A 167733-nucleotide genomic window follows, 5' to 3' on the forward strand; every position below is an offset into this window, starting at 1 on the left:
TGAGTTCTCAAGAATCAGACGCACACCGTCCCAGCACCTCTCGGCACCAGCGGCGGGGCAACCTGCAGAAACTTACCGATCCGGCCTGTCCGAGTCAACTCCGGGGAGCTGGTCTTCGTCCTTCTCGGTGTTTCTTTGCCGGGACATGCCTCAGCCACTCGGTTTCGACCCTCTGGGCCGCGAGTGGAGCTGCGTGCTCCGGCGAGAAGGAACATTACACACGGGTGGACGGACGCCAAAATCGGGTGGTCGCAACCCCCTAGCGGCGGCCTCCGGGCCCCGTCGACGGAGCCGGTCGCGCTGCCGCCGGCCGGTAGGTCGACACGCTCGGCTCCCCCGGCAGCCAGAACCGCCAGGGGCGCTCGGGTGCGCCGCGGAGACCTACGCGCGGTCCGCTCTCCCAGTGCTCGGGCGCCGGCCCCGGCTCCAGGGTGACCGGCCCGGCCACCAGGTCGCTGCCCCCGTGCTCGAGCGTGATCGCCAGGGCCTGGCACAGGCGGGCCGGTCCCCTGGTCAGGTCGCGCTCGCTGGAGCGGGGGCGCCGGGCCCGGGCGACGTCGTGGCCCTCGACCACCTCGCCGGCGCGCAGCAGCACGGCCGCTGCCCGGCCCTCGTGGCCCACCACCACGTTGGCGCACACGTGCATGCCGTAGCTGAAGTAGGTGTAGAGCCGCCCAGCCGGGCCGAACATCACCTCGGTGCGCGGGGTCGGGCCGCGGTAGGCGTGCGAGCCGGGGTCGTCCTCACCGGCGTACGCCTCGACCTCGGTCAGCCGCAGCGCGACCTCGCCGTGGCGGAGGACGGCACCGAGGAGCCGCGGTGCGACCTCCTCCGGGGCACCGGCCAGGAGCGGCAGCAGCCCTGCCGGCCCGGGCTGCTCAGGCGAGGCGGCCACGCAGGACGCCCGCCCGGGCCACCAGCTCGTCGAGCTGCTCGCGCACCCGCACCGGGGCGGTGCCGCCCCGACCGTCGCGCGAGGCCACCGAGCCGGGCGCGGTGAGCACCTCGCGCACCTGCGGCGTCAGGGCCGGCGAGATCTCCTCGAACTGCTCGTCGGTGAGCTCGTGCAGCTCGATGCCGAGCTCCTCGCAGCGGCGTACGCACGCACCGGCGACCTCGTGGGCGATGCGGAACGGCACGTTCTGGCGCACCAGCCACTCGGCGACGTCGGTGGCCAGGGAGAACCCCTGGGGGGCCAGCTCACCGGTGCGCTCGGCGTCGAACTCGAGCGTGGCGACCATGCCGGTGAAGGCCGGCAGCAGCACCTCGAGGGTGTCGACGGAGTCGAAGACCGGCTCCTTGTCCTCCTGCAGGTCGCGGTTGTAGGCCAGCGGCAGCGCCTTGAGTGTGGCCATCAGGCCGGTCAGGTTGCCGACCAGGCGCCCCGCCTTGCCGCGTGCCAGCTCGGCGATGTCGGGGTTCTTCTTCTGCGGCATGATGCTCGACCCGGTCGACCAGGAGTCGTGCAGCGTCACGAAGCCGAACTCCTTGGTGGCCCACAGGATGACCTCCTCGGCCAGCCGGCTCACGTCGATGCCGACCTGGGCGGTGACGAAGGCCAGCTCGGCCACGAAGTCACGCGCCGACGTGCCGTCGATGGAGTTGGCGCTGGAGCCGGTGAACCCGAGCTCGGCGGCCACGAGGGTCGGGTCGAGGCCCAGGCTCTGCCCCGCCAGCGCACCCGAGCCGTACGGCGAGTCGCCGGCCACGCGCGCGTCCCAGTCGGCCAGCCGGTCGACGTCGCGCAGCAGCGGCCAGGCGTGCGCCATCAGGTGGTGGGACAGCAGCACCGGCTGGGCGTGCTGCAGGTGCGTGCGCCCGGGCATGATCGTCGGCTCCGTGCCGCCGTCGCCCAGGTGCGTGCGGGCCTGCTGGGCCAGCGCGTCGACCAGGTCGAGGACCTGGCCGGCCACGACCCGGGCGTGGTCGCGCAGGAAGACCTTGAAGAGGGTCGCGATCTGGTCGTTGCGCGAGCGCCCGGCCCGCAGCCGACCGCCCACGTCGGGGCCGACCTCCTCGAGCAGCAGCCGCTCGAGCGCACCGTGGACGTCCTCGTCGGAGGGGTCGGGTCGCAGGTCGCCGGCGGCGTACCGCTCCCCCAGCACCCCGAGGCCGCGCAGCAGCTCGGCGTGGTCGGCGTCGGTGAGCAGCCCGGCGCGGTGCAGCGCGTTGGCGTGGGCCCGCGACCCGGCCAGGTCGTAGGGCGTGAGCCGCCAGTCGAAGTGCGTCGAGCGCGAGAGCGCCTCGAGCTCCGGCGAGGGGCCCCCGGCGAAGCGGCCACCCCAGAGCTTGCCGGTGTTGGTCGCATCCTGCTTCGTCATGCTGGTGCTGCTCCTCTCGCCGCGTCGATCGCGGCGCTCATGATCTCAGGCAGGTCGGGGGCCACGAGCCGCCCGTCGGTGGCGACGCCCTGCGGCGTCCACCACCGGGCCTCCATGACGTTGCCGACCTCCCCCGGCTCGAGGTGCTCGAAGGTGATCGAGACCTCGCGCTCCAGGTGCAGCGCGAAGAAGGTCGAGTCGCCGATGAACGCCCGGCCGTCGTAGGTGAAGTGGCGCCGGTCGCGGTGGAAGGGACCCACCAGCGCCTGCGCGGGGACCACCAGGCCGGTCTCCTCGCGCAGCTCGCGCAGGGCGGCGGCGACGTGGTCCTCCCCCGGGTCGAGCGCGCCGCCGATGGTGCCCCAGCGCAGCTCCCCCGGCCGCCCGGGGTCCTGGTCGAGCAGCAGCAGGCACTCGCCCACCGGGCTGACCGGGAGCACCCGGGCGGTCGCGCGGAGCACGGGGTCCATCAGCAGGCACCCATCAGTCGGTGCCGGACTCCATCGCGGCGGCGTCGAGCGCCTCGTCGTCGATCTCGTCGGCCGAGCGCGGGTTCTGGGTGATCCGGTCGTAGCCGCCGGGCTCGATCTCGCCGTAGAGCGTGCCGTTCTCGACCAGCACCTGGCCCTGGTCGAGCGGCTGGTCGGCGTACAGCTCGAGCTTGGCGCGGCTGTCGGCGATGTCGAGGTTGCGCATCGTGAGCTGCCCGATCCGGTCGAGCGGGCCGAACGCGGCGTTCTCGGTGCGCTCCATCGACAGCTTGTCGGGGTGGTAGGAGAACGACGGGCCGTCGGTGGAGACGATCGTGTAGTCCTCGCCCCGGCGCAGCCGCAGCACCACCTCACCGGTGACCAGCGAGGCCACCCAGCGCTGCATCGCCTCGCGGATCATCAGCGCCTGCGGGTCGAGCCAGCGGCCCTCGTACATCAGCCGGCCCAGGCGGCGGCCGTCGTTGTGGAAGGAGGCGATCGTGTCCTCGTTGTGGATCGCGTTGAGCAGCCGCTCGTAGGCGATCCACAGCAGCGCCATGCCCGGCGCCTCGTAGATGCCGCGCGACTTCGCCTCGATGATGCGGTTCTCGATCTGGTCGGACATGCCCAGGCCGTGGCGACCGCCGATGGCGTTCGCCTCGTGCACCAGCGCGACCGGATCGTCGAAGCGCACCCCGTTGATCGCGACCGGGCGGCCGGCCTCGTAGCTGATGGTGACGTCCTCGGTGGGGATCTCCACCTCGGGGTCCCAGAACTTCACGCCCATGATCGGCTCGACCACCTCCAGCGAGGTGTCGAGGTGCTCGAGGGTCTTGGCCTCGTGGGTGGCGCCCCAGATGTTGGCGTCCGTGGAGTAGGCCTTCTCCTTGGAGTCGCGGTAGGGCAGGCCGTGCTCGGTGAGCCACTGGCTCATCTCGTCGCGCCCGCCGAGCTCGTGGACGAAGTCGGCGTCGAGCCAGGGCTTGTAGATGCGCAGGTCGGGGTTGGCCAGCAGCCCGTAGCGGTAGAACCGCTCGATGTCGTTGCCCTTGAAGGTCGAGCCGTCGCCCCAGATGTCGACGCCGTCCTCGTGCATGGCGCGCACCAGCATCGTGCCGGTGACCGCGCGGCCCAGCGGCGTGGTGTTGAAGTAGGTGCGCCCGCCCGAGCGGATGTGGAAGGCGCCGCAGGCGATCGCGGCGAAGCCCTCCTCGACCAGCTGGGTGCGGCAGTCGACGGCGCGGGCGATCTCGGCGCCGTACTCCTTGGCCCGGCCGGGGACGCCGGAGATGTCGGGCTCGTCGTACTGGCCGATGTCGGCGGTGTAGGTGCACGGGACCGCGCCCTTGTCGCGCATCCACGCGACGGCGACGGAGGTGTCGAGACCTCCGGAGAACGCGATGCCCACGCGCTCCCCCTTGGGCAGCGTGGTCAGGACCTTGCTCATGGGTGCTCCTCGATCTGGGGGGTGGTGAAGGTCGGGTCGTACGTCGGGTGGTCGGCCATCTCGAGGAAGCGGCGCGCGAGGGCGTCTCCCCCGGTCGGCTCGCGACCGATGACCAGGACGGTGTCGTCGCCGGCGATGGTGCCCAGGACGTCGGGGAACTCGGCCTTGTCGAAGGCCGAGCCGAGGAACTGCGCGGCCCCCGGGGGCGTGCGCAGGACCACGAGGTTGGCCGTGGCGTCGGCGCTGACGAGCAGCTCGGCGCACAGCCGGGCCAGGCGCGCACGCCCGGCCGAGGAGTCGGTCGGGGCGACCGGTCGGCGGTCGCCGCCCTCGGCGGGCACCGCGTAGACCAGGGCACCGGAGGCGGCGCGGACCTTGACGGCCTCGAGCTCGACGAGGTCGCGCGAGAGCGTGGCCTGGGTGACCCGCACGCCGCTCTCGGCGAGCAGCAGCGCCAGCTCGCCCTGGGAGTGCACCTCGTGGGTGCTCACCAGCTCGACGATGCGCTGGTGGCGCGCGTTCTTGGTGGTGGGGCGCATCGCGAACTCGGTCACGTGACACCTCCGACCGCGGGCTGCCCACCGTCGGCGAGCAGGAAGGCCAGCACCGCCTTCTGCGCGTGCCGGCGGTTCTCGGCCTCGTCCCAGACCGCGCTCTGCGGGCCCTCGAGCACCTCGGCGGCGATCTCCTTGCCCCGGTAGGCCGGCAGGCAGTGCAGCACGACGGCGTCGGGGGCGGCGTGGGCGAGCAGCTCGGTGGTCAGCGACCAGTCGGCGAAGACCGCCTCGCGCGCCTGCTCCTCGCTCTCCTTGCCCATCGAGATCCAGGTGTCGGTGACCACGACGTCGGCCCCGCTGACCGCCTTGACGGGGTCGGGCTCGGCGGTGGCCGAGCCGCCGGTGACGGACCCGATCTCGGCGGCCCGCTCCAGCATCTCGGTGCGCGGCATGAAGCCCTCGGGGGCGCTGACCCGCACGTGCATGCCGGCGGTGGCGCCTGCCAGCAGCCAGGAGTTGCCCATGTTGCAGGCGGCGTCGCCGACGAAGGCGACGCTCAGGCCGGCGAGACGACCGCGCTGCTCACGCACGGTGAGCAGGTCGGCGATCAGCTGGCAGGGGTGGAAGTCGTCGGTCAGCGCGTTGACCACCGGCACGCCGGCGTGCGCGGCCATCAGCTCGAGGTCGGACTGGTGGAAGGTGCGCCAGACCACGACCGAGACCTGGCGGCCCAGCACCCGGGCGACGTCCTCCACCGACTCGCGGATCCCGATGCCGGCCAGCTTGCCCTCGACCAGCATCGGGTTGCCGCCGAGCTCGGCGATGCCGGCGCCGAAGGAGGTCTGGGTGCGCAGCGTCGGCTTGTCGAAGATCATCGCGACCGACTGCGGGCCCGCGAGCGGCTTGGCGTCGTACGGCGCCCGCTTCATCGCCGCCGCGAGGTCCAGGACCCGCGCCTGCTCGTCGGGGGTGAGGTCGTCGTCGCGCAGGAAGTGGCGCGCCATCAGGTGCCGGCCTTGTCGAGGATCGCCGGCCAGGCGGCCAGGAACCCCTCGACGTCGGCGTCGGTGAGCACCAGCGGCGGGGCCAGGCGGATCCGGTTCGGCGTCGGCATGTTGACGATGTAGCCGGCCGCCTGGGCCGCGTCGACGACCGCGGCCGCCGTGTCGCTGACCAGGTCGAGGCCGATCAGCAGTCCGTGGCCGCGCACCTCGGTGACCCGCGGGTCGGCCGCCAGCCCCTCGCGCAGGCGCTCGCCGGCGCGGCGGGCGTGCTCGAGGAGCCCCTCGGACTCCACGGTGCGGATGACGGCGAGCGCGGCGGCGCAGGCCACCGGGCTGCCGCCGAAGGTGGTGCCGTGGTTGCCGGGCTCGAGCAGGTCGGCGGCCCGGCCGAGACCGACCACGGCCCCGATCGGGTAGCCGCCGCCCAGGCCCTTGGCCAGGGTCAGCACGTCGGGGACGACCTGGCCGGCGTGGGCGAACCACTCGCCGGTGCGGCCCATGCCGGTCTGCACCTCGTCGAGCCACAGCAGCGCGCCGGACTCGTCGGCCAGCGCCCGGGCCGCCTGCAGGTAGCCCTCCGGGGCCGGGACGACGCCCGCCTCGCCCTGGATGGGCTCGAGGAGGATGGCCGCAGTGGCATCGGTGACGGCCTCGCGCAGCGCGTCGGCGTCGCCGTACGGCACGAAGGTGACGTGGCCGGGCAGCGGCTCGAACGGCTCGCGGTAGGCGGCCTTCGAGGTCAGCGCGAGCGCGCCCATGGTGCGCCCGTGGAAGCCGCCCTCGGCGACGACGACGTGGGTGCGACCGGTGCGCCGGGTCAGCTTGAAGGCCGCCTCGTTGGCCTCGGCGCCGGAGTTGGCCAGGAAGACCTTGCCCGGGCCGGCGCCGACGAGGCGCAGCAGCGTCTCGGCGAGCTCGACCTGCGGGCCGGAGGTGAAGAAGTTGGAGATGTGGCCCAGCGTCGACATCTGCTCGGTGACCGCCGCGACCAGCGCCGGGTGGGCGTGGCCGAGCGTGTTGACGGCGATCCCGCCGAGCAGGTCGACGTACTCCTTGCCGTCGGCGTCCCAGACGTGGGCGCCCTCGCCGCGCACCAGCGCCAGCTTGGGCGGCCCGAAGGTGTTCATCAGCGCCTGGGAGTAGCGCTCCCCCAGGCCCTGGTTGGAGGAGGTGCTCACTTGCGCACCGCCTTCGACCGCGCCTTGCGCACCTTCGTCTCCACGCCGGGCAGCACCTGGGTGCCCACGCCCTCGTTGGTGAAGAGCTCCAGCAGCACGGCGTGCTTCTCGCGGCCGTCGACGACGGTGGCGCGCGGGACGCCCTCGGCGACCGCCTTGCGGCAGGCCTCCATCTTGGGCACCATCCCGCTGGCCAGGCTCGGCATCATGTCGGCGAGCGCCTCGGGGCTGATCTCGTAGATCACGTCGTCGCTGTCGGGCCAGTCGCGGAACAGCCCCTCGACGTCGGTCAGGACCAGGAGCTTCTCGGCGCCCAGGGCGACCGCGAGCGCCGCGGCGGCGGTGTCGGCGTTGACGTTGTGCACCAGGCCGTCGACGTCAGGGGCGACGCTGGAGACCACCGGGATGCGGCCGGCCTCGATCAGGTCGCGCACCGCCTCGGGGCGCACCTTGGCGACCTCGCCGACCAGGCCGAGGTCGACCTCCTCGCCGTCGACGATGGTGTTGGCGGGCTCGGCGGTGAAGAGTCCGGCGTCCTCGCCGGACAGGCCGACGGCCAGCGGGCCGTGCTCGTTGATCAGCCCGACCAGCTCGCGCTGGACCTTGCCGACGAGCACCATCCGCACGACGTCCATCGCCTCGGGCGTGGTGACCCGCAGCCCGCCGCGGAACTCGGACTTGATGTCGAGCTTGTCGAGCATCGCCGAGATCTGCGGGCCGCCGCCGTGCACGACGACGGGCCGGAAGCCGGCGAAGCGCAGGAACGCGATGTCCTCGGCGAAGGCCTGCTTGAGCGTGTCGTCGGTCATCGCGTTGCCGCCGTACTTCACCACCACGACCTTGCCGTGGTAGCGCTTGAGCCACGGCAGGGCGTCGGAGAGGATCTCCGCCTTGTCGGGGTCGGCGGGCGGGACCTCGCTACGGATCATCTGGTCGGGGTCGTTCGCAGGAGTGCTCATGAGGAGTAGGCGCTGTTCTCGTGGACGTAGGCGTGGGTCAGGTCGTTGGTCCAGACGGTCGCCCGCTCGGACCCGGACTTCAGGTCGATCGTCACGCTGACCTCGCGCGGCGTCAGGTCGACGCTCTCGGGGTCGGCGTGGGGGGTGGACTGCCGGCAGACCCAGACGCCGTTCATGGCGACGTCGAGGTCGGCGGGGTCGAAGGTGGCGCCGGTGGTGCCGATGCTGGCCAGCACGCGCCCCCAGTTGGGGTCGTTGCCGAAGATCGCGGCCTTGAAGAGGTTGGAGCGGGCCACGCTGCGGCCCACCTCCACGGCCTCGTCCTCGGTGGCGGCGTTGAGCGTGGTGATCGCGATCTCGTGGTCGGCGCCCTCGGCGTCCTTGAGCAGCTGCATGGCCAGGTCGGTGCAGACCTGGGTCAGCGCCGCGGCGAAGTCGTCGGTGCTGGGCGTGATGCCGCTGGCGCCGCTGGCCAGCACGGTCACCGTGTCGTTGGTCGACATGCAGCCGTCGGAGTCGAGCCGGTCGAAGGAGACCCGGGTCGCCGCGCGCAGCGCGGTGTCGAGCTCGTCCGCGGGCACGACGGCGTCGGTGGTGATCACCACCAGCATCGTGGCCAGCTGGGGCGCGAGCATGCCGGCGCCCTTGGCCATCCCGCCGATGCTCCAGCCGGCTCCCTCGACGACGACCTGCTTGCTGACCGAGTCGGTGGTCATGATCGCCTCGGCCGCGTCGTTGCCGCCCTCGGGCGACAGGGCGCCGTACGCCGCGTCGACGCCGGCGAGCACCTGCTCGCGGTCGTTGGTGAGCCCGATCAGACCGGTCGAGCAGACGACCACGTCGCCGGCGCCGATGCCGACGTGCTCGGCGACCCGCTCCGCCACGGCGTGCGTGGTCTGGAAGCCCTCGGGGCCGGTGTAGCAGTTGGCGCCGCCGGAGTTGAGGACGACCGCCTTGACGGTGCCGTCCTTGACGACCTCCTGGCTCCAGAGGATGGGGTTGGCCTTGCAGCGGTTGGCGGTGAAGACCGACGCGGAGTCGAAGCGCGGGCCGTGGTTGACGACCAGCGCGACGTCCCTGGCGCCGGTCGACTTCAGGCCGGCGGGGACGCCCGCGGCGGTGAAGCCCTGGGGGGTGGTGATGCTCATCAGGGTGCCAGTCCGATCGTGGTCAGGCCCGTGCCCTCGTCGAGGCCGAGCGCGAGGTTCATGCACTGGACGGCGGCGCCGCCGGTGCCCTTGGCGAGGTTGTCGACGGCGCCGACGGCGACCAGGCGCCCGGCGGTCTCGTCGACGGTCACCTGCAGGTGCACGGCGTTGGAGCCGGTCACCGACTTGGTCTGGGGCCACTGCCCGGCGGGCAGCAGGTGCACGAACGGCTCGTCGGCGTAGGCCTCGGCGTACACCTCGTAGGCCTGCTCGGCGCTCACGTCGCCGACGAGGTCGGCCGAGCAGGTGGCCAGGATGCCGCGCGGCATCGGGACCAGCAGCGGGGTGAAGCTGACCGCCACGGTGCCCTCGACCAGCGCGGAGAGGTTCTGGGTGATCTCGGGGGTGTGGCGGTGGGTGCCGCCGACGCCGTACGCGCTGGCGTTGCCCATGATCTCGGAGCCCAGCAGGTGCGCCTTGGCGGCCTTGCCGGCGCCGCTGGTGCCGCTGGCGGCGACCACCGAGACCCGCGGCTCGACGAGCCCGGCGGCCACGGCCGGCGCCAGGCTGAGCGTCGAGACGGTCGGGTAGCACCCGGGGACGGCGATCCGGCGCGCGCCGCGCAGCACGTCGCGCTGGCCGGGCAGCTCGGGCATGCCGTAGGGCCAGGTGCCGGCGTGCTCGCCGCCGTAGAACTTCTCCCACTCCTCCGCGTCGCGCAGGCGGAAGTCGGCGCCGCAGTCGATGACGACGGTGTCGTCGCCGAGCTGGGCGGCGACCTCGCCGGACTGGCCGTGGGGCAGGGCGAGGAAGACGACGTCGTGGCCGCTGAGGACCTCGATCGTGGTGGGCTCGAGCACCCGGTCGGCCAGCGGCACCAGGTGCGGCTGCAGGGCGCCCAGGGGCTGCCCGGCGTTGGACGCGCCGGTCAGCGCACCGATCTCGACCTCGGGGTGGGCCAGCAGCAGCCGCAGGACTTCACCCCCGGCGTACCCGCTCGCTCCGGCCACGGCCACTCGCACTCTCGCCATATGCATGACTATACGCAGACCTGCATGTTCATGTGCAAGTGGGGGTCGGGTGCGCCGGGAAACCCTTGGCCCCCGGCGGCGGTGCGGCCTAGGTTCGCGGGCATGGCACTCGCACCCCTGGACTGCTCGGACTACCTGGCCCACCTGCAGCACGAGTCAACGCGCTTCCGCGAGGTGCTCGCCACCACCCCTGCGGACGCGCGGGTGCCCGGCTGCCCGGACTGGTCGGCCGCCGACCTGCTGTGGCACCTCGCCGAGGTGCAGTGGTTCTGGGCCGAGGTGGTGCGGACCCGGCCCTCGGCACCCGCCGAGGACGCGCCCGGGCCCGAGCGCCCGGCGTCGTACGACACGCTGCTCGCGGCGTTCGACCAGCACAGCGCCGCCCTGCTCGCGCAGCTGCGGAGCGCGGACCCCGCCGACCCGGCCTGGACCTGGTCGAGCGAGCAGACGGTCGGCTTCACCTACCGCCGCCAGGCGCTCGAGGCGCTGGTGCACCGCATCGACGCCGAGCAGACCGCCGGGCGGGCGAGCCCCATCGACCCGGCGCTGGCTGCGGACGGGGTGCTCGAGGCGCTCGACGTGATGTTCGGCGGCACCCCGCCCTGGGGCCGCTTCGACGGCGCGGGCCAGCACGTGCGGGTCGACTGCACCGACACCGGCGACCGGGTCTGGGTCGAGCTGGGCCGCTTCACCGGCACCGACCCGCGCACCGCCACGTCGTACGACGAGACCGACATCGGCGTGGTCGCCGACCCCGGCCGGGCCCCGGACGCGGTGGTCGCCGGGCCCGCCGCCCGCCTGCTCACCTGGCTGTGGCGGCGTACCGACCGCGACGACCCGGCCGCCGGCCCCGACGTCACAGGCGACCCCGACGTGCACGCCCGCTTCGCCGCGGTCGTGGACCAGCCCCTCACCTGACCAGGCCCATACCTCGCGCCGACCCGGCCCAAACTTCGCGCTGACCCGGCCCGAATCTCACAGTGACCCGGCCGAGTTCGACGGCGGTCGATCTCAGCCGGGTCGACGTGAGATGTGGGACGGGTCAGCGCGAGATATGGGCCGGGTCAGCGCGGGTGGGTCAGCGCTGGGTGGCCCCGGTGCGCTCGGCGGCCAGCGCGACGGCGGCGTCGCGGGCGGCCGCGGCCTCGCCCTCGACGAGGGTGCGGTCGTGGGCGCGCAGCCGCAGCGCGAAGGCCAGCGACTTGCGACCCTCGCCGACCTGGTCGCCGGTGTAGACGTCGAAGAGGCGCACCGACTCGAGCAGCTCGCCGGCCCCCTCGCGCAGCGCCGCCTCGACGTCACCGGCCGGGACCGCGGCGTCGACGACCAGGGCGACGTCCTCCTTGGCCACCGGGTAGGTCGAGAAGACCGGGGCCGGGCGCAGGTCGACCGCGCGCTCGAGCAGCAGGTCGAGGTCGACCTCGGCGGCCACCGAGCGCGGCGGCAGCCCGAAGGCGGCGCAGACCCGCGGGTGCAGCTCGCCGGCGTGCCCGACGACGACGCCGTCGACGACCAGCTCGGCGCAGCGGCCGGGGTGCCAGGGCGCCAGCGCGGTCGAGCGGGTCTGCAGCGGCAGGCCCAGCGCGTCGCCCACGCCACGGACGGCCTCGACGGCGTCCGACCAGTCGACGTGGCGACCGGTGCCCCACCAGCCGGAGGAGTCGGCCTCGCCGACGGCCACCAGGCCGAGGTGGGTCGGTTGGGCCGGCAGCGCCTTCTCGAGCTCCTCGAGCTCGGCGTCGGTCGGGCGCCGGTCGACGGGCAGGATCGGGGCCGGGCCGCTGCCGCGGGGCGCGGTGACCGGGGCGCTCTCGAACAGCGCGAACGAGGTGGCGCCGTGCCCGACGTTCTTGGCGGCGGCGCGCAGCAGACCGGGCAGCAGCGTGCTGGTCATGTACGGCGCCTCGGCGCTGAGCGGGTTGCTCAGCCGCAGCAGGCTGCGCCGGTCGTCGTCGGCGTCGAGGCCGAGCAGGTCGAGCTCCTCGACCCCGATGAAGGGGAAGGTGAGCACCTCGACGAAGCCCTGGCCGGCCATGGTGCGACCGACGCGTCGGCGCAGGCGCTGCTCACGGGTCAGGCCGCGCCCCGACGGGGGCGTCGGGAGCACCGAGGGCACCTTGTCGTAGCCGACGACCCGCACGACCTCCTCGGAGAAGTCCTGGGCGTCGGTCAGGTCGGGGCGCCACGGCGGCGGGGTGACGGCGAGGACGTCGCCGTCCTCGACGACGTCGCAGCCCACGGCACGCAGGTGTGCGACCGCGGTCTCGTCGTCGATCGGCATGCCGCTGACCCGGCGGGCCAGCCCCGCGTCGAGGCGCACCGCCTCGCGGGGGCGAGGGGCGCCGACGACGGTGACGCCGGGCTCCGCCGTCGCCCCGCCGTACGTCGTCAGCAGCTCGACCACGCGGTCGGCCGCCGGCTCGCAGGTGGTCGGGTCGGCGCCGCGCTCGTTGCGCTTGCCGGCCTCGGAGGAGATCTTGTGGCGCTTGCCGGTGCGGAACATCGCGACCGGCTCCCAGTGGGCGGCCTCGACCAGGACGCGGGTGGTGCTCGCGGACATCTCGGTGGCCTCGCCGCCCATCACGCCGCCCAGGCCGATGACCCCGGAGTCGTCGGTGACGACGAGGTCCTCGGGGGTCAGGTCGCGCCGGGTGCCGTCGAGGGTGGTGAGCCGCTCGCCCTCGCGGGCCCGGCGCACCCGCACGGTGCCCTGCACCTTGTCGAGGTCGTAGCCGTGGATCGGTCGACCGGTCTCGAGCATCACGTAGTTGGTGATGTCGACGGCCAGCGAGATCGGGCGCATGCCGGCCATCCGCAGCCGGTCGGCGATGAAGGCGGGGGTCTCGGCGGTCGGGTCGAAGCCGCTGACGGTGCGCGCGACGAAGACGGGGCAGCCCTCGGGGTCGTCGACCTCGACGGGGTGGCCGGCGTCGTCGGCCGGGGGCAGGTCGCGCTCGACCGGGTCGCGGAACGGCGCGTCGAAGCCGAGCGCGGCCTCGCGGGCGATGCCGCGCAGCGACAGGGCGTAGGCCCGGTCGGGGTTGATCTCGAACTCGATGATCTCCTCGTCGAAGCCGAGCAGCGGGCGCACGTCCTGGCCCGGCTCCCCGGCGTCGGGCGGGAGCACGATGATGCCGTCGTGGTCGGTGCCGAGGCCCAGCTCGGCGGCCGAGCAGATCATCCCGGCCGAGACGTGGCCGTAGGTCTTGCGGGCGCTGATCGCGAACCCGCCGGGCAGCACGCCGCCGGGCAGCACGGTGACGACGAGGTCGCCGGGCGCGAAGTTGTGGGCGCCGCACACGATGCCCTGGGGCTCGCCGGTGCCGTTGGCCTCGCCCACGTCGACGGTGCACCAGTTGATGGTCTTGCCGTTCTTCTGCGGCTCGGGCTCCATGGTGAGCACGCGGCCCACCACCAGGGGGCCGGTGATCTCCTCACCGGGGCGCTCGATCGCCTCGAGCTTGAGCCCGAGCATGGTCAGTCGGTCGGTGAGCTCCTCGGTGCCCACCTCGGCGGGCAGGTCGACGTGCTCACGGATCCAGGAGACGGGTGCCTTCATGATTCCTCAGATCTCGGTTCCGAACGCGGCGCTGAAGCGGACGTCGCCCTCGAAGAGCGGTCGCAGGTCCTCCAGGCCGTGGCGGAACATGAACGAGCGGTCGATGCCCATGCCGAACGCGAAGCCGCTGTAGACCTCGGGGTCGACGCCGCAGGCGGTCAGGACGCGCGGGTTGACCACGCCGCAGCCGCCCCACTCGATCCAGCCCTCACCGCGGCAGGTGCGGCAGGAGTCCGCGTCGACGCCGCGGCACACGAAGCAGCGCACGTCGACCTCGGCCGACGGCTCGGTGAACGGGAAGTACGACGGGCGGAAGCGGGTGTCGATGCCGTCGCCGAAGAGCTGCCCGGCGAAGTGGTCGAGGGTGCCCTTGAGGTGGGCCATGGTGATGCCCTCGTCGACCACGAGGCCCTCGACCTGGTGGAACATCGGGCTGTGCGTGGCGTCGTACTCGTCGGTGCGGAAGACCCGGCCCGGGCAGACCACGTAGATCGGGGGCGTGCGGGTCAGCATGGTGCGCGCCTGCACCGGCGAGGTCTGGGTGCGCAGCACGACGTGGTGGTCGGCCGGCTCGGTCCAGAAGGTGTCCTGCATGGTGCGCGCCGGGTGGTCGGGGCCCAGGTTGAGGGCGTCGAAGTTGAGCCACTCCGCCTCGACGACGGGGCCCTCGGCGACCTCCCAGCCCATGGCCACGAACAGGTCGGCGATCAGCTCGGACTGCAGGGTCAGCGGGTGCCGGCCGCCGACGCGGCGCCGGTCGGTGGGCAGCGTGACGTCGACGGTCTCCTCGACGAGCATCCGCTCCTCGTGCTCGGCCTCGAGCACCACCTGCCGCGCGGCGAGCGCCTTGTTGACCGCGCCGCGGGCCTGGCCGATGCGCTGCCCGGCCTCCTTGCGGGCCTGCGGGGGCAGGGCGCCGATCTCGCGGTTCGCCAGCGCCAGGGGCGAGCGGTCGCCGGCGTGCTCGAGGCGCACCTGCTTGAGCGACTCGAGGTCGCTCGCCTGCTCGATCGCGGCGATCGCGGCGTCGCGCGACGCCTCGACCTCCTCCGCCTGGAGCGGGGTGACCTCGACGGGGTCGTAATCGGTGTTCGGGCCCGACATCACTGCCTCTCGCTGGTAGCTCGGGCGCAGTCTACGGACGACCGCGCCCGACTCAGGCCTCGGGACCGACCGGCCAGGTCACCTGCACCCGCGCTCCCCCGCCGGGTGCGTCGCTGATCGTCACCGAGCCACCGTGGGCGCGGGTCAGCCCACCCACGATGTACATGCCCAGGCCGGAGCCGCCGCGCGCGCCGCTCTTCCAGAACTTGGTGAACACGCGCCGCCGCAGCTCCTCGGGGATGCCCTCGCCCTCGTCGTCGACGGTGACCCGCACCGCGGCCCCCGCCTCGGCGCCGCCGGGCGCCACGGCCTCGAGGTGCACCCGCACGGTGCCGTCGCCGTGGCGCACGGCGTTCTCGACCAGGTTGGTCACCACCTGGGACAGCTTGTCGGGGTCGGCGAGCACGTCGGGCAGGTCGCCGGGCTCCTCGAGGACCACCGGGCGCGAGGTCGCGGCCTGCACCGAGGTCACCACCCGGCCCACGATCGTGGCGACGTCGGTGGGCCGGGGGTAGAGCTGGAGGCGGCCGGTGTCGATGCGGGCGACGTCGAGGAGCTCGGCGATGAGCCGGCTCAACCGGTCGGAGTCGGAGCTGACGGTGGTCAGCATCAGCTTCTTCTGGTCGTCGTTGAGCTTGTCCCACCGGTTCAGCAGCGCCTGCACGAACCCCTTCACACCGGTCAGCGGGGAGCGCAGCTCGTGGGCCACGGTGGCGACCAGGTCGGAGCGCTCGCGGTCGAGGCGGGCCCGGCCGCGGCCCGAGCGCAGGGTGACCGCGACCCGGTCGACCGGGTCGCGCAGCGAGGTGCGGTGGATGCGGGCGGCGACGAGCACCTCGCTGCCGTCGGGCAGCAGCCACGGCTGCTCGGGGACGGCGGTGCGGGTCGCCAGGCCCTCGTACGGCGTGTTGCAGGCGCACCACGACGCGCCCTCGCGGTCCTGGAGCCGCAGGACGTCGGGCAGCGGGCGCCCGGGGGCCTCGTCGGCGTCGATGCCGAGCATCCGCGCGGCCGGCGCCGAGACCAGGCGCACCAGCCCGTCGCCGCCGGCGAGGACCACGCCGTCGGGCAGGTCGTCGAGCACGGCCCGGGCCGGGTCAGGTGACATGGCCCCACCCTAGGAGAGCCCTGCCCCCGCGGACAGTGCGTCCGGTCAGGTACGACGCTGGGTGCGGGCGGTCTCGTAGAGGCACAGCGCCGCGGCGGTGGAGAGGTTGAGGCTCTCGGCGCGACCGTGGATCGGGATCGAGACGCGGTGGTCGGCCAGCGCCGCCAGCTCGTCGGGCAGGCCCCAGGCCTCGTTGCCGAAGAGCCAGGCCACGGGCCCCTCCAGCGGGGCGGTGCCGTAGAGGTCGCGCTCGCCGGCGCCGTCGGCGGCCAGGACGGCCAAGCCGGCGCCCTGCAGCTGGCGCACCGCGGCCGCGGCGTCGGGGGCGACGACGACGGGCAGGTGGAACAGCGAGCCGACCGAGGCCCGCACCGTCTTGGGGTTGTAGGCGTCGACCGAGCTGCCGGCCAGCACGACCGCGTCGGCGCCGGCGGCGTCGGCGCAGCGGATCACGGTGCCGGCGTTGCCGGGGTCGCGCACGTCGGCGCAGACCGCGACCAGGCGCGGACCCGTGGCGAGCACCGACGCGAGGTCGGTGTCGAGGAAGCGGCACACCCCGACCAGCCCGGCGGGGCTGACGGCGTCGCTGAGCGAGGCCAGCGCCCGTTCCTCGACCGGGGTCCAGGCGGCGCCGGACTCCTGCGCGGCGCGGGCCAGGTCGGCGTACCGCTCGGTGGCCGCCGGGGTCGCGAAGACCTCGACCAGCAGCCCGGGCACCTCGAGGGCGCCCTCGACGGCCTTGGGGCCGTCAGCGAGGAACAGCCGCCGCTCGGAACGGACCGAGCGGCGGCTGAGCCTGCGTGCGTCCTTGACGCGGGCGTTGCCCGCGACGAGGGGAGCCGAGGGGCCCGAGGGGCCCCAGGAGGTGGTCAGGCCGAGGCCTCCGCCTTGGGCGCGTTGACGTCCTCGGGCAGGGCGTTCTTGGCGGTCTCGACGAGGACGTTGAACGCCGCGATGTCGTTGACGGCCAGGTCGGCCAGGATCTTGCGGTCGACCTCGACGCCGGCCAGGTTGAGGCCCTGGATGAAGCGGTTGTAGGTCATGCCCTGGGCACGGGCCGCAGCGTTGATCCGCTGGATCCACAGCTTGCGGAAGTTGCCCTTGTTCTTGCGCCGGTCGTTGTAGTTGTAGACCAGGGAGTGGGTGACCTGCTCCTTGGCCTTGCGGTACAGGCGCGAGCGCTGGCCGCGGTAGCCGCTGGCCCGCTCGAGGGTGGTACGACGCTTCTTCTGGGCGTTCACTGCGCGCTTGACGCGTGCCATGGTGTCTCCTTGGTGCTCTGCCGACCGGTGTGGTCGACGTCAGGGCCGTGTCGCCGGCCCGGTGGTTGACGGGTGGGCGAGGCTCAGATGCCGAGCATCTTCTTGGCGCGCGCGGTGTCGGCCTTGGCCACCTCGACGGTGCCGGTCATGCGGCGCGTGACCTTCGAGGGCTTCTTCTCGAGGTTGTGGCGCTTGCCGGCCTTCTCGCGAAGGATCTTGCCGGAGCCGGTCACGCGGAAGCGCTTGCCGGCGCCGGAGTGGCTCTTGTTCTTGGGCATCTGTGTCTCTCTCTCGTTGCGTGCTGCGGCAGTTCGGGGCGGGACCCGGACGGGTCCCGGGCGGCGCTCAGGCCTCGATCTCGGGATCGAGGTTCTCGGAGCGACCGCGCTCCTTCTTGGGGGCTGCCTGGCGACCGGCGTTGCGCTCGGTGCGCTCGGCGCGCTCCTCGGCCTCCTCGGCGGCGCGCTCGGCGGCCTTGGCCTCCTTGGCGGCCTTGTGCTCGACCTTGGCCTCGGCCTTCTTCTTGTGCGGGCCCAGGACCATGGTCATGTTGCGGCCGTCCTGCTTGGGCGAGGACTCCACGAAGCCGAGCTCGGTGACGTCCTCGGCCAGCTTCTGCAGCAGCCGGAAGCCCAGCTCGGGGCGGTGCTGCTCGCGGCCGCGGAACATGATCGTGATCTTGACCTTGTCGCCGGCGTTGAGGAACCGGACCACGTGACCCTTCTTGGTCTCGTAGTCGTGCGAGTCGATCTTGGGACGAAGCTTCATCTCCTTGATGATCACGTTCGTCTGGTTGCGCCGCGCCTCGCGGGCCTTCTGGGCGTTCTCGTACTTGAACTTCCCGTAGTCCATGAGCTTGCAGACCGGGGGGCGGGCCATCGGGGCGATCTCGACGAGGTCGAGGTCAGCCTCCTGGGCAAGGCGCAGCGCGTCGGCGGTGGGAACGATGCCGACGGTCTCGCCGCTGGGGCCAACGAGGCGGACCTCCTGGACGCGGATCCGGTCGTTGATTCGAAGCTCGGTGCTGATGTGTCCTCCTGGTGGGGATGTCCTCGGAGGTCCTTGTGCCGTCCCGGCCGTGGAAGAGGGCCGGAAATGAACAAAGGCTTCCGCTTGCAAGCAGCGGAAGCCAGTCGCGACACGTCCCCCCTACGCGGGGTTCCACATCTACGGGAGTGCACGGGTGCGCTCCCGGGACCGGACCCGACGACCTGTGGTGCTGGCGGTCGATGCGGGTGGGAGACGATCGTGCCTGGCCTCCGCTTGAGGACCGGCGCGACGTGCACCCTCGCGAGCGCATGACGAACCGGTCGGTCGAGATCAGACTCTAGCCGAGACCGCGCTGTGAGCCCAAACCCCGTCGGGCTCAGCCCTCGCCGGGTCGCAGCCAGCCGATGCCTGTGCCGAGCCGCACCGGGCGCCACCCGGCCCCGAGCGCCTCGAGGTCGCCGCCCTGCACCACCAGCCGCGCGGGGCCGGCCACGTCGACGAGCAGCGCCGCTGCACCCTCCTGCACCGCGGCCTGGGCGGCGTACGGCGCGGTGACCGGCACCGGGCGTGCCTGCGGGTCCCAGGCGGTCATCGCCTCGGTGCCGGTGAAGGAGAGCAGGGCGGTGCGGCCGTCGGCGCCGGTGAGCAGCACCGCGGCCATGTCGCTGGTCTTGTCGTGGGCCAGGCCGTGCTCGTCGATCTCGACCTCGCCCAGCAGCGCCACCACCGGCACCAGCAACCGCGCGGTGCGCAGCGCGTCGAGGCAGGCCAGGTAGGTGTCGGGGTCGCGCGGGGCGGCGTCGTACGCCGCCAGCGCGGCGGCGAGCGCCGGCTCGGCCCCACCGGTGTCGCCGGGGAAGCCCGGGCCCGCGAGCAGGCGCTGGTGCTGGTCGTCCACGTCCCCATCATCCCCGGCCCGTCCCGGGGCCGCACCAGCGGGCGCGTGCTGGCGTCCTGTGACAGGCTGGAGGCATGGACGAGGCCGCCTGGACCGCGCTCGCGATCACCCTGACCGTCGTGGGCGGTCTCGTCACGGTCTGGGCCTGGCGCAGCCGCGGGGCGGTGACCGCGCTGCGCGCCGCGGCGCTGACGCTGCTGGTGCCGGCGGCGTACCTGACCGGGACGCTGGAGATGTTCACCCGCATCGTCGACGCGGTCGGCGACTGGGCCTTCGGCCTGGTGCTGAGCCCGGTCGTGTGGATCGGCGCGGCGCTGGCCGGCACCTCGGTGCTGCTGATGGTCGCCGCGGGCCTGCTGTCCCGCCGGGCACCGCGCCGGCGCGAGGTCGCACCGCCCAGCGGCGAGGCACCCCCGCAGGTCGACCGGGCGGGCCAGGGCAAGCCCGCCATCGACGACGACCTGGCCGACATCGAGGCCCTGCTGCGCAAGCGCGGCATCTCCTGATGGCTCGCGGCACCGGCCCGGGCGACCCGGGCAGTGCAGCGGCGCGCAGCCGGCTCTGGGCGCGTCTGGACGCCGCGGTGCGCGGGCTGCCCGCGCCCCCGTCGACGCCGCTGCTGGTGATCGACCTCGACGCCGTCGACGCCAACGCCGCCGACCTCGAGCGCCGCGCCGGCGGCACGCCGCTGCGCCTGGCCTCGAAGTCGGTGCGGGTGCCGGCGCTGATGCGCCGCGCCCTGGCCCGCGACGGCTTCCACGGCGTGCTGGCCTACACCCTGGCCGAGGCGCTGTGGCTGGAGGAGCACGAGGTCACCGACGACCTGCTGGTGGCCTACCCCACCGTCGACCGGGCCGCCCTGGGCGAGCTGGTGGTCTCGCCCCGCGCCGCGGCCCGGGTCACGCTGATGGTCGACGACGTGGCCCACCTCGACGTCGTCGACTCGGTGCGCTCCTCGCGGGCGGTGCCGGTGCGGGTCGCCGTCGACGTCGACGCCGGCCTGCAGGTCGGCGGGCGCCACGTGGGCCCCAAGCGCTCGCCGCTGCACGACGCCGCCGACGTGCTCGCCCTGGCCCGCGAGGTCGTGGCGCGCCCGGGCTTCACCCTCGTCGGGGCGATGACCTACGAGGGCCAGGTGGCCGGGGTGCCCGACGACGTGCCCACCGCCCGGGCCCGCTCGCTGGCGGTGCGCCGTCTCAAGTCAGCGTCGGTGGCCCAGCTCGGCGAGCGGCGCCGAGCGGTGCGCGACGCGCTGGTCGACCTCGTCGGCCCCGACGGCCTCGAGCTGTGGAACGCCGGCGGCTCCGGGTCGGTCGAGGCCAGCGCCGCCGACCCGGTCGTCACCGAGGTCGCGGCCGGCTCGGGGCTGCTGGTGCCGACGCTGTTCGACCACTACCGCTCCTTCGAGCCGCGACCCGCCGCCTTCTTCGGGCTGCCGGTGACCCGGCGCCCCTCCCCCGACGTCGCGACCGTCCACGGCGGCGGCCTGGTCGCCTCGGGCGCGGCCGGCGCCGACCGGCTGCCGACCCCGTGGGCCCCGCCCGGCCTGCGCCTGACCGGGCTCGAGGGCGCCGGCGAGGTGCAGACCCCGCTGGTCGGCCCGTCGGCCCCGATGCTCGCGATCGGCGACCTGGTCTGGTTCCGCCACGCCAAGTCGGGCGAGCTCTTCGAGCACGCGCGCACGGTCCACCTGCTCTCCGGGGACCGCTTCGTCGAGGAGGTGGAGACCTACCGTGGCCTCGGTCTCGCCTTCTGAGGTGGCCCGCCTGGTCCTGGACCTGGCGACCAGCCGGCCCGCGACCCTCGGTGGCAGCGGTCTGCTGGTCTGCATCGACGGCCCCTCCGGCGCCGGCAAGTCGACGCTGGCCGAGGCCGTCGCCGACGCCGCCACCATCGAGACCCGGGTGGTGCACCTCGACGACATGTACGAGGGCTGGGACGGCCTGCCCCGGGTGCCCGACCAGCTCGAGCAGCTGCTCAGCCCGCTCGACCGGGACGCCGCGGGCAGCTACACCCGCTACGACTGGGCGGCCGGGGCGCCCGGTGAGGACGTGACGGTGGCACCGGTGCCGCTGCTGGTCCTCGAGGGCGTCGGGGCGGGATCGGCGCGCCTCACCCCGCTGACCACCGTGCTGGTCTGGGTCGACGCCCCCACCGAGGTGCGCCGCCGCCGCGGGCTCGAGCGCGACGGCGACTCCTTCGCGCCGCACTGGGAGGCCTGGGCCGAGGCCGAGGCGCACCACTTCGAGCGCCAGGGCACCCGGGGTCGCGCCGACATCCTGGTCGACGGCACCGGTCGCCACGCGCCCCGCACCGTCGTACCCGGGAGCGAGGCGGCCCAGTCGGCCCAGCCACTAGGGTGACGCCCATGCTTGCTCCGAGCGGTGACCAGTTCGAGATCGCCGCAGGCGGCTACCGCGCGGTCGTCACCGAGAGCGGCGCCGCGCTGCGCGAGCTGTCGTACGCCGGCCGCCCGCTCGTCGACGGCTTCGGCCCCGAGGAGCGCTCCTGGGGCGGCCGCGGCCAGCTGCTGGTGCCGTGGCCCAACCGGCTCGGCGAGGGCCGCTTCGAGTTCGGCGGCCGGTCGCTGAGCCTGCCGCTGACCGACCACGAGACCCGCAACGCCACCCACGGGCTGGTGCGCTGGGCGGCCTGGAGCCTCGAGGAGCACACCCCCCACTCGGTCTCGCTGACCTACCGGTTGATGGCGCGGTCGGGGTGGCCGTGGACCCTGGACCTGCACGTGGTGCACGACCTGTCGGCCGACGGGCTGACGGTGACGATGACCGCGACCAACATGTCGGGCGAGCCGGCGCCGTACGCCGCCGGCGCGCACCCCTACCTGTGCGTGGGCGACGGGCCGGTGGACGGCCTCGAGCTGACCCTGCCGGCGGCGACCTCCCTGACCACCGACGAGCGCCAGCGGCCGGTGGCCTCGGCCCCTGTCGAGGGCGGGGAGCTGGACTTCCGGGTCTCGCGGCCGCTGCGCTCGACCGTGCTCGACACCGCCTTCACCGACCTCGAGCGCGACGAGTGGGGGCGGGCGACCACGACGCTGCGCGACCCGCGCACCGGCGAGGGCGTGAGCCTGTGGGTCGACCCGGCCTGGACCCACCTGCAGGTCTACACCGCCGACGACGCCGGGCCCAGCGCCCGCCGGTCGTTGGCGGTCGAGCCGATGACGGCGCCGCCGGACGCGCTGCGCTCGGGCACCGACCTGGTGGTGCTGGCCCCCGCGGGCAGCCCCGGCGACGAGCACTCCGGCTCCTGGGGCATCCGCGCCGTCGACTGAGTGGCCGACCGAGGGGTCAGTGCGGCGGGTCGGCCGCGATGGCGCGCAGCTGCTTGACGGCCTGCTGGGCGCGGGCGCCGTCGGAGCCCTGGATGCCCATCGCCGAGACGGTGGTGCCGTCGCTGAGGTCGAGGGTCGCCCAGGGCGCCCCCGGCGGCAGCCGCACGCTCACCACCTGCTCCCAGGCCAGCTCGCGGCGCCGGAACCCGTTGACGATCACCAGCCGCTCCCGCTCGGCGTCCACGCGCGAGCGCACCAGCGCGAAGATCGCGCCGAAGCCGAGCACCCCCAGGAAGACCAGGGTGCTGCGCTGGAAGAACGTGAAGCGCGCCCGCACGTCGGGCCCGAAGCTGATCCAGGCGGCCGCGAAGACCACGAGCAGACCCAGGCCCAGCCCGATGCCGACGATGCGCGGGCCCAGGGGGCGGTAGGTCACCGGGAGGGCCGGCGCCCCGGGCTCAGAGGCGGCAGGCATGGATGTCGGTGAGCAGGATGCCGCGGGCCCCGATCTGCCACAGCTGGTCCATCAGGCGCTGGGCGCCCGAGCGCGGGACCATCGCCCGCACGGCGGACCAGCCCTCGCGATGCAGCGGCGCCACGGTCGGGCTCTCGATGCCGGGGGTCAGCCGCACCGCGTCGGCGACCTGGTCGGTCGGGATGTCGTAGTCCATCATCACGTAGCTGCGGGCCACCAGGACGCCCTCGATGCGGCGCTTGAGCGACTCGAAGCCCTCGGGCACGTCGCCGGAGCGGGTGATCAGCACCGCCTCGGACTCCAGGATCGTCTCGCCGAAGACCTCGAGCCCCGCCTGGCGCAGCGTGCTGCCGGTCTCCACGACGTCGGCGATCGCGTCGGCGACCCCGAGCTGGATGCTGGTCTCGACCGCGCCGTCGAGGCGGGTGACGCTCGCGTCGATGCCACGCTCCTCGAGGAACGTGCGCACCACGCCGGTGTACGACGTCGCGATCCGCGCGCCGGCGAGGTCCTCGAGCTCGCTGAACCGGCCGGGACGGCCCGCGAAGCGGAACCGGCTGCGGCCGAAGCCGAGCTCGAGCGCCTCCTCGGCCTTCGCCCCGGAGTCGCGCAGCAGGTCGCGGCCGGTGATGCCGACGTCGAGGGTGCCCTCGCCGACGTACAGGGCGATGTCGCGGGGGCGCAGGTAGAAGAACTCGACGCCGTTGTCGGCGTCGGTGAGCGTGAGCTGCTTGGAGTCCTCACGCTGGCGGTAGCCGCTCTCCTTGAGGATCTCGGAGGCGGAGACGGACAGCGACCCCTTGTTGGGGACCGCTACTCGCAACAACGACATGGGGGTGCCTCTCAGAGGTGGGTGTAGACGTCGTCGAGCTCGAGACCGAGCCCGAGCATCAGGACCTGCACGTGGTAGAGCAGCTGGCTGATCTCCTCGGCCGCGCGCTCCTTGCCCTCGTGCTCGGCGGCCATCCAGGACTCGGCGGCCTCCTCGACCAGCTTCTTGCCGATCGCATGGACCCCGGCGTCGAGCTCTCGCACGGTGCCCGACCCCTCGGGACGGGTCCGGGCCTTCTCGGCCAGCTCGGTCCACAGCTCCTCGAACGTCTTCACGAGGCGCAAGCCTAGGCGGTGGGGTGCCGGCACCCGATATCGCATCGCGCGAACGAGACCTGCACGACACCATGGCCCCGTGGACGCACCGAACCCCCTGGCCGCCCTGAGCTGGCCGCACCGCACCCGCCGGCTCCTCCTGCGCCCGGTCGAGGCCGTCGACGTCGAGGCGGTCTGGGCCTACCGCCGTCGCGACGAGGTCGGTCGCTGGCTCGCCGGGCACCAGGGCGACCTCGCCGCCTTCACCGCGTGGTTCGGCCGTCCGGAGCGCCGGGCCAGGACCCTGGTCGTCGAGCACGAGGGGCGGCTCGTGGGTGACCTGATGCTGCGCGTCGAGGACGGCTGGGCACCGACCGACCTGGCCGACGCCGCCGCAGGGGTGCAGGCCGAGCTCGGCTGGGTGCTCGACCCGGCGTACGGCGGGCGGGGGCTGGCGACCGAGGCGCTCGAGGCGTTGCTCGTGATCTGCTTCGACGACCTCGGGCTCAGGCGCGTGGCTGCCAACTGCTACGCGGCCAACGAGGCCTCGTGGCGGCTGATGGAGCGGGTCGGGATGCGTCGCGAGGCGCACCGGGTCGCCGACTCCCTGCACCGCGACCTCGGGTGGGTCGACTCCTACGACTACGCACTGCTGGCGCACGAGTGGCGCGCGGCCCGTGCGGTCGCGCCGAGCATCAGCGGCGCCGACCAGCCAGCCGCCACCACGTCGCCAGCAGGCTGAGGCCGACCAGCACCAGCGCCACGGCCAGCCCGACGAGGTCGAGCCCTCCCCCGCGGTCGGCACCGTCCGAGGCCAGGGCGGCCGCGCCCAGCGCGCCCGCCCCCACCCCCAGGCCGAGCGAGCCCAGCCCCGCGGTGCGCAGCGGCGTACGACGCCGCCAGCGCTCGCCGGGGGTGGGCCGCGCCTGCGCCCGGTCGGCACCGCGGCCCAGCGCGCTCTCGGCCACCAGCCAGCCGAGCACGGCGAGGGCGACGGCGGCGGCCACGAGCAGTCCCGTCAGTCCCGCACTCATGGGGCCAGCCTGTCACTGGGTGTGTCCCTATTCGGGCCACACTGACTTCCCTTGACCACCGTCCCTGCTGGGGCGGTGGTTCTTGGTTGTCATCCGACCGCCACCCAGGGGTGGTCTTCCGTCGGTTCCGACCCAGGGCCCCTTCGTGGTGCGGAGTGGCGATCGGCTCTACGGCCCGGTCCATCCAGGCGCGGACAGATGCTGCTCTGTCAGGCAGCCGCTATTTGCGGCGGTGATGTCGTGGTGCCCGGGGGTTCTGCGGGTGGGATGTGGCGGGCCAGGTTGACCGCAGCGTTGAGGTCCCGGTCGATGACCAGGCCACACGTTCCACACTCGTAGACCCGGTCCGCCAGCGCCAGGTCGCCCTTCACGACCCCGCACCCAGAGCATGTCTTGCTGGACGGGAACCAACGGTCTGCGATGACGAGCTCGGTGCCGTACCAGGCGGTCTTGTACTCGAGCTGGCGGCGAAGTTCCCCGAACCCGGCATCCGAGATGTGCCGCGCGAGCTTCCGGTTGCGCAACATGCCGGCAGCGTTGAGGTCCTCGATCACGACCACCGCCGAGGTCTTCGCGAGCTCGGAGGAGATCGAGTGCAGCAGCGCCCGGCGAAAGGCGGCGACCCGTCCGTGCATCCGGCCGAGGCGTCGGGCTGCCTTTCGGCGGCCTCCTGAGTCTCGCTTGGTTCTCGCGAGTGCTTGGTTGGCCAGCTTGAGGCGTGCCTGGGCACGTTGTAGTGCTTTCACCCCCTCCCACACCTTGATGGTGTTGCCGTGCTCGTCCGCGGCGACGGCGAGGGTCTTCACACCCAGGTCCACCCCGACCCGGGCCGGCGCGCGGCCTGGTGCGGTGGGGTTGCGGCGCTGGTGATGCAGCGGGGCGGCGACCCCGGTGATGGTGACGACCCATCGGCCGCGTTCGTAGGTGAACGCCGCGGCGTAGGCGTGGAACCGTCCCTTCTCGTAGAGGCGCCGTAGCTGTCGGGTGTTTTCCCGAACCCGAAGCTCGCCGAGCTTCGGGAACCGCATCACCCGCGGCGCGGTGGGCCGCACCGACGGCGCTGCGCCCTCCTTGCTGCGCGCCCGCAGGCGGAACTTCGGAGTGGTCCGATGCTTGCTCTTGAAGCGCGGGAACCCCGCCGCCTTCCCCGCCCGGGTGCCCTTGCGGGAGTCGGACCAGTTCCTCAACGCCTGCGCCGCGTTCACGCTCGCGGTCTCGAACACATCCGCAGACACCTGGTCGCGCCACGGAAGCCCGCGCACGACGGTGCCGTCGTCGAGGACCCCCACTCGGGCATCGGGCGCGCGCCCGTCCTTCCAGGCGTTCATCTCGTTGATGAAGGAGACCTTCGACCACGACAACGACGGCGTCAGGTCCGCCTCCGCAACACCGTAGCTGCGCTCTGCGGCGCGCTGGTCGAGGTTGGCCTTCACCCGGCCGATGTGGTGGTTGAACGCCAGACGGGAGGCGCCGGCGTACGCGAGCAGGCGGTGGTGCTGCTCGTCGTTCACGTCGAGGGTGAACCGGAAGGTCGTGGGACGCGTCAACGGCACACCGGTGTGCGACACGAGCGTGTCAGCGGATCCGGCGGCAACGGGCACGGAACCGATGGTGCCGCCGGGCACCGACAGTGCCGCCAATAGGGACACACCCTCTCAGAGCCCGGCTGTACGCACCCGGCAGCACGGGGCGGCCGTACGGAACTGGCGCCGGGACCACGAAGCTTCATGGTCCCGGCGCGAGTTCCATCGGGCACCCGATGAATCTCCCGCCGGGCCTACGGAACTGGCGGGCGGGAGAGGGCCTCAGCCGCGCAGCGAGCGCAGGGTGCGCGCGGTGTGCAGGGCGGCGGAGGTGGCCTCGTAGCCCTTGTCCTCCTTCGAGCCCTCCAGCCCGGCGCGGTCGAGCGCCTGCTGGTCGTCGTCGCAGGTCAGCACTCCGAAGCCGACGGGCACGGTGTGGTCGAGCGCGACCCGGCCCAGGCCGTCGGTGGCGGCGTTGCAGACGTAGTCGAAGTGCGGGGTCCCGCCGCGGATGACGACGCCCAGGGCGATGACGGCGTCGTAGCCCTGCTCGGCCAGCGCCGAGGCGACGACCGGCAGCTCGAAGGTGCCGGGCACCCGCACGACCTCGAGGTCGCGCACCGAGAAGTCGTCGGCGGCGCGCTGCGCACCGGCGAGCAGCCCGTCCATGACCTCGGTGTGCCAGGACGCCGCGACGACGGCGACGCGCAGGTCGCTGCAGTCGACGGGCTCGGCGGTGGGGGCTCCGTGTCCGCTCATCAGACGGCTCCGTTCGTGGCAGGGTCGACAACGGGGGCGACAGCGGGGTCGACAGCGGGGTCGACGAGGTCGGGCAGCACGTGGCCCATCCGGTCGCGCTTGGTCAGCAGGTAGGCCAGGTTGTGGTCGTTGGGGTGCGGGGTCAGCGGCACCCGCTCGGCCACCGGCACCCCGAAGTCCTCGAGGCTGCTGACCTTGTCGGGGTTGTTGGTCATCAGCCGCACCGAGCGCACCCCGAGGTCGCGCAGGATCTGGGTGGCGGTGCCGTAGTGGCGCGCGTCGGCGGGCAGGCCCAGGTCGAGGTTCGCGTCGACGGTGTCGCGGCCGCCGTCCTGGAGCTGGTAGGCCTGCAGCTTGCCGAGCAGGCCGATGCCGCGGCCCTCGTGGCCGCGCAGGTAGACCACGACGCCGCGGCCCTCGGCCACGACCCGCTCCAGCGCCTCGTCGAGCTGGGGGCCGCAGTCGCAGCGGTCGGAGCCGAGCACGTCGCCGGTCAGGCACTCCGAGTGCACCCGGGTCAGCACCGGCTCGTCGGTGGCCAGGTCGGCGGGGTCGCCGTGCACCAGGGCGACGTGCTCGGAGCCGTCGACGGTGATCCGGTAGCCGTAGGCGGTGAAGTCGCCGTGTCGGGTGGGCAGACGGGTCACCGCGGCGCGCTCGACGAGCGTCTCGTGGCGGCGGCGGTAGCGCACCAGGTCCTCGATCGAGATCATCGCCAGGCCGTGCTCGTCGGCGAACTCGCGCAGCTCAACGGCGCGCTTCATGGTGCCGTCGTCGTTGACGACCTCGACCAGCACGCCGGCCGGGGTCAGCCCGGCGAGGCGGGCCAGGTCGACCGCGGCCTCGGTGTGGCCGCGGCGCACCAGCACGCCGCCCTCGCGGTAGCGCAGCGGGAAGACGTGGCCGGGTCGGGTGATCTCCCACGGCTCGGTCGCGGAGTCGGCCAGCACCCGCGCGGTGTGCGCCCGGTCGGCGGCCGAGATGCCGGTGGAGACGCCGTCGCGGGCGTCGACCGAGATCGTGTACGCCGTGCGCAGCTTGTCCTTGTTGTGCGGGGTCATCAGCGGGATCTCGAGCCGGTCGAGCATGTCGGCGGGCATCGGCACGCAGATCACGCCGCTGGAGTGGCGGATGGTGAAGGCCATCAGCTCGGGGGTCGCCTTGGAGGCGGCGAAGATGATGTCGCCCTCGTTCTCGCGGTCCTCGTCGTCGACGACCACGACCGCCTTGCCGGCGGCGATGTCGGCGACCGCGCGCTCGACGCTGTCGAGGCGGATGCGCTGCAGCGTGGGGTTCTGCTCGGTCATGCGTCCTGCTCCTTCTGCTGGCCGCTGGACAGCTGTGCTGCCAGCAGCTTCTCGACGTGCTTGGCGAGGATGTCGACCTCGAGGTTGACCCGGGCGCCGGGCTCGCGGCGGCCCAGGGTGGTGCGGGCGAGGGTCTCGGGGATGAGGCTGATGGTGAAGCTGGTGGGCCCGGCCTCCACGACGGTGAGGCTGACGCCGTCGACGGTGATCGAGCCCTTGTCGACCAGGTAGCGCGCCAGCGCCGGCGGCAGGGAGATCTCGACGACCTCCCAGTGCTCGCTGGGCTCGCGGCGCAGCACCTCGCCGACACCGTCGACGTGGCCCTGCACGATGTGGCCGCCCAGGCGCTTCTCGGCGGTGACGGCGCGCTCGAGGTTGACCGGGTCGCCGGCGCGCAGGCCGCCCAGCGAGGTCTTGTCGAGCGACTCCTTCATCACGTCGGCGGTCCAGGCCGCCCCGTCGGTGGAGACGACGGTCAGGCAGCAGCCGTTGACCGCGATCGAGTCGCCGAGCCCGGTGCCCTCGAGCACCTCGCTGGCGGTGATGGTGAGTCGGATGGCGTCGGTGAGGTCGTCGATCGCGGCGACCGTGCCGAGCTCCTCGACGATGCCGGTGAACATCAGGCGTCTCCTGCTGCGGGGGTGCGGGCGGGTGGCACGAGCGTGAACCGGACGTCGGGCTGCTCGCCCGCCACGACCGGCTCGAGGACGGCGACGTCGAGCACCTCAGGGCGCCAGGCGTCGGTGATGGTGGTGATACCGAGGTCGGCGACCGCGCTGCGACCGGCGCCGAGCAGGAACGGGGCGACGTAGGCGACGACCTCGTCGACCAGTCCGGCGGCCACGAAGGCGGCGGCCAGCGTCGGGCCGCCCTCGAGGAACACGTGCCGACGCTCGCGGGCGGCCAGCTCGGCCAGCGCCTCGTGCGGGTCGCGGGTGCGCAGGTGCAGGCTCGGGGACTCCACCCCGTCGACGGGGGCGAGCACCCGGGCCGCCGGGTCGAGGTCGCGCTCCCCCATCACCACGCGCAGCGGCTGGCGCGCGAGCGGCCGGTCCTCGGCGTCGCGCACGGTCAGCAGCGGGTCGTCGACCGCGACCGTGCCGGTGCCGACCAGCATCGTGTCGGCCAGCGCCCGCAGCCGGTGGGTGTCACGGCGCGAGGCGGTGCCGCTGACCCAGCGGCTGGTCCCGTCGGCCGCGGCGCTGCGCCCGTCGATGGTCGTGGCCAGCTTCCAGGTCACGAAGGGACGCCCGTGCTCGACGGCGAAGGTCCAGACCCGGTTCAGCTCACGGGCCTCGGCCTCCAGCAGCCCCGTCGCCACCTCGATGCCGGCGGCGCGCAGGGTCGCGGCCCCGCCCGCGGCGAGCGGGTTGGGGTCGCGCTGGGCCAGCACCACGCGGCGTACGCCGGCGGCGACGAGGGCCTCGGCGCACGGGCCGGTGCGCCCGGTGTGGTTGCAGGGCTCGAGGGTGACCACGGCGGTGGCGCCGCGCGCCTCGGCGCCGGCACGGGACAGGGCGTCGACCTCGGCGTGCGGGGTGCCGGCGCCGCGGTGGGCGCCCTCGGCGACCACGCGGCCGTCGGGGGCCAGGAGCACGCAGCCGACCCGCGGGTTGGGGTGGAGGGGCGCGTCGGGGCCCGCAGCCAGCACGAGCGCGCGACGCATCGCGTCGTGCTCGAGGCTGCTGGTGCCAGCCATGTCCGCCGCCCTTCTCGGTCCGTCGCGGACCCCGGGGCTGACTGCGGACCCTCGCCGCGCGCGGAGCGTCGGCGGATGAGCCTGCTGTGCGTGCACTTCCCATCCGGACTTTGACCGTCGGTCCAGGACTCACACCTGGTCAACCGGTCACTGGCGGTGACCGGGTCGCGGACTTCCGGCCTCTCGGCCAGTCACCGCCGGCTCGGATTTTCACCGACCCCAGAGCACGCGAGCAATGTTCACTCGTCCCCCGCAGTGTCCCACACGCCGTCGGCCGCCCGGGAGTGAGACCCACCACACGGGACGGATCAGGGCGCGGCGTCGGCGGCCGCGGCCCGCAGCTTCTCGACCATCGCGTCGGGGTCGTCGGCGGAGTAGACGGCCGAACCGGCCACGAAGACGTCAGCACCGGCCTCGGCGCACCGCTCGATCGTCTCGAGCGAGACGCCGCCGTCGACCTGCAGCCAGGTCTCGACGCCGTGCTTGTCCATCAGCGCACGGGTCCGGCGGATCTTGGGCAGCACCAGGTCGAGGAACTTCTGGCCGCCGAAGCCGGGCTCGACGGTCATCAGCAGCAGCATGTCGAGCTCGGGCAGCAGGTCCTCGTAGGGCTCCACCGGCGTCGCGGGCTTCAGCGCCATGCTGGCCCGGCCGCCCGCCGAGCGGATCTCCCGGGCCAGCCGCACCGGCGCCGCGGCGGCCTCGACGTGGAAGGTGACCGACGCGCAGCCCGCCTCGACGTACGTCGGGGCGTGCCGGTCGGGGTCGTTGATCATCAGGTGCGCGTCGAGCGGGGTGTCGGTCGAGCGCGCGATCGCCTCGACCATGGTCGGGCCGAAGGTCAGGTTCGGCACGAAGTGGTTGTCCATCACGTCGACGTGCACGAAGTCGGCGCTGGGGATGCGGGCCACCTCCGCCCCGAGGTTCGCGAAGTCGGCGTTGAGGATGCTCGGAGTGATCTGGATGCCCACGAGGCCGCATCCTCTCAGACCGCCCCGCTCAGCCGGCGGCCCGCTCCAGCACGAAGACCCGCAGCCGCCGGTGGCCCAGCCGCGACTGGTAGCGCCGGTAGCCGACGTAGAGCTCCTCGGAGCGCCGCAGCACCTGCTCGGCCTCCGGCCCGTCGGCGGGGCGGGCCACCACGTCGACCTGCGCGCCGCGGTAGGCGACGACGGCGCGCGGATCGGCCTCGAGGTTGTGCACCCACGCCGGGGTGTCGTGCTGGCCGAAGTTGGTGCCGAGCAGCGCGAGGGTGTCGCCGTACGGGATGCCGATCAGGTGCGTGCGGCGGGGCAGCCCCGAGCGGCGCCCGGTGGTGGTCACCTGCACGACCGGCAGGCCGGCCAGCAGGCCGGGCACCGTGTGCCGCCCGCCGGAGAGCCGCAGCAGCAGCGAGTCGAGGTGCGGCAGGGTCCGCGCGAAGACCCAGGCCCCGGGCCGGGAGGCCACCAGGGCCTGCAGGGCCCGCTGGACGGGGTTGGCGGGACGGAACTCGTAGGAGAGGTCGGCGGCGAGGCTCACGGTGGGCTCCGGTCTGTGGTCGGACCCCCCTGGTCGCGCCTCAGCCCGCCGGTGTCAGCAGCTCCTCCTGCTCCACCAGCGCCAGCGCCAGGGTCCGGTAGCCGACCTCGTCGAAGAGCACGGTGAGCCGGTCGGCCTCGAGGTCGCTGACGACCCCGGTGCCGAACTCGGGGTGCACCACCCGCTGCTGCAGCTCGTACGGCGAGTCCGCGGGCGCGTCGTCGACGTCCGCGCGACCGTCGAGGCAGGTGTCGCAGCGCCCGCAGCGCTCGTCGAGCGAGGCGCCGAGGTAGGCCAGCAGCTGCTCCTCGCGGCAGCGCGAGGTCTCGGCGTACGCGCGCATCATCTCGACCCGCGACTTCTCCAGGCTGCGGTGCGCCTCGGCGAGCTCGATCACCGCGTCGGCGCCCTCACCGCGCCCGGTCTCGGCGGCCAGGCCGGCCAGGTTGCGGATCCGCTGGATCTTGCGGCGGCTCAGCCCGGTCTCCTCCGAGGCGGTGGCGACGTCGAGGTCGGCGTCGAGCGCCAGCACCCGGCGCACCTCTCCCCGTTTGGGGACCGAGGGCGCGAAGAACCGGCCCAGCGCGTGGTCCTCGGGCCGGTGCACCAGCGTGGCCAGCGCCTCCTGGCCGTCACGACCGGCGCGGCCGGCCTCCTGGTAGTAGGTATCGGGCGACTCGGGGGCCTGCGCGTGCACCACCCACCGCACGTCGGGCTTGTCGATGCCCATCCCGAAGGCCGAGGTGGCGACGACGACGTCGAGCTCCCCGGCCAGGAACGCCTCGTGGGTCTCGGCGCGGCGTCGTTGCGAGAGCCCGGCGTGGTACGCCGCCACCCGGCGCCCGCGGGCAGCCAGCAGCTCGGCGTACTCCTCGGTGGCCGGACGGGTGCGGCAGTAGACGATGCCGCAGCCGGGCGCCTCGGCGGCCTCGAGCACCGCGCCCTGCTGGGCGGCGGCGTCGGCGACCGGGACGACCCGGAAGGACAGGTTCTCGCGGGCGAAGTCGGTGACCACGGTGCGGGGCTCGCGCAGGTGCAGCCGCTCGGTGATGTCCTCGCGCACCGGCGGCGCGGCGGTGGCGGTCATCGCGACCACCCGCGGCCGGGCCGGGCGTTCGCCGAGGTCGTCGATGAGCTCGCCGAGCCGGAAGAAGTCGGGACGGAAGTCGTGGCCCCAGGCGGACACGCAGTGCGCCTCGTCGACGGCGACCAGGCCCGGGCGGGCGGCAGCGAGCCGGTGCCGCACCTCGTCGACGGCCAGCTGCTCGGGCGAGAGGAAGACGAAGTCCAGCTCGCCCTCCTCGACCGCCACCAGCACCTCCTCGCGCTCCTTGCCGGTCTCCGCCGAGCTGAGCCGCGCGGCGCGCACCCCCGCCTCGAGCAGCCCGCCGACCTGGTCCTGCTGCAGCGCGATGAGGGGTGAGACGACCACGCAGAAGCCGTCGAGCAGCAGCCCGGGCACCTGGTAGGTCAGCGACTTCCCGGCTCCGGTCGGGGCGATGAGCAGCACGTCGTGCCCCTCGAGCAGCGAGGTCGAGGCCTCGGCCTGCCCGGGCCGCAGCTCGTCGCGGCCGAACACCTCGCTGGCGGTGCGGCGGACCCGGTCGAGGGCGGGGCGGGCGGCGGCGGTCTTCCGGGAGGCACTCACTCCTCCTCTCTGCCCCGCGCGGGGCCGCCCCGATCAACCCCTGGGGGTGAAACCCGCGTCAGTCGTCGTCGACGGGCAGGTCGTCGCGGTCGGCCCACTCCAGCAGCGGGGCGATGTCGAAGGGGTGCTCGTCGATCGCCTCGTGCAGGTCCCCGAGCTCGGCGAAGCGCTGCGGCACGGTTGCGATGGTGAGGTCGCGCGGGTCCGCGTCGTCGACCTCGTCCCAGCGCAGCGGTGTGGAGACGCGGGCGTCGGGCAGCCCGCGCACCGAGTACGCCGCCGCGATCGTGTGGTCGCGGGCGTTCTGGTTGTAGTCGACGAAGACCGCCGCCGGGTCGCGGTCCTTGGTCCACCAGGTGGTGGTGACCTCGTCGCTGCGCCGCTCGACCTCGCGCGCGAAGGCCAGGGCCGCGCGGCGCACCTCGGTGAAGCCGTGCGCGGGCGGGATGCGCACGTAGACGTGCAGGCCCTTGCTGCCGCTGGTCTTGGGGAACCCGACCGCGCCCAGCTCGTCGAGCACCTCGTGCACCACGTGCGCGACGCGCTGCACGGTGGCGTAGTCGCACTCCGGGCCGGGGTCGAGGTCGATGCGCCACTCGTCGGGCTTCTCGGTGTCGCCGCGGCGGCTGTTCCAGGGGTGGAACTCCACCGTCGACATCTGCACCGCCCAGATCACCGGCGCCAGCCCGGTCACGCACAGCTCGTCGGCGGTGCGGTCCCAGCGCGGGAAGTGCAGCTCGACAGTCTCCACCCAGTCGGGCGCGCCCTTCGGCAGCCGCTTCTGGTGCACCTTGGGGCCCGCCAGCCCCTTCGGGAAGCGGTGCAGCATGCACGGGCGCTCCCACAGCGCGTTGACGATGCCGGGGCCGACGGCCAGGTAGTACTCGACGAGGTCGAGCTTGGTGGCGCCGGTCTCGGGGAAGTAGACCCGGTCGGGGTTGCTGACCCGCACGACCTTGTCGTCGACCTCGATCTCGACGGCGGGCGAGGAGGAGGCCATGGCCGCGAGACTAGTCGCCGGCGGGCTCACCCGCGCGGCGCAGCACCGCCATGAACATCGCGTCGGTGCGGTGCCGGTGCGGCCACAGCTGCACGGTGCCGGGCAGCGGCCCGGCGCTGGTGGGCACCTGGACGTGCTGGGGCGCCAGGTCGACCAGCTGCGCGCCGGGCTGCTGCTCGAGGGCCGCCGAGACGACGTCCCGGGTCTCGGCCAGCACCGGCGAGCAGGTGGCGTAGAGCACCACTCCCCCGGGCCGCACCAGGTCCAGGGCCGAGGCCAGCAGCCGGCGCTGCAGGTCGACGAGGACGGTGAGGTCGTCGGGGCTGCGCCGCCACCGCGACTCCGGGCGGCGTCGCAGCGCCCCGAGACCGGTGCAGGGCGCGTCGACCAGCACCCGGTCGAACGACCCCGGCTCCAGCGGCGGGCGGGTGCCGTCGGCGGTGACCACGCCGCGTACGCCGTCGGCGCCGGCGAGCGCGCGGCGGACCAGCTCGGCGCGGTGCGGCTGGCGCTCCACGGCCAGGAGGTCGGCGTCGCGGCCGGCAGCCAGCGCGGCCAGCAGGGCGCTCTTGCCACCGGGGCCGGCGCACAGGTCGAGCCAGTGCGCGTCGGGCCCCTCGAGCGGGGCGTCGGCGAGCGCGACCGCCACGAGCTGGGAGCCCTCGTCCTGCACGCCCGCGCGGCCCTCGGCCACCGCCGGCACCTGGCCGGGGTCCCCGGAGCCGAGCAGCACGCCGTGCGGCGAGTACGGCGTGGGCTCGCCGGGCAGCTCCTCGCGGCTGCTGCGCCCGGGGCGCGCCACCAGGGTCACGGCGGGCGCGACGTTGTCGGCGGCCAACAGGTCGGCGACCTCGTCACCGGCCCCGACGCCCTCCAGCGCCGCTCCCAGCGCCTCCACGACCCACGCGGGGTGGCTGTGCACCAGCGCGTCGTGGCCGACCGGGTCGGCGTCGCGCGCGGGCGCCAGCTCGGCGAACCAGGCCTCGAGGTCGCGCTGCGAGACCTTGCGCAGCACCGCGTTGGCGAAGCCGCCGGCGCCGGGGCCGACCTCGGAGCGCACCAGGTCGACGGTGGTGGCGATCGCGGCGTGCTGCGGCACCCGCATCGCCAGCAGCTGGTGGGCGCCCAGGCGCAGCGCGTCGAGCACCTTGGCCTCGACCTTGCGCAGCGGGCGGTCGGTGCACGCGTCGAGCACCGCGTCGTACGTCGCCAGCCGGCGCAGCGTGCCCGAGGCCAGCTCGGTCGCGAAGGCCGCGTCGCGCCCGGTCAGCCGGTGCTTGCGCAGCAGCGAGGGCAGCACCAGGTTGGTGTAGGCGTCGTGGACGCGCACCGCCTTGAGCACCTCGAAGGCGACCGTGCGGGCCGGGTCGACCCGGGAGCGCCCCACGTCAGTCGCCGAGACGCGTGCCGCTGGTCAGCCGGGCGCCGCGCGCCCAGTCGGCCGCCGCCATCTGCTTCTTGCCGAACGCCTTGACATCGCCGAGCCGCACCGCCTGGGTGCCGGTGCCCACGACCACGTCGTTCTTGCCGACCGCGATCTCGCCCGCGGGCAGGCTGCCCTCGACGAGGGTGACGGGGCCGATCTTGATCCGCTCGCCCTCGAAGAGCGACCACGCGCCGGGGAACGGCGTGCAGGCGCGGATCCGCCGGTCGACGGCCACGGCGGGCTCGCTCCAGTCGACGCGCGCGTCGTCGACGAGGATCTTGGGCGCCATCGAGACGCCGTCCTCGGGCTGCTCGCGTGCCACCAGGGAGCCGTCCTCGATGCCGTCGAGGGTCTGCACCAGCAGGCCGGCCCCGCCCTCGGCGAGGCGGGTCAGCAGGTCGCCGGCGGTGTCGTGCTCGCGGATGCGCTCGGTCATCACACCGAAGGTGGGGCCGGCGTCCATGGCCTTGACGATGCGGAAGGTGGTGGCGCCGGTGACCTCGTCGCCGGCCCAGATGGAGTGCTGCACCGGGGCGGCGCCGCGCCAGGCCGGCAGGCACGAGAAGTGCAGGTTGACCCAGCCGTGCTCGGGGATGTCGAGCGCCGACTGCGGCAGCAGGGCGCCGTACGCCACGACGGGGCAGCAGTCGGGCCGCAGGGCCCGCAGGGCCTCCTGGAACTCCGGCTCGCGGGGGTGCTCGGGCTTGAGGACGGGGACGCCGAGCTCCTCGGCGCGCTGCGCCACGGGGCTGGCCACGAGCTTGCGGCCGCGCCCGGCCGGGGCGTCGGGACGGGTGACGACCCCGACCAGCTCGTGGTCGGAGGCGACGATCGCGTCCAGGGCGGGCAGGGCGACCTCGGGGGTGCCGGCGAAGACGACGCGCATCAGGTGGTCTCTCTCCTCACAGGCCCAGCCCGCGCGTGGCGTGCGGGCTGAGCTTGACGGTGGGCTTCTCGAGGCCGAACCACTCCGACTCGCGGATCTCGCGCATCGCGGCCTTGCGGGCTGCGGTGTCGAGCCGGTCGATGAAGAGGATGCCGTCGAGGTGGTCGGTCTCGTGCTGGATGGCGCGGGCGAGCAGCTCGGAGCCCTCGATCGTCACCGGTTCGCCGTGCATGTCCTGGCCCTTGGCGACCACGCGCAGGGCGCGCTTGGTGTCGAAGACCAGGTCGGGCAGCGACAGGCAGCCCTCGGGGCCGTCCTGCTCCTCCTCAGACAGGTCGAGCACGGGGTTGACCAGGTGGCCCAGCTCGCCGTCGACCCACCAGGTGAAGACCCGCAGCCCGACCCCGATCTGCGGCGCGGCCAGGCCCGAGCCCGGGGCCTCGCGCATGGTGTCGGTCAGGTCCTCGACGAGCCTGCGCAGCTCGCGGTCGAAATCGACGACCTCGACGGCCGGCTGGCGCAGGACGGGGTCGCCGAACAGGCGGATCGGCTGGGTGGGCATGGCCAGCATCCTAGGAGCCCGGGCCGGGTCACAGGCTCGGCGGGTCGACCTGGATCCGCACCGGGTCGAGCTTGCGCGAGGAGCGCATCCGCTGCAGGTCGCCCAGGGCGCGCGACAGCGCGTGCCCCTGGACCCGCGGCACCCGCACCACCACCCGGCTGCGGCCCTCGTCGTCGGGCAGCTCGACCGGGCCGAGCACCTCGGCGGGCTCGGGCACCTCGAGCAGCACCAGTGCGTCGTCGACGGCGCCCGGCTCGCCGGTGATGGTGGCCAGCCGCGAGGCCGGCGGCAGGTGGGCCTCGGCCCGGCTGTCGGCCTCCCGGGCGGCGAAGCCACCCATGTCCCAACGCACCAGCGCCTGCACCGGGGCCAGGGCGGCGTCGGCGACCACCATCGCCCGGCCGCCGGGCCGCACCAGACCGACGGCGTTGGCCCAGCGGCGCAGCGCCTCCTCGTCGGTGCGCAGGTCGGGGCGCGCCAGCAGCAGCCAGGCGTCGAGCAGCACCACGGCGGCGTACCCGCCCTCGGCCACGGGCTCGGCGCCGGGGGTCGCGACCACGATGGCGGGCTCCTCGTCGACCCGGGCCAGCACGCCGTCGCGCGCGGAGGTGCGCACCCGCACCGACGGGAACGCGCGACCGAGCTCCTCGGCGGTGCGCGCCTCGCCCAGGACCGGCGCCCGCAGGCCACGGTGGCCGCACTCGGAGCAGGCCCAGGTGGCCGCCTCGGTGCCGCACCAGCGGCACGAGGGCGGGGTGGTCGGCGAGGGCAGGCGCAGCGGGCCCGAGCACGTCGCGCAGCGCGCCGGGGTGCGGCAGCGCTCGCAGGCCAGCGACGCGACGTAGCCCTGGCGCGGGTTCTGCACCAGCACCGGGCCCTCGGGCAGGGCCGAGCGCAGCAGGTCGAGGACCTGGCGCGGCAGCCGGCTGGTGCGGGCCCGGGGGTCGCGCACCAGGTCGAAGTCGGTGGCGCCGGCGACCTCGACACGGGCCGCGGCCCGCACCCGCTCGCGCGGGGCGAAGAGCTCGTGGGCCCAGCCGCTGCGCAGCAGGTGGTCGGCCTCGACGCTGCGGGCGAAGCCACCGACCAGGGCGGCCGCCCCGGCCAGCTCGGCGCGCAGCAGCAGGGTCTCGCGGGTGTGGCAGTAGGGGGCGCGCGGCTCGGCGTGCAGGTCGTCGCCGTCGTCCCACACCACCACCAGGGACAGGTCGGCGACCGGGGCGAAGGCCGCGGCCCGGGTGCCGACGGCGATGCGGCGGTGGCCGCGGGCCAGCTGCAGGAAGGAGCGGTAGCGCGCGGCGGGGCCGAGGTCGGCGGTGAGCACGGCGTGCTCGGGCCGCTCGCCGGCCAGCGAGGTCAGCGCGGCGTCGACCCGCTCGACGTCCTTGCCGTCGGGCAGGCACACCACCACGCCCCCGGGGGCGCTGAGCGCGGCGTGGGCCACGAGCAGCGGCCAGTCGGCACCCGGCGGCGGGTTCCACACCGCCCGCGGGGCGCCGCCGTCGCGCAGGTGGCCCAGCCAGGCCGCGGCGTGGGCGTGCTCGGCCCACGCGGCCCGGGCGTCGTCGAGCGGGTGCGCCGGCGCCGGCGGCGGCGAAGCCACCTCGGCCTTCTCGGTGGTGGCGTGCCGCGGCGGCACCGCGAGGCGCAGCACGTCGGCGCGGCTGCCGGCGTACCGCTCGGCGACGGCCGCGGTGAGCGCGGCCACCTCGGGGGTGAGCACCGGTTCGGCGCTGACCACCCGGCGCAGCGGCAGCAGGGCGCCGGTGTGCTCGCTGGTCGCGGCCCGCTCGACCAGGAAGCCGTCGGTCTCCTTACCGGCGAAGCGCACCTTGACCCGCGCCCCCGGCACCGCGTCGTCGGCCATCGAGGCCGGCACCGAGAAGTCGAAGGGCCGGTCGAGGTGGGCCAGCGGCACGTCGACCAGCACCCGCGCCACCGGCAGCTCGGCGGCGGTCTCGGCCTGCGCCGCCTTGCGCTCCCGGGTGGCCCGGGCCTTGGCCTGCGACTCCTTGAGGGTGGCGCGCACCAGCCCGGGCAGCAGCTCGGGCTGGGCATCCTCGGGGCGGGCGGGCATAGGTGTTGTCTAGCAGCCGCCGCCGACGCCGGAGCGGGCAGCACCGAGCGTCGTACTGGACGGGCGAGTCGCTCACTTGTCAGGTGGTGCAACCCCTGACAAGTGCATGAGTCCCCGGTCGACCGGGGACTCATGCACGGGCGGCCTCAGGCGCCGACGGCCGCCTTCAGCGCGTCGGCACGGTCGGTGCGCTCCCAGGTGAAGTCGGGCAGCTCGCGGCCGAAGTGGCCGTAGGCGGCGCTCTGGGCGTAGATCGGGCGCAGCAGGTCGAGGGCGTCGATGATCGCGGCGGGGCGCAGGTCGAAGACGTCGAGGACGGCCTTCTGGATGACGTCGTCGGCCACGGTGCCGGTGCCGAAGGTCTCGACGAAGACACCGACGGGCTGGGCTTTGCCGATGGCGTAGGCGACCTGGACCTCGCAGCGGCGGGCCAGGCCCGCGGCGACGACGTTCTTGGCCACCCAGCGCATCGCGTAGGCCGCGGAGCGGTCGACCTTCGAGGGGTCCTTGCCCGAGAAGGCGCCGCCGCCGTGGCGGGCCATGCCGCCGTAGGTGTCGACGATGATCTTGCGGCCGGTCAGGCCGGCGTCGCCCATCGGGCCGCCGACCACGAAGCGCCCGGTGGGGTTGACCAGCAGGCGGTAGCCCTCGCTGGGGATGTCGAAGGAGGCCAGCACCGGGTCGATGACGTGCTTCTTGATGTCGGGCTGGAGCATCGTCTCGAGGTCGACGTCCTCGGCGTGCTGGGTGGAGAGCACGACGGTGTCGATGCGCACCGGCTTGTTGTCCTCGTCGTACTCGACGGTGACCTGGGTCTTGCCGTCGGGGCGCAGGTAGGCCAGCGTGCCGTCCTTGCGCACCGCCGAGAGCTTCTCCGAGAGCGTCTGCGCGATCTTGATCGGCAGCGGCATCAGCTCGGGGGTGTCGTCGCAGGCGTAGCCGAACATCAGGCCCTGGTCGCCGGCGCCCTGCTTGTCCATCGCGTCGACCGAGGACTCCAGGCGCGACTCGTAGCCGGTGTCGACGCCCTGGGCGATGTCGCCCGACTGGCCGCCGATGGCGACCATCACGCCGCAGGTGGTGCCGTCGAAGCCCTTGTCGGAGTGGTCGTAGCCGATGTCGAGGATGCGCTGGCGCACGATCGACTTGATGTCGACGTAGCCGGTGGTCGCGACCTCGCCGGCCACGACGACCAGGCCGGTGGTCAGCAGGGTCTCCACGGCCACCCGGCTGTGCGGGTCCTGGCGCAGCATCTCGTCGAGGACGGCGTCGCTGATCTGGTCGGCGATCTTGTCGGGGTGACCCTCGGTCACCGACTCGGAGGTGAACAGGCGTCCGGACATCTCGGCTCCTCGTGTGCGGTACCCCAACCGGTCATCGGCTGGGCGTGTCATTTCTACCGGGTGGGACTGCTCAGTCCCTCATCCGGATGGTGACCTGGTCCCAGATCGCGTGCGCCAGCTGCGACTTCGAGCCCAGGGGTACGTCGACGGCCTCGCCGTCGGCGCTCAGGATCATGCCCTGGTTGTCCTCGCTGCCGAAGACCGCTCCCCCGCTGACGTCGTTGACGACGAGCAGGTCGCAGCCCTTGCGGGCCAGCTTGGCGCGGGCGTGGTCGAGGACCCCGCCGCTCTCGTCGCCGGTCTCGGCGGCGAAGCCGACCACGACCTGGCCGGGCCGCGCGCGGTCCTGGCTGATCTCGAGCAGCACGTCGGGGTTCTGCACCAGCTCGACGGGGGCGGCCGAGCCGTCCTCGCGCTTCTTGATCTTGGCGGCGCTGACGTCGACGGGGCGGAAGTCCGCCGGCGCGGCGGCCATCACGACCGCGTCGGCGCCGGGCGCCGCGCCCACGACGGCCTCGCGCAGCTCGGCGGTGGTCTCGACGTGCAGCACCTTGACCCCGGCGGGGTCGGGCAGGGTGGCGTTGGCGCTGACCAGGGTGACCTCGGCCCCACGGGCCAGCGCGGCGCGGGCCAGCGCGTAGCCCTGGCGCCCCGAGGAGCGGTTGCCCAGGTAGCGCACCGGGTCGAGCGGCTCGCGGGTGCCGCCGGCCGAGACCACGACGTGGCGCCCGGCGAGGTCGCGGCGCGCGCCCCCGACCAGCACCTCGCGGCAGGCCTCGAAGATCTCCGAGGGCTCGGGCAGCCGACCCTTGCCGGTGTCGGCGCCGGTCAGGCGGCCCTCGGCGGGCTCCAGCACCAGCACCCCGCGCTCGCGCAGGGTCGCGACGTTGGCGCGGGTGGCGGGGTGCTCCCACATCTCGGTGTGCATGGCCGGGGCCAGCACGACGGGGCAGCGGGCGGTCAGCAGCGTGTTGGTCAGCAGGTCGTCGGCCAGCCCGTGGGCGGCCTTGGCCATCAGGTCGGCGGTGGCCGGGGCCACCACGACCAGGTCGGCCTGCTGGCCGATGCGCACGTGCGGGACCTCGTGCACGTCGCTCCACACCTCGTCGCTGACGGGTTTGCCCGACAGGGCCGACCAGGTGGGGGCGCCGACGAAGCGCAGCGCGGCCGCGGTCGGGACGACGGTGACGTCGTGGCCCGACTCGCTGAGGCGGCGCAGCAGCTCGCAGGCCTTGTACGCCGCGATCCCGCCGGCGACCCCGAGGACCACGCGCGGCCCCGGAACGGCAGCGGGCCGCTCCCCCGTCGGGGAAGCGGCCTGCGTGTCGGAGTGGGTGCTCAGCTCACTCGCCCTGGCTGAACGCGGCGGCGTCGGCGGCAGCGGCCTTGGCGGCGGCCTCCTCGGCGGCGAGCTCCGCGGGGTCGACGTCCTCACAGGTCAGCAGGTCCTCGTTGATCTCGCGCAGCGCGATCGAGAGGGGCTTCTCCTGCACGTGGGTCTCCACGAGGGGGCCGACGTACTCCAGCAGGCCCTCGCCGAGCTGGGAGTAGTAGGCGTTGATCTGGCGCGCGCGCTTGGCGCTGTACAGCACGAGCTTGTACTTGCTGTCGGTCTTCGTCAGCAGGTCGTCGATCGAGGGGTTGGTGACTCCCACGGCGTCGATGTTCGGGGCAGACAAGAAGGCCTCACAGATCGTTGGGGTTGGCGCTCGGGTCGAGCATCATCAAGGTTACCAAGTCGTGGGCCGCGGCGTGAACTTCGTGGTTGACGATGGTCACGTCGAACTCCGGCTCGGCGGCCAGCTCCTCGCGCGCGGTGAGCAGGCGGCGCTCGCGCTGCTCGGCGGTCTCGGTGCCGCGACCGACCAGCCGGCGCACCAGCTCCTCCCACGAGGGCGGCTTGAGGAAGACGAACAGCGCGTCGGGCATCGTGGCCCGCACCTGGCGCGCACCCTGCAGGTCGATCTCGAGCATCGAGGGGCGTCCGGCGCCCAGGGCCTCCTCGACGGGCCCGCGCGGGGTGCCGTAGCGCGCCGCGCCGTGCACGACCGCCCACTCGAGCATCTCGCCGGCCTCGACGAGCCGGTCGAACTCGGCGTCGTCGACGAAGCGGTAGTGCACGCCGTCGACCTCACCGGGGCGCGGGGCGCGGGTGGTGGCCGACACCGAGATCCACACGTCGGGGTGCAGGTCGCGCACGGCGGCAGCGACCGTGCCCTTGCCGACCGCGGTGGGGCCGGCCAGCACGACCAGACGGGTACGACGCGCGGGCTCCGGGGGGTTCACCGGGCCTCTCGGGAGCTGAACTCCTTCTCGAGGGCGGCGACCTGCTTGGTGCCCAGGCCGCGCACGCGGCGGCTCTCGGCGATCCCGATGCGCTCCATCATCTGCTTGGCGCGCACCTTGCCCAGGCCGGGCATCGACTGCAACAGGTCGACGACCCGCATCTTGCCGATGACCTCGTTGGTCGCGCCCTCGGCGAGGACGTCGACGATCGAGGCCCCGGAGTTCTTCAGGCGGTTCTTCACCTCGGCCCGCTCCCGACGGGACGCGGCTGCCTTGTCGAGGGCCGCCTGGCGTTGTTCGGGTGTCAGCGGTGGGAGTGCCACGTCGTCTCGGTCCTCGTGTCGGTGCGGGAGCGGTGCAAGGAGGGGCCAATCTAGTCAGACTTCTCAGCGGGCGGCAACGCCACGGGCCCAGGCGGGCGTCGCGGGGCTCACTGGTACAGAGGGGTGCCGCACACGTCGCGCACCTGGGTCTCGACCGCCTGGAGGGCCGCGACGGTGGTCGGGCGCACCAGCTCGCGCGCCGCTCCGTCGATCGCGGCGCGCTGCTGGTCGTCGAGGTCCTCCGGCGGCGCCTCGCGGTCGTAGGAGGCCGGGTCGACACCGGCGTCCTCGAGCGCCCGCTCGAGCGCCTCGAGCCGCCCCACGACCTGCTGCCACTCGTCGGCGATGTCGCGCGGCGCCTCGTCGCGCAGCTCCTGCAGGCGCGGCAGCACGCCCAGCAGCGCGTCGGACCCACCCGCGGCGACGGCCTCGGTCAGCGCCACCCGGTGCTCCTCGACGCGCTCGCAGTAGGCCTCGAAGCGGTCCTCGGCGCAGGCCGACAGCGACCCCGCGAGCAGCAGCGCGAGCCCGGCAGTGGCCAGGGCGCCGACGCGCGGCCTCACCCGAGCGCCGCCAGCTCGTCGTTGGTGGCCCGCACCGCGTCGCGCATCGCGACCCGGTCGGGGCCCAGGCGCAGCACGTCGCGCGAGGAGCTGGCCAGCACGTGGGCGGCCGAGGCCCCGAAGATGCGGCGCACGTCGGCGACGGTGCCGCCCTGGGCGCCGAACCCGGGCGCCAGCACCGGCCCGCCGAAGGCCAGGTCGAAGGCGGGGCCGTCCTCGGGCTGGGTGATGGTGGCGCCCACCACCGCGCCGAAGGAGCCCAGCGGCTCGGCGCCGGCGTTGAGGGCGCGCAGGTGGTCCAGGACCCGGTCGGCCACCCGCACGCCGTCGGCCCCGACGGCGTGCTGCACCTCGGGGCCCTCCTTGTTGGAGGTCAGCGCCAGCACGAAGACGCCCCCGTCGTGGCGGCGCGCGGTCTCGACGAAGGGGTCCAGGGAGCCCAGGCCGAGGTAGGGGCTGACGGTCACCGCGTCGCAGGCCAGCGGGGAGGCCGGGTCGAGGTAGGCGTCGGCGTAGGCCTGCGAGGTGGAGCCGATGTCGCCGCGCTTGACGTCGAGCAGCACCAGCGCGCCGGCCGCGCGCGACTCGGCGACGACGCGCTCGAGCACCGCCACGCCCCGGCTGCCGAAGCGCTCGTAGAACGCCGACTGCGGCTTGACGACCGAGGCGACCGGGGCGACCGCCTCGACCACCGACAGCGCGAAGCGCTCGAGGCCGGCGACGTCGTCGTCGAGGCCCCACTCGTGCAGCAGGGAGGCGTGCGGGTCGATGCCGACGCACAGGCGCCCCCGCTCGGCCATGGCGGCGTGCAGACGGCTCCCGAAGGTGCTGGTCATGACGGTGTCTCCTCGCTCGTCGCGTCGGGGCTCAGCGCGGCGACCAGCCGCGCGGCGGTGGTGGGGTCGTGCAGCAGCGCGGCGCCGACCTGCACGGCGACGGCCCCGGCGGCGAGCCGGGCCCGCACGTCGTCGACGGTGGTGATGCCACCACCGGCCACGACGGGCACGTCGAGCGCGGCCAGCACCTCGGTGAGGCAGCGCAGCGCCAGCGGACCGACCGCGGGCCCGCTGAGCCCGGCGTCCCGACCGTCGGGCATCGCGCCCGGCAGCGCCTGGCCGACCACCAGCGCCTCGGCGCCGGCGTCGACCGCGGCCCGGGCCGCCTCGACCACGCGCACCGCGTCGGGGCGCAGCTTGGCCAGGACCGGCACGCCGCGGGGCAGCTCGCGCTCGACGGCGGCGACCGCGGCCCCGACCTGGAACGGCTCGCGCGCGGTCATCAGGTCGCCCTCGGGCCCGGTGTCGGGCGGCGAGAGGTTGACCTCGACGGCGCTGACGCCGGGGGCGGTCCCGAGCCGCCGGGCCAGCTCGGCGAGCTCGCCGAGGCTGCGCGCGGCCACCGAGACCACGACGCGGGCCCGCTGCTGCAGCAGCCAGGGCAGCTCGGTGGCCAGGAACCCGTCGACGCCGGGGTTGGGCAGGCCGGTGGCGTGCAGCAGCCCCGAGGGCGTCTCCACCAGGCGCGGCAGCGCTCCCCCGGCGCGGGCGTCGAGGGTGACGGTGCGGGTGGTGAAGGCGCCCAGCGCCTCCAGCGGCCCGTACGCCGCGAGCTCGCGGCCGGTGCCGCCGCAGCCGGCGGCGACCAGCACCGGGGAGGCCAGGCGCAGCCCGGCGAGCAGGGTCACGACGGGCTCCCGGCGGCGGCGGCGAGGTCGTCCCAGCGCACCCGGTCGCCGCGCAGCACCGGCCCGTCGGCGCAGGCGCGGGCGGTGCGGGCCACGCCGTCCTCGCCGACCACCGGCACCGGGCAGCCCTGGCAGAGCCCGGTGGCGCAGGTCAGCGGCTGCTCGAGCGCGGTCTGGCTCCAGGCGCCGTGCGCCTCCGCGGCGCGGGCCACCGCGTGCAGCGTGGCCACCGGGCCGGCCGCGTAGACGACGTCGGCGCCGGCGCGGCGCAGCACGTCGTCGATGACGTCGACGACCCCGCCGCGGGCGCCCACCGAGCCGTCGCGGGTCACCACGGTGACCGCGCGGGCGGTGCGCCGGGCCTCGAGGGCGTTGAGCAGGTGCGCCTCGTCGACGGCGCCGAGCACCAGCGTCACCGGGCAGTCGCGCTCGCGCAGCCGCTCGGCGAGGGTGAAGAGCGGGGCGGCGGCGTACCCCTCGCCCACCAGGACGGTGGGCACCGGCTCCTTGGGCAGCGCGAAGGGGCGGCCCAGGGGTCCGGTCACCTCGAGGCGGTCGCCGCGCTCGAGGCCGGCCAGCCACCGGGTGCCGGGCCCCCCGGGCTCGACGACGACCTGCACGGTGGCGGCGTACCCGCCCAGCGGGCGGACCTGGTGGATCCACAGCGCGCGGCGGCCCAGGTGGCTGCGGCCGGCGGGGTCGCCGGGCGAGCCGACCGAGGCGGCCAGGAACGTGCCGGGCCGGAAGCGCTCCCCCACCCCCGGCGCGACCAGCGTCAGGTGCTGGAAGGCGCCGATGCGCTTGCTGGCCAGCACCTCCGCGACCACGTGGACGGGCACGCTCACGCCTGGTCCCTCATGCCTGGGCGCCCGTGACCAGGCGGCGCGGCCACCCGGGCCCCTCGTAGACGAACGCCGTGTAGGCCTGCAGCAGGTCGGCGCCGGCGGCGAGGCGGTCGCGGGCGTCCTCGACGGTGCTGATGCCGCCCACGCCGACCAGGGTCAGCCCGGGGCCGACCCGCTGCCGCAGCCGCCGCACCACCTCGGTGGAGCGGGCGGTGAGCGGGCGCCCGGAGATGCCGCCGGCCCCGAGCGCCTCGACGTCGGCGGCCGGGGTGCGCAGGCCCTCGCGGGAGATCGTGGTGTTGGTGGCGATCAGGCCGTCGAGCACCCCGTCGCGCTGGCCCGCCACGGCCAGGTCGGCGACCGCGTCGACGTCGGCGTCGGCGAGGTCGGGGGCGATCTTGACCAGCAGCGGCACCCGGCGCCCACCGGTGGCGGCGTCGGCGGTGCGGCGCACGTGGGCCAGCAGCGGCTCGAGCCGCTCCACGGCCTGCAGGGAGCGCAGCCCCGGGGTGTTGGGCGAGGACACGTTGACCACGAGGTAGTCGGCGTACGGCGACAGCAGCCGGGCGCTGGTCTCGTAGTCGGCCTCGACCGCGGCCTGGTCGTCCTCGGGCACCACCTTCGACTTGCCGATGTTGACGCCCAGGACCGGCCCCGGCCGGTCGCCGCGGCGGCGGGCGCGCTCGGCGAGCCGGGCCGCGACCACCTCGGCACCGTCGTTGTTGAAGCCCATCCGGTTGAGCACCGCACGGTCCTCGACGAGCCGGAAGAGCCGCGGCTGCGGGTTGCCGGGCTGGGCCAGCCCGGTGACGGTCCCGACCTCGACGTGGCCGAAGCCGAGGGCGCCCAGCGCGTCGATGCCGACCGCGTTCTTGTCGAAGCCGGCCGCCATCCCGAGCACGTTGGGGAAGGTGGTCCCCAGCGCCTGCACCGGCCGCCCCGGCAGCCCCCGCAGACCCAGCACCGGCGCCCCGGCCCGCACCGCGCGGAAGCCCGCGTGGTGGGCGCGCTCGGGGTCGACGCGGGTCGCGACCCGGTCGAAGAGCACCCGGTACGGGCTCACCGGGCTCACGAGCGGCGGGCCCAGTCCTGCAGCGAGCGCACCCCGATGTCGCCGCGGCGCATCGCCTCGATGCCCTGCACCGCCGCCCCGAGGCCCTGCACCGTGGTCAGGCACGGCACGTTGGCCATCACCGCCGCGGTGCGGATCTCGTACCCGTCGAGACGGGCGTGCCCGCCGCCGCCGGCGCCGTACGGCGTGTTGACGATCAGCTGGATCTCGCCGTCGTGGATCAGCTGCACGGTGGTCTTCTCGCCGGCCGGGCCGGGGCCCTCGTAGTGCTTGCGCACGACCGTCGCGGCCACGCCGTTGCGGCGCAGCACCTCGGCGGTGCCCTGGGTCGCGAGGATCTCGAAGCCCATGTCGGCGAGCACCTTGACCGGGAAGATCATCGAGCGCTTGTCGCGGTTGGCCATCGAGACGAAGACCTTGCCGGAGGTCGGCAGCGGCCCGAAGGCCGCGGCCTGGCCCTTGGCGAAGGCGGTGCCGAAGTCGCGGTCGAAGCCCATCACCTCGCCGGTGGACTTCATCTCGGGGCCGAGCACGGTGTCGACCTGGGCGCCGTCGGGGGTGCGGAACCGGTTGAAGGGCATCACCGCCTCCTTGACCGCGATCGGCTGGTCGGCCGGCAGCGTGCCGCCGTCGCCGGAGACCGGCAGCAGCCCCGCCTTGCGCAGGTCGGCGACGCTCTCGCCGAGCATCACCCGGGCCGCGGCCTTGGCCAGCGGCGTCGCGGTCGCCTTGGAGACGAACGGCACCGTGCGACTGGCGCGCGGGTTGGCCTCGAGCACGTAGAGGATGTCGGAGCCGAGCGCGAACTGGATGTTGAGCAGCCCGCGCACCCCCACGCCCCGCGCGATCGCCTCGGTGGCCTCGCGGATGCGCCCGATCTCGAGCTCGCCCAGGGTGATCGGCGGCAGCGCGCAGGAGGAGTCGCCGGAGTGGATGCCGGCCTCCTCGATGTGCTCCATCACGCCGCCGAGGAAGAGCTCCTCGCCGTCGAAGATGGCGTCGACGTCGATCTCGACGGCGTCGTCGAGGAAGCGGTCGACCAGCACCGGCGCCTCCCTGCTGATCAGCCCGGCCGCGACGTACTTCTCCAGGTAGGCCTCGAGCGACTCGTCGCCGTAGACGATCTCCATGCCGCGCCCGCCGAGCACGTAGGAGGGGCGCACCAGCACCGGGTAGCCGATCTCGGCGGCGATGCGCTGCGCCTCGACGTACGACGTCGCGGTGCCGTGCTTGGGCGCGACCAGGCCCGCCTCGGCGAGCACGCGGCCGAAGGCGCCGCGCTCCTCGGCCAGGTCGATGGCGTCGGGGCTGGTGCCGACGATCGGGACGCCGTTGCGCGCCAGGCCCTGCGCCAGGCCCAGCGGGGTCTGCCCGCCGAGCTGGCAGATGACACCGGCGACCGGGCCGGCGGCCATCTCGGCGTGCACCACCTCGAGGGCGTCCTCGAGGGTGAGCGGCTCGAAGTAGAGCCGGTCGGACGTGTCGTAGTCGGTGGAGACGGTCTCGGGGTTGCAGTTGACCATCACGGTCTCGTAGCCGGCCTCCGAGAGCGCCAGCGAGGCGTGCACGCACGAGTAGTCGAACTCGATGCCCTGGCCGATCCGGTTCGGCCCGGAGCCGAGGATGATCACCGCCTGCCGCTCGCGCGGCAGCACCTCGCTCTCCTCGTCGTAGGAGGAGTAGTGGTACGGCGTGGCCGCGGCGAACTCGGCGGCGCAGGTGTCGACGGTCTTGTAGACCGGGCGGATGCCCAGCGCGTGGCGCACCCCGCGCACCACGTCGGCGCTCATCCCGCGGATCTTGCCGATCTGGTGGTCGGAGAAGCCGTGCCGCTTGGCCTTGCGCAGCAGCGTCGGGGTCAGCTCGGGGGCCGCGGTCACCTCGACGGCGATCTCGTTGATCAAGGTGAGCTGGTCGACGAACCACGGGTCGATGCCGGTGGCCTCGAAGACCTCCTCGGGGCTGGCGCCGGCGCGGATCGCGTCCATCACCTTGCGCAGCCGGCCGTCGTGCGGGGTGCGCACGGCCTCGAGCAGGGCCGGCTTGTCGAGGTCGACCTCGTCCTTCTCCCAGTCGAAGACGGCGTCCTTCGACTCCAGGCTGCGCAGCGCCTTCTGCAGCGCCTCGGTGAAGTTGCGGCCGATCGCCATCGCCTCGCCCACCGACTTCATGTGGGTGGTCAGGGTCGGGTCAGCGCCGGGGAACTTCTCGAAGGCGAAGCGGGGCACCTTGACCACGACGTAGTCGAGGGTCGGCTCGAAGGCGGCCGGGGTGCTGGAGCCGTCGGCGCGCAGGGTGATGTCGTTGGGGATCTCGTCGAGGGTGTAGCCGATGGCCACCTTCGCCGCGATCTTGGCGATCGGGTAGCCGGTCGCCTTCGAGGCCAGCGCGCTGGAGCGGCTGACCCGCGGGTTCATCTCGATGACGACCAGGCGCCCGTCGCGCGGGTTGACGGCGTACTGGATGTTGCAGCCGCCGGTGTCGACGCCGACCTCGCGGATGATGCCGATCGCCATGTCGCGCATGTGCTGGTACTCGCGGTCGGTCAGCGTCATCGCCGGGGCGACGGTGATCGAGTCGCCGGTGTGCACGCCCATCGGGTCGAGGTTCTCGATGGAGCAGATGATCACCACGTTGTCGGCGGTGTCGCGCATGACCTCGAGCTCGTACTCCTTCCAGCCGAGGATCGACTCCTCGAGGAGCACCTCGGTGGTGGGGCTCGCGGCCAGGCCGGCGCCGGCGATGCGGCGCAGGTCGGTCTCGTCGTAGGCCATGCCCGAGCCGGCGCCGCCCATGGTGAAGGAGGGGCGCACGACGACCGGGTAGCCCAGGTCGCCGACCGCGCCGAGGCAGTCGTCCATCGAGTGGCAGATCGCCGAGCGGGCCGACTCGCCGCCGAGGTCCTCGACGATCTTCTTGAAGACCTGGCGGTTCTCGCCGCGGTCGATGGCCTCGATGGAGGCACCGATCAGCTCCACGCCGTACTTCTCGAGCACGCCGGCCGCGTCCAGCGCCATCGCGGCGTTGAGCGCGGTCTGCCCGCCGAGGGTGGCCAGCAGCGCGTCGGGGCGCTCCTTGGCGATCACCTTCTCGACGAACTCGGGCGTGATCGGCTCGACGTACGTCGCGTCGGCGAACTCGGGGTCGGTCATGATCGTGGCCGGGTTGGAGTTGACCAGGATGACCCGCAGGCCCTCGTCCTTGAGCACCCGGCACGCCTGGGTGCCGGAGTAGTCGAACTCGCAGGCCTGGCCGATGACGATCGGGCCGGACCCGATCACCATGACGCTCTTGATGTCCTCGCGCTTGGGCATCAGGCCCTGCCCTCCATGAGAGTCGTGAACCGGTCGAAGAGGTACGCCGCGTCGTGCGGGCCCGCGGCGGCCTCGGGGTGGTACTGCACGGAGAAGCCCTTGAGCTCCCCGTCGGCGCCGCGCAGCTCGAGACCCTCCACGACGTCGTCGTTGAGGCAGACGTGGCTGACGCTGGCCTCGCCGTACGCCGTGGTGGTGGGCCCGTCGAGCGGGGCGTCGACGGCGAAGCCGTGGTTGTGGGCGGTGACCTCGACCTTGCCGGTGGTGCGGTCGATCACCGGCTGGTTGATGCCGCGGTGGCCGTAGGTGAGCTTGTAGGTGCCGAAGCCCAGCGCGCGGCCGAAGAGCTGGTTGCCGAAGCAGATGCCGAAGTAGGGCACCCCGCGCTCGAGGGCGCCCTGGAGGACCTCGACCTGGTGGGTCGTGGCGGCTGGGTCGCCGGGGCCGTTGGAGTAGAAGAGGCCGTCGGGCTGCACGGCGAGCACGTCGTCGAGGGTCGCGGTGGCGGGCAGCACGTGCACCTCGACGCCGCGCTCGGCCATCCGGTGCGGCGTCATCGTCTTGATGCCCAGGTCGAGGGCGGCGACGGTGAAGCGCTTCTCGCCGTGGGCGGGCACCACGTAGGCCTCGGTGGTCGAGACCTCGCTGGCCAGCTCGGTGCCGGCCATCTCGCCGGAGGCCTGCACCCGGGCGAGCAGCGCCGCGGGGTCGGTCTCGGTGGTGGAGATGCCCACGCGCATCGCGCCGCGCTCACGCAGGTGGCGGGTCAGGGCGCGGGTGTCGACGCCGCTGATGCCGACCACGCCCTGCTGGCGCAGCTCCTCGTCGAGGGAGCGCACCGAGCGCCAGCTGCTGGGCACCCGGGCGGGGTCGCGCACGACGTACCCGGAGACCCAGATGCGGCGCGACTCGGGGTCCTCGTCGTTGACGCCGGTGTTGCCGACGTGCGGGGCGGTCATCACCACCACCTGGCGGTGGTAGGACGGGTCGGTGAGCGTCTCCTGGTAGCCGGTCATGCCGGTGTTGAAGACGGCTTCGCCGAAGGTCTCCCCGGCGGCGCCGTACGCCTCGCCGTGGAAGGTGCGGCCGTCCTCGAGCACGAGGATCGCCGGGGCAGGGGCATGCACGGGCACGCCGTACCTCCTTCTCCGCCTCACAGGACGGATCGTTAAAGGATGTGATCAGCGCGCTGAGCCTAGCAGCGCGCGACGCTCCCGCCGACCACGTGTCCGTGCGTCGGGCGGCGGTGTCGAGCGTGGGCGTCGGCCCAGAAATGGCGATGCGCGCAGCGGTGCCCCGGCGTAGCGTCGGGAGCCTCCTCCCGAGGGGGCCACATGGCCGACCTGGTGCTGAACCCCGCCGAGCAGTCCGCGCTCGCGACGCTGCTCTCCGCCGAGCCCGTGCCCGGCGACCCGATGCCGCCGGCCGAGGCGCTGGAGGCGCTCGCCACGCTGGTACCGGCCGACGGGATGGGGGCCGTGCTGGTCGAGCACAGCGGGCGGCTGGTGGCCGAACGGGTCGTGCTGCCCGACTGGTTGCCCCGCGACGAGGAGCCCCAGGAGGACGGCCCGCTCTTCGTCGGCTTCATGCACTGGCTCCAGCACCCGTCGGCGGCCGCGGCGTGCGAGGCGATGCCCGGCGTCGACGGGGTCGCGATCGGCTACCGGGTCGGCGGCGACTGCGTCGCCCAGGTCTACCTCGACCGGCGCCGACGCCAGTTCTCGGAGCGTGACCTCGCGATGCTGCGGATGGTCGCTCCCCTGCTGCAGCGGCTGCTGCGCGAGCGCCCCACCCCCCGCCTGCCCGCGTCGGTGACGGTGCAGGAGCGGCGGGTGCTGATGCACGTCGCGACCGGTGCCTCGAACGCCGAGATCGCCCGGGCGATGTACATCGCGCCGAGCACCGTGCGCAAGCACCTCGAGCACGTCTACGCCAAGCTCGGCGTGCACAACCGGCTGCAGGCGCTCGCCGTGCTGCGCGGCAGCGACGAGCCGGACCTCGATCTGCGCGATCGCGTCGCAAGATACGCCTGACGGCGAATACCCACGGGCGCGCGTGCGGCGCAGCCTCGGAGGAGAGCAGCATCCCCCTTCCGAGAGGAGCGACCGATGTCCCACCATCGCAGCACCGTCACCACCAGCACCGCCGGCGCCCTGCTCTGCCTCGCACTCGCGGGCAGCGCCTCCGCCGCGATCCCCGAGCCCGACACCGGCTCCGGGGCCACGGAGCCAGAACGCCCCTGCTTCATGGTCCGCGCCCACTGGAACGAGGCGCTCGACGGGCCCCAGCCCACCTGCTGAGCGACGTCGACGGGCGCCTCAGCGCCAGCCCAGCTCGGGGGCGACGTACCTGACCACGCTGTCGAGCAGGTGCGCGTTGTAGTCGACGCCGAGCTGGTTGGGCACCGTCAGCAGCAGGGTGTCGGCGGCCGCGACCGCCTCGTCCTCGGCGAGCTCGCGGACGAGCTGGTCGGGCTCGCCGGCGTACGACTTCCCGAACCGGGCCAGGCCACCGTCGATGTGGCCGACCTGGTCGCGGCTGCCCGCCTCGGCGCCGAAGTACGCCCGGTCGGTGCCGTTGACGATGGGGAAGATGCTGCGGCTCACCGACACCCGCGGCTCGCGCTGGTGCCCGGCCTCGCTCCACGCGTCCCGGAACATCCGGATCTGCTCGGCCTGGAGCTGGTGGAACGGCACGCCGGTGTCCTCGGTGAGCAGCGTCGAGCTCATCAGGTTCATGCCCTGCTCCCCCGTCCACACGGCGGTGGCGCGGGTCCCGGCACCCCACCAGATCCGTTCGCGCAGGCCCGGTGACTGCGGCTCGATGCCGAGCAGGCCGGGCGGGTTGGGGAACATCGGGCGTGGGTGAGGCTCGGCGAACCGCTCGCCGCTGATGGCCCGGAGGAACCGCGCGGTGTGGTCGCGGGCCATCTGGGCGTGGTCGTCGCCCTCGCCGGGGTCGTGCCCGAAGTGCTTGAAGCCGTCGACGACCTGCTCCGGTGAGCCACGGCTGATGCCGAGCTGGAGCCGGCCGCCGGAGATCAGGTCGGCGGCGCCGGCGTCCTCGGCCATGTAGAGCGGGTTCTCGTAGCGCATGTCGATCACGCCGGTGCCGAGCTCGATGCGGCTCGTGCGGGCGCCCGCAGCCGCGAGCAGCGGGAACGGCGAGGCGAGCTGGCGGGCGAAGTGGTGCACCCGGAAGTAGGCACCGTCGGCCCCGAGCTCCTCGGCGGCGACCGCGAGGTCGATGGACTGGAGCAGCACGTCGGAGGCCGAGCGCGTCTGCGACTGCGGCGAGGGGTTCCAGTGACCGAAGGACAGGAAGCCGATCTTCTTCATGCCTCGACAACCAGCGACCCGGTCGTCTTCTTCCGCTCCTCAGGCGTCCTCGGTCAGCGCCGCGGTCGGCAGCCAGTCGGCGCCGAGCAGCTCAGCGAGGTCGGCGAGGCCGGTGGTGTCGCTGCCGACCGTGTCGGAGGCGGCGGCGATCCGCTCGACCATCACCTTGCCGACCTGCTCCTCGACGGTGCCCTCGGCGTAGGCGATGTGCCACGGCGAGACCTGGTGGTCGCGGTGGGTGCGACCGGTCACCTGGCGTCCGGCGATGCCGGAGAAGCGGGCCTGGTGGAAGACACCGACGCGGGGCTCGGTGCTGGCCTGGCGGCCGTCGGCGAGGCTCTCGCCGGCGTGCAGGCTGATCGAGGCGACGGTGGTCAAGACGCAGACCTTCGCCTGGCCGGTCTGGAAGCGCAGCCGCTCGGCCTCGGGGTCGAAGCGGTCGCGGCCGTAGATGGTGGCGACCTCGATGCCGGCGTCGCGCAGCCGGTCGGTGATCGGGTCGGCAGCGGTGGCGACGAACTCGACCGAGCAGGCGACCTGCCGCTCGGCCTGGACCTGCTGGACGATCCAGTCGACGGTGGAGTCGACGCGGATCAGGCCGGCCTTCTGCCGGAAGCGCAGCAGCGCGGCCCGGCCCTTGGCGGTGTTCCGGCCGCGGCGGGCGATGTCCATCTCGCGGCAGAACTCACCCCACTCGGCCTCGTACGCCGCCCGCTCGGCCGGGCTGAGCGTCACCGGCATGCCGGAGATCGGCACCGGCCCCCACGGGGCGGCGCGGTGGAGCATCGCCGGGGGCCGCTCGTCGGCCAGCCAGCCGCGCACGAGCTTGAGGTCGGCGGCCCGGCGGCCCGGGTCGGAGGTCCAGGTCGCGCCGTAGCGGCCCTGCTCGACGCCGACGCCGTGGCGCTCGAGCGCGGAGGCGAAGGCGGGCCCGGGTTGGGCGGCGGAGGTCCACTCCTTCATCGGCTCACCCAGCACCTGGGCGTAGGCGGGGGCGAGGTAGGGCAGCTCCAGCGGCGTGTGGCCGGGCGTGGCGGTGGTGGCGATGACGAAGGGGGCCTTGTCGTGGGGCTTGGCGTGGCCGGAGACCCGGGCCCAGTGCTTCCACCGCTTGGTGGTGGTGCGGCGCAGGGCGTGGGCCTCGTCGGCGATGATCACGTCCCAGGTGTGGTCCTTGACCTTCTCGAGGCGGTCCCAGGTGATCACCACCCACTCGAGGCCGCTGTCGCCGAGCGCGGTGATGGTGCGGCACCAGTGGCCGATGGTGATGGCCGCGGGCCGGTCGGCGACGACGAGCACCCGCTGGGCCCCGCGCAGGTCACCGACCGCGCTGGCGCCGAGGACCGCCGAGATCGTCTTGCCCACGCCGGGCTCGTCGGCGAGCAGGAACTGCCGCCCGCCGGCCGCGGCGCGCTCGGCGATCGCGTCGGCCGCCTCGAACTGGAGCCGTCGGGGCTCGAGCGTGTCGTCCGGCTCGGGATGGGGGGTCGGGTCGTCGGGGTTGAGGGTGTTCTCGATGAAGCGGCCGAGCGTGTGCGGGCCCGGGGCGTACGGCGCGAGGTGCGCGGGCAGCGCGCGCCCGACGTACAGGTGGGTCTTGACGGCGGGGTGCCAGGAGGCGCCGTCGACCTGGGTGCCGTACGGCACGTCGAGCACCCACAGCCGCTCCCCCGGCCCGGCGACCGGCAACGGCCGCGGGGCTGCGCCGCGGCGGCGGGGTCGGGAACGACGGGAGCTGGCCACCCCCGGACGCTATCCGGAGCCTGGCCCGGGACAGGGCCGGCTCGCCCACGCGCAATCGGTCGTGGCGCAGCGGTGGCATACCGTGGCGCCCGATGATCGAGAGCAACGCCCTGCGCCATGACACCCCGCCGCTGGTGGCGGCGCTCGACGTGACCGCCAAGGCGGGCCTGGTGATGCTCCTCGTGATGTCGCTGCTCTACCCCGACCTGGGCAACGTCGAGGACAAGGCGGCGGGGCTGCGCGCGGCCGCCTACCCGATGCTCGCCTTCACGGTGCCGCTGGTGTGGTGGGTGTTCTGGCGCGAGCGGGCGTCGTTCCCGTGGGTGGCCGACCTGCTGATCACCGCCACGTGCTTCACCGACACCCTCGGCAACCGGCTCGACCTCTACGACTCGGTCGTCTGGTTCGACGACCTGATGCACTTCATGAACACCGGGCTGATCACCGCGGCCATCATCCTGCTGACCATGCGGCACAGCTCGACCCTCGCCGCGGTCGTCGAGCGCTCGCTGGCCTTCGGCGTCACCGCCGCCGTCGGGTGGGAGATCGCGGAGTACTTCGCCTTCATCAGCAAGTCCTCCGAGAAGCGGCACGCCTACGCCGACACCCTCGGCGACCTGGCCCTCGGCTCGATCGGCGCCGTGGTCGCCGGCGTCGTCGTGCACCGGCTGTGGCGACGCGGCCTGCTGATGTCCGCCGCGCCCCAGCTGGAGCCGTACGTCGGCTCCCGCTCGGCCGTGGAGCCCACCGCAGCCACTGGCTGAACCGGATGCTCCGGGTCGTCGTCGGTGCGCTGGTCGCTGACGTCCGGGTCTCGACGGGGTGGCGACTCACTTGCTTCGAGCCGGCCGACCGGCTGCCTCGCGCTACCTGGTCGTGAGGGCGCCACCATCGGCGCTCGAGGACCGCTGCACCGACCGGCCGTCGGGATCGAGCTGCGTCCAAGCGAACGCAGCCAACCCGATCAGCACCGGCCACAGGGCCAGCCGCTCGAGGGCACCCGCCGCGGAGCCGTCCCCGGACAGCACGAACGCTGCGGCGGCCGACGCCGTGACCACCCCCGCGACCAGCAGCGCCCCGGCCATGCGCGGCCGGACACCACGCAGTCGCGCACCCAGGACGATGAGCGCGACCGGCTGCGCCACGAACAGCGGCGTCGCGGCGATCGCATGCAAGGTGGCGTCCTGGTCGAGAGGCGCCAGTCCCGTCGCTGCCGAGCTCAACCCGGAGATCACGAGCAGCCCGGTGACCCACGGCCCCAGCGACCGACGCAGCAGCAGCGCGCCGACGGCCAGCAGGACCCCGAAGACGATGAACGAGCCGTTCATCAGCTCATGGCGCGGTGAGCAGTACGCCGCCGAGCAGCCGACCTCCCCGAGCCGGCTGACCGAGTCGGAGACGAAGCTGTAGCCACCCTTCGTCGCCGCCGCGACGACGTACTCGGTCGCGATGTAGAGCGGTCGCACGAGGAGCGCCACCGCTCCCCAGCGCACTGCTCCGCTCCCCACCCCGAACGATTCCCCGAACCGTCGTCTTGGGGTCAGGGACACCCGGTCACCGTAGACCCTGCCGGGGGCGTCTGACAGGCGACGAGCGAGCGCCAACGTCTCATTCGCATAGGCGACGGTGGACGCAGATGACGCAGCGCGGAACCATCCGGCGGGCTCGCGCAAATTTCGCCAACACCCAGGACACGCGACCGATGCCCTATGGTGGGTCCTGTTGAAGGGATGGCTCTGCAAGCCGTCCTGGCCGCGCAAGATGCCGCGGCTCGTATCTTGCACTCCTGGTTTTCGGTTCGCTGGACATCAGCACAGGTGGATGTCTTCAGCGGCTTGAGAGCACATTGCTCTCGGTACCGAGCAAAGGAACAGATCATGGCTCAGGGAACTGTCAAGTGGTTCAACGCCGACAAGGGCTTCGGCTTCATCGCGCAGGACGGCGGCGGCGAGGACGTGTTCGTTCACTTCTCGGCCATCCAGTCCGGCGGCTACAAGTCGCTCGACGAGAACCAGAAGGTCGAGTTCGACCTCGCTCAGGGGCCAAAGGGCCCCCAGGCGGAGAACGTCCGCGTCTCCTGATTCCACCCCGAAGAGCCCCGACCGCACGCGCGGCCGGGGCTCTTCGCGCATGTACCCGAGCCTGGGGCAACGCGGCGAAGTGACCGCAGCGCCCGGTGTGTGGAGAGCCGGGCTCGGTCGAACGTCGTTGTCGGTGGTCGCGTCTAGGGTCGAGGACATGACCTCGAGCGACGTTCTCCCCGCCACCGCGGGTGAGTGTGTCGCGATGCTGGAGGAGCTCGAGGCCCTCAAGGCACACCTCGCCGCACGCCAGGCCAGGTTGACCGCGCACCTCGACGACCTCCAGGCCGACGCCAGTGACCGGTCGGTGGGTGCACAGGTCGCGCTCGCACGCCACGAGTCACCGCACCGCGGTGCCCGGCTGCGCGCGATGGCCTGCACCCTGGTCGACGACCTGCCCCACGTCCTGGCTGCCCTCGATGACGGGGTGATCAACGAGCGTCGTGCCGAGATCCTCGCCACCGAGGCCGACCACGTCCACTCCGCGCTGCGTCCCGCCTTCGACACCGCCCTCGGTGAGCTCCTGGCCACCGGGACACCGCTCGGGGACCGGGCGCTGCGCCTGGCCGCGCAGCGGATCGCGATGCGCCTCGACGACCACGCCGCAGCCCGGCGCCGCGAACGCGCCCACCGCAACCGCCACCTCACCTACCAGCGACGCGAGGACGGCACCGCCCAGATCACCGCGATCATCTCCGATGTCCAGGCGGCCGCGGTCATGCAGTCCCTGCACCAACGCGCCGCCCAGCTCAAGGCCCAGCCCGACGAGGACCGCACCCACTCCCAGATCATCGCCGACCTGTTCGTGGCCCGCCTGACCGGCCAGATCACCGCCACCCACACCCCCATCGCCCTCAACATCGTGATCTCCGCCGAAGCACTCCTCGGCGACGGCTCCGGCACCGACGAGCCGGCCGAGGTCGTGCCGATGTACGGCGGCGCCGGCGGCCCCATCCCCGCCTCCGTGGCCCGCAACCTCCTGGCCTGCGCCCCCGAGATGGGCACCCGGGTACGCCGCCTCTTCGCCGACACCGACCAGCTCGTCGCCATGGAATCCACCAGCCGGACCTTCGACGGGCTGCTGCGCCAGTTCATCACCCTGCGCGACCGCACCTGCCGCACCCCGTGGTGCAACGCCCCCATCCGCCACCACGACCACATCACCCCCGACCACGCCGGCGGCCCCACCAGCACCCTCAACGGCCAAGGCCTCTGCGCGGCCTGCAACCAGCTCAAGGAAGAACCCGGCTGGCACCACAGAGTGCTGCACCACTACGACCTCGACCCCCACGACGTCGAGATCACCTCACCCGCCGGCCAGACCACCCACTCCCGCGCCCCCGACCCACCCGGGCTCATCCCACCCGAACCCACCTGGGTCCTGGAATCACCAGGCCACTGGGTCCTCACCGCCTGAGCCGTCGGGCTACGCTGCGCCCACCCTCATCTCGGGAGGAACCATGGGGAGCACCACCCTGCACTGGGTACGCCGCCGCGCCTGGCCGCTCGCGCTGGTCACAGCGCTTCTGATCGGCGTCGGCAGCGCCGGCTGGTGGGCCACGCACCCCGACGTGTTCGACGACGTGGGCGGCTACGGCTTCCGTTCCGAGCGTGACAGCGGGCGCACCATGTACTTCGGGATCGTCACCACCTCGCTGCACGACGAGCGTCGCGACCTCGAGCTGCGATCGGTCCGACCGGTCGTCCGCGCCAACACCGCCGATGCCGAGCTCACCGTCTACCTCTGCGAGATCGACCCCGACGCCCGGTTCGGCAGCGTCATGGCCCAGCGAGTGCCGCCGACCAAGACCTGCAGCACCTTCGAGCCCGTCACCGAGGGCACCCGGTTCCTCACCGGCAAGGGCTCCCCCCACCAACAGCTCGTCCTCGAGGTGCGCACCACCCGACGTGGTGTGGTCAAGGTGAAGGGCGCCGAGGTGTCCTACCGTGACGGCCTGCGACGCGGCACCGAGCTGACCGGCGGCTACCTCACCCACCGCGCCCGCTGACCCAGGAGGTCACATGAAGAGCACGACCAGCCACCCGTTTCGCTGGACGGCAGTCGGCCTGGCCCTGGCGCTCGGCGCGGGCGGCGCCACCTGGTGGGTCACCCACCCCGACGTCTTCGGCGACGCCGGCGGCTACTCCCTGTCCACCGCCCGTGAGGAGGTCGGCACCTCCTACTACGCCGGCCTCGTCAGCCCACCTCTCGACGCGGAGCGCCGCGAGCTCGAGCTGCGCTCGGCCACCCCGGTGGTCGCCAAGAACACCGCCGACGCCGACCTCGAGGTCTACCTCTGCGAGGTGGACCCGGGCCAGGGCGCCGTCGGGGTCGGCAGCCAGCGCACGGCGCCCACCGACGTCTGCTCCACGTTCGAGCGGGTCACCGACGGCACCCGCCTCGTCGTCGGCGGGGGCGAGCCCTACCAGGAGCTCGTCATCCGTGTGCAGGCCGCGCAACCCGGCGTCGTCGAGGTCCGCGGCATCGAGCTGTCCTACCGCGACGGGCTGCGCCGCGGCACCCAGGTGACCGGCGGCCACCTCACCTACCGCGCGCGCTGAACCTCACAGCTCCTCGAGGATCGACCGCCGCGCGGTCTCGTGCTCCTCGTCGCTGACCAGGCCCTCGACGCGCAGCTTGTCCAGCTCGCGCAACCGGTCGGCGGTCGAGCGACCCGGGGTCGCCGCCGGGATCGGCGTCGTCGGGCGCCCCCGCAGGTTCGAGGCCAGGTACGTCGCCTCGAAGCCGTCGTCGCTCAGCAGCGACATCGCCGTGGCGTCGCGCTCGCTCATCCCCGACTCCCGCGCCATCCGCCGGGCCGTCGAGACCTTCCAGACCGTGCCGGCCACGCCGGCGACGAGCGCGACCACGAAGAACAGCACGAAGACGCCCTCGAAGCCGCCGCCGCCACCGGGCCCCGGGCCGAACCCCGAGGAGGGGTAGCTGCGCACCCACTCACCCCCGCTGTACGTGCAGGTCGGCAGGTCGCCGAACTCGTTCGTGCGGAAGCACTTGGCAGGCGGGTCGTTCGGCCCCGAGAAGGCCAGCAGCAGCACCGAGATCATGGCGCCACCCTAGGTGCTGTCGCGCCGCTTCGTCCTCGCTGTCGCCGGCGCGCTCCACGGGTCCTCGGGCCACGGGTGCCTCGGGTAGCGCCCCCGCATCTCGCCCCGGACCGCCGGGTAGGCCGACTCCCAGAACGACGCCAGGTCGGCGGTCACCGCCAGCGGGCGCCGAGCCGGGGAGAGCAGGTGCAGCAGCAGCGGCACCCGGCCGTCGGCCAGCCGCGGCGTCGCCGCCCACCCGAAGACCTCCTGCAGCTTCACCGCCAGCACCGGCTGCCCGGGTTCGGTGTAGTCGACCCGCACCGCCGACCCGCTGGGTACGACGACCCGCTCGGGCGCCAGCTCGTCGAGCCGGGCCGCCTCGGGCCAGGGCAGCAGCCCGCGCAGCCCCGACACGACGTCCAGCCGCGCCAGGTCACGCCCCGAGCGCACCCGCGACAGGTCGAGCCAGCTGTCCACGCCCGCCAGCAGCGCCTCGTCGCCCACGTCGGGCCACGGCTCCCCCACCGCCGCGTGCAGGAACGCCAGCCGCGCCCGCAGCTCGCGCGCCGACTCCTTCCAGGGCAGCGCGTCGAGCCCGTCGCGCCGCAGCCCCTCGCGCACGGCCGCCCCGACCGCCTCCACCGGCGGCTCAGCCAGGGGTGACGACGCCAGCTCGATCGCGCCCAGCCGGGTCACCCGGCGCGCCACCACCCGGCCCTCGCGCCAAGCCACCTCGTCGTCCTCGCCCCACCGGGCGGCCGCGGCCTCCAGCGCCAGGTCGGCGTCGATCGGGGCCGCCGAGCGCACCCGTGCCTCCCGCTCCCCCGCCCGCCGGTCGACGTCGGCCACCGCCACCCACTCCAGCCCCGCCAGCGCCGACTCCCCGCGCGGCAGGGTCGCGCCCGTCCCGCCCACCATCAGGTACGCCGTCCCGCCGGGGCGGCGGCGCGCCACCCGGTCGGGGTGCGCCAGGGCCACCACGAGACCCACCGCCAGGTCGTCGGTGAGCCGCTCGGCCGGTGACCGCGGCTCCTCGACGTACCCCGACAGCCGCTGCACGGCAGCGCGCCACGGTCCCGAGCCGGGTCCGCCGCGGCGCAGCGAGCGCAGCCCTGCGACCAGGTCGCCGCCGGGCGGGCGCACGTCCTCCGAGAGCATCGCCACCACCTCCGCGGCCCGCTTCGCCCCCACCAGCGCGGCCCCGTCGAGCAGGGCGCGGGCCAGCCGCGGGTCGACCGGCACCCCGGCGATCGCGCGGCCGCGGTCGGTGACCTGGCCGGCGGCGTCCACCGCGCCGAGGTCGGTGAGGGTGGCGCGGGCCGTCGCCAGCGCCGGTCCCGGCGGCGGGTCCATCAGGGCCAGGCCCGCACCGTCGGGGCTCCCCCACACCGCCAGCTCCAGCGCCAGCCCGGTCAGGTCGGCGACCGCGATCTCGGGCTCGGGGTGCGCCGGCAGGTGGGCGTGCTCGGCCTCCGACCAGCACGGGTGCACCCGCCCCGGGCCCTCACGCCCGGCGCGACCGGCCCGCTGCTCGGCGCCCGCCCGCGACACCCGCACGGTGACCAGCCCACCCAGGCCGCGCCGGTGGTCGGTGCGCGGCTCCCGCGAGAGCCCGGCGTCGACGACCGAGCGCACCCCCGGCACCGTCAGCGACGACTCCGCGACCGCGGTCGAGACCACGACCCGGCGCCGCGGCCCGGGACTCAGCGCCAGGTCCTGCTGCTCCCCACCCAACCGGCCGTGCAACGGCCGCACGTCGGCCTCCAACCCGGCCAGGCGGCGTACGACGCCGTCGACCTCGGCCACGCCGGGCACGAAGACCAGCACGTCCCCCGAGCCCTCGCCGAGGGCCACCCGCGTCGTGGCCGCGACGTGGTCGAGGAAGGCCGGGGTGACGCCCCGGTCGTCGAGGCGCTGCACCCCCGGTGGCAGCGGCGCCCAGCGCCGCTCGACCGGGTGCAGGGCCCCCGGCACATCGACGACCGGCACCGGCGGTTCCCCCAGCAGCGCCGCCGTGCGGCCCGCCTCGACGGTCGCCGACATCGCTACCAGCAGCAGGTCCTCGCGCAGCACCGCGCGCACGTCGACCAGCAGCGCAAGCGCGAGGTCGGCGTCGAGGCCGCGCTCGTGCACCTCGTCGAGCAGCACCGCCCCCACGCCGGGCAGCTCGGGGTCGCGCTGCAGGCGCCGCAGCAGCAGGCCGGTGGTGACGACCTCGATGCGGGTCGCCGCCGACGTGCGCCGCTCGCCGCGCACCGCGTAGCCGACCGTCTGCCCGACCGGCTCGCCGAGCAGCGACGCGAGCCTGCGCGCCGCAGCCCGTGCCGCGATGCGGCGCGGCTGGGTCACCACGACCCGGCCCTCGCAGAGCGCCGCCACCGCCGGCGGCACCATCGTGGTCTTGCCGGTGCCCGGCGGGGCCTGCACGACCGCGCTGCCCCGCTCGGCGAGCGCGGCGCGCAGGGCGTCGAGCCCGCCGACGACCGGCAGGTCCGGAGGGTCGGCGAGCAGCCGCTGCAGGGCGCCGCTCAGGTCGGCACCCCTCAGACCAGCGACCCGTCGAGCACCGTGGGCCGCCCGCGCAGCAGCGTGTGGCGCACGGCGGCACCGAAGGTGCGCCCGTGCCACGGGTTGTTGCGCGAGAGCGAGACCGAGGCGTCGCGGTCGACGGTCAGGTCGGCCGAGGGGTCGACCAGCACGATGTTGGCCGGCGCGCCGACCTCGAGCCCTCGACCGTGGCCCTCGAGCCCGGCGATCGCCGCCGGCGTCGTCGACATCACCCGGGCAACGTCGGCCCACGTCATCAGTCCGCTCTCCACCATCACCGAGGCCACCACCGGCAGCGCGGTCTCGAGCCCGAGCATCCCGAAGGCCGCGTCGACGAACGCGTGCTCCTTGTCGTGGCGCGCGTGCGGGGCGTGGTCGGTGGCCACCGCGTCGATCGTGCCGTCGGCCAGCGCGGCGCGCAGCGCCTCGACGTCCTCGGCCGGGCGCAGCGGCGGGTTGACCTTGTACGTCGGGTCGTAGCCGCTGAGCAGGTCGGTGGTCAGCAGCAGGTGGTGGGGGGTCACCTCGGCGGTGACGGCGATCCCCTGCGACTTCGCCCAGCGCAGCACCTCGACGGTGCCCGCGGTCGAGGCGTGCGCGACGTGCACCCGCGAGCCGGTGTGCCGCGCGAGCATCACGTCGCGCGCGACGATGACCTCCTCGGCGACGCCGGGCCAGCCGGGCAGGCCCAGCCGCCCGGAGAGCTCGCCCTCGTGGCAGCACGACTGCGGCCCGGCGAGGTCGGGGTCCTGGGAGTGCTGGCTGACGACCCCGCCGAACGCCTTGACGTACTCCAGCGCCCGGCGCATCACCCGCGGGTCGGCCACGCAGCGGCCGTCGTCGGAGAAGACCCGCACCCGGGCCCGCGAGCGCGCCATCAGCCCGAGCTCGGCGAGCTCCTCGCCGCCGAGCCCCTTGGTGACGGCGCCGACGGGCTGCACGTCGACCAGGCCCGCGGCCAGGCCCAGGTCGTGGACCCGCTCGGCGGCCTCGGCGGTGTCGGTGACCGGCGAGGTGTTGGCCATCGCCAGCACCGCGGTGAAGCCGCCCATCGCGGCGGCGCGCGAGCCGGTCACGACCGTCTCGGCGTCCTCGCGGCCCGGCTCGCGCAGGTGGGTGTGCAGGTCGACGAGGCCCGGCAGGGCCACCAGCCCGTCGGCGTCGACGACGCGGGCGCCCTCGGCCGACGGGCTGCCGATCTCGGCGATCACGCCGTCGGCGACCAGCACGTCGGCGCTGCGCTCGCCCAGCAGCGAGGCGCCCCGCAGGAGGATGGTGCCCGGGGTCTGCTCGGTCATCAGGAGGCTCCTTCGCCGGCCAGCAGGTGGTAGAGGATCGACATCCGCACGGCCAGCCCCGAGGAGACCTGGTCGAGCACCAGCGACTGCGCGGCGTCCGCGGCGTCGGCGGCGATCTCGAGGCCCCGGTTCATCGGGCCGGGGTGGCAGATGGGCACGTCGGGGCCGAGCACCGCGAGGCGGTCGCGGGTCAGCCCGTAGCCCACGGTGTACTCCCGCGCGCTGGGGAAGAACCCGCCGCTCATCCGCTCGCGCTGCACGCGCAGCATCATCACCGCGTCGGCCTTCGGCAGTGCCTCGTCGAGGTCGTACGACGTCGCGAAGCCGGCCTCGCGCGACCAGGTGTCGACGCCGCTGGGCATCAGCGTGGGCGGCGCGACGACCGTGACCTCGGCGCCCAGGCGGGTCAGGCACTTGACGTTGGAGCGGAAGACCCGGCTGTGGGTCAGGTCGCCGACCAGCAGCACCCGCTTGCCCTCGAGCGTGCCGAGGGTGCGGCGCAGCGTGTAGGCGTCGAGCAGCGCCTGCGAGGGGTGCTCGTGGGTGCCGTCGCCGGCGTTGATGACGCTGGCGTCGACCCACTGGGAGACCTGGAGCGCCGAGCCGCTGGCGGCGTGGCGCATCACCAGGGCGTCGACGCCCATGGCGGTGATGGTCAGCACCGTGTCGCGCAGGCTCTCGCCCTTGGAGGCCGAGCTGCCCTTGCCGGTGATGTTGATGGTGTCGGCCGAGAGCCACTTGCCGGCGATCTCGAAGCTCGAGCGGGTCCGGGTGGAGTCCTCGAAGAACAGGTTGATGATCGTGCGCCCGCGCAGCGCGGGCAGCTTCTTGACCTCGCGGCGCTGCACGTCGTGCATCTCGGCGGCGGTGGCGAAGATCGTGTCCATGTCGTCGACGGAGAGGTCGTCGATGGAGAGCAGGTGCTTCCTCACGCCTGGCTCCCCCCGTCGGGACCGCTGCCGGCGATGCGCACCTCGTCGTGGCCGTCGTACTCCTCGAGGCGCACCATGACCCGCTCGGTGCGTGCGCTCGGCAGGTTCTTCCCGACGTGGTCGGCGCGGATCGGCAGCTCGCGGTGGCCGCGGTCGACCAGCACCGCCAGGCGCACCACGTCGGGGCGGCCCAGGTCGCGCATCGCGTCGAGCGCCGCACGCACGGTGCGGCCGCTGTAGAGGACGTCGTCGACGAGCACCACGGTGCGCCCGTCGATGCCGCCGGGCGGCACCTCGGTGTGCTGGGGGCCGCGCGCCGGCTGCTTGCGCAGGTCGTCGCGGTAGAGGGTGATGTCGAGGGAGCCGACCGGCACCTGGACGCCCTCGGTGGCCGCGATCCGGTCGGCGACGCGCCGGGCCAGGCCGACGCCGCGGGTCGGGATGCCCAGCAGCACGAGGTCCTCGGAGCCCTTGTTGCGCTCGAGGATCTCGTGGGAGATGCGGGTCAGCGCCCGGGCGATGTCACGGGCATCGAGGACCACGCGGCCCTCGTCGGTGGTCTCGGGAGGCGCACTCACGTGGCCGGACCTCCTTCTCCGCCTCACGGGACGGCTCGTTAAAGGATGTCGATCGGGAGCACCCTAGCAGTGGGCCGCCGGCAGCCGGAGCGTGAAGACCGTCCCCTCGCCGAGCACCGAGCTGACGCCCACGCTGCCGCCGTGGCGCTCGGCGATGTGGGCCACCGTCACCAGGCCCAGCCCGGTGCCGGGCTGGCGCAGCGCGGCCGGGTTGCTGCTGCGGTAGAAGGCCCGGAAGAGCCGGCGCTGGTCGTCGTCGCTGATGCCGATGCCGTCGTCGCCGACCTCGAGCACCACCAGGTCGCCCTCGCGGTGCGCGCCCACGCGCACCGTGCCGCCCGCGGCGGTGTACTTGACCGCGTTGCTGACCAGGTTGCCCAGCGCCCGGTCGACCTCGTCGGGGTCGCCGGCCACGACCAGGTCCTCGCCCTCGACGTCGACCTCGAGCCGCAGGCCCTCGGCACGCGCCGTGGGGGCGATGAGGGCCTCGATGCCCGCCACGACGGTGGTGACGTCGACGTCGACGGCCAGCAGCGGGTGGGTGGGGTCGCTGACCCGGGCCAGCAGCAGCATGTCGTCGACGATCTGCTGCATCCGCGCGGTGCCGCGGGCCAGGGCGGTGTGGTGGCGCTCGGCCTCCGGCCGCAGGCCGAGGTCCTCCAGCATCTCCAGGTTGCCGGCCACCACGGTCAGCGGCGTGCGGAGCTCGTGGGTCAGGGTGGCCACCAGCCGGGCCCGCTCCTCGGCCAGCTCCTGCAGCTCGTGGACCACCCGCCGCTCCCGCTCGAGGGCCCAGACCGTCGTCAGCGCCGAGCCGAGGTCGTGGCCCAGCTCGAGCGCAGCGGCCGTCTCGGCCGGCGACCAGGCCGGGTCCTGGCTGCGGCGGGTCAGCATCAGGAAGCCCAAGGACTCGGTGCCGGCACCCAGCGGCACCCCCAGCAGCCGTGCCGGGCCCAGCCACGACAGGCCCTCCCCTGCCTCCCGCACCACTTCCTCGGGCAGGTCCAGGGCGTCGAGGAGGTGCTCGGGCAGGGCGCCGTCGAGGGTGGGGTCCAGCACCAGCACCTCCTGGCGCGCCCACAGCAGCGGCGCGAGCCGGCGCGCCACGGCCGGCACCACCGGCGGCAGCGGCACCACGCTGCCGTCCCGCAGCCGCGCCCGGTCCTCGGCCGTCCACCCCTCGGCGTCGTCGCCCCGGCCCACCTGCACCCACGAGGCGGTCGCGGCGAACCCCTCCACCAGGGGTGCGTGGGTGCTCTCGACGACCTCGTCGAGGGACCCGTGGCTGCCCAGGGCCGCGCTGCGCACCAGGCTGCGGGCGCGCTCGGCGTGCTCGACGCGCTGCAGCAGCGCCTCGCGCTCCAGGGTGGTCAGCACCGCACGCTCGGCCTGCGCGGCGTAGCGCTCGAGCAGCCGGGTCTGGGCCTCGTCGGGACGGCGCCCCGAGACCGGCTGGTCGACCGAGAGGACGCCCACCGGGGTCCCGTCGTCGTCGCGCAGCACCCCGATCAGGCCGTCGTAGGGGTGCCAGGCGTCGGGGCCCTCGCCCTGCTCCTCGAGGGTGACCACCCAGTGCCCGGCGAGGTCGCCGCCGGTGGCCTCGCCGTCGATGAAGTGCAGCCGCCCGCGCGGCTCGGCGACCGCCAGGACCTGGTCGAGCACCGAGACCGGGTCGCTGGCCCAGGCGTCCTCGTCCTTCTCGACCGGGCCGGTGTACGCCGTGGTGACGAGCTGGCCGTCGAGGACCACCGAGAGCGCCGCGACACGGAAGCCGACCAGCTCCGCGACCGACTCGACCATCAGCTGCAGGACGTCACGTGCCGACGAGTCCGACCAGCCGGTCCGGTCGCGTTCGTGCAGCACGAGCCGGAGCCTACGCGGGTCGGGGCTCGCCTAGGCTGGAAACATGTCCACTGCTCCCCTGCCCGACGACGTCGTCGACCTGCTGCGTCGACCCAACCCGAGCGTCGTGGCGACGCTGCGCAAGGACGGCACGCCCGTCACGGTGCCCACCTGGTACCTGCTGGAGACCGAGGGCCCGCGCGCCGGCACGGTGCTGGTCAACATGGACGACACCCGGGTGCGCCTGGGGCACCTGCGCCGCGACCCCCGCCTGAGCCTCTCGGTGCTCGACGCGGACAGCTGGTACACCCACGTGACGCTGATCGGCGAGGTCGTCGAGATCCGGCCCGACGAGGGACTCGTCGACATCGACCGGCTCTCGCAGCACTACGGCGGGCGCGACTACCCCGACCGCGAGTCGCCGCGCACCAGCGCGTGGATGCGCATCGACCGCTGGCACGGCTGGGGCGCGGCGAAGACCGACTGAGCCTGCTCAGTCGTCGGCTCAGTCGTCCGCGACGTCGATGAGCACCTTGCCGACCGCGCCGGCCTCGACGGCGTCGTGGGCGGCGGCGGTCTCCTCGAGCGGGTAGTGGTGCAGCGGCACCCCGACCTCGGCGCCGACGCGCAGGGCCCCGGCGGCCACGGCGGCGCTGACGTCCTCGGCGGCGGCGGCCAGCAGGTCCTCGCCCAGGGTGTAGAGCAGCAGGCCCTGCAGGCGCAGGTTCTTGGCGAAGCTCGCCCGCACCGGCAGCGTCGCCTCGGCGCCGCCGTTGTCGGCGTAGTAGGCCACGGTGCCGCGGTTGCGCAGCACCTCGACGTCGAGCGCCAGGTTCTCGGCCAGCGCCACCTCGACGACCAGGTCGACGCCCTGGGGAACGATCTCCTTGATGCGTGCGGCGGCGTCGTCGGTGCGGTAGTTCACGACGTGGTGGGCGCCCGCTGCGCGCGCCAGGTCGGCCTTCTCGTCGCTGCTGATGGTGGTGACCACGGTGGCCCCGGCCCACACGGCCAGCTGGATCGCGGCGTTGCCGACCGCGCCGGCACCGCCGGCGACCAGCACGGTGCTCCCCGCGAGGGTGCCGGGTGCCAGGCGCGAGGCGCCCTCGCCGGCGGTGAGCGCGCGGTGCGCGGTCACGGCGGGCACGCCCAGCGAGGCACCCAGGTCGTACGACGCCTCGTCGGGCAGCGGGACCACGCAGGCCGTGGGCAGCACGGTGTGCTCCGCGGCGGTGCCGCCGGGGCGGGCCCACTGGGCCAGGATCGTCCAGACCCGGTCGCCGACGTCGAGGCCCTCGACGCCCTCACCGACGGCGTCGACGACGCCGGCGGCGTCCTGGCCCGGGACGACCTCGTCCCAGGGGCCGTTCATGGCGTTGGCGCGGAACTTCCAGTCCGTCGGGTTGACCCCGGCGCGCACGACGCGCACCCGCACCTCGCCCGGTCCGGGCTCGGGCAGCGGGCGCTCCTCGACGGAGAGCACGGAGGAGGGACCGGTCTGGCTGTAGACGACTGCTCGCATGCCAGGCCCAGCACCGCGGTGCTTCTCCTTGTTCCCGGCCCGCGACGGCTCGCTCAGAGCGACTCGGCCATCCCGGCGCAGGCCGCCAGCCAGGAGCGGCGCGTGGCGGCCGAGAGCTCGGCGTACGGGACCACCGACCCGGCGACCAGGGCCGGGTCGTAGGGCACCCGGTAGACCGCGCGGGTGCGCTGCTCGTAGACGTCGACCAGGTCGGCCGCGAGCTTGTCGTCGACCTTCGGCGAGGGGTCGGAGAGCACCGTGACGCACTTGTGCTTGAGGTCGGTGTGCCCGGCGTCCTGCAGCGCGTCGAGCATCCACAGCCCCGAGTAGCCGGTGTCCTCGCGCACCGTGCTGGTGACCACCAGCAGGTCGGCCTGCTCGGCGCTGGCCAGCCAGTTCTCGGCGCGCATGTTGTTGCCGGTGTCGACCAGGATGATGCGGTAGAAGCGCTCGAGCAGCGCGTGCACGGCCGCGAAGTCGTCGGCGTGGATCATGCCGGTGACGTCGGGGCGCTCGTCGGAGGCCAGCACGTCGAAGTGCGCGTCGCCCTGCGAGCGCACGAACGCCCCCAGGTCGCCGATGCGCGACTGGTAGACGTCGCTGAAGCGGCCCAGGTCCTCCAGCAGCTCGCGGGTGGTGTTGCGGTGGGTGCTGCGGGTGCCCCGGATGCCCAGGGTGCCGCGGGTCTCGTTGTTGTCCCACGCGACCACGCCGCCGCCGCGCACGGTGCCGAAGGTGTAGCCGGCCGCCAGCACCCCGGTGGTCTTGGCGGCGCCGCCCTTGGGGTTGATGAACGCGATGGTGCGCGGGCCGTCGAAGTCGCGCTGGATCACCGAGCGCTGCTGCTCGTGGGTCTGCTCGGCCGGGCCCATCGGCAGCCGGGCGCCCATCCGGTTGAGCACGCCGCGCCAGCCCCACGTCGCGGGGCCCTGGCCGGTCTCCTCGGCGCGCCGGTCGAGGAAGTCGGTCGCGGTCATGAAGCGGCGCGGCTCCTCCGCGCGGGCCGGGGGCCCGGCAGGGGCCGCGGCGGGGGCCGGTGCAGCGGCCGGGGCAGCGGCCGGGGGCACCACGACGGGCACCTCCCGGGTCGCCTCCGACACCTCCTCGGGCGTCCAGCTGGGCGGCGGTCCCAGGGGGTCGGTCAGCGGGTCGCCGACCCCGGCGGCGAACCGGTCGAGCTCCTCGCGGGTGTAGAGCCGGTCGCTCGTGTCCGAACGGCCCTGGAAGTGCCCCTGGGTCATGCTTCCTCCTCAGCCATGGGGGTGCTGAGGGGTTCCTTCCCCGATGGTGCCCCGGTCACACCAGCTACAGACCGGTCTCCTTGAGCGCCACCTCGATGGTGCGGTGGAAGGTCGGGTAGGCGAAGTGCATCGTGCGCAGCACCGCGACCGGCACCTGCGCGTGCACCGCGGTGCTCAGCAGCCCGAGCACCTCCCCGCCGTACGGCGCCATCGTGGTCGCGCCGACCACGACCCCGCGCTCGCGGTCGGCGACGACCTTGACGAGCCCCTTCGCCTGGTGGATCCACCCGCGGGGCCCGCGCGCGAGGTCGGCGGTGCCGACGACCACGTCGATGCCCTGCTCGCGCGCCTGGGCCTCGGTGAGCCCGACCGCACCGACCTCGGGGTCGGTGAAGGTCACCCGGCTCACCGCGCGGTAGTCGGCCCACGGCCCCTCGTCGTCGCCCAGCACGTCGCGCACGACCAGCTCGCCCTGGTAGAGCGAGACGTGGGTCCACGGGCCCTTGCCGGTGATGTCGCCGACCGCCCACAGCCGCTCGCCGGCGCGCATCCGCTCGTCGACCTCGACGTGGTCGGCGGCGGGGTCCAGGCCCACCGTCTCGAGCCCCACGTCGCCCAGGTTCTCGGAGCGGCCGGCCGCGACCAGGAGCCGCTCGACGACGACCTGCTCGCCGTCGACGTGCAGGTGGAAGCGCTCGCCGTCGTGCTCGACCCGGGCCAGGTCGGCGCCGGTGCGCACGTCGACGCCCTCCTCGCGCAGCACCTGGGCCAGCAGGTCGCCGGCCTCGGGCTCCTCCGAGCCCAGCAGCCGCGGGCCGGCCTCGACGATCGTGACCTCGGTGCCGAAGCGGTGCAGCGCCTGGGCGATCTCGACGCCGATCGGACCCCCGCCGACCAGCGCCAGCGAGGCCGGCGCCTCCGAGACGGTCAGCACCTCGCGGTTGGTCCAGTACGGCGTCCCGGCGAGGCCCTCGACGTCGGGCACGGTCGGCTCGGTGCCGGTGTTCAGCACCACGCCGCGGGTGGCGGTGAGCCGGCTCAGCCCGCCGGGGGTGTCGACCTCGACGACCCCGGGGCCGGCCAGGCGGCCGTGGCCGCGCACGACGCGCACCCCGGCCTCCTCCAGGGTGCCGGCGTGGTCGTCGTCGTGCCAGTCGTGGGTGGCCTCGCGGATCCGCTGTGCGGCGGGCCCGAGGGAGGCTCGCACCTCGACCCGGCCGCCGAGGTCGTCGGCGCGCCGCGCCTCGGCCAGGGCGTCGGCCGCGCGGATGAGCAGCTTGGAGGGCGTGCAGCCGTAGAACGGGCACTCGCCGCCGACCAGCCGGGAGTCGACGGCCGCGACCCGCAGCCCGGCCGCGGCCAGCTTGCGGGCGACGTGCTCGCCGCCGGAGCCGACGCCGAGGACGACGACGTCGACGACGCGGTGGGTGCTGCTCACCGCGACAGGTGCCGGGCTCGCGCGAAGCAGAACAGCCCGTAGGCGCCGATGCCCAGGGCCAGGACGCCGAGCAGGAACGGGCCGAAGGGCTGCTGGAGCACCTTCTGCAGGGCCACGTCGAGGCCGCCGGACTTCTTCGCCGAGTGCGTCCACGCGGCGTACAGGAACAGCGAGCCGACGATGCCGATGGCGATGCCCTTGGCGGTGTAGCCGGCGGTGCCGAAGGCGACGTACGCCGTGCCGGAGCCGCCGCGCTCGCCCTCGGCGGTCAGGTTGTCGCGGAAGTTGCCGCTCCAGGCGTGGTAGATCTGGAAGATGCCGTAGCCGACGATGCCGGCGCCGACGAGGAAGACCAGGGTCTGGCCGGCCGGCAGGTCCATCAGCTTCTTGGTCGTGGAGTCGGTGCCGCCGCCCCCGCCGCCGCTGGACCCGGTGGCCACCCGGATCGCGGAGATCGCGATGGCCAGGTAGATGAGGGCCTTGCCGCCCGAGAAGACCCGCTTGGCGGTGCGCTTGGCGCCGTCCTCGTCGTCGTGGCCGAAGGCCGCCTCGATGGCGCGCCAGCCGACCAGCAGCAGCATCCCGACCGCCACCAGCCAGACCAGGACCTTGCCGAAGGGCTGCTGGGCCAGCTGCGACATCGCGCCGCTGCTGGAGGTGCTGCCCTCGCGGTCGCCGAAGGCCAGCTGGAGGGCCAGCCAGGCGATGAGCAGGTTGACGACGCCGTAGGCGACCATGCCGGCTCGCGCCGCGTGGTCGACCCAGCGGTGGTCCTCGGCCTGGTGGCCGAGGTCGGACGCGGAGCGGTTCATCGGGTCTCCTCCAGAGCGCCGAGGGCGGTCTCGATGGTGCGGTGGAAAGTCGGGTAGGCGTAGATCATCTGCTGCAGGGTCTCGACGGGCACCTCGGCGTGCACGGCGACGGCCAGGAAGCCGAGCACCTCGCCGCCGGAGGGTCCCATGGCGGTGGCGCCGACCAGGACGCCGCGGTCGGCGTCCTCGACGACCTTGACCAGCCCCCGGCCGCCGGGGCCGTGCAGCCAGCCGCGGGAGGACGACTCCATCGGGGCGGTGCCGACGCGCACCCGCAGCCCGGCCTCGCGCGCCTGCTCCTCGGTCAGGCCGACCCCGCCGACCTCGGGATCGGTGAAGGTCGTGTGCGGCACCGCGTGGTACTGCGCGGGCGGCCCGTCCTGGCCGGTGATGTCGCGCAGCGCGATCGCGGACTGGTACATCGCCACGTGGGTGAAGGCGCCCTTGCCGGTGACGTCGCCGATCACCCAGAGCCGCTCGCCGGCACGCAGGTGCTCGTCGACCTCGACGGTGCGGGCCTGCGGGTCGAGCCCGACGGTCTCGAGGCCGATGTCGTCGAGGTTGGGGGTGCGGCCCGCTGCGAGCAGCAGCTTGTCGGCGCGCAGCGTGTCGCCGGAGCCGAGCGTGACCTCGAAGCCGCCGTCGGCATGGCTCACCGAGGTGATCTCCACCCCGGTCATCACCCGCATGCCCTCCTCGACGAAGACCTCCTCGAGGACCTGCGCCGCCTCGGGCTCGTCGGGGCCCAGGATGCGCGGGCCGGCCTCGAGCAGGGTGACGCGCACCCCGAAGCGCTGGAAGACCTGGGCCATCTCGGCGCCGATCGGGCCGCCGCCGACGACGATCATCGAGCCGGGCAGCTCGGTGGCCTGCACCGCCTCGCGGTTGGTCCAGTACGGCGTGCCGGCGAGACCCTCGATCGGCAGCTCGGCGGGGCGGGTGCCGGGGTTGAGCACGACCCCGCGGGCCGCCTCGTAGGCGCGGGTGGCGCCGTCGGGCAGGGTGACGACCACGCGACCGGGGCCGTCGAGGCGCCCGACGCCGTGGTGGAAGGTGACGCCGGCGTCCTCGAGGCGCTGCACCGCGATCTGGTCGTCCCAGCCGCTGGTGGCCTCCTCGGAGATCCGCCGGGCCACCGGCGCCCAGGACGGCACGACCTGCACCTCGCCCGAGAGCTGCGAGACGCGGCGGGCCTCGGCCAGGCTGTCGGCGGCGCGCAGCATCATCTTCGACGGCACGCAGCCGTAGTAGGGGCACTCGCCACCGACCAAGTGCTTGTCGACCGCGACGACCCGCAGGCCGGCCGCGGCGGCCCCGGTGGCCAGCGACTCGGCGCCGGGCCCGAGCCCGACGACGACGAGGTCAACGTCCGTGCTCTGCTGCTCGCTCATGCGACCAGCATGGACCTCACCCCCGGTGGTGCCGGGTCACCCCCCTGGGCCGGGGGCCGGGCTCGGGTGGGCCGGGGGCCGGGCTCAGGCGCCGAGGATGCTCGGCTTGTTGCGCTGGATGGTGCCCAGGACCCCGTTGACGAACTGCGGCGACTCGTCGGTCGACAGCTCGCGCACCAGGGCCATCGCCTCGGAGACCGCGACGGCGTCGGGCACGTCGTCGACGTGCAGCAGTTCGAAGACGCCCAGGCGCAGCACGTTGCGGTCCACCGCGGGCATCCGCGACAGCGTCCAGTCCTGCGAGTACGACGAGAGCAGCTCGTCGATCTGGGCCTGGTGCTCGGCCACCCCGCGCACCAGCGTGACGGTGTACTCGGTGGTGGGGCGCTCGCCGTCGGCGAGCACCCGCTCGAGGGCCTCGAGCGGGGTCTCGTCGCGCAGCTCGCTGGAGAACAGGACGTCGAGGGCGCGCTTGCGCGCCTTGGTCCGTGCCGACATCAGGCGGTCACGACTTGACGCGGCCCAGGTACGAGGAGTCGCGGGTGTCGACCTTGACCTTCTCGTTCTGGTTGATGAACAGCGGGACCTGGATCTCGTGGCCGGTCTCGAGGGTGGCGGGCTTGGTGCGACCCGTCGCCGAGTCGCCGGCGAGGCCGGGCTCGGTGAAGGTGATCTCCAGCTCGACCGAGGGCGGCAGCTCGATGAAGAGCACCCGGCCCTCGTTGGTGGCCACGATGGCCTCGTTGTTCTCGAGCAGGAAGTTGGCGGCGTCGCCGACGATCTCCGGCGCGATCTCGAGCTGGTCGTAGGTGCTGATGTCCATGAAGACGTACGACGTGCCGTCGTTGTAGAGGTACTGCATGGTGCGGCGGTCGACCGTGGCGGTCTCGACCTTGGTGCCGGCGTTGAAGGTCTTGTCGACGGTCTTGTTGGACTCGACGTTCTTCAGCTTGGTCCGCACGAAGGCGGGGCCCTTGCCCGGCTTGACGTGCTGGAACTCCACGACGGACCACAGCCCGTTGTCGATGGAGAGAACCATGCCGTTCTTCAGGTCGTTGGTCGATGCCATGCGCGTACGTCAGCCTTGTCGTCGAGGGGTCGGATCAACAGCGTGGCAGTCTACGGGCCGGGGCGGGTCGCGAGCACGTCGAGGGCCATCCGGTAGCCCTCGACGCCGTGCCCGGCGACGACCTCGACGGCGTGCGGGGTGACCACGGAGTGGTGGCGGAACTCCTCGGGCCGCGTGCGCGGGTCGGAGAGGTGCACCTCCACCAGCGGCGCCACCAGCTGGGCGCAGGCGTCGTGCACGGCGTAGGAGTAGTGGGTCCAGGCCGCGGCGTTGAGCACCACGGGGGTCTCCTCGTCGGCGGCGGTGTTGAGCCAGTCGACCAGCACCCCCTCGTGGTTGGTCTGGCGCACCTCGACCTCGAGGCCGCGCTCGGCGCCCCAGGCCACGCAGCGCTCCGCGAGCTCGGCGTACGTCGTGGTGCCGTAGATCTCGGGCTGGCGGCGGCCGAGCCGGCCCAGGTTGGGGCCGTTGAGCACGAGCACCCTCACGACACCGCTCCCCTCATCGTCTCGTAGGCGCCGCGCAGGTGGGACTCCTCGGGCCCGGCGAGCACGACGGGCCGCCCGACCTCCTCGAGCACCACGAAGCGCAGCTGGTCGCCGCGTGACTTCTTGTCCACGGCCATCGCCGCGCGCAGCGTGTCGTAGTCGGCGCCGGCGTAGCCCACCGGCAGCCCGACCCGGGCGAAGGCGCTGCGGTGCCGGTCGGCGGTGGCGTCGTCGAGGCGGCCGGCGCGGCGGGCCAGCTCGGCGACGAAGACGCAGCCGATGGCCACGGCCTCGCCGTGGCGCATCGTGTAGCCCTCGGCCCGCTCGATGGCGTGGGCCATGGTGTGGCCGTAGTTGAGCGCTTCGCGCCCGGGGTGCCCCCCGGCGCCGCCGGTCTCGCGCAGGTCGGCGACGACGACGTCGACCTTGACCTGCACCGAGCGCTCGACGAGCTCGCGCAGCACCGGCGAGCCGGGGGCCAGCAGCTCCTCGGGAGGGGTGCCCTCCACGAGCTCGAGGATCCGCTCGTCGGCGATGAAGCCGCACTTGACGACCTCGCCGAGGCCGGCCACCAGGTCGACGCGCGGCAGCGTCTCGAGCAGCGACAGGTCGCAGAGCACGCCGGCCGGCTCGTGGAAGGAGCCGACCAGGTTCTTGCCGGCGGCGGTGTTGACGCCGGTCTTGCCGCCCACCGCCGCGTCGACCATCGCCAGCAGCGTGGTCGGCACGTGCACGACCCGCACCCCGCGCAGCCAGGTGGCGGCCACGAAGCCGCCGAGGTCGGTGGTGGCGCCGCCACCGAAGGTGACCACGGCGTCGGAGCGGGTGAAGCCGGCCGCGCCCAGCTGCTCCCAGCAGCCGGCGGCGGTCTCGGCGGTCTTGGCGGCCTCGCCGTCGGGGACCACCAGCTCGGTGACGTCGTAGGCGCTGCGCAGCGCCTCGAGGACGGGCCCGGCCAGCTCGCGCAGGCTCGGCGTGAGCACCACCGCGACGCGGCGCGGGGCCTTCCCCAGCAGGCCGAGCAGCCGGTCGGCGACGCCGTGGCCGACCACGACGTCGTACGGCGACGCGCCGCCGACGTGCAGGGTGGTCGGCGGGGCCGGCGTGCTCATCGCTGCGCCGCCTCGAGCAGGGCGTCGATCTCGTCGGCGACGTCCTCGGGGCTGCGGGCGTCGGTGCTGACCGTGTGGGTGGCGACCTGCTCGTAGACCGGGGTGCGCTCGTCGAGCAGCGCCTTGATGCGCGCCCGCACGTTGCCGAGCAGCAGCGGGCGGCCGACGCCGAGCCCGACGCGCTTGACGGCGTCGCTGAGCCCGACGCTCAGGAAGACCACGGTGTGCCCGGCCAGCAGCTCACGGGTGGCGGGGTCGAGCACCGCTCCCCCGCCCAGGGCGAGCACGCCGTCGTGCTCGGCCAGCGCGGTCGCGACCGCGGCCCGCTCGAGCTCGCGGAAGGCCGCCTCGCCGTCGTCGACGAAGATCTCGGAGATCTCGCGCCCGGCGGTGGCCTCGACGTCGTGGTCGGTGTCGCGCACCGCGACGCCCCAGCGACCGGCCAGCAGGGTCGCCACGGTGGTCTTGCCGGCGCCCATCGGGCCCACTAGGACCACCCGGGGAGCGCTCACCGGTACCTCAGCGCCTGCAGGTAGCCCTCGACGTTGCGGCGGGTCTCGGCGACCGAGTCGCCGCCGAACTTCTCCAGCAGCGCGTCGGCCACGACGAGCGCGACCATGGCCTCGGCGACGATGCCGGCGGCCGGCACGGCGCACACGTCGGAGCGCTGGTGGTGGGCCACGGCCTCCTCGCCGGTGGCGACGTCGACGGTGCGCAGCGCCCGTGGCACGGTCGCGATCGGCTTCATCGCCGCGCGCACGCGCAGGGCCTCGCCGGTGGTCATCCCGCCCTCGGTGCCGCCGGCGCGTCCGCTGGTGCGCCGGATGCCGTCGGGGCCGGGGACGATCTCGTCGTGGGCGAGCGAGCCCGGGGTCGCGGCGAGCGCGAACCCGTCGCCGACCTCGACGCCCTTGATGGCCTGGATGCCCATCAGGGCGCCGGCCAGCCGCGAGTCGAGGCGGCGGTCCCAGTGCACGTGCGACCCGAGGCCCGGCGGCAGGCCGTGGACGACGACCTCGACGACGCCGCCGAGGGTGTCGCCGTCCTTGTGGGCGGCGTCGATGCGCTCGACCATGGCCTGGGAGGTGCCGGGGTCCAGGCAGCGCACCGGGTCGTCGTCCAGCGCCTTGACGGTGGCCGCCGAGGCGTCAGCCGGCCACGAGCCGTCGGGGGCGCGCACGCCGCCGAGCTCGACGACGTGGGAGACCACGCCGGCGCCGCAGGCCTGCTCGAGGAAGTTGGTGGCCACGCGGCCCAGGGCGACGCGGGCGGCGGTCTCGCGGGCCGAGGCGCGCTCGAGGACCGGGCGGGCCTCCTCGAAGTCGTACTTCTGCATGCCGGCCAGGTCGGCGTGGCCGGGACGGGGGCGGGTGAGGGCCGCGTTGCGGGCCAGCGCGTCGAGCTCGTCCTGGTCGACCGGGTCGGCCGACATCACCTTCTCCCACTTGGGCCACTCGGTGTTGCCGACGATGATCGCGACCGGTCCGCCCTGGGTGCGCCCGTGGCGCACGCCGCCGGTGAAGGTGACCTCGTCCTGCTCGAACTTCATCCGGGCCCCGCGCCCGTAGCCGAGGCGGCGCCGGGCCAGGGACTCGGCGACGTCGTCGGAGGTGACCTGGACGTGGGCGGGGAGCCCTTCCAGGATCGCGACAAGAGAGGGGCCGTGGGACTCGCCCGCGGTGAGCCAACGCAGCATGGCCCCAGTCTTTCACGGCAGCAGGACGGGTCCTGCCAGCAGTCCAACCAGTGCACCCACGATCATGGCCGGGCCGAACGGCTTGGCCTGGCGCAGCCGCGACCGGTCGCGGCGCACGAGCGCCACCACCAGCGCCGGCAGCGCCAGCACCAGGAACGCCGCGTAGGCACCGACGAGCACCTCGGCGACCCCGGCGCGCCCCAGCACCAGGCCCAGCAGGGCGGCCAGGCGCACGTCGCCGAAGCCCATCCCGGCGGAGTTCACGAACCACAGGAACCAGTAGAAGGAGCGCAGCGCGACCATCGCGACCCCGGCGCGCAGCACCTCGCCGGCCTCGCCCGTGACCGCCCACTCCCCCATCGCCAGCAGCACCAGCGCCCCGGTGGCCGGCAGCACGACCCGCTTGGGCAGCAGCCGGGTGCGGGAGTCGACGTGGGCCAGGAGCACGCACACCGGGGTGGCCAGGACGACGTAGGCCAGCACCCAGCCGGTGCCCAGCACCAGCGCGGCCAGCGCCACGACCGCGGCCGAGACCCCCGCCAGCCCGGCACCCAGGCGGGGCGCGTCGGCGAGGGCGGCGTACGCCGGCGGCGCGGGCTCGTCGGCCGGGTGGTCGTCGGGCGGCGGGTCGGGCAGCCGGCGCAGCACGGCCGGCCCCAGCGCACCGCCGGCCGCGGCCACGGCGACCGCGAGGAGCGCGACCAGCGGCTCCACGTCAGCCCCGTGCCCGCGCGACCAGCGCGCGCTCGCCGGCCGCGCGCATCACCTCCAGCGGTGCGTCCTGCCCGGTGAAGAGCGCGACCTGGAGCGCCGCCTGGTGGACCAGCAGGTCGAGGCCGCCGACGAGCACGCCCCCGCGCTCGGCGGCGGCGCGGGCCAGCGGGGTGGGCCAGGGGTCGTAGAGCACCTCGAAGAGCACGGGCGCCTCGAGCAGGGCGACGAGCTCGGGGGTCTGGGCCGCGACCGGCACCGTGGAGACCACGACGTCGGCCCGCACCGGGAGGGTCGGCAGCGCCAGCGCCTCGACCTGCGGCGCCGACGGGTGCGCCCGCACGGCGTCGACGGTCTCGGCGGCGCGCTGGGGTGAGCGGGCCAGCACCCGCACCCGGGTGGCGCCCTCGTCGACCAGGGCCAGCGCCGTGGAGGCGGCGGTGGCGCCGCCGCCGAGCACGACCACGTCGTCGACGCCGCCCGACCAGCGCTCCCGCACCGCGGCCGCGGCGCCGGGCAGGTCGGTGTTGTCGGCCAGGCCGCCGGGGGCGACGTCGGGGCCGAGCACCAGCGTGTTGGCGGCCCCGGCCAGCCGGGCCCGCGCGGTGACCTCGCCGGCCAGGCCGAGCAGCTCGCGCTTGAGGGGCATGGTCAGCGACAGCCCGCGCCACGAGGAGTCCAGGCCGCGCAGCAGCTCGGCGAGGGTGCCGCCGGGCACCCGCACCGCCTCGTAGGTCCAGCCCGCCAGGCCCAGCGCGTCGTACGCCGCGCGGTGCAGCACCGGGGACAGCGAGTGGTCGACGGGGTCGCCGAGCACGGCGCAGCGCACAGGAGCCACCACCGTGCTCAGCAGCGGTCCGACTGGGTGGCGCAGTACTCGTCGAGCTCGCGGCGGAAGCCGAGGAACTCGTCGTAGGACTCGGTGAACTTGGTCTCGCCGGTCTCGAGGTTGACCGTGACGTAGAACAGCCAGGGCCCCTCGTCGGGGTTGGCCGCCGCCGCGATGGCAGCGTCCCCGGGCGCCTCGATCGGACCCGGCGGGAGCCCCTGCTGGGTGTAGGTGTTGTACGGCGAGTCGGCGACCGAGTCGATCTCGTCGAGCGTGAGCCGGGCGATGGGCGACTTGTCCAGGGCGTAGTTGACGGCCGCGTCGATCTGCAGCAGCCCGTTGGTCACCCCGTTCTCGGGGTTCTCGAGCCGGTTGTAGATCACCCGCGCGACCTTGGGCATGTCGTCGCCCCGGCCCTCGGCCTCGACCAGGCTGGCCACCGTCATCAGCTCGTGCGGGGTGTAGCCCAGCTCGTCGGCTGCCGCCTCGAGACCCGCCTCCTCGGCGGCCTGCTCCCAGCGGTCGACCATCGCCGAGATCATGTCGGCGGGCTTGTCCTTGGGCCCGAAGGCGTAGGTGGAGGGGAACAGGTAGCCCTCGGGGTTGCCGTCGGCGTAGTCGGGCAGCCCGATCTTCTCGGGCTGCTCCAGCACGTTGCGGAAGCGGCCGGCGCCGAAGTCGGTGCCCTTCGCGAGCACCTCGACGACCTGGTCGACGTTGAGGCCCTCGGGCACCGTCACCGAGCTGGTCAGCAGGTTGGCCGGGTCGACGAGCACGTCGATGGCGTCGGCGGAGGCCATCTCCTTCTGCAGCTCGTAGAAGCCGACCTGGATGCCGGCCGACTCGCTGTTGGCCTGGGCGGCGGCGATGCAGGAGTCGACGGAGGCGACGACGTCCTGCTCCTTCAGCCCCCGGCAGATGTCGGTGGCGGAGTCGCCGCTGCTGACCTCGACGAGCGCCCGGCCGCGGCCGGGGCCGTCGTAGTCGGGGGCGGAGGAGAAGCGGTCGGAGACGAAGTCGGTGACCTTGCTGCCGGCGAACCAGACGCCGCCGCCGATGAGGGCGAGCGCGACCAGCACCGCCAGGCAGCCGGGCAGCCGGCTGCGCTTGCGACGGCGCGAGCCACCGGGCACGTACTCCGGTTCGGCCGGCAGGACCGACTCCTCCGTGGGGTGCTGCTCGCTCATCTCTGCTCCTCGACGATCTCGCCCGGAGCGGTGCCCGTGGCGCGTTCGGTGTCCAGTGCGTGCTGGAGGATCACCACGGCCGCGGCCATGTCCACCACCGCACGCCGGTTGCTGCCCTTGCGTCCTCGGTCGCGCAGCATAGCCTCGGCCGACACGGTGGTGAGCCGCTCGTCGACCAGGCGCACCGGCACGGGGTCGAGCCGGCGGGCCAGCGAGGCCGCGAAGTCGCGCACCTTGGCCGCTGCCGGGCCCTCGCCGCCCTTCAGCGATCGGGGCAGGCCGACGACCACCTCGAGCACCTCGGAGTCCTCGGCGATCTCACCCACGATCGCCTGCAGCCGCTTGAGGTCTCCCCCGCCGCGGCGCACGGTCTCCAGCGGCGTGGCCAGGAAGCCCGTGGGGTCGCTGCGCGCGACCCCGATCCGGGCATCACCCGGGTCGAGGCCCAGCCGTACGCCGTGACGCACCCGCTCAGGCCCCCACCGCGCGGGCGACCTCGGTGCCGACGGCGGCCAGCGCCTCGTCGAGGCGCGAGGTGTCGGTGCCGCCGCCCTGCGCCACGTCGGCCTTGCCGCCGCCCTTGCCGCCCACGAACGGGCCGACGGCCCGGACGAGGTCGTTGGCGCTGAGCCCGCGGGCGCGGGCCTCCTCGTTGGTCGCCGCGACCACCGAGACCTTGCCGTCGAGCGCGCCGACGACGACCACGACGCCGGGGCGGCCCTGCGGCAGCCGGCCGCGCACGTCGGTGGCCAGGGTGCGCACGTCGCCGCCGCCGGCACCGTCGACCCGGTGCGCGACCACGGCCACGCCCGCGACGTCCTGGGCGCCCGCGGCCAGCGCGGCGCCGCCGGAGAGCAGCTGGGCCAGCCGTGCCTTCTCGGCCTCCTTCTCGGCCGCGCGCAGGCGCTCGACCAGGTCGGCGACCCGGGGCACCAGGTCGTCGGGCTGGGTCTTGAGCAGCCCGGTCAGCTGGGCCACGACGTCGCGCTCGCGGGCCAGGTAGGAGAAGCCCTCGACGCCGGTGAAGGCCTCGATGCGCCGGTTGCCCGAGCCCACCGACGACTCGCCGGTCACCACGACGGTGCCGATCTGCGAGGAGTGCTCGACGTGGGTGCCGCCGCACAGCTCGCGCGACCAGGGGCCGCCGATCTCGACGACGCGCACCTTGGAGTCGTCGTAGGTCTCGCCGAAGAGCGCGATCGCGCCCCAGTCCTTGGCCTCGTCCAGCGTCATGTACTGCCAGCCCACGGGCAGGTCGGCGCGCAGCGCCTGGTTGGAGACCTGCTCGATGTCGCGCACCTGCTCGGGGCTCAGCGCGCTGGTCCAGCCGAAGTCCAGGCGCAGGTAGCCGGGCCGGTTGTAGGAGCCCGACTGCAGCGCCGAGGGGCCGAGCACCTCGCGCAGCGCGGCGTGCACCACGTGGGTGCCCGAGTGCGCCTGGCGGGCGCCGGTGCGCCACTCGGGGTCGACCTGGGCGTGCAGCACGGCGTCGGTCACCAGCTCGCCCTCGAGCACGCGCACCTGGTGCACGACCAGCCCGCGCACGGGGCGCTGGACGTCGAGCACCTCCAGGCGCGCGCCGTCGGCGACCAGCACACCGGCGTCGGCGGCCTGGCCGCCCGACTCGGCGTAGAACGGGGTCCGGTCGAGGACGACCTCGCCGACCTGGCCGGCGCCCAGCGCCGGCACCCCGGTGCCGCCGGAGAGCACCGCGAGGACGCGCGACTCGGTCTCGAGGGTCTCGTAGGCCAGCCAGTCGGTCGGGCCGTGGGCGTCGAGGATGCCGCGGTAGACGCCGGTGTCGGCGTGCTGGCCCTTCTTGGCCTTCGCGTCGGCCTTGGCGCGCTCGCGCTGCTCGGCCATCAGCCCGCGGAAGCCCTCCTCGTCGACGCCGAGGCCGGCCTCGGAGGCCATCTCGAGGGTCAGGTCGATGGGGAAGCCGTAGGTGTCGTGCAGCGTGAAGGCCTGGGCGCCGGAGAGGCGGCCCTGCCCGGTGCTGCGCACCTCCTTGGCGGCGCGGTCGAAGAGCTGGGTGCCGGCGAGCAGCGTCTTGGCGAACGCCTCCTCCTCGGCGTAGGCGACCCGGCTGATCCGGTCGAAGCCGGTCTCGACCTCGGGGTAGGACAGCTTCATCCGGTCACGGCTGACCGGCAGCAGCTCGGGCAGCGCCGGGCCGTCGTAGCCGAGCAGGCGCATCGAGCGGATCGCGCGGCGCAGCAGCCGGCGCAGCACGTAGCCCCGGGCCTCGTTGCCGGGCGTGACGCCGTCGCTGATGAGCATCAGCGCGCTGCGCACGTGGTCGGCCACGACCCGGAAGCGCACGTCGTCGGCCGGGTCGGCGCCGTACTTCTTGCCGCTCAGCTCGGCGGCGCGCTCGATGACCGGGAAGACCTCGTCGATCTCGTAGAGGTTCTCCTTGCCCTGCAGCAGGTAGGCCACCCGCTCCAGGCCCATGCCGGTGTCGATGTTCTTGGCCGGCAGCGGGCCCTCGACGTCGAAGTCGGCCTTCGAGCGCACCTGGCTCAGCGACTCCTGCATGAAGACGAGGTTCCAGATCTCCAGGAACCGGTCCTCGTCGGCGTTGGGGCCGCCGTCGGGGCCGTACTCGGGCCCGCGGTCGACGTAGATCTCCGAGCAGGGGCCGCCGGGGCCCGGCACGCCCATGTTCCAGTAGTTGTCCTCGAGGCCGCGCTCCTGGATGCGCTCGAAGGGCAGGCCCGCCACCTCGTGCCACAGCTGCTTGGCCTCGTCGTCGCTGGGCAGCACGGTGACCCAGATCTTCTCGGGGTCGAAGCCGAAGCCGCCGTCCTCCACCGAGCCGGTGACCAGGCTCCAGGCGAAGCGGATCGCCCCCTCCTTGAAGTAGTCGCCGAAGGAGAAGTTGCCGCACATCTGGAAGAAGGTGCCGTGGCGCGTGGTCTTGCCGACCTCCTCGATGTCGAGGGTGCGCACGCACTTCTGCACGCTGGTGGCGCGGTCCCACTGCGGGGTCTCCTGGCCCAGGAAGTAGGGCTTGAACGGCACCATGCCGGCGTTGACGAACAGCAGGTTGGGGTCGTCGAGCAGCAGCGAGGCCGACGGGACCACCGTGTGACCGTGACGCTCGAAGTGCGCCACGAACCTGCGCCGGATCTCCGCGGTCTCCATCAGCTGGTGCCTTCCTGTTCTGTCGTGCGTTCGGTGGGGTGGGGACTGTCGATCTCGCGTGGCCGCGCGGCCGCGAGCCGCTGGCGCAGCTGGTCCTCGGCCTCGGCGCGCCCCTGCGCGACCTCGTCGCGGAACATCCGGGCGCCCAGGGCCAGGGCCCCGGCACGGTCGCGCAGGCCGTCGGCGCTCAGGGCCTCGGCGGCACGGCGACCACGCACCATCGCGTAGACCCCGGCGCCGGCTCCGGCCACGAACCAGAGCCCGCGGCTCATGCGGCCGGCTCCGCCTGGTCGGCGCGGCCACGGGCCGCCCAGTCGCGGCGCGCCGCGCGCAGGTCGGCGCGGCGCTGCTTGCGGGCCCGCTTGACCTCGCGGCGCATCTCGAAGCGGATGCGGTGGCGGGTCTCGGGCGCCAGCGCCCGGCGCAGGCCGTGGGCCAGCGAGGCGGCCTGCACGGCGCTCTCGCGCAGCACCAGGTCGGCGAAGAGCGGGGCGGGCACCGTGGGGGCGTCCGGCTCGTCGACCGCGGTGTCGTCGTGCTCGCCGACGTGGGTGATGACGTACTCGTGGGCGTCGAGCTCCTCGCGCCGGTGCTGGCGCGCGAGACGCTGCTCGACCTCCTCGACACGGCCCAGCAGCTCCTCGGCGCTGGCGCGCACGGCATCGATCTCGGCGGCGGCGCGGCGCCGGGCGCGGCCCACGGCCACGAGCGCGGTCGCGGCCAGCGCGCCCAGCAGGAGCACGGCGACGGTGGTCGCGACGAGCGCCCAGGCGGGCACGCTCCACTGCTCGGTCATGGGGCCCGACCCTACCGTCCGCGGATGATGCGACGAACTCGCTCCCACCGCTCCTTGATCGCGGCCTCCGCGCCGATCTCCTTGGGGCGGTAGTAGGTGGCGTCCGCGACGACGTCGGGCGCGTACTGCTGCTCGGCGACGCCGTAGGGCTCGTCGTGGCTGTAGGTGTAGCTCCTGCCGTGGCCGAGGTCCTTGGCGCCGGCGTAGTGCGCGTCGCGCAGGTGGGCCGGCACCGGGCCGACCTTGCCGGCGCGCACGTCGCCCGACGCCTCGGCCAGCGCCGTGGTGACGGCGTTGGACTTGGGGGCCACGGCCAGCGCGATGGTGGCGTGCGCGAGGTTGAACTTCGCCTCCGGCATCCCGATCAGCTGCACGGCCTGCGCGGCCGCCACCGCCGTGGTCAGCGCGGTGGGGTCGGCGAGGCCGATGTCCTCGCTGGCCAGCACCACCAGGCGCCGGGCGATGAAGCGCGGGTCCTCGCCGGCCTCCATCATCCGGGTCAGGTAGTGCATGGCGGCGTCGGCGTCGGAGCCGCGCACCGACTTGATGAAGGCGCTGGTGACGTCGTAGTGCTGGTCGCCCTGGCGGTCGTAGCGCACCGCGGCCCGGTCGACGGCGGTCTCGGCGGTGGCCAGGTCCACCTCGGTCGCGTCGCGGGCGCGGGCGGCCCCGGCGGCCGCCTCGAGGTAGGTCAGGCTGCGGCGGGCGTCGCCGCCCGCGAGCCGCACCAGGTGCTCGGCGGCGTCCTCGGCCAGGGTGTACTCCCCCGCCAGCCCCCGCTCGTCGACCAGAGCCTGGTCGATGACGGCGCGCACGTCGGCGTCGCTGAGCGACTCCAGGCGCAGCAGCAGGCTGCGCGAGAGCAGCGGCGAGATGACCGAGAAGAAGGGGTTCTCGGTGGTGGCCGCCACCAGCGTGACCCAGCGGTTCTCGACCCCGGGCAGCAGGGCGTCCTGCTGGGCCTTGCTGAAGCGGTGCACCTCGTCGACGAAGAGCACCGTCTCGTGGCCGGTGGCCACCAGCTCGGCCCGCGCGCTGTCGATGGCGGCGCGCACCTCCTTGACCCCTGCCGAGACCGCGGAGACCTCGACGAAGCGCCGGTCGGTCTGCTGGCTCAGGATCGAGGCGATCGTGGTCTTGCCGGTGCCGGGCGGGCCCCACAGCAGCAGCGACAACGAGCGCTGGTCCTCGATCAGCTGGTGCAGCGGCGAGCCGGGCTCGCGCAGCTGCGACTGCCCGACCAGCTCGTCGAGGGTGCGCGGACGCATCCGCACCGCCAGCGGCGCCGAGGCGTGCGAGGTCGCGGCCAGGGAGCCGCCGCCGGAGCGGCCGGGGCCGCCAGAGCCGGCTGTCGGGGCGTCGAACAGTGCGTCCACCCCGACAGCCTAGGAGCCGGTGCTCAGGCCGAGACCATCTGCCTGGACTTCACATCGAACCAGCGCTTCTCGTAGCCCGGGCCGGTGGCGAGCTCCTCGGGGGTCACCGAGGGGTCGGGGCTGCCCTGCCCGTCGACGCCCAGCAGGCCCGAGGTGACCGGGGTGCGCGGGGCGTCGCCCAGCTCACCGGCGAAGTGGCAGGCCACCTTGTGGCGCGGACCGATCTGCAGCAGCGGCGGCTCGACCTTGGCGCAGATGTCCTGGGCCAGGTGGCAGCGGGTGCGGAAGCGGCAGCCCGAGGGCGGGTTGATCGGGCTGGGCACGTCGCCCTCGAGCCGGATCCGCTCACGACGCCCGCCGACCGCGGCCTGCTTGACGTCGGGCACGGCCGAGAGCAGCGCCTGGGTGTAGGGGTGGTGCGCCGAGCCGTAGATGGTCTCGCGGTCGGCGATCTCCACGATCTTGCCCAGGTACATCACCGCGACCTCGGGGCAGAAGTGCCGCACGATCGCGAGGTCGTGGGCGATGAAGAGGAACGCGATGCCCATCTCGGCCTGCAGCTCCTGGAGCAGGTTGATCACCTGCGCCTGGATCGACACGTCGAGCGCCGAGACCGGCTCGTCGGCCACCAGCAGCTTGGGGTTCAGGGTCAGCGCCCGGGCGATGCCGATGCGCTGGCGCTGACCGCCGGAGAACTCGTTGGGGTAGCGGTTGTAGTGCTCGGGGTTGAGGCCGACGACCTCGAGCAGCTCCTTGACCCGGTCCTTGATCTTGTTCTTCGGCACCACGTTGTGCACCGAGAGCGGCGCACCGACGATCGCGCCGACGGTGTGGCGCGGGTTCAGCGAGGTGTAGGGGTCCTGGAAGATCATCTGCACGTCGCGGCGCAGCGGCTTCATGGCCCGGTTCGACAGCTTCGCCAGGTCGGTGCGGTCCTCGCCGAAGTACATCGCGCCGCCGGTGGGCTCGTAGAGGCGCGTGATCAGCCGACCGGTGGTCGACTTGCCGCAACCCGACTCCCCCACCAGGCCCAGCGAGCCGCCCTTGGGCACCTCGAAGCTGATGCCGTCGACGGCCTGCACGTGCCCGATGGTGCGGCGCACGACGCCCGAGGACTTCACCGGGAAGTACATCTTGAGGTCGTCGACCGAGAGCACCGCGGGGGCGTCGGGGTCGAGCTTGGTGGCGCCGTGGCCCTGCGCGGCGATCTCGGCGAAGCTCAGGTGCGAGACGTCGTCGGGCTTGGCCAGCTCGGGGGCGTGCTTGGCCTCCGGGTTCTCGGGGTTGCGCTCGGGGTCGGTGTCCAGGTTGATGTTCGACATCAGCTCTCCTCGAGCAGCTCGGGGGCGATGACGGGCAGGACCTCGCGCTCGTAGATCGCCTCGGGGTCGCGCAGGTGGCAGCGCTTGAGGTGTCGGGGGTTCGAGCCACCCTGCTCGAAGGCCGGCATCGTCGTGGCGCACAGGTCGCCCTCGACCTTGTCGGAGTGCACGCACCGGGGGTGGAAGGCGCACCCGGTCGGCGGGTTCAGCAGGCTCGGCGGGTTGCCGGGGATCGGGATCAGCTTGGAGTCGGTGTCGCCGGTGACGTCGGGCACCGAGGAGAGCAGGCCCCAGGTGTAGGGCATCTGCGGCCGGGTCAGGATCTCCTTGCCGGTGCCGTACTCCACGCCGCGACCGGCGTACATGACCAGCACGTCGTCGGCCATCTCGGCGATGACGCCGAGGTCGTGGGTGATGATGATGACCGCGGAGTCGAACTCGCTCTGCAGGTCCTGCAGCAGGTCGAGGATCTGCGCCTGCACCGTCACGTCGAGCGCGGTGGTCGGCTCGTCGGCGATCAGCAGCGACGGGTCGTTGATCAGGCCCATGGCGATCATGGCGCGCTGGCGCATGCCGCCCGAGAACTGGTGCGGGAAGTCGTCGACGCGGCGGTCGGGCTGCGGGATGCCGACGCGGTCGAGCATCTCGATGGCCTTGCGGCGCGCCTCGCGCTTGGTGGCCTTGGGGTGGTGCACCAGGTAGGCCTCGGCGAGCTGGCCGCCGATCTTGTAGAAAGGGTGCAGCGCGGCCAGGGCGTCCTGGAAGATCATCGCGACCTGGCGACCGCGCAGCTTGCGCAGACCGGACTCGTTCAGGCCCACGACCTCCTGGCCGTCGACCCGGATCGAGCCGGTGATGCGGGCGGTGCGGGCGTCGTGCAGGCCCAGGACGGCCATCGAGGAGACCGACTTACCCGAGCCCGACTCACCCACGATGCCGAGGGTCTTGCCCTTCTCGACCGAGTAGCTCAGGTCCTGCACGGCGGTGACGAGGCCGTCCTCGGTCGGGAACCGGACCGTGAGGTCCTCCACGACGAGGAACGGATCGGTGGCGCTCACGAGAGCCTCACTCTCGGGTCGAGGATGGAGTAGACGAGGTCGACGATCAGGTTGGCCAGGATCAGGATCACGGCGCTGAACAGCGCGGTGGCCGAGACGATCGGCAGGTCGCGCTGCCCGACGGCGCGCAGGCTCCACAGGCCGATGCCTTCGATGTCGAAGATGCGCTCGGTGAAGATGGTGCCGGCCAGCAGGGTGCCGAAGTCGATGCCGAAGATGGTCACGATCGGCACCAGCGCGGCACGCAGGCCGTGCTTGTAGACGACCGTGCGGGTCGGCAGGCCCTTGGCCTTGGCGGTGCGGATGTAGTCCTCGCTCAGCGCCTCGACCATCGCGCCGCGGGCGTAGCGGGTGTACTGGGTGCAGCCGAAGATGCCCAGGCAGATCCACGCCAGCGCGAGACCACCGAACCAGGCCGTGGGTGACTCGGTCAGTGGCACGTAGCCGGTGTTGCCGATGAGGGGTACCTCCCACTTCAGTGAGAAGTACAGCCAGGTCAGCAGGGCGAACAGGTAGTAGGGCACCGAGCTGAGGAACAGGAAGCTGGAGACCAGGGCCTTGTCCTGCACGGTGCCGCGTCTTCGCGCGGCCGCCACCCCGATGGGTACGCCGAGCAGCAGGTAGAGGGTCGCGCCGCCGACGGCGACGGAGAAGGTGGCCGGCAGGCGGGACTTCATGTCCTCCCAGACCGGCTGGCCGTTCTTGTAGGACAGCCCGAAGCAGGGGGCGTCGCAGCGGGTGGTCTGGGCGGCGACGGTGATGTCGCGCCCGACGAAGACACCCTTGACGTACTCGCCGTACTCGGCGTACCAGGCGTTGTTGTAGCCCAGCTCCTCGGTGAAGCGGTCGAGGCGCTCGGCGTTGCAGCGGTTGGAGGTCTTGGTGTCGCACATGACCCGGGCGGGCTCGTTGGGCCCGTACCAGAAGAGCAGGAAGATCGACATGGACACCAGGAACAGCACCAGCACGCCGGCCAGGAGCCGTTTGACGACATAGGCGAACATCGAGGATCTCTCTTCCGTGGGGAGGTCGTGCGGGGCGACGGGGACCCCCGGTTCTCGGGGGTCCCCGCCGCTGTCGTGCTATTGATCGTGCACTAGCTGGTGGTGCGGTGAACCGAAGGGCTCACGTGGTGCTGATCGACGGGGTCGATCACTGCATCACGTAGAGGTCCTTGTAGTTCGGGGCACCGATCGAGCCGTCACCGGTGGGGTTGCCGATCTTGGAACCGAACGCGTAGAGGTCGTTGCGGAACGCGGTGGGGATGATCGGGAAGAACTCGGTCGACATGGTCTCGTCGAGCTCGCCCCAGGCCTCGGCCTGCTCCTCGAGGGGCAGGGTCGGGATCTCGTCCATGCGGTCGTCCATCGACTGCTCGGAGAAGAAACCGGTGTTGTAGGTCGCGCCCGTGCGGGTCAGCGGCGGGACCATGGTCAGGCCCGAGGGCCAGTCCGAGCACCAGTTGACGCCACGCAGGTTCAGGCTCTTGTTGAGCTTGTCGTCCGGGTTGGTCCAGGTGGAGTACGGGGACTCCTGGACACCGGTCGCCTTGACCGTGAAGCCGGCCTCCTCGAAGCCCTTCTCCAGCTGCTGCTGCGAGGCAACGGCCAGCGGGTCGGCTTCGTAGAAGATCATCGAGATCTCGGCGGGCGTGTCGGACTCCGCGAGGAGCTCCTTGGCCTTCTCCGGGTCGTAGGTGAACTGCTCACCGTCGACGAAGTAGTCGCTCTTGCCCGACATGCCCGGGGGCATGATCGAGTTGGCGGGGACGCGGGTCACGCCCGGCACCTCGCCGCCGGCCTGCCAGACCGACTCGTAGGGGATCGCGTAGGCGACGGCCTTGCGCCAGTTCAGGTCCGTCGACTCGTAGTCGGGGTACAGGAAGCTGGTGCACTGCGAGGACTGCTGCACCAGGCGGTCGCCGAGGACCTCGGAGCCGTCGGTGTAGCTGCTCGAGCCGAGCTGCGTGGACAGCGCGGTCTGCGACTCGGTGTTGTCGCTGAGCATGATCTGGTCGGTCTGGTCGCCGTCGGCGTTGAACTTGAAGACCCACTTGTCGGCGTACTGGTGGCGCGCCGGGTCGGACTCGGGGTTCCACTGGTCGTTCTTGACCAGCACCAGCTCGTCGCCGGGGCGGAACGAGTCGACCTTGTAGGGGCCGTTCGACTTGATGTTCTGACCGTAGGCCGGGGGCTGGCTCTCCTTGCCCAGCGGAGCCGGGCCCATCGCCATGAAGGCGCCCCAGTAGTCCATGTCGGGGAAGGTCTTGGCCATCTTGATGGTGACGGTCGAGGCGTCGTTGTCGAACTCGACACCCTCCCAGTCAGCGTTCTTGCTGGTGTAGGGGCCCTCGTACTCGCCCGCACCCAGGAAGTACTGCTGCGAGTACTCGGTGCCGGGACCCGACGGGAACTGCTCGGAGTCCATCGACCGGGTGATGCCCCAGGCGACCTCCTCCGCGGTGATCGGGGAGCCGTCCTCCCAGGTGGCGTCGTCGCGGATCTCGAAGGTCCACTCGGTGAAGTCCTCGTTGGGCTGACCGAGGTCGACGGCCAGGTCGGGGACCAGGATCATCTCGCCGGTGGTCGACTCGGGGTCACGCTTGTACTGCGTCAGCGAGCGGCTGGTGAGCGCCTGCTGGATCGAGTTGCCGGTGACCGACCAGCCGTTGGTGGGGTCGAGGTCGTCCGGGCCGGGGTCGCCGGGCAGGAAGACGGTGATGGTGCCACCAGCGGTGGCGCCCTCGATGTCCTCGGCCGGGCCCTGGGCCTCGGGGTCCTTGTCGATGGTCTCCGCGGCGTTGTCGAACTCGCGCTCGCCCGCGTTGGTCTCGCCACCGTCGCCCGAGCCACCACACGCGGCAAGGGTCAACAGCGCAGCGCCGGCGACAACCGCCAGCGGCTTGGTCCGTCTCATGGTCCAGCCTTTCTTGTTACTTGGATCGAGACGCGAGGAGGATTCGCGCCACGTCGAGCCCCGTCAGCGACGGGTCTTCGGGTCGAGCGCGTCACGAACCGCGTCGCCCAAGAGGTTGAGTGCCAGCACGAGCGCCACGATGCCGAGGAGCGGCTGCCACAGGTAGAGGGAGTAGTCGTTGAAGAAGCTGGTCGCCTGGGTCAGCGTCTGGCCCCACGACGGGCGCGAGGTGATGCCGATGCCCAGGAAGGCCAGGCCCGCCTCGGCGGAGACGAAGGCCGGCAGCATCAGCGAGGTGCTGACCACGATCGGCGCCGCCAGGTTGGGCATCAGCTCGCGCAGCAGCACCCGGCGGGTGGGCATGCCCAGCACCCGGGCGGCCTGGATGAACTCGCGCTCGCGCAGCGAGAGCACCTCGCCGCGGATCAGTCGCGCCAGGCCCATCCAGCCGAAGAAGGCCAGCACCATCACCAGCTGGGCGACCTGGATGGTCACGTAGTTGGGGTTGTCGCGGAACCGCTCGCTGACGATCGGCGCGATGGTCAGCGCGGCCAGCAGGAACGGCAGGGTGAGGAAGAAGTCGGTGATGAACGAGATCACCTTGTCGACGACGCCGCCCAGGAAGCCGGCCAGCAGGCCGAGCGTGATGCCCACGACCGTGGCCACGATGGTGGCCAGGGTGGCGATCTGGAGCGAGTTGCGCGCACCCTCGAGCCAGTAGGCCAGGTTGTCGGTCGCGGTGCGGGGCGCGATGCCGAAGGGGTGCTCCATCGTGAAGGCGCCGTAGGGCGGGCCGTACTCGGGGCGCGGGACGCCGTCGAGGTCGAGGAACTGCGCGGACAGCACGGTCTCGGTGTCGACACCGAAGAGCCGCTGCAGCACGCCCGAGAAGATCGCGATCAGCACGAAGAAGAGCACCGTGGCCAGGCAGACGACCGCGATCTTGTCGCGCATCAGGCGACCCATCGCGATCCGCATCGGCGACTTGCCGGTGATCGACTTCGCCTTCTTGGTGCTCGGGTCCTTGCCCGGGGGCTCGTCGCTCATGTGACCCAGCGTCTCGGGTCCGGCGGTCTGTGCCGACGACATGCTCACCCCATCTGGTTGGTTCGCCGGGGGTCTCCCGGCGCGCGCTCGCTGCGCGCCGAGCGAGACTCTATGTGACCCGCGACGCGTCGTCGGTCACTCGGGAGTAACGATCTGGTCTCGGGCCTCGAGACGCAGCGACCCCCCTGCGCCCGTGGCGCAGGGGGGTCGTCAAGGAGTTGTCCTAGGAGGCTCAGGCCTGTGCGGTGGCGGGCTCCCCCGCCTCCGACTCCTCGTCCTCGGGCTCGGGCTCGGCGTTCACGCCGGCCTCGGCGCGCTGCTCGGGCGTGATCGGCGCGGGTGCGGCCGTCAGCGGGTCGAAGCCGCCACCGGACTTGGGGAAGGCGATGACGTCGCGGATGGAGTCGGCCCCGGCCAGGATCGCGCAGATCCGGTCCATGCCCACGGCGATGCCGCCGTGCGGCGGCGCGCCGTACTTGAACGCGTCGAGCAGGAAGCCGAACTTCTCGGCCGCCTCCTCCTCGCCGATGCCCATCACGGAGAAGACGCGCTTCTGCACGTCCTCGCGGTGGATACGGATCGACCCGCCGCCGAGCTCGCTGCCGTTGCAGACGATGTCGTAGGCGAAGGCCAGCGCCGCGCCGGGGTCGGACTCCAGGGAGTCCATGAACTCCGGCTGGGGGCTGGTGAAGGCGTGGTGGACCGCGGTCCACGCGCCGGCGCCCACGGCGACGTCGCCGCTGGCGACCGCGTCGCTGGCCGGCTCGAAGAGCGGGGCGTCGACGACCCAGGTGAAGGCGAAGGCCGACTCGTCGATCAGGCCGCAGCGGCGGCCGATCTCCAGCCGTGCAGCGCCCAGCAGGGCACGGCTGGGCTTGGTGGCACCGGCCGCGAAGAAGACGCAGTCGCCCGGCTCGGCGCCCACGTGGGCCGCCAGGCCCTCCTTCTCGTCGTCGCTGAGGTTCTTGGCGACCGGGCCGCCGAGCGTGCCGTCCTCGCCCACCAGCACGTAGGCCAGCCCGCGCGCGCCGCGCTGCTTGGCCCACTCCTGCCACGCGTCGAGCTGCTTGCGCGGCTGCGAGGCGCCACCGGGCATCACGACCGCGCCGACGTACTCGGCCTGGAAGACCCGGAACGGGGTCTCGGCGAAGTAGGCGGTGCACTCGACGAGCTCCTGGCCCATCCGCAGGTCGGGCTTGTCGGAGCCGAAGCGGGCCATGGCGTCGGCGTAGGTCATCCGCGGGATCGGGCGCGGGATCTCGACGTCGATGAGCGCCCACATCGCCGAGAGCACGTCCTCCATCAGCTCGATGACGTCCTCCTGCTCCACGAAGGACATCTCGATGTCGAGCTGGGTGAACTCGGGCTGGCGGTCGGCGCGGAAGTCCTCGTCGCGGTAGCAGCGCGCGATCTGGTAGTAGCGCTCCATGCCGCCGACCATCAGCAGCTGCTTGAACAGCTGGGGGCTCTGCGGCAGGGCGTACCAGCTGCCCGGGTGCAGGCGGGCCGGCACCAGGAAGTCGCGGGCGCCCTCGGGGGTGCTGCGGGTCAGCGTCGGGGTCTCGACCTCGACGAAGTTGTGGCGGTCCAGCACGTCGCGGGCGGCCTTGTTGACCTTGCTGCGCAGGCGCAGCGCGTGGGCCGGGCCCGAGCGGCGCAGGTCGAGGTAGCGGTGCTTGAGCCGCACCTCCTCCCCCACCTCGACGTGCTCGTCGATCGGGAACGGCAGCGGTGCGGCGGTGCTGAGCACCTCGAGGTCGGTCGTGACGACCTCGATCTCGCCGGTCGGCAGGTTGGCGTTGGCGTTGCCCTCGGGGCGCAGGCCGACCTCACCGGTGACCTTGATGCAGAACTCGTTGCGCAGCTGGTGGGCCACGGCCTCGTCGCGCACGACGACCTGGACGACACCGCTGGCCTCGCGAAGGTCGAGGAAGGCGACCCCGCCGTGATCGCGCCGCCGAGCCACCCACCCGGCGAGGGTGACGGTCTGGCCGACGTGCTCGGCGCGGAGGGCGCCGGCGTCATGGGTGCGGATCACTGCTTCTGCTCCTGATCTGTGCGGGAGACGACCTTCGGTCGGAGGTCGTCGTGGGGCGGGGCCCAGGTGTCCGGGTCAGCGGCCACCTGCTCCCCCGTGCGGATGTCCTTGACCTGGTGACCGGCCTCGCCGGTGAACCAGACGTAGGGGATGCCGCGGCGCTCGGCGTAGCGGATCTGCTTGCCGAACTTCGCGGCGCTGGCAGCCACCTCGCAGGGCACGCCGTGGGCGCGCAGCGCGGTGGCGATGGCGTCGGACTCGGACCTGCTGTCCTCGTCGTTGACCGCGACCAGCACGGCGCTGGGCACCGGCCGGCTGCCGGCGAGCACGCCGTCGGCGAGCAGCGGGATGAGGGAGCGGGAGACGCCGAAGGAGACGCCGACGCCGGGGTAGGTGGTGCGACCGTCGCTGGCCAGGGCGTCGTAGCGTCCGCCGCCACCCACGGACTTCAGCCGCTCGTAGCCGTCCATGAAGATCTCGACGACGGTGCCGGTGTAGTAGTCGAGACCGCGCGCGATGCGCAGGTTGGCCTCGACGCGCGCGTGGCGGCGTACGCCGGCCGAGCAGCCCTCGACGACGGCCGCGAGCTCGGCGAGGCCCTCCTCGAGCAGGTCGTCGGTGACACCCAGCGCCCGGACCTGCTCGACGAACGAGGTGTCGGGCACCCGGATGGTGGCCAGCGCCAGGCAGCGCTCGGCCTGCTCGGGCGTGGCCCCGGCGTCGCTGACGAGCAGCTCGGCGACCCGCTCGGCGGGCAGCTTGTCGAGCTTGTCGATGGTGCGGATGGCCGCGGTGACGTCGGGCAGGCCCAGGCCGCGGTAGAAGCCCTGGATCAGCTTGCGGTTGTTGAACTGGAAGCTGAGCGCGGGCACGGGCAGCGCGTCGAGCGCCTCGACCATCACCCGCATCACCTCGACGTCGTGGTGGAAGGCCAGCGTGTCGCGACCCACGATGTCGACGTCGGCCTGGGTGAACTGGCGGTAGCGGCCCTCCTGGGGCCGCTCGCCGCGCCAGGCCGGCTGGATCTGGAAGCGCCGGAACGGGAACTCCAGGTGCCCGGCGTGCTCGAGCACGTAGCGGGCGAAGGGCACCGTGAGGTCGAAGTGCATGCCGAGCTCGGCCTCGGAGGTCTCGCCGCCCTGCTGCAGGCGCTGCAGCGTGTAGATCTCCTTGTCGATCTCGCCGCCCTTGGCGAGCCGGTCGAGCGGCTCGACCACACGGGTCTCGATGTTAGCGAAGCCGTGCAGCTCGAAGGAGTGCGACAGCGAGGCGATGACCTCCCGCTCGACCGCGCGGGCGGCAGGCAGCAGCTCGGGGAACCCGCTCAGCGGGCTGATCTTGGCGCTCATGGGTCCTCAGAGGTCCTGGAGGTACGGGTTGGTCGCGCGCTCGCGACCGATGGAGGTCTGCTCGCCGTGGCCCGGCAGCACCACGATGTCGTCGGCCAGCGGCAGCACCTTGGCGGCCAGGCTGCGCAGCATCGTGGGGTGGTCGCCGCCCGGCAGGTCGGTGCGCCCGATCGAGCCCGCGAAGAGCAGGTCGCCCGAGAACATCACCTCGGAGACGTCCTGGGCGTCGTACGGCGTGCGGAAGGTGACCGAGCCCTCGGTGTGCCCGGGCGCGTGGTCGACCACGAAGCGCAGCCCGGCCAGCTCGAGCTCCTGGCTGTCGGAGAGCTCGCGCACGTCGTCGGGCTCGGCCCACTCGTAGGAGCCGCCCAGCAGCATCTGGGTGGTCTCGCGCGACATGCCGGCCATCGGGTCGGTCAGCAGGTGCCGGTCGGCGGGATGGATGTAGGCCGTGGCGTCGTAGCTGCCGGCGACCGGGGCCACGCACCACATGTGGTCGACGTGACCGTGGGTGACCAGCACCGAGACGGGCTTGAGGCGGTGCTCGCGCACCACCTCGGCGACGCCCTGGGCGGCGTCCTTGCCGGGGTCGACCACCACGCACTCGGAGCCCGCTCCGGTGGCGACGACGTAGCAGTTGGTGCCCCAGGGACCTGCGGGGAAGCCGGCGATGAACACGGCGCCACACTATCGACCGGGGCGCCCGGAGCCGAACCCAGACGTCGCCACTAGCATGTGACCTCACATCTGCACCTGCCTCTCGCACCGGGGCACCGAGGACACAGGGAATCTTTGTGACGAGCCACCAGTGGGGACGCGTCGCCGACGACGGGACCGTCTACGTCAGGACCGCCGACGGCGAGAGGTCGGTGGGGTCCTACCCCGCCGGCACGCCCGAGGAGGCACTCGCCTTCTTCACCGAGCGCTTCGCAGCGCTGGCCTTCGAGGTCGAGCTGCTCGAGAAGCGCGTGAACTCCGGGGTCATGTCGCCCGAGGAGGCGGCCGAGTCGGTGCGCACCGTGCGCGCCCAGGTCCACGACGCCAACGCCGTCGGCGACCTCGCCGGCCTCGAGGCGCGCCTCGACGCGCTCGCGCCGATCCTGGCCACGCAGCGCGACGCGCGCCGTGCCGAGAAGGAGAAGCGCAACGCCGAGGCCCGCGAGGCCAAGGAGAAGCTGGTCGCCCAGGCCGAGAAGCTCGCCGAGGGCGACGACTGGCGCCACGGCGCCAACCGGCTGCGCGACCTGCTGGAGCAGTGGAAGACGATCCCGCGCATCGACCGCGCCTCCGACGACGCGCTGTGGCGCCGCTTCTCCACCGCCCGCACCGGCTACACCCGCCGCCGCAAGGCCCACTTCGCCCAGCTCAGCGAGCAGCGCGAGGGCGCCAAGGCGGTCAAGGAGCGCCTGGCCGCCGAGGCCGAGGCCCTGGCCGACTCCACCGACTGGGGCCCCACCGCGGGCCGCTACCGCGACCTGATGCGCGACTGGAAGGCCGCCGGCCCGGCGCCCAAGGACATCGACGACAAGCTGTGGAAGCGGTTCCGGGGCGCGCAGGACCGGTTCTTCGGTGCCCGCGACGCCGCCAACGCCGCGCTCGACGAGGAGTTCGCCGCCAACGCCGTTGTCAAGGACGCCCTGCTCGTCGAGGCCGAGGCGCTACTGCCGGCCCTCGAGGAGAGCGGCGACATCGAGGCCGCCAAGCGCGCCTTCCGCGACATCGCCGACCGGTGGGACGCGGCCGGCAAGGTCCCCCGCTCGCGCATGAAGGAGCTCGAGGCCCGCATCCGCAAGGTCGAGCAGACCATCCGCGGCCACGAGGACGAGCAGTGGCGCCGCTCCGACCCCGAGAAGTCGGCCCGCGCCGACGACATGGTCGCCAAGCTCCAGGCCGCGATCGACGACGTCGAGGCCGACCTGGAGAAGGCGCGTGCGGCCGGCAACGACAAAAAGGTCGCCGAGCTCGAGGAGAACCTCGCCTCGCGCCAGGCCTTCCTCGAGATGGCGCGCCGCGCCTCCGCCGAGTACGGGAGCTGAGCACCCCGTAGGTCGCACCACCGGGCCCGCCCGTTGGTCGAGCAGCGAGGGCGGTCCCCGTTGGTCGAGCAGCGAGGACCCGCCCCGTTGGTCGAGCAGCGAGGGCCGAAGGCTCGAGCGTCGCCGAGACCCCGTGACCGAGCGGCGTACGGCGCGTGGGCACGTCACCGGGCCTCGACGACGCTCGTCGCTGGCGCTCCTCACTGCTCGACCAACGACCCACGAGCCGGCCCGTTCGAACCAGCCGGCTCGGCGCACCACCGCCGCAGGTCGAGCAGCGAGCGCCCTCCCCGTTGGTCGAGCAGCGAGGGCCGAAGGCTCGAGCGTCGCCGAGACCCCCCACCCAACGGCGTACGGCGAGTGGGCACGTCACCGGGCCTCGACGACGCTCGTCGCTGGCGCTCCTCACTGCTCGACCAACGGAGCCCAGGTACGGCGAGCGCGAGCCGGCCCGTTCGAACCAGCCGGCTCGGCGCACCACCGCCGCAGGTCGAGCAGCGAGGGCCCGCCCCGTTGGTCGAGCAGCGAGGGCCGAAGGCTCGAGCGTCGCCGAGACCCCGTGACCCAGCGGCGTACGGCGTCCACGAGCCGGCCCGTTCGAACCAGCCGGCTCGGCGCACCACCGTATGCCGGGTGCGCTCGACCGACGGGGCGCGGGCGCTACTGGGTGACGCGGTAGGCGTCGAAGACGCCGGGGACGCCGCGCACGGCGCGCAGCACGGTGTCGAGGTGCTTGGTCTCAGCCATCTCGAAGGTGAAGCGGCTCTTGGCCACCCGGTCGCGGCTGGTGGCCAGCTGGGCCGAGAGGATGTTCACGTGGGCGTCGGAGAGCGCCATGGTGATGTCGGAGAGCAGCCGAGCCCGGTCGAGGGCCTCGACCTGGATGTTGACCAGGAAGGTCGAGGTGGTGGTGGGCGCCCACTCGACCTCGAGGAGCTTCTCGGGCTGGGACTGCAGCGAGCGGGCGTTGGTGCAGTCCTGGCGGTGCACCGAGACCCCGCCGCCCTTGGTCACGAAGCCCAGGATCGGGTCGGGCGGCACCGGCGTGCAGCACTTGGCCAGCTTGACCCACAGGTCCGAGGCGCCCTTGACGACCACGCCGGCGTCGCCGCCGCCCGACGTACGACGGTGTGCGCGCCGGCCGGTGATGGTGACGGCCTCCGCGAGGTCCTCCTCGGCACCCTGCGCGCCGCCGTGCAGGTCGAGCACCTGCTTGACCACGGCCTGCGCCGAGAGGTTGTTCTCCCCCACCGCGGCGTAGAGCGCGGTGACGTCGGCGATCTTGAAGTGCTCGGCGGCCAGGGTGAGCGACTCGTGGGAGAGCAGCCGCTTGAGGGGCAGGCCCTCCTTGCGCATGAGCTTGGCGATCTGCTCCTTGCCCTGCTCGATCGCCTCCTCGCGGCGCTCCTTGGTGAACCACTGGCGGATCTTGGAGCGGGCGCGCGGGGACTTCACGAAGCCCAGCCAGTCGCGCGAGGGGCCGGCGTTGACCGACTTGGAGGTGAAGACCTCGATCACGTCGCCGTTCTCGAGCTTCGACTCCAGCGGCACCAGCCGCCCGTTGACCCGGGCGCCGATGGTGTGGTGCCCGACCTCGGTGTGCACGGCGTAGGCGAAGTCGACCGGGGTCGAGCCGGAGGGCAGCGCGATCACGTCGCCGCGCGGGGTGAAGACGTAGGTCTCGGCGCGGTTGATCTCGAAGCGCAGCGACTCCAGGAACTCCCCCGGGTCCTCGACCTCGCTCTGCCAGTCGAGCAGCTGGCGCACCCACGACATGTCGTCGAGGTCGGCGCGCTTCTCGGTGTCGACGCCGGCGCGGCCGTTCTCCTTGTACTTCCAGTGCGCGGCAACGCCGTACTCGGCGCGGCGGTGCTGGGCGAAGGTGCGGATCTGCATCTCCACCGGCTTGCCCTGCGGGCCCATCACCGTGGTGTGCAGCGACTGGTACATGTTGAATTTCGGCATCGCGACGTAGTCCTTGAACCGGCCCAGGACCGGGTTCCACCGCGAGTGCAGGATGCCGAGCACCGCGTAGCAGTCGCGGTCCTCCTCGACCAGCACCCGGATGCCGACCAGGTCGTAGATGTCGGAGAACTCCCGACCGCCCACGATCATCTTCTGGTAGATCGAGTAGTAGTGCTTGGGCCGGCCGGTGACCTTGGCCTTGATCCGCGCCTCACGCAGGTCGGTCTCGACCTGGCTGATGACCTGGGCCATGAACTGCTCGCGCGAGGGCGCCCGCTCGGCGACCATCCGCACGATCTCGTCGTAGATCTTGGGGTGCAGGGTGGCGAACGCGAGGTCCTCCAGCTCCCACTTGATGGTGTTCATGCCCAGCCGGTGGGCCAGCGGGGCGTAGATGTCGAGGGTCTCGCGCGCCGTGCGCTCCTGGCTCTTCTGCGGCACGAACCGCAGGGTGCGCATGTTGTGCAGCCGGTCGGCGAGCTTGATGACCAGCACCCGGATGTCGCGCGACATCGCGACGATCATCTTGCGGATCGTCTCGGCCTGCGCGGAGTCGCCGTAGACGACCTTGTCGAGCTTGGTCACCCCGTCGACCAGCAGCGCCACCTCCTCGCCGAAGTCGGCCGTCAGCTCCTCGAGCGTGTACGGCGTGTCCTCGACGGTGTCGTGCAGCAGGGCGGCCGCCAGGGTCGGCTCGGTCATGCCGATGCCGGCCAGGATCGTGGTGACCGCCAGCGGGTGCGTGATGTAGGGGTCGCCGCTCTTGCGCATCTGGGTGCCGTGCAGCCGCTCGGCGGTGACGTAGGCACGCTCCAGCAGGGCCAGGTCGGCCTTGGGGTGGTTGGCGCGCACGGCGCGGAACAGCGGCTCCAGGACCGGGTTGGCGCCCTGCCCGCGGTGGCCCATCCGGGCCAGGCGGGCGCGCATGCTGCGAGCGGAGGCCGGTACGGCGTCGTGGGCGCGCTCCGACCCCGCCTCGGGCGTCGGGGCGGGTCGGTCCTGGCTCACGTCACTCAGTCTAGGACTCGGTCTCGGGAGCGTCGGCGCCGACGCTCATCAACGTCGTGACGGCGACCTCGCCGAGCGCCTCGCGCCAGGGCAGGAACGCCAGGTCCATCAGCACCGCGACCCCCACCACCTCGGCGCCGCAGCGCTCGACCAGGTCGACGGTGGCGCGCGCCGTGCCGCCGGTGGCCAGCACGTCGTCGACCAGCAGCACCCGGTGGCCGGCGCGCACGCCGTCGGTGTGCATCTCCAGCGTGGCCGAGCCGTACTCGAGGTCGTAGGAGACAGCATGGGTCTCGCGCGGCAGCTTGCCGGCCTTGCGCACCGGCACGAAGCCGGCGCCCAGGGCCAGCGCCACCGGGGCGCCGAGGATGAAGCCGCGCGCCTCCATGCCCACCACCACGTCGACGACCGGGCGGCCGTCGGCGTCGCGGCCCGCGTGCGCGAGCCCGGCCACCACGGCCGCGAGGCCGTCGTGGTCGGCCAGCAGCGGCGTGATGTCCTTGAAGACCACCCCGGGCTCGGGGTAGTCGGGCACGTCGCGCACCAGCCGGCCCAGCGCCTCGCGGGCCGCGTCGAGGCTCACTTCTTGCCGCGCTTCGAGCGGGTCTGGCGGCTCGGCTGCTGGCGGCCGGCGGCGCCGCTGCGGCGCACCTCGCCACGGGCCTGGGGCAGGGTGCGGCCCCGGCCCATCGGCTCCTGGGCGCGCGGCGGCGCGGTGCGCGGCTCGGCCGGCACCGTCGCCGGCACCGGCGCGCCGGGGGCGCCCGGGGCGGGTCGAGTGCCCGGCTCGTCGGTGACGGCCATGCCCTCGGAGTAGCCCGGCACCGCGGCGTAGCGGTCGCCCTGGCGGGCGCGCGCCTTGGCGCGGCGCTCGGCCATCACGACCTCGGTCTCCCCCGCCTTCAGGTCCACCAGGAACGGGGTGGCGATGAAGACCGAGGAGTAGGTGCCGGCGGCCATGCCGACGAACAGCGCGAGCGCCAGGTCCTGCAGCGAGCTGGCACCCAGCTGGATCGCGCCGACGTAGAGGATCGCCCCGACGGGCAGCAGCGCGACCAGCGAGGTGTTGATCGAGCGCACCAGGGTCTGGTTGACCGCCAGGTTGGCGGCGGCGGCGTACGTCGTGCCGCCCCGGCCGAGCCCGGCGGTGTTCTCGCGGACCTTGTCGAAGACCACGACGGTGTCGTAGAGCGAGAACGCCAGGATCGTCAGCAGACCGGTGACGGTCGCGGGCGTGACCTCGAAGCCGGAGAGCGCGTAGACGCCGACCGTGATCACCACGTCGTGGGCCAGCGCGACCAGCGCCGCCACCGACATCTTCCACTCGCGGAAGTACGCCCAGATGAAGAGCACCACGAAGAAGAGGAAGACGGCCAGACCGATCAGCGAGGAGCGGGCCACGTCGGCGCCCCAGCTGGCCCCGATGTCCTCCTGCGAGAGGTCGGCGGCGGCGTCGATGCCGGTGGCCTCGACGATCGCGCGGGCGACCTCGGTGCTCTCCTCCTGGGAGAGCTGGCCGGTCTGGACGAGCAGCGAGTCCTCGCCCAGGGTGCTGACCACGGGCGAGGCAGCGCCCTCGACGCCGGTGTCGGCGACGGTCGAGCGCAGGTCGTCGGCCTGCTCCTGGGTCGCCTCGGTGCCGAGGCTGACGCGGTACTGCGTGCCGCCGGTGAACTCGATGCCGAGGTCGAGGCCGCGCACGCTGAGGCCGAGCACCGCCACGGCGACCAGCACCGCGGAGATGGCGTACCAGAGCCACTTCTTGCCGACGAAGTCGACGGAGCGCCTGCCGGTGTAGAGGTCGTTGCCGAGTCGTGAGTACCGGCCCATCAGGCGGTCCCTCCTGCCGGGACGCGGTCGACACCGAGGGTCTCGGGGTTGAGGCCCGAGAGCTTGTGACCGCTGTGGAAGAACGGGAAGCGGGCCAGCCACGAGACGGCCGGCTTGGTGAAGAAGAAGAACACCACCAGGTCGATGATCGTGGTCAGGCCCAGCGCGAACGCGAAGCCCTTCACGACGCCGGCCGCGAAGATGTAGAGGATCACTGCGGCGAGGATCGAGACGACGTCGGCGGCCACCGCGGTGTTGCGGGCCCGCTTCCAGCCCGACTCGACGGCCACCCGCATCGACTTGCCGTCGCGCATCTCGTCGCGGATCCGCTCGAAGAGCACGATGAAGGAGTCGGCGGTGATGCCGACGGCCACGATCAGCCCGGCGATGCCGGGCAGGGTGAGCGTGAAGCCGGCGGTCTCGCTGAGCAGCAGCACCATCCCGTAGGTGATGGCGCCGGCCACCACCAGCGAGGCGATGACGACGGTGCCCAGCCCGCGGTAGTAGAGCAGGCAGTAGAGCATCACGACGCCCAGGCCGATGCCGCCGGCCAGCAGGCCCGCGGAGAGCTGGTCACCGGCGAGGGTGGGGCCCACGACCTGGGTCAGCGGGTCGTCCTCGAAGGCGATCGGCAGCGCGCCGAACTTCAGGCTGGTGGCCAGGCTGGCGGCGCGCTCCTCGTTGAAGTCGCCGGTGATCTGGGCGTTGCCGTCGACGATGACGCCGTTCATGGTCGGCGCGGACAGCACCTGGCCGTCGAGCACGATCGCGAACTGCTTCTCGGTGCCGAAGAGCGAGCGCGAGATCTCGGCGAAGGTGCGGGTGCCGCCACCGTCGAAGGACAGCAGCACGGCGTAGGCGACCTGGCCCTGCGGGATCGCCGACGAGGCGTCGGAGAGCTCGGTGCCCTCGATCATGGCCGGCGAGAGCAGGTAGGCCACGCCGTCCTCGTCGCAGGTCACCAACGGGGTCTCGGGGTCGTCGGCCATCGGCGTGCCGGAGCCGTCGGCGGGGCACTGGTACTGCGCGAAGGCCGCGACGCACTCGGAGGTGGGCTGGTCGACCCACTGCAGCGGCTCGTCGGTCAGCGGGTCGTCGGCGGCGGCGGTGACGCACTGCTCGTAGACGTCGGCCTGGTTGTTCTTCTTGGTGCCGCCCATCTGGGTGGGCTCCTCGGTCGGCTCCCCGGTGGGCTCCTCCGTGGGCTGCTCGCCCTCGCCGCCGGCCTTGACGCCGAAGCCGAGCGTGGGGCGGTTGTTGCCCTGCTGCTGCTCGGAGCCGGCCGACCCGTTAGAGCCGTCGGCACCGTTGCCGCCGCCGTTCGTGGTGGGCGCCTCGGGGATGATCTGCTCGGGCAGCCCGGTGGTGCTCTGGCAGCGCCCGTCGACCTGGGAGCAGGCCACCAGGCGGAAGCGCAGCTGGGCGGTGCGCTGGACGGTGTCGAGCAGGTCGCGGCGGTTCTCGCCGGGGACCTCCACCACGATGTCCTGGCCGCCCTGCGTGGTCACCTCGGCCTCGGCGACGCCCGAGCCGTTGACGCGGTCGTCGATGATCTTGCGGGCCTCCTCGAGCGACTCGTCGGTCGGGTCGCCCTCGGCGCGCAGCGTGATGCTGGTGCCGCCCTGCAGGTCCAGGCCGAGCTGGGGCGTCCAGCTGCCGGCCAGGGCCACCAGGCCGAAGAGCACGGCGACCGAGGCGAAGAAGGCGACCAGGGTGCGCCCGGGGTTGGAGGGGCGTCGGGCCACCTCAGAGCTCCTCGGGACCGGCGGGGTCGGCCGGCTCGTCGACGCGGGAGACGATGCGGCCGACGGCGCCACGCGCGACGCGCAGCACCACGCCGGGGCTGACCTCGAGCTCGAAGGTGTCGTCGGCGAGGCCGCGCACGGTGCCCTGGATGCCCGAGGTCAGCATGACCTCGTCACCCACGGCGATGGACTGCTGCATCGAGATGAGCTCGCGGTTGCGCCGTGACTGCGGACGGATGATCAGCAGCCAGAACACGAACGCGATGCCCAGCAGGGGCAGGAAGGGGGCGATGGCCTCCACGAAGGACCTCTCCACGTACGACGACAGGGGTGACCGCCGGGCTCGGGCCCGGGGACGGCCGCGCGAAAGTGTAGCCGCGGGGGTGTGGCCCACGGCATCGCCGCCCTGCCGGGTGCCGCTCAGTCGGCGTCGGAGCCGAAGAGGGTCTCCTCGCCGCCCGCCGGCGGGGCCAGGCCCAGGTGGGTCCAGGCGGCCGGGGTGGCCACCCGGCCACGCGGCGTACGGGCCAGGAAGCCGATGCGCACCAGGAAGGGCTCGGCGACCTCCTCGACGGTCTCGCGCTCCTCGCCCACGGCGACCGCGAGGGTGGAGACACCGACGGGCCCGCCGCTGAAGCGTCGGCACAGCACGTCGATGACACCACGGTCGAGACGGTCGAGGCCCAGCGCGTCGACCTCGTACAGGTCGAGCGCGGCCTCGGCGACCCCGAGGGTCACGACGCCGTCGGCACGCACCTGGGCGTAGTCGCGCACCCGGCGCAGCAGCCTGTTGGCGATGCGCGGAGTGCCGCGAGAGCGGGAGGCGATCTCGGCGGAGCCCTCGGCGGTCAGGTCGACACCGAGGAGCCCGGCCGAGCGGTGCACGATCGTGTCGAGGTCCCGGGGCTCGTAGAACTCCAGCTGGGCGGTGAACCCGAAGCGGTCGCGCAGCGGCCCGGGCAGCAGGCCGGCACGGGTGGTGGCGCCGACCAGGGTGAAGGGCGGGATCTCCAGCGGGATCGCCGTGGCCCCGGGTCCCTTGCCGATGACGACGTCGACCCGGAAGTCCTCCATCGCCATGTAGAGCATCTCCTCGGCCGGCCGCGACATCCGGTGGATCTCGTCGATGAAGAGCACGTCCCCCTCGTTGAGCCCCGACAGGATCGCCGCCAGGTCGCCGGCGTGGGTGATCGCCGGGCCGCTGGTCAACCGCAGCGGGACGCTCATCTCGTGGGCGATGATCATCGCCAGCGTCGTCTTGCCCAGGCCCGGAGGGCCCGAGAGCAGCACGTGGTCGGGGGCGCGCTCGCGCATCCGGGCGGCCTCGAGCACCAGGCCGAGCTGGTCGCGCACCCGCTGCTGACCCACGACCTCGTCGAGGGTGCGGGGCCGCAGCGCCGCCTCGACGGCCCGCTCGTCGCCGTCGGCCTCGGCCACGGTCAGGGAGCGCAGGTGGCTCTCCTCGGCGGCGGCGTACTCGTCGTAGGGGTCCTCGTGCACGACCGATCAGGCCTTCGAGAGCATGCGCAGGGCCGAGCGCAGCAGGGTCGCGACGTCGGGGCTCTCCCCCGCCTCGGGTGCCACGTCGTCGACCGCGCGGTCGGCGTCCTTGGCCGACCAGCCGAGGCCGACGAGGCCCTGGTGGACCTGGTCGCGCCAGGGCTCGGCGCTGGCCGCCGGGGCCGCGGTCCCGCGAGTGTCGACCGGCGCCCCGAGGCGGTCCTTGAGCTCGAGGATGATCCGCTGGGCGCCCTTCTGGCCGATGCCGGGCACCCGGGTCAGGGTCTTGACGTCCTCGGAGCCCACGGCGCGGCGCAGGTCGTCGGGAGCGAGCACCGCGAGCATCGCCTGCGCCAGCTTGGGCCCCACCCCGGAAGCGGTCTGCAGCAGCTCGAAGCAGGCCTTCTCGTCGTCGTCGAGGAAGCCGAAGAGGGTCAGCGACTCCTCGCGCACCACCATCGAGGTCGGCAGGGTGGCCTGCTGGCCGGTGCCGATCTTGGGCGAGAGCGTGGCCAGGGTGCCGGGGGTGCACATCAGCTCGAGGCCGACGCCGCCGACCTCGAGCACGGCGCTGTTGAGGGTCACCGCGGCCACGGGGCCTCGGACGTAGGCGATCACGGGGTCCTCCTGGGGACGGCGCGGGCGGGGACGGCGCGGGCAGGGACGGCTCGGGTCTGGCGGGCCACGGCCTGCTCGAGGCGGGCCTGGGCGCCGCCGCGCCAGATGTGGGTGATGGCCAGCGCCAGCGCATCGGCAGCGTCGGCGGGCTTGGGCGGGGCGTCGAGGCGCAGGATGCGGGTCACCATCGCCCCCACCTGCTGCTTGGTGGCCCGGCCGCTGCCGGAGACGGCGGCCTTGACCTCGCTGGGGGTGTGCAGCGCGATCGGCAGCCCCCGGCGTGCGGCGACCACCATGGCGATGCCGCTGGCCTGGGCGGTGCCCATCACGGTCGAGACGTCGGAGCGGGCGAAGACCCGCTCGACGGCCACCGCGTCGGGCCGGTGCTCCTCGATCCAGGCCTCGACACCCTTCTCGATGGTCACCAGCCGCTGGGCCACCGGCAGGTCGCTGCTGGTGCGCAGCACGTTGACGTCGACCAGGCTCAGCGGACGCCCGACCGAGCCGTCGACCACGCCCATCCCGCAGCGGGTCAGCCCGGGGTCGATCCCCAGCACGCGCATCGGTCCACCTCTCCGTCGAACGTCTGTTCGCACGGCTCGACGGTACGCGACCGGCCCGGCCGCTCGTCGTACGACACGCGGGGGCGCGCGGCCTTCGGCCGGGTGCTCAGTCCTCGGAGTCCTCGAGCTCGGCCATCACGACGTCGGGGACGTCGAAGTTGGCGTAGAGGTTCTGCACGTCGTCGAGGTCCTCGAGGACGTCGACGAGGCGGAACATCTTGGCGGCGCCGTCCTTGTCGAGCGCCACCTGCATGTCGGGCACGAACTGCGCCTCGGCGGAGTCGTAGTCGATGCCGGCGGCCTGCAGGGCGGTGCGCACGGCGACCAGGTCGGTGGCCTCGGAGACGACCTCGAAGGACTCCCCCAGGTCGTTGACGTCCTCGGCGCCGGCGTCGAGGGTGGCCTCGAGCAGGTCGTCCTCGGCGACGGTGCGGCCCTCCTGGTCCTTGGCCACCACGACGACGCCCTTGCGGTGGAAGAGGAACGAGACCGAGCCCGGGTCGGCCAGCGAGCCGCCGTTGCGGGTCATCGCGGTGCGGACCTCCATGGCGGCCCGGTTCTTGTTGTCGGTGAGGCACTCGATGAGCATCGCGACGCCGCTGGGGCCGTAGCCCTCGTACATGATCGTCTGGTAGTCGGCGCCGCCGGTCTCGGCGCCGGAGCCGCGCTTGACCGCGCGGTCGATGTTGTCGTTGGGGACCGAGGACTTCTTGGCCTTCTGGATCGCGTCGTAGAGCGTGGGGTTGCCGGTGGGGTCACCGCCACCCATCCGGGCCGCGACCTCGACGTTCTTGACGAGCTTGGCGAACATCTTGCCGCGCTTGGCGTCGACGATCGCCTTCTTGTGCTTGGTGGTCGCCCACTTGGAGTGTCCAGACATGCGTCTTCCCGTCTACTCGGCTCTGCTGCGTGGCCGCACCAGGTCCACGAGCAGCTGGTGGACCCGGGAGTCGCCCCCCACCTCGGGGTGGAACGACGTCGCCATCAGGTGGCCCTCACGGACCGCGACGATCCTACCTGCGGCCTCGCCGTGGTCGACACGGGCGAGCACCTCGACCCCGGGGCCGACCTCCTCGACCCAGGGGGCGCGGATGAAGACGCCGTGCACCGGCTCGTCGAGCCCGGCCATCTCGACCGGTCCCTCGAAGGAGGCGACCTGGCGCCCGAAGGCGTTGCGGCGCACCGTCATGTCGATGCCGCCGAGGGTCTCCTGGCCCTCCGCGCCGTCGTCGACCCGGTCGGCGAGCAGGATCATCCCGGCGCAGGTGCCGAGCACCGGCAGCCCGGCGGCGACCGCCTCGCGCAGCGGCTCCATGAGCCCGAAGGTGCGGGCCAGCCGCGCCATCGTGGTGCTCTCGCCCCCGGGCAGCACCAGCGCGTCGCAGGCCGCGAGCTCCTCGGGGCGGCGTACGCGCAGCGTCGCGCAGCCGAGCAGCTCGAGGGCGGCGACGTGCTCGCGCACGTCGCCCTGGAGGGCCAGGACGCCGATCGTGGGTGGGTTCGCAGCGGGCACGGGCGGAGTCTAGGGACCCTCCCCCACCGGTCCGGGGCCGGTGGCAGAGTGGACCCATGCCCAGCTCCCGGTTGACCGGCGTCCTCGCCGTGGCGGTACTGCTCACCGGCGCCTGCGGCGACGACGGCACCTCGTCCCAGGACGAGCCACGTGGCCTCATGAGCAGCACCTCGACCAGCTCGACCAGCCCGACCGGCTCCGGGCCGGCGGTCGAGGCCGCCGACGAGCCGCAGGCGGCGTACCTGGCCTGGCTCGCCGCGCTCGAGTCGCAGGACGCCGAGGCGGCGTGCGAGCGGCACCACCCGGAGCTGACGATCGCGCTGCGCTACGAGGCGATCCTGCTCGACCGCGCCGAGCTCGGTGACCCGTGCACGGGGTTCGTCGCGCTGCTGTGGGAGGACCCGCTGCGCGAGGTCGACCCGGTCGAGGTCGAGACCACCCAGGACACGGGCGAGAAGGCGACGGTCGCCGCCCGCTTCGAGGGCGGGTCGGAGACGGCGCAGCTGGTCTACCACCGTGCGCAGTGGCGGGTGCTGAGCACCGAGTCACGCGTCGAGGCCACCGAGGGGGCGCTCGCCGACGCCCCGCAGCGCTGGGTGCGGGTGTGGTGCGACCTCGAGGTGGGCGCCGACCGCGCTTCCGTGGTGGAGCAGATGGGTGAGCCGTCGGGCGAGTACACCATCGACAACGGCGGCGAGCCGCAGCTGTGGTGGGCCCAGGACCAGTACGACTTCCGCGCCTACCTCGACGCCCGGGACCGGGTCCTCGACCTGGTCGGCGACTACGACGCCCTGGGCGCCGCCGACCGCGAACAGCTGGACTGCCCCGAGCTCAGGTGAGGGCCGAGCGGTCACTTCTGCACCATCGAGCAGTCACAAATGAACCACCGACCGGTCGGTGGCGCCCCACCGACCGGTCGAGGAGAGATCTGTGCCGGCTCAGTGCGAGATCTGCGCCGGGTCAGCGGGAGATTCGGGCCGGGTCACCAGCCGCGCTCGGAGAGGCGGTGCGGGGCGGGGATCTCGTCGACGTTGAGGCCGACCATCGCCTCGCCCAGGCCGCGCGAGACCTTGGCGACCATCGCCGGGTCGTCGTGGAAGGTGGTGGCCTTGACGATCGCCTCGGCGCGCTGGGCGGGGTTGCCCGACTTGAAGATGCCCGAGCCGACGAAGACGCCGTCGGCGCCGAGCTGCATCATCATCGCGGCGTCGGCGGGGGTGGCGATGCCGCCGGCGGTGAAGAGCACGACGGGCAGGCTGCCGCGCTCGGCGACCTCGGCCACCAGCTCGTACGGCGCCTGCAGCTCCTTGGCGGCGACGTAGAGCTCGTCCTTCGACATCGCCGAGAGCCGGCGGATCTCGCCGAGGATGGTGCGCATGTGGGTGACGGCGTTGGACACGTCGCCGGTGCCGGCCTCGCCCTTGGAGCGGATCATCGCCGCGCCCTCGGTGATGCGGCGCAGCGCCTCGCCGAGGTTGGTCGCACCGCAGACGAAGGGCACGGTGAACTGCCACTTGTCGATGTGGTTGGCGTAGTCGGCCGGGGTGAGCACCTCGGACTCGTCGACGTAGTCGACACCGAGGCTCTGCAGCACCTGCGCCTCGACGAAGTGGCCGATGCGGGCCTTGGCCATGACCGGGATCGAGACGGCCTCGATGATCGAGTCGATCATGTCGGGGTCGGAGGCGCGCGAGACGCCTCCTTGGGCCCGGATGTCGGCGGGCACGCGCTCGAGGGCCATCACCGCGACCGCTCCGGCGTCCTCGGCGATCTTCGCCTGCTCGGCGGTCACGACGTCCATGATCACGCCGCCCTTCAGCATCTCGGCCATGCCGCGCTTGACCCGGTCGGTGCCGGTCGTGGGCTGGTCGCTGGTGGGCTGCTGGGGCGTCTGCGTCATGCCCCCGATTCTACGGGCGTTTACCCAGCCGACCGATTCTGCGTCGGGCCCTGGGCACCCGCGGCGGCGTCGGCCGCCACGGCCTGCTTGCGCACCTTCTCGACCCGGTAGACCACGGTCGCGGTGTTGGCCACGGCGAGGATCCACAGGGCGGCGTACATCAGTGCGGGCACGCCGAAGATCGCACCCAGGCCGGTGGCGACCAGGATCAGCACCAGCCGGTCGGCGCGCTCGGCGATCCCGCCCTTGGCGTCCATGCCCAGCGACTCGGCGCGGGCCCGGGCGTAGGAGGTGACCGAGCCCATCACCACGCAGTAGAGCGACAGCGAGAGGTAGAGCATCGAGTCGCCGGGGCCGGCGAAGTAGAGGACCAGGCCGCCGAAGACGGCGCCGTCGCCGATCCGGTCGAGCGTCGAGTCCCAGAACGCGCCGAACTTCGAGGAGCGACCCAGCCGGCGTGCCATCTGGCCGTCGACGAGGTCGCTGAAGACGAAGGCGGTGATGAAGAGGACACCGATCAGCAGCTCGCCCTGGGGGAAGAAGATGAGCGCGCCCGCGGCCACCCCGAGGGTGCCGACGAGGGTCACCGCGTCGGGGCTGATGCCCAGCCTGATGAAGAGCGTGACGAAGGGGGCGAGCACGACGCCCTGCCAAAAGCCTTTGAACCTGTCCAACATGGTGGGCGAAGGCTATCGGTCCTGCGTCGCGGCGTGGCGTCGGGTGCGCCGGAACAGGCGTACAGTCGAGGGATCGGGCCATCCAGGCCCGCCATCAGGGAGTCCGCACATGAGCGACAAGTCGCCGCGGCACGGCAAGTCCCCCAAGTCCACCAAGTCGATCAAGGAGAAGCGGGCCGAGAAGCGGGACAAGCCCTCCTCGACCATCGCCGACCCGATCGTGAAGGCGACCGACAAGAGGCGCTGAGGTCCCTCCTCACGTCCCCGTGGGGTGAGGGTCAGACCCAGGCGGCTGCGAGCAGCTCCCGGGTCTGGCCCAGCAGCTCGGGCAGCGTCTTGGTGCGCCCGATGATCGGCATGAAGTTCTGGTCCCCGGGCCAGCGCGGTACGACGTGCTGGTGCAGGTGGGCGGCGATGCCGGCGCCCGCGACGTGGCCCTGGTTCATCCCGATGTTGAAGCCGCCGGCGCCCGACGTGGCACGCACGGTGCGCATCGCCGCGCGCGTGAGGTCGGCGATCTCGGCGGCCTCCTCGTCGGTGGTCTCGGTGTAGTCGGCGATGTGGCGGTAGGGGCAGACCATGAGGTGCCCGGGCGCGTAGGGGTAGAGGTTGAGCAGCACGAAGGCCAGCTCGCCGCGCCGCACCACCAGGCCCTCGGCGTCGTCGAGGCCAGGCACCCGGCAGAACGGGCACTCCCCCGACGACCCGTCGGCCGGCTTGTTCTCGCCACGGATGTAGGCCATCCGGTGCGGGGTCCACAGCCGGTCGAGGTCGTCGGGGTGGCCGATGCCGTCCTGGTGCAGGGTCTCGTCAGTCACCCACCGATCCTAGGAGCGTCGCCTCAGACCAGCTCGGGGACCCGCAGGTGGGCGATCTCCAGGCTCATCTCGGCCAGGTCGAGGATCTCGGTGTCGAGGTGGATCACGGCGTGCTCACGCAGCCGGCCGGCGTCCTCCCTGGTCTCCAGCATCGACTCGCGGGAGTCGAAGGCGACGGTGCCGCAGGCCCGCCGGGACTCCTCGTGGGTCATCAGGCTCGCGCCGGCGAACCCCGGCATCGCCTCGATGCGCGGCAGCATCTGCTCCTTCCAGGCGCCGACCAGCATGTCGAGGTCGCCGGGGCGGGCCCAGGTGATGCGGCACCAGGCCCCCGGTGCGGTGGGGTGGTCGCGGTGCATAACCGCCACCTCCCACTCCTCCACGTGCGGGCTGCCGCCGAGGATCTTGCCGCCCTCGGCACGCATCGGGCCCAGCGCCTGGTCGCTGGCGTGCAGGGCCTCGAGGTCGCGCCACGAGCTGGTGGCGATGATCCTGCCCAGGTCGCGGTCGGCGACCAGGGACATCCCGACGCAGCCGTCCATCCCGGTCAGCATCGGCATCACCTCGTCGCGGACGAACTCGACGGTGGCGTCGACGGCCCCCGGGTCTCCGGTGATGGTCGTGGATCGTGCGTGCATGACGTGCTCCCTCCTCCGCGAGCGCGCCCCAGCGGCACGGCCGCTCCCCTCCGACTCTCCTCCCGGGCGTCGGGGGCGGCAAGGGTCGCGGGATGCCCTCTTCTGGGGACCTCGCGGGGGGTCAGCCCCGGCGCGCCGCCCGCGGCTGCGCGAGCAGCGCCTGGATCTCCTGGTCGTGCTCGAGGTGCACCCCGAGCATGCGCGCGTGCCCCTTGACCAGGTACCAGACCGAGTCGGTGACCAGGGAGACCATGAGCTCGGCCGACGGCTCCCGCTCCTCGCGCGCCATCCAGCGGCGTACGGCGCTGAAGACCGCGCCGACGAGACCGAAGACCAGCGGGTCGACCGCGGGCCGGACCTCCTCGTCGAGCTCGACGTCGAGCAGCTCGAGCGCGGTGGTGATCAGCTCGGAGACCGCCAGCGCGATCCGCTCGATGCCGTGGGTGAGGGGGCCCGGGCCGCTGGTCGAGGAGTCCTGCTCGGCCAGGCGGTGCAGCGCGGGGTGGGCGACCGCCCAGCTGACGTACGTCGCCACGATCCGCTCGACGATCTGCGGGATGGTGCCCTCGAGGGTCACCTCGGGCAGCAGCTGGGCGTAGAGCGCGTCGACGATCTCGGCCTGCACGGCCCGGTCGAGGTCGGCGCGGTCGGCGAAGTGGCGGTAGACCACGGTGCGGCTCAGCCCCGCCTCGTCGGCGATCTGCTGCACGTGCACCTCGGCGCCCGGCTCACCGGCCTCGACGACGCTCAGCGCTGCGTCGAGGATGCGCTGGCGGCGCTCCTGGTTGTGCCGGTCCCAGCGGGCCTGGCGGCCGTCGGGGCGCGACGTCGGGTCGTCCGCCATCGTGCCCCCCTCTCGCCGTCGCCCGCCTTCCGGGCCGGAGCGTACCCGTCGGCACCGCGGGCCTCGAGGGCGACGCGCAGCAGCTCCTCGCGCTCGACGATCTTGGCGCGCACCCTCCCGGTCGCGGCACCGCGGCGCCGCTCCTCGGCGTCGATGGCGCGCCAGTCGTCCCGGTCGAGCTCGACCACCCCGCGCGCGGCGAGCAGGGCGGACAGGCCGTCGGGCCCCTCGGCGTCGACGGCGGGCGGGGGGACGAGCCCGGCGTCGAGGTCGTCGAGCAGCGACGCGACGGTCTCGGCCGAGCAGGTCTTGTTGGTGCCGATGAAGCCGGAGGGGCCGCGCTTGAGCCAGCCGGCGACGTAGGTGCCGGGGACGACCCGGCCGCTGTCGTGGGGCACGGTGCCACTGGTCTCGTCGAACGGCAGGCCCGGCACCGGCTCGCAGCGGTAGCCGATCGAGCGCAGCACCAGCCCGGTCGCGACCACCTCGCTCTGCCCGGTCGGGCGCGCGTCGGCGTCGGTGCGCACCACCTCGAGGCCGGTGACCCGCTCCTCGCCCAGCAGCCGCACGGGGGCGGCGCAGAAGCGCAGCACGACGGTGCGCAGCGACGGGTCGGGCTCCCGCGCGGCCAGGCGCGCGAGCACCTCGGACCGCCGGCCGTCGCCCAGCCCCGCTCCCCCGTCGTCGACCACGACGTTCAGGCGGCCCGCCTCGGCCAGCGCGGCCAGGCCCAGCAGCTCGGGCAGGGTGTACGCCGCGTGGGCGGCGCTGCGACGGCCCAGCACCACGACCTCGCGCACCGCGCTGCCGGCCAGCGCGGCCCAGGCCAGACCGGCGACGTCGGTGGTGCGCAGCACGTCGGGGTCGGTGGTGAGCACCCGGGCCACGTCGAGGGCGACGTTGCCGTTGCCGACGACGACCGCGCGGGCGCCCGTGGCCGCGGCCGACAGGTCGACGGCGTGGTCCTGGTGGTCGGGGTGCCCGTTGTACCAACCCACGAGCTCGGTCGCCGAGAGCGAGCCCGGCAGCTGCTCCCCCGGCAGGCCCAGGGACCGGTCGGTCGCCGCCCCGACGCTCCACACCACGGCGTCGTAGCGCTCCTGCAGCTCGGCCGCGCTCACGTCGCGCCCGACGTCGACGCCCAGGCGGTAGCGGAAGCCCCGCTCGGTCTCGATCTGCGCGAACAGCTGCTGGGCCCGCTTGGTGTCCTGGTGGTCCGGCGCCACGCCGGCGCGCACCAGGCCGTACGGCGTCGGCAGCCGCTCGAGCACGTCGACGCTGACCTCGGGGTGCTTGAGCAGCTCGTCGGCGGCGTACAGACCGGCGGGGCCGGCCCCGACCACCGCGACCCGCACGGGGCGCGGCTCGCGCAGGCGTCGCTGCGGCGGCACCACCGCCACGGGGGCGCGGTCGGGGTGCGGGAAGACGTCGAAGTAGCCGGCGTTGATGTCGAGGTAGGCCAGCTCGTCGTCACCGAGCGCGGTGTGCGGCTTGATCGCGTCGACCGGGCAGGCCGTGGCGCACGCTCCGCAGTCGACACACCCGTCGGGGTCGACGTACAGCATCTCGGCGGTCGCGAAGCCGGGCTCCCCCGGCGCGGGGTGGATGCAGTTGACCGGGCACGCCACCACGCACGAGGCGTCGGCGCAGCAGGAGCGGGTGACGACGTAGGGCACGGTGCTCCCCGCTCAGGCCGCGGCGGAGGCGGGCTCGCCGCGGAAGCGCGAGGGGCGGCCGTCGATGTCCATGCGCCGCCACAGCCAGCGGGCGACCCGGTTGCGGCGCATCCCGGTCTCGTCGGCGAGCATCCGCACGTCGCCGAAGAGGTCGCGCAGGAACTTCTGCGACTCCGGGGAGTCCCAGTAGACCTCCGCGGCCACGTCGTCGGGGATCGCCAGCTCGCGGCGCACGCTGCGGCTCGGCACGAGGATCTCGTTGCACAGCCACTTCATCAGCAGGGGCACCGCGACCGAGATGACCCCCCGCTCGACGCGGGAGAGGCGCTCGGCGTTGTGCTGGAGGTACTGGTGGGCGAAGCCGATGTGGCGGGCCTCCTCGGCGACGTGGATCTGCATGATGCGGCGCAGCAGCGGGTGCATGTCGTCGCCGGCGCGCAGCACCGACTTCTGCACGTGGTCGATCGGCTCCTCGCCGGCCAGCACCCCGAAGAAGAAGCCGAAGGGCACCCAGCGTGCGGCGAGGGGCAGGACGGGCGCCATCGCCCGGAAGAACCGGGAGCCGCCCCGCGCGTCCACGCCGGTGCGGTTCACGAACTCCTGGAACATCTGCGTGTGGTGGCACTCCTCGGTCGCCTCGTGGGTCGCGTAGCGGAACTCCGCGGAGCCGTTGGGGCGGCTGAAGGCGTAGTTCATCAGGCCGCTGATGAGGATCTGCTCGAACTGCAGGCCGACCTTGGTGATCCGGGCCTGGTGGTAGAGCCCGATCCGCACCTGGTGCTCCAGCGGCAGCGAGCGGTACCACTCGGTGCGCCCCATCACGTCGTGGCTGGGCAGCACCCAGCGGGGGTCCTCGGGGTCGACGGTGTTCTCGGGGGCGTCCCAGTCGATGTCGAGGAAGGCGTCGAAGTGCTGGTGGACCGAGGCCTCGGAGAGGGTGCGCAGCCGCTGCTCGTAGGTGGGGGTGGCGTCGCTTCGGAGAACGGTCATGCTCCGAGGTTAGTGAGACACCGTGTCGGTGTAAATAGTTAGCGCGACACGATGTCGCAGACGCCTCCCGGGGCGACCCTCAGAAGGCGTGGAACCAGGTCGGCGCCTCCGTGTCGGTGCCCGGGCAGGTCACGTTGAGGTCGCGGTCGTCCTCGACCCACTGGCCGATGGCCGCGCTGCCGCCCTGCACGACGTACGACGCCCCGCAGCGGCGCAGCGCCTCGGCGCGCGAGGTCGGCCCGGCGGCCCGCCACTCGGGCACGTCGCCCAGCGTCAGGTCGCCGACGGCCTGGCTCCACAGGTAGGCGGTGGAGTAGATGCCGATGCGGTAGCCCTTCTCGACCAGGCCGTCGCGCAGGCCCTCGACGACGGCGGCGTTGGCGGCCAGGTCGTCGGTCCACTCCCAGTCGCGCACCGGCTCGACGTCGATCCAGATCAACGGCGCCGGGAGCCCGGCGTCGCGCATCGTGGTGATGTTGAAGAGCGCCTGCTGGTAGCCGACGTTGCGCTGGGCGGCGTACGGGTCGTCGGGGTCGTCGGTCGGGTAGGGCCCACGCCCGCCGAGCTCCTCGAGGGTCTCGGCGTCGGGGTAGCTGGCCACCGCGTAGGCGCCGGCGAGCAGGCCGCGCTCGCGCACCCAGGCGACCTGGTCGGCCAGGCAGGGGTTGGGGAAGAAGGCCGGGCCGTTGGTCAGGCCCATCACCACGAAGCGGGCCGAGTCGAGCGGCATCGGCAGCCCCAGGGTGCGCCGCTCGGGGATGCCCTGGCCGCGCGGGCACTGCGGCCAGCTGATGTCGCCGCCCTCGACGGGGGCCCGCAGCCCGGGCGGGAGCTCGGCGGCCTTCTGCTCGGCCAGCGCAGCCAGGTCGGACATGGCGGCACGCTCGGCCTGCTCCTCGAGGTCGTCGGGGACCTCGGGGACCGTCAGCTCCTCGGCCGGCTGCGAGCGCTCGGGCCGCGCGTCGGGCGCCGGGTCGGCGGGCGGCTCGGCGACGCCGCCGCAGGCGGCGAGGACCAGCCCCAGGAGGAGTCCCGGGGCCAGACCCGCCGCGGTGCGGGGCGCGCGCCTCACCGGCTCAGACCTGCTCGCGCGACTCCACGGCGGCGCGCACCCGCTCGATGGCCTCCTCGAGCGGCACCCCGTTGTCCTGGCGGCCGTCGCGGTAGCGGAACGAGACCGCGCCCGCGGCGATGTCGTCGTCGCCGGCGATCATCATGAACGGCACCTTCTGCAGCTGCGCGTTGCGGATCTTCTTCTGCATCCGGTCGTCGGAGTCGTCGACCTCGACCCGCAGGCCCAGCGGCTTCATCCGCCGCGCCACGTCGTGCAGGTAGTCGGCGTGCCGCTCCGCGATCGGGATCGCCTGCACCTGCACCGGGGCCAGCCACGGAGGGAAGGCGCCGGCGTAGTGCTCGACCAGCACGCCCATGAACCGCTCGATCGAGCCGAACTTGGCGGAGTGGATCATCACCGGCTGCTGACGGCTGCCGTCGGGGGCGACGTACTCGAGCGCGAACCGCTCGGCCGAGGGCTGGTTGAAGTCGTACTGGATGGTCGACATCTGCCAGGTGCGGCCGATGGCGTCGCGCGCCTGCACCGACACCTTCGGGCCGTAGTACGCCGCCCCGCCCGGGTCCGGGACCAGCTCGAGGCCGGTGCCGACGCAGACGTCCTCGAGCACCTTGGTCGCGACCTCCCAGTCCTCGTCGGAGCCGATGAACTTGTCCTTCGAGGCGTCGCGGGTCGACAGCTCGAGGTAGAAGTCGTCGAGCCCGAAGTCGCGCAGCAGCCCGAGCACGAAGTCGAGCAGGTGGCGGATCTCGTCGGGCGCCTGCTCGGCGGTGACGTAGGAGTGCGAGTCGTCCTGGGCGAAGCCGCGCACCCGGGTCAGCCCGTGCACGACGCCGGACTTCTCGTGGCGGTAGACGCTGCCGAACTCGAAGAGCCGGAGCGGCAGCTCGCGGTAGGAGCGCTGCCGCGAGCGGTAGATGAGGTTGTGCATCGGGCAGTTCATCGCCTTGAGGCGGTAGTCCATGCCGTCGACGTCGAGCGCGGGGAACATCCCCTCGCCGTAGTAGGGCAGGTGCCCGGAGGTGTGGAAGAGCCCCTCCTTGGCGATGTGCGGGGTGCCGACGTACTCGAACCCCTCCTCGATGTGCCGACGGCGGACGTAGTCCTCCATCTCCCGCTTGATCACCCCGCCCTTGGGGTGGAAGACGGGCAGGCCGGAGCCGATCTCGTCGGGGAAGCTGAAGAGGTCGAGGTCGCGCCCGAGCTTGCGGTGGTCGCGCCGCTCGGCCTCCTCGATGCGGTGCAGGTGCTCCTCGAGGGCCTCCTTGGACTCCCACGCGGTGCCGTAGATGCGCTGCAGCTGCTTGTTCTTCTCGTCGCCGCGCCAGTACGCCGCCGCGGAGCGCATCAGCTTGAAGGCCGGGATGCGCTTGGTGGTGGGCAGGTGGGGGCCGCGGCACAGGTCGGACCAGGCGGTCTCGCCCTTGCGGTCGAGGTTGTCGTAGATCGTCAGCTCGCCGGCGCCGACCTCGGCGGAGGCGCCCTCGGCGGCCTCCTCGGCGTTGCCCGAGCCCTTGAGCCCGATGAGCTCGACCTTGTAGGGCTCGTGGGCCAGCTCGGCGAGGGCGTCGGCGTCGGTGGTGACGCGACGCGAGAACTTCTGGCCCTCCTTGATGATCTTGCGCATCCGCGTCTCGATCTTGGCCAGGTCCTCGGGCACGAAGGGGGTCTCGACGTCGAAGTCGTAGTAGAACCCGTCGACGACCGGCGGGCCGATGCCGAGCCTGGCGTCGGGGAAGAGGTCCTGGACGGCCTGGGCCAGCACGTGCGCGGTCGAGTGGCGCAGCACGTCGCGGCCGTCGGGGCTGTCGATGAGCACGCCCTCGACCTCGTCGCCGTCGGACAGCTCGTGGGCCAGGTCCTTCAGCTCACCGCCCACGCGGGCCACGATCACGGCCGGGTCGTCGGCGAAGAGCTCCCACGCCTTGGTGCCCGTCGTGACCTCCCGCACCTCACGCTCACCGGCGTGGACGAGGGTGATCTTGAGGTCGGACACGGGGTGCTCCGTTCGTGGTGGGGCCCGGGTGGGCTGACCGCGCGATCGTATCCAGCACGGGAGGCGATCGACGCATCGGTTTCTGCGACTCCCGGCGCGAGGGCGCGGGCGCGCTGGGCCGGGACCCTCAGGAGGTGCGGTCGAGGATCAGCCGGACCGCCTCGTCGGGCGCGTCCCACTGCGGGAAGTGCCCGCACTTCTCGAACCAGTGCAGCTCGGCGTCGGGGAAGGCACGGACGGCGCGCTCGGCCTGGCGCGGCAGGGTGACCCGGTCGCGGCGGCCCCAGCCGATCGTGACCCGGCCGGGGACGGTCCCCGCGGGCGCGCCCTCCTGCTTGGGTCCCTTGGTGAGGGCGTCCAGGGCCGCGTCGGTCGACGGGGCGTCGGCCAGCCCCAGCACGTCGGGCAGCACGGTGTCGGCGTCCAACGCCCAGGGCCGCGCGGAGAGCTGCGCCAGGAAGGCGGTCCGGCCGACGCGGGTGGCGAGCAGGGAGGGCAGCGCCCCGCGCAGGGCACGGACCAGGGCGATCGAGGGCCGCAGCGTGGCGCCGAAGAGCGCCAGCTCGCGATCGGTCCAGAAGCCGCCCGGGTCGAGGGCCACGGTGTCACCCCCGACGCCGCGGCGAGACAGCTCGAGCACGATCCGCGCGCCCATCGACTGTCCCGTCGTCGCGACCTCGCCGAGCCCCTGCTCCTCGATGAAGTCGGCGACGGCGTCGGCGAGCGTGGCGATGGACAGCGCGGCGAGGGGCGGGCTCTGGCCGAAGCCGGGCAGGTCCACCGCGATCACCTCGCGCTCGGCCGCCAACGCGTCGATGATCGGCTCCCACGAGCGCCAGCCCGCGCCGAGCCCGTGGACGAGGAGCAGCGGCGCGCCCGTGCCGCGTCGTACGTGGTGCAAGGTCATCTCGTCACGGTAGACGGCAGGTGGTGGGTGCTCGGAGACCTCGGTGGGCGCGCACCGGTCTCTCGACGCTGCGCGCCCGTTCCCAGCGGCCCTCGCCGGGACTACTGTCTCGTGGGTGGCCCCCGACGCCGACAGCACGTGGGTGGCCGACATGCCGGCCGCCTACGACCGGCACCTCGGCCCGGTCTTCTTCGCGCCGTACGGCGAGCACCTCGCCGCCGCGCTGGTGCCGCTCGCCCCGCGCCGGGTGCTCGAGCTCGCGGCCGGCACCGGTCGGGTGACCGGTGCACTGGTCGCGGCGCTGCCCGGGGCAGAGGTCGTGGCCACCGACCTGAACCCCGCGATGGTGGCGCTCGGGGCGAGCCGGGTGCCGGGGGCCAGCTGGCAGCAGGCCGACGCGCTGTCGCTGCCCTTCGAGGACGGTCGCTTCGACGCGGTGGTCTGCTCCTTCGGCGTGATGTTCTTCCCGGACCGGGTCGGCGCCCTGGCCGAGGTGGTCCGCGTCCTCGTGCCCGGGGGCACCGCGCTGCTGACGACCTGGGACTCCGTCGAGACCCACCCCTTCGCCCACGCGGTCGTCACCGCCCTGGAGCGGGTCCTGGACGACCCGCCGACCTTCGTGGTGCGGGTGCCGCACGGCTACCACGACCCAGGGCAGATCGAGGCCGACGCGTGCGCAGCGGGGCTGCGGTCGGTGAGCGTCGAGCCGGTCGAGCTCAGTGGGACCGCTGGCTCGGCACGCGACGTCGCGCTGGGCGTGTGCACCGGCAGCCCCCTGCGGGTGGCGCTGGAGGAGCGCGGTGACCTGACCGGGCTGACCGACGAGGTCGCCGCGGTCACCGAGGAGCTGCTGGGCGCCGGCCCGGTGACCGCGACCATGCGGGCCTACCTGGTCACCGGCCGGCGATGAGCTGCCCAGCCCTCGACCCTGCCCTCGACCCGCCCCTCAGCCCGCCCGTCGGGTCTGGACCTGCTCGACACCGGGCTCGGGTCGGGGCTCGACCTCGCGCTGCTCCCGGGCGTGGTCGGCGGCGAAGGCGGAGGTGACGGTCTTGACCGCCTCGGTGAGCTCGCCCGGGATCACGAACCAGCCGTTGCCGTTCTCGGCGAGGCGGGGCAGCATCTCGAGGTACTTGTAGGCCAGCACCTGCGGGTCGGCCTGGTTCTCGTGCACGGCCCGGAAGACCCGCTCCAGGGCCTGCGCCTCGCCGTCGGCCTCGAGGATCTTGGCCTGCTGACGGCCCTCGGCGGTGAGGATCAGCGACTGGCGCTCGCCCTCGGCGTGCAGGATCAGCGCGCGCTTGTCGCGCTCGGCGCGCATCTGCTTCTCCATCGCCTCCTTGATGCCGCTCGGCGGGTCGATGGCCTTGATCTCCACCCGGTTGACGCGGATCCCCCAGCGCCCGGTGGCCTCGTCGAGCACCTCGCGCAGCCGCGAGTTGATGGTCTCGCGGGAGGTGAGCGTGCTCTCGAGGTCCATCGACCCGATCAGGTTGCGCAGCGTGGTGACCGTGAGGTGGTCGATGGCCTGCAGGTAGTCGGCCACCTCGTACGCCGCCGCCCGCGGGTCGGTGATCTGGTAGTAGAGGACCGTGTCGATGGCCACGACCAGGTTGTCCTCGGTGATCACCGGCTTGGGGTCGGAGGAGTAGACGTGCTCGCGCACGTCGAGCTTGGTGTTGACCCGGTCGACCATCGGGATGAGCAGGTTCAGACCCGGTTGCAGGGTCCGCTGGTAGCGGCCGAACCGCTCGATGTTGTAGCGCCGGGCCTGCGGGACGATGCGGATCGACGACGCCACCACGAAGGCGACGAGGGCGGCAAGGACGGCGATCGGGATCAGCAGGTCCATCGGTCTCACTCTTCTCTGTGCTCGGGTTCCGGCAGCGGCTCCGGCAGTGGGTCGGGCAGTGGGTCGCGCGGGTGCACGAGGGCGGTGGCGCCCTCGATCTGGAGGACGTCGACGCGGACCCCTGCCGGGATGACCAGGTCCTCGTCGTAGGCGCGCGCCGACCAGTCCTCCCCCGAGAGGTGCACCAGTCCCCCGGTCGCGCTGACCTCGCGGGTCACGTACGCCGACCGGCCCACCAGGGCGTCGCTGCCGTCACGGGTGGGCGGGGGCCGGGTCAGCTGCCGCTTGGCGACCGGGCGCAGCGCGACGAGCCCGACTCCGCCGGTGGCGGCGAAGGCCAGGAGCTGCAGGGGGAACGACGCCCCGAACCCGGCCACGACGGCGGCGACGAGGGCCGAGCCCGCCAGGAGGCCGAAGACCAGCGTCAGCGTGGAGAACTCGGCCACGCCGAGGACTACCGCTGTCACCAGCCAGAACAACCACCACATGAGATCACCCATCCGTGAGTGATGTGGTGCCATCGTACGTCGGCGGCGTGAATCCGGCCCGCGTCGCGCGGCACCGGACCCACGCCTCTCAGCGCAGGTCCTTGGTCATGAACGTCGTCGGCGCGAGCACCCCGTCGGGGTCCGCGGCGTAGTCGGGCACGACCCCGACCCGGACCCACCCCCAGCGCTCGTAGAGGCGCTCGGCGACGCTGCCGGTCTGGGTGTCGAGCAGCAACCGGGTCCGCCCCACGTGCCGGGCGTGCTGCTCCAGGGCGCCCATCAGCGCCGCGGCGTGCCCGGAGCCGCGGCTCCTGCGGTGCACCAGCAGCTTGGCCACCTCGGCACGGTGCCGGGCGTTGTCCTGCCCGGCGAGCGAGAGCTGCACGCACCCCTCGATGCGCCCCGCTCCCCCGCGAGCCACCCAGGTCCGGGTCGCGGGTGCGCACAGCGACGTACGCCACCAGTCGAGCGCCCGGTCGAGCGCGAGAGGACGTCCGAACCCGACGCTGGCCCCGCCGTCGACGCAGTCCCTCAGCACGTCGGCCAGCTCGTGGACCAGCGTGTCGTCGGGCCGTGCCGGCCCCTGGGTCAGGGGGAGCAGCTCGATTCCCACGGACGCATCATGCAGGTTCGGTGAGTCGCCGGCGAGTCCAGCGTGGTGGACGAGCGGGCCACAGAGCAGACGATCCCCTCCGACGAGGTCGGAGGGGATCGTGTCGAGGTGGGCGATACTGGGTTCGAACCAGTGACCTCTTCGGTGTGAACGAAGCGCGCTACCACTGCGCCAATCGCCCTTCTGCCCGACGGATCGCTCCGCCGGATGCACCCGGGGGTGCGGTCGCAGACTTTAGCGCATGCCGGGCGAGGCACTCACATCCGGGTCGAGCAGCTCCGGCTCGCGCCTTCGCCAGGTCGCCGCGGCCGCCAGCGTCAGCGGTCCCGGCGCGCCCAGGTCGCGCCCGTCCCAGTGGGAGACGGGCTGGACGTCGCGGGTCGTGGAGGCCAGGAAGACCTCCTCGGCCTCGGCGAGCACCTCGATCGGCTCGTCGACCTCGCGAGCGCCCACCCACTCGATGACCAGCGCCCGGGTGACACCGGCCAGGCAGCCGCTGGCCAGCGTGGGGGTGCGCAGCTCGCCGCCGACGGCGTAGAAGACGTTGGACCCGGTGCCCTCGCACAGGTGTCCGGCCAGGTTCGCGAAGACCGCCTCGTCGGCCCCGCGCCGCTTCGCCTCCGCGAGCGCCACCACGTTCTCGGCGTACGACGTCGTCTTGAGCCCGGCGAGCGCCCCCCGCTCGTTGCGGGGCCAGGGCACCGTGGCGACCCGGGCGGCCGGTGCGGCCTCCTCGAGGGGCACCAGGACGACCGCGACCGTGGGCTCGGCGTCGCCGCGGCCGGACCCGAGCGGCCCGGGGCCCCCGGTGACCGTGATGCGCAGGCGACCCAGCGGCAGCGGCTCGCCCTCCAGCACGGCCGCGATCCCCTGGCGCACCAGCGCATCGTCGGGGGCCGGCAGCCCGAGCCCGAGAGCGCTCACCCGCAGGCGCGCCAGGTGGCGGTCGAGGGCGAACGGCCGGCCGTCGACGACCTTGACGGCCTCGAACACCCCGTCCCCCACCGTGAAGCCGTGGTCGCTGACCTGCACCACCGGCTGGTGGGGGTCAGCGAGCTGATGTCCGTTCACCCAGGCGCGCACAAGAGCCACTGTAGGCGCCCCTGCAGGGAGCAGAAGCCCGCTCCACGGGCGTTGTTGGCCGGCTCGCCACGCCGCCGACACCCGGATTTGGCACGTCCTGGGGGTTGGGCTAATGTTCCTGTCGCAGCCCGGGGGAAACCCCAGGCGGCAAGCGGACGTAGCTCAGTTGGTAGAGCGCAACCTTGCCAAGGTTGAGGTCGCGAGTTCGAGCCTCGTCGTCCGCTCGGAGAGGTCTCTCTCTTGGTTAGACCTCCGTGGTGGAGTGGCCGAGAGGCGAGGCAACGGACTGCAAATCCGTCTACACGGGTTCAAATCCCGTCTCCACCTCGGGCGATTGGCGCAGCGGTAGCGCGCTTCCTTGACACGGAAGAGGTCACTGGTTCAAACCCAGTATCGCCCACCAGTTCCACACAGAGGCCGGTCTCCTTCGGGATGCCGGCCTTCTGCTTTTCCTGGACCTTGGTCCTGCGCTCGCGTGTCCTCCGACCCGAGCCTCCCGGGGCAAGGTCGTCCGAGACTGGTGGCATGGAAGCCGTCTCCCTCGTCCGACTGGGCCACGAGCACCTCAGCAGAGCCGCCGGCGCGACCGCCGGACGCAGCAGCGTCACCGTCCACGGCGGTCAGGGCTATGCCCTGCACCAGACCCTCATCGCCCTCGCGGCCGGGCACGGGCTCGACGAGCACCGCCACACCGGAGAGGCCACCCTCCAGGTCGTGCACGGCACCGTCGACCTGGTGACCTCCGATGACACGGTGCGGCTGCGCACCGGCGACCACGCCGTCGTCCCTGCTGCGGCGCACAGCGTCGCCGCCAGCGAGGACAGCGTCGTGCTGCTGACGACCACCGCCGGGCACTGAGACACCCCTACCACCGGCAGCGGTCAGCGGGTCTCGAGCTCGAGGGTGCCTTGGCGGGTGACGGCGTAGGTGTGGCCGTGCTGGTCGTGCCAGAGGTAGTCGCCGTGGTGGGTGCGGTGGTAGGTCCAATGGCCGTGGGTCTTGTTGCGGTGGTGGTGCCTGCACAGGGGTGCCAGGTTGGCTGGGTGGGTCTGGCCGGGTGGTCCGCCTTCGTCCATGGGGATGTAGGCGGTGATGTGGTCGAGGTCGCAGCGGGTGGCGGGGGTGTCGCAGAAGGGGTGCACGCAGTGGGTGTCGCGGCGGGTGACCAGGTCGCGCATCCACCGGGGCGGGTCGTGGGCGTCGATGGCGTCGGTGCGGGCCATGTCGAGGACCGGCAGCACGGTGACCGAGGCCCCGGCCAGCCAGTCGCGGATCGTGGCGAGGGTGGCGGGGCCCAGCCCGAGCACCCGCCCCACGCCCGGACCCACGAGGGGTTCGGTGAGGTCGTCGGTGGTGAGGTCGATGGCCAGCCGTACCCGGGGGCGGGGTGCGCCGAGGCCGTCGAGGACCTCGGCCAGCGCCTGGATCTGGCGTACGCCGAGGTCGCGCTGACTGTCGGGGTCTACTGCGGGGTCTGCGGGTGGGGCGATGGTGTCGGTGACCAGGTCGTGCAGGCGCTGCAGGGTGGGGGTGTCACCGGTGATCGCGAGCCAGGAGGTGCCGGCCCACTGGCGGCCCTCACCGGCGCGGTGGTGGCGCAGCGTGATGCCCCACTCGTGGACCCGGGCGTGCTCCTCGGCGTCGGTGAGGGTCTCGGGGTCGTACAGGGCGGCCGCCTCGGCGACCGCGCGGTCGATGCGGGTGGGGCCCACGGAGTCCACGAGGGGTGCCAGGACCGCATCGACGTGCGCGGCGGCCTCGACCGAGAGGCCCTGGGTGGCCTTCGCGACCCGTCGGGCGCGCCACAGCGCGACCTCGAGGGACTCCACCCGGGCGTGGATCCTGGGCAGCCGGTGCCGCAGCTCGAGCGCCTCGCCCATCAGCGAGGTGGTCGCGGCCGGTGACATCCGCATCACCGCCGCCAACGGCTCGGCGGTGAACTCCGCCACCGCCGGGACCCCCTCGCCACCGATCCAGGCATCGCAGTCCCAGACCCGGTCCTGCTCGCCCCACGAGAGCCGCTGGGTGTCGTCGAGGGCGGGGTGCAGGTCGCACCAGCGCAGCACCAGCCGCAACCGGCGGCGCTCGGCGCGACGTACCTCGACCTCGGCCTCGCGGGCCACCTCGAGCAGCCGGTCAGCGTCGAGGTCGTCGACCTCGCAGAGCTGCTCGCGGCTGGGCTGCGTCATGACCCGATTTTACTCGAACGTGCGTTCGAAGGCAATGGTTTCTCCCCAGCGGCAAGGCACTCACGCCGACACCTGACTGCCACTGGAGACCCACGGGGTGGGGCGTCGGCCCCGGTGCACGCCGGCGAGCGGCAAGGCCGTCTGGACAGCTCCCTGGATTTTGCCGTCGAGGTGGAGAACTCCCTGCGCGGGACGGCACCGACCGGTGAGGATCGGTGCCGACGCCGCCACCACAGTCCCCCCTGGTGGTAGCGGTCCGAGGCGCTCACCCGGCCGTCTCCGGCGCGTCCCCGCCGGAGACGGGTCAGCGCTCGTGGCCCGTCGGCCATCGAGGCCGACACAGCTGCACCGCGCCAGTCACATGCGTCACTTGAGTCACACCACGCACTACATTGCGGGGATGCCCAGGTCCACCGCGCTCCGCACCACCCTCGCCACCACCGCCGCCGCGGTGGCGCTCAGCCTCGCGCCGGCAGCACCGACCGCGTCCGCGGCACCCGCCCCGGCACTCCCGGGGGCCGCGACGGCCACCTCGATGGCGACCTCGATGGCACCCGTCCGCGCCAAGGCGCGGCACGACCGCGGCTGGGCCGAGCTGACGACGTACCGGCGCGCGATCCTCGAGGGCTGCCGACCGCCGCGCGACGGCGCGTTCCGTCGTCTCGTGCTGCGCCTGCGCAACGCCCACGACAAGCGGCTGCGGCGCGCCGAGGTCACCTTCAAGGACCGGGCCTACTCGCTGCCCTGGAGCGGCGACAGCCGCACCCCGTGGGTGCGCGCCGGCCGAGCCGCCCCGCTCGCGCACGTCTCGACCACCGGCCGACTGGTCACCCAGCGCTTCCGGGTCCGCCTGCGCACCCGCCACGACGTCAGCCCCGCGCGCTCGCTGCGCTGGAGCGACGTGCCGACGTGCCGGCGCGGTCGGCGCCACTGAGGCTCACAACGGGGTGAGGCTCGAGCCCGGGAGCCACTCCTGCACCAGGCCCCACGAGCCCGGCCGCACCCGGGCCGCGTAGACGACCAGGCCCTGCCAGCCGTCGGGGCTCTGCCGCCACTCCAGCAGCAGCCCGGGCCGCTTCTCGCCCTCCTCGTCGAGCGGGTCGCCCACCCAGCAGTGCCGCGCCGGGCAGGGCGAGGTCGGCGTACGCCGCGCGGGGGCGGCCGCGGGAGCGGCGCGGTCGCTGCGTCGGCGCTCCCCGAGCGGCACCCCGCTCCCCCGCTTGCTCATCCCGCCGGCCATCCCCCGATCCTCCCACAAGATCGAACGTGCGTTCGACCCTCGGGGCGGTCCGTGGACCGCGCGACCGGTCCGATACCGTCGGTGCCGTCCTGCCCCGAGCCGACCGAGCCGACAGACCCGATCAGCGGAGGAACACCCGTGCCGAGCACACCCCACCCGACCCGTGCGGTCACCTGGCTGGCCCCCGTCGCGGTGGCGCTGCTGGTCGCGGCCGTGCTGGTCGTGCCGAGCCTGGCGACCTCCGACGACGCCCCCGACGACCGCACCCGGGAGATCGACCGGGTCGCCGCCGGCGGCAAGAGCTGGTCGACGATGAAGACCTACAAGCGCGCCAAGCTCCAGGCCTGCCGACCGGCGACGGCCGAGGGCTACTCCCACCTGCTGGTGCGGATGAACAACAAGCACCGCACCTCCGAGCGCCGCGTGGAGGTCTGGGTCAAGGACGCCTCGACCGCTCCCTTCTGGACGGCGGCGGCGCACAGCGGCTGGGCCGCGGCCGGCAAGCGCAAGGTGTTCGCCCGCTTCAGCAGCACCGGTGACCTGGCCAAGCAGAAGGTGCGGGTCAAGATGCGCACCCACCACGGCTCCAAGCGGTTCACCTACTTCTCCTGGGACCGCGTCCCCACCTGCTGAGGCCTCACTCCGCGTCGGTGGCGGCGTCCTCGTTGTGGGTGCCCGGGCGCGGTGCCCACGGCAGCTCCTTGGCCGGGCGCACGACGATCAGGCGGTCGCCGCGGGCCAGCTGGCTGACCACCGGGTCGAAGTAGCGGTAGACCTTCTCGTCGCGCACGACCGAGATCACCTGGTCTGGCAGCGACTGCGGCTGGCGACCGACCTCGCTGACGAGCAGCTCACGCTCGGCCACCTCGAGCCCGTCGCCGTAGCTGAGCAGGTCCTCCATCACGGTGCCGAGCGTCGGGGAGACGCTGGAGAGGCCCAGCAGGCGCCCCACCGCGTCGGAGGAGGTGATCACCGAGTCGGCACCGGACTGTCGCATCAGCGGGGAGTTCTCGTGCTCGCGGACCGCGGTGACGATGTAGGCGTCGGGGTTGAGCTGGCGCACCGTCAAGGTGGCCAGCACGTTGGAGTCGTCCCGGTCGGTGGTGATGATGACCTGCTCGGCGTCGGCGACGCCGGCGCGGCGCAGCACCCCGCGGCGCGTGGCGTCGCCCGAGACGACGGCGAGCCCGTCGGCGTGCGCGTCCTGCATCGCCACCTCGCTGGGGTCGACGACGACGATCGCCTCGCGCTGCAGACCGTTGTTGAGCAGGGTCTGCACCGCGCTGCGGCCCTTGGTGCCGTAGCCGATGACGACGACGTGGTGGTCCATCTTGTTCCTCCAACGGGCGACGCGGAACATCTCGCGGCCCTGCGATGCCAGCACCTCGATGGTCGTGCCGATCAGCAGGACCAGGAAGGCGATGCGGGCGGGGGTGATGACGAAGGCGTTGATCAGCCTCGCCGAGTCGGTGACCGGCGAGATGTCGCCGTAGCCGGTCGTGCTCAGGGTGACGGTCGTGTAGTAGATCGCGTCGATCAGGCTGATGCCGGGGTCGGGACCGGTGCCGTCGCGGTAGCCCTTGCGGTCGAGGTAGACCAGCAGGACGGTGCCCACGAGGATGGCGAGCGCCGCCAGGAGTCGTCGCGACAGCTCGAACCACGGCGAGCGGACCGGCTCGGGCAGGGAGATGGTCCCCCGCTCGCGGCCCTCGGTGGGGTCACGGGGCTGCTCGGTCACACGGGCGAACCTACTCGACGGGCTCCTCGAGCGGTGCGAGGCGGTCCCGCGACATGCGGGCCCGCAGCCGCTGGACCAGCTCGAGGCGGGCGCGCGTGGTCGCCGACTGCGGGAAGACGGTGTCGAAGGCGGCGTTGACGGCCGCGCCGATCAGCACCGCCAGCGCCAGCAGGTAGAGCCACAGCAGCACCGCGATCGGGGCCGCCAGCGGACCGTAGATCGAGCGCGACTCGGCCGCGGTGACGGTCAGCACCCAGCGCAGCAGGTACGAGCCGCCGATCCAGGCCAGCAGCGAGAAGGTCGCCCCGGGCAGGTTGAAGCTCCAGTTGGTCCGCACCGGCACCGAGAGGTGGTAGAGCGTGGCGAGGAAGCAGATGCACACCGCCACCACCACCGGCCAGTAGAAGGCCATCAGCACGTCGACGCGGTTGGGCAGCACCTGGCGCACCATGGTCGGCCCCGCCACCACCAGCGGCAGCGAGATGACGCCGGTGAGCATCGCCAGCACGTAGAGCACGAAGGACAGCGCCCGGGTCTTCACGATCCCCCGGTGCCCGCCCAGGCCGTGCATCACGGTGATGGTGTCGACGAAGACGTTGAGCGCCCGCGAACCCGACCACAGCGCCAGCACGAAGCCGAGCGAGATGACGTCGAAGCGGCCGCCCTCCAGGACGTCGTCGATGGTCTTGGCGATGACGTCCTCGACGGCGCGCTCGGTGAGCAGCCGCGAGGAGACCTCGAGGATCGCCCGGCGCACGTCCTCGACCTGGGCGGGCGTGAACTGATCGGAGACGTAGCCGACACCGCCGGCCAGGGCGAAGATGAGCGGCGGCACCGAGAGCACCGCGAAGAAGGCCGCCTCCGCGGCCAGACCGGTGACCCGGTAGCGCAGGCAGGCGCCGGCGGTGGTGACCACCAGACGCCACACGAGGTGGGCGACCCGTCGTGCCCGGGCCTCGAGCGCCTCGCGCAGCTGGGAGGTCCCACCGGTCTGCGAGGCCATGCGCCTACGGTATCCGCATGCAGACCTCCAGCAGCGCGCGCGCGGACCTGCGCGTCGTGACCAACCAGGCTCCCCCGCTCACCGGCCACAACGTGGTCACCGCCGACACCGCCCTCACCGAGGGCGTGCTGCGCCACGGCACCCAGGAGACGCTCGACAGCATCGTGGGTCTCGGCGCCGAGGCCGGGTCGGCCGAGGCCCGCGAGCACGGCCAGCTCGCCAACGAGCACCACCCCGAGCTGGTCCCCTACGACCGCTACGGCCACCGCATCGACGAGGTCGCCTTCCACCCCTCGTGGCACTGGCTGATGGAGCGCGCCGTGGGCCACGGCCTGGCCGCCACCCCGTGGGAGGAGCAGGCCGAGGGCGCCCAGCACGCCCACCTGCGCCGCGCCGCCGGCTTCATGGCGTGGTCGCACACCGAGCCGGGCCACGGCTGCCCGATCTCGATGACGTACGCCGCGGTGCCGGCGCTGCGCGCCGACGAGGCGATCGCCAAGGAGTGGACCCCGCTGCTGGCCTCGCGCCGCTACGACCCGGGCGTGCGCAACCCCAGCGAGAAGCTCGGGGCGCTCGCGGGCATGGGCATGACCGAGAAGCAGGGCGGCTCCGACGTGCGCGCGAACGTGACGCGGGCGCAGCCCTCGGGCGGCCTCGACGGCACCTACACGCTGCACGGGCACAAGTGGTTCACCTCGGCGCCGATGAACGATGTCTTCCTGGTGCTGGCCCAGACCGACGGCGGGGTCACCTGCTTCGTGGTGCCGCGGGTGCTGCCCGACGGCACCCGCAACCAGCTCGACGTGGTGCGCCTCAAGGACAAGCTCGGCAACCGCTCCAACGCCTCCTCCGAGCTGGAGATGGACGGCACGGTCGCGGTGCGCCTCGGTGACGAGGGCCGCGGCGTGCGCACCATCATCGAGATGGTGGCCGCCACCCGCCTCGACTGCGTCCTCGGATCGGCCTCGCTGATGCGCCGCGCGGTCTCGGAGGCCTCCTGGCACGTGACCCACCGCTCGGCCTTCGGCTCGCGCCTGGTGGACAAGCCGCTGATGCAGAACGTCGTGGCCGACCTGGCCGTCGAGTCGGAGGCCGCCACCGCCCTGGCGCTGCGCCTGGCCTCGGCCGTCGACGGCCTGGCCGACCCGCACGAGGCGGCGCTGCGGCGCATCGCGCTGCCGCTGGCGAAGTTCTGGGTCTGCAAGCGCACGCCGATGATGGTCGCCGAGGCCCTCGAGTGCCTGGGCGGCAACGGCTACGTCGAGGAGTCGGTGATGCCGCTGCTCTACCGCGAGGCGCCGCTGAACTCGGTGTGGGAGGGCTCCGGCAACGTCAACGCCCTCGACGTCCTGCGCGCCCTGGGCCGCGAGCCCGAGGTGCTCGACGCCTGGATCACCGAGGTCGGGCGGGCCCGCGGCGGCGACGCGCGCCTCGACCGCGCCATCGAGGACACCCTGGCCCTGATCGGCTCGCTGATGGGCGAGCCGGAGGCGATGGAGCGGGGCGCACGCCGCCTGGCCTCGCGGATGGCCGCGGTGCTGCAGGGCTCGCTGCTGGTGCGCTTCGCCCCGCCCGAGGTGGCCGACATCTTCTGCGCCTCCCGGCTCAGCCCGTCGTACGACGGCGTGCTGGGTGCGCTCGACGGCGGCGACCTGCGCGCGGTCGTGGAGCGCACCACCCCGACCCTGGGCTGAGCCCGGGGCCGGGGTGGTCGGCCCGGGTCAGCCCGGGTCAGCCCGGGTCAGCTCAGCTCGAGGCCGGGGTAGAGCGGGTGCTTGTCGAGCATCTCGGCCGAGCGTGCCTTGACCTTGTCGGCGACGCCGTCGGCGAGCACGTACGAGGCCTTGGACTGCCCGCCGGCCTTGGTGGTGCCGGGCTGGGTGTTCGAGAGCACCTCGACGATCAGGTCGGCGACGGCGTCGAACTCGTCGTGGCCGAAGCCGCGGGTGGTCAGCGCCGGGGTGCCCAGGCGGATGCCCGAGGTGTACCAGGCGCCGTTGGGGTCGGCGGGCACCGAGTTGCGGTTGGTGACCACGCCGGCCTCGAGCAGCGCCGACTCGGCCTGGCGGCCGGTGAGGCCGTACTTGCTGACGTCGACCAGCACCAGGTGGTTGTCGGTGCCGCCGGTGACCAGGTCGGTGCCGCGGGTCAGGAAGCCCTCGGCCAGCGACTTGGCGTTGTCGGCGACCTGCTGGGCGTAGCCGCGGAAGGAGTCCTGGCGGGCCTCGGCGAAGGCGACGGCCTTGGCGGCCATCACGTGCGAGAGCGGGCCGCCGAGCACCATCGGGCAGCCGCGGTCGACGCTGGGGGCGTACTCCTCGGTGGCCAGCACGATGCCGCCGCGCGGACCGCGCAGCGACTTGTGGGTGGTCGAGGTGACGATGTGGGCGTGCGGGACGGGGTCCTCGTCGCCGGTGAACACCTTGCCGGCCACCAGGCCGGCGAAGTGGGCCATGTCGACCATCAGCGTCGCGCCGACCTCGTCGGCGATCTCGCGCATCTTCGCGAAGTCGACCCGGCGGGGGTAGGCGGAGTAGCCGGCCACCAGCACCAGGGGCTTGAACTCGCGCGCCTTGGCCGCGACCTTGTCGTAGTCGAGCAGCCCGGTCCCGGGGTCGGTGCCGTACTGCTGCTGGTGGAACATCTTGCCGCTGATGTTGGGGCGGAAGCCGTGCGTCAGGTGGCCGCCGGCGTCGAGGCTCATGCCGAGCAGGCGCTGGTTGCCCAGCTCGCGGCGCAGCTCCTCCCAGTCGGCGTCGGTGAGCTCGTTGACATTCTTGGCCTGGGCCTTCTCCAGCCACGGGCCCTCGACGCGGTGCGCCAGGATCGACCAGAAGGCGACCAGGTTGGCGTCGATGCCCGAGTGCGGCTGCACGTAGGCGTACTCCGCACCGAAGAGCTCCCGGGCGTGCTCGGCGGCGATCGACTCGACGGTGTCGACGTTCTGGCAGCCGGCGTAGAAGCGGTGGCCGACGGTGCCCTCGGCGTACTTGTCGCTGAACCAGGTGCCCATCGTCATCAGCACGGCCGGCGAGGCGTAGTTCTCGCTGGCGATGAGCTTGAGCGAGGCACGCTGGTCGGCGAGCTCGGCGCGGGTCGCCTCGGCGATCCGCGGCTCCACCGAGGCGATGACCTCGAGTGCCTGGGAGTAGGCGCTGCTGGACAGGCGGGACAGGTCGTCGGTCATGGCCCACAGCCTACGCAGCGCGCGGGGCGCGGGCTCGCGGCCCGGCGGCGTACGGCGGTCCCGGCAGTGTGACCTGCACCGCAGTCGGGCGCTCGATGAGCGCAGCCGCCGGTCGTGGAGTCCAGATGTCGGGATCGCCATCTCACTGCATGAGATTTCGTCTTGTGAGACCAGGGTCCAGAAGTTGAGACTGTCTGCCATGAGCCTCGCCGAGACCCACATCTACCTGGTGGTCCGCCGCCACGTGGACCTCGGGCGCACCCGCAGCGCCATGTGTCGACCTTCCTGAGCCGCCCCACTCCCGCGCAGCCCCCACGTCGGCCGCGCACCCCGCTCCCGAAGGACGACCCGATGACCGAGCTCCTCACTCCCCCGGCCTCTCCTGCTCGCCCGCGGCCCAAGCGCGGCGAGGGCCAGTGGGCCCTGGGCTACCGCGAGCCGCTCAACAAGAACGAGCAGGCCAAGAAGGACGACAACCCGCTCAACGTGCGGGCCCGCATCCTGCACACCTACTCGCGCCGCGGCTTCGACTCGATCGACCCCGCCGACCTGCGCGGCCGGTTCCGCTGGATGGGCCTCTACACCCAGCGCGCCCCCGGGTTCGACGGCGGCAAGACCGCGACGTTGTCCGAGGAGGAGCTCGACGCCCGCTTCTTCATGATGCGGGTGCGCACCGACGGCACCCTGCTGGGCGCCGAGGCCGTGCGGGCGCTGGGCAGCGTGGGCGTCGACTTCGCCCGCGACACCGCCGACGTCACCGACCGCCAGAACATCCAGTACCACTGGATCCGCATCGAGGACGTGCCGCAGATCTGGGAGCGGCTCGAGGCCGCCGGGCTCAGCACGCTGGAGGCCTGCGGCGACTCGCCCCGTCCCTTCCTCGGCTCGCCGCTGGCCGGCGTGGCCGCCGACGAGATCATCGACGGCACCTCGGCCCTGGCCGAGATCAACCGCCGCTACATCGGCGACCCCGAGTACGCGAACCTGCCGCGCAAGTTCAAGACCGCCCTGACCGGGCACCCCTCGCACGACGTCTCCCCCGAGACCAACGACATCTCCTTCGTCGGGACCGTGCACCCCGAGCACGGCCCCGGCTTCGACCTGTGGGTCGGCGGCGGCCTGTCGACCAACCCGATGCTGGCCCAGAAGCTGGGCGTGTGGATCCCGCTCGACGAGGTCGCCGACGCGTGGGCCGGCGTCGCCGCTGTCTTCCGCGACTACGGCTACCGCCGGCTGCGCTCGCGGGCCCGGCTGAAGTTCCTGGTCTCCGACTGGGGCGTCGAGAAGTTCCGCGAGGTCCTCGAGAACGAGTACCTGCACCGCCGCCTCGTCGACTGCGAGTCGCCGCAGACCCCGCGGGCCCACCGCGACCACATCGGCGTGCACGACCAGGTCGACGGGCTCAAGTACGTCGGCGTGGCCCCGGTCGTGGGCCGCATCTCCGGCACCACGCTGGTCGAGCTCGCCGACGTCATCGAGGAGTTCGGGCTCGCGGGCGCCCGCCTCACGGCGTACCAGAAGATCGTGCTGCTGGGCGCCGACCCGGCCCGGATCGAGGACCTCGTGGCCCGGCTCGACGCCATCGGGCTCTCGGCGCGCCCGTCGGGCTGGCGCCAGAACACGATGGCCTGCACCGGCATCGAGTTCTGCAAGCTGGCCATCGTCGACACCAAGAACCGCGCCCGCGACCTGGTCGCCGAGCTCGAGCAGCGCCTGCCTGACCTCGACGTGCCGATCAGCATCAACGTCAACGGCTGCCCCAACGCCTGCGCGCGCACCCAGGTCGCCGACATCGGGCTCAAGGGCCAGCTGGTCACTCACGAGGGCGCCCAGGTCGAGGGCTTCCAGGTGCACCTGGGCGGCGCCACCGGGCTGGGCGCCAACTTCGGGCGCAAGCTGCGCGCCCACAAGGTCACCAGCGCCGGGCTCGGCGACTACGTCGTCAACGTCGTCTCGCACTACCTCCTCGACCGCACCGGCCCCACCGAGCCGTTCGCCGACTGGGTGGCGCGCGCCGACGAGGCCAGGTTGCGCGGGGACGCCCCCGAGGTGCCCGCATGAGCGAGCGCGCGGTGCCCTACCAGTGCCCCTACTGCGGCGACGACGACCTGCGCCCCCACGAGGTGCTCGACGCCGACGGCACCGTGAGCTCCCCGCACGGGCAGTGGGCCTGCCGTTCCTGCCTGCGCGCCTTCTCGCTCAAGATGATCGGCCAGCTGCGCCCGGAGTCGCTCGTCGACGGCGGCCCCTCGTGAGCACCGCCGCCACCCGTGCCGCGCGGGCCAACCGCGCCACCAGCACCGAGGGCCGCAGCCCCGAGCAGCTGCGCGAGATCGTGTCGCACTGGGGTGCCGAGCTCGAGCTGGCCCCGGCCGAGACGATCATCGAGTGGGCCGCGGCCACCTTCGGCGACCGCTTCGCGATCACCTCCTCGATGGGGGACGCGGTGCTGGCGCACCTCGCCTCCAAGGTCGTGCCCGGCATCGACGTGGTCTTCCTCGACACCGGCTACCACTTCGTCGAGACCATCGGCACCCGCGACGCCGTCGAGGCCACCCTCGACGTCACCGTGCGCACCGTGCACCCCGAGCTCAGCGTCGCCGAGCAGGACGCCGAGCACGGCGCCGACCTCTTCCGCACCGACCCCGACCGCTGCTGCGCGATGCGCAAGGTCGAGCCGCTGCGCCGCACGCTCGCGTCGTACGACGCCTGGGCCACGGGGCTGCGCCGCGCCGAGACCCACGACCGCGTGATCGCCCCGGTGATCGGCTGGGACGCGCGCAAGCAGAAGGTCAAGGTCTCCCCCATCGCCCGCTGGTCCGACGAGCAGGTCGAGACCTACATCGCCGAGAACGGCGTGCTGGTCAACCCGCTGGTCCACGACGGCTACCCCTCCATCGGCTGCTGGCCCTGCACGCGGCGCGTCGCCCCCGGCGACGACGCCCGCAGCGGCCGGTGGGCCGGCACCACCAAGACCGAGTGCGGGATCCACGTATGACCCCCCGCCACCCCGCGCTCCAGCACCGCACGACCGACCCGAGGAGGTCCCTCGCATGACCGCTCCCGCCCTGGTGGCCCTGGCCCACGGCAGCCGCGACCCCCGCTCCGCCGCGACGATCGGCGCCCTCGTCGACGAGGTCCGGGCCTCGCGCCCCGACCTGCGCATCGAGAAGGCCTTCCTCGAGCTGGCCAAGCCCTCCTTCCAGACCGTCGTGGACAAGCTGGTGCGCGCCGGCCACGACGAGATCGTGGTCGTCCCGCTGCTGCTCACCGAGGCCCACCACGCCACGGTCGACGTCCCGGCCGTCATCGAGGCCGCGACCGCGCGGCACCCGCACCTGCGGATCCGCGCCACCAAGGTGCTGGGCCTGGAGAGCTCCTTCCTCGAGGTCCTCGACGTGCGGATGCGCGAGGCGCTCAAGCGCTCCCGGGTGCGCGAGCTCGACGCCCTGGTGCTGGCGGCCGCGGGCTCCAGCGACGCGCTGGCCAACCAGAGCGTCGCCCGGATGGCCCGGCTGTGGGGCGCGCACCACAAGCTGCCGGTGACCGCGGCGTTCGCCTCGGCCGCCCCGCCCGCCGCCGGCGAGGCCGTGCGTGCCTTCCGCGCCCAGGGTCGACGCCACATCGCCGTCGCCTCGCTCTTCCTGGCCCCCGGCTTCCTGCCCGACCGCGCCGCCGAGCTGTCGCTCGAGGCGGGCGCGATCGCGGTCTCCGAGCCGCTGGGTGCCCACCCCGAGATCGCCCGCACGGTGCTGGCGCGCTACGCCGTGGGCGCGGTCGAGCTCGTCCCGGTCTGAGCACCGGCGGTGAGCCGGCAACCGTTCTCGACGACCGAACGGTTGCTGGCTCACCGCTGACCCGTGGCTCGCGGCGGGGCGCTCCTCAGCGGACCAGCCGCTCCAGCAGGTGCTCGAGCTGGCGGGCCGGGTCGCGGGTCAGGCCACCGTGCACCGGCCCCGGCTGCAGCACGGTGCTGCGGGGCGCCTTGAGGAACCCGAAGCGCTGGCTCAGCGGGTGGCCGGCCGCGGCGCCCGCCGCGGCGTCTCCGGCGCAGACCCCGCGCACGGTCTCGAGCGCCTCGCACACCCGGTCGAGGTCGAGACCGGGGTCGAGCGCCGCCAGGCGCTCGCGGTCGACGTGCCAGGCCGCGTCGAGGTAGTCGTGGGCCTGGGCGTAGACGACGACGCCGACGTTGAGGAACTCCTCGCGGTCCACGCGCGGCACGCAGCGCAGCGTGACGTACTGGTAGGCGACGAGACTGGTCGGGCTGACCGGGCTGACCGGGCTGGTCGGGCTCATCGGGCGCCCCCCACCGCGGTCGGCAGCCAGGCACGCGTCGCGAGCCGGGCGGTGAGCAGCTCGACGTACGCCGCGCGCACCTCGGCCGGCGTCCGCGCGCCCGGCACCGGCTCGAGCCACTCGTCGGGCACCTGCGCGAGCACCTCGGGCAGGTCGTCGGCGCCGAGCTCGGCGCGCACCGTCTCGTCGACCGCGGCGAGGCGGTCGAGGTGCTCGTGCAGCACGTGGTCGTCGACGTTCCAGGGCTGCTGGGCGAAGCGCTCGGCGGCCCCGGCGCGCTCGAGGCTGCCGCCGGGCCAGCCGTGGTGGAAGTAGAGGGACGCGCCGTGGTCGATGACCCACAGGTCGTCGTGCCAGACCAGCAGGTTGGGGTTGCGCCAGGACCGGTCGACGTTGGCGGTGAAGGCGTCGAGCCACAGCACGCGGGCGGCCTCGTCGGGCCCGGACCCCGACGGCAGGGCGCCGTCGAAGCCGAACGAGCCGGGCAGGAAGTCGACACCCAGGTTGGCCCCGACGCTGGCCCGCAGCAGGTCCTGGACCTCCTCGTCGGCCTCGTAGCGGGCCAGCTCCTCGTCGAGGTCGAGCACCACGAGCCGCGGGGTGCGCAGCCCGACCCGTCGGGCGAGCTCGGCGACGACCACCTCGGCGACCAGCACCCGCAGGCCCTGACCGGCCCCGCGGAACTTGCACACGTAGGTGCCCAGGTCCTCGGCCTCCACGACGCCCGGCAGGCTGCCGCCCTCGCGCAGCGGCGTGACGTAGCGCGAGACCGCCACCCGCGACAGCCCGCTCACCTCACCGGCTCCTCGTCGAGCAGCCGCCGGCGCTGGGCCTCGACGTCGACGTCGGCGTCGGGCCAGGTCGGGCCCAGGTGCACCAGCGTGTCGCGCAGCAGCAGCCCGACGGCGAGGTTGCGGTACCACTTCTTGTCGGCCGGGACGACGTACCACGGCGCGACCTCGGTGTTGGTGCGCTCCAGCGCCGTCTCGTAGGCGGCGCGGTACTGCGGCCAGAGCTGGCGGTCGTCGATGTCGACCGGGTCGAACTTCCAGTGCTTGTCGGGCCGGTCGAGACGCTTGAGCAGGCGCTCGCGCTGCTCGTCGGGCGAGATGTGCAGGAAGCACTTGAGCACCGGGGTGCCCTGCGCGAGCAGCTCGGCCTCGAGCTCGTTGATGGCGTCGTAGCGCCGCTCGACCTCGTCGGCCTCCACGAGTCCGCGCACCTTGGCCACCAGCACGTCCTCGTAGTGGGAGCGGTCGAAGACGCCGATGCGGCCCGGGGCCGGCAGCGCCCGTCGCACCCGCCACAGGAAGTCGTGGGCCAGCTCCTCCTCGGTCGGCGGGCCGAAGGCGGTGACCTCGATGCCCTGGGGGTCCACGAGCGCCACGGTGTGGCGCACCACCCCGCCCTTGCCCGAGGTGTCCATGCCCTGCAGCACCAGCAGCACGCTGCGGGTGCCGCCGCTGCGGCCCTCGGCGTAGAGGCGCTCCTGCAGGTCGCTGAGCTCGGAGCCCAGCTCCTCGAGCGCCTCCTTGCCCTCGGACTTGCCGCCGTCGAAGCCGGGGGTGGCGTCGGTGGGCAGCGCGGTCAGGTCGACGGGGCCCGGGGACAGGCGCAGGTGCTCGGCGATCACGCGGGGCATCCTGCCACCTGCCGTCTCACTCCTCCGGCTGGTCCGGCTGGTCCGGCTGCTGCTCGTCGGGGCGCTCGCGCCCGGCGAGCTCCTCGCGCACCACGGAGAAGGCCAGCGAGGAGCCGTAGCCCTTGCGGGCCAGCATCCCCACCAGGCGTCGGGTCGCGGTGGTGTCGTCGACCCGGGCCACCGAGCGCAGCTTCTTGCGCACCAGGACCCGCGCCGACTGCTCCTCGTCGTCGGGGTCGACGTCCTCGAGCACCTCCTTGACCAGGGCGTCGTCGACACCCTTGCGGCGCAGCTCCTGGGCCAGGGCCCGCGGCGCCAGCCGCCGACCCGTCGCGTGCTCCCCCGGCCCGCGCGCGGCGACCCAGGCCCGGGCGAAGGCCTCGTCGTCGACGAGGCCGACCTCCTCGAAGCGGTCGAGCAGCCGGGTCGCGATCTCCTCGGGCACCAGCTTGGCGGCCAGCTTGTCGGCCAGCTCCTTGCGGCTGCGCGCCCGCCCGGTCAGCTGGTCGAGCAGGATGGTGCGCGCGACCGACTCGGGGTCGGCCTCCGGGCCGTCGGCGACCGGGTCGGCCGGCACCGCCGGTGGTGGGCTCGCCGGCTCCTCGCGCTGGGTCCAGGCGTCCACGCCGAGGGACACGTCCCCCGCCCAGTCGGGCGGCGGACGGTCCTCGCGCAGGTCACCCACGTCGTCGTGCCTCCGGCTCAGAAGTCGTCGACGCCCACCGGGTCGGCCGCGGCGGGCGCCTCGGCGTCGACCTGCGGGCCGACGCCCAGCTTCTCGAGGATCTTCTTCTCCAGCTCGTTGGCCAGGTCGGGGTTGTCGCGCAGGAAGGTCCGCGCGTTCTCCTTGCCCTGGCCCAGCTGGTCGCCGTCGTAGGTGTACCAGGCACCGGCCTTGCGTACGAGGCCCGCCTCGACGCCGACGTCGATCAGGCCGCCCTCGCGGCTGATGCCCTTGCCGTACATGATGTCGAACTCGGCCTGCTTGAACGGCGGCGCGACCTTGTTCTTGACGACCTTGCAGCGGGTGCGGTTGCCGACCATGTCCTGGCCGTCCTTGAGCGTCTCGATGCGGCGCACGTCGAGGCGCACCGAGGAGTAGAACTTCAGCGCGCGACCACCGGTGGTGGTCTCGGGCGAGCCGAACATCACGCCGATCTTCTCGCGCAGCTGGTTGATGAAGATCGCGGTGGTGCCGGAGTTGTTGAGGGCACCGGTCATCTTGCGCAGCGCCTGGCTCATCAGGCGGGCCTGGAGGCCGACGTGGCTGTCGCCCATCTCGCCCTCGATCTCGGCGCGGGGCACCAGCGCCGCAACCGAGTCGATGACGATCAGGTCGAGCGCGCCCGAGCGGATCAGCATGTCGGCGATCTCGAGCGCCTGCTCACCGGAGTCGGGCTGGGAGACCAGCAGGGCGTCGGTGTCGACACCGAGATTCTTGGCGTACTCGGGGTCGAGGGCGTGCTCGGCGTCGATGAAGGCCACGATGCCGCCGGCGCGCTGGGCGTTGGCCACCGCGTGCAGGGCGACCGTCGTCTTGCCCGAGGACTCCGGGCCGTAGATCTCCACCACGCGCCCGCGCGGCAGGCCACCGAGGCCCAGCGCCACGTCGAGGGCGATCGAGCCCGTCGGGATCACCTCGAGGGGGGCGCGCGTCTCGTCACCGAGGCGCATCACCGACCCCTTGCCGAACTGCTTCTCGATGTTGAGCAGTGCGGCGTCGAGCGCCTTGTCGCGGTCTGCACCAGCCATGATGTCTCCGTCCGTGGGCGGCGCCTGCGGCACCGCGGTCGTTCCAGTTGTCTGTCGTCGTGGCCGACGCTAGAGGGGCCCACCGACAAGCCCGGACCTGTCGACCCGGGCCTGTGGAGAACGGTGTCCCGCACGCCACCTGTACGACCACAGTATGCCGAACACCTGTTCGAGGTGGGACGTCAGGCCGGCGTGTCGCCGCCGCGTCGCGTGCGCCGGGTCACCAGCACGCGGGCCGCCACCACCAGCAGCACGAGCACCACCAGCCCCGCGAGCACCAGCCAGCCGGCGACGTAGTCGCGGTCGAGCAGGGTCTCGTTGGTCGGGTCGGTGCGCCGCCCGAACCCGCCCAGCACCGGCACCGCCACCAGCGTCAGGCTGCCCAGCACCACGCCCCCGGCCGCCACCGGGCCCCGCGCCACGCGCGGCACCAGGCGGGCCAGCACGAACCCGGCCACCACGAGCACCGCCGCCAGCAGCACGTCGTGCACCAGCACCGCGCCGCCGGCCCACACGGCCGCGTCGAGCACGTCGGCCGGCTCGCGGCGCGACCACAGCAGCCAGGCGCCGTACGCCGTCACCGCAGCACCGAGGGCCCCGAGCACCAGGCGCCCCGGGCCCACCGCGCGCACCCCGCTCACGTGCGCACCTCGATCGTGCCCAGCCACTTGGTCTGGAGCACCCCGGGACGGTTGGGGGCGATCAGCCGGGCCGGGTAGCCGTGGTCGATGTCGAGCTCCTCCCCCGCCAGCCCCAGGGCAACCAGGGTGCGGTCGTCGTCGGCGAAGTTCGCCGGCAGCAGCGTCACCCGGAAGGGCCCGGACTCCTGCAGCGAGCGGAGGACGACCTCGGAGCCCGGGGGCGCCTCGACCAGGTCGAGCAGGTCGCGCAGGCGCACCCCGCTCCAGGTGCCCGAGGCGCTCCAGCCCTCGACGCACGCGATCGGCAGCTCCTCGCTGCGCTGCGGCAGCGCCAGCAGGTCCTCGCGGGTCAGCGACACGCTGCGCGCGCCGTTGACGACCTCGAGGCGGTAGCCGGGGTCGCGCGCCAGGTCGGTGACGCCCGCGTCCTCCGCGGTCTTGTTGACGGGCACGCCCTGCGGGCCCTCGCCCGAGCGGACGGCCAGGACCGAGACCCGGCGCAGCCACGGCACGGTCGAGCCCGCCGTCGCCAGGACCACCGCCCCGGTGGCCACCCAGGTCGCACGCAGCAGCCCGCGGCGGCTCAACCGGCCCTCGTGGTCGCCGTGCTCGCTGCGGTCGTGGGTGGTGTCGTCGACGTCGTGGCCCAGCGCGTGCCGGATGACCGGCAGCTTCACCGCGACGTGCAGCACCAGGGCCCCGATGGCGATCCAGGCCATCGCGTAGTGGGTGGAGCGGAAGGAGAACGCCCAGGGGTACCAGTGGCTGACGTTCTGCAGCCCGGTGACGAGCAGGAAGAGCGCGGCCCCCACGAGCAGCAGGATGGACAGGCGCTCGGCGAGCTCGACGACCAGGCGCCGCAGCCGCAGCGAGGGCCGGGCCAGCAGGAGCGGGTAGACGGTCCAGAGCTTGACCAGCAGCAGCGGCACCGCGGCGGTGCCGCTGATGACGTGCAGGCCCTGGGTGAGGCGGTAGCCCCAGGCCGGGCTGGTCGGGAAGGGCACCGGCTGGGACGGGTTCTGCGCGTAGTGGCTGACCAGGCCGGTGAGGAAGGCCACGGCGAAGCAGACGCCGAGCACGGTGCCCACCCGCGCCGAGACCGCTGCGCTGCGCAGCCGCGAGGAGAACGACGTCTCGTCGGGCAGTGCCGCCGGGCTCGGCAGCCGCGGCGGGGTCATCGGTCGGCCTGCAGCACCGCGGCCCAGCGCCGCCCGCTGCCGACCGACCGGCACGACTCGACCCGCAGGCCTGCCCGCGCGGCGACGTCGTGGACGTCGTCGACGCCGAGCACCGACCACAGGAACGGTCGGCTGCGCGCCTCGCCGGTCTCGAGGCTGACCCACCGGGTGCTCAGCGCCACCCCGGGCGCCGCCACCTCGACCACGACGCGGCCACCGGGGCCGAGCAGCGCGCCCGCCCGGCGCAGCAGCGCCACCGGGTCGCCACCGATGCCGACGTTGCCGTCGGCCAGCAGGGCCGTGTGCCACCGCCCCTCGCCGGGGAGGTCGTCGTAGAGGTCGCGCAGCATGGCCAGCGCCCCGCGACGCCTGGTCTGCTCGACGGCCTCGGGCACCACGTCGATGCCGAGCACGGCGTGGCCCAGGCGCGCCAGGGCCGCGGCCATCCGACCGGGCCCGCAGCCGATGTCGAGGGTGGGGCCCTGGCACAGGGCGAGGAGGGCCAGGTCGTCGGCGTCGGCCTCCCGGGTCCACTCGCCCATCGGCAGGTCGGAGGGCCCGCCGTCGAGGCCCACCACCCGGCAGGGCGTGCCCTGCAGCGCCATCGCGAAGACGCTGGTGAAGGGCTCGTCGCGCACGCTCACGGCGCCACCAGCCCCCGCCACGCGCCGGCGAACCGGCTGCCGGGGGCGATCTCGCCCAGCACGGCCTCGGCGTCGTCGACCGTGTCGACGTCGCGCAGCACCCGGGTGCCGCCCACGGACAGCCCGGCGCCCTCCAGCGCCGCCCGCGTGTCGTCGTACGTCGTCGGGGTGGACATCTCGACGCCGGCCAGCACGCTGGCGGCGGCCGGGTCGCGCAGGGCGAGCACCCACCAGCCGCCGTCGTCGGCGGGCCCGAGCACGGCGTCGTGCGTGGCGAGCGGTGCGGCAGCGTCGAGCAGCAGCCCGGCGGTGACCTGGGGGGTGTCCATGCCCACCTGGACCACCGGGCCGGGTCCGCTGGCGGCCACCGCGGCGTGCGCGTGGGCGAGGCGCTCGTCGAAGCCGTCGCCGACCTGGGCGGTGGTGCGCCATCCGCGGGTGGCAGCGAGGATCTCCTCGCCACGCACGGCCCCCGTCAGGTCGCCGGCGAGGCTGAGGTGGCAGTGCTCGTCGCCGACGGCGGCGCTGGCCGCCTCGAGGGTGTCGAGCAGGCAGGCGGCGGCGACCTCGGCGGCCACGTCGTCGCCCACGTCGGCACCGAGGCGGGTCTTGACGCGACCCGCGACCGGGGCCTTGGCAACGACCAGGACCCGCAGCGGCGCCCCGCCGGTCACGAGAGCACCCGCCAGAAGTCGCGGGCGGTGCGCAGGGTCCCCTTGACCGAGCCGGAGACCTTCGAGCGGGTGCCCTCGGCGCGGGGGTGGTAGGCGACGTCGTGCTCGCTGACGCGCCAGCCGGCCAGCGTGAGCTTCTGCAGCAGCTCGACGGGGTAGCCGAAGCGACGGTCCTCGACGCCGAGGTCGAGCAGCGCCTGCCGGCGGGCGACCCGCATGGGGGCGATGTCGTGCGCGTCCATCGCGATCCTCCGTCTCAGCCAGGCGACGATCAGAGCGTTGCCCATCCGCGCGTGCCAGGGCCACACCCCCCGGGTGACCGGTCGGCGCCGCCCCACCGCGACGTCGGCCCGCCCGGAGACCACGTCGTCGAGCAGCACCAGCAGCTCGTCGGGGTCGAAGCTGCCGTCGCCGTCCATGAAGGCGACGTAGTCGTGGGTGGCGGCGAGCAGGCCGGCGTGGACCGCGGCGCCGTAGCCCGGCACGCTCTCGTGCACCACCGTGGCCCCCAGCCGCGCGGCGACCTCGGCGGTCGCGTCGCGCGAGCCGTTGTCGACGACGACGACCGCGAACTCGGACGGCACGCGGGGCAGCAGCGCCTCGAGGGCGGGCGCCTCGTCGCGGCAGGGCAGGACGAGGTCGGCGAGGGGCATGGCTGGGAGCCTAGACGGGCGCGTCCCACCCCCCTCGTGGCCGCGCCTCTAGGGTCTGGGCATGCCCACCCGAGCCACCGAGCCCGCCCAGCGCTCCCGCGCCGCCTCCACGGGGCTCGTGCTGACGCTGGTGCTGGTCGTGGCGGCCTTCGCGCTGCCGGTCCTGCTCGACTGGGAGACCTGGAGCCGGGCGAGCCGCTCGGCGCACCCGTGGGCCTCACCGCCGCTGCACGGCTTCTGGGACCCCAAGCTGCTCGGCCCCGGCACCGCCCCGGCCGTCCTGGTCGGCGTCGTCGGGCTGGGTTGGTTCCCCCGCTTCGCCGCGACGGCGTCGTGGGGCCGGCTGCTCGTGGCGTCGTACGCCGTCGCGCTGGCGTGGATGCTCTCGCTCGCGTTCGTCGACGGCACCGAGGGCGTCGCCCGGGTGCTCGACCACTCCTCGGAGTACCTGCCCAGCGCCCGCGAGGTCGACGACGTGCCGGAGATGCTGCGCACCTACGTCGACCGGATCCCCTACAGCCACCCCGACAACTGGCCCACGCAGGCGGCCGGCCACCCGCCGCTGGCGCTGCTGTTCTTCGTCGGGCTGGTGCGTGTGGGCCTGGGCGGCTCCTTCGCCGCCGGCATGGTGGTCACGCTCGTGGGCGCCACGACGGCGCTGTCGGTGCTGGCGCTGCTGCGCACCCTCGACGCGGAGGCGCTGGCACGCCGCGCGGCCCCCTTCCTGGTCCTCTCCCCCACGGCCGTCTTCATGGCCGTCTCGGCCGACGCCGTCTTCACCGCCGTCACCGCGGCCGGGCTCGCCCTGCTGGCCCGCGGGGCGGTGGCCGGCGGCCGGGCCTGGATCGGCTGGTCGGCGGCCGCCGGCCTCGTGCTGGGCTGCAGCGTGCTGCTCTCCTACGGCATGGGGCTGATGGGCGCGGTCGCCCTCGCGGTCCTCGTCGCGGCCCGCTCGTGGCGCCCGCTGCCCGTGGCCGTGCTCGCCGCGCTGGTGCCGGTGCTGGCGATGGCCGCGGCCGGCTTCGCGTGGTGGGAGGCCTACCCGGTGCTCACCGAGCGCTACTGGGACGGCATCGCCGGCGACCGGCCGGCCTGGTACTGGATGTGGGGCAACCTGGCCGCGCTCGCGGTCAGCGCCGGACCGCTGGTGGGCGCCGCGCTGGCCCACGCCGGCGCCCGGGCGCGGCTGCTGCGCGACGACGCGCTGGGGCCGGGCACCCGCACCGTGGCCGTGCTGGTGCTCGGGGCGGTGGTCGCGATCGCGGTCGCCGACCTGTCGCGGATGAGCAAGTCGGAGGTCGAGCGGATCTGGCTGCCGTTCATGCCGTGGCTGACCATCGCCGCGGCCCTGCTGCCCGGCGCCTGGCGGCGCTGGGGCCTGGGGCTGCAGGTGGGCTGGGCGCTGGTGGTCCAGCACCTGCTCTACACGTCCTGGTGAGGAGGCCCGGTGCCCCCCTCGGGCCTCCCCTCAGTCGCGCAGCGGCGCGGTGGCGAAGGCGGGCAGCCCCTCGTCGGGGTGCACGCTCGCGGTGAAGCCGAGCTCGTCGGTGGCCCGCTGGGGCGAGGCCACGACGTGCCGCACGTCGCCGAGACGGTAGCCGCCGGTCACCTCGGGCTCGATGTCGCTGCCGGTGCCACGCGCGACGAGGGCCGCGACGTCGCGGATGCCTACCGGGTGGCCCGAGGCCACGTTGTAGGCCCGGTGGTGCCCCTCGGGCGCCTCGCGGACCGCGTGCAGCGCCGCCACGTTGGCCCGGGCCACGTCGTCGACGTGCACGAAGTCGCGCACCTGGCGTCCGTCCTCGAAGACCTGGGGCGCCTCGCCGCGCTCGAGCGAGGAGCGGAACATCGCCGCCACCCCGGAGTACGGCGTGTCGCGGGGCATCCGCGGGCCGTAGACGTTGTGGTAGCGCAGCGACACCGCGGCGGCGCCGGCCTGGCGCACCCAGGCGATGGCGTAGTGCTCCTGGGCGACCTTGCTGGCGGCGTAGCTCGACCGCGGCTCGAGCCGGGCGTCCTCGTCGACCAGCGCCCAGCCCAGCGGCTCGCCGCACACCGGGCAGGGGTTCTCGAAGCGGCCGGCCTCGAGCGCCTCGCGGGGGCGGGTGGCCGGCACCTGCTCGCCGTGCTCGGGGCAGGTGTAGCGGCCCTCGCCGTAGACGACCATGCTCGAGGCCTGCACCAGCCGGTGCACCCCTGCCTCGTGCATCGCCGCGAGCAGCACGGCGGTGCCGAGGTCGTTGTGACCGGCGTAGAGCGGCAGGTCGGCGACCGTGACGCCGGCGCCGACCATCGCCGCCTGGTGGCACACGACGTCGACGCCGTGCAGCAGGTCGCCCCAGCCGTCGGCGTCGCGCACGTCGAGCTGGTGGGTGCCCTCGGGTGCGGCGCTGGCGCCGTGCGCCTTGTCGAGCATCAGGTCGACGCGCACCACCTCGTCACCGTCGGCCTCGAGCCGCTCGGCGACCGCGCCGCCGATGAAGCCGGCCGAGCCGGTCAGCAGGACCTTCACAGCCCGGGCACCTGGTAGGTGAGCTCCACGTCGTCCGCCCAGGTCGAGCAGGAGCAGCCCTCGGGGTCGGGCAGCGCTTCGATGGCGGCGCTGAGCAGGCCGGTGAGCCGCTCGAGGTTGGCCTTGAACCGCGCGAAGACCTCGGCCTGGCCGACCCCCTCGCCGTTCTCGGCCCCCGCATCCATGTCGGTGACCAGCGCGATCGGGGTGTAGCACTGCAGCATCTCGCGGGCCAGCGCCGCCTCGGGGTGCCCGGTCATGTTGATCAGCGACCAGCCCTGGTCGGCGTAGTGGCGCGACTCGGCGCGGGTGGAGAAGCGGGGGCCCTCGACGATGACCATCGTGCCGCCGTGGCGCACGTCGTCGGCCGCGCCGGTCACCGCGCCGGCCAGGCGGTCGCAGTAGGGGTCGCCGAAGGGCAGGTGCACCGCGCCGCCCTCGACGTACGACGGCACCCGGCGGTAGGTCCGGTCGACCATCTGGTCGGGCACCACCACGTCGCCGGGGGCGACCTCGTCGCGCAGCCCGCCGACGGCGCAGGGGGCCAGCACCTGGCGCACGCCCAGCGAGCGCAGCGCCCACAGGTTCGCGCGGTAGGGGATGGTGTGCGGCGCGTACTCGTGGGCGGTGCCGTGGCGGGGCAGGAAGGCCACCCGCCGGCCGGCGACCGTGCCGATCGAGACCGGCGCCGAGGGGTCGCCGTACGGCGTCTCGACCCGGACGGTCTCGGGGTCCTCGAGGAAGGAGTAGAAGCCGGTGCCGCCGATCACGGCGACGTCAGCACGCGTCTCGTTCATGGCGCTCACTCTGTCAGGTCCGGCAGGGCGCCCGGGCCCGCCACGGGGGTGAGGCGGTGCGCGGCGACCCCGGCGCCGAGGACGGCCAGGGCCAGCACGACGGAGGCGAGCGACAGCGCGGGGTAGCCCGCCAGCGCGACCACCACCCCCGCCAGGCCGCCGCCGGCGGCGGCCACCAGGTTCATCACCAGGTCGGCGGAGCCCTGCACGTCGGCGCGCGCCCCGAGGGGCGCGTGGTCGGCGATCAGCGTCGAGGCCGCGACGGTGGCGAACGACCAGCCCAGCCCGAGCAGGAAGAGCCCCCCGAAGATCTGCGGCGAGGAGCCCTCGGGCGCGGCGGCCGAGAGCACCAGCGCCACGACGAGGACGACTCCCCCGGCGCCCAGGGTGACCGGGCGACCGGCGGTGTCGGCGAGCCAGCCCACCAGCGGCGCGAAGGCGAACATGCCCAGCACGTGCACGCTGATGACGACACCGATCACCCGCAGCTCGGCCCCGCCGTGCTCCATGTGCAGCGGCGTCATCACCATCACCGCGACCATCGCGGCGTGCGCGCCCGCGAGCGCCACGACCGCGGCCAGCAGGACCGGGCGCTCGCGCACCGCGGCCCCCACGCGGCTCCAGGAGGTGCCGGCCGGCACCTGCCCCGCGGTGCCGGCGACCTCGCGGGCCAGCAGCAGCGGGTCGGGGCGCAGGAAGGTGCTGACCACGGCGGCGGCCAGCAGCATCCCCACGCTGCCCAGCGCGAACGGGCCGGTCAGCTCGGGGAGGCCCAGCCAGCGCGCCAGCGCCGCTGCCGGGCCGGTCAGGTTGGGCCCGGCGACCGCGCCGATGGTGGTCGCCCACACCACGACAGCGAGGGCCCGGCCGCGCTGGGCGGGCCCGGCGAGGTCGGTGGCGGCGTACCTGGCGGCGTTGTTGGCCGCCGTCGTCGAGCCCAGCAGCACCGCGCCGACCAGGAGCAGCAGCATCGAGCCGATGCTGCCGGCGACCACGGCGAGGACCGCCCCGGTGGCCCCCAGCAGGTAGCCGGTCGTCAGGCCCGGGCGGCGCCCGCGCACCGCCATCACCCGCGCCAGCACGTACGACGCCAGCGCCGCGCCCAGCACCTGGAAGGTCTGCGCGAGGCCGGCCTGCCCCTCGCTGCCGGAGATGTCGCGCGCCAGCAGCGAGGCGGTGGCGATGCCGATGGTGATGCCGACCGCACCGACGGCCTGGGTCAGCACCAGGGTCGCGACCGTGCGGCGCTGCGCGGCCGCTGTCGTGGACGACTGCGGGACGACCCCGGTCACCGGTAGCGCTCGGGCAGCTCGAGGGCGCGCCAGACCGCGGCCCAGACCTGCTTGGGCGGGACGCCCGCGTCGAGCGCCTGCCGGGTGGTGCGGCTGCCGAGCTCCTGGAGCACGAACAGCTCGGCCCACGAGCCCGCCGACTCCCTGCCCAGCGCCTCGTCGAGCCGTGCCCAGAACTCCGTGTGCCTCACGGGCTCATTGTGCGTGGCTCAGGTCAGCAGGAGCGAGTCGAGCCGCCGGCGGGCGACCAGCAGGCCGACCAGGCCCATCGCGACCAGGTAGACCACCGAGACCGCGGAGTCCCACGAGACGGCACCGGTGGTGAGCTCGCGGCACAGCACCACGCCGCGGTAGAGCGGCGTCGCCTCCACCACCCACCGCAGCACCCCCGGGTAGGTCGTGACCGGGAAGAAGGTCGCCGAGAACAGGAACATCGGCAGCGTGGTCAGGGTCACCAGCTCGAAGTCCTGCCACGAGCGCATGAAGGTGGTCAGGGCCATGGCCACGGCCCCGAACGCCAGCCCGATGAGCAGCGCCGCCGGCAGCACCAGCACCGCCCACCACGACGAGACCAGCCCCATCGCCAGCATCACCAGCAGGAAGCCCAGCGAGTAGAGGCCGCCGCGCAGCAGCGACCACGCCAGCTCGCCGCGGGCGATGTCGCTGGTGGTCAGCGGGGTGGCGAGCATCTGGTCGAAGAGCTTGGAGTACTTGAGCTTGAAGAAGAAGTTGAACGTCGAGTCGAGCACCGCGCCGTTCATCGCCGACGCGGCGAGCATGCCGGGGGCGACGAACTCGGCGTACGGGATCTCGCGGCCGCCGACCTCGAAGCCGCTGATCAGCGCGCCGACGCCGACGCCGATCGAGAACAGGTAGAGCACCGGCTCGAGGAAGCCGGTGGCGAAGATCCACCAGACCCTCCGGTAGGCCAGGAAGTTGCGCTGCAGGATGAGCCCGGTGCTCGCGGTCACCATCACTGGGCGAGCCTCCGGGTCAGGCGCCGCAGGGCCCACCACCAGCCGAGCGCCACGAGGGCGAGCAGGTAGCCCACGTGCACGAGCACCATCGACCAGTCGGGCACGCCCAGCACCAGCATCCGGGTCAGGTCGACGCCGTGCCACAGCGGCGTGGCGCGCGCCAGCGCCTCGAGGGGCGCGTCGAGGTTGGCGACGGGGAAGAAGGCGCCGGAGAAGAGGAACATCGGGATCATCCCGAGCCGGAAGACCAGCGCGAAGGCGGTCTCGTCGCGCAGCCCGGCGGCGAAGGCGTAGACCGGGGCCGCGAAGGCCATCCCGAGCAGCACCTGCACCACCAGCGCGGCCAGCACCCCGGGCAGCGACTCGTAGACCCCGAAGGGCGCGGTGACGGCCAGGAACACCGCCGCGGTGACGGTGACGCGGAAGGCCACGAAGCCCAGGTGGGCCAGCACGATGTCGGGCACGGCGAGCGGGGTGGCGGTCATGGAGTAGTAGGTCTTGTTCCACTTCACCATCGCCATCACCGGGTAGGTCACCTCGCCCACCACCGTGGTCATCGTGGTCGCCGCCACCATGCCCGGCACCACGAAGGCCAGGTACGTCGTCGCGCCCTCCAGCACCTCGGCGTCGGCCTCGACGAAGCCGCCCAGCAGGACGCCCATCGCCAGCACGTAGAGCAACGGTGTGACGAACGACGTCACGATGCTGCCGCGCCAGGTGCGGCGGTAGACGGTGGCCCAGTAGTCGACCAGCCGCAGGGCGCCGCCCAGGGTGCCGGTCGGTGCGCTGCTCGTCACTCGACCAGCGTCCGTCCGGTCAGGCGCAGGAACACGTCCTCCAGCGAGGCGCGCCGCACGAGCGTGGCCACCGGCTCCAGCCCGCGCTCGTGCACCTTGGCCAGGGTCTCCTCGCCGTCGCCGGTGTAGAGCAGCAACCGGTCGGGCAGCACCTCCACCCGCTCGGCGAGGTCGGCGACCCGCTCGACGAGCCGCTCGTGGCCCGCGCCGGGCTCGGCGACGCCGAAGCGCAGCTCGGCGACCTCGCGGGTCGAGTGCTCCCGGATCAGCTGCAGCGGCGACCCCTCGGCGACCACGAGGCCCTTGTCCATCACCACCAGCCGGTCGGTGAGCTGCTCGGCCTCGTCCATGTAGTGCGTGGTCAGGACCAGGGTGACCCCCTGCTGCTTGAGCCGGAAGAGCCGCTCCCACACCACGTGGCGCGCCTGCGGGTCGAGCCCGGTGGTGGGCTCGTCGAGGAGCAGCAGCTCGGGCGAGTTCACCAGCGAGCGGGCGATCGTCAGGCGGCGCTTCATGCCGCCCGACAGGCCCTCGACGCGCGCGTCGGCCTTGTCGGAGAGCTGCACGAAGTCGAGCAGCTCGGCGACGCGCTCGCGCACCTCGCGGCGCCCCATCCCGAAGTAGCGCCCGTAGACGTAGAGGTTGTCGCGCACCGAGAGCTCGGTGTCGAGGGTGTCCTCCTGGGGGCAGACCCCGATCCGGGCCCGGATCGCGGGGCCGTCGACCGCGGGGTCGAGGCCCAGGATCCTCAGCCGCCCGCTGGTGACGGGCGAGACGGCCGCGACCATCCGCATCGTCGAGGACTTCCCCGCCCCGTTGGGGCCCAGGAAGCCGAAGGCCTCCCCACGCCGCACGTCGACGTCGATGCCGCGCACGGCCTCGAACCCCTCGAAGCTCTTGCGCAGGCCGCGGGCCTCGATCATCGGGTCCGCGAGGGCGGCGCGGTCGGGCCGGGGGTCGCTCACGCCGTCACTCTAGGCACAACCAGCCGACCGGCCCGGACAGACACCGCGGCCCCGAGCGACTAGGTTCGCGCGGGTGGACCGCACCCCCGAGGAGACCGACTGATGGGCATCACCGACGACGCCTCCCGCCTGGCGACCCTCCACGTCGACGGCACGGCGTACGCCGTCACCCGCGCGCGGCGCGCCGACGTGCCGGCCCTGGTGGCGCTGCTGGCCGACGACGAGCTGGGCCGCGAGCGCGAGCACGCCGACCTCGAGCCGTACCTGCGCGCCTTCGCCCGCATCGACCGCTCCCCCGACCACCTGCTCGTCGCCGTGCGCTCGCCCCAGGACGAGGTCGTGGCCACGGTGCACCTGACGATGCTGCCGGGGCTCTCACGCGGCGCCACGCTGCGCCTGCAGGTCGAGGCGGTGCGCGTCGCGTCGGCGGTGCGCCACCTGGGGCTGGGCACCCAGCTGCTCGAGTGGGTCACCGGCTACGCCCGCAGCCACGGCGCGGGCATGGTGCAGCTGACCACCGACCGCTCCCGCGCCGGTGCGCGCCGGGTCTACGAGCGGCTGGGCTACGTCGCCTCGCACGACGGGATGAAGCTGCACCTGGGCTGAGGGCCCCGACGGGTGGGCCCTGAGGGTGGGCCCGGTTGTCGGTGGCGTGGGCCAGACTTGGCGGGTGCCCGACGTCGTCGCCCCCCACCGCGCGCTGGAGCGCTTCAGCGAGCCCACCCGCACCTGGTTCGCGGCCGCGTTCGCCGAGCCCACGCCGGCCCAGGAGGGGGCGTGGGAGGCGATCGGGGCCGGGCGCCACGCGCTGGTCGTCGCCCCGACCGGCTCGGGCAAGACGCTCAGCGCCTTCCTGTGGTCCATCGACCGCCTGCTCACTGACCCGCCGCCCGAGGACAAGCAGCAGCGCTGCCGGGTGCTCTACGTCTCCCCGCTCAAGGCACTGGCCGTCGACGTCGAGCGCAACCTGCGCGCGCCGCTGACCGGCATCCGCCACACCGCCTCGCGCCTGGGCACCGAGCTGCCCGAGGTGCGGGTCGGGGTGCGCTCGGGCGACACCAGCGCCGCCGACCGGCGCAAGATGGTCACCGCGCCGCCCGACGTCATGATCACCACCCCCGAGTCGCTGTTCCTGATGCTGACCTCGCAGGCCCGTGAGGCGCTGCGCGGGGTGCAGACGGTCATCGTCGACGAGGTGCACGCCGTGGCCGGCACCAAGCGCGGGGCCCACCTCGGGGTCTCCCTCGAGCGGCTCGACGCGCTGCTCGAGCGGCCCGCCCAGCGCATCGGGCTCTCCGCGACGGTGCGCCCGGTCGAGGAGGTCGCGCGCTACCTCGGCGGTACCGCGCCGGTCGAGGTCGTCTCGCCGCCCAGCGAGAAGCAGTGGGACCTCACGGTCGTGGTGCCGGTCGAGGACATGACCAGCCCCGGCGGCGCGTTCGACGACTCCGCCGACGGCGACGACGAGAGCGCCGGCGAGCGGGTCTCGAGCATCTGGCCGCACGTCGAGGAGCGGGTCGTCGACCTGATCGAGCAGCACAGCTCGACCATCGTCTTCGCCAACTCCCGCCGGCTCTCGGAGCGGCTGACCGCACGGCTCAACGAGATCGCGGCCGAGCGGGCCGGGGTGGAGCTTGCGCCCGGCGACAAGTCGGTCGACACCACCGCCGAGGGTGCCCCGGTGATCGCCAAGTCCCACCACGGCTCGGTCTCCAAGGAGCAGCGGGCGCTGATCGAGGACGACCTCAAGCGCGGGCGGCTGCCCGCCGTGGTCGCGACCAGCAGCCTCGAGCTCGGCATCGACATGGGCGCCGTCGACCTCGTGGTGCAGATCGAGTCGCCGCCCAGCGTCGCCAGCGCGCTGCAGCGGGTCGGCCGGGCCGGCCACCAGGTCGGCGAGGTCTCCCGCGGCGTGCTGTTCCCCAAGCACCGCGGCGACCTGGCCCAGACCGCGGTGGCGGTCGAGCGGATGCGCGCCGGCGCGATCGAGTCGCTGCGGGTGCCGACCAACCCGCTCGACGTGCTGGCCCAGCAGGTGGTCGCCGCCACCGCGCTCGAGCCGTGGGGCGTCGACGACCTCTTCGAGCTGTTCAAGCGCTCCGCGTCCTTCGCGGGGCTGCCACGCTCGGCGTACGACGGCGTGCTCGACCTGCTGGCCGGGCGCTACCCCAGCGACGAGTTCGCCGAGCTGCGCCCGCGCATCGTGTGGGACCGGGTCACCGGCGAGCTGACCGGCCGTCCGGGGGCGCAGCGGCTCGCGGTCACCAGCGGCGGCACCATCCCCGACCGGGGCCTCTTCGGGGTCTTCCTCGTCGGTGGCGAGGGGCCCGGGCGCCGGGTCGGCGAGCTCGACGAGGAGATGGTCTACGAGTCGCGCGTCGGCGACGTCTTCGCGCTCGGCGCGACCAGCTGGCGCATCGAGGACATCACCCACGACCGGGTGCTGGTCACCCCGGCGCCCGGCATCCCGGGGCGCCTGCCCTTCTGGAAGGGCGACAGCCTCGGTCGCCCCGCCGAGCTCGGCGAGGCGATCGGCGCCTTCACCCGCGAGCTCGGCTCGATGCCGCGGGCCAAGGCGGAGGCGCGCGCCCGGGCCAACGGGCTCGACGACTACGCCGCCGGCAACCTGGTCACCTACCTGCACGAGCAGCTCGAGGCCACCAACCTGCTGCCCACCGACACCACCCTGCTCGTCGAGCGCTTCCGCGACGAGCTCGGCGACTGGCGACTGGTGCTGCACTCCCCCTACGGCACCCCCGTGCACGCCCCGTGGGCGCTGGCCATCAACGCCCGCCTGCGCGAGCGGCTCGGCGTCGACGGCCAGGCGGTGGCCTCCGACGACGGCATCGTGATCCGCATCCCCGACACCGACGCCGAGCCCCCGGGCGCCGAGGTGTTCGTCTTCGAGCCCGACGAGATCGACGACCTGGTCACCCAGGAGGTCGGCGGGTCGGCCCTGTTCGCCTCGCGCTTCCGCGAGTGCGCGGCCCGGGCCCTGCTGCTGCCGCGCCGCGACCCCGGGCGCCGCTCGCCGCTGTGGCAGCAGCGCCAGCGCTCGGCGGCGCTGCTCGAGGTGGCCTCGCGCTACCCCTCGTTCCCGATCGTGCTCGAGGCGGTGCGCGAGGTGCTGCAGGACGTCTACGACCTGCCGAGCCTCATCGGCCTGATGCGCCGCGTCGACCGCCGCGAGGTCCAGGTCGCCGACGTGACCACCCACGCCCCCTCGCCGTTCGCCCGCAGCCTGCTCTTCGGCTACGTGGCCCAGTTCGTCTACGAGGGCGACTCCCCCATCGCCGAGCGCCGGGCCGCCGCGCTCGCGCTCGACCAGGGCCTGCTCGCCGAGCTGCTCGGGCGCGCCGAGCTGCGCGAGCTTCTCGACCCGGCGGTGCTCGAGGAGGTCGAGGCCGAGCTGCAGCGCCTCACCGACGAGCGGCGCGCCCGCAGCGCCGAGGGCCTGGCCGACCTGCTGCGCCTGCTCGGCCCGCTCTCGCGCGAGGAGGTGGTGGCCCGCTCGGTGCCCGACGCCGACGTCGACGCCTGGGCCGCCGAGCTGGTCGCCGCCCGGCGCGTGGTCGCGCTGCGGATGGGCGGCACGGAGCGCTGGAGCGCCATCGAGGACGTCGGCCGCCTGCGCGACGGACTCGGCGTGCCGGTGCCGCCCGGCACCCCCGACGCGTTCACCGACCCCGTCGACGACCCGATCGGCGACCTGGTCTCGCGCCACGCCCGCACGCACGGGCCCTTCACCGTCGACGACGTGGCCGCGCGCCTGGGCCTGGGCTCGGCCGTGGTGCGCCAGACCCTGCAGCGCCTGGCCTCCCAGGGGCGGGTGCTCGACGGCGAGTTCCGCCCCTCCGGCGCGGGCACCGAGTGGTGCGACGCCGAGGTGCTGCGCAAGCTGCGCCGCCGATCGCTGGCGCGGCTGCGCAAGGAGGTCGAGCCGGTCGAGCCCGACGCGCTCGGTCGCTTCCTCGGGGCCTGGCAGCACGTCTGGGCCGCCGCGCCCTCCGCGGGCGGTCGGGCGGGCGGTGCCCGCGGCGGGCTGCGCGGGGTCGACGGCGTCCTGTCGGCCATCGACCAGCTGGCCGGCTGCCCGGTCCCGGCCTCGGCGCTCGAGCCGCTGGTGCTCGCCGCCCGGGTCCGCGACTACGAGACGTCGTACCTCGACGAGCTGACCGCCTCGGGTGAGGTGGTGTGGGCCGGCCACGGCACGCTGCCGGGCTCCGACGGCTGGGTCTCGCTGCACCTGGCCGACTCCGCCGACCTGACGCTGCCCGAGCCGCAGGCGCCCGAGCACTCCGAGGCCGGCCAGGCGGTGCTCGACGCGCTGGCCGGCGGCGGCGCCTACTTCTTCCGCCAGCTCGCCGACGCGGTGCGCGGCGCCGGGGTGGAGGTCACCGACCAGGCGTTGTCGGCCGCGCTGTGGGAGCTCGTGTGGGCCGGCCGGGTCAGCAACGACACGCTCACGCCGCTGCGCGCGCTGACCCGCACCGGCACCGCCAGCCACCGCACCCGGCGTCCCCCGCCGCGCGCCCGCATGGGCTCGCCGCGGATGGCCTCGACCACCGGGGCCGGGGGCCGGCTCGCGACGGCGCGCACCGGCCCCCCGGAGACCGCCGGCCGGTGGTCGCTGCTGCCGGGCGTCGACCCCGACCCGACCAGGCGCGCCCACGCCGTCGCCGAGCGGCTGCTCGACCGCCACGGGGTCGTGACCCGCGGGGCCGTGGTGAGCGAGCGGGTGCCGGGCGGCTTCGCGGCCGTCTACAAGGTGCTCTCGGCCTTCGAGGACACCGGTCGCTGCCGGCGCGGGTACTTCGTCGACGGGTTGGGCGCCGCCCAGTTCGGCACCGCCGGCGCGGTCGACCGGCTGCGCACCTTCGCCGACGGGGCCGTGGGCGCCGAGACCGGCGCGCTCCCGGGGGCCGAGCAGGAGCCGGTGGCGATCGCACTGGCGGCCACCGACCCCGCCAACCCCTACGGCGCGGCGCTGGGCTGGCCCGCGCGGGAGGAGTCCGAGAGCGGCCACCGGCCCGGCCGCAAGGCGGGGGCGATGGTGGTGCTGGTCGACGGGCGCCTGGTGCTCTACGTCGAGCGCGGCGGGCGCACGCTGCTGACCTGGAGCGAGGAGCCCGCGCTGCTCGGCCCAGCCACCGCCGCCCTGGCCGAGGCCGTGGGTCGCGGGGCGCTGGGCCGCCTCACCGTCGAGAAGGCCGACGGCGAGCAGCTCCTCGGCCGGGGTGACACCCCGCTGCGCGAGGCGCTGACCTCCGCCGGCTTCGTCTCCACCCCGCGCGGGCTGCGGCTCAGGAGCGGTCGTGCCTGAGGGCGACACCGTCTACCGGGCCGCCCGGCTGCTTGACCGGGCGCTGGCCGGCCACGTGCTGACCGTCGCCGAGCTGCGGGTCCCCCAGCACGCGACCGCCGACCTGGTGGGCTCGCGGGTCGAGGGCACCGTCTCGCGCGGCAAGCACCTGCTGACCCGGCTGCACCCGCCCGTCGGTCCCCCGCTGACGCTGCACACCCACCTGAAGATGGAGGGCGCGTGGCGCGCCCTGGCTCCCGGTCGGCGCTGGCCGCGCCCCGCCTACCAGGCGCGGGCGGTCCTCGGCGACGACACCGTGACCACCGTCGGCTTCTCCCTGGGCGTGGTCGAGCTGCTGCCGACCGCCGACGAGCACGAGGTGGTGGGCCACCTGGGCCCCGACCTCCTGGGTCCCGACTGGGACGAGGAGGAGGCGCTGCGCCGGCTGCGCGAGGAGCCCGAGCGCGAGGTCGGCGACGCGCTGCGCGACCAGACCAGGCTCGCGGGGCTCGGCAACATGTACGTCGCCGAGCTGTGCTTCGTCTCCGGGCTGCACCCGCGGCTGCCGGTCGGCGACGTGCCCGACCTGGCGCGCGCGGTGCGCCGGGGCCGCCAGATGCTCCAGCTCAACAAGGAGCGGGCCGTCCAGTCGACCACCGGTGACCTGCGGGAGCGCGAGCGCACCTGGGTCTACCGGCGCGAGCGGTCCCCCTGCCGGCGCTGCGCGACCTCGATCCGGGTGGACCGCCAAGGCCCACCCGGACGCGAGCGCGCGATCTACTGGTGCCCGCGCTGCCAGCCCGAGCCGGTCACACCCCCGCGTCGCGGACCGGGCGGGCCGGCGCCGCGCTGATGACGCCGACGCCCTCGATCTTGACCGTGCGGTTGCGCAGGGTCTTGATCGTGAGGCGACCGGTGAGCGGGCTGCTGCTCTCGACGACCTTCACCACCGCACCGTTCTTGGTCCGCGAGCGCGCCAGGTTGGCCTTCTTGAGCTTCTGGCCGTCGAGGAACACCCGCACCCGGCCGTGGTCGGGGGCCTTGGTGGCCACCAGCACGATCGAGGTCGCGCGGGTCACGTCGAGACCGAGCACCTCGGCGCGCCGGTCGCTGCGCAGGAACCGCTTGTCGTAGTAGCGGCCGCCGCGGCGCAGCGTCCAGCCCTCGGTCTCCTCGGTCAGGCGGTCGGCCGAGAACGGGGTCCCGAAGGTCCGGGTCGCCGGCGTCGGGTCGGTGGCCCCGCCCTCGCCGCGGGCGGCGGCGCTGAAGCGGTGGGTGCCCTGGGTCAGGCCGTCGAGCGTGACCTCGCCGTCGGCGCAGTCGACCCCCACCCCGTCGAGGGTGCATTCGTAGGTGACCCCCTCGGTGTCGGAGGAGAGCTCGAAGGTGACGGTGTCCGTGCGGGGGAAGGAGCCCTCGCCCGGGCCGCTGCTGATCGTGGTGCCGGGCGCGGCGGCGTCCTCGGTGAGGAGCGTGACGACCGTGTCGTCGGAGCGCTCGTCGCGGGCGAAGCGGTCCACGAGCGTGGTGCCCACCGTGTACGACGTGGCGGCCCCGTCGACGTCGAGCAGCGCGCCGCACGCCGCGGAGCCCGAGGCGTCGGGGGTGTCGGTGCACAGCACCTCGCCGTTGTCGCGGTCGACGAAGGCCACCCGGGCCAGGCCCAGGTCCCCGGGCTCGCCGTCGGCGGCCTGGCTAACGGTCGCGCTCAGGGCGACCGGCTGGGGGTCCTGGGTGGCCCGCACGGTGGTGGGCCCGGTGTAGGCGACGGTCGCGTCCTCGGGCAGGACCGTGACCTCCAGCGGCGCGGAGACCTGCTCGGCCGCCGGTGCCGTGCCGGCGGTGGCGGTCAGGGTCACGGTCTGCGCACCGACGGGCCCGGTGACCGGGCCGTCGACCTCGAAGCGGGCCGTGCCGGGGCGGACGCCGTCGGCGCTGGCCGAGACCAGGGTCGCGCCGAGGCCGGCGAGCCCCGTGACGTCGAGCGCGAGCTGGTCGCCGTCGGTGCCGGCGGCGCTGAGCCGCACCTCGACGGGGGCGTCGAGGGAGTCGCTGTACTGGACCTCCACGGCGCTCGAGGAGGCGCTCAGCTCCAGCGACGGCTCGATGGCGAAGTCGGCGTCGTCGACGTCGAAGAAGTAGTTGTCGACCGCCTCGACCCGCACCCGGGCGCGCTCGGTGCGCTCCTGGGGCCAGGTGACCTGGTGGCTGCCGTCATTGGCGGTGCTCTGGGCGAGCACCGTGGGGAAGGTCAGGCCGCCGTCGGTGGACAGGCTGATCCGCACCTGGGGTGCGTAGGCGGCCGCGTCGGTGCCGTTGACGGCCCAGGTGACGGTGCCGGTGCTGCCGCCGACCACGTCGGCCGGCTGGGAGGCGACCTGGAGCGGGCCGGCGGAGCCCACGGTGAGCACGACGTCGTCGTACTGGGTGCCGCCGCCGGTCGGGAACTGGTCGCGCGCCGTCAGCCGGAAGCGCATCGTGCGCGCGGCGGTGGGCAGCAGCTCGGAGTAGCAGTCCAGGACCGCCGGCTCGACCACGTCACCGGTGACCGCGGGGCACGACCCGGTGGCGGCGTTGGTGGTGCCGGCGACGACCTGGGCCAGGTCGGGGAAGGTGCGCGAGGGGCTGGTCGTGGCCAGGTTCTGGCCCGGCGACTCGTACTCCAGCGACTCCTCCAGCGACACGTCGGCGGAGGTGCCGAACACCCGGAACAGCGGGCCGGAGGTGCGGCCGCTGCTGGTCAGCGCGGTGCCGGTGGTGCCGCCCGTGTCGTTCTGCTCCCACAGGTAGAGCAGCTCGTCGCCGTCGACGTCGGTGGCCGAGCCGGTGAGGGTGAAGGGCGTGCGGACCGGGATCGTCCGGTCGGCCGGCGCGGTCACCGTCGGGGCGTGGTTGGTGGTGACGCTGGTCGTGGAGCCCTGGTTGGTCGCGGGACCACCCTCGACCGGCACGCCGACGTACGCCGACAGCGGGTCGCCGCCGGCGTCGCTCACGTCGGTGACGACGATGCGGGGGTGGTCGGTGGCGTCGGGCCACCGCACCGTGAAGCCGCCGTCGTTGAGGCTCAGCGCAGAGCCGTCGTAGCCCGCGACGCTCACGTTGGCGCCCGTCAGGGTGCGCATCTGCTGGGTCACGTTGAGGACGTTGTAGGAGGCGGTGCCGCGCACGATCGAGGCCACCCGGCCCTGGTAGCGCAGGTTGACGGTGTCGCCGTTGGTGTCGAAGCCGTCGAAGGTGAGCGTCTGCTCCTCGCTGAAGCTGCTCGGGGCGGCGGTGACGTGGGCGGTGAACTCGTCGATGGTGCGCTGGGAGAAGTAGGGGTCGGTGTGCGGCTGCAGGTCGTCGGTGTCGCAGATGCCGGCGTAGGCCATCACCGACGAGCCCGAGCCCGGCTCGACCGAGGTGCCCTGGTTGCGGTTGAGCCCCGAGCAGGCGCCCTCGGCGCCGTCGAAGGTGTGGTTGCCGGCGAACTGGTGACCCATCTCGTGGGCCACGTAGTCGACGGCCATGAAGTCGCCCTCGGGGAACGGCAGCCCGGTGCAGCCGCCGGCCTTGAGCTGCTCGCCCACCACGCCGAGGTAGGCCACGCCGCCCCCGTTGATGCCGAGCATGATGTGGCCGATGTCGAAGCGGTCGGCCCCGATGATCTGGCCGGTGACGAAGATGTTGCGGTCGAGCAGGGTGCCGGTGCAGCCGCCGGTCTCGGGGTCGAGGTCGGCCGGGTCGAAGCAGGCGCTCTCGCCGCACGGCCCGTCGGGCTCGGTGGCCTTGGCGGCGGTGTCGAGGTTGAGGTCCTCGCTGCCCTCGACCATCTCGAGGTGGATGGCCATGTCGTCGTTGTAGATCTGGTTGACCCGGTTCATCAGCGTGGCCTTCTCGGCCAGCACCACCTGCGGGTCGCCCGGCTGGCCGTCGGTGCCGAAGTAGGCGGCGTACGCCGGGTCGGTGACCAGGGCCAGGGCGTAGGTGCGCCGGGTGACCGCCGCACCGGGCTCGGTGCGCGCCTGGGCGGCGGCCGTGGGCGCCACGCCGGTGTCCTCGAGCAGGGACTCGACGAACGGCGACTCCTCGAGGTGCGGGGTCTCGGGCAGGGCCGAGCGGTGGTAGCTCAGGTGCTCGGTGGTGCCGGGAGCGGTCACCACGGGGTCGAGGTACCAGGTGTCGCGACCGGCCAGGCCGCGCACCGAGGCGTGCACGCCCATCGGCGTGACGTCGAGGCGCACCGTGCGGGTCGGGTCGTCGGACTGACGGCCGGCGAAGGTGCGGATCTCGGGGTGGGCCGCCTGGAGGCCGCTCTGCAGGACCGGGTCCTCGACCACCTCGAAGGCCCGGGTGGTGCCGTCGGGGTCGGGCAGCCGGACGACCAGCGGCTCGGCACCTCGGCGCGCGGCGCGCGGGGAGGGCGCCTGGGCCAGCCGGGCCCCGAGCGCGGCGACGTCGACGTCGTAGGCGCTGAACTCCTCGGGGCGCACGCGCACGGGGGCGTCCACGCCGTCGGGCAGGGCGAAGCCCGTCAGCTCCTCGAAGAGCCCACCGGCGACGACCGTCGAGGCGACGGACACGGAGTGCGAGGCCCCTGACATCCCTGACCCCGGTGAGGCGGAGGCCGGCGGCTGGGCGGCGCCGACCCCGAGGGCCAGCGCCCCCGCCGTCAGCACGCAGGGCAGGGTCATGGAACGACGACGCATGGAGTCCTCTCGTCAGCGGCGCGCCCGGCGACGCGCTCGCAGCGACGACCCCGAGGAGCCGCCAGTCCGACAACGAGGCACCAGTCCACCCGGTCACGCGTGACCAGGTGGGAGATCGCACCGATCCGGCGTCGAGCCGGCCAGTTTTTACCGTGGCGCCGCGACGGGACGCCGGAGGACCCGCCTGCTCAGGCGGCGGAGGCGACGACGTCGTCGCGGGAGCGGCCGGCGGCGGCGCTCGCGGCGGCCGGACGCGGCACGATCGGGGTGGCGGCGCTCAGCGCCTCCTCGAGGGCCACCGCGTCGGAGACCGAGCGCAGCACCGACGACAACGGCACGTCGAGCGCGCCGCACAGCGAGGCCAGGAGCTCGGAGGAGGCCTCCTTCTGGCCGCGCTCGATCTCGGAGATGTAGCCGAGGCTGACGCGCGCCTGCGCCGAGACCTCGCGCAGGGTCATCCCGCGCTCGACGCGCTGCGCGCGGAGCACGTCGCCGAGCAACCGACGAAACAGCACCATGCGGATCTCCTGACTGCGAGTGCCCGACCTCGGAGGTCCGGCGTTCGTGGGGGCCAACACTAGCGGAGCACCCGTTCTTCCCCGCCACACCCTTCCAGGATGTCGGTGAGCACCGACACCGCTGCCGCACAGGAGTCGCGGCGCACCTCGGCGCGCCCGCCGTCGAGCTGCAGGCGCACCGACCGGAGCACCCCCGGCCCCGCGACCCCGACGAAGACCGTGCCGGCCGGGTGCCCCTCCTGGAGGTCGGGGCCCGCGACCCCGGTGGTGCTCAGCGCCCACGTCGCACCGGTCGCCGCGAGCGCTCCCCCGGCCATCGCCTCCGCGCAGGGCGCCGACACGACGCCGTGCTCCACGACCAGCTCGGCGGGCACACCGAGCAGCCCCTGCTTGAGCTCGGTGGCGTAGGTGACCAGGCCGCCGACGTACGTCGCGGAGGCGCCGGGCACGTCGGTGAGGAGCCCAGCGAGCAGCCCGCCGGTCAGCGACTCGGCGGTCGCCAGCGTCTCCCCGCGCGAGCGCAGGACGGCGTGCAGCGCCGCCGCTGGGCGCTCCGCCCGGTCGTGCTCTTCGTCCATGCAGGTGAGCGTGGCACACGTAGTGTCACGGCATGGCTCTGCGCATCGAGGACTACGCCCTCATCGGCGACCGGCGCACCGCCGCCCTGGTCGGCAGCAACGGATCGATCGACTGGTTGTGCCTGCCCCGCTTCGACTCCGCCGCATGCATGGCGGCCCTGCTCGGCACCGAGGAGCACGGGCACTGGCAGATCGAGCCGGAGGGCGACTACGAGACCAGCCGCCGCTACCTGTCCGCGTCGTCGGTGCTCGAGACGACCTTCCGCACCGAGACCGGCACGGTGACCCTGACCGACCTGATGCCGCGCGGCGACGGGCGCGCCGACCTGGTGCGCCGCATCCGCGGCGTGGAGGGCACGGTGCGGCTGTGCCTGCAGTGGCGGGTCCGGATGGAGTACGGCGAGGTGACCCCGTGGGTGCGCCGCGAGGAGATCGGCGGCGAGAAGGCCATCACCGCGGTCGCGGGACCCGACCGGCTGGTCCTGCGCGGCCCCCGGATGCCCGAGGCGCGCGACCACACGCACAACGACGAGTTCGACGTCGAGGCCGGCGACGAGCTGACGTACTCGATGACCTGGGTGCCCTCGCACAGCCGGCTCGACGAGCTCGGCGACCTCGAGGACCGCATCCGCGAGACGATCGACAAGGACGAGGACTGGGCCCGGTTGTGCCGCACCGACCTGCGTCACCCCGAGGCGGTCAAGCGCTCGCTGCTGACCCTGCGGCTGATGACCCACGAGGCGACCGGTGGCATCGTGGCGGCGCCGACGACGTCGCTGCCCGAGACCTTCGGCGGCTCGCGCAACTGGGACTACCGCTACTGCTGGCTGCGCGACGCGGCACTGACCCTGGGCTCGCTGCTCGAGGCCGGCTACACCGACGAGGCGATGCTGTGGCGTGACTGGCTGCTGCGCGCGGTGGCCGGCGACCCGCACGACCTGCAGGTGATGTACGCCGTCGACGGGTCGCGGCGCCTGGTCGAGCACGAGCTCGAACACCTGCCGGGCTACGAGGACTCGCTGCCCGTGCGCATCGGCAACGGTGCCGTCGACCAGCTGCAGCACGACGTGATCGGCGAGGTGATGGACGCCCTCGAGAAGGTCCGCCAGGTGATGGACGAGCCCGACGCGAACGCGTGGGAGCTGCAGAAGGCCCTGCTCTCGAGCCTGGCCGAGAACTGGCACGAGCCCGACTGCGGCATCTGGGAGATGCGGGGCGACCTGCAGCACTTCACCCACTCCAAGGCGTTGGTGTGGGTGGCCTTCGACCGGGCCGTGCGCGCGGTCGAGGAGCACGGTCTCGAGGGGCCCGTCGAGGAGTGGCGGCGACTGCGCGACGAGGTGCGCGAGCAGGTCCTGACCCGCGGCTACGACGAGGAGCGCGGCACCTTCACCCAGCACTACGACACCGACGAGGTCGACGCCTCGCTGCTCGTGCTCGCCTCCTTCGGGCTCGTCGACGGCGACGACCCGCGGATGCTCGGCACGATCAAGGCGGTCGAGGAGGACCTGCTGCGCGACGGCCTGGTGCTGCGCTACCGCACGAGCTCGGGGGTCGACGGCCTCGACGGCGACGAGCACCCGTTCCTGGCCTGCTCCTTCTGGCTGGTCGAGGCCTACGCCGCCGCAGGCCGCCTCGACGACGCCACCGCCCTCTACGACCGCCTGGTCGGCCTGGCCAACGACGTCGGGCTCTACGCCGAGGAGTACGACCCCGCCACCGGGCGCATGGTCGGCAACTTCCCCCAGGCCTTCAGCCACCTGACCCTCACCCAGGCCGCCTTCGCGCTCGCCCGCCACGGCGCCGGCTGACGCCTCCCCCGGACGAGCCGGCGCCCGCTCACGCCGTACGCCGCCCCGTTGGTCGAGCGCCGAGTCGGCTCGTTCGAACCAGCCGAGTCGGCGCCAGTTCCCGGCGTACGACGAGCCGTTGGTCGAGCAGCAAGGAGCGCCAGCGACGCGCGTCGCCGAGACCCCGCAAGAACCGCGCCGGCCTCGCCGTACGCCATGGGGTCACCAGGTTTCAACGGTCGCTCGACCCACGCTGCTCAACCAACGAAGGGCCGTACGACGCTCCGTTGGTCGAGCAGCAAGGAGCGCCAGCGACGCGCGTCGCCGAGACCCCGCAAGAACCGCGGGGACCTCGCCGTACGCCGTGGGGTCACCGGGTATCGACGGTCGCTCGACCCACGGCGGTACGCCGAGTCGGCTCGTTCGAACCGGCCGGCTCGCGTGTACGCCGTCCTACTCGTCAACGGAACAGTTGGGTCTAGGTGCGGTGGTGGAAGGTGACCTGGTTGTCGGCGCCGATGTCGACTTCGTAGTCGGGGTCGTGGATACGCCGGTGGTGGTACGGGCACAGCAGGCGTCCGCGGGCCAGGTCGGTGAGGCCGTGGTGGGCCCAGGGGTCGTCGTGGTGGGCGTGGCACATCGCGGGTGGTGCGTCGCAGCCCTTGGCGGTGCAGCCGCCGTCGCGGATGCCCATCGCGATGCGCTGGGTCTTGGTGAAGAACCGCTTCGCCCGGCCCACATCGAGGGGTTTGCTATCCCCGTCCAGGACGACGGGCACGATCTCGGCCTCGCACGCCAACCGCCGTGCGTCGCCAGCGGAGATCCGGCCGCCGGTGTCGAGCGCAGCCGCCGCCAGCCCACCCTGCAGCGAGGCGAGGGTCATGGTGACGACCACGGTCGCGTTGACCCCACCGGCGCGGGGCAGTCGCTTGGGGTCGAGTCGTTCGATGAGCTCGACGAACGCATCGCCCAGCCGCCGCGCGGTGGGCCGGCGTACCGGCTCCGGTGCCTCGTCCGTGCCTGCCCGGTTGGCGATCTGGTGCTTGGGGGCAGCGAACGCCATCAGGGCCTTCTCGAGCATCTGCCCGACCAGGGTCGGGACGGTGAAGGACCCCCTGATGCGGCCGTGGCCATCCTCACGCATCCGGAACACCGACGACTTCTCGGCCTCGCGTTCCTCGCGGTCGAGCAGCTCGGCCTCCCAGGCCTCACCGACCTCGGGTGCGACGACGTCGAGGATGCGGCGCCCCAGCACCCGCAGCGCTTTCGCGTCGTGCACCTGCGCGAACTCGACCAGCGCTGTCGTGGCCTCCTCGAGGACCGCCGCCTCGAGGTCGTCGGGCAACGCATCCAGCGACGTACAGATCACCGAGGCCTGCTCCGCGACCAGGTCCCCGCGACCAAGCGCTTCGCGCACCAGCACGTGACGGGTCAGGCCCTCGGCGAGGCGTACCTGGCGGAACGACTCGCGCTTGGTCGACCTGGTGACGTTGGAGTGCCACACCGCCAACGACGGGGAGGCGTTGCGCTCCTGCACCGCGACGGTATCGGCGTGCTCCAGCAGCCGGGACTGCACTGCGGCCAGCCGTGCCTGGAGCCGCGAGGCCTCCACGATCGCCTGCGCGGTCTCGGCCTGGCTCATCGACCAGGTAGACATCTCCGCGACCTCGTCCAGCACCGCGTGGGCCCGCG

Annotated in this window: 164 protein-coding genes, 4 tRNA genes and 1 riboswitch; of the genes, 34 read left to right on the forward strand and 134 right to left on the reverse strand. The window is 73.5% G+C overall.

Annotated features, from left to right (window positions below; genetic code table 11):
- Positions 1-259: 259 nt before the first annotated feature.
- Genes OCU29_RS17095 through argC form a run of 10 tightly spaced genes read right to left on the reverse strand, consistent with a single transcriptional unit; the run spans position 260 to position 10061 of the window.
- On the reverse strand, positions 260-895 hold the full coding sequence (locus OCU29_RS17095; protein ID WP_261820877.1) for a DNA-3-methyladenine glycosylase: 636 nt from the start codon (positions 893-895) through the stop codon (positions 260-262).
- Positions 879-2321 carry an argininosuccinate lyase gene (gene argH, locus OCU29_RS17100; RefSeq protein ID WP_261820878.1) on the reverse strand — a complete coding sequence of 481 codons (1443 nt, stop codon included), beginning with the start codon at positions 2319-2321 and terminating at the stop codon, positions 879-881. The genes OCU29_RS17095 and argH overlap by 17 nt, the downstream gene beginning before the upstream one ends.
- Positions 2318-2791: an NUDIX hydrolase gene (locus OCU29_RS17105; RefSeq protein WP_261820879.1), complete on the reverse strand. Its 474-nt coding sequence runs from the start codon at positions 2789-2791 to the stop codon at positions 2318-2320. Before OCU29_RS17105 ends, argH begins: the two co-directional genes overlap by 4 nt.
- A gap of 13 nt (positions 2792-2804) precedes the next feature.
- Positions 2805-4238, reverse strand: coding sequence for an argininosuccinate synthase (argG, locus tag OCU29_RS17110; protein ID WP_179616434.1), 1434 nt, complete (start codon positions 4236-4238; stop codon positions 2805-2807).
- The gene (locus OCU29_RS17115; protein WP_179617485.1) at positions 4235-4777 is read right to left on the reverse strand and encodes an arginine repressor; all 543 of its coding nucleotides are present in this window, start codon (positions 4775-4777) and stop codon (positions 4235-4237) included. Before OCU29_RS17115 ends, argG begins: the two co-directional genes overlap by 4 nt.
- A gap of 11 nt (positions 4778-4788) precedes the next feature.
- Positions 4789-5739: an ornithine carbamoyltransferase gene (argF, locus tag OCU29_RS17120; protein WP_179616433.1), complete on the reverse strand. Its 951-nt coding sequence runs from the start codon at positions 5737-5739 to the stop codon at positions 4789-4791.
- The gene (locus OCU29_RS17125) at positions 5739-6917 is read right to left on the reverse strand and encodes an acetylornithine transaminase (RefSeq protein WP_261820880.1); all 1179 of its coding nucleotides are present in this window, start codon (positions 6915-6917) and stop codon (positions 5739-5741) included. The genes argF and OCU29_RS17125 overlap by 1 nt, the downstream gene beginning before the upstream one ends.
- On the reverse strand, positions 6914-7846 hold the full coding sequence (argB, locus tag OCU29_RS17130) for an acetylglutamate kinase (protein WP_179617484.1): 933 nt from the start codon (positions 7844-7846) through the stop codon (positions 6914-6916). Before argB ends, OCU29_RS17125 begins: the two co-directional genes overlap by 4 nt.
- 26 nt (positions 7847-7872) lie before the next feature.
- Positions 7873-9024, reverse strand: a complete 1152-nt coding sequence (gene argJ, locus OCU29_RS17135; protein WP_261820881.1) for a bifunctional glutamate N-acetyltransferase/amino-acid acetyltransferase ArgJ — start codon at positions 9022-9024, stop codon at positions 7873-7875.
- Positions 9024-10061, reverse strand: a complete 1038-nt coding sequence (gene argC, locus OCU29_RS17140; protein ID WP_261820882.1) for an N-acetyl-gamma-glutamyl-phosphate reductase — start codon at positions 10059-10061, stop codon at positions 9024-9026. Before argC ends, argJ begins: the two co-directional genes overlap by 1 nt.
- 96 nt (positions 10062-10157) lie before the next feature.
- Between argC and OCU29_RS17145 the strand changes: the two genes are divergently transcribed.
- Positions 10158-10973 (forward strand): maleylpyruvate isomerase family mycothiol-dependent enzyme, encoded by an 816-nt coding sequence (locus OCU29_RS17145; RefSeq protein ID WP_261820883.1) that lies wholly within the window; start codon positions 10158-10160, stop codon positions 10971-10973.
- 160 nt (positions 10974-11133) lie between these two features.
- Here the strand turns inward: OCU29_RS17145 and pheT are convergent, their stop codons facing one another.
- The 8 genes from pheT to OCU29_RS17185 all read right to left on the reverse strand — a co-directional run bounded on the left by pheT (position 11134) and on the right by OCU29_RS17185 (position 18976).
- A complete protein-coding gene (pheT, locus tag OCU29_RS17150; RefSeq protein WP_261820884.1) occupies positions 11134-13614 on the reverse strand; it encodes a phenylalanine--tRNA ligase subunit beta in 2481 nt (826 codons plus the stop codon).
- Positions 13615-13620: 6 nt separating this feature from the next.
- Positions 13621-14718: a phenylalanine--tRNA ligase subunit alpha gene (gene pheS / locus OCU29_RS17155; protein ID WP_261820885.1), complete on the reverse strand. Its 1098-nt coding sequence runs from the start codon at positions 14716-14718 to the stop codon at positions 13621-13623.
- Between the two features lie 52 nt (positions 14719-14770).
- Positions 14771-15826: a PAS domain-containing sensor histidine kinase gene (locus OCU29_RS17160; protein WP_261820886.1), complete on the reverse strand. Its 1056-nt coding sequence runs from the start codon at positions 15824-15826 to the stop codon at positions 14771-14773.
- A 45-nt stretch (positions 15827-15871) separates the two neighbouring features.
- Positions 15872-16543, reverse strand: a complete 672-nt coding sequence (locus OCU29_RS17165; protein WP_261820887.1) for an RNA methyltransferase — start codon at positions 16541-16543, stop codon at positions 15872-15874.
- 152 nt (positions 16544-16695) lie between these two features.
- A complete protein-coding gene (gene rplT / locus OCU29_RS17170) occupies positions 16696-17088 on the reverse strand; it encodes a 50S ribosomal protein L20 (RefSeq protein ID WP_179616426.1) in 393 nt (130 codons plus the stop codon).
- Between the two features lie 83 nt (positions 17089-17171).
- Complete coding sequence (gene rpmI / locus OCU29_RS17175; protein ID WP_179616425.1) at positions 17172-17366, reverse strand: 50S ribosomal protein L35; 195 nt, start codon at positions 17364-17366, stop codon at positions 17172-17174.
- A 67-nt stretch (positions 17367-17433) separates the two neighbouring features.
- Positions 17434-18207 (reverse strand): translation initiation factor IF-3, encoded by a 774-nt coding sequence (infC, locus tag OCU29_RS17180; RefSeq protein ID WP_179616424.1) that lies wholly within the window; start codon positions 18205-18207, stop codon positions 17434-17436.
- Between the two features lie 247 nt (positions 18208-18454).
- Positions 18455-18976 (reverse strand): SseB family protein, encoded by a 522-nt coding sequence (locus OCU29_RS17185; RefSeq protein ID WP_179616423.1) that lies wholly within the window; start codon positions 18974-18976, stop codon positions 18455-18457.
- Positions 18977-19050: 74 nt separating this feature from the next.
- On the opposite strand from OCU29_RS17185, the gene OCU29_RS17190 reads away from it, so the two are divergent.
- From OCU29_RS17190 to OCU29_RS17205, 4 genes are read left to right on the forward strand one after another with little or no spacing between them, the layout of a single operon-like run.
- Complete coding sequence (locus OCU29_RS17190; protein WP_261820888.1) at positions 19051-19482, forward strand: hypothetical protein; 432 nt, start codon at positions 19051-19053, stop codon at positions 19480-19482.
- A complete protein-coding gene (locus OCU29_RS17195; RefSeq protein WP_261820889.1) occupies positions 19482-20732 on the forward strand; it encodes an amino acid deaminase/aldolase in 1251 nt (416 codons plus the stop codon). Before OCU29_RS17190 ends, OCU29_RS17195 begins: the two co-directional genes overlap by 1 nt.
- 1 nt (position 20733) lies before the next feature.
- Positions 20734-21339, forward strand: a complete 606-nt coding sequence (locus OCU29_RS17200) for a 4-amino-4-deoxy-L-arabinose transferase (protein ID WP_261820890.1) — start codon at positions 20734-20736, stop codon at positions 21337-21339.
- A gap of 5 nt (positions 21340-21344) precedes the next feature.
- Positions 21345-22268 carry an aldose 1-epimerase family protein gene (locus OCU29_RS17205; protein WP_261820891.1) on the forward strand — a complete coding sequence of 308 codons (924 nt, stop codon included), beginning with the start codon at positions 21345-21347 and terminating at the stop codon, positions 22266-22268.
- A gap of 16 nt (positions 22269-22284) precedes the next feature.
- Here OCU29_RS17205 and OCU29_RS17210 read toward each other — a convergent pair whose 3' ends face one another.
- From OCU29_RS17210 to OCU29_RS17220, 3 genes are read right to left on the reverse strand one after another with little or no spacing between them, the layout of a single operon-like run.
- Complete coding sequence (locus tag OCU29_RS17210) at positions 22285-22743, reverse strand: PH domain-containing protein (RefSeq protein ID WP_261820892.1); 459 nt, start codon at positions 22741-22743, stop codon at positions 22285-22287.
- Positions 22727-23575 carry an ATP phosphoribosyltransferase gene (gene hisG, locus OCU29_RS17215; RefSeq protein ID WP_179616418.1) on the reverse strand — a complete coding sequence of 283 codons (849 nt, stop codon included), beginning with the start codon at positions 23573-23575 and terminating at the stop codon, positions 22727-22729. Before hisG ends, OCU29_RS17210 begins: the two co-directional genes overlap by 17 nt.
- An 11-nt stretch (positions 23576-23586) precedes the next feature.
- Positions 23587-23850: a phosphoribosyl-ATP diphosphatase gene (locus OCU29_RS17220; protein WP_179616417.1), complete on the reverse strand. Its 264-nt coding sequence runs from the start codon at positions 23848-23850 to the stop codon at positions 23587-23589.
- A 79-nt stretch (positions 23851-23929) separates the two neighbouring features.
- Between OCU29_RS17220 and OCU29_RS17225 the strand changes: the two genes are divergently transcribed.
- A complete protein-coding gene (locus OCU29_RS17225; RefSeq protein WP_261820894.1) occupies positions 23930-24571 on the forward strand; it encodes a GNAT family N-acetyltransferase in 642 nt (213 codons plus the stop codon).
- On the opposite strand, the gene OCU29_RS17230 is transcribed toward OCU29_RS17225, so the two are convergent.
- From OCU29_RS17230 to carA, 26 genes are all read right to left on the reverse strand, one after another.
- The gene (locus tag OCU29_RS17230) at positions 24525-24863 is read right to left on the reverse strand and encodes a hypothetical protein (RefSeq protein WP_261820895.1); all 339 of its coding nucleotides are present in this window, start codon (positions 24861-24863) and stop codon (positions 24525-24527) included. The genes OCU29_RS17225 and OCU29_RS17230 overlap by 47 nt on opposite strands.
- A 209-nt stretch (positions 24864-25072) precedes the next feature.
- Positions 25073-26464, reverse strand: a complete 1392-nt coding sequence (tnpB, locus tag OCU29_RS17235) for an IS607 family element RNA-guided endonuclease TnpB (RefSeq protein WP_261820896.1) — start codon at positions 26462-26464, stop codon at positions 25073-25075.
- Between the two features lie 204 nt (positions 26465-26668).
- Positions 26669-27145, reverse strand: a complete 477-nt coding sequence (gene ribH / locus OCU29_RS17240) for a 6,7-dimethyl-8-ribityllumazine synthase (protein ID WP_261820897.1) — start codon at positions 27143-27145, stop codon at positions 26669-26671.
- On the reverse strand, positions 27145-28452 hold the full coding sequence (locus OCU29_RS17245; RefSeq protein ID WP_261820898.1) for a bifunctional 3,4-dihydroxy-2-butanone-4-phosphate synthase/GTP cyclohydrolase II: 1308 nt from the start codon (positions 28450-28452) through the stop codon (positions 27145-27147). The genes ribH and OCU29_RS17245 overlap by 1 nt, the downstream gene beginning before the upstream one ends.
- Positions 28449-29072 carry a riboflavin synthase gene (locus OCU29_RS17250; protein WP_261820899.1) on the reverse strand — a complete coding sequence of 208 codons (624 nt, stop codon included), beginning with the start codon at positions 29070-29072 and terminating at the stop codon, positions 28449-28451. The genes OCU29_RS17245 and OCU29_RS17250 overlap by 4 nt, the downstream gene beginning before the upstream one ends.
- On the reverse strand, positions 29072-30151 hold the full coding sequence (ribD, locus tag OCU29_RS17255) for a bifunctional diaminohydroxyphosphoribosylaminopyrimidine deaminase/5-amino-6-(5-phosphoribosylamino)uracil reductase RibD (RefSeq protein WP_261820900.1): 1080 nt from the start codon (positions 30149-30151) through the stop codon (positions 29072-29074). Before ribD ends, OCU29_RS17250 begins: the two co-directional genes overlap by 1 nt.
- Positions 30152-30237: 86 nt before the next feature.
- Positions 30238-30383, reverse strand: a riboswitch (FMN riboswitch).
- Between the two features lie 76 nt (positions 30384-30459).
- Positions 30460-31122, reverse strand: coding sequence for a ribulose-phosphate 3-epimerase (rpe, locus tag OCU29_RS17260; RefSeq protein ID WP_261820901.1), 663 nt, complete (start codon positions 31120-31122; stop codon positions 30460-30462).
- Positions 31123-31150: 28 nt separating this feature from the next.
- Positions 31151-31672, reverse strand: coding sequence for a nitroreductase family deazaflavin-dependent oxidoreductase (locus OCU29_RS17265; protein ID WP_261820902.1), 522 nt, complete (start codon positions 31670-31672; stop codon positions 31151-31153).
- A 40-nt stretch (positions 31673-31712) separates the two neighbouring features.
- Positions 31713-33320 carry an ATP-dependent DNA helicase RecQ gene (locus OCU29_RS17270; RefSeq protein ID WP_261820903.1) on the reverse strand — a complete coding sequence of 536 codons (1608 nt, stop codon included), beginning with the start codon at positions 33318-33320 and terminating at the stop codon, positions 31713-31715.
- 58 nt (positions 33321-33378) lie between these two features.
- Positions 33379-34320 (reverse strand): non-homologous end-joining DNA ligase, encoded by a 942-nt coding sequence (gene ligD, locus OCU29_RS17275; RefSeq protein WP_261820904.1) that lies wholly within the window; start codon positions 34318-34320, stop codon positions 33379-33381.
- A 10-nt stretch (positions 34321-34330) separates the two neighbouring features.
- On the reverse strand, positions 34331-35707 hold the full coding sequence (locus OCU29_RS17280) for an RsmB/NOP family class I SAM-dependent RNA methyltransferase (RefSeq protein WP_261820905.1): 1377 nt from the start codon (positions 35705-35707) through the stop codon (positions 34331-34333).
- Between the two features lies 1 nt (position 35708).
- Positions 35709-36632, reverse strand: a complete 924-nt coding sequence (gene fmt / locus OCU29_RS17285) for a methionyl-tRNA formyltransferase (protein ID WP_261820906.1) — start codon at positions 36630-36632, stop codon at positions 35709-35711.
- A gap of 16 nt (positions 36633-36648) precedes the next feature.
- Positions 36649-37194, reverse strand: coding sequence for a peptide deformylase (gene def / locus OCU29_RS17290; RefSeq protein WP_261820907.1), 546 nt, complete (start codon positions 37192-37194; stop codon positions 36649-36651).
- Between the two features lie 28 nt (positions 37195-37222).
- Positions 37223-39271, reverse strand: coding sequence for a primosomal protein N' (locus OCU29_RS17295; RefSeq protein ID WP_261820908.1), 2049 nt, complete (start codon positions 39269-39271; stop codon positions 37223-37225).
- 146 nt (positions 39272-39417) lie between these two features.
- Complete coding sequence (gene metK / locus OCU29_RS17300) at positions 39418-40614, reverse strand: methionine adenosyltransferase (protein WP_179616405.1); 1197 nt, start codon at positions 40612-40614, stop codon at positions 39418-39420.
- Positions 40615-40684: 70 nt separating this feature from the next.
- The gene (gene coaBC / locus OCU29_RS17305) at positions 40685-41884 is read right to left on the reverse strand and encodes a bifunctional phosphopantothenoylcysteine decarboxylase/phosphopantothenate--cysteine ligase CoaBC (RefSeq protein WP_261820909.1); all 1200 of its coding nucleotides are present in this window, start codon (positions 41882-41884) and stop codon (positions 40685-40687) included.
- Between the two features lie 73 nt (positions 41885-41957).
- Entirely contained in the window at positions 41958-42293 is a 336-nt protein-coding gene (gene rpoZ, locus OCU29_RS17310) for a DNA-directed RNA polymerase subunit omega (protein WP_179616403.1), read from the reverse strand.
- Positions 42294-42300: 7 nt separating this feature from the next.
- On the reverse strand, positions 42301-42900 hold the full coding sequence (gmk, locus tag OCU29_RS17315) for a guanylate kinase (RefSeq protein ID WP_179616402.1): 600 nt from the start codon (positions 42898-42900) through the stop codon (positions 42301-42303).
- The gene (mihF, locus tag OCU29_RS17320; protein WP_179616401.1) at positions 42897-43223 is read right to left on the reverse strand and encodes an integration host factor, actinobacterial type; all 327 of its coding nucleotides are present in this window, start codon (positions 43221-43223) and stop codon (positions 42897-42899) included. Before mihF ends, gmk begins: the two co-directional genes overlap by 4 nt.
- 107 nt (positions 43224-43330) lie before the next feature.
- On the reverse strand, positions 43331-43786 hold the full coding sequence (locus OCU29_RS17325) for a hypothetical protein (RefSeq protein ID WP_261820910.1): 456 nt from the start codon (positions 43784-43786) through the stop codon (positions 43331-43333).
- The gene (pyrF, locus tag OCU29_RS17330) at positions 43783-44622 is read right to left on the reverse strand and encodes an orotidine-5'-phosphate decarboxylase (protein ID WP_179616399.1); all 840 of its coding nucleotides are present in this window, start codon (positions 44620-44622) and stop codon (positions 43783-43785) included. The genes OCU29_RS17325 and pyrF overlap by 4 nt, the downstream gene beginning before the upstream one ends.
- Entirely contained in the window at positions 44619-45470 is an 852-nt protein-coding gene (locus OCU29_RS17335) for a nitronate monooxygenase (protein ID WP_261820911.1), read from the reverse strand. The genes pyrF and OCU29_RS17335 overlap by 4 nt, the downstream gene beginning before the upstream one ends.
- Positions 45467-46315 (reverse strand): hypothetical protein, encoded by an 849-nt coding sequence (locus OCU29_RS17340; protein ID WP_261820912.1) that lies wholly within the window; start codon positions 46313-46315, stop codon positions 45467-45469. Before OCU29_RS17340 ends, OCU29_RS17335 begins: the two co-directional genes overlap by 4 nt.
- Positions 46316-46325: 10 nt before the next feature.
- Complete coding sequence (locus OCU29_RS17345; RefSeq protein WP_370463681.1) at positions 46326-47363, reverse strand: quinone-dependent dihydroorotate dehydrogenase; 1038 nt, start codon at positions 47361-47363, stop codon at positions 46326-46328.
- 20 nt (positions 47364-47383) lie between these two features.
- Positions 47384-50701 carry a carbamoyl-phosphate synthase large subunit gene (carB, locus tag OCU29_RS17350; protein ID WP_261820914.1) on the reverse strand — a complete coding sequence of 1106 codons (3318 nt, stop codon included), beginning with the start codon at positions 50699-50701 and terminating at the stop codon, positions 47384-47386.
- On the reverse strand, positions 50701-51834 hold the full coding sequence (gene carA / locus OCU29_RS17355; RefSeq protein ID WP_261820915.1) for a glutamine-hydrolyzing carbamoyl-phosphate synthase small subunit: 1134 nt from the start codon (positions 51832-51834) through the stop codon (positions 50701-50703). Before carA ends, carB begins: the two co-directional genes overlap by 1 nt.
- Positions 51835-52035: 201 nt before the next feature.
- On the opposite strand from carA, the gene OCU29_RS17360 reads away from it, so the two are divergent.
- Together OCU29_RS17360 and OCU29_RS17365 are read left to right on the forward strand one after the other, a co-directional pair.
- Positions 52036-52734: a helix-turn-helix transcriptional regulator gene (locus OCU29_RS17360; RefSeq protein WP_261820916.1), complete on the forward strand. Its 699-nt coding sequence runs from the start codon at positions 52036-52038 to the stop codon at positions 52732-52734.
- 75 nt (positions 52735-52809) lie between these two features.
- Complete coding sequence (locus tag OCU29_RS17365; protein ID WP_261820917.1) at positions 52810-53001, forward strand: hypothetical protein; 192 nt, start codon at positions 52810-52812, stop codon at positions 52999-53001.
- A gap of 18 nt (positions 53002-53019) precedes the next feature.
- Here the strand turns inward: OCU29_RS17365 and OCU29_RS17370 are convergent, their stop codons facing one another.
- A complete protein-coding gene (locus tag OCU29_RS17370; protein WP_261820918.1) occupies positions 53020-54039 on the reverse strand; it encodes an LLM class flavin-dependent oxidoreductase in 1020 nt (339 codons plus the stop codon).
- 39 nt (positions 54040-54078) lie between these two features.
- The gene (locus tag OCU29_RS17375; RefSeq protein WP_261820919.1) at positions 54079-55782 is read right to left on the reverse strand and encodes a helicase; all 1704 of its coding nucleotides are present in this window, start codon (positions 55780-55782) and stop codon (positions 54079-54081) included.
- A 92-nt stretch (positions 55783-55874) separates the two neighbouring features.
- Here OCU29_RS17375 and OCU29_RS17380 point away from each other — a divergent pair, with 92 nt between their 5' ends.
- The gene (locus tag OCU29_RS17380) at positions 55875-56546 is read left to right on the forward strand and encodes a hypothetical protein (RefSeq protein WP_261820920.1); all 672 of its coding nucleotides are present in this window, start codon (positions 55875-55877) and stop codon (positions 56544-56546) included.
- 102 nt (positions 56547-56648) lie between these two features.
- Here OCU29_RS17380 and OCU29_RS17385 read toward each other — a convergent pair whose 3' ends face one another.
- Positions 56649-57290 (reverse strand): DUF998 domain-containing protein, encoded by a 642-nt coding sequence (locus OCU29_RS17385; RefSeq protein ID WP_261820921.1) that lies wholly within the window; start codon positions 57288-57290, stop codon positions 56649-56651.
- Positions 57291-57659: 369 nt separating this feature from the next.
- On the opposite strand from OCU29_RS17385, the gene OCU29_RS17390 reads away from it, so the two are divergent.
- The 4 genes from OCU29_RS17390 (at position 57660) to OCU29_RS17405 (ending at position 60425) form a co-directional block, all read left to right on the forward strand.
- Positions 57660-57863, forward strand: coding sequence for a cold-shock protein (locus OCU29_RS17390; protein ID WP_101523180.1), 204 nt, complete (start codon positions 57660-57662; stop codon positions 57861-57863).
- 157 nt (positions 57864-58020) lie between these two features.
- Complete coding sequence (locus OCU29_RS17395; RefSeq protein WP_261820922.1) at positions 58021-59280, forward strand: HNH endonuclease signature motif containing protein; 1260 nt, start codon at positions 58021-58023, stop codon at positions 59278-59280.
- A 43-nt stretch (positions 59281-59323) separates the two neighbouring features.
- A complete protein-coding gene (locus OCU29_RS17400) occupies positions 59324-59872 on the forward strand; it encodes a hypothetical protein (protein ID WP_179616385.1) in 549 nt (182 codons plus the stop codon).
- Between the two features lie 13 nt (positions 59873-59885).
- On the forward strand, positions 59886-60425 hold the full coding sequence (locus OCU29_RS17405; RefSeq protein ID WP_261820923.1) for a hypothetical protein: 540 nt from the start codon (positions 59886-59888) through the stop codon (positions 60423-60425).
- A gap of 3 nt (positions 60426-60428) precedes the next feature.
- Here OCU29_RS17405 and OCU29_RS17410 read toward each other — a convergent pair whose 3' ends face one another.
- The 6 genes from OCU29_RS17410 to OCU29_RS17435 form a co-directional block, all read right to left on the reverse strand.
- Entirely contained in the window at positions 60429-60929 is a 501-nt protein-coding gene (locus OCU29_RS17410; RefSeq protein ID WP_261820924.1) for an SHOCT domain-containing protein, read from the reverse strand.
- A 9-nt stretch (positions 60930-60938) separates the two neighbouring features.
- On the reverse strand, positions 60939-63458 hold the full coding sequence (gene hrpB / locus OCU29_RS17415; protein WP_370463682.1) for an ATP-dependent helicase HrpB: 2520 nt from the start codon (positions 63456-63458) through the stop codon (positions 60939-60941).
- On the reverse strand, positions 63455-64756 hold the full coding sequence (locus tag OCU29_RS17420; protein WP_261820926.1) for a dihydroorotase: 1302 nt from the start codon (positions 64754-64756) through the stop codon (positions 63455-63457). Before OCU29_RS17420 ends, hrpB begins: the two co-directional genes overlap by 4 nt.
- A complete protein-coding gene (locus tag OCU29_RS17425; protein ID WP_261820927.1) occupies positions 64756-65688 on the reverse strand; it encodes an aspartate carbamoyltransferase catalytic subunit in 933 nt (310 codons plus the stop codon). Before OCU29_RS17425 ends, OCU29_RS17420 begins: the two co-directional genes overlap by 1 nt.
- A complete protein-coding gene (pyrR, locus tag OCU29_RS17430) occupies positions 65685-66266 on the reverse strand; it encodes a bifunctional pyr operon transcriptional regulator/uracil phosphoribosyltransferase PyrR (protein ID WP_179616380.1) in 582 nt (193 codons plus the stop codon). The genes OCU29_RS17425 and pyrR overlap by 4 nt, the downstream gene beginning before the upstream one ends.
- Positions 66267-66329: 63 nt before the next feature.
- Positions 66330-68129 (reverse strand): cell wall metabolism sensor histidine kinase WalK, encoded by a 1800-nt coding sequence (locus OCU29_RS17435; protein ID WP_261820928.1) that lies wholly within the window; start codon positions 68127-68129, stop codon positions 66330-66332.
- Positions 68130-68172: 43 nt separating this feature from the next.
- Here OCU29_RS17435 and OCU29_RS17440 point away from each other — a divergent pair, with 43 nt between their 5' ends.
- Positions 68173-68595, forward strand: coding sequence for a PPOX class F420-dependent oxidoreductase (locus tag OCU29_RS17440; protein ID WP_261820929.1), 423 nt, complete (start codon positions 68173-68175; stop codon positions 68593-68595).
- Positions 68596-68613: 18 nt separating this feature from the next.
- Here OCU29_RS17440 and OCU29_RS17445 read toward each other — a convergent pair whose 3' ends face one another.
- The 27 genes from OCU29_RS17445 to OCU29_RS17575 form a co-directional block, all read right to left on the reverse strand.
- Positions 68614-69630 (reverse strand): NADPH:quinone reductase, encoded by a 1017-nt coding sequence (locus OCU29_RS17445; protein ID WP_261820930.1) that lies wholly within the window; start codon positions 69628-69630, stop codon positions 68614-68616.
- Between the two features lie 53 nt (positions 69631-69683).
- Positions 69684-70871, reverse strand: coding sequence for a hypothetical protein (locus tag OCU29_RS17450; protein WP_261820931.1), 1188 nt, complete (start codon positions 70869-70871; stop codon positions 69684-69686).
- Positions 70872-70935: 64 nt separating this feature from the next.
- Complete coding sequence (locus OCU29_RS17455) at positions 70936-72309, reverse strand: NAD(P)/FAD-dependent oxidoreductase (RefSeq protein WP_261820932.1); 1374 nt, start codon at positions 72307-72309, stop codon at positions 70936-70938.
- On the reverse strand, positions 72306-73121 hold the full coding sequence (locus tag OCU29_RS17460) for a DUF1206 domain-containing protein (protein ID WP_179616374.1): 816 nt from the start codon (positions 73119-73121) through the stop codon (positions 72306-72308). The genes OCU29_RS17455 and OCU29_RS17460 overlap by 4 nt, the downstream gene beginning before the upstream one ends.
- Positions 73118-74512, reverse strand: a complete 1395-nt coding sequence (locus OCU29_RS17465; RefSeq protein WP_261820933.1) for an NAD(P)/FAD-dependent oxidoreductase — start codon at positions 74510-74512, stop codon at positions 73118-73120. The genes OCU29_RS17460 and OCU29_RS17465 overlap by 4 nt, the downstream gene beginning before the upstream one ends.
- An 84-nt stretch (positions 74513-74596) precedes the next feature.
- Positions 74597-75010: a transcription antitermination factor NusB gene (nusB, locus tag OCU29_RS17470; RefSeq protein ID WP_179616372.1), complete on the reverse strand. Its 414-nt coding sequence runs from the start codon at positions 75008-75010 to the stop codon at positions 74597-74599.
- A gap of 7 nt (positions 75011-75017) precedes the next feature.
- Entirely contained in the window at positions 75018-75581 is a 564-nt protein-coding gene (efp, locus tag OCU29_RS17475) for an elongation factor P (RefSeq protein ID WP_179616371.1), read from the reverse strand.
- Positions 75582-75631: 50 nt separating this feature from the next.
- Positions 75632-76069 carry a type II 3-dehydroquinate dehydratase gene (locus OCU29_RS17480; RefSeq protein WP_179616370.1) on the reverse strand — a complete coding sequence of 146 codons (438 nt, stop codon included), beginning with the start codon at positions 76067-76069 and terminating at the stop codon, positions 75632-75634.
- A complete protein-coding gene (aroB, locus tag OCU29_RS17485; protein WP_261820934.1) occupies positions 76066-77181 on the reverse strand; it encodes a 3-dehydroquinate synthase in 1116 nt (371 codons plus the stop codon). Before aroB ends, OCU29_RS17480 begins: the two co-directional genes overlap by 4 nt.
- Positions 77178-77660, reverse strand: coding sequence for a shikimate kinase (locus tag OCU29_RS17490; protein WP_179617477.1), 483 nt, complete (start codon positions 77658-77660; stop codon positions 77178-77180). The genes aroB and OCU29_RS17490 overlap by 4 nt, the downstream gene beginning before the upstream one ends.
- 29 nt (positions 77661-77689) lie before the next feature.
- Positions 77690-78877 carry a chorismate synthase gene (gene aroC / locus OCU29_RS17495; RefSeq protein ID WP_218876357.1) on the reverse strand — a complete coding sequence of 396 codons (1188 nt, stop codon included), beginning with the start codon at positions 78875-78877 and terminating at the stop codon, positions 77690-77692.
- 12 nt (positions 78878-78889) lie between these two features.
- The gene (locus OCU29_RS17500; protein ID WP_261820935.1) at positions 78890-79591 is read right to left on the reverse strand and encodes an A24 family peptidase; all 702 of its coding nucleotides are present in this window, start codon (positions 79589-79591) and stop codon (positions 78890-78892) included.
- A 1-nt stretch (position 79592) separates the two neighbouring features.
- Positions 79593-80426 (reverse strand): shikimate dehydrogenase, encoded by an 834-nt coding sequence (locus OCU29_RS17505; RefSeq protein WP_261820936.1) that lies wholly within the window; start codon positions 80424-80426, stop codon positions 79593-79595.
- Positions 80427-80434: 8 nt separating this feature from the next.
- Positions 80435-81604 (reverse strand): endolytic transglycosylase MltG, encoded by a 1170-nt coding sequence (mltG, locus tag OCU29_RS17510; protein ID WP_261820937.1) that lies wholly within the window; start codon positions 81602-81604, stop codon positions 80435-80437.
- Positions 81601-82071 carry a Holliday junction resolvase RuvX gene (gene ruvX, locus OCU29_RS17515; protein ID WP_179616366.1) on the reverse strand — a complete coding sequence of 157 codons (471 nt, stop codon included), beginning with the start codon at positions 82069-82071 and terminating at the stop codon, positions 81601-81603. The genes mltG and ruvX overlap by 4 nt, the downstream gene beginning before the upstream one ends.
- Before the next feature lie 4 nt (positions 82072-82075).
- Entirely contained in the window at positions 82076-84751 is a 2676-nt protein-coding gene (alaS, locus tag OCU29_RS17520) for an alanine--tRNA ligase (protein ID WP_261820938.1), read from the reverse strand.
- A complete protein-coding gene (locus tag OCU29_RS17525) occupies positions 84751-85023 on the reverse strand; it encodes a DUF6167 family protein (RefSeq protein ID WP_179616364.1) in 273 nt (90 codons plus the stop codon). Before OCU29_RS17525 ends, alaS begins: the two co-directional genes overlap by 1 nt.
- Entirely contained in the window at positions 85020-85547 is a 528-nt protein-coding gene (locus OCU29_RS17530) for a hypothetical protein (protein ID WP_261820939.1), read from the reverse strand. Before OCU29_RS17530 ends, OCU29_RS17525 begins: the two co-directional genes overlap by 4 nt.
- Before the next feature lie 11 nt (positions 85548-85558).
- Complete coding sequence (locus OCU29_RS17535; RefSeq protein WP_370463680.1) at positions 85559-86923, reverse strand: replication-associated recombination protein A; 1365 nt, start codon at positions 86921-86923, stop codon at positions 85559-85561.
- A 23-nt stretch (positions 86924-86946) separates the two neighbouring features.
- Positions 86947-88056 (reverse strand): oligopeptide/dipeptide ABC transporter ATP-binding protein, encoded by a 1110-nt coding sequence (locus tag OCU29_RS17540; RefSeq protein ID WP_261820986.1) that lies wholly within the window; start codon positions 88054-88056, stop codon positions 86947-86949.
- A 188-nt stretch (positions 88057-88244) separates the two neighbouring features.
- Positions 88245-89303 carry an ABC transporter ATP-binding protein gene (locus tag OCU29_RS17545; RefSeq protein ID WP_179616362.1) on the reverse strand — a complete coding sequence of 353 codons (1059 nt, stop codon included), beginning with the start codon at positions 89301-89303 and terminating at the stop codon, positions 88245-88247.
- Positions 89300-90307 (reverse strand): ABC transporter permease, encoded by a 1008-nt coding sequence (locus OCU29_RS17550; protein ID WP_179616361.1) that lies wholly within the window; start codon positions 90305-90307, stop codon positions 89300-89302. Before OCU29_RS17550 ends, OCU29_RS17545 begins: the two co-directional genes overlap by 4 nt.
- A 148-nt stretch (positions 90308-90455) precedes the next feature.
- The gene (locus OCU29_RS17555; protein ID WP_179616360.1) at positions 90456-92219 is read right to left on the reverse strand and encodes an ABC transporter substrate-binding protein; all 1764 of its coding nucleotides are present in this window, start codon (positions 92217-92219) and stop codon (positions 90456-90458) included.
- A gap of 63 nt (positions 92220-92282) precedes the next feature.
- The gene (locus OCU29_RS17560; protein ID WP_179616359.1) at positions 92283-93266 is read right to left on the reverse strand and encodes an ABC transporter permease; all 984 of its coding nucleotides are present in this window, start codon (positions 93264-93266) and stop codon (positions 92283-92285) included.
- Between the two features lie 232 nt (positions 93267-93498).
- On the reverse strand, positions 93499-95304 hold the full coding sequence (gene aspS, locus OCU29_RS17565) for an aspartate--tRNA ligase (RefSeq protein WP_261820940.1): 1806 nt from the start codon (positions 95302-95304) through the stop codon (positions 93499-93501).
- Positions 95301-96653, reverse strand: a complete 1353-nt coding sequence (hisS, locus tag OCU29_RS17570; RefSeq protein ID WP_261820941.1) for a histidine--tRNA ligase — start codon at positions 96651-96653, stop codon at positions 95301-95303. Before hisS ends, aspS begins: the two co-directional genes overlap by 4 nt.
- Before the next feature lie 6 nt (positions 96654-96659).
- Positions 96660-97331 (reverse strand): MBL fold metallo-hydrolase, encoded by a 672-nt coding sequence (locus OCU29_RS17575; protein WP_179616356.1) that lies wholly within the window; start codon positions 97329-97331, stop codon positions 96660-96662.
- Between the two features lie 116 nt (positions 97332-97447).
- On the opposite strand from OCU29_RS17575, the gene OCU29_RS17580 reads away from it, so the two are divergent.
- Positions 97448-98689 (forward strand): DUF349 domain-containing protein, encoded by a 1242-nt coding sequence (locus tag OCU29_RS17580; RefSeq protein ID WP_261820942.1) that lies wholly within the window; start codon positions 97448-97450, stop codon positions 98687-98689.
- Between the two features lie 660 nt (positions 98690-99349).
- On the opposite strand, the gene OCU29_RS17585 is transcribed toward OCU29_RS17580, so the two are convergent.
- The 10 genes from OCU29_RS17585 to pdxT all read right to left on the reverse strand — a co-directional run bounded on the left by OCU29_RS17585 (position 99350) and on the right by pdxT (position 109431).
- Entirely contained in the window at positions 99350-101581 is a 2232-nt protein-coding gene (locus OCU29_RS17585) for a bifunctional (p)ppGpp synthetase/guanosine-3',5'-bis(diphosphate) 3'-pyrophosphohydrolase (RefSeq protein WP_261820987.1), read from the reverse strand.
- A 91-nt stretch (positions 101582-101672) separates the two neighbouring features.
- Positions 101673-102245 (reverse strand): adenine phosphoribosyltransferase, encoded by a 573-nt coding sequence (locus OCU29_RS17590; protein ID WP_179616354.1) that lies wholly within the window; start codon positions 102243-102245, stop codon positions 101673-101675.
- Complete coding sequence (gene secF / locus OCU29_RS17595) at positions 102242-103492, reverse strand: protein translocase subunit SecF (protein ID WP_261820943.1); 1251 nt, start codon at positions 103490-103492, stop codon at positions 102242-102244. Before secF ends, OCU29_RS17590 begins: the two co-directional genes overlap by 4 nt.
- Positions 103492-105237: a protein translocase subunit SecD gene (gene secD / locus OCU29_RS17600; protein ID WP_261820944.1), complete on the reverse strand. Its 1746-nt coding sequence runs from the start codon at positions 105235-105237 to the stop codon at positions 103492-103494. Before secD ends, secF begins: the two co-directional genes overlap by 1 nt.
- A gap of 1 nt (position 105238) precedes the next feature.
- A complete protein-coding gene (gene yajC / locus OCU29_RS17605; protein ID WP_179616351.1) occupies positions 105239-105538 on the reverse strand; it encodes a preprotein translocase subunit YajC in 300 nt (99 codons plus the stop codon).
- 119 nt (positions 105539-105657) lie between these two features.
- On the reverse strand, positions 105658-106689 hold the full coding sequence (ruvB, locus tag OCU29_RS17610; protein WP_261820988.1) for a Holliday junction branch migration DNA helicase RuvB: 1032 nt from the start codon (positions 106687-106689) through the stop codon (positions 105658-105660).
- A 54-nt stretch (positions 106690-106743) separates the two neighbouring features.
- Positions 106744-107355, reverse strand: coding sequence for a Holliday junction branch migration protein RuvA (gene ruvA, locus OCU29_RS17615; RefSeq protein ID WP_261820945.1), 612 nt, complete (start codon positions 107353-107355; stop codon positions 106744-106746).
- Positions 107352-107909: a crossover junction endodeoxyribonuclease RuvC gene (gene ruvC / locus OCU29_RS17620; RefSeq protein WP_218877213.1), complete on the reverse strand. Its 558-nt coding sequence runs from the start codon at positions 107907-107909 to the stop codon at positions 107352-107354. Before ruvC ends, ruvA begins: the two co-directional genes overlap by 4 nt.
- A 115-nt stretch (positions 107910-108024) precedes the next feature.
- A complete protein-coding gene (locus OCU29_RS17625) occupies positions 108025-108798 on the reverse strand; it encodes a YebC/PmpR family DNA-binding transcriptional regulator (protein ID WP_179616347.1) in 774 nt (257 codons plus the stop codon).
- Between the two features lie 12 nt (positions 108799-108810).
- Positions 108811-109431, reverse strand: coding sequence for a pyridoxal 5'-phosphate synthase glutaminase subunit PdxT (pdxT, locus tag OCU29_RS17630; RefSeq protein WP_261820946.1), 621 nt, complete (start codon positions 109429-109431; stop codon positions 108811-108813).
- A gap of 56 nt (positions 109432-109487) precedes the next feature.
- Here pdxT and OCU29_RS17635 point away from each other — a divergent pair, with 56 nt between their 5' ends.
- On the forward strand, positions 109488-110270 hold the full coding sequence (locus OCU29_RS17635) for a hypothetical protein (protein ID WP_261820947.1): 783 nt from the start codon (positions 109488-109490) through the stop codon (positions 110268-110270).
- 143 nt (positions 110271-110413) lie between these two features.
- Here the strand turns inward: OCU29_RS17635 and pdxS are convergent, their stop codons facing one another.
- Both pdxS and pgsA read right to left on the reverse strand, forming a co-directional pair.
- On the reverse strand, positions 110414-111331 hold the full coding sequence (pdxS, locus tag OCU29_RS17640; RefSeq protein ID WP_179616344.1) for a pyridoxal 5'-phosphate synthase lyase subunit PdxS: 918 nt from the start codon (positions 111329-111331) through the stop codon (positions 110414-110416).
- Positions 111332-111351: 20 nt separating this feature from the next.
- Positions 111352-112008, reverse strand: a complete 657-nt coding sequence (gene pgsA / locus OCU29_RS17645) for a phosphatidylinositol phosphate synthase (RefSeq protein ID WP_261820948.1) — start codon at positions 112006-112008, stop codon at positions 111352-111354.
- 109 nt (positions 112009-112117) lie between these two features.
- Here pgsA and OCU29_RS17650 point away from each other — a divergent pair, with 109 nt between their 5' ends.
- Positions 112118-112255: a hypothetical protein gene (locus OCU29_RS17650; RefSeq protein WP_261820949.1), complete on the forward strand. Its 138-nt coding sequence runs from the start codon at positions 112118-112120 to the stop codon at positions 112253-112255.
- Positions 112256-112286: 31 nt separating this feature from the next.
- Here OCU29_RS17650 and OCU29_RS17655 read toward each other — a convergent pair whose 3' ends face one another.
- The 8 genes from OCU29_RS17655 to OCU29_RS17690 form a co-directional block, all read right to left on the reverse strand.
- On the reverse strand, positions 112287-112826 hold the full coding sequence (locus tag OCU29_RS17655; RefSeq protein WP_261820950.1) for an HIT domain-containing protein: 540 nt from the start codon (positions 112824-112826) through the stop codon (positions 112287-112289).
- 23 nt (positions 112827-112849) lie between these two features.
- Positions 112850-113464 (reverse strand): antibiotic biosynthesis monooxygenase, encoded by a 615-nt coding sequence (locus OCU29_RS17660; RefSeq protein ID WP_261820951.1) that lies wholly within the window; start codon positions 113462-113464, stop codon positions 112850-112852.
- A 121-nt stretch (positions 113465-113585) separates the two neighbouring features.
- Complete coding sequence (locus OCU29_RS17665; RefSeq protein ID WP_261820952.1) at positions 113586-114308, reverse strand: TetR/AcrR family transcriptional regulator; 723 nt, start codon at positions 114306-114308, stop codon at positions 113586-113588.
- Positions 114212-115984 carry an FAD-dependent oxidoreductase gene (locus tag OCU29_RS17670; protein ID WP_261820953.1) on the reverse strand — a complete coding sequence of 591 codons (1773 nt, stop codon included), beginning with the start codon at positions 115982-115984 and terminating at the stop codon, positions 114212-114214. The genes OCU29_RS17665 and OCU29_RS17670 overlap by 97 nt, the downstream gene beginning before the upstream one ends.
- A 12-nt stretch (positions 115985-115996) precedes the next feature.
- A complete protein-coding gene (locus OCU29_RS17675; protein ID WP_261820954.1) occupies positions 115997-116974 on the reverse strand; it encodes a diiron oxygenase in 978 nt (325 codons plus the stop codon).
- Positions 116975-117053: 79 nt separating this feature from the next.
- A complete protein-coding gene (locus tag OCU29_RS17680; RefSeq protein WP_261820955.1) occupies positions 117054-118046 on the reverse strand; it encodes a hypothetical protein in 993 nt (330 codons plus the stop codon).
- A gap of 4 nt (positions 118047-118050) precedes the next feature.
- Entirely contained in the window at positions 118051-120042 is a 1992-nt protein-coding gene (gene thrS, locus OCU29_RS17685; protein ID WP_179616336.1) for a threonine--tRNA ligase, read from the reverse strand.
- Between the two features lie 127 nt (positions 120043-120169).
- Positions 120170-120949, reverse strand: coding sequence for an alpha/beta fold hydrolase (locus OCU29_RS17690; protein WP_261820956.1), 780 nt, complete (start codon positions 120947-120949; stop codon positions 120170-120172).
- A gap of 115 nt (positions 120950-121064) precedes the next feature.
- On the opposite strand from OCU29_RS17690, the gene OCU29_RS17695 reads away from it, so the two are divergent.
- A complete protein-coding gene (locus OCU29_RS17695) occupies positions 121065-121859 on the forward strand; it encodes a class I SAM-dependent methyltransferase (RefSeq protein ID WP_261820957.1) in 795 nt (264 codons plus the stop codon).
- A 36-nt stretch (positions 121860-121895) separates the two neighbouring features.
- Here OCU29_RS17695 and OCU29_RS17700 read toward each other — a convergent pair whose 3' ends face one another.
- The 5 genes from OCU29_RS17700 to OCU29_RS17720 all read right to left on the reverse strand — a co-directional run bounded on the left by OCU29_RS17700 (position 121896) and on the right by OCU29_RS17720 (position 124985).
- A complete protein-coding gene (locus tag OCU29_RS17700) occupies positions 121896-122801 on the reverse strand; it encodes an SPFH domain-containing protein (RefSeq protein WP_179616334.1) in 906 nt (301 codons plus the stop codon).
- A gap of 5 nt (positions 122802-122806) precedes the next feature.
- Positions 122807-123301 (reverse strand): NfeD family protein, encoded by a 495-nt coding sequence (locus tag OCU29_RS17705; protein ID WP_261820958.1) that lies wholly within the window; start codon positions 123299-123301, stop codon positions 122807-122809.
- 76 nt (positions 123302-123377) lie between these two features.
- Entirely contained in the window at positions 123378-123902 is a 525-nt protein-coding gene (locus OCU29_RS17710; RefSeq protein ID WP_261820959.1) for a GNAT family N-acetyltransferase, read from the reverse strand.
- Between the two features lie 109 nt (positions 123903-124011).
- Positions 124012-124083 (reverse strand) — tRNA-Val (locus OCU29_RS17715).
- Positions 124084-124136: 53 nt separating this feature from the next.
- Positions 124137-124985, reverse strand: a complete 849-nt coding sequence (locus OCU29_RS17720) for an aminotransferase class IV (protein ID WP_179616333.1) — start codon at positions 124983-124985, stop codon at positions 124137-124139.
- 151 nt (positions 124986-125136) lie between these two features.
- On the opposite strand from OCU29_RS17720, the gene OCU29_RS17725 reads away from it, so the two are divergent.
- The 4 genes from OCU29_RS17725 (at position 125137) to OCU29_RS17740 (ending at position 125843) form a co-directional block, all read left to right on the forward strand.
- Positions 125137-125209 (forward strand) — tRNA-Gly (locus OCU29_RS17725).
- 32 nt (positions 125210-125241) lie between these two features.
- A tRNA-Cys gene (locus tag OCU29_RS17730) sits at positions 125242-125312 on the forward strand.
- Position 125313: 1 nt separating this feature from the next.
- Positions 125314-125388 (forward strand) — tRNA-Val (locus OCU29_RS17735).
- A gap of 122 nt (positions 125389-125510) precedes the next feature.
- On the forward strand, positions 125511-125843 hold the full coding sequence (locus OCU29_RS17740; protein ID WP_261820960.1) for a cupin domain-containing protein: 333 nt from the start codon (positions 125511-125513) through the stop codon (positions 125841-125843).
- Between the two features lie 23 nt (positions 125844-125866).
- On the opposite strand, the gene OCU29_RS17745 is transcribed toward OCU29_RS17740, so the two are convergent.
- The gene (locus OCU29_RS17745; RefSeq protein WP_261820961.1) at positions 125867-127174 is read right to left on the reverse strand and encodes an HNH endonuclease signature motif containing protein; all 1308 of its coding nucleotides are present in this window, start codon (positions 127172-127174) and stop codon (positions 125867-125869) included.
- A 400-nt stretch (positions 127175-127574) separates the two neighbouring features.
- Between OCU29_RS17745 and OCU29_RS17750 the strand changes: the two genes are divergently transcribed.
- Positions 127575-128108 (forward strand): hypothetical protein, encoded by a 534-nt coding sequence (locus OCU29_RS17750; RefSeq protein ID WP_261820962.1) that lies wholly within the window; start codon positions 127575-127577, stop codon positions 128106-128108.
- A gap of 3 nt (positions 128109-128111) precedes the next feature.
- Here OCU29_RS17750 and OCU29_RS17755 read toward each other — a convergent pair whose 3' ends face one another.
- Positions 128112-128414: a hypothetical protein gene (locus tag OCU29_RS17755; protein ID WP_261820963.1), complete on the reverse strand. Its 303-nt coding sequence runs from the start codon at positions 128412-128414 to the stop codon at positions 128112-128114.
- A gap of 138 nt (positions 128415-128552) precedes the next feature.
- On the opposite strand from OCU29_RS17755, the gene OCU29_RS17760 reads away from it, so the two are divergent.
- On the forward strand, positions 128553-129047 hold the full coding sequence (locus tag OCU29_RS17760) for a hypothetical protein (RefSeq protein ID WP_179616327.1): 495 nt from the start codon (positions 128553-128555) through the stop codon (positions 129045-129047).
- 4 nt (positions 129048-129051) lie between these two features.
- Here the strand turns inward: OCU29_RS17760 and OCU29_RS17765 are convergent, their stop codons facing one another.
- Both OCU29_RS17765 and OCU29_RS17770 read right to left on the reverse strand, forming a co-directional pair.
- Entirely contained in the window at positions 129052-130152 is a 1101-nt protein-coding gene (locus OCU29_RS17765; protein ID WP_179616326.1) for a TrkA family potassium uptake protein, read from the reverse strand.
- Between the two features lie 10 nt (positions 130153-130162).
- Complete coding sequence (locus OCU29_RS17770; protein ID WP_261820964.1) at positions 130163-131155, reverse strand: YihY/virulence factor BrkB family protein; 993 nt, start codon at positions 131153-131155, stop codon at positions 130163-130165.
- A gap of 17 nt (positions 131156-131172) precedes the next feature.
- On the opposite strand from OCU29_RS17770, the gene OCU29_RS17775 reads away from it, so the two are divergent.
- Complete coding sequence (locus tag OCU29_RS17775; protein WP_261820965.1) at positions 131173-132849, forward strand: acyl-CoA dehydrogenase family protein; 1677 nt, start codon at positions 131173-131175, stop codon at positions 132847-132849.
- A gap of 47 nt (positions 132850-132896) precedes the next feature.
- On the opposite strand, the gene OCU29_RS17780 is transcribed toward OCU29_RS17775, so the two are convergent.
- The gene (locus OCU29_RS17780) at positions 132897-134342 is read right to left on the reverse strand and encodes a glycine hydroxymethyltransferase (protein WP_179616323.1); all 1446 of its coding nucleotides are present in this window, start codon (positions 134340-134342) and stop codon (positions 132897-132899) included.
- Positions 134343-134693: 351 nt separating this feature from the next.
- Here OCU29_RS17780 and OCU29_RS17785 point away from each other — a divergent pair, with 351 nt between their 5' ends.
- Genes OCU29_RS17785 through OCU29_RS17800 form a run of 4 tightly spaced genes read left to right on the forward strand, consistent with a single transcriptional unit; the run spans position 134694 to position 138139 of the window.
- Positions 134694-136403: a nitrite/sulfite reductase gene (locus OCU29_RS17785; protein ID WP_179616322.1), complete on the forward strand. Its 1710-nt coding sequence runs from the start codon at positions 134694-134696 to the stop codon at positions 136401-136403.
- The gene (locus OCU29_RS17790; RefSeq protein WP_261820966.1) at positions 136400-136597 is read left to right on the forward strand and encodes a hypothetical protein; all 198 of its coding nucleotides are present in this window, start codon (positions 136400-136402) and stop codon (positions 136595-136597) included. Before OCU29_RS17785 ends, OCU29_RS17790 begins: the two co-directional genes overlap by 4 nt.
- Entirely contained in the window at positions 136594-137340 is a 747-nt protein-coding gene (locus tag OCU29_RS17795) for a phosphoadenylyl-sulfate reductase (RefSeq protein WP_179616320.1), read from the forward strand. The genes OCU29_RS17790 and OCU29_RS17795 overlap by 4 nt, the downstream gene beginning before the upstream one ends.
- A 55-nt stretch (positions 137341-137395) precedes the next feature.
- Positions 137396-138139: a sirohydrochlorin chelatase gene (locus tag OCU29_RS17800; protein WP_179616319.1), complete on the forward strand. Its 744-nt coding sequence runs from the start codon at positions 137396-137398 to the stop codon at positions 138137-138139.
- An 85-nt stretch (positions 138140-138224) separates the two neighbouring features.
- On the opposite strand, the gene OCU29_RS17805 is transcribed toward OCU29_RS17800, so the two are convergent.
- The 10 genes from OCU29_RS17805 to OCU29_RS17850 form a co-directional block, all read right to left on the reverse strand.
- Positions 138225-138641 (reverse strand): DUF3037 domain-containing protein, encoded by a 417-nt coding sequence (locus tag OCU29_RS17805; RefSeq protein ID WP_261820967.1) that lies wholly within the window; start codon positions 138639-138641, stop codon positions 138225-138227.
- On the reverse strand, positions 138638-139435 hold the full coding sequence (locus tag OCU29_RS17810; protein ID WP_261820968.1) for a HipA family kinase: 798 nt from the start codon (positions 139433-139435) through the stop codon (positions 138638-138640). The genes OCU29_RS17805 and OCU29_RS17810 overlap by 4 nt, the downstream gene beginning before the upstream one ends.
- Positions 139432-140283 carry a polyphosphate kinase 2 family protein gene (locus OCU29_RS17815; RefSeq protein ID WP_179616317.1) on the reverse strand — a complete coding sequence of 284 codons (852 nt, stop codon included), beginning with the start codon at positions 140281-140283 and terminating at the stop codon, positions 139432-139434. Before OCU29_RS17815 ends, OCU29_RS17810 begins: the two co-directional genes overlap by 4 nt.
- A gap of 16 nt (positions 140284-140299) precedes the next feature.
- Entirely contained in the window at positions 140300-140968 is a 669-nt protein-coding gene (locus OCU29_RS17820) for a regulatory protein RecX (protein WP_261820969.1), read from the reverse strand.
- A 17-nt stretch (positions 140969-140985) separates the two neighbouring features.
- The gene (gene recA, locus OCU29_RS17825) at positions 140986-142035 is read right to left on the reverse strand and encodes a recombinase RecA (protein WP_261820970.1); all 1050 of its coding nucleotides are present in this window, start codon (positions 142033-142035) and stop codon (positions 140986-140988) included.
- A gap of 182 nt (positions 142036-142217) precedes the next feature.
- A complete protein-coding gene (locus OCU29_RS17830) occupies positions 142218-142676 on the reverse strand; it encodes a hypothetical protein (protein WP_261820971.1) in 459 nt (152 codons plus the stop codon).
- Positions 142673-143854, reverse strand: coding sequence for a molybdopterin-dependent oxidoreductase (locus OCU29_RS17835; protein ID WP_179616313.1), 1182 nt, complete (start codon positions 143852-143854; stop codon positions 142673-142675). The genes OCU29_RS17830 and OCU29_RS17835 overlap by 4 nt, the downstream gene beginning before the upstream one ends.
- Positions 143851-144498 carry a bifunctional 2-polyprenyl-6-hydroxyphenol methylase/3-demethylubiquinol 3-O-methyltransferase UbiG gene (locus tag OCU29_RS17840; RefSeq protein WP_261820972.1) on the reverse strand — a complete coding sequence of 216 codons (648 nt, stop codon included), beginning with the start codon at positions 144496-144498 and terminating at the stop codon, positions 143851-143853. The genes OCU29_RS17835 and OCU29_RS17840 overlap by 4 nt, the downstream gene beginning before the upstream one ends.
- Positions 144495-145172, reverse strand: a complete 678-nt coding sequence (locus OCU29_RS17845) for a DUF2064 domain-containing protein (RefSeq protein WP_261820973.1) — start codon at positions 145170-145172, stop codon at positions 144495-144497. The genes OCU29_RS17840 and OCU29_RS17845 overlap by 4 nt, the downstream gene beginning before the upstream one ends.
- The gene (locus OCU29_RS17850; RefSeq protein WP_261820974.1) at positions 145169-145825 is read right to left on the reverse strand and encodes a glycosyltransferase family 2 protein; all 657 of its coding nucleotides are present in this window, start codon (positions 145823-145825) and stop codon (positions 145169-145171) included. The genes OCU29_RS17845 and OCU29_RS17850 overlap by 4 nt, the downstream gene beginning before the upstream one ends.
- 61 nt (positions 145826-145886) lie before the next feature.
- On the opposite strand from OCU29_RS17850, the gene OCU29_RS17855 reads away from it, so the two are divergent.
- Positions 145887-147263 carry a hypothetical protein gene (locus OCU29_RS17855; RefSeq protein WP_261820975.1) on the forward strand — a complete coding sequence of 459 codons (1377 nt, stop codon included), beginning with the start codon at positions 145887-145889 and terminating at the stop codon, positions 147261-147263.
- A 30-nt stretch (positions 147264-147293) separates the two neighbouring features.
- Here the strand turns inward: OCU29_RS17855 and OCU29_RS17860 are convergent, their stop codons facing one another.
- Genes OCU29_RS17860 through OCU29_RS17890 form a run of 7 tightly spaced genes read right to left on the reverse strand, consistent with a single transcriptional unit; the run spans position 147294 to position 153123 of the window.
- Positions 147294-148337, reverse strand: a complete 1044-nt coding sequence (locus tag OCU29_RS17860; protein ID WP_261820976.1) for an NAD(P)-dependent oxidoreductase — start codon at positions 148335-148337, stop codon at positions 147294-147296.
- Positions 148334-149134 (reverse strand): S-methyl-5'-thioadenosine phosphorylase, encoded by an 801-nt coding sequence (locus OCU29_RS17865; protein WP_261820977.1) that lies wholly within the window; start codon positions 149132-149134, stop codon positions 148334-148336. Before OCU29_RS17865 ends, OCU29_RS17860 begins: the two co-directional genes overlap by 4 nt.
- Before the next feature lie 5 nt (positions 149135-149139).
- On the reverse strand, positions 149140-150426 hold the full coding sequence (locus OCU29_RS17870) for an MFS transporter (RefSeq protein ID WP_261820978.1): 1287 nt from the start codon (positions 150424-150426) through the stop codon (positions 149140-149142).
- A complete protein-coding gene (locus tag OCU29_RS17875) occupies positions 150423-150617 on the reverse strand; it encodes a DUF3046 domain-containing protein (RefSeq protein WP_179616307.1) in 195 nt (64 codons plus the stop codon). The genes OCU29_RS17870 and OCU29_RS17875 overlap by 4 nt, the downstream gene beginning before the upstream one ends.
- Positions 150618-150635: 18 nt before the next feature.
- Positions 150636-151400 (reverse strand): ABC transporter permease, encoded by a 765-nt coding sequence (locus OCU29_RS17880; protein ID WP_261820989.1) that lies wholly within the window; start codon positions 151398-151400, stop codon positions 150636-150638.
- Positions 151400-152200 (reverse strand): ABC transporter permease, encoded by an 801-nt coding sequence (locus OCU29_RS17885; protein WP_261820979.1) that lies wholly within the window; start codon positions 152198-152200, stop codon positions 151400-151402. The genes OCU29_RS17880 and OCU29_RS17885 overlap by 1 nt, the downstream gene beginning before the upstream one ends.
- A complete protein-coding gene (locus tag OCU29_RS17890) occupies positions 152197-153123 on the reverse strand; it encodes an ABC transporter ATP-binding protein (protein WP_261820990.1) in 927 nt (308 codons plus the stop codon). The genes OCU29_RS17885 and OCU29_RS17890 overlap by 4 nt, the downstream gene beginning before the upstream one ends.
- A 144-nt stretch (positions 153124-153267) precedes the next feature.
- Between OCU29_RS17890 and OCU29_RS17895 the strand changes: the two genes are divergently transcribed.
- From OCU29_RS17895 to OCU29_RS17905, 3 genes are all read left to right on the forward strand, one after another.
- Complete coding sequence (locus OCU29_RS17895; RefSeq protein WP_179616305.1) at positions 153268-153771, forward strand: GNAT family N-acetyltransferase; 504 nt, start codon at positions 153268-153270, stop codon at positions 153769-153771.
- A 64-nt stretch (positions 153772-153835) separates the two neighbouring features.
- Positions 153836-158488 carry an ATP-dependent helicase gene (locus OCU29_RS17900; RefSeq protein ID WP_261820980.1) on the forward strand — a complete coding sequence of 1551 codons (4653 nt, stop codon included), beginning with the start codon at positions 153836-153838 and terminating at the stop codon, positions 158486-158488.
- Positions 158481-159320, forward strand: a complete 840-nt coding sequence (locus OCU29_RS17905) for a DNA-formamidopyrimidine glycosylase family protein (protein WP_179616303.1) — start codon at positions 158481-158483, stop codon at positions 159318-159320. The genes OCU29_RS17900 and OCU29_RS17905 overlap by 8 nt, the downstream gene beginning before the upstream one ends.
- Here the strand turns inward: OCU29_RS17905 and OCU29_RS17910 are convergent.
- The 3 genes from OCU29_RS17910 to OCU29_RS17920 all read right to left on the reverse strand — a co-directional run bounded on the left by OCU29_RS17910 (position 159277) and on the right by OCU29_RS17920 (position 164251).
- Positions 159277-163155: a M12 family metallo-peptidase gene (locus OCU29_RS17910; RefSeq protein WP_261820981.1), complete on the reverse strand. Its 3879-nt coding sequence runs from the start codon at positions 163153-163155 to the stop codon at positions 159277-159279. The two genes, OCU29_RS17905 and OCU29_RS17910, sit on opposite strands and share 44 nt — an antisense overlap.
- Before the next feature lie 188 nt (positions 163156-163343).
- On the reverse strand, positions 163344-163673 hold the full coding sequence (locus tag OCU29_RS17915) for a helix-turn-helix domain-containing protein (protein WP_179616301.1): 330 nt from the start codon (positions 163671-163673) through the stop codon (positions 163344-163346).
- 59 nt (positions 163674-163732) lie between these two features.
- A complete protein-coding gene (locus OCU29_RS17920) occupies positions 163733-164251 on the reverse strand; it encodes a CinA family protein (RefSeq protein ID WP_261820982.1) in 519 nt (172 codons plus the stop codon).
- A gap of 32 nt (positions 164252-164283) precedes the next feature.
- Between OCU29_RS17920 and OCU29_RS17925 the strand changes: the two genes are divergently transcribed.
- On the forward strand, positions 164284-166062 hold the full coding sequence (locus tag OCU29_RS17925) for a glycoside hydrolase family 15 protein (RefSeq protein WP_261820983.1): 1779 nt from the start codon (positions 164284-164286) through the stop codon (positions 166060-166062).
- Between the two features lie 457 nt (positions 166063-166519).
- Here the strand turns inward: OCU29_RS17925 and OCU29_RS17930 are convergent.
- Positions 166520-167733, reverse strand: a 1214-nt coding sequence (locus OCU29_RS17930; RefSeq protein ID WP_261820984.1) for an HNH endonuclease signature motif containing protein, incomplete at its 5' end; no start/stop codon positions are given.

The organism is Nocardioides sp. OK12 (assembly GCF_024341885.1).
Lineage (GTDB): Bacteria > Actinomycetota > Actinomycetes > Propionibacteriales > Nocardioidaceae > Nocardioides > Nocardioides marinisabuli.

Excerpts from the sequence above, each read along its gene's own strand:
- argH (WP_261820878.1), bottom strand. The coding sequence starts at position 2,321 with ATGACGAAGCAGGATGCGACCAACACCGGCAAGCTCTGGGGTGGCCGC.
- OCU29_RS17105 (WP_261820879.1), bottom strand. The coding sequence starts at position 2,791 with ATGGACCCCGTGCTCCGCGCGACCGCCCGGGTGCTCCCGGTCAGCCCG.
- argG (WP_179616434.1), bottom strand. The coding sequence starts at position 4,238 with ATGAGCAAGGTCCTGACCACGCTGCCCAAGGGGGAGCGCGTGGGCATC.
- OCU29_RS17115 (WP_179617485.1), bottom strand. The coding sequence starts at position 4,777 with ATGCGCCCCACCACCAAGAACGCGCGCCACCAGCGCATCGTCGAGCTG.
- argF (WP_179616433.1), bottom strand. The coding sequence starts at position 5,739 with ATGGCGCGCCACTTCCTGCGCGACGACGACCTCACCCCCGACGAGCAG.
- argB (WP_179617484.1), bottom strand. The coding sequence starts at position 7,846 with ATGATCCGTAGCGAGGTCCCGCCCGCCGACCCCGACAAGGCGGAGATC.
- argJ (WP_261820881.1), bottom strand. The coding sequence starts at position 9,024 with ATGAGCATCACCACCCCCCAGGGCTTCACCGCCGCGGGCGTCCCCGCC.
- argC (WP_261820882.1), bottom strand. The coding sequence starts at position 10,061 with ATGCATATGGCGAGAGTGCGAGTGGCCGTGGCCGGAGCGAGCGGGTAC.
- OCU29_RS17145 (WP_261820883.1), top strand. The coding sequence starts at position 10,158 with ATGGCACTCGCACCCCTGGACTGCTCGGACTACCTGGCCCACCTGCAG.
- pheT (WP_261820884.1), bottom strand. The coding sequence starts at position 13,614 with ATGAAGGCACCCGTCTCCTGGATCCGTGAGCACGTCGACCTGCCCGCC.
- pheS (WP_261820885.1), bottom strand. The coding sequence starts at position 14,718 with ATGTCGGGCCCGAACACCGATTACGACCCCGTCGAGGTCACCCCGCTC.
- OCU29_RS17160 (WP_261820886.1), bottom strand. The coding sequence starts at position 15,826 with ATGTCACCTGACCCGGCCCGGGCCGTGCTCGACGACCTGCCCGACGGC.
- rplT (WP_179616426.1), bottom strand. The coding sequence starts at position 17,088 with ATGGCACGCGTCAAGCGCGCAGTGAACGCCCAGAAGAAGCGTCGTACC.
- rpmI (WP_179616425.1), bottom strand. The coding sequence starts at position 17,366 with ATGCCCAAGAACAAGAGCCACTCCGGCGCCGGCAAGCGCTTCCGCGTG.
- OCU29_RS17190 (WP_261820888.1), top strand. The coding sequence starts at position 19,051 with ATGGACGAGGCCGCCTGGACCGCGCTCGCGATCACCCTGACCGTCGTG.
- OCU29_RS17195 (WP_261820889.1), top strand. The coding sequence starts at position 19,482 with ATGGCTCGCGGCACCGGCCCGGGCGACCCGGGCAGTGCAGCGGCGCGC.
- OCU29_RS17205 (WP_261820891.1), top strand. The coding sequence starts at position 21,345 with ATGCTTGCTCCGAGCGGTGACCAGTTCGAGATCGCCGCAGGCGGCTAC.
- OCU29_RS17210 (WP_261820892.1), bottom strand. The coding sequence starts at position 22,743 with ATGCCTGCCGCCTCTGAGCCCGGGGCGCCGGCCCTCCCGGTGACCTAC.
- hisG (WP_179616418.1), bottom strand. The coding sequence starts at position 23,575 with ATGTCGTTGTTGCGAGTAGCGGTCCCCAACAAGGGGTCGCTGTCCGTC.
- OCU29_RS17230 (WP_261820895.1), bottom strand. The coding sequence starts at position 24,863 with ATGAGTGCGGGACTGACGGGACTGCTCGTGGCCGCCGCCGTCGCCCTC.
- ribH (WP_261820897.1), bottom strand. The coding sequence starts at position 27,145 with ATGAGCGGACACGGAGCCCCCACCGCCGAGCCCGTCGACTGCAGCGAC.
- OCU29_RS17245 (WP_261820898.1), bottom strand. The coding sequence starts at position 28,452 with ATGACCGAGCAGAACCCCACGCTGCAGCGCATCCGCCTCGACAGCGTC.
- OCU29_RS17250 (WP_261820899.1), bottom strand. The coding sequence starts at position 29,072 with ATGTTCACCGGCATCGTCGAGGAGCTCGGCACGGTCGCCGCGATCGAC.
- ribD (WP_261820900.1), bottom strand. The coding sequence starts at position 30,151 with ATGGCTGGCACCAGCAGCCTCGAGCACGACGCGATGCGTCGCGCGCTC.
- ligD (WP_261820904.1), bottom strand. The coding sequence starts at position 34,320 with ATGGCCTCCTCCTCGCCCGCCGTCGAGATCGAGGTCGACGACAAGGTC.
- fmt (WP_261820906.1), bottom strand. The coding sequence starts at position 36,632 with ATGCGCGTCGTCTTCGCCGGCACCCCCGAGGTCGCCCTGCCCGCCCTG.
- def (WP_261820907.1), bottom strand. The coding sequence starts at position 37,194 with ATGCCCACCCAGCCGATCCGCCTGTTCGGCGACCCCGTCCTGCGCCAG.
- OCU29_RS17295 (WP_261820908.1), bottom strand. The coding sequence starts at position 39,271 with ATGCCCGCCCGCCCCGAGGATGCCCAGCCCGAGCTGCTGCCCGGGCTG.
- metK (WP_179616405.1), bottom strand. The coding sequence starts at position 40,614 with ATGTCCGGACGCCTGTTCACCTCCGAGTCGGTGACCGAGGGTCACCCC.
- pyrF (WP_179616399.1), bottom strand. The coding sequence starts at position 44,622 with ATGACCAGCACCTTCGGGAGCCGTCTGCACGCCGCCATGGCCGAGCGG.
- carB (WP_261820914.1), bottom strand. The coding sequence starts at position 50,701 with ATGCCCAAGCGCGAGGACATCAAGAGCGTCATGGTGATCGGGTCCGGC.
- OCU29_RS17360 (WP_261820916.1), top strand. The coding sequence starts at position 52,036 with ATGGCCGACCTGGTGCTGAACCCCGCCGAGCAGTCCGCGCTCGCGACG.
- OCU29_RS17365 (WP_261820917.1), top strand. The coding sequence starts at position 52,810 with ATGTCCCACCATCGCAGCACCGTCACCACCAGCACCGCCGGCGCCCTG.
- OCU29_RS17370 (WP_261820918.1), bottom strand. The coding sequence starts at position 54,039 with ATGAAGAAGATCGGCTTCCTGTCCTTCGGTCACTGGAACCCCTCGCCG.
- OCU29_RS17380 (WP_261820920.1), top strand. The coding sequence starts at position 55,875 with ATGATCGAGAGCAACGCCCTGCGCCATGACACCCCGCCGCTGGTGGCG.
- OCU29_RS17390 (WP_101523180.1), top strand. The coding sequence starts at position 57,660 with ATGGCTCAGGGAACTGTCAAGTGGTTCAACGCCGACAAGGGCTTCGGC.
- OCU29_RS17395 (WP_261820922.1), top strand. The coding sequence starts at position 58,021 with ATGACCTCGAGCGACGTTCTCCCCGCCACCGCGGGTGAGTGTGTCGCG.
- OCU29_RS17400 (WP_179616385.1), top strand. The coding sequence starts at position 59,324 with ATGGGGAGCACCACCCTGCACTGGGTACGCCGCCGCGCCTGGCCGCTC.
- OCU29_RS17405 (WP_261820923.1), top strand. The coding sequence starts at position 59,886 with ATGAAGAGCACGACCAGCCACCCGTTTCGCTGGACGGCAGTCGGCCTG.
- OCU29_RS17410 (WP_261820924.1), bottom strand. The coding sequence starts at position 60,929 with ATGATCTCGGTGCTGCTGCTGGCCTTCTCGGGGCCGAACGACCCGCCT.
- OCU29_RS17420 (WP_261820926.1), bottom strand. The coding sequence starts at position 64,756 with ATGACCGAGCAGACCCCGGGCACCATCCTCCTGCGGGGCGCCTCGCTG.
- OCU29_RS17440 (WP_261820929.1), top strand. The coding sequence starts at position 68,173 with ATGTCCACTGCTCCCCTGCCCGACGACGTCGTCGACCTGCTGCGTCGA.
- OCU29_RS17445 (WP_261820930.1), bottom strand. The coding sequence starts at position 69,630 with ATGCGAGCAGTCGTCTACAGCCAGACCGGTCCCTCCTCCGTGCTCTCC.
- OCU29_RS17450 (WP_261820931.1), bottom strand. The coding sequence starts at position 70,871 with ATGACCCAGGGGCACTTCCAGGGCCGTTCGGACACGAGCGACCGGCTC.
- OCU29_RS17460 (WP_179616374.1), bottom strand. The coding sequence starts at position 73,121 with ATGAACCGCTCCGCGTCCGACCTCGGCCACCAGGCCGAGGACCACCGC.
- OCU29_RS17465 (WP_261820933.1), bottom strand. The coding sequence starts at position 74,512 with ATGAGCGAGCAGCAGAGCACGGACGTTGACCTCGTCGTCGTCGGGCTC.
- nusB (WP_179616372.1), bottom strand. The coding sequence starts at position 75,010 with ATGTCGGCACGGACCAAGGCGCGCAAGCGCGCCCTCGACGTCCTGTTC.
- efp (WP_179616371.1), bottom strand. The coding sequence starts at position 75,581 with ATGGCATCGACCAACGACCTGAAGAACGGCATGGTTCTCTCCATCGAC.
- aroB (WP_261820934.1), bottom strand. The coding sequence starts at position 77,181 with ATGAGCACGCCGGCCCCGCCGACCACCCTGCACGTCGGCGGCGCGTCG.
- OCU29_RS17490 (WP_179617477.1), bottom strand. The coding sequence starts at position 77,660 with ATGGGCGCCGGCAAGACCACCGTGGCGACCCTGCTGGCCGGTCGCTGG.
- aroC (WP_218876357.1), bottom strand. The coding sequence starts at position 78,877 with ATGCTGCGTTGGCTCACCGCGGGCGAGTCCCACGGCCCCTCTCTTGTC.
- mltG (WP_261820937.1), bottom strand. The coding sequence starts at position 81,604 with ATGAGCGAGCAGCACCCCACGGAGGAGTCGGTCCTGCCGGCCGAACCG.
- alaS (WP_261820938.1), bottom strand. The coding sequence starts at position 84,751 with ATGGAGACCGCGGAGATCCGGCGCAGGTTCGTGGCGCACTTCGAGCGT.
- OCU29_RS17525 (WP_179616364.1), bottom strand. The coding sequence starts at position 85,023 with ATGAGCCGCGGGCTCTGGTTCGTGGCCGGAGCCGGCGCCGGGGTCTAC.
- OCU29_RS17530 (WP_261820939.1), bottom strand. The coding sequence starts at position 85,547 with ATGACCGAGCAGTGGAGCGTGCCCGCCTGGGCGCTCGTCGCGACCACC.
- OCU29_RS17540 (WP_261820986.1), bottom strand. The coding sequence starts at position 88,056 with ATGTACTTCCCGGTGAAGTCCTCGGGCGTCGTGCGCCGCACCATCGGG.
- OCU29_RS17550 (WP_179616361.1), bottom strand. The coding sequence starts at position 90,307 with ATGTTCGCCTATGTCGTCAAACGGCTCCTGGCCGGCGTGCTGGTGCTG.
- OCU29_RS17555 (WP_179616360.1), bottom strand. The coding sequence starts at position 92,219 with ATGAGACGGACCAAGCCGCTGGCGGTTGTCGCCGGCGCTGCGCTGTTG.
- OCU29_RS17560 (WP_179616359.1), bottom strand. The coding sequence starts at position 93,266 with ATGAGCGACGAGCCCCCGGGCAAGGACCCGAGCACCAAGAAGGCGAAG.
- hisS (WP_261820941.1), bottom strand. The coding sequence starts at position 96,653 with ATGAGCGCCAAGATCAGCCCGCTGAGCGGGTTCCCCGAGCTGCTGCCT.
- OCU29_RS17585 (WP_261820987.1), bottom strand. The coding sequence starts at position 101,581 with ATGCGCGCCCGCCTGGCCCGGATGGGCCACCGCGGGCAGGGCGCCAAC.
- secF (WP_261820943.1), bottom strand. The coding sequence starts at position 103,492 with ATGGGCCGGTACTCACGACTCGGCAACGACCTCTACACCGGCAGGCGC.
- OCU29_RS17625 (WP_179616347.1), bottom strand. The coding sequence starts at position 108,798 with ATGTCTGGACACTCCAAGTGGGCGACCACCAAGCACAAGAAGGCGATC.
- OCU29_RS17635 (WP_261820947.1), top strand. The coding sequence starts at position 109,488 with ATGCCCAGCTCCCGGTTGACCGGCGTCCTCGCCGTGGCGGTACTGCTC.
- pdxS (WP_179616344.1), bottom strand. The coding sequence starts at position 111,331 with ATGACGCAGACGCCCCAGCAGCCCACCAGCGACCAGCCCACGACCGGC.
- pgsA (WP_261820948.1), bottom strand. The coding sequence starts at position 112,008 with ATGTTGGACAGGTTCAAAGGCTTTTGGCAGGGCGTCGTGCTCGCCCCC.
- OCU29_RS17650 (WP_261820949.1), top strand. The coding sequence starts at position 112,118 with ATGAGCGACAAGTCGCCGCGGCACGGCAAGTCCCCCAAGTCCACCAAG.
- OCU29_RS17660 (WP_261820951.1), bottom strand. The coding sequence starts at position 113,464 with ATGCACGCACGATCCACGACCATCACCGGAGACCCGGGGGCCGTCGAC.
- OCU29_RS17665 (WP_261820952.1), bottom strand. The coding sequence starts at position 114,308 with ATGGCGGACGACCCGACGTCGCGCCCCGACGGCCGCCAGGCCCGCTGG.
- OCU29_RS17675 (WP_261820954.1), bottom strand. The coding sequence starts at position 116,974 with ATGACCGTTCTCCGAAGCGACGCCACCCCCACCTACGAGCAGCGGCTG.
- OCU29_RS17690 (WP_261820956.1), bottom strand. The coding sequence starts at position 120,949 with ATGACCTTGCACCACGTACGACGCGGCACGGGCGCGCCGCTGCTCCTC.
- OCU29_RS17700 (WP_179616334.1), bottom strand. The coding sequence starts at position 122,801 with ATGGACCTGCTGATCCCGATCGCCGTCCTTGCCGCCCTCGTCGCCTTC.
- OCU29_RS17705 (WP_261820958.1), bottom strand. The coding sequence starts at position 123,301 with ATGGGTGATCTCATGTGGTGGTTGTTCTGGCTGGTGACAGCGGTAGTC.
- OCU29_RS17740 (WP_261820960.1), top strand. The coding sequence starts at position 125,511 with ATGGAAGCCGTCTCCCTCGTCCGACTGGGCCACGAGCACCTCAGCAGA.
- OCU29_RS17745 (WP_261820961.1), bottom strand. The coding sequence starts at position 127,174 with ATGACGCAGCCCAGCCGCGAGCAGCTCTGCGAGGTCGACGACCTCGAC.
- OCU29_RS17750 (WP_261820962.1), top strand. The coding sequence starts at position 127,575 with ATGCCCAGGTCCACCGCGCTCCGCACCACCCTCGCCACCACCGCCGCC.
- OCU29_RS17755 (WP_261820963.1), bottom strand. The coding sequence starts at position 128,414 with ATGGCCGGCGGGATGAGCAAGCGGGGGAGCGGGGTGCCGCTCGGGGAG.
- OCU29_RS17770 (WP_261820964.1), bottom strand. The coding sequence starts at position 131,155 with ATGGCCTCGCAGACCGGTGGGACCTCCCAGCTGCGCGAGGCGCTCGAG.
- OCU29_RS17775 (WP_261820965.1), top strand. The coding sequence starts at position 131,173 with ATGCAGACCTCCAGCAGCGCGCGCGCGGACCTGCGCGTCGTGACCAAC.
- OCU29_RS17780 (WP_179616323.1), bottom strand. The coding sequence starts at position 134,342 with ATGACCGACGACCTGTCCCGCCTGTCCAGCAGCGCCTACTCCCAGGCA.
- OCU29_RS17785 (WP_179616322.1), top strand. The coding sequence starts at position 134,694 with ATGACCGAGCTCCTCACTCCCCCGGCCTCTCCTGCTCGCCCGCGGCCC.
- OCU29_RS17790 (WP_261820966.1), top strand. The coding sequence starts at position 136,400 with ATGAGCGAGCGCGCGGTGCCCTACCAGTGCCCCTACTGCGGCGACGAC.
- OCU29_RS17800 (WP_179616319.1), top strand. The coding sequence starts at position 137,396 with ATGACCGCTCCCGCCCTGGTGGCCCTGGCCCACGGCAGCCGCGACCCC.
- OCU29_RS17805 (WP_261820967.1), bottom strand. The coding sequence starts at position 138,641 with ATGAGCCCGACCAGCCCGGTCAGCCCGGTCAGCCCGACCAGTCTCGTC.
- OCU29_RS17815 (WP_179616317.1), bottom strand. The coding sequence starts at position 140,283 with ATGCCCCGCGTGATCGCCGAGCACCTGCGCCTGTCCCCGGGCCCCGTC.
- recA (WP_261820970.1), bottom strand. The coding sequence starts at position 142,035 with ATGGCTGGTGCAGACCGCGACAAGGCGCTCGACGCCGCACTGCTCAAC.
- OCU29_RS17835 (WP_179616313.1), bottom strand. The coding sequence starts at position 143,854 with ATGACCCCGCCGCGGCTGCCGAGCCCGGCGGCACTGCCCGACGAGACG.
- OCU29_RS17850 (WP_261820974.1), bottom strand. The coding sequence starts at position 145,825 with ATGCCCCTCGCCGACCTCGTCCTGCCCTGCCGCGACGAGGCGCCCGCC.
- OCU29_RS17855 (WP_261820975.1), top strand. The coding sequence starts at position 145,887 with ATGCCCACCCGAGCCACCGAGCCCGCCCAGCGCTCCCGCGCCGCCTCC.
- OCU29_RS17865 (WP_261820977.1), bottom strand. The coding sequence starts at position 149,134 with ATGAACGAGACGCGTGCTGACGTCGCCGTGATCGGCGGCACCGGCTTC.
- OCU29_RS17880 (WP_261820989.1), bottom strand. The coding sequence starts at position 151,400 with ATGGTGACCGCGAGCACCGGGCTCATCCTGCAGCGCAACTTCCTGGCC.
- OCU29_RS17890 (WP_261820990.1), bottom strand. The coding sequence starts at position 153,123 with ATGATCGAGGCCCGCGGCCTGCGCAAGAGCTTCGAGGGGTTCGAGGCC.
- OCU29_RS17895 (WP_179616305.1), top strand. The coding sequence starts at position 153,268 with ATGGGCATCACCGACGACGCCTCCCGCCTGGCGACCCTCCACGTCGAC.
- OCU29_RS17910 (WP_261820981.1), bottom strand. The coding sequence starts at position 163,155 with ATGCGTCGTCGTTCCATGACCCTGCCCTGCGTGCTGACGGCGGGGGCG.
- OCU29_RS17915 (WP_179616301.1), bottom strand. The coding sequence starts at position 163,673 with ATGGTGCTGTTTCGTCGGTTGCTCGGCGACGTGCTCCGCGCGCAGCGC.
- OCU29_RS17920 (WP_261820982.1), bottom strand. The coding sequence starts at position 164,251 with ATGGACGAAGAGCACGACCGGGCGGAGCGCCCAGCGGCGGCGCTGCAC.
- OCU29_RS17925 (WP_261820983.1), top strand. The coding sequence starts at position 164,284 with ATGGCTCTGCGCATCGAGGACTACGCCCTCATCGGCGACCGGCGCACC.